Raw genomic sequence first — 175,223 nt, 5'->3', positions numbered from 1 at the left:
AGTTGGCATCGTCGGCAGCGTCAGATGGGGAGAAGAGACAGACCCCGGCCGGGGTGGGCGCGCCGTCGCCGTTTCCGGGCAGGTCGTGCGCGGGGCCGGTGTCGGGGGCGCGGCGTAGCGTCGGCCGTATGACACAGCGGTCGTGGTCGGTCCTGGGCGTCCCGTCGAGCGCGGCGGCCCACGGGCCCGGTCTCGAGAAGGCACCGTCGGCGCTGCGGGCGGCCGGTCTCCTGGACGCGCTGCGGGGGCGCGGGCTCGCGGTCGTCGACCAGGGCGACGTCGAGACGGCCCGCTGGCGCGCGCACCACGAGCCCGGGCGCCTGAACGACGTCGAGCGCGTCGCCGGGGGCGTCGGTCGCGTCCGCGAGGCGGTGGGGCGCGAGCTCCGAGCGGGTCGTGTGCCGCTCGTGCTCGGCGGCGAGTGCACCGTGACGCTCGGTGTCGTCGCCGCGGCGGTGGACCTGCATGACGAGGTCGGGCTCGTCTACGTCGACGGCGGTCAGGACCTCTTCACGGTCGCGTCGCACCCCGAGGAGCCGATCGCCGACGCGACGGGCGTCGCGCACCTCCTCGACCTCCCGGGCGCGAGCCCGGAGCTGGCCGCCGTCGGGGCGCGGCGGCCGCTCCTGGACGCGCGGCGGCTCGCGTTCCTCGGCTTCTCCGACGACGAGGAGGACGAGGGCGGCCGCGTCGTCGCCACCCGGCTCACCGCCGCCGAGGTGTCCGCGGGCCCGGAGGCGGCGGCACGTCGCGCCGTGGACGGGGTGGGTGCCGGGCCGTTCGTCCTCCACGTGGACGTCGACGTCCTCGACTTCTTCGCGCTGCCCGCCGCGGACGTGCCCGTCTTCGGACGCGGGCTCGTGCCCGCCGAGCTGGAGCGCGTCGTGCGGGAGGTCGTCTCGGACCGGGATCTCGTCGCGGTCACCCTGGTGGAGTTCAACCCGGACCACGGCGGGCCGACGACGGCCCGCGCGCTCGTCGACCTGGTCACCGGAGCGCTCACGCCGGGCTGAGGCGCGCGCTGCGCACCCCCACGACCGGGCGGGTCGTCAGAGCGGGGCGTCGAGCGTGCGCGTCCGGTCCCACGGCTCGGTCCAGCCGAGCCGGTCGAACAGCGCGTCGAGGATCCCCCCCGTGAAGCCCCAGACGAGGTGCTCGCGCCCGTCGGCCTCCACGAGGAAGCCGGGGCTCTTGTGCACCCGGCGGTCGCGGCGGACCGTCACGGTGCGGCGTCGGCCGGGGTCGAGGAGGTCGGCCACGGGGACCCGGAACACGTGGGCCGACTCGGCGGCGTCGACGGCGCGGACGGGGGTGGGCCGGGCCCACCACCCGAGCACGGGCGTGACGACGTGGTTGCTCACCGGCACGGGCAGCCGGCCGAGCGTGCCGAGCACCTCGACGCCGCCCGGGTCGAGGCCCGTCTCCTCCTCGGCCTCGCGCAGCGCGCCGCCGACGGGGCCGTCGTCGTCGGGCTCGAGCCGGCCGCCCGGGAACGCGACCTGGCCGGGGTGGTGGCCGAGCGTCGTCGCGCGCGCGAGGAGGAGCACGTCGAGGTCGGCCGGGACGGCCGCGGCCGGGTGCTCGGCGGGCACGCCGTCGAGGACGCCGAAGAGCAGCAGCACGGCGGCGTCGCGCGCGTCCGGGCGCAGCGTGCCGACGGCGTGGCGCCACGGCTCGGGCCACGCGCCGCCTTCGCGCGCGAGCGTCGCGAGCTGCGCGCGCGCAGCCCCGGGCTGCGCCGTCACCAGCTCACCGGGAGCGGGCGGCCCTCCTCGTAGCCCGCGGCGGACTGCACGCCCACGACGGCGCGGTCCGCGAGCTCGGCGAGGCTCGACGCCCCGGCGTAGGTCGCGGAGCTGCGCAGCCCGGACGTGATCTGGTCGAGCAGGTCCTCGACGCCCGGCCGCTGGGGGTCGAGGAACATGCGGCTCGAGCTGATGCCCTCCTCGTACAGCGCCTTGCGCGCGCGGTCGAACGGCGAGCCGCCCGCGGTGCGCGCGGCGACGGCGCGCGCCGACGCCATGCCGAAGCTCTCCTTGTAGAGGCGGCCCGTGCCGTCGTCGTGCAGGTCGCCCGGGGACTCGTAGGTGCCCGCGAACCACGAGCCGATCATCACCTGCGAGGCGCCCGCGGCGAGCGCGAGGGCGACGTCGCGCGGGTGGCGCACGCCGCCGTCGGCCCAGACGTGCTTGCCGAGCTCGCGCGCCGCGGCGGCGCACTCCAGCACCGCGGAGAACTGCGGGCGGCCGACGGCCGTCATCATGCGCGTGGTGCACATGGCGCCCGGCCCCACGCCGACCTTGACGATGTCCGCGCCGGCCGCGACGAGGTCGCGCACGCCGTCGGCCGTGACGACGTTGCCCGCCACCACCGGGACGTCCGGCCCGACCGAGCGCACGGCGTCGAGCGCCTGGAGCATCTTCGCCTGGTGCCCGTGCGCCGTGTCCACGACGAGCACGTCCACGCCCGCCGCGAGGAGCTCCTTCGCCTTCGCCGCGACGTCGCCGTTGATCCCGACGGCGGCGCCGACCCGCAGGCGGCCGACGTCGTCGAGCGCGGGCGCGTAGACCGACGAGCGCAGCGCGCCCTTGCGCGTGAGGACGCCGACGAGCGCGCCGTCGCGCGTGACGGGCGCGACCTTGAGGCGCGCGGTGTGGAGCTGCTCGTAGGCCGTCTCGAGCCCGGCACGACCGCCGTCGAGCACGGAGGCGTCGAGGACGAGCGGGTGGTCGGTCATCACCTGGTGGACCTGGGTGAAGCGGTCGACGTCGGCGCAGTCGGCCTCGGTGACCACGCCCACCGGGCGCCCGCCGTCCACGACGACCGCAGCGCCGTGCGCGCGCTTGCCGATGAGCGTGAGGGCGGTGTGGACGGTGTCGTGCGGGCCGACGACGACGGGCGTCTCGATGACGGGGTCCTTGGACTTCACGTCCGCGACGACGTCCGCCACGACGTCGGTCGGCACGTCCTGCGGGATGATCGCGATGCCGCCGCGCCGCGACACGGTCTCCGCCATGCGGCGCCCCGCGACGGCCGTCATGTTGGCGACGACGACGGGGATCGTCGTGCCCGTCCCGTCGGCGGAGGAGAGGTCGACGTCGAAGCGCGACGCGACCTCGGAGCGCGACGGGACGAGGAAGACGTCGCCGTAGGTGAGGTCGGTCGCGGGGGACTGTCCGGGCAGGAAGCGCATGCCTCCCATCCTACGAGGTCGCACCCCGCCGTTGTCCGCAGTACGGAAGGAAAGTTCCACGAGGTCCACGTCCGTGCGTCCGCGGCGCGAGTGTGCGTCAATGACGTGAAGGTCCCGTCGCCCGGCGCACCGCGGCGCAGGTCATCGGCCCGGACGGCCTAGAGTTGTCGGGCTGGTCGCACGGGAACGGAACGGAGCATCTGCATGAGCCTGCTTGGCACGATCACCTCGCCCGAGGACGTGCAACGGCTGACCCCGGCGCAGGCGCGCGAGCTCGCCGCGGAGATCCGGGCGTTCCTCGTCGACTCCGTCTCCCGCACGGGCGGCCACCTCGGCCCGAACCTCGGGGTCGTGGAGCTGACGATCGCGATGCACCGCGTGTTCTCGTCGCCCACGGACACCTTCGTGTTCGACACGGGCCACCAGTCCTACGTGCACAAGCTCCTCACGGGGCGCCAGGACTTCTCGGCGCTGCGCAAGCAGGGCGGGCTGTCCGGGTACCCGTCGCGCGCCGAGTCCGAGCACGACGTCGTCGAGAACTCGCACGCGTCCACCGCGCTCTCGTGGGGCGACGGCATCGCGAAGGCGAACGTCGTCCGAGGTCTCACCGACCGGCACGTCGTCGCGGTCATCGGCGACGGCGCGCTCACCGGCGGCATGGCCTGGGAGGCGCTCAACAACATCGCGGAGAGCCAGGACCGACGGCTCGTGGTCGTCGTCAACGACAACGGGCGGTCGTACTCGCCCACGATCGGCGGCCTCGCGCACCACCTGTCGACGCTGCGCACGACGCACGGCTACGAGAGCTTCCTGCAGTGGGGCAAGCGCACGCTCCACCGGTCCGGGGCGCCCGGCCGGTTCGCGTACGAGTGGCTGCACGGCCTGAAGAAGGGCCTCAAGGACGTCGTCGCCCCCCAGGGCATGTTCGAGGACCTCGGCATCAAGTACGTCGGGCCCGTCGACGGCCACGACGTCGAGGCCATGGAGCACGCGCTGCGGCGTGCGAAGGCGTACGGCGCGCCCGTGATCGTGCACGCGCTCACCGAGAAGGGCCGCGGCTACACGCCCGCCGAGCAGGACGTCGCCGACCGCTTCCACGCCGTGGGCAAGATCCACCCGGAGACCGGGCTCCCGGTCGCACCCTCGCGCTTCGGCTGGACGAGCGTCTTCGCCGACGAGATCGTCCAGATCGGGCGGCGACGCCCCGACGTCGTCGCGATCACCGCGGCGATGCTCGAGCCGGTCGGTCTCAAGCCGTTCTCGCAGGCGTTCCCCGAGCGCACGTTCGACGTCGGGATCGCGGAGCAGCACGCCGCGACGTCGGCGGCCGGGATGGCGTTCGCCGGGCTGCACCCCGTGGTCGCGGTGTACGCGACGTTCCTCAACCGCGCGTTCGACCAGGTGCTCATGGACGTCGCGCTGCACAAGGCCGGCGTCACGTTCGTGCTCGATCGCGCGGGCATCACGGGCGACGACGGCGCGAGCCACAACGGCATGTGGGACATGGCGATGCTGCGCATCGTGCCGGGCCTGCGCCTGGCCGCGCCGCGCGACGAGGAGACGCTGCGGAGCGCGCTGCGCGAGGCCGTGGACGTCGACGACGCCCCGACCGTCGTGCGCTACCCGAAGGGCACGCTCTCGGACGCGCTGCCCGCCGTCGAGTCCGTCGACGGCGTGGACCTGCTCGCGGTGCCCGCGGGCGCGGGCGACGAGGCCGCCCCCGCCGCGGCGGCGCCGGGTGGTCCGCGCCGCGTCCTGCTCGTCGGCCTGGGCTCGATGGCCCGCGTCGCGCTCGACGCCGGGGAGTCGCTCACCGCGCACGGCGTCGACGTCACGGTGGCGTCGCCCACGTGGGTGCTCCCGCTGCCGAGCGCGCTCGTCAAGCTCGCCGGGGAGCACGACCTCGTCGTGACGGTGGAGGACGGCGTCGTGGACGGCGGCGTCGGTGCGCTGCTGGCCCAGCGGGCGCTGGAGTCGGGCGTGCGCACGCCCGTGCACCCGATCGGCCTCCCGGCGCAGTTCCTCGACCACGCCACGCGCGACCAGGTCGTGTCGGCGTACCGCCTCACCGGGGCGGACGTCGCGCGCGACGTGCTGGACGCGCTCGCGGCGCTCGCGCGCGGCTGACGAACCCTGCCGCGCACCCGGCCCCCGGGCGCGCGGCCCCGGACATGCGGACGGCCCGCGGCGCAGGTGCGCCGCGGGCCGTCGCGTCGGTCAGGAGTGGGTGACCTCGACCGCGTGCTCGACGACGGCGCGCAGGTCGCCGCCGGACGCCGCGTGCCACGCGCGCTGCCGGGCGGCGCCGTTGCCCCCGGACCACAGGCGGCCGAGCAGCTCGGTCACCGCGTCCAGGTCGCCGGCGTCGACGAGCGCGTCGCGCACGTGCGCGACGAGCTGGCCGACGACGTCGTGCGCGGGGGCCGGGCGCCACGTGAGGGGCGAGACGAGGTCCTCCTCGAGGCCCGAGCGGCCGGCGCGCCAGGAGGCGGTGCGCAGGATCTCGGGCCGCAGCTCGGGCGCGGGCGCGCCGTCGGCGGACTCGCGGGCCGCCGTCTCGACGAGGCCGCGGGCGAGCGCCGCGAGCAGCGTCGCGGTGTCCGGGTCGAGGCACACGTCCGCGACGCGGATCTCGACCGTGGGGTACCGCGACGACAGGCGGGCGTCGAAGTAGACCATGTTCTCGTCGAGGATCGTGCCGGTCGCCACGAGGCCGTCGACCGCCGCGCGGTACGCCTCGGGCGAGCCGAACGCGCGCGTCGGGCCCGAGGTGGGCCAGCGCGACCAGACCTGCGACCGGAAGCTCGCGTACCCGCTGTCCTGGCCCTGCCAGAAGGGCGAGTTCGTGCTCAGCGCGAGGAGCGTCGCGAGCCACGGCCCGATTCGGTCGAGCACCGCGACGCCCTCGGTGTCGTCCGCGACGGCGACGTGCACGTGGCAGCCGCTCGTCAGCTGCTCCCGCGCGGTGAGGCCGAACGCGGCGCGCGCCTCGAGGTAGCGCAGGCGCGACACGGTCGTGCCCTCGAACGGCAGGGGAGACGTCGAGAGCGCGGCGACCCGGGCCCCGACGCGGTCCGCGGCCTCCTGGGCACGGCGCCGGCCGTCGCGGATCTCGGTCGCGAGCTCGTCGATCTCGCGGCGCGGGTGCGTCGCCGTCTCGAGCTGTTCCTCCATGAACTCCGACTCCAGCGAGCCGGTGCCCCCGCCCTTGTCGTCGCTGCCGGAGGCCTCGAGGGCCTCGGCCGCGCGGGCGACGGGCTGCCCGTCGTCGCCGACGAGCAGGAACTCTTCCTCGACCCCTACGGTGCGTTTCACCCGGGCAGTCTCACACGGATGCGCGCGGCACGTCCGGCGAGCGTGTGACGGGCGCCCGTGTCGTGCGTCACGACGCCGGTGCACGGTCCCCGGCGAGCGGGTCGGAGGGCTTGTGAAGGTCATCACAAGACGTGTCCGGTGGTGGTGTGGGAGGGCCCAGGATCCGCAGGATCCCGCGGTTCCCGCGGGGTCGCGCCCGCCTCGGGACCTAGGTCCCCGGGCGGTCCCGAACGCCTCCGCCGCGGGCCGCGGGAACCTAGCCTGGAGGTGGCGAAGGAGCCCGTCGGAACCTCGGCCGAGGACCCCACCCGGGTCCTCGCGAGGCCGGCGGGTCCGGCCGGCGCGCGGACCCGCGCGTCAGGCACGAGGGAGGTCCAGATGACCAGCGTTTCCGAGGCACCCGGCACGACGAGCGGCGGCCGCGCGGCGGAGGCGGGCACCGTCGACCCGCAGCACGACACCGCGCACGTCCCCGCGTGGGAGGGCTTCACCGACGGCCCGTGGCGCGACACGGTCGACGTGCGCGACTTCATCCAGCGCAACTACCGCCCGTACACGGGCGACGCGTCGTTCCTCGCCGGCCCCACGGAGCGCACGACGGGCATCTGGAGCACGCTGTCCGCCATGTTCCCGGAGGAGCGGGAGATGGGGATCTACGACGTGGACACCCACACGCCCGCCGGGATCACGGCGCACGCGCCGGGCTACATCGACAAGGCGCACGAGGTGATCGTGGGTCTCCAGACCGACGCCCCGCTCAAGCGCGCGATCATGCCGAACGGCGGCTGGCGCATGGTCGAGGGCGCGCTGGAGACCTACGGCTACGAGGTCGACGAGACCCTGCGCAAGGTCTTCACCGAGTACCGCAAGACGCACAACCAGGGCGTGTTCGACGTCTACCCGCCGAACGTGCGCGCGGCCCGCAGCTCGCACATCATCACGGGCCTGCCCGACGCCTACGGCCGCGGCCGGATCATCGGCGACTACCGCCGCGTCGCGCTCTACGGCGTCGACGCCCTGATCGCCGCGAAGAAGCTCGACAAGCTCGGGCTCGACACGCAGCCCTTCAGCGAGAAGGTCGTGCGCGAGCGCGAGGAGCACGCGGAGCAGATCCGCGCGCTGGGCGAGCTCAAGGAGATGGCGGCCTCGTACGGCTACGACATCTCCGGGCCCGCGACGTCGGCCCGCGAGGCCGTGCAGTGGCTCTACTTCGCCTACCTCGCCGCGGTGAAGGAGCAGAACGGCGCCGCGATGTCGCTCGGGCGCACGTCGACGTTCCTCGACGTGTTCATCGACCGCGACCTCGAGGCCGGCCGCATCACGGAGTCCGAGGCGCAGGAGATCATCGACGACTTCGTCATCAAGCTGCGCATCGTGCGGTTCCTGCGCACGCCCGAGTACGACGCCCTGTTCTCCGGCGACCCGACCTGGGTCACCGAGACGATCGGCGGCATGGGCGAGGACGGGCGCCCGCTCGTCACGAAGAACTCGTTCCGGTTCCTCCAGACGCTCTACAACCTCGGCCCGGCCCCCGAGCCGAACATGACGGTCTTCTGGAGCCCGGAGCTGCCGCAGGGCTTCAAGGACTACTGCGCCCAGGTCTCGATCGACACCTCGGCCGTGCAGTACGAGTCGGACGAGCTCATCCGCCAGCACTGGGGCGACGACGCGGCGATCGCGTGCTGCGTGTCCCCGATGCGGGTCGGCAAGCAGATGCAGTTCTTCGGTGCGCGCGTGAACCTCGCCAAGACGCTGCTCTACGCGATCAACGGCGGGCGCGACGAGATCTCGGGCAAGCAGGTCTCGCCCGTGGCGGCGCCCGTCGAGGGCGACGTGCTCGACTTCGACGACGTCATGGCGAAGTTCGACGCGACGATGGACTGGCTGGCCGAGACGTACGTCGAGGCGCTCAACTGCATCCACTGGTCGCACGACAAGTACGCGTACGAGCGCATCGAGATGGCGCTGCACGACAAGGACGTGCTGCGGACCATGGCGTGCGGCATCGCGGGCCTGTCCGTCGCGGCGGACTCGCTGTCGGCGATCAAGCACGCGAAGGTCTCCGTCGTCCGCGACGAGCGCGGCCTCGTCGTCGACTACGTGACCGAGGGCGAGTACCCCACGTTCGGCAACGACGACGACCGGGCCGACGCGATCGCCGTCGACCTCGTCGAGCGGTTCATGGCGAAGGTGCGCACGCACCCGACGTACCGTGACGCGGTGCCCACGCAGTCGGTCCTGACGATCACGTCGAACGTCGTGTACGGCAAGGCGACGGGCAACACGCCCGACGGCCGTCGCGCCGGCGAGCCCTTCGCCCCGGGCGCCAACCCGATGAACGGGCGCGACACGCACGGCATGCTCGCCTCGGCGCTGTCGGTGGCCAAGCTGCCGTACGACGAGGCGCAGGACGGCATCTCGCTGACCAACACGGTCGTGCCGAGCGGGCTCGGGCGCACCAAGGAGGAGCAGGTCACCAACCTCGCCGGCCTCCTGGACGCCTACATCGGGTCCGAGGGATACCACATGAACGTCAACGTGCTGAACCGCGAGACGCTCCTGGACGCCATGGACCACCCGGAGAACTACCCGCAGCTGACGATCCGCGTGTCCGGGTACGCGGTGAACTTCGTCCGCCTCACGCGCGAGCAGCAGCTGGACGTGCTCTCGCGCACCTTCCACGGCGCGCTCTGACGAGCCCTGACGAGCCCTGAGGAGCCAGCCATGACCGTCACCCTTCCCGGCCCCGCCGTCCGCCCGCAGCGCGGGTGCGGCGTCCCCGGGAGCACCCTGCCCGACGACGCCACGCGCCTCGACGTCCCGGGCGCCCCGACCTCCGCGGCCGAGCCCGCGGCGTCGGGCACGCCCGTGGGCCACGCGCGCCGGGCGGGCGCGGGCCTGGACGGGTTGACGGTCGCGGACGTGGACCGGGCCGACAAGCTCGCGGCGATGCGCGCGGGCGAGCTCGGCTCGGTCCACTCCTGGGAGCTCGTCACCGCCGTGGACGGGCCGGGGACCCGGCTCACGGTCTTCCTCAACGGGTGCCCGCTGCGGTGCCTGTACTGCCACAACCCCGACACGTTCGCCATGAAGGACGGCAGGCCCGTCACGGCGGACGAGCTGCTCGGGCGCGTCCGGCGCTACCTGCCCGTGTTCCGGGCGACGCACGGAGGGCTCACGCTCTCCGGCGGCGAGGTGCTCATGCAGCCCGCGTTCGCGGCGCGCGTCCTGCGCGGCGCGAAGGCGATGGGCGTGCACACCGCGCTCGACACGTCGGGCTTCCTCGGCGCGAACGCGACCGACGCGATGCTCGACGACACGGACCTCGTGCTGCTCGACGTGAAGTCCGGCGACCCGGACACCTACAGGAAGGTCACCAGCCGCGACCTCGAGCCGACCCTGCGGTTCGGGCGGCGGATCGCCGAGCGCGGGCTCACCGGCCACGCGCCCGAGGTGTGGGTGCGCTTCGTCCTCGTCCCGGGCCTCACCGACGACCCGGACAACGTCGAGAAGGTCGCCGACTACGCCGCCTCGCTCAACGCGGTCCGCCCCGGCACGGTGACGCGCGTCGAGGTGCTGCCCTTCCACCAGATGGGCCGCGACAAGTGGGACGCGCTCGGGCGCACCTACGAGCTCGACGACACGCCCGCGCCGTCGGCCGAGCTCACCGAGCGCGTGCGCGACCAGTTCCGCGCCCACGGCCTGACGACGTACTGACCCGACCTGCCGACGAGCGCCCGCTCGCCGAGAGGGGAGAAGCGGCGCCGGGAGCACCTCGCTCCGGGGCCGCTTCTCCCGTCTCGGCGGGCCTGCGGTCCTGAGGCGGGGCAGGGTCGTAGGGTTCGCGGGTGCCTGCAGCGACCGTCGACACCCACGACCCCCGTTGGACCGACACCGGGAGACGGTGGACCGAGCGCGTCGCCGACGCGCTCGCCGACCTCGCGAGCCGGGACGGGACGGCCCCGGTCGTCGAGCACATCGGGTCGACGGCCGTGCCCGGGCTGGCCGCGAAGCCGATCATCGACCTCCAGGTGCGCGTCGCGACGCTGCCCTCCGAGGCGGCGCTGGAGGCGGCGCTCGGGCCGCTCGGGTTCTCGATCGAGCGCGGGGCGCGTCCCGACTCGCCCGGCGTGTACCGGGACATCCCGCGCCCGGGCGCCGACCCCGCGCCCGAGCTCTACGCCAAGCGCCTGCTCACCCGCCCCGGCGACGAGGGCGAGCCGCCCGTGATCCTGCACGTCCGACGCCTCGACTCGCCGTTCGCGGCGTACGTCGTCGCGTTCCGCGACTGGCTGCGCGCCGTCCCCGCCGAGGCCGCGGCGTACGAGGCGACGAAGCGCAGCCTCGCCGCGCGCCACGCGGACGCCGACGACTACGACGACTACACGCGCGACAAGACGGCGTTCCTCGACGCGGCGCAGTCCCGGATGGAGCGCTGGCTCGCCGAGCGCGCGAACGCTCCTGCCTGATCCCTGCACGGCGCCGCCCGCGCACTGATACCGTGGTGGTACCAGACGAGAGGAGCTCACGTGGCTATGACCCTGCGGCTCGACGACGACGCGCAGGCGGCGCTGGAGCGTATCGCCCGCCGCGAGGGCGTCTCCGCGAACACCGCCGTCGCGCGCGCCGTCGTGGAGTACGACGCGAAGCGGCGCGAGATGCGTGACCGGCTGCTCGCCGACATCGTGGCGGAGGACCAGGAGCTGCTCGACCGGCTCGCGCAGTAGCCGTGGTCGTGTACCTCGACGAGGACGACCTCGTCGCCGCCGCCACCGCGTTCCTCGGGCACCCGCCTGCCGTCCGCGACTACGGGCTCCTGTCGTCCGCACTGGCGCGTCCGGCCGCGTCGATGTACGGCGTCGAGGCCTACCCCGCCCTCGACGAGAAGGCAGCCGCCCTGCTTCTCTCCGTCACGAAGAACCACGCGCTGATCGACGGGAACAAGCGACTGGGCTGGGTCGCGGTGAGACTCTTCTACGCGCTCAACGGAGAACGGCTCGTCATGCCGCAGGACACCGCGTACGCGCTCGTCGTCGGTGTCGCAGCCGGCCAGATCGACGACGTCGAGACCGTGGCGCGGAAGCTCGCGGAGCACGTCGTGCGCCGCGAGTCGTGATCGCCGCGAGCGGCGCGCTGCCCGACGTCGCCACCGCGCGGGCGGTCGTCGCGGACGCGGACGCCCTCGCCGCGCAGCTCGCGGCGCTCTCCGCCGCGCCGGCGACGGCCCGCGAGCAGGTGCGCGCCGCGTTCGGCGACAGCCGCGAGGAGAAGGTCCTGGCGCGACTCGACACCGTCGACGTCGCGTCGCTGCGCGACGTCACGCGCGAGCGGCTGCGGCTCGGGGCGCTCGCGGACGCAGGCGTGCGGACGGTCGGCGAGGTCGCGCGGCTCGGGCGCGACGGGCTGGAGAGGCTCCCCGAGATCGGCCCGCAGACGGCGACGCACCTGCTCGCCGCCGCCGAGCAGGTGGCACGCGCCGTGCGCGAGAGCCTGCGCTTCCGGATCGACCTCACGCCGACGGACCCGGTCGCGACCGCGCTCGTCCAGGCGCTGCACACGCTCGACCAGGCCGCCACCGCCGTCGCGCGGTACGGCGACCAGGTGCGGGCCGCGCTCGCCGAGCACGAGCGCGTGCGCGCCGACGCGCTGGTCGCCGCGAGCGGGCCGCGCCGCCTCCTCGCGTGGGGCGAGCGGCGGCGTCGGGCGTTCGCGGCCGTCGCGACGCTCGCGGGCCTCGCCGAGCGGGCGCGGGCGACGGGGCTCACCGAGGAGGCGCGGCGCGTCGTCGGGCTGCTGACCCAGCCCGCGCGCCCGTACGACGTCTGGGAGGACTTCCGCCGCCGGTCCGCGGCGTACTACGCGCTGCTCGACGGCGTCGCCCCCACGGGCCGCGACGTCGCCGCCGCGGCCGGGCACCTGCCCGCCGAGCTCGTGGACCGCGTGCAGACGCAGGCGCTCGACGAGTCGCTGCTGACGGTCTCGCTGCGCGGGTACCAGGCGTTCGGGGCCCGCTTCGCGCTCGCTCAGCGGCGCGTCGTCCTGGGCGACGAGATGGGCCTGGGCAAGACGGTGCAGGCCGTCGCCGTCGTCGCGCACCTGGTCGCCCGCGGCGCGACCCACGCGCTCGTCGTGTGCCCGGCGAGCGTGCTGGAGAACTGGGTGCGCGAGCTGCGCGCGCACGCGGACCTCCCGGTGCACGCCGTCCACGGCGAGGACCGGGAGGAGGCGGCCGCGGCGTGGCGCGCGGCGGGGGGTGTCGCCGTCGTGACCTTCGCGGGCCTGCGGCGCGCGGGGACCGAGGCGTTCGCGGCGGCGGCGCCGGCCGTGCTCGTCGTGGACGAGGCGCACTACGTGAAGAACCCGCTCGCGAAGCGGTCGGTGGCCGTCGCGACCCTCGCCCAGGCGACCGAGCACGTGCTCCTGCTCACCGGCACGCCCATGGAGAACCGGGTCGAGGAGTTCCGCACCCTCCTGGGCTACCTCCAGCCCGAGCTCGCGGCACGCCTCGACGCCGCGCACGGCGCCGCCGGTCCCGACGCGTTCCGGCACGCCGTCGCGCCCGCCTACCTGCGACGCAACGCCGAGGACGTGCTCGAGGAGCTGCCCGAGCTCGTGCAGGTCGACGAGTGGGAGCGGCTCGGTGCGGTCGACGGCGCCGCGTACCGCGAGGCGGTCGCAGCGGGGTCGTTCATGGCGATGCGGCGGGCGGCGTTCGCCGTCGAGCACCCCGAGGACTCGGCGAAGCTGCGCCGGCTCGGGGAGATCGCGCGCGAGGCGGCCGAGAACGGGCGCAAGGTCGTGGTGTTCTCGTACTTCCGGGACGTCGTGGGCGCGGTCGCTCGCGCGCTCGGCGACCTCGCGCTCCCGCCCCTCACCGGCTCCGTGCCCGCCCGCACGCGTCAGACGATCGTCGACGACTTCACCGCGGCCGAGGAGCCCCGCGTGCTCGTCAGCCAGATCGACGTCGGGGGAGTGGGTCTCAACCTCCAGGCGGCGTCCGTGGTGATCCTGTGCGAGCCCCAGACCAAGCCGACGACCGAGGCGCAGGCCGTCGCGCGCGCCCACCGCATGGGGCAGGTCGAGACCGTCCAGGTGCACCGCCTGCTCACGGTCGACAGCGTCGACGAGCACCTCGTGCGCCTGCTCGGCACCAAGGCCCGGCTGTTCGACGCGTACGCGCGCCGCAGCGCGCTCGCCGAGGAGGTCGCGGGCGCGGTCGACGTGTCCGAGGCCTCGCTCGCGCGCGCGGTGGTCGACGCCGAGCGCGCCCGGCTGTTCGTCGACCCGGCCGTGACGTCGGTCGAGGACGCCCCCGTCGAGGAGGCGCCCGCCGACGTCGTCCTGCCCGGCGCGGCGGGCGACGGCGCGCTCGATGACGCGCCCCACGACGCGACCGAGGACGCGCCCGTCGAGCACTGACGCGGCGCGGTCCCGCGCCGTCGTCGCGCTCGGCGCCGGGACCCGGCATAGCGTGGCGTCATGACCCGGACGGACACCCTGCCCCCGCTCACCCCGCTCACCCCGCTGCGAGAGGACTGGACCACGGCGCTCGCCGTCGTGGCCCACCCCGACGACATGGAGTTCGGCGCCGCCGCGGCGGTCGCGCGGTGGACGGGTCAGGGCAAGCGGGTCGTGTACTGCATGGTCACGAGCGGCGAGGCCGGCATCGACGGCATGGACCCGGACGAGGCGCGCCGCGTGCGCGAGGCGGAGGAGATCGAGTCCGCCAGGATCGTGGGCGTCGACGAGGTGGAGTTCCTCGGGCTGCCCGACGGCGTGCTCGAGTACGGGCTGCCGCTGCGACGCGCGATCGCGGGCGCGGTCCGGCGCCACCGGCCCGACGTCGTGATCACCGGGAACTACCGCGAGACGTTCCCGGGCGGGATGCTCAACCAGGCGGACCACGTCGCGACGGGGCGGGCCGTCGTCGACGCCGTGCGCGACGCGGGGAACCGGTGGGTCTTCCGCGAGCAGGTCGAGTCGGACGGGATCGAGCCGTGGGGCGGGGTGCGTCAGGTCTGGGTCGCGGCCTCGCCCGACGCCGCGCACGGCGTGGACGTCAGCTCCACGTTCGAAGCGGGGGTGGCGTCCCTGCGCGCGCACGCCGCGTACCTCGACGGCCTCGGCTGGGAGGACTTCGACCCCGCGACGTTCCTCGGGTCGATGAGCGCCCCGACGGGCGAGCGCATGGGCGTCGCGCACGCCGTCGCGTTCGAGGTGCTGCGGATGGGCGCCGAGGACTGACTCAGGCGGGGTCGGGCTGGTCCTCGACCTCGACGACCTTCAGCTCGGGCGTGAACCCGAACAGTGCGCCGTCGTGCGAGCCGACCCACCACTTCCCGCACATCACGGTCGCGGACTGCTCGGTGCCCTCTTCCCACCAGGACGCCTCGAGCGTCGCCGCGGTGCGGTAGTCGATCGCGTCGAGCTCGCCGTGCTCGGGACGCGGCTCCAGGGGGTGGTCGGCCGAGACGGGGGTGCAGCTCGCGGGGAGAGCGCCGGGGTCGGCCGTCATCGTGAGGATGCGCTCGTCGCCCGTCGTGCGGACCACCTCGCGCACGTCGGTGGCGGAGTCGGGGACCCAGTCCGGGAGCACGGCATCGGCCTTGCCGGCCTTCCCGGTCGCGAACTCGTAGGTCGTGGTGTGGCCGGCGCGGTTCTCGGCGACGGCCTCGCCGATGCTGCCGCACGCGGACAGCAGGAGCGCGGCACCGGCGGCGACCGTGAGGGCGCCGAGCATGCGGCGCTCGGCCGTGCCGCGGGGCGTGGTGGTCAGGGGAAGATCGGCGGCGGGCTGGTTGGCGGTGCGGTTCGTCATGACCACGACGCTACGGAGCCTGAGCGGCCGACGGATCGGGCCGCGAGCGGAACCTCCGCGAGGCCGCCGTACGACCACGGACGGGCGGCCAGGGATGAGCATCCGTCCCGGGTAGGTCACGAAGGATGACCACGCCGACCGCCGAGCATGCGGCTGTCGCCCGTCCTGCACCCAGGACGGGCGACCACCGCATGCTCGGCGGGAGAGGGGTGGTCAGGCGCGCGATGCTGCCGGGACGTTTGCTGCGCCGTCGGGCAGGAACCGGCGGCCCAGGACCTTCTCGCTGTAGCCCGTGCGGTCGAGGTACGGCGTGATGCCGCCCAGGTGGAAGCCCCACCCCGCGCCCAGGATCATGCACAGGTCGATCTGCGACGGGCTCGCGACCACGCCCTCGTCGAGCATGAGCCCGATCTCCTGCGTGAGCGCCGTGAGCACGGAGTCGAGGACGCCGGCCTCGTCCAGCGCCCCGTCGCCGCCCGCCTCGCCCGTGCCGAAGACCCGCTGGATCGCCGGGTCGACGGGCTTGGGCAGGCCCTTCGGCGCGTCGAGGACGACGGGGATCTGCTCGTCGACGATGCGCTGGAGGCCGGGGGACGCGGGGAACCGGTCGCCCAGGTCCTCGCGCAGCGACGTGAGGACGTGCAGGCCGACGGCCGGTCCGACGAGGTCGAACAGCGCGAACGGCGGCATCGGCAGGCCGAGCGGTGCGACCGCGCGGTCCGCGACCTCGACCGACGTGCCGTTCTCGACCGCCTCGACGATCTTGCCCATGAGCAGGATGAGCAGGCGGTTGACGACGAACCCGGGCCGGTCGGCGACCAGCACGGCCGTCTTGCGGAGCTTCTTCGTCATGGCGAACGCCGTGGCGAGCGCCGCGTCGTCGGTCTTGGCCGCCTGGATGATCTCGACGAGCGGCATCTGGGCGACCGGGTTGAAGAAGTGCATCCCGACGACCCGCTCGGGGTGCTGCAGGTCGGCCGCCATCTCGGTGATCGAGAGCGCGGACGTGTTGGTCAGCAGCACGGCCTCGGGCGAGAGCACGCTCTCGAGCTCGGCGAAGACCTTCTTCTTGAGCCCGAGGATCTCCGTGACCGCCTCGATGACGACGTCGCAGCCCGCGAAGTCGCCGAGCTCGGTCGTGCCGTGCACGGAGCCGACGATGCGCGCGCCGGTGTCCGCGGACATCCGGCCCGAGCGCACGAGCTTCTCCACGGTCGAGCGGACGTAGCCGAGGCCCTTGTCGACACGCTCCTGGTCGAGGTCGCGCATGACGACCGGCACCTGGAGGCGCTGGGCGAACAGCAGCGCGATCTGCGCGGCCATGAGCCCGGCGCCGACGATCCCCACGCGGGTGACCGGGCGCGCGAGCTTCGCGTCGGGCGCGCCCTGGGGCCGCTTGCCCTTGGAGACGAGCTGGAACGCGTAGACGCTCGCGCGCATCTCGTCGCTCATGATGAGGTCCGCGAGGGCCTCGTCCTCGGCGGCGAACGCCTCCTCGCGCGACGCGGTGCGCGCGGCCGCGACGAGGTCGAGCGCGCGGTACGGCGCGGGGCGCGAGCCCGCGACCACGGCGTCGAGGCGCTGACGCGTCCCGGCGACGACGGCGTCCCACACGGGCTGCGGGTCGAGCTCGCGCCGCTCGACGACGATCTCGCCGCGCAGCACGGCCTCGGCCCAGCGCAGCGAGGACTCGAGGAAGTCGGGCGCCTCGAAGAGCGCGTCGACGAGCCCGATCTCGTACGCCTCCTTCGCCTTGAACGGCTTGTTCGCGGCGGGGCGGGCGAGGATGACGTCCATCGCCCTCTCGACGCCGAGCAGGCGCGGCACGAGGTAGGCGCCGCCCCAGCCGGGGACCAGGCCCAGGCCGACCTCGGGCAGCGCGAGCGCGCCGGCGTCGGACGCGACGGTGCGGTACGTGCAGTTGAGCGCGACCTCGAGGCCGCCGCCCAGCGCGACGCCGTTGACGAACGCGAACGTCGGCACGCCCATGTCCTGGAGCAGCGTGTACGCGGCGTGCCCGGCGCGCCCGAGGGCGAGCGCGTCGTCGCGCACCTGGACGGCCGCGGCCTGCGTGAGGTCCGCGCCCGCGGCGAGGAAGTACGGCTTGCCCGTGATCGCGACGGCGACGATCTCGCCGTCCGCGGCCCGGCGTCGCAGCGTCTCGAGGGTCGTGTGCAGCTCGGCGAGGCCCTCGGGGCCGAGCGTCGTCGGCTTGGTGTGGTCGAGCCCGTTGTCGAGCGTGACGAGGGCGAGCGTGCCCGTCCCGCCGGGGAGCGCGACGTCGCGCACGAGCGAGTGCGTGACGCGCTCCCCGCGCGCGGCGTCCTTCGTCGCGTCCGCGGAGGTGGTGGTGGTGTCGGTCGGTGCGCTCATCGTCAGTTCTCCGCGGTCTCGAAGGTGTGGCCGGAGTAGTCGGCGTGGTGCGGGTTCTCCCAGATCACGGTGCCGCCCATGCCGAGGCCGACGCACATGGTCGTCAGGCCGTAGCGCACCTCGGGGTGCTGCTCGAACTGGCGCGCGAGCTGCGTCATGAGGCGCACGCCCGACGACGCGAGCGGGTGGCCCATGGCGATGGCGCCGCCGTACTGGTTGACGCGCTCGTCGTCGTCCGCGATGCCGAAGTGGTCGAGGAACGCGAGCACCTGGACCGCGAACGCCTCGTTGATCTCGAACAGGCCGATGTCGTCGATCGTCAGGCCCGCGGACGCGAGCGCGCGCTCGGTCGCGGGGACCGGCCCGATGCCCATGACCTCGGGGTCGACGCCCGCGTACGCGTACGCGACGAGGCGCATGCGCGCCGGGAGCCCGAGCTCGTCGGCGACGTCGCCCGCGGCGAGCAGGCACGCCGTCGCGCCGTCGGTGAGCGGCGAGGCGTTGCCCGCGGTGACCTTCCCGCCGGGGCGGAACGGGGTCTTGAGGTCGCGGATCGAGTCGACCGTGGTGCCGGGGCGGGGCAGCTCGTCGGCCGTGGCCAGGCCCCACCCGAGCTCGGTCGACCGGGTCGCGACCGGCACGAGGTCGGGGGAGATGTCGCCGTTCGCGAGGGCCTTGGCGTACTTGGCCTGGCTCGCGACGGCGTACGCGTCGGCACGCTCCTTGGTGAGGTGCGGGTACCGGTCGTGCAGGTTCTCGGCCGTCGCGCCCATGACGAGCGCGGAGGAGTCGACGAGGCGCTCGGCGACGAACCGCGGGTTCGGGTCCGACCCCTCGCCCATGGGGTGGTGCCCCATGTGCTCGACACCGCCCGCGACGACGACGTCCTGCGCGCCCACGGCGACGTTCGCCGCGGTGGTCGTGACCGCGGTCATCGCGCCCGCGCACATGCGGTCGATCGCGAAGCCGGGCACCGACTTCGGCAGCCCGGCCAGCACCGCGACGCTGCGGCCGAGGGTGAGGCCCTGGTCGCCGGTCTGCGTGGTCGCGGCGAGCGCGAGCTCGTCGATCCGCTCGACGGGCAGCTCGGGGCGGCGGCGCAGGAGCTCGCGGACCGTCTTCACGGCGAGGTCGTCGGCGCGGGTCTCCGCGTAGATCCCGTCGGGGCGTGCCTTGCCGAACGGGCTGCGGACGCCCTCGACGAAGACGACGTCGCGCACGGGGCGTCTGCGTGAGCGCTGGGTAGCCGCCTGGGTGGGCGCCGAGGTGGGAGAGGGGGCCTCGTTGGCCACGGTCATGGCATCTCCATCCGATGCAGATGGTCGGGACGGCGGTGTCCGGAGCGGCACCGCTCGGGGGTCGTACGTGCGATACACGCTACCGCGGGTATCGGGAAAGTACGAGACCGATGCTACGACATGAAGAGACCCGGTATCGCATCGCGCGATACCGGGTCTCTCCGGCGTTCGGGGTGGTCTCGAGGCCGCGTCAGCGGCTCCCGCGGAGCTTGCGCACGACCTTCTTCGCGGTCGGCAGGCCCTTGTTCCACGCGGAGTACCACATCGAGAACGGCACGTCGACGCTGTGCACGAGCTCGTCGTCGTGCTGGGCGAAGCTGCGCTTGAACTCGCTGATCCCGTCGTTGAGCAGCCCGTTCATGTCGTACCGGACCAGCCCGGCCTGCTGCGCGAGCGTGATCGCGTGCCACTTCACCGGCGCGTTGGCGCGCAGCCTGCGACCCGCGTCGTTGATCCCGCCGTACAGCTCGAACGACGTCGTCGCCGACGACACGCACCACACGAACGACACCGGCGCGCCCTCGGAGAACGCGGCGACGAGCACCGAGTGCTCGCCGAGCTCGCGGTGGATCGCGAGGTAGTACTCGTCGTCGTGCAGCGCGAAGCCCGCACGCTCGGCGGTCTCGTGGTAGACGGCGAGCACCTGGCGCACCTCGGTCTCGTCCGTCACGCGACGCACCTCGAGCCCGGTGCGCGCCGCCTTGCGGATGTCGTACCGCGTCGACTTGCCCATGGCCTTCGTCAGCTCGTCCTCGGACTTCGTGAGGTCGAGGATCAGGGTCACCGGGTAGAGGATCGGGTTCGCCGCGGGGCGGGCGTCGGGCAGCGCGAGGTGCGTCCCGACGGGCCAGTCGGGCTCGATCGTCACGCCCACGCCGCCCACCGTCGTCTTGCACCAGGCGACGACGGCGCGGGTCACGGCGTCGCGCGTCGCGTCGTCGCCCACGCCCGGGCCGGCGCCCCAGCCGTCTCCCGCCGGCGCGATGACGGGCCCGCGCGGCACGTGGCACAGCGCCTTGAACTGCGCCGGGAGCGAGCGCACGAGCACCTGCGCCAGGCCGCGGACGCGGCCGTCGCCGTCCACCGCCTCCACGCGGTGCGGGGTCCAGGCGCCCGTGGCCTTGACCTCGCCCCAGCCCCAGAGCTGCAGGGGGTGGCCGCCGAGCTCGTTCACCCGGGCGTCCCAGGAGGCTCGGTCGGTGACTGTCCGGATCGTCAGGTTCGCGTCGTGCACGCGGACGACCCTACCCTCCCGCTACCGCTCACCGGCGCGCTCGAACGCGTCCGCGAGGGGCTCCGCGACGAGCCCCACCTGCCACTCGCGCGCCCCGCGGCCGCGCAGGAACGCGGCGATCCCGTCCGCGTCGGCCGGCTCCGGCGGAGTCCAGCACAGGCGCCGCAGGGCGTCGGGCTGGAGCACGTTCTCGACCGGCACGGCGTACCGCTCGGCGAGCTCCTGCACGACGGCGCGCGCCGCCTCGAGCCGTGCCGCGGCACCCGGGTCGCGGTCCGCCCACGCGCGCGGGGGTGGCGGGGCGTCGGTGCGCGGTCCGCGCGTGGTCGGCAGGGCGCTCGCGGGCAGGGCGAGCGCGGCGTCGACCGCGCGCTGCCAGTACGCCGCACGGCGGCGCGTGCCCTTGCCCGCGAACGGCGGGAGCTCGACGAGCTGGCCCGCCGTGCGCGGCAGCGCCTCGGCCGCGGCGACGATCGCGCGGTCGGGCAGGACGCGCCCGGGGGCGATGTCCCGCGCCCGGGCGGTCGCGTCGCGGGCCTCCCACAGGCTCCGGACGACGGCGAGCCGGCGCGGGTCGCGCAGCGTGTGCGTGCCCGACGTCCGGCGCCACGGCTCGGGCCGCGGGGCGGGCGGCCCCGCGGTGCGGACGGCCTCGAACTCCTGCGCCGCCCACTCCGACTTGCCCGCCTCGTCGAGCCGCTCGCCGAGCGCCCGGCGCAGCGGGACGAGCACCTCGACGTCGAGCGCCGCGTACCGCAGCCAGTCCTCGGGCAGCGGCCGGGTCGACCAGTCCACCGCCGAGTGCTCCTTGGCGAGGCCGAGCCCGAGCACCTCGGCGACCACGGCGGCGAGGCCCACGCGCTCCATCCCCAGCAGGCGGGCCGCGAGCTCGGTGTCGAACACGCTGGCCGGGACGATCCCGTGCTCCGCGAGCCCGGGCAGGTCCTGCGACGCCGCGTGCAGGACCCACTCGGCGTCGCCGACCGCCTCGCGCAGCGGCGACAGGTCGGGCACGCCGACGGGGTCGACGAGCGCGGTGCCTGCGCCCTCGCGGCGCACCTGGACGAGGTAGGTGCGCTGGCCGTACCGGTAGCCGGAGGCGCGCTCGGCGTCGGCGGCCACGGGGCCGCTCGCGGCGGCGAAGGCCTCGACGACGCGCGCGAACGCGGCGGGCGTGTCGACGACGGGGCCCAGCCCGTCGGACGGCTCCGTCAGCGGGGTGACGACGGTCGGTGCGCGCTCCGCCCCGGGTGCGGGGTCGAGCGGAGGGGGAGCGGGTGCTGCGGTCGAGCTCATGAGCCCACGGTATTGCGTCGCGCAGGGGGTCGAGCACCGAGGGGGGTCACACCCTCGGGCAGCGGCGGCAGACCGGCGGCCGTGCACAGGAGCTGCGACCACGCCGCGAGGTGGTCGCCGAGGTCCGCGGCGCCGGCGCCCTCCGCGGGCACCGGGGTCCACGACGCGCGCATCTCGAGCTCCACGTCGTTGTGCTTGCCGGCGAGCGCGCCGAAGCTCTGCGACAGCACGCGCGTCACCGTGCCGCCCTCCGCGCGGACGGCCGCACCGGCGTCGTGGAGCGCGTCCTCGAGCCACGTCCACGCGACCTCGGCGAGCATGTCCTCCGCCGCCATCTCCGGCTCCAGCGTCGCGCGCACGAGCGTCACGACGCGGAACCGTCCCTCCCACGCCTCCTGGCCCGCCGGGTCGTAGAGGACGATGAAGCGCCCCGACGCGAGGTCGGGGTCGTCGGAACGGTCGGCCTCGACCTCGCCCGTGAGCGCGACCGACCACGGCGCGATCCGGCGCGGGGCGGGGACTTCGCGCAGCGTCACCTCGGGTCGCAGCCGTCGCGCGCCGAGGGCGTCGAGGACGGCACGGAACTCCGGGGGAGCGTCGGTCCCGTGAGGGGTGGTCACCCCGGCACAGTACGAGCGGGAGGGGCGGGACGGACGCACGCCGCGCGGGTGTCATCGAATCGTGACCCCGACTTCGTCACGATCCCTGCGGGTGACCGGATCGTGGCACCCCCGGGGCGCGACGGCGCCCGAGGACTAGGCTGGCAGCGTATCCATCCCCGGTGCACCCGGCCGCGCGCCCGCGCCCGGCCCGGTTCCGCGCCCTCCCGCGCGCAGCCGTCGTGCGCCGGGACCGACCCCCGAGGAGCAGGGAAGCAGATGTCAGCACGCGCACAGATCGGTGTGACCGGACTCGCCGTCATGGGTCGCAACCTGGCCCGCAACTTCGCCCGGCACGGCTACACGGTCGCGGTGCACAACCGCTCGTACGCCAAGACCGAGTCCCTGATCGCCGAGGCGGGCACCGAGGGCGACTTCGTCCCGTCGGAGTCGATGGCGGACTTCGTGGCCTCGCTCGAGCGCCCGCGCAAGGTCGTCATCATGGTCAAGGCCGGCGCGGCCACCGACGCCGTCATCGACGAGCTCGTGCCGCTGCTCGAGGAGGGCGACATCGTCGTCGACGCCGGCAACGCGCACTTCCCCGACACGATCCGCCGCGAGAAGGCGCTCGCGGCGCTGGGCCTGCACTTCGTGGGCACCGGCGTCTCGGGCGGCGAGGAGGGCGCGCTCAACGGCCCGTCGATCATGCCGGGCGGCACGCGCGAGTCGTACCAGAGCCTCGGCCCCATCCTCGAGGACATCTCGGCGAAGGTCGACGGCGTGCCGTGCTGCACCTACGTCGGGCCCGACGGCGCCGGCCACTTCGTCAAGATGGTGCACAACGGCATCGAGTACGCCGACATGCAGCTCATCGCCGAGGCGTACGACCTGCTCAAGCAGGGGCTCGGCGCGTCCGCGCAGGAGATCGGCGAGATCTTCGCGCAGTGGAACACGGGCGACCTCGAGTCGTTCCTCATCGAGATCACCGCGGACGTGCTCCAGCACGTCGACGCGGAGACCGGCAAGGCGTTCGTCGACGTCGTGCTCGACCAGGCGGAGCAGAAGGGCACCGGTCGCTGGACGGTGCAGAACGGCCTCGACCTCGGCGTGCCGATCACCGGCATCGCCGAGGCGACGTTCGCCCGCGCGCTGTCCGGCTCGGTCCCGCAGCGCGAGGCGGGTCGCGCCGCGCTGCCCGCCGACGCCGCGGCGTGGGACGTGCAGGACCGCGACGCGTTCGTCGAGGACGTGCGTCTCGCGCTCTACGCGTCGAAGGTCGTCGCCTACTCGCAGGGCTTCGACCAGATCGCGGCCGCGTCGGCCGAGTACGGCTGGGACATCGACCGCGGCGCGATGGCCCGTATCTGGCGCGGCGGCTGCATCATCCGCGCGCGCTTCCTCAACCGCATCACCGAGGCGTACGAGCGCGACGCGCAGCTCCCGCTGCTCCTCGCCGACGAGTACTTCACGGGCGCGGTCGGCAACGGTCTCGCGGCGTGGCGTCGGGTGGTGGCCCAGGCCGCCCTGAACGGCGTGCCGACGCCCGCGTTCTCGTCGTCGCTCGCCTACTACGACGGCGTGCGGGCCGAGCGCCTGCCCGCCGCGCTGATCCAGGCGCAGCGCGACTTCTTCGGCGCGCACACCTACCGCCGCGTCGACAAGCCGGGTGTCTTCCACACCGAGTGGTCGGGCGACCGCACCGAGTCCGACGCCTGACGTCCCTCCCGACGTCCCGACGGCGGTCGTCGCGCTCCGGCGCGGCGGCCGCCGTCGCGCGTCCCGGCCCGCGCGTCCCTGCGAGTCCGCCGACGTGGCAGGCTAGGCCGCGCGGGCCGCTGCGTCGGCCCCACCCCTGACGCCGGACGACACGGAGAACGATGAGCCGCCACCCGCAGGACGCGACCGCGACGAGGATGCTCGCCGACCGGACGGGCACCGACCCGGCCGACTGGTTCCTCGTCTTCAAGGCCCGCTACGGGATGGAGGTCGTGTTCCGCGCGCTCGCCGAGGCCCGGGGGCCGGGTGACGTGGTCACCCAGGTGTTCACGTGCTCGACGGCGGTCGACCCGGTGCTCGTCGCCGGGCTGCGGCCCGTCTACGCCGAGGTGTCCCCGGCGACGGTCGCGATCGACCCCGAGCGGCTCGCCCTCGGCCCGGCCACGCGGGCGGTGGTGCTGCAGAACACGTTCGGCATCGTCGACGAGCCGGCCGCGCGTCGCCTGCGCGACGCCGCACGCTCGGTCGGTGCGCTGCTCGTCGAGGACAGCGCGCACTGCGTGGGGCGCCTCGCGCGGGACGCCGACGGCACGCCCGTCGCGGACGTCTCGTTCCACTCGTTCGGCGTCGAGAAGCTGCTGCCCACGCGCTTCGGCGGGGCGGTGTGGGTGAGCCCCGCGCTCGACCCGGCGCTGCGCGCGGCGACGGTGGCGGCGCTCGACGCGCTCCCCGTCGTCGGGCCGCGGCTCGACCTCGCGGCGCGCAGCTTCCGCACGCAGGTGCGCGTGCTCAACCGTCTCCCGGGCGCGGCGGCGGGCAAGGTGCGTGGTGCGCTGACGGCCGTCGGCGCCTACGAGCCGGCGATCGCCCCCGTGGAGAACCGGGGCGGGCTCGCGCACCCGCCGCAGCGCCCGTCCGCGTGGGTCGTGGACCGCATGGTCGACGCGCTGCGCTCCAGCGGCGACACCGAGGCACGGCGCGCCGACACGGTCGCGGAGTACGTGCGCGGGCTCTCCGACGTCGTCGAGGTGCCGGCCGGGATCGGGGAGCGTGCGCCGCTCGTGCGGTTCCCGTTCTTCGCGCCCGACGCCGCGACCGCTGATCGCCTGGTCGCCGAGCTCACGGCCGCCGGGTTCTACGTCGGGAAGTGGTACCGGCCGGCGCTGTTCCCGGGCCCGGACGACCCGGCGGTGTACGGGTACACGCCGGGCGACCCCGCGCTCGCGACGACGGAGGACCTCGTCGCGCGCGTCGTGAACCTCCCGACCACGGTCGGCGTCGCGACGGCGCGCCGCGTCGTCGAGGCCGTCCGGTCCGCCCTGGGCGCCTGAGCCCCACGACCAGGCGGTCCACGTCGGCCGACCAGGTGGTCCCGGCGCGTCCGCGACACCGGACGAGCCGGGACCACCTGGTCGACGCCGGACGTCCCGGGGTCAGGCCGACGGGCGCGAGCGCGCGAACTTCACGTAGTCGAGCGTGTGGCGCAGGTCCACGCGCCACACGTCGAGGCGGCGGCGCAGGCTGCGGTCGGGTGCGTACCGCAGGGTGTGCCACACGCCGTGCTTGCGGGCCTTCTTCACGCGGTGGCGCAGCGACACCGGCACGAGCGCCCGGACGACGGGGTAGGGCACGTTGACCCACAGGCTCGCGGCCGACGTGACCTGCTCGGGCAGCTCGCGCCCGTACACGAGGTCCTCGACGTAGCAGCGCGCGAGGTTGCCGCCCGCGGCCATCGTGTAGAAGCTCGCCGCGCCCTGGCGCAGGTTGACCTCGAGGATCTTGCTCGTGCCGGTGCGGCGGTCGTACATGACGTCGAGGTTGGCGGCGCCGACGTAGCCGAGGCTGTCGAGCAGGTGCCGGATCGACTCCGTGAGCCGGTCGTCCTTCATCGTCACGACGGCGTTGTAGTTCCCGACGAGCTTCGGGTCGTACTCGCCGAGCACGATCTGGGCCGCCGACAGGAACCGCAGCCGGCCGTGGCGGTCGGAGTACGTGTTGACCACGCGCATGACCGACTCGTCGCCCGCGAGGTACTCCTGGACGATGAGGTCGTCCGTGTACCCCGCGGCGTAGATGCGGCGGCCGACGTCGCGCAGCTCCGCCGCGTCCTGGACGAGGTACACCTTCTTCTTGCCCTCGAACCGCAGGCGCGGGTAGGTGTCGGTGTCGGCCGGCTTGAGGATGAGCGGGTACGGGAAGGGGAGGTCCTCCCCGAAGCCGGGAGCGTCGACGTCGGCCGCCGTGGCGATCACCGTCTCCGGGTGCGGCACGCCGAGCTCCGCGCACGTGCGCGCGAAGTCCGTCTTGTTCATGAGGCGCGCGGCCAGCTCCTCGCCGACGAGCGGGATGACGTAGAGGTCCTCGAGCTCGGCCCGGTGGGCGATCACGACGTTCGTGTAGAACTCGATGTTCGCGACGAGCAGGCGCTTGCGGCCCGGGAACTCCTCCGCGAGCTCGCGCAGGACCGCGACGATGCGCTCGGGGTCGTCGAAGTCCCGGTAGGTGCGCACGTCGACGATGCGGGAGTCCGCCGTCTCGCGCAGGGGGAAGCGGCCCAGGGCCAGCGTGCGGACGCCGTACGCCTCGTGCAACGACCTCGCGATGTTGTAGGTGTTGAGGTTGGTCCCCAGGACGATGGGGAGGAACTCGGCGTTGCCGTACGTCATCGCGGAGGGTCGTCCGTTTCTCTTCGGGTCGGCGGGCGTCCGCCATCCTACGGTCCGCGCGGCCCGCGCCCCGGGACGCGGGAGCCGTAGGATCCACGGGTGACGTCGCGACCGGACCAGGACCACGCCCAGCCCCTCGTCGGAGTGCTCGGGGGTGTCGGGCCGCTCGCCACGGCCTACTTCCTCCAGCTCCTCGTCGCGCTCACGGAGGCCGAGCGCGACCAGGACCACGTCGACGCCGTCGTGCTCAACCACGCGACGATCCCCGACCGCACGGACTTCATCCTCGGGCGGTCCGACGCCGACCCGGGCCCGGTGCTCGCGCGGGACGCGGAGCGGCTCGAGCGCTTCGGCGCGGACTTCCTCGTCATGCCGTGCAACACCGCGCACTACTTCACGCAGCAGGTGCTCGACGCGATCAGCGTCCCGTTCGTGTCCATCATCGACACCACGGTCGACGCGGCACGGGCGCGGGTCGACGACCTGCGCGCGGTGGGCCTGCTCGCCACGGCGGGGACCGCGGCGTCGGGCGTGTACCAGGACGCGTTCGCGCGCCACGGCGTCGAGGCGCTCGTGCCCGACGACGCCGACCAGTCGCTCGTGTCGCAGATCATCTACGAGCAGGTGAAGGCGGGGCGGCCCGTCGACATCGAGACGTTCCGGGCCGTCGCGGGCCGGCTCGTCGAGCGCGGGGCCCAGGTGATCGTGCTGGGCTGCACGGAGCTGTCCGTGGTCGCCGTCGACCACGACCTGCTCGCCGACCCGCTCTACCTCGACTCGACCGACCAGCTCGCCCGCGCGACGATCCGCCGCGCCGGGCACCGCGTCCGCGGGGCGTGACCCCGCGGGTCCGACGACCGCCGGGCCGGCCGGCGCGGTCGTCGGCCCGACGAGCGGCGGGTCAGCCCAGCTCGCTCGTGCCCGAGTAGAGGTGCAGCACGGGGACGTGCAGCTCCTCGCGCGCCCGCGAGGCCCAGTCGGTGTGGAACGTGTCCTCGACCGCGTGCGGGTAGGTCACGACGACGATCTCGCGCGCCCCGCCGGACGCGACGGCCGTGCGCAGCGCCGGCAGCGGGTCGTCGTCGACGACGACGCCGTCGGCCTCGCGGCCCGCCGCGCGGAGCTCGGCCACGCTGCGCTCGAGCTGCTCGCTCGCCTCCGCCTTGGCCGTCGTGGGCGAGGGCTCGCGGCCCAGGACCTCGTCCCACGCCTCCTTGAGCTCGCCCACACTGAGGTGGTCGATGATCCCCGAGATGACGTTGCGCTCGGTGTCCGCCGGGACCAGCACCCGGTAGGCGAGCTGCTCGTCCTCGTGCAGCGACAGGATGTGCTGCACGTCGGCCGGGTTGAGCGTGTCTTCGGTCAGGACGAGGATCGTGTCGGTCACGCGGGTCAGCCTAGCGGGAGGAGCCAGCGCGCGGCGGTCGTACCGGCGGGCGACCCGGGCCGGTCCTCGGGGGCGTGCAGCAGGTGCGCGAGGCGAGCTCCGCGGGGGAGCGCCGTCGTCGCCCCCGGTCTCGCGGCACCGGCGACGATCCGCGCCGGGCCGGGCCCCACGAGGGTCGGGGTGGTCGTGACGCACAGCTCGTCGACGAGGTCCGCGGCGAGGAGGTCCGCCAGCAGCGACGGGCCACCCTCGGCGAGGACGCGCGTCAGGCCGCGCCCGGCGAGCGCGGCGAGTCCCGCGGCGAGGTCGAGCGCGTCGCCCGGCTCGTGCGTGTCGTCGGCCGCGTCCTGCCCGACGACGAGCACCCGGTCCGCGGGCACGTCGCCCCGGGCGGTGGCCGCCCCGGCGGGGCCGGTCAGCACGAACGGCGGCCGGTCCGTCCCGGCGAGCGTCGGGGGCACGCGGCCGCTCCGGCTGACGACGGCGAGCTCGAGCGGGGCGTCGTGCAGGTGCCGCAGCCCGCGGGGCCGGTCGAGCGGCGTGTACCCCTCCGCGCGCGCGGTGCCCGCCCCGACGAGCACCACGTCCGCCAGCGCCCGCAAGACCCGGAACACGCGCCAGTCCGCGTCGTCGTTGATCGACCCCGACCGCTCGTCGGGACCCCACGCCGCGCCGTCGACGCTCGCGACCATGTTCGCCCGGACGACGCTCGCCCCGCGGACCGGGGTCCCGTAGGCGTAGAGCGCGGCGAGCCGGTCCTCGCGCGGGTCGGGCGGGAGGTGCTCCGCGGCGGGCAGGAGCACGTCGAGCGCGGGGAGGTCGGCGCGCCCGGCGACGGGCGCACCCGGCCCCTCGGGCGGGGTGGTGGTCGAGGTCACAGCGGCCAGGCTAGCCGCAGGCGTAGGCTGGATCCTCGTGACTGCGCCCGCCTCCGGTGGTTCCTCGGCCCCGGCAGCCCTCCCCGGCACCGCCCGCGCGTCGGCCTCCTCGCCGACCCCCGGCCGGCCCGGGCCCGTCCGTGCCCTCGCCGACGTCCGGCCCTCCGTGCCCCCGGCCCGGCTCCTCGCCGACCTCGTGCCCCCGCGGCACTTCGCCGACGCGCGCTTCTCGACCTACCGCGCCAACCCCGCCTACCCCAGCCAGGCGCGCACCGTCGCGCGGCTCGAGGAGGTCGCGGCCGCCGTCGTGAAGCCCGCGCGCAAGGGCCTGTTCGGCGCCCGGAAGCAGACCGCGCCCGCGGTGTACATGGACGGCGGGTTCGGCGTCGGCAAGACCCACCTGCTCACGTCCCTCGCGCACGCGGTGGGCCTCGACGTCAGCGCGTACGGCACGTTCGTCGAGTACACGAACCTCGTCGGCGCGCTCGGCTTCCGGGCGACCGTGGACGCGCTCGCCACGAAGAAGCTCGTGTGCATCGACGAGTTCGAGCTCGACGACCCGGGCGACACCGTCCTCATGTCCCGGCTCCTGCGCGAGCTCGCGGACCGCGGCGTCGCGCTGGCCGCGACGTCGAACACGCTCCCCGAGGCGCTCGGCGAGGGCCGCTTCGCCGCCGAGGACTTCCTGCGCGAGATCCAGGCGCTCGCGGCCCGGTTCGAGGTGCTGCGCGTCGACGGCGAGGACTACCGGCACCGCGCGGTCGTCACGGACTCCGCGCCCCTGCCCGAGGCCGACGTGCGGACGGCCGTCACGGGCCGGCCCGGCGCGACCCTCGACGCGTTCGACGACCTGCTCGCGCACCTGTCGCAGGTCCACCCCAGCCGGTACCGGGCGCTGCTCGACGGCGTCGAGGTCGTCGCGCTCACGGGCGTGCACCCCGTCACCGAGCAGTCCGCGGCGCTGCGCCTCGTCGTGCTCGTCGACCGCCTCTACGACCGCGACGTGCCCGTGCTCCTCGCCGGGACCGGCGCGTACACGGGGGAGCGGAGCCTGTTCACCGAGGAGATGCTGCGCGGCGGGTACCGCAAGAAGTACTACCGCGCGCTGTCGCGGCTCGGCGCGCTCGCGGAGGACGGCCGCACGGTCGCGCGCGGCGCGGCCTGAGCGTCACGTCGCCGCGAGGCGCGCCTTCTCGACCGCGACGTCGAAGTCGGCCGGGGGCCACCCGAGGTCGAGGCCGCGCAGCGCGTCGAGCAGGAGCTCGCTCACCGCGAGGCGCGCGAACCACTTCCGGTCGGCCGGGACCACGTGCCACGGCGCGACGTCGGTGCTCGTCCGGTCGAGGACGGCCTGGTACGCCTCCTGGTAGGCGGGCCACTTCTGGCGCGAGTCGACGTCGTTCGGGTTGTACTTCCAGAACTTGTCCGGGCGCTCGAGCCGTTCCATGAGCCGCGCGCGCTGCTCCTCGTAGGAGACGAGCAGCGCGACCTTGACGATCGTCGTGCCCGCCGCGGCGACCTCGGCCTCGAAGCGGTTGATCTCGTCGTAGCGCGCCTCCCAGACCTCGGGCGGCACGAGCGCGTCGACGCGCGCGACGAGCACGTCCTCGTAGTGCGACCGGTCGAAGACGCCGATGTACCCGGGCTCGGGCAGGGCGCGACGGATCCGCCACAGGTAGTCGTGCCGCCGCTCCTCGGACGTCGGCACCCCGAACGAGCGGTGCGCGACACCCTGCGGGTCGACGAGCCCGACGACGTGCCGCACGATCCCGCCCTTGCCCGCCGTGTCCATGCCCTGCAGCACGAGGAGCACCGACCGCGACCCGCCCGATCGGCCCTCGGCGAACAGGCGCTCCTGCAGCTCGGACAGCTCGTCCGCGTGCCGCGCCACGAGGGCCTTCCCGGCGTCCTTGTCGCCGGTGAACCCCGGCGTCGACGCGCGGTCGAACGTCGCGAGGTCGAAGCCCTCCGGCACCCGGAGCGCCTGCGCCGGCGGCACCTCCCAGGCGCTCTCGGCGCCCCGGTCGCGCGCGGCCTTCGTCTTCTTCGTCGTCGCCATGGGCGCGAGCGTAGTCACACCCGCGACAGCACGGCGACCGAACGCGCGGGCAGGTCGACGTGGTGCCGGCCCGCCCGCGTCGCCGGGTCCCAGGCGGCGAGCACGCGCGGCGTGCCGCCGAGGGCGAGCCGCAGCCGCCGCGGGGAGTCCCCGAGGTTCACCGCGACCGCGACGGTGCGTCGGTCCACGACGAACGCGGGCCCGCCGTGCGGGGCGGCGCCCGTCGTCGGCTCCTCGCCCGACGCGTCGTCGTCCGCGCCGCCCGGCCCGTGGACGCGGACGAGCGAGAGGTCGCCCGAGCGCACGTCGGGCCGTGACCGCAGGGCCACGAGGTCCCGGTACCAGGCGAGCAGCCGGGCGTGCTCGCCCCGCTCCCGCTCGGACCAGTCGAGCACGCTCGCGTCCCGCGTCGAGCGCGCCTGCGGGTCGGGCACGGGGTCGCCGCCGCCCCACCCGTGGTCGGCGAACTCGGCCGCGCGGCCCGCGCGGACCGCCTCCGCGAGCTCCGGCTCGGCGTGGTCCGTGAAGAACTGCCACGGGGTCGACGCGCCCCACTCCTCGCCCATGAACAGCAACGGCGTGAACGGCGACACGAGCACGAGCGCCGCGGCCGTCGCGAGGCCGCCGCCGTCGAGCGTGGCCGACGTCCGGTCGCCCTGCGCGCGGTTGCCCACCTGGTCGTGGTTCTGCGAGCTCACGACGAACGCGTGGCCGTCCGTCCCGGCCGGTACCGGCTGACCCCAGTCGCGTCCCCGGAACGTCGAGTACGTGCCGTCGTGCACAAACACGCCCGTGAGCGCCTTGCGCAGCACCGCGACCGACCCGAAGTCGACGTAGTAGCCCTGCCGCTCCCCGGTCAGCAGCGCGTGCACGGCGTGGTGGACGTCGTCCGCCCACTGGGCGCGCATCCCGCGCCCGCCCTGCTCCACGCCCGTCACGGTCGCCGGGTCGTTCTCGTCCGACTCGGCGACGAGCGTCAGCGGCCGCCCGCGCTCCTGCTCCACGCGCTCCACCCGCCGCGCGAGCTCCGCGAGGAGGTGCGTGGGGGAGTCGTCGACGAGCGCGTGCACCGCGTCGAGCCGCAGCGCGTCCACGTGGAACTCGACGAACCACCGCTCGGCGTTGTCGATCACCCACTCGCGCACCTCCCGGCTGCCGGGGCGGTCCAGGTTCACGGCCGAGCCCCACGGGGTCGTGTGCGCGTCCGTGAAGTACGGGCCGAACTCCGGCAGGTAGTTCCCCGACGGGCCGAGGTGGTTGTAGACGACGTCGAGCACCACCGCGAGCCCCCGGGCGTGCGCGGCGTCCACGAACCGCTGCAGCGCGCGCGGGCCGCCGTACGGCTCGTGCACGGCGTACAGGTGCACGCCGTCGTAGCCCCAGCCGCGCTCGCCGCCGAAGGCCGCGACCGGCAGGAGCTCGACCGCGCCGACGCCCAGCTCGACCAGGTGGTCGAGCCGGTCGACCGCCGCGTCGAGCGTGCCCTGCGGCGTGAACGTCCCGACGTGGAGCTCGTAGAGCACCTCGCCGCGCACGTCGCGGCCGGGCCACGCGGCGTCCGTCCACGCGAACGCCGGGTCGAACGTGCGGCTCGGGCCGTGCACGCCGTACGGCTGCCACGGGCTGCGCGGGTCCGGACGGCCCGGACCCCCGTCGACCGAGTACCCGTAGTCCGTGCCCCACGGCAGCTCGTGATCGTAGCCCCACCAGCCCGGCACGTGCGCCCCCACGAGGCGCAGCGGGAGGCGCTCGGCGCCGTCGAACGTGCCCGCGCCCTGTTCCGGCAGGAGCAGCTCGACGCTGCGCGCCGTCGGCGCCCACACGATCGGCCGGGGCCCCGGCACGGCGAGCAGAGGCGTGGCCTGCGGTGCGGGGACGCGCGGGGGCGGGACGGGGGTGCCTGCCGTCATGGCGCGCCGCCCTCGCCCGTCGCGGCGGCGCTCGCGGCCGTGCTCGCGGAGGAGCCCGGCGCGACGAGGAGCGCGACCGGCAGGTCGGCGAGCAGGTCCGCGACCCGGACGGTCCCGGCCGGGTGCTCGCGCCCGGTGAGCACGTCGACCCACGTGCCCGTGCCCGCGGGGAGCGCGACGACGTGGTCGCGCCACCCGCCGAGGCGGTCGACCGTCCCGGCGAGCCGGGTCGCCACCGTGACGACGTGCGCGACGGCCGCCTCGTCCGTGCGCTCGCCACCGGACGCGTGGTCGGGCGCGGGCCCGCCGGCGGAGGTACCGGCCGGCGCGGTGCGCGCGAACGCGAGCGCGCACGGCGTCGACGACGCGACGGGCGCGTACCCGGCTCCGTCGCCGACGAACGTGGCGGCGAGGGCGCGGCGCACGCGCAGGGCGCGCGCCGTGACGAGCAGCTTCTCGTCCGCGAGCGTCCGTGCGGGCGCCCCGCCGTCGAGCCGCGCGAGGCGCTCGGTGAGGTCGTCCACGTCCACGGGGCGGCGGTTGTCCGGGTCCACGAGCGTGGGCGCGTACGACTCGGCGCCCTGGTAGACGTCCGCGACGCCCGGGGCCGTGAGCCGCACGAGCGTGAGCCCGAGGCTCGCGGCGCGCAGCTCCTCGTGGTGCTCGCGCGCCCACCGGGCGAACGCCCCGGTGACGACCGGGTCGGCGAGCGCGCGCCGCGCGAGCTCGGCGACGGCCTCCTCGTACGCCTCGTCGGGGCTCGTCCACGACGTCGCGACCTTCGCCTCGCGCAGCGCCTTGCGCAGGTAGTCGACGAGCCGGTCGGGCGCGATCGCGGCGTCCGACGTGCCGGCGGGCGCGTCGTCCGGCGTCGGCGCGTCGGGGAGCCAGGTCCCGGCCACGGTCTGCCACAGCAGGTTCTCGGCGAGACCGTCGACGAGGACACCGCGGTAGGGGGCGGTCGCCGCGCGCACCTCCTCGACGAGGCGCGACCACACGCCCGCGTCCTCGGACAGCACGCCGAGGGCGGCACGCGTGTCCTCGCCGCGCTTGGTGTCGTGCGTCGACCCCGCCGTGAGGGCGTGCGGGGTGAGCGCGGCGAACCGCTGCGCGAACGCGTGCCAGTCGTGCACGCCGAGGCTGAACCGGTCCGGCTCGCCCCCGACCTCGCACAGGCTCACGAGCTCCGTCCAGCGGTAGAACGCCGTGTCCTCGACGCCCTTCGCCGTCACGGCGCCGCACACCTGCTGGAAGCGCACGACGAGCTCGTCGCGGCGCGCCTCGCGCCGCCGTCCCGCGCTCCCGACCTCGCGGCCGAGCACGAGGTCCACGACGACGGCGAGCGTCTCCGCGCGCTGCGGGTCGAGCCGTGCGCGGGCGCGCTCGGCCGCCTCCTCGACGGCCCGGACCGCCTCGTGCCGCGGCGGGGTGCCCGGCACCACGTACGCCCGGTACCGGTCGAACGCGACGAGCAGCTCGCGCAGGCACTGGTGCAGGCCGCGCCACGTGTGGTCGCGCAGGCGCGGGTCGTCGTGGCAGACGGCGGCCGCCAGGTCCGTGAGCCGGTGCACCTCCGCGTAGAGGGGCCCGGCGACGACCTCGCGCTTCGCCTCCTCGACGAGCGCACCGAGACCGCCGGGAGCCGCGCCCGTGAGGCGCGTCATCACCGCGTCGAGGCCCGACCGGCCGCCCGGGTCGACGAAGAGCTGCTGCAACCGCCACGCGACGTCGTAGCCGGTCGTCCCGACGGTCGCCCAGTCGGGCGGCACCTGCTCCTCGCCCGCGAGGATCTTCTCGACCACGACCCACGCGCCGTCGGTGCGGTCCGCGAGGCGCTGAAGGTACTGCGCCGGGTCGGCGAGGCCGTCGGGGTGGTCGATGCGCAGGCCGTCGACGACCCCGGACGTGACGAGGTCGAGCACGAGCGCGTGCGTCGCGTCGAACACCTCCTCGTCCTCGACCCGGACCGCGACGAGCGACCCGACGTCGAAGAAGCGGCGGTAGTTGAGCTCCTCGTCGCCCACGCGCCAGTAGGCCAGGCGGTAGTGCTGGCGCTCGACGAGCTCCGCGAGCGGGAGGTCCTCGGTCCCGGCGCGGACGGGGAACACGTGGTCGTAGTAGCGCAGGACGCGCCGGGGGCCGGGCCGGCCCGGAACCTCGACCTCGTCCAGCACGATCTCGCCCGCCGCGAGCACGTCGCCGAGGCGCGCGCCGAGGACGGGCATGAGGACCGCGCCCTCGCCCGCGGACCAGTCGACGTCGAACCACCGGGCGTACGGCGAGGCGGAGCCGTCCTCGAGCACGGACCACAGCGCGTGGTTGTGCCACGCGGGCGTGGGGACCGCCATGTGGTTCGGGACGACGTCGAGCACCATCCCCAGGCCCGCGCCGCGGGCCGCCGCCGCGAGCCGTCCGAGGCCCTCGCGCCCGCCGAGCTCGGCGCTGATCCGCGCGTGGTCGACGACGTCGTACCCGTGGGTCGACCCGGGCGCCGCCTGGAGCACGGGCGAGAGGTAGAGGTGCGTCACGCCGAGCGTCGCGAGGTACGGCACCTGGCGCGCGGCGTCGTCGAACGTGAGGTCGGGACCGAGCTGGAGCCGGTACGTCGAGACCGGCACGCGCGGCGGCGCACCGGGCGTGCCGGCGGGGGAGACGGCCGTCATCGCAGCGGCGGGCGGGTCAGGACGATGACGCTGCGGCCCGTCACGGACACGGTCTCCCCGGGCTGCAGCACCTCGCCGACGTCGACCGTGCCGTCGGTGTCCAGCACGACGTCCCAGCTCTCCCCGTACGCCGCCGGCGGCACCGTGAAGTCCAGCGCGTCGGAGTGCGCGTTGAGCAGCAGCAGGAACGAGTCGTCGACGATGGGCTCGCCCCGGCGGTCCTGCTCGGGGATCGCGTCGCCGTTGAGGAACACCATGACGGTGCGGGCGTAGGCGTGGTCCCAGTCCTGCTGGTCCATGCGCGAGCCGGTGATGTCGAGCCACTCGATGTCCGGCAGGTCGTCGGGACCCTCAGGGGTGCCCGGCTCCGCGCCGTCCTGCCGGCCCACGAAGAACCGCCGACGGTGCAGCACCGGGTGGTCGCGGCGCAGCCAGACGACGCGGCGCGCGAAGTCGAGGAGCGCGGCCCGCTCGTCGTCGAGGCCCTTCTCGCCGCCCCAGTCCATCCAGGTGATCTCGTTGTCCTGGCAGTAGCCGTTGTTGTTGCCGCGCTGCGTGCGGGCGATCTCGTCGCCGTGCGCGAGCATGGGCACGCCCTGCGAGAGCAGCAGCGTGGCGAAGAAGTTCCGCCGCTGGCGGGCGCGCAGCGCCCGCACGTCGGGGTCGTCCGTCGGGCCCTCGACCCCGCAGTTCCAGGACCGGTTGTGGCTCTCGCCGTCGTTGTTGTCCTCGCCGTTCGCCTCGTTGTGCTTCTCGTTGTACGACACGAGGTCGTTGAGCGTGAAGCCGTCGTGCGCGGTGACGAAGTTGATCGACGCGATGGGCTTGCGCCCGCCGTGCTCGTAGAGGTCGGACGAGCCCGTGAGCCGGCTCGCGAACTCGGGCAGCGTCGAGGGCTCGCCGCGCCAGAAGTCGCGCACCGTGTCGCGGTAGCGCCCGTTCCACTCCGTCCACAGGGGCGGGAAGCCGCCCACCTGGTAGCCGCCGTCGCCGAGGTCCCACGGCTCGGCGATGAGCTTGACCTGGGAGATGACCGGGTCCTGCTGCACGATGTCGAAGAACGCCGAGAGGCGGTCGACCTCGTGGAACTGGCGCGCGAGCGTGGCCGCGAGGTCGAAGCGGAAGCCGTCGACGTGCATCTCGGTGACCCAGTAGCGCAGCGAGTCCATGATGAGCTGGAGCACGTGCGGCGAGCGCATGAGCAGCGAGTTGCCCGTGCCGGTCGTGTCGAAGTAGTGCGCCTCGTCGCCGTCCACGAGCCGGTAGTAGGCCTTGTTGTCGATGCCGCGGAAGCTCAGCGTCGGGCCGAGGTGGTTGCCCTCGGCGGTGTGGTTGTAGACCACGTCGAGGATGACCTCGATGCCCGCCTCGTGCAGGGCCTTGACCATGGTCTTGAACTCCATGACCTGCTGCCCGCGCGTCCCGTAGGCCGCGTACCCGTTGTGGGGCGCGAAGAACCCGATGGTGTTGTAGCCCCAGTAGTTCGACAGCCCCTTCTCGACGAGCGTGGGGTCGTTGACGAACTGGTGCACGGGCATGAGCTCGACCGCGGTGACGCCGAGCGTCACGAGGTGCTCGATGACGGCCGGGTGCGCCATGCCCGCGTAGGTGCCGCGCAGCTCGTCGGGGACGTCCGGGTGGAGCATCGTCATGCCCTTGACGTGCGCCTCGTAGACGACGCTGTCGTGGTAGTCCCGGTTCGGCGGGCGGTCGTGGCCCCAGTCGAAGAACGGGTTGATGACGACGGACATCATCGTGTGCCCGGCCGAGTCGTCGTCGTTGAGCGGGGGAGCGGGCGGGGGCGCGTCGTCCTCCTCGCCCTCGGCGGGCTCGTCGGCCTGCGCGACGTCGTCCGCGTCGGCGAAGCGGTACGAGAACAGCGACTCGTCACCGTCGATCTGCCCCTCGATCGCCTTCGCGTACGGGTCGAGCAGGAGCTTCGCCGGGTTGCAGCGGTGGCCGTTCGCGGGGTCGTAGGGGCCGTGCACGCGGTAGCCGTACCGCGTACCGGGGCCCTTGCCGGGGAGGTAGACGTGCCAGACGTGCGCGTCGATCTCCTCGACGTCGACGCGGGTCTCGTTGCCGTCGTCGTCGAAGAGGCAGAGCTCGACGCGCTCCGCGATCTCGGAGAACAGCGCGAAGTTGGTCCCCGTGCCGTCGTACGTGGCACCGAGGGGGTAGGGGTGGCCTGGCCAGGTCTGCATGCCCCTGAGGATGTCACGGGGTCCTGTTCGCTGTCGTCGCAGGAGACCCCTCGGTGACGCGATCGATCTCGACCGGGTTCTGCGGTCGCCCTCACCACCAGTAATAGTGTGCCAAGCGGCGATCGTGTCGGTGGTCGCCGCGGGCGGACGACGCGCCGACCAGCCCGGAGGCGGACGGCCGTGCATCGTACGACCGGACCTGGTAGACCCGTGCCATGAGCACCCACGCACACCACCGCGACGACCTCAACCAGTCCGACATCGCGTCCGCCCGGCTGTCCCCGCGCCGCGAGGACGAGGGGGAGGCCTCGGGCGACGTGCTCACCGGCGGAGACGCGACGAAGGCGCCGCAGTCGCTCTCGGAGAACGAGCGTCGGCCCATCGACGGCGCGTCCTCGGGTACGTCTTGGGACGACCCCGACGAGCTCTAGCTCGTCGTCACGACGGCGGGCGCGTCAGTCGACGCGCGGCAGGCGGTCGGCGTCGACCGCGATGAGCCGCGGCATCCCCGCGGGGGCGACGGCGCTGAGGGCGAGGTAGCGCGCCTCGGCCCGGTGCAGGCGGATGTGCTCGTCGACGGTCCAGTCGGGACCGTTGGTGAGCGGCATGCCGCACGAGCAGTCGATGGTCACGCGCCCGGCCGCGTCCTCGCGGACCTGCCCGATCGTCACGTGCGCCGACCGCGCGTCCGCCTTGGCCCGGCGCATGCTCGCGCTCACGGGCTCGGGCCGGGGGGCCTGGGGCGGGGGCGAGGAGGGTGCGTCGTTCACGGGTTCCGAGCCTAGACGCCGCCGGGTCCTCGCCGCACCCGCCGTGGCGGGGCGCCTCAGTGCGTGTGCGCGATCCCCAGCGCGTGCGCCCGCTCGTGCTCGCGCTCGGCGGCCTCGCGCGCGGCGATGCGCGCCCGGACCTCCTCGCGGCGCAGAGGTGGGACCGTCGTCGGCGGGTTGCGGCGCTCGGGCAGCTCGCCGAGCAGGCGCGCGACGATCGCGGTCACCTCGTCGACCGCGCGCTCGAACGGCTCCGCGGTCGCGGCGCTCGTGCGCTGGATGCCCGTGACCTTCCGGACGAACTGGCGCGCGGCCGCCTCGATCTCCTCGTCAGTCGCGGGCGGCTCGAGGCCGCGCAGGGTCGTGATGTTCCGGCACATGCCTCGACGCTACGTGCGTGTGAGGAGCGCCACAAGGGCGACCGGGGTCAGGCGAGACGGGCGGTCACCGCGAGGTCCTCGCCCACCTCGACCCGCACGTCCGCCACGCGCACCCCCGGCGGCAGGTCGGCCGCGAGGTCGACGTGCCGCCCTTCCACCTTCGCCAGCTCGCCGCGCGCCACCACGAGCAGCGCCGCGACGACGGGGTTGCGGCTCGACAGCTCGAGGTCGCGGACGGTGAGCACCATGCGCGCGTCGACCTCGGCGGTCCCGGTCGCGCGCACGCTCGCCGAGAGCAGCCCCTTGCGCACGCGGGCGAACGCCTGGAGCGACACCGTGCGCGGCCCCGTCGCGACGAGGTCGACGTCGAGCGAGGCCAGCGTGAGGCCGATGTTCTGCAGCTCGGTGGCGACGATCTTCCGGGCGGTCGCGAGGACCGCCTCGCGCGGGGCCGAGACGCGGACGTGGCCGCTGAGGGGTGCGGCGTCGTCGGGCTCCACGCCCTCGACGGCGAGCGAGCCGTCCGCGCCCTCGACCCAGCGGAAGCGCAGCCCGTCGACCTCGGCCGTGACGTCCACCGGGACGTCGTCCACGAGGAGCGGGTGCGCGTCGACCCGGAGCCGGCGCACCACCGCGTCCTCGCGCGAGCGGACGTGCTCGACGTCGACCGTCGGGGAGGAGCTGCCCCCGGCCGAGGACGCCCGGCGGTCCGCCCCGACGCGGACCCGGACGCCCGTGACGTCGACGTCGAGGCGGGCGACGTCCGGGCCGTCGAGCTCGGCGTCGAGCCGGACGGCCGCCGCGCCCTCGACCTCGGGGCCCAGCGTGCCGAGGACGGCAGGCCGCAGGCGCGCGAGCAGCTCGGTGGCGGTCGTGGGACGCGGCGCCGCGCCGAGCGGCAGGACGTCGTGGGCGGGGCGCTGGTCGGGCATGCGCCGAGAGTAGACGACGAAGGCCGCCCCGGCGCCGGGACGGCCTTCTCATGGTGGGCGATACTGGGATCGAACCAGTGACCTCTTCCGTGTCAGGGAAGCGCGCTACCGCTGCGCCAATCGCCCGGGTGCTGCATACGAGGTGGAGATGGGATTCGAACCCACGTATACGGCTTTGCAGGCCGCTGCCTCGCCTCTCGGCCACTCCACCTTGAGACGCGTCCTCTCATGCTCCCGGGGGAGCGGGCCAGAGAGTGGGCCTCCGAGCGGATGACGGGACTCGAACCCGCGACCCTCACCTTGGCAAGGTGATGCTCTACCAACTGAGCCACATCCGCGCGGCCGATCCGTCGAGGGCTCTCACGAGCCCCGTGGTGATCGGCGCGAAGCACATACTAGCCGACTTCCGCCCGGACCTGTGCATCCGGTCCAGGTGATGGTCGGCGCGAGAGAGGCCGCTCCGGACGGTGCCGGGGCGGCCTCTCTCGTCGTGCTCGTGGGCGATACTGGGATCGAACCAGTGACCTCTTCCGTGTCAGGGAAGCGCGCTACCGCTGCGCCAATCGCCCCAGAGGGGTGGTGCTGTTGCGAGGTGGAGATGGGATTCGAACCCACGTATACGGCTTTGCAGGCCGCTGCCTCGCCTCTCGGCCACTCCACCGCGACCTGCCCTCCGCCACCACGAGGGCGGCAGGAGAGTGGGCCTCCGAGCGGATGACGGGACTCGAACCCGCGACCCTCACCTTGGCAAGGTGATGCTCTACCAACTGAGCCACATCCGCGCGGCCGGACCCTGGAGCTTCGGGGAGCGTTTCCCCCGGCCCTCCGGCGTTCCGGCGCGTCCCAGACATTAGTCCACGTTCGCGTCCGGCGTCCAACCGGCCCCACCGAGCCTCCGGCCGGTGCTCGGCGGTCGGGGTCCAGGCCGACGGTGCGCCCTGGGTAGCGTGGTCCCGTGCCAGGACCTGGGAGAACGCCCGCGCCAGGGCTCGCTCGCTTCGCCGGGCGTGCCGCGACCGGCGTGCTGGAGTCGGTCGACCTCCGGCGACAGCCGGAGCGGCTGGCCGCCGACGGGCCGTGGTTCGTGGTCGCCGACTTCGACGACCCCGGCCGGGGTGGCCGGGCGCGCGCGTGGCGGTTCGCCGAGCGGCTCGACCCGTCGGACCTCGACGCCGCCACGCCCGCGGGAGCAGAGGTCGACCCGTGGCACGGGCCCGACCCTTCCGCGTGGCGCAGCTCGCTGGACCGGGTCGGCTACGAGGCCGCCGTCGCGCGCGTGCGCGACGAGGTCCGGGAGGGCGAGGTCTACCAGGCGAACGTCTGTCGCGTGCTGGCCGCCCCGCTCGTCGGGCCGGACGGCGGCGAGCCCGACGCCCTGGCCCTGGCGCGTCGTCTCGCCCGGGGCAACCCCGCTCCGTACGGGGGCGTCCTGCACGTGCCGGCGGCGTCCGGCGTCGACCCGGTGTGGGTCGTCAGCGCGTCGCCCGAGCTGTACCTCCGGGTCGCGGGGGGCACGGTGACGTCCGGGCCCATCAAGGGCACCGCCCCGACGCCCGCAGGGCTCACCGCCAAGGACCGGGCCGAGAACGTGATGATCACCGACCTCGTGCGCAACGACCTCCAGCGCGTGTGCGACCCGGGGACCGTCGAGGTCACCGACCTGCTCGCGGTCGAGCAGCACCCCGGCCTCGTCCACCTCGTGAGCACCGTGACGGGACGCCTGCGCGCCGGTCTCGCGGGGTCCGCCGCGCTGTGGCCCGCGCTGCTCGAGGCCACCTTCCCCCCGGCGTCCGTGTCCGGGGCGCCCAAGTCGTCCGCGCTGCGGATCATCGACGCGCTGGAACCCGTGCCGCGCGGGCCCTACTGCGGCGCGATCGGCTGGGTCGACGGCGACGAGGCCGTGCTCGCCGTCGGGATCCGGACGTTCTGGTGGACCGACGACGTCCTGCGCTTCGGCACCGGCGCGGGAATCACCTGGGGGAGCGACCCCGCGCGCGAGTGGGAGGAGACGGAGCTCAAGGCCCGCCGCCTCGTCGGCCTCGCCTCGGGCACACTGGACCCATGAGCACCCCCGCCGCCACGACACCGACGTCCGCGAGCCCCACCGAGAACCTCGTGATCTGGGCCGACGGGCGCCTCGTGGCACCCGGCGAGGTCGCGCTGAGCGCGGTCGACCACGGCGTGACGGTCGGCGACGGCGTGTTCGAGACGTGCGCCGTGTTCGACGGCCGCGCCTTCGCGCTCACGCGCCACCTGCGTCGGCTCGCGCGGTCCGCCGCCGGGCTCGGCCTGGACGCGCCGGACGAGCGACGCGTGCTCGACGGCGTCGAGGCCGTGCTCGCCGAGGCGGACGCGCGCACGCGCGACGGTGCGGGGCCCGTGGGCCGGCTGCGCATCACGGTGACGGCCGGCGTCGGCCCGCTCGGGTCGGGGCGCACCCCCGGCGAGCAGACCGTCGTCGTCGCGGTCGGCCCCGCGGTCATCCGACCCGCCGGTCGCGCGGTGCGGTCGCCCTGGACCCGGAACGAGCGCTCCGCCGTCGCGGGGCTCAAGACGACGTCGTACGCGGAGAACGTCGTGGCGCTCGCCGACGCCGTGGGTAAGGGCGGCGACGAGGCGCTCCTCGCGAACACGGCCGGCGACCTGTGCGAGGGCACGGGGGCGAACGTCTTCGTCGAGCGCGGGGGCGAGCTCGTCACCCCGCCGCTGTCCTCCGGTTGCCTCGCGGGCATCACGCGCGAGCTGCTGCTCGAGTGGGCGGCCGAGGACGGTCTGCCCGTGCGCGAGGCGCGCCCCGGCGAGCTCCCGTTCGCCGTGCTCGACGAGGTGACCGCGGGGGAGTCGGCGCTGCTGCTCACCGGCTCCGTGCGCAACGTCCAGCCGGTGACCTGGCTCGACGGCGCGGACGTGCCCGCGGGGGAGCTCTCCGTAGCGGCGCGGGACCTGTTCGAGCGGCGTCGTCGCGAGCGCCTCGACCCGTGACGGCGGCCAGTTTTTCGATCCGGTCCGTTTCAGGCTAGTATCGACCACGCACTCGGGCGATTGGCGCAGTGGTAGCGCGCTTCGTTCACACCGAAGAGGTCACTGGTTCGAACCCAGTATCGCCCACCGAGCAGAGGCCGTCCCCGCACCCGCGGAGGCGGCCTCTTGCGTGTCCCGGGCTGGTGGTTCCACCGGGGCCCGGCTCGGACCTGTCGCCGTCCGCCCCCGCGCCGGCGCGCCGCACGCCGCCGGACGTCTACGGCCCGGACGGGTCCGTCGTGCCACCCAGGTGCTGCGCGCCCCGAGGGACGGTGGCCGCCCGCCGTCCGCGCCCGATGCGCGCCGTCTTGGCCCAGGAGTCCCGGCCGAGCGCGATGCGGAAGAGCGCGCGCCACGTGGCGACGTAGGTGACGAGGTTGAGGACGTAGGCGCCCTGGTGGGTCCAGTACGAGCGCAGGAGCCCGTAGTTGCCGGACCGTCGGGAGTAGACCCACGCGCCCCAGAGGAAGGGGACGAACGCGAGGGTGTAGGCCGCGATCACCGCGCCGACGGCGGCGAGCGGGCCGTGCTCCACGCCGACCTCGACGACGGCGTAGCCGGCGAGGACGAGGAGCGCAGGGGCGAGCACGGACCACGGCAGCGCGAGCAGCCACGGTTGCCACAGGTACAGCAGGAGCTCGAGCGCGGTGCTCTGCCGGACCTTGCGCGACCGGAACACCTCGCCGCTGCGGCCGGTGCACAGCATGTGGCCCTGCGCCCAGCGGGTGCGCTGCCGCACCAGCGCGCGGACGGTCTCGGGGCCCTCCTGCTCGACGTGAGCGAGCGACGTCATCCGCATGTCCCACCCGCGCACGGTGAGGGAGATCATGAGGTCGAGGTCCTCGGTGAGCGAGTCGGACCAGGCCGACCCGTCGACGGAGTCGAGCGCGGCGAGGCGGGCGAACTGGCCGTTCCCGCCGAGGCTCACGGACCGGGACTGGTTACGACCCATCTGCGCGACGGCCGACGTCCCCCAGAAGCCGATGTCCTGGACCCGCGTGAGGAAGTGCTGGCGGTTGCGGATCCGGACCTGGAGCTGGACGCCGCCGACGGCGTCGTCGTCGAACAGGCGCCCGACCAGGTCGGTGGTGCCGGGGGAGAGCTGACCGTCCGCGTCCATCACCCCGACGACCACCTGGTGCGGGTCGAGCCCCCGGCGCGCGACCTCGCTCCGCACGACGTCCAGGGCGGCGTTGAGCGCCGTGCCCTTGCCGACTCGGGCGTCGGGGAGCCGACGGCGCAGCACGACGACGCGGTCCGACTCGCGCGCGACCGTGCCGGCGATCTCGGCGGTGCGGTCGGTGGACGCGTCGTCGATCACCACGACGACCGAGCTGTCGTCCTGGGCCAGCAGCGCCCGCGTGGTGGCCTCGACCACGAGCTCCTCGTCGCGGCACGGGACGAGGACGAACAGGTCGTGCCGCCGTCGGTCCGGGTCCTCGTGGGTCGCGCGGACGTGCGCGCGCTCGCGTCGGGTGAGGGCGGCGCCGGCGATCTGGACCCAGAGGAAGTACACGAGCCCGTAGCCCACGATCAGCAGGACGAGCCCTTCCGCCAGGTCGAGCCCCACGGTGCCGAGCAGCTCGATCATCGGACACCCCGCGGCCGGGGGCGGACCAGCAGCGCTCGGGCGAGCAGCAGCACGGCGACCAGGGCGAGGAACACGGCGCACCCGGCCACGACGAGGAGGATCCCGTCCCTGGCGACCCGGAGCGCGATCGTGCGTGCGCGCTCGTCGAGCAGGGTGAGCGTGAGCAGCACCGCCTGCACCGCGAGCGCGAGCCCCCCGAGGACCTGCGCGAGTGCCGCCTTCCGCTCGCTCCGTTCCGTTCGCGCCATGGGAAGAACGGTAGTGAACTGTGGGGCACATCACACCCCAGGAGTCCTTGCATGACGGAGCGCAGGTTTGCGGTGATGGTCGTGGTCGGCACGCGTCCGGAAGCGATCAAGATGATGCCGGTGATCCGCGAGCTGCACCGCAGCGCGCACTTCGAGCCGTACGTCGTCTCGACCGGCCAGCACTCCCGCATGGTGTCGGAGGTGCTCGGCGCGGCAGGCCTGCGGCCGGACGTCGACCTCGGGGCGGGCGGGCCCGGCGTCGACCTCAACCAGCTGGTCGCCCGGGTCCTCGTCGGGATCCCCGAGGCGCTGCGCGAGCGCTTCGGGGAGCCGGACTCGGTCCTGGACGGCGGTGCCGACACGCGCTACCCCGTCGCGGCGCTCGTCCACGGTGACACGTCGAGCGCAGCGGCAGGAGCGCTGGCAGCGTTCCACCTGCGCATGCCGGTGAGCCACGTCGAGGCGGGGCTGCGCACGGGCTCGACCCTGTCTCCGTTCCCCGAGGAGCTCAACCGTCAGCTCGTCACGCGGATCGCCGCCTTCCACCTCGCACCGACCACCACCAACGCGGAGAACCTCATCCACGAGCGGGTGCGCCAGGAGCAGATCTTCGTCACGGGCAACACCGGGATCGACGCGTTCCTGTGGGCCGCGGGCCAGCAGGTTCCGTACGGCGTGCCGGCGCTGGGGTGGCTCGAGACGGACGAGGCCACGCCGGTCGTCGTCGTGACCGCCCACCGGCGCGAGAACTGGGGAACGGGTCTGCGGCGCATCGGCGACGCGGTCGCCACCCTGGCGGACCTCCACCCGCTGGCGCGGTTCGTCGTGCCGCTGCACCCGAACCCGCTGGTCGTCGGGACGCTCCGGGCCGCGCTCGAGCCGAGCCCGAACGTGATCCTCACCAGCCCGCTGCCGTACCTGCCGTTCGCGCGTCTGCTCCGGCGTGCCGCCGTCGTCCTCACCGACTCGGGAGGCATCCAGGAGGAGGCTCCGGCCGTGGGCACCCCCGTGCTCGTGACGCGGGAGACCACCGAACGTCAGGAAGGGGTGCACGCAGGCACCCTGCGTCTCGTCGGCACGGACGAGACGAGGATCGTCGACGCGGTCACCCGGTTGCTCACGCATCCCGAGAGCCACCGCGCGATGTCCGAGGCGCGCAACCCCTACGGCGACGGGCGCGCGGCCGAGCGCATCGTCGCGGCGCTCGAGCACATCGCCTTCCGCGGGCCCCGGCCCCAGCGCTTCGGCAGCGGCTACGCCCGCTCGGTCGTGCTCGCGGCGGCAGGTTTCACGGGGCCGATCCTCGACCCGTTGGCGCCTCTCGACGAGCGAGGGGCGACCGCCTCGGGCCCCCGGACTGACGCGCGGCCGGAACGGACGTGTCGCGCGCAGCTCCGGCGCCGGTACGTCGAGCGGGTGAAAATCTGCGGCCGTGGGCGCCGGCGAGCATCCCTGTCCAGGGGGTTCGTACGTGACGAAACGGGGCGAAGCGCACCCACGGACGGCCCCCGCCCCGACGAACGGGCGGCCCGCGACAGATCCTGGACGGACGTCCAGTCTGCGCGGCGCTCCGGCGCCGTGCACAGTGCTCGCAAGACCGGAGAAAGCGCTCGGTGCCCCGCAGGGCGCACCCGCCGCAGCGTTGGTGCGACGGTCCCGGTGGTCGTCCTCGCGGTCCTCGAGAGGCCGTGCGGACGCACGCTCCTCCTCCGTGCGCAGGGGGCACGGAGGGGCCGCCGGTCGCCGTCGACGCCGCCCGGGGCGTCGTCGCTCCGGGGCCGCGACGGCGAGCGGTCGCCGTCCCGGGTCGTCCGTGCCGGTCGCCCCGGGCCGTTGAGTTTTCAACTGTCAGGCACGTTGCGCCCCTCGACGTCTGTCTGTAGGTTGAGCGCGCCGGCCGGGGCCCGGCGCGGGGCCAAGCGCGCAGGGGGAGCTTGGCGTCGGGCCACGGCGGCGGGGGTCAGACGCCCGCGAGGACGCGGGTCGTCCCCTCCCTGCTCGTCCGGTCGCGCAGCGCGCGGCCCAACCGGCGCAGCGCGTCGTCGTCCGCGAGCAGGTCGGACCAGTCGTCCGGGTCGACGCTCGGGGCGTCGCCCCGGGCCCGCCGCGTCGCCGCGACCTGGAGCTGATAGGCGAGGATCACCTCGCGCGGGCTGCCGGGGACCGCGACGCGCACGTGGTCCACGTCGTCCCGACGCGAGTGCAGGGAGAGCGCGGCGAGGCCGTCGAAGATCTCGATGGTGCGGTGGTACTCGTCCACCGCCGCGCTCGATCCGGGCAGGCCGCCGTCTCCCACGGTCGCCACCACGAACGCGTGCAGGTGCTCGAGGTCCCGTCGGCGCTCGCGGGCGTACGCCGCGGACGACGCGAGCTGGCCCACGATGCCGACCGTCAGCAGCACGCTCGCCGCGAGCACGAGGTACCGGGTGCGCACGCCGAGGACGAGGTACGGCTCGGCGCTGCCGGGCTCGTGCAGCAGCAGCGCCACGAAGCTGACGACGGCCCACACGACGGCGACGAGCGCGCCCGCCGCCGCGACGTCCATGCCCCACCGCAGCCGCACGGGGCGGCGCGTGCGGGTGCGGACGCACGACACGGCGAACGTCGCGGTCGCCGCCACGAACGTGCCGTAGTACAGCGCGCTGTAGACCCACATGAGCGGTCGGTCGGAGGTCTGGGCGTCGAGGTCGAGGGTCGTCCACGGCCCGCTCGCGACCGCGAGCGCGACCATCGCCCCGCCGACGAGCCCGGCCGCGAGCGCCACGGACCGCGTCCGTGGCGCGTGCCCGGTCGTCGTGCTGTACGCCCACACGCCGACGAAGAGGCACCCCGCGACGAGAGCGACGTGCTTGGCGACCTCGTGCGTGCCGCCGGGGGCGTGCGCCTTGAGGAGCTCGGCGACGGCAGGGACCCGGAGCGCGGACGCCACGGCGACGAAGGCGAGGCCGAGAGGGAGCGTCGTGTCGGCACCGGTGCGGGCGCGCAGCGCCGTCCACGTCGCGGCGGTGGCGAAGAGCGCCGTGGCGAGGAGGTCGAGCACGGGGCTCATCGGTAGAGCTCGAGGGACGTGAGGCGTGCGGCCGAGCTCCCGTGCGACGCGATGGAGATCATCAGCTCGCTCGCGAGCCGCTCGACGCGCTGCTCGGCGGGGTCGTCGTGCTCGTCGCGGCACCCGGCGGCGGACGGGGCCGGGCCGGGGCGGGTCGAGTCGAGGACGTGCACGAGCTCGTGCGCGACGACGTGGTCGCGGTGGGGGCCGGGGAGCGTCTGGCGGGCGTCGACGAGGACGAGGTCGCGCTCGGGGAACGCGAGCCAGAGGCCGGTGACGCCGGGGCCGAGGTCGCCCTCGACGAGTTCGAGAGGCTTGCCGCGGGTCGCGGCGACGAGCCTGCACGCCTCGTCGATGCTGCGGGCGCGATCGAGCCCCGCGGCGCGCAGGAGGTCATCCACGGTCGGCCTCCGGGGCAGGAGGGTGCCCGTGCGGGGTGCCGCGGGGTGCCACGGGAGGGAGGTGCTCGAGGCTCCGGACGCGGTCGACGATCTCGATGATGGCGCGGACGTTCTCGGGCGACAGCCCTTGGGCGCGCAGCGCGAACTGCTCCACGCCCTCGTCGGCGAGCGCGGCGCGCAGCCGGTCGTCCGGGCTCTCCTCGGGGTCGACGAGGCTCCCCGTGCTCACCCCGAAGAACGCGGCGATGCCCTCGACGACGCGCAGGCTCGGCGACGAGCGGTGCCCCCCGCGCAGGGCGCTGAGGTACGCCTCGTTGATGGAGTAGCCGCGCTCCGTCATCCAGTGGGCGGCCTCCCGGTTGGTCACGGGACGCCCGCCGCGGCCGCGCGCGAAGAGCTCGTTGAGCCGGTGCCGGAAGACGCGCGCGGTGCGCTCCCCGGGTGCCACGTCGTCGTCCATGGGCCGATTCTGGCAGGCCCGGACCGCGCGTGCGCCGGTCCGGGCCGCGGGTCACGCGGGTCGTGGCCCCTGCCCGTGCCCCGTCGCGCGGCATGGTGCGGCCGGGTAGCGTTTCGTGCGGGCGCGGGACGTCCGCCGCCCGGCGCGGGACGCGCGCACCACGACCCCCGAGGGAGCCGGTATGAGCGAGCAGACACCGAAGGACCGGGGCGGACTCGGCGACCTCCTCGGCAAGGCCAAGGAGTTCATGACCGACGAGCGCATCGACAAGGCCAAGGAGTTCATGACCGACGAACGCATCGACGAGGTCGCGGGGAAGATCAAGTCGGTGGCCCCGGACTCCGTCGACCAGCACGTCGACACCCTGGCCGAGAAGGCGAAGAAGGCCAACGACTGACCTGCGGGTCGGTACGATCGAGGGGCGCCGTCCACGACGGCGCCCTTCGTGCTGTCGGGGACGCCCCGGCGCCGGAGGACCTGACCGGGCGCCGTGCGCGCCTCCCGCCACAGAACGGAGCACGGACGTGTCTGACGTCGTCTCGTCACCACTCACCATCACCCTCGACGCGGAGGAGACCACGGTGACGACGGGCACGACGGGCACGGACCTGTTCGCGTCGCGTCGCGACGTCGTCGTCATCCGCGTCAACGGGGAGCTCAAGGACCTCGACACGCCGGTCGCGGACGGCGACGTGGTCGAGGGCGTGACGATCGACTCGCCCGACGGCCTCGCCGTGCTGCGGCACTCGGCCGCGCACGTGCTCGCGCAGGCCGTCCAGCAGGTCAACCCGGACGCGAAGCTGGGCATCGGCCCGCCGATCACGGACGGGTTCTACTACGACTTCGACGTCGAGACGCCGTTCACCCCCGAGGACCTCAAGGCGCTCGACAAGGCGATGTCGCGCATCATCCGGGAGGGCCAGACCTTCCGCCGCCGCGTGGTCACCGAGGACGAGGCGCGCGCCGAGCTCGCGCACGAGCCGTACAAGCTCGAGCTCATCGGGCTCAAGGGCTCCGGCACCGCGGACGACACCGAGGGCGCGAACGTCGAGGTCGGTGGCGGCGAGCTGACGATCTACGACAACGTGCGCGGCGCCGGGCGCGAGAGCGAGACGGTGGTCTGGAAGGACCTGTGCCGCGGCCCGCACCTGCCGAGCACGCGCCTGATCGGCAACGGCTACCAGCTCATGCGCTCGGCCGCGGCCTACTGGCGCGGCAGCGAGAAGAACCCGCAGCTCCAGCGCATCTACGGCACGGCGTGGCCGACGAAGGACGAGCTCAAGGCGTACCTCGAGCGGCTCGCGGAGGCGGAGCGGCGCGACCACCGCCGGCTCGGCAACGAGCTCGACCTGTTCTCCTTCCCGGAGGAGATCGGCTCGGGCCTGCCGGTGTTCCACCCCAACGGCGCGACGATCCGCATGGAGATGGAGGAGTACTCGCGCAAGCGGCACGTGGAGGCCGGCTACTCGTTCGTCAGCACGCCGCACATCACCAAGGCGAACCTGTTCCAGACGTCGCGCCACCTCGACTGGTACGCCGACGGCATGTACCCGCCGATGCACCTGGACGAGGAGCTCGACGACGACGGCAACGTCAAGCGCGCGGGCCAGGACTACTACCTCAAGCCGATGAACTGCCCGATGCACAACCTCGTGTACCGCTCGCGCGGGCGGTCGTACCGCGAGCTGCCCCTGCGGCTGTTCGAGTTCGGCACGGTGTACCGCTACGAGAAGTCGGGCGTCGTGCACGGGCTCACGCGAGCCCGCGGCTTCACCCAGGACGACGCGCACATCTACACCACGCGCGAGCAGATGCGCGGCGAGCTGAGCTCGCTGCTCTCGTTCGTGCTGGACCTCCTGCGCGACTACGGGCTGGACGACTTCTACCTCGAGCTGTCGACGCGCGACCCCGAGAAGTCGGTGGGCGACGACGCGACGTGGGAGGAGGCGACCGAGGTCCTGCGTCAGGTCGCGACGGAGTCGGGCCTCGAGCTCGTCGCCGACCCGGGCGGTGCGGCGTTCTACGGACCGAAGATCTCGGTCCAGGCCAAGGACGCGATCGGCCGCACGTGGCAGCTCTCGACGATCCAGCTCGACTTCTTCGAGCCGGAGCTGTTCGAGCTCGAGTACACGGCGTCCGACGGCACCCGCCAGCGCCCCGTGATGATCCACCGTGCGCTGTTCGGCTCGATCGAGCGGTTCTTCGGGATCCTCGTCGAGCACTACGCGGGCGCTTTCCCCGCGTGGCTCGCGCCCGTCCAGGTCGTCGCGGTCCCCGTCGCGGAGCCGTTCAACGACTACGTGGCCGACGTCGTCGCGCAGCTCAAGGCGCAGGGGATCCGCGCGGAGGTCGACTACTCCGACGACCGGTTCGGCAAGAAGATCCGCAACGCGAGCACGCGCAAGGTGCCCTTCGTCCTCATCGCGGGCGGCGAGGACGCCGAGGCGGGCGCCGTGTCGTTCCGCTACCGGGACGGCCGCCAGGACAACGGCGTGCCCGTGGCCGAGGCCGTCGAGCGGATCGTCTCCGCCGTGCGCGACCGCGTCCAGGTCTGACGGCGCGTGAGCGACGAGCGCACGGGGGCACCCGACCCCGCGACCGGTGCGACGGTCGAGACGCCGGACGAGCACCCGCGGTTCGACGACGGCCTCGACCGGCTCTGGACGCCGCACCGCATGGTGTACATCGGCGGGCAGGACAAGCCCGCGGACGACTCGCGCGGCCAGTGCCCGTTCTGCCGCGTGCCGGACCGGACGGACGAGGACGGGCTGGTCGTCGCGCGCGGCCAGGCCGCGTACGTCGTGCTCAACCTCTACCCGTACAACCCGGGCCACCTCATGGTCGTGCCGTACCGGCACGTCTCCGACTACACGGACCTCACGGAGGCCGAGACGGTCGAGGTCGCGCACCTCACGCAGACGGCCATGCGCGTCGTGCGCGCGGTGTCCGCGCCCGACGGCTTCAACCTCGGGATGAACCAGGGCGCGGTCGCGGGCGCGGGCATCGCCGCGCACCTGCACCAGCACGTCGTGCCGCGCTGGGCGGGGGACGCCAACTTCCTGCCGATCGTCGCGCAGACGAAGGCCGTCCCCGAGCTGCTCGCCGACACGCGGGCGCGGCTCGCGGACGCGTGGCCCGCCCCCGGCGAGGGGGACGAGGCCTGATGTTCGGTCGCCTGCGCGCGCTCACCACGCGCCTGTTCACGCCGCTCGCCGCGTTCCTCCTGCGCGTCGGGGTGAGCCCGGACGCGGTGACGGTCACGGGGACGCTCGGCGTCGTCGTCGGCGCCCTGTGGCTCTTCCCGACCGGGCACCTGTTCGCCGGGGTCATGGTCGTCATGGTCTGCGCCTTCGCCGACGTGCTCGACGGCGTCATGGCGCGCCGCGCCGGCCGGTCAGGACCGTGGGGCGCGTTCCTCGACTCGACCCTCGACCGGCTCGCCGACGCCGCCGTGTTCGTCGGGCTCACGCTGTGGTTCGTCCGCGCCGACGACCCGCGCCTCACGCCCGACCTCGCCGCGTGGGGGACCGGCGTCGCGCTCGCGTGCCTCGCGCTCGGCGCCGTGGTGCCGTACGCGCGGGCCCGGGCCGAGAGCGTCGGCATGACCGCGCAGGTCGGGATCGCCGAGCGCGCCGACCGCCTCGTCGCGGCCCTCGTCGCCGCCGGGCTCGTCGGCCTGGGCCTGCCGCCCGTCGTGCTCGTCGTCGTGCTCGGCCTGCTCGCGCTCGCGAGCGCCGTGACGGTCGTGCAGCGCGTCGCGACGGTACGCCGCCAGGCGCTCGCCCTCGCCACGAGCGCCCCCCGCACCGACGACACGGAGGACGGTCGCTGATGGCCCTCGACGCCGGCAAGGCGTTCACCTTCGCCTGGCGCAACGCGCGCAAGGTGCCCGACCCGCTGCTGCGCGGGCTGTTCGACGTGATCGCCGACGTGACGTGGCTGCTGCACGGCGGGGGAGTGCGCCAGCTCGAGCGCAACCTCGCGCGCGTCCGGCCCGGGCTCTCGCCGCGCGCCCTGCGCCGGCTGTCGCGCGCGGGCATGCGGTCGTACATGCGCTACTACCGGGAGGCCTTCACGCTCCCCGCCTGGACGCCGGAGCAGGTCGAGGCGCGCGTGCGGCTCGTCGGCTACGAGCACCTGGCCGTGCACCTCGACGGCGACCGGAGCCCGGTGCTCGCGCTGTCCCACCAGGGCAACTGGGACCTCGCGGGCGCGTACGCGACCCCGCACATCGCGCCCGTGCTCACGGTCGCGGAGCGGCTGAAGCCCGACGAGCTGTTCGAGGAGTTCCTCGCGTTCCGCACCGGGCTCGGGCTCGAGATCCTCGCGCTCGGCGACGGCGACGTCTTCCGCGACCTGGTGCGCGGCGCGAGCCGGCCGGGGAAGATCATCCCGCTGCTCGCCGACCGCGACCTCACCCACCGCGGCGTCGAGGTCGACCTCTTCGGTCACCGCGCGCGCGTCGCCGCCGGTCCCGCGGCGCTCGCCGTGAGCACGGGCGCGCCGCTCGTCCCCGCCGGCATCTTCTACGAGCGGCTGCACGGGGACCGCCGTCGTGCCGCGGGCTCGCCCTGGGGCCTGGTCATCCGGTTCTTCCCGCGGGTCGAGATCGCGACGGACGTCCCGCGCGCGCAGCGCGTGGCCGCGGCGACGCAGTCCTGGGTGGACACCCTGAGCGTCGCGATCCGCGAGCACCCGCAGGACTGGCACATGCTCCAGAAGGTGTTCGTCGACGACCTCGACCCCGAGCGCTACGCGCGCACGCGGGCCGCGGCGGGCGAGCCGGCCCCGGACACGGAGCGTGCCGCATGAGCCTGCGCGTGGGCATCGTCTGCCCGTACTCGTTCGACGCCCCCGGCGGCGTGCAGTTCCACGTGCGCGACCTCGCCGAGGCGCTCATGGCGCGGGGCCACGAGGTCTCCGTGCTCGCCCCGGCCGACGACGACACGCCCGTCCCGGACTACCTCACCTCCGCCGGCGGCGCGGTCCCCGTGCGCTACAACGGCTCCGTCGCGCGGCTCACGTTCGGGCCGCGCACCGCGGGCCGCGTGCGCCGGTGGCTCGACGCCGGGCGGTTCGACGTGCTGCACCTGCACGAGCCCGTGACGCCCTCGCTGAGCATGCTCGCGCTCTGGATCGCGCAGGGCCCGATCGTCGCGACGTTCCACACGTCGCTCGTGCGCTCGCGCGCGCTGCAGGTCGCCTACCCGCTCGTGCGGCAGAGCCTGGAGAAGATCGACGCGCGGATCGCCGTCTCGGAGGACGCGCGGCGCACGCTCGTGGACCACCTGGGCGGCGACGCCGTCGTCATCCCCAACGGCGTGTACGTCGACACGTTCGCCGACGCCGCGCCGAGCCCGGCGTGGCAGGGCACGCCCGAGGCGCCGACGATCGCGTTCCTCGGACGCCTGGACGAGCCGCGCAAGGGCCTGCCCGTCCTGACGGCCGCGATCCCGCGGATCCTCGAGCAGCTCCCCGGCGCGCGGTTCCTCGTCGCCGGCCGGGGCGACGACGGCCGGGACGCCGCGATCGAGGCGCTCGGTGCGCACGCGTCGTCCGTGGAGTTCCTCGGTGGCGTGAGCGACGAGGAGAAGGCGAGCCTGCTCGCCTCGGTCGATCTGTACATCGCCCCGCAGACCGGGGGCGAGAGCTTCGGGATCGTCCTCGTGGAGGCGATGAGCGCCGGGGCGTGCGTCGTCGCGAGCGACCTCGGCGCGTTCCGCCGCGTGCTCGACGACGGCGCCGCGGGCGTGCTGTTCCCCGTCGGCGACCCCGAGGCGCTGGCCCGCGCGGTGGTCGACGTGCTGGCCGACCCCGACGCCCGCGCCGAGCACCGGGCGCGCGCGGCCGAGTTCGTCCGCCGGTTCGACTGGTCCGCGGTGACCGACCAGGTCTCCGCGGTGTACGACATGGTGCTCGCGGCGTCCGAGGCGGTCATCCCCGTGCACGAGGACCCGCGCTCGCGCCGGGGCGGGCGCCTGCTCGGCCGCGTCCGCGAGGAGGAGGTGGGTCACCCGTGACCTGGTCCGAGACCGCCGTCCTCGTCCTCGTGGTCGCGGCTCTCGCCGCCTGGCTGCTGTGGGTCGCCGCGTCGCGGCTCGACCGGCTCCACCGCAAGGTCATGGCGTCGCGGCTCGCGCTGGACGCCCAGCTGGTGCGCCGCGCGTCGGCCGCCGTGGACCTCGCCGCGTCCGGCGAGCTCGACCCGGCCAGCTCCGTCCTGGTCGCCGAGGCGGCGCACGCCGTCCTCGACGACGACGCGGACGCCCGCCGGCTCGGCGAGCAGGTGCCCGGCCTCGTGCCGCCCGACGGCCCCCGGCCCCGGCGCCTCCTGGGCGGCATGGCGGAGTCGCGCGCCCTCGCGGAGAGCGACCTCACCGCGACCCTGCGCTCCGCGCTGGAGGACGCCGACGACCTCGCCGAGGTGCGGTCGGTCCCGGCGGGCGACGAGCTGCTCGCCTCGCTGTCCGCCGCGTGGTACCGCGCCCAGCTCGCGCGCCGCTTCCACAACGAGGCCGTCGCCCAGGCGCTGCGCGTGCGCAGCAAGTGGTGGGTGCGTCTGTTCCACCTGGCGGGCCACGCGCCGATGCCCGTCACGGTCGAGCTCGACGACGCCGCGCCGGACGTCCTCGTGCGTCCCGTCGCCTCCGCGGCCACGCCCGACTGAGGGTCCGTCTCGCGGGCGGTACCGGGTCCGGCGGCCCCCTCCCGGCCGGTCCGGGCGCCGGGGCCGTGGACGCCCCGGCGATAGGATGGGGAGCGCGTGGGAGCATGTGCCGTCGAGCCTGTTCGACGGCGTCCGCGCGCGAGCGCGTGACGTTCCCCTGACCTGAAGGTGTGAGGTACCGGTGACCAACGTGGCCGACCAGAACGACCCTGCCGAGAGCGCCCCGGGCGCCGCGACCACGGAGGGTGCCGGCGCGGTCGGCACCGCGAAGGTCAAGCGGGGGATGGCGGAGATGCTCAAGGGCGGCGTCATCATGGACGTCGTCACGCCCGAGCAGGCGAAGATCGCCGAGGACGCCGGGGCGGTCGCGGTCATGGCCCTCGAGCGCGTGCCCGCCGACATCCGTGCCCAGGGCGGCGTCTCGCGCATGTCCGACCCGGACATGATCGACGGGATCATCGAGGCCGTCTCCATCCCCGTGATGGCCAAGGCGCGCATCGGCCACTTCGTCGAGGCGCAGGTGCTCCAGTCGCTCGGCGTGGACTTCGTCGACGAGTCCGAGGTCCTCACGCCCGCGGACTACGCCAACCACATCGACAAGTGGCAGTTCACCGTCCCGTTCGTGTGCGGGGCGACCAACCTCGGCGAGGCGCTGCGCCGCATCACCGAGGGCGCCGCGATGATCCGCTCCAAGGGCGAGGCCGGCACGGGCGACGTCTCCAACGCGACCACGCACATGCGCACCATCCGCGGGGAGATCCGCCGCCTCACGTCGCTCCCCGAGGACGAGCTGTTCGTCGCCGCGAAGGAGCTCCAGGCGCCGTACGAGCTCGTCAAGGAGATCGCCGCGACCGGCAAGCTCCCGGTCGTCATGTTCACCGCCGGCGGGATCGCGACCCCGGCCGACGCCGCGATGATGATGCAGCTCGGCGCCGAGGGCGTGTTCGTGGGCTCGGGCATCTTCAAGTCCGGCAACCCCGCCCAGCGCGCGGCCGCCATCGTCAAGGCCACGACGTTCTACGACGACCCCGACGTGATCGCCAAGGTCTCGCGCGGGCTCGGCGAGGCGATGGTCGGCATCAACGTCGACGACATCCCCGTCCCGCACCGCCTGGCCGAGCGCGGCTGGTGACGGACCCCCGCGCGTCGCAGCCGTCCGTCGTCGTGCCGACGACGGACGGCTGATCCGTCGTGGCCGAGGCCGCCGGAGCGCCGTCGTCCCTGGGACCCGACTGGGTGCTCGGGGACGACGGCCTGTACTTCCGCCGCGGCGCGCGCGTGCTGCTGCTCGACGACGCCGACCGCATCCTCCTGGCGCGCGGGCACGACGTCGACCAGCCCGAGCGCTCGTGGTGGTTCACCATCGGCGGGGGAGTCGACCCGGGCGAGAGCGACGTCGACGCCGCGCTGCGCGAGGTCCACGAGGAGACGGGCCTGCGCCTCGACCCGGGCGCGCTCGTCGGCCCGGTGTACACGCGCAGCGCGATCTTCGACTTCTACCGGCAGCACTGCCGCCAGGACGAGGTGCTGTTCCTCGCGCGCGTCGCCGGGGCGGACGGTGACGGCGGGCTGAGCCGCGACGGGTGGACGGACGTCGAGCTCGACGTCGTCGACGAGATGCGCTGGTGGGCGCTCGACGACCTGCGCGGCGTCCGGATCGAGGTCTTCCCCGAGGGCCTGCCCGACCTCGTCGCGCCGCTGCTGCGCGGGTGGGACGGCGTGACGCGGCACCTCGGCACGGCGCGCGCGGACTGACCGGCGCTACGTCCGGCGGGCGACCACCCGCCACACGATCCCGCCCACCAGCAGGCCCGCGCCCAGCAGCCCGCCGCCGATCGCGACGAACCACAGCACGATCGTGCCGCCGAGCGTCGCGAAGAACGTGCCGAACCGCCAGCCCTCGGTGACGACGAAGGTCGTGCCCGCGGGCGCCGCGCCCTGCGCGACGGACACCGTGCACGTCCCGGACACGGGCGGCGTGACCTCGGCCACCGTCGTCGCCTGGGAGGAGCCCAGGCCGGAGCTTCCGGACACCGACGGGGCGCTCACCGTGAGGTCGCCGTCGGCGCAGGTCACGGTCACGTCCTCGACGTCGAGGAGCGCGCTGTCCGAGGACCCCGCGCGGCCCACCGCCCAGACGCTGTACGGCTGGCCGCCCGTCGCCGCGAGCTCCGCCTCGCCCGGCACGTCGCCCGACGCGAGCGCGGCCGATCCCGGCCGGCCCGCGCCGTCGATCACGCCGGTCGGCAGCGCCCGGACGAACGTCGTCACGCCGAGGACCCCCGCCACGAGCGCGAGCACGAGCAGGACGGCGCCGACGACGATCATCGTCGTCGCGCCGCGCGTGCTGCGCGGGGGCCGGGGCGCGGTCCCGGGGTACGGCGTCCGACCGGGCGCGGGGTAGGGCTGACCGGGGGCGGGCGGGTACGTCACGACGGCGAGGCTAGCAACCGTGGGCGCGGCCGGAGGCCCACCGCGCGGACCGGCGGAGAGGACCGCCGACGTATCATTCCCCTTCGTGACGATCACGATCGGTGTCCTGGCCCTCCAGGGCGACGTGCGCGAGCACCGCGCGGCGCTCGAGGCCGCGGGCGCCCGCACGGTGGGCGTCCGGCGCCCCGAGGAGCTCGCCGCGGTCGACGGGCTCGTCCTCCCGGGCGGCGAGTCGACGACCATCGACAAGCTCCTCCGGATCTTCGAGCTCGACGAGCCGCTGCGCGCGCGCATCGCCGAGGGCCTGCCCGTCTACGGCTCGTGCGCCGGCATGATCCTGCTCGCCGATCGCATCCTCGGCGGGACGGCCGACCAGCGCACCATCGGCGGTCTCGACGTGACGGTCCGGCGCAACGCGTTCGGTCGCCAGGTCGACTCGTTCGAGACCGACCTCGCGTTCCCGGGTCTCGCGCCGTCGGACGACGGGCGCGACGGCGCACCGAGACCGGGCCGGGACGTGGACGCGGTGCACGCCGTGTTCATCCGTGCGCCCTGGGTCGAGGAGGCCGGGCCCGGGGTCGAGGTGCTCGCGCGGATCCCCGAGCACGGCGCACCCGGCATCCCCGCGGCCGCCGCCGGTAGGATCGTCGCAGTCCAGCAGGGATCGCTGCTCGCCACCTCGTTCCACCCGGAGATCTCCGGGGACGCGCGCGTGCACGAGCTGTTCGTCAGAATCGCGAAGGGGTAGGAACGCATGTCAGGGCACTCCAAGTGGGCCACGACCAAGCACAAGAAGGCGGCCATCGACGCCAAGCGCGGCAAGCTCTTCGCGAAGCTCATCAAGAACATCGAGGTCGCGGCGCGCACGGGCGGCGGTGACCCCGCGGGCAACCCGACGCTGTTCGACGCCATCCAGAAGGCGAAGAAGTCGTCGGTCCCCAACGACAACATCGACCGCGCCGTCAAGCGCGGGTCGGGCACGGGCGCCGACGCCGTCGACTACCAGACGATCATGTACGAGGGCTACGGTCCGAACGGCATCGCCGTCCTGGTCGAGTGCCTCACCGACAACAAGAACCGCGCGGCCTCCGAGGTCCGCCTCGCGTTCAGCCGCAACGGCGGCAACCTCGCCGACCCGGGCTCCGTGTCCTACCTCTTCTCGCGCAAGGGCCTCGTCGTCGTGCCGAAGGCGGACGGCGTGACCGAGGACGACGTCATGCTCGCCGCGCTCGAGGCGGGGGCCGAGGAGGTCACCGACTCCGGCGAGGTCATCGAGGTGCTGTCCGAGGCGAGCGACCTCGTCGCCGTGCGCAGCGCCATCCAGGAGGCGGGGATCGAGTACGACTCCGCCGACTCGATCTGGCACCCGTCCATGGAGGTCGAGGTCGACGCCGAGGGCGCGCGCAAGATCCTGCGCCTCATCGACGCGCTCGAGGACAGCGACGACGTGCAGAACGTCTACGCCAACTTCGACGCGTCGGACGAGGTCATGGCGGAGCTCGAGAACGACGACTGATCCCGTCGGTTCGGTCGCCGAGACCGACGGCGTGGTCCCCCTGGGTGGCGGGGCGGGTGAGGTGCGCGCGGTCTACCATCCGCGGCGCTCGTGCCTCGCGCCGCTCCCGCCAGGCCCGCCACGACCGCGCGCACCTCACCCGCCCCGCCGGTATCGGCTCGCCATGGTCTGCGGCCCGCGAGGCGGACGGCTTCCGTGGTCGGGTCGTGGGAGGGTACTGGCGTGCGCGTTCTCGGAGTGGATCCTGGGCTGACCCGGTGCGGTGTCGGGGTGGTGGACTCCGCGCGGGGGCGGCGGGCCGAGCTCGTCGCCGTCGGGGTGATCCGGACGGACCCGGAGCTGAGCGTGGACCTGCGGCTGCTGCGGGTCGCGGAGCGGCTCGACGCATGGCTCGACGAGCACGTGCCCGACGTCGTCGCGGTCGAGCGCGTGTTCGCGCAGCACAACGTCGGGACGGTCATGGGCACCGCGCAGGCCGCGGGGATCGCGATGGTCGGGGCGGCGAAGCGGGGCGTCCCCGTCGCGCTGCACACGCCGTCGGAGGTCAAGGCCGCGGTCACGGGGAGCGGACGCGCCGGCAAGGAGCAGGTCCAGCGCATGGTCGCGAGCATCCTCGGCCTGGCGGAGCCGCCGAAGCCCGCGGACGCGGCGGACGCGCTCGCGCTCGCGATCTGCCACCTGTGGCGCCCGGCGGGCGCCCTGCAGGGTGGCGAGCGGCACGAGCTGACGCCGGCGCAGCGCGCCTGGGCGGCCGCGGAGCACGCGGCGAAGGGACGCCGCGCGCCGCGCTAGAGGCGGCCGTGGCGGTGGTCGCGCCGGTGGTCCGTGTCGGTCGGTCGGCGGGTGGGCGGCCCTTGCTAGAGTGACCGCGGTCGTACGGGTGTTCGACGCGCCCCTCGGCGCGCGGCCCGACGGCGGTCCTCGGGCCGGCGGACCATCGGACCAGGTCGGCGGTGCCGGCCGGGAGAGGAGCCTGCGTGATCGCGTCCCTGAGCGGTGTCGTGGCGAGCGTCCAGCTCGACCGCGCCGTGCTCGAGGTCGGAGGAGTGGGGTACCTCGTCCACGCCACGCCCGCCACGCTCGCCGCCCTGCGCGTCGGGGAGACGGCGCGCCTCGCGACGAGCCTCGTCGTGCGCGAGGACTCGTTCACCCTCTACGGCTTCGCCGACGACGACGAGCGTGCCGTCTTCGAGACCGTCCAGACCGTGAGCGGCGTCGGTCCGCGCCTCGCGCTCGCGATGCTCGCCGTGCACACCCCAGACGGCCTGCGCCGTGCGGTCGCGGGTGCCGACATCGCCGCGCTCGTGCGCGTCCCCGGCATCGGCAACAAGGGTGCGCAGCGCATCGCGCTCGAGCTCGGCGACAAGCTCGGCCCGCCCACGGGCTCCGACGCCCCCGAGGCGGGGTCGACCGCCTCGGCGGCGGCGCGTCCGGACGACCGCCGCGACCAGGTGGTCGAGGCGCTCGTCGGGCTCGGCTGGAACCTCAAGGCCGCGGACGACGCGGTGTCCACCGTGCTCGCCGAGGCGGGCGTCGACGTCGTCGAGGCGCCCGACGTGGCGGGTGCGCTGCGCGCCGCGCTGCGGGTTCTCGGCGGGCCGAGGAGCTGACGATGGCGACCTTCGACCAGGTGGGTCTCGACGACCTCGGCGGGGACGGCACGTTCTCGTCGGAGCGCATCGTCGCGGCGGGCGCGGACGACCTCGAGCGCGCGGCCGAGGCCGCGCTGCGCCCGCGCCGGCTGGAGGAGTTCGTCGGCCAGGCCGTCGTGCGCGACCAGCTGTCGCTCGTGCTCCAGGCGGCGCTCGTGCGGGGGAGCGCGCCCGACCACGTGCTCCTGTCGGGCCCGCCCGGGCTCGGCAAGACGACGCTCGCCATGATCATCGCCGCGGAGCTCGGCACGTCGCTGCGGGTGACGTCCGGGCCCGCGATCCAGCACGCCGGCGACCTCGCGGCGGTGCTGTCCTCGCTCGAGGAGGGCGAGGTCCTGTTCATCGACGAGATCCACCGGCTCGCGCGACCGGCCGAGGAGCTCCTCTACATGGCGATGGAGGACTTCCGCGTCGACGTCGTCGTGGGCAAGGGGGCCGGGGCGAGCGCCATCCCGCTCTCGCTGCCGCCGTTCACGGCGGTCGGTGCGACGACGCGCGCAGGGCTCCTGCCCGCGCCGCTGCGCGACCGGTTCGGCTTCACCGGGCACCTGGACTTCTACTCGGGCGACGAGCTCGAGCGCGTGCTGACGCGCTCGGCCGGCCTGCTCGGCGTCGCGCTCGACCCGGAGGCCGCCCGTGAGATCGCGGGCCGCTCGCGCGGCACGCCCCGCATCGCGAACCGCCTGCTGCGGCGCGTGCGCGACTGGGCGCAGGTGCGGGGCGACGGGACGATGGACCTCGCGGCCGCGCGCGCGGCGCTCGAGGTCTACGAGGTGGACCCGATCGGCCTGGACCGGCTCGACCGGGCGGTGCTCACCGCGCTGTGCACGCGCTTCAACGGCGGTCCCGTGGGCCTGACGACGCTCGCGGTGACGGTGGGCGAGGAGGCGGAGACCGTCGAGACGGTCGCCGAGCCGTACCTCGTGCGCGAGGGCCTGATCGGGCGGACGCCGCGAGGCCGCGTCGCGACCCCGGCCGCCTGGGCGCACCTCGGGCTCACCCCGCCGCGCGAGGGCGGCACGCTCTTCGACGCCTGAGGCGACGCCGGAGGTCACGGGGCCGCCGGAGCGCTCCGTGACGGCGGTCACAGGCTCTCCGCGGGTGGTCCTAGAATGGTCGGGACCCGAGCGGGCGGAACTCCGCGGCGAGACGGCTCGTTGGTGAACCGTGCGCGCACGCCTAGACTGCGCGCAGATCCCGCACAGAACAGGACACGAGACTCCGTCATGGATATCAGCTTCATCCTCATCCTCGCCCTCGCGGCGGGTGCGATGTTCCTCATGACCAGCCGCACCCGCAAGCAGCAGCGCGAGGCCCAGAACTTCCGGGCGACCCTCGCCCCCGGGCAGGAGGTGATGACGGGCTCGGGCATGTTCGGCACGGTCGTCGACGTCGACGACGAGGCCGACGTCATCACCATCGAGTCGACGCCGGGCAACCAGTCCCGGTGGCTGCGCGCCGCGATCGCCAAGCTCGTCGAGCCCCCGGTCGAGGAGACCGAGGAGACGACGGCGGACGACGCGTCCGAGGACGCGGCCGAGTACGGCACCGCCGGCGCCGACGCGGGGACCACCACGAAGGGCGACGTCGACGACCTCGTCGTGCCCGACGACCTCTCCGGTCTGACCGACGACCGGTCGGAGAAGGACCGCGGACGCCGGGACGACGGCACCGACATCAAGTGACCCTATGCCGGTCGCTGCCGCGACCGGCCTGACGCGGTGGGCCGCGAGGCCCACCGCACACGCACGAGAAGAGACGGACAGTTGGCCACCAGCAGCACACGAGCGAGGCCCGTACGGACCCTCGTCACCCTGGGAATCCTCATCGTCGTCCTCTTCGGGTCCCTCTTCGCGGGCACGAAGCTCGACCCGAAGACCGAGGACAACCCGGGCGGGGCGAGCCTCACCCCGGGCCTCGCGCTCGATCTCGAGGGTGGCACGCAGATCATCCTGCGGCCCGTCACCACCGACGGCTCGCAGCCGACGGCCGAGGACATCAACCAGGCGATCAACGTCATCCGCCAGCGCATCGACGCGCAGGGTGTCTCCGAGGCGGAGATCACGAGCCAGGGTCGTAACAACATCGTCGTCGGGATCCCGGGGCAGCCGTCCCAGGAGACGATCGACCTCGTCAGCACCTCGGCCCAGATGCGCTTCCGCCCGGTGCTGTCCGTCGGCATGCCGACGGCGACGCCCGCCGACGAGTCCACCGACCCGGCCGCGGGCGAGGACGCCACGGCCGAGGACGCCCCGGACGCGACGGAGTCCGCGGACGCGGCCACCGACGGCGCGACGGACCCCGCGGCCGAGGACGGCACGGACCCCGCGGCCGAGGACGGCACGGACCCCGCGGCCGACGCAGCGACGGACGCCCCGGCAGACGGCGCCACGACAGACCCGGCGCCGGAGACGACCCGCCCGGAGAACCCGAGCGACCTCGCGCAGATCACGCCAGAGCTGCAGGCGCAGTTCGACGCGCTCGACTGCACGCTCCCCGAGAACCTCGTGGGCGGCGACAGCGGCCCGACCGACAGCGCGTTCGTCTCGTGCGCCGACGACGGCACGGCCAAGTACATCCTGGGCCCGGTCGAGATCGAGGGCACCGACATCTCGAACGCGAGCTCCGGCCTGCGCGTCGGGCAGAACGGCGTCGTCACCAACGAGTGGGTCGTCAACATCGAGTTCGACTCCGAGGGCACCAAGGCCTTCCGTGACGTCACGACGCGTCTCACGTCGCTCCCGTCGCCGCAGAACCAGTTCGCGATGGTCCTCGACGGCCTCGTCATCTCCGCGCCCGTGTCGCAGACGCCGATCCCGGACGGCAAGGCCGAGATCTCGGGCAGCTTCACGCGCGACAGCGCGGCGACCCTCGCGAACCAGCTCAACTTCGGCTCGCTGCCCCTGACGTTCGAGGTGCAGAGCCAGGAGCAGATCTCGGCGACGCTCGGCTCCGAGCAGCTCGAGAAGGGTCTGCTCGCGGGCGCGATCGGCCTGCTGCTGGTCGTCATCTACTCGCTCTTCCAGTACCGCGTGCTCGGCCTGGTCACCGTCGCGTCGCTCGGCATCGCGGCCGTCGTGACGTTCGGCGTGATCTCGGTGCTCTCGTGGACGATCGGGTACCGCCTGTCGCTCGCCGGCGTCGCGGGGCTCATCGTCGCGATCGGTATCACCGCGGACTCGTTCATCGTGTACTTCGAACGCATCCGCGACGAGCTGCGCGACGGCCGGACGCTGAACTCCGCGGTGGAGAAGGGCTGGCAGCGCGCCCGCCGCACGATCCTCGCCTCGGACGCGGTGAACTTCGTCGCCGCGGTGGTGCTGTACTACCTGGCCGTCGGCGGCGTGCGCGGCTTCGCGTTCACGCTGGGCCTGACCACCCTGGTCGACCTCATCGTGGTGTTCCTGTTCACCCACCCGCTCATGCAGCTCCTCGCCCGGACCAAGTTCTTCGCGAACGGCCACCCGGCCTCGGGGCTCGACCCGCGGCGCCTCGGTGTGCGCGGTCCGCGGTACGCAGGTCGCGGTCGTGTCGTCGGCGCGACGTCGACGGCCCCCGCGGCCGGCGACGCCGTCGTCGAGGACGCGCCCGTGCAGGACGCCCCGACGCCCGAGCGCGCGGCGCCCGTGCGGGAGACGGTCGGCGCCGGCGTGGGCCGGTCCGACGGTCCGCGCATGACCATCGCGGAGCGCCGCGCGGCCGAGCGGCGAGCCGCCGCCTCCGCGGACGGCGACGACGGGTCCCCGGCCGCTGACGCGGCAGGCGACGAGAACGAGGAGAAGCACTGATGGCCAGCGGTTTCGCCCAGTGGGGCAACGACCTGTACACCGGTCGCCGGTCCTACGCCATCGTCGCCAAGCGACGTGCCTACTTCGTGGTGGCGCTCGTCCTGGTCGTCCTGTCCCTCGGCATCATCGGGGTCCGGGTCGCCGGTGACGGGCTCAACCTCGGCATCGAGTTCCGCGGCGGGTCGGAGTTCACCGTCTCCGGCGTCTCCGACACCTCGCAGCAGCCCGCGCTCGACGCCGTCGCGGCGGTCGCCCCCGAGGAGGTGCCGCGCGTCACCTCGGTGGGCTCCAGCACCGTGCGGGTGCAGACGGCGGAGCTCAGCAACGCGCAGGTCGAGCAGGTCGCCGTCGAGCTCGCGAGCGCGTACGACGTGTCCGAGGGGGAGGTGACGAGCTCGTACATCGGCCCGACCTGGGGCAAGGACGTCTCCCAGAAGGCGATCGTCGGCCTCGTCGTCTTCCTGCTCCTCGTGAGCCTGGTCATGACGATCTACTTCCGGAACTGGCGCATGGCGCTCGCCGCGGTCATCGCCCTGTTCCACGACCTGATCGTCACCGTGGGCATCTACGCGGCGATCGGCTGGGAGATCACGCCTGCGACGGTGATCGGGCTCCTGACGATCCTCGCGTACTCGATCTACGACACGGTCGTGGTCTTCGACAAGGTGCGCGAGAACACCGCGGGCGTGCTCGACCAGACCCGCAGCACGTACGCCGAGCGGGCGAACCTCGCGATCAACCAGACGCTCGTGCGCTCGATCAACACGTCCGTCGTCGCGTTGCTCCCCGTCGCGGGCATCCTCTTCATCGGGGCGTTCCTCCTCGGCGCGGGCACGCTGCGCGACATCGCGCTCGCGCTGTTCGTCGGCATGGCCGTCGGCGCGTACTCGTCGGTGTATCTCGCGACGCCGCTCGAGGTCGCGCTGCGCGAGCGCGAGAAGCCCATCCAGGCGCACACGGCCAAGGTCCTCGCGCTGCGCGCGGAGCGGGCCGAGGTCGCGGGCGACGAGGAGGACGCCGCGCTCGCGGCGGCCGGCGTCGGGGCGGGGCACCGCCAGCTCCAGCCGGGCGCGCACCAGGGCAACAAGGCGCAGCCGCGCCGCCGTCGTCCCCGATGACGGCACCCGGTCACGTGCCGGCCGGCGAGGCGGGCGGCCTGCGCGCCGTCCACCTCGCCGGCCTCGGCCCGGAGCGCGCCTCGCGCGTGCTCGAGCTCGTCCGCGCCGTCCCGGACTACCCGGGGCCGGGGATCGTCTTCCGGGACATCACCGGCCTGCTGGCCGACGGCGACGCCTTCGGCCACGTGGTCGAGGCGCTCGGCGACGTGGCGCGCGCCGCGGGCGGGGTCGACCTCGTCGCGGGCATGGAGGCGCGCGGCTTCCTCATCGGGGCGCCGCTCGCGACGCACCTCGGCGTGGGGTTCGTGCCGCTGCGCAAGGCGGGCAAGCTCCCGCCGCCGACGGACACCGTCACCTACGACCTCGAGTACGGCACCGCGACGATCGAGCTCCGGTCGGGAACACTGCCCCCGGGTGCGCGTGTTCTCGTGGTGGACGACGTGCTCGCGACCGGGGGCACGGCGGCCGCGGGCGCCGAGCTCGTCGAGCGCGGGGGAGGCGCCGTGGTGGGCCTGGCGTTCCTCCTCGAGCTCGAGGGTCTGGGAGGCCGCGAGCGGCTCGCGGGCCGCGAGGTGGCCACGCTGGTCCACGTCGAGTCGTAGGATTGCCACTCCGGTCGTCTCGGCTGGTCGCCGGTATCGTGCCGGTGGCCGCCGCCCTGCGGAAGGAGGCGCGCATGAGCGAGAACACCCGGACGTCGCGCGCTCCTGAGCGCGCGGGCGCCCCGACCTCCGGCACCGGTGGCTCGGGCGGGCGCGGCGTCCGCTCCCGCCTCGTGCGCTTCGGCGCGCGCCCCAACGCGGGCAGCCCGGCGCTCGAGCCGGTGCTCCAGGCGGTCCGCACCAACCACCCCCGCACGGACCTCAGCGTCATCGAGCGCGCCTACGAGACCGCCGAGCGCGCCCACCGCGGCCAGCTGCGCAAGAGCGGCGACCCGTACATCACGCACCCCGTCGCGGTCGCGACGATCCTCGCCGAGCTCGGGTTCGACGGGTCGACGCTCGCCGCCGCGCTGCTGCACGACACGGTCGAGGACACCGACTACTCGCTCGCGCAGCTCACCGAGGAGTACGGCGAGGAGATCGCCATGCTCGTCGACGGCGTGACCAAGCTCGACAAGGTGACGTACGGCGACGCGGCGCAGGCCGAGACGGTGCGCAAGATGGTCGTCGCCATGGCGCGCGACATCCGCGTGCTCGTCATCAAGCTCGCCGACCGCCTGCACAACGCCCGCACCTGGAAGTACGTGTCGTCGTCGTCGGCGGGGCGCAAGGCGCGCGAGACCCTCGAGATCTACGCGCCGCTCGCCCACCGCCTCGGCATGAACACGATCAAGTGGGAGCTCGAGGACCTGTCCTTCCAGGCCCTGTACCCCAAGGTGTACGACGAGATCGTCCACCTCGTCGCCGAGCGCGCGCCCGCGCGCGAGGAGTACCTGGCCGTCGTGCGCGAGCAGGTCACGGCCGACCTGCGGAGCGCGAAGATCAAGGCGACCGTCACCGGCCGTCCGAAGCACTACTACTCGATCTACCAGAAGATGATCGTGCGCGGCCACGACTTCGCGGAGATCTACGACCTCGTCGGCGCGCGCGTCCTGGTGGACAGCGTCCGGGACTGCTACGCGGCGCTCGGCGCGCTGCACGCGCGGTGGAACCCCGTGCCGGGGCGGTTCAAGGACTACATCGCGATGCCGAAGTTCAACATGTACCAGTCGCTGCACACGACGGTCATCGGGCCGGGCGGCAAGCCGGTCGAGATCCAGATCCGCACGCACGAGATGCACCGGCGCGCGGAGTACGGCGTCGCGGCGCACTGGAAGTACAAGGAGACCGCGAAGTCGGGCGGCAAGACGGCCAAGGACGACGCCGCGGCCAACGACATGCGGTGGCTGCGCCAGCTCGTGGACTGGCAGCGCGAGACGGCCGACCCGGCCGAGTTCCTCGACTCCCTGCGCTTCGAGATCGGCGGCGCGGAGGTCTACGTCTTCACCCCCAAGGGCGACGTCATGGCGCTGCCGGCGGGCTCGACGCCGGTCGACTTCGCCTACGCGGTGCACACCGAGGTCGGGCACCGGACCATGGGTGCGCGGGTCAACGGCCGGCTCGTCCCGCTCGACTCGACGCTCGAGAACGGCGACTCGGTCGACGTCCTCACCTCGAAGTCCGAGAACGCGGGGCCCAGCCGCGACTGGCTCGCGTTCGTCAAGAGCCCGCGGGCACGCAACAAGATCCGGCAGTGGTTCTCCAAGGAGCGTCGCGAGGAGGCCGTCGAGCACGGCAAGGACGCGATCGCCAAGGCGATGCGCAAGCAGAACCTGCCGATCCAGCGCCTGCTGTCGCACGAGTCGCTCGTCGCGCTCGCCAACGAGCTCCGCTTCGCGGACGTCACCGCGCTGTATGCGGCGATCGGCGAGGGCCAGGTGTCGGCGGCGAACGTCGTCTCCAAGCTCGTCCAGGCGATGGGCGGCGAGGAGGGCACGGTCGAGGACGTCGCCGAGACCGCCCGTCCCGGGCACACCGCGCGCCGCGTGCGCACGGGGGACCCGGGCGTCATGGTCAAGGGCGTCGACGACATCTGGGTCAAGCTCGCGAAGTGCTGCACCCCGGTCCCGGGCGACGAGATCATCGGGTTCGTCACGCGCGGGCAGGGCGTGAGCGTGCACCGCGCGGACTGCGCGAACGTCGTCGGGCTGCGCAACCAGCCCGAGCGGATCGTCGACGTCTCGTGGACCACGGGCAGCAACGCGATGTTCCTCGTGCAGATCCAGGTCGAGGCGCTCGACCGTGCGCGCCTGCTCTCCGACGTGACGCGCGTCCTGTCGGACAACCACGTGAACATCCTCTCGGCGACCGTCTCGACCTCGAACGACCGCGTGGCGATGTCGCGCTTCGTCTTCGAGATGGCGGAGCCCGCGCACCTCGCGCAGGTCCTCAGCGCCGTCCGCAAGGTCGACGGCGTGTTCGACGTCTACCGCATCACGGGGACGAAGGCCGCCGAGACGGCGCAGCTCCCCGCCTGAGCCCGCGGGCGGCACGCCGACCGAGCCACCACGCCGCGCAGGGCGGCAGACCCGGTGGCAGCATCGGCACATGGACCTGCCCGTCATGCCTCCCGTGCTGCCCATGCTCGCGAAGTCCGTGCCCGCCGTGCCCGAGCCCGACGCCGTCGACGGCGGGTACGTGTACGAGCCGAAGTGGGACGGCTTCCGCGCGATCGTGTACCGCGACGGCGACGAGGTGCGGCTCGACAGCAGGAACGCGCGGCCCATGGACCGCTACTTCCCCGAGGTCGTCGAGGCGGTGCGGGCGGCGCTGCCGCCCCGGTGCGTGGTCGACGGCGAGATCGTCGTCGCGCGCGACGGGCGTCTCGAGTTCGAGGTGCTCCAGCAGCGCATCCACCCAGCCGCGTCGCGCGTGCGGCTGCTCGCGGAGCAGACCCCCGCGGCGCTCGTCGTGTTCGACGTGCTCGCGCTGGGCGACGAGGACCTCACACGCGCACCGCTCGCACGTCGCCAGGAGGTGCTCGACTCCCTGGGCCTCGACGGCCCGGCCGTGCACGCCACGCCCCGCACGCGCGACGTCGCGGTGGCACGGGAGTGGTTCGACACGTTCGAGGGGGCTGGGCTGGACGGCGTCGTCGCCAAGCCGCTCGACGGCACGTACCAGCCGAACAAGCGCGCGATGCTCAAGATCAAGCACGGCCGCGAGGCGGACGTCGTGCTCGCGGGGTACCGCCTGCACAAGACGTCGACCCCCGCGAAGCCGCTGCTCGGCTCGCTCCTGCTCGGCCTGTACGACGACGCGGGTCAGCTCCAGTTCGTCGGCGTCGCCGCGTCGTTCCCGACGGCGCGCCGTGCCGCGCTGGTCGCCGAGCTCGCGCCGCTCGTCGTCGAGCCGGGCACGCCCGACGCGGACGCGCACCCCTGGTCCGGGTGGGAGAACCCCGCGGGGGAGCGGATGCCGGGTGCGGTGTCGCGCTGGAGCTCGGGCAAGGACCTGTCGTTCACGCCGCTGCGTCCGGAGCGCGTGCTCGAGGTCGCCTACGACCACATGGAGGGCTCCCGGTTCCGGCACACCGCGCAGTTCCGGCGCTGGCGCGAGGACCGCGACCCGGGGTCGTGCACCTACGAGCAGCTCGAGGAGCCGGTGCGCTACGACCTCACGGGCATCCTGCCCGGGGCGCCCGGCGTGGCCTGACGCCGCGCTGGTCGCCGAGCCCGCGCGCCGCGTCAGTCCCGCGCGCGGTCCCGGTCCTTGCTCGGCTGGACGCGCTTGGGCTCGCCGGGCATCTTCGGGTACTCGGGCGGGTAGGGGAGGTCCCCGAGCCCGTGCTCGGCCTCGTCGCGCCGGGACAGCTCCAGGGCGGGCTCGAGCGACGCGCCCGGGTCCTCCCGGTCGGCGCGCAGGGGCGCGAAGAGGTCGCCCACCTCGGCGAAGCGTGCGGGCATCGACAGCACGTCGAAGTCGTCCGGGTGGACGTCGCCGAGCTCCTCCCAGCGCAGGGGAGCGGACACCGTCGCGCGCTGGTTGGAGCGGATCGAGTAGGCGGACGCGATCGTGCGGTCGCGCGCCATCTGGTTGTAGTCGACGAAGATCTTGGCGCCGCGCTCCTCCTTCCACCACTTGGTGGTGACCTGGTCCGGCAGACGGCGTTCGAGCTCACGACCGATCGCGATCGTCGCGCGGCGCGCGGCCACGAAGTCCCACTCGGGCGCGACCGGGACGAACACGTGGATCCCGCGGCCGCCCGACGTCTTGGGGTAGCCGGGGAGGCCGAGCTCGTCGAGGACCTCGCGCAGGTGCGGCGCGACACGCACGGCGTCGTCGAAGTCGGTGCCCGGCTGGGGGTCGAGGTCGATGCGGAGCTGGTCCACCGCCTCGACGTCGCCGCCGCGCACGGGCCACGGGTGGAACGTGAGCGTGCCGAGGTTGGCCGCCCAGGCGACGACGGCGAGCTCCGTGGGGCACACCTCGTCGGCCGTGCGTCCGCTCGGGAACGCGATGCGCGCGGTCTGCACCCACTCCGGCGCGCCCTTCGGGATGCGCTTCTGGTAGAACGCGTCGCCGGTGTTGTCCGTGCGCGTGCTCATGCGCGCGCCCTCGAACACGCCCTTGGGCCAGCGCTCGAGCGTCGTCGGGCGGTCGACCAGAGCACCGAGGATGCCGTCGCCCACGTCGAGGAAGTACTGCACGACGTCCAGCTTCGTGAGCCCGCGCGCGGGGAAGACGACGCGGTCCGGGCTCGTGACGCGCACGGTCCGTCCTCGGACGTCGAGCTCCACGGGGGGTGTCGTGGCTGCGGCCATGCCGACCAACCTAGACCGGGTCGTCGGTCCCGGCGAGCAGGAGCGCGAGCGTGCGTCGTGCCTGCGCCCGGCCGGGCCACCGGTGGCGCAGCTCGAGCGACCGCGCCGCCGTGCGGGCGTCGAGCCCGCAGACAGCCTCCAGCCGACGCAGGGTGCTCAGCGCCTGCTCCGGCTCGCAGCGCGAGGCCACGTCGAGCGCGGTCCGCAGCACCGACGTCACGAGCACGCCCGCGACGAGGTTCGTCTCGTCGCGCAGCACGTGCGCCTGCCGCGCGGCCCGGCCCTGGTGCGGCGGCGGCCGGTGCCGACCAGGTGGGTGGACGACGTCGAGCACGCGGGGCGGCGCGGAGCCGCACAGCACCCACGCGGCCGCCGCGCCCGCGAGCACCGTGCCGCGCGGGACGAGGTCGCGGACGGCGAGCGCGCGCAGCGTGGGGGTGACGGGCACGCTCGCCGGGGCGGCGACGTCGCCCCACAGCCGACGCAGGGCGCCGCTCCGGACGAGCTCCTGGAAGGCGGCCGACCCGCCGACGTCCTCCGGCGCGACGAGCAGGCCCACCTCCGGCTCCTCGACCCGGAGCAGGCGCGCGAGCGCGGCCGCGGGGCCGAGTCCCGTGGGGCGAGCGGGTACGGCGTGGTCGGGCACGGTCGGGGCTGCGGGCACGCCCCTACCGTGCCGCACGGCGGCGGGGACGCGGAAGGGCCGGCACCCGTCTGTGGACGAGCGCCGGCCCTCCGGTCGTGCGGGACGTGCGTCAGCCGCGCGAGTCCTCGGCGGCGCGGACGACCTGCTCGAGCCAGGAGCGCCGCGCGGCGAGCGCCGTCTCGGCCTCCTTGACGGCGCGCGCGTCCCCGCGGCTCTGCGCGGCGGCGAGGTCCGCCTCGAGCCCGTCGATCGCGGCCTCGAGCTGCGCGGCCGCACCCTCGGCGCGGGCGCGCGTCTCGGGGTTGCTCCGGGTCCACTGCGCCTGCTCGGCGTCGCGGACCGCGTTCTCGACGGCGCGCAGGCGGCCCTCGACACGCTGCAGGTCACCACGCGGCACGCGTCCGGCCTCCTCCCAGCGCTCCTGGAGGTCACGCAGCGCCGCCTTGGCCGCGGCGAGGTCCTTGACGGGCAAGAGCGCCTCCGCCTCGGTGAGCAGCGCCTCCTTCACCTCGAGGTTCGCCGCGTACTCGGCGTCCGTCGCGGAGTTCACCGCGTCGCGCGCCTGGAAGAACGTGTCCTGCGCGGCCCGGAAGCGGGCCCACAGGGCGTCGTCGTCCTTGCGGCTCGCCCGGCCCGCGGCCTTCCAGCGCGCCATGAGGTCGCGGTACGCGCCCGCCGTCGGGCCCCAGTCGGTGCTCGACGACAGCGCCTCGGCCTCCGCGACCAGCTTCTCCTTGGCGGCCTTGGCGGAGGCGTTGCGCTGCTCGAGCTCGGCGAAGTAGTGCCGACGCTCGCGGTCGAACGCGGTGCGCGCGTGGCTGAACCGCTTCCACAGCGCCTCCTCGCTCGCGCGGTCGATGCGCGGGCCCGAGCGCTGGGCCTCCTTCCAGCGCTCCAGCAGCCCCCGCAGCTCCTCGCCCGCGGGCCGCCACTGCATGCGGCTCGGGTCGGTCGCGGCGATCTTCTCCGCGGCCTCGATGATCTCCGTCCGGGCCTCGAGGGCCGCGGCCTTGGCCGCGGCGCGCTCCGCCTCGAGCTGCGCGCGGCGCTCGGCCGCGGCGCCGCGCAGCGACTCGACCTGCGCGCGGAGCCCGTCGAGGTCGCCGACCGCGGAGGGCTCGGCGGTCTCCTCGGTGAGCCGGGCGATCGTCTGGTCGATCTCCTTGACGGACAGGTCCGTGCTCGTCAGCCGTGCCTCGAACAGCGCGACCTTCGCCTGGAGGTCGAGGTAGCGACGCACGTACAGCGTGAGCGCCTCGTCGGCGGCGACGCCGGGGAACTGACCGACGGAGCGCTCGCCGGCGCTCTCGCGGACGTACACCGTGCCGTCGTCGTCGACGCGACCGAACGCGGCCGCGGCCTTGGCGGCGGCGGAGTCGTCGGCGAGCGCCGGGACGGCGGGCACCTCCGGCACGACGGCCGCTGCCGCCGGAGCGCCCGCGGTGGGGGCGGCCGGCTTGCGCGGCGGGTGCGGGAGGGCCGACGGCTTGGGCCGCGGGCCGGGACGCGGGGCCGCAGGCCGCGGCGCCGCGTCCGTGGTCGCCTCCGCGGGTGCGGTCGCCTCGGCAGGCGTCGCCTCCGTCGTGGCCTCGGCAGCGAGCGCGTCGTCGCCCGAGTCGGCGGCCGGAGCGTCCGCCACGGGGTCGGCGGGGGCCTCGGTCTGCTCGGGCTCAGCGGCGGGCGCGGCGTCGACGGCAGGAGAGTCGGCCTGCTCGGCCTCGGCCGCGGGCGCGTCCTCCGTCTCGGCGGCGGGTGCGTCGTCCGTCTCGGCGGCCGGGGCGGGCTCCGCCTCGTCGGGAGCGGGACCCTGGTCGGTGGCCTCGGTGGCCTCGGTGGCCTCGGTGGCCTCGGTCGTCGGCTCCACGTCTGTCGCGTCGACCCGTCCGGTCTCGCTCGCCTCCGCGGGCTCCGGTGCCGGTGCGCTCGCCTGGTTCTGGGCGGGATCGCTCACTGGGTCTCAACTCCTTCGATGGTGACCGGGGTGGCGGGGGACCCGTCGCCGGATCCGTCCTGCGTCCCCGCGTCAGCGACTGCCTGGACGACGTCCAGGCCGGACGTGATGGTGCCGAACACCGTGTAACCAGCCGCCGCGTCGGACGGGATGGTCGAGTCCTCGTAGACGAGGAAGAACTGGGAGCCCATCGAGCCGGCGTCCCCGCCCTGGCGGGCCATGGCGACGGTCCCGGCCGGGTAGACGTCGTCGGTCGGGGCGTTCTCGACGGGGCCGAACTTGTAGCCCGGGTCGCCCGTGCCGGTGCCCGTCGGGTCGCCGCACTGGAGCACGTAGATGCCCGAGGTCGTCAGGCGGTGGCACGACGTGCCGTCGAAGTACCCGGACTCGGCGAGGGACACGAAGCTCGCGACCGCCTGCGGGGCCGCCGCGCCGTCGAGCGTGAGCGTGAGGTCGCCCGCGCTCGTGGTGAGCGTCGTGGTCCAGTCGCGGCCCTCGGCGGCGGACGCGGGGGGCAGGGTGTGCTCGCCGGAGGGCGCCCCGCCCGTGTCGCCGCCCGGGTCGGTGCCGGGCTCCTGGGTGGCGGCGAGCGCCCACCAGACGGCGACGCCGATCACGACGAGCGCGACGACGACACCCACGATCGACCACGTGCGCTGGCGCTTCGCGCGGAGCTGGGCCACGTGACGGTCCCACTTCTCCTCACGACGACGCGCCTGCTCGCGCTCGCGACTCTTCGTCGACACCCCAGCTCCTTCGTCCGGCGCCGCGACGGCGCGCACGGTCGACCCCGGTGCGGCCGTGGTCGGTACGGGACAGTCTAGGCACCGAGAACCCTGGTGGCGGGTGGATTTGCCGCACGCAGGTCACGGTCCGGTATCGACGCCGGTGCCCGAAACCCGCGCCGCGCCCGCCCCGACCAGCCTCGGCACCCCCGCCGAGGGCTACCCTCGCCCTCGTGGACCGACCTCGTGGCACGACGCCGACGCCCTCTGCCGACGACCGGCCGGACGCCCCCGGGCCGGCCGTGCACGTGGTCGTGGCCCCCGTCTTCGGCACGAACTGCACGGTGGTGAGCGCCCCGCGCGGCGACTGCGTCGTGGTCGACGCAGGGGCGGGGGTCGCGGACGCCGTCGTCGCGCACGTCCGCGCGGCGGGCCTCGTGCCGCGCGCGGTGCTCGCGACGCACGGCCACGTGGACCACACGTGGGACGCCGCGGCGCTCGCGGACCGCTTCGGGGTGCCCGTCGTGCTGCACGCGGCGGACGCGTACCGGCTCGCGGACCCGTTCGGGAGCCTGGAGCACGGGAAGCACGACGGGCCCGACGCGACCCGTGCGGGCGCCGTCGTGTCCGGCCCGCTCGGCGCGGCGCTCGCGGCGGCCGGCGCCGGGCCGCAGGACTACCGCGAGCCGGGACGCGTCGAGACGTTCGACGTGCCCGCGGGCGGCGAGCAGGTGCTGCGCTGGGGCGGTCTCGCGCTGCGCGCGGTCGGCGCGCCCGGGCACACCGAGGGCTCCACGCTCTACCTGGTCGGTGAGCCGGCAGCGGGCCTCGTGCTCAGCGGCGACGTCCTCTTCGCGGGCTCCGTCGGCCGGACCGACCTGCCGGGCGGGGACGGCGCGACGATGGCCCGCACCCTGCGCGACGTCGTCGCGCACCTGGACCCGGCCTGGGACGTGCTCCCGGGGCACGGGGCGGCGACGACGGTCGCGCGCGAGCTGGCGACGAACCCCTTCCTCGCCCGCTGAGCGCGGGTCCGTGGTCCGGACGATGCGGTCGCCGGTCCCGGCGTCTGGGAAGATCTGACCCATGGCCAGGCCCACACCTCTCTCCGGTTTCCCCGAATGGCTCCCCGACGGTCGGATCGTCGAGCAGCACGTCCTCGACACCCTGCGCCGGGTGTTCGAGCTGCACGGGTTCGCCGGGATCGAGACGCGCGCGGTCGAGCCGCTCGACCAGCTCCTGCGCAAGGGGGAGACGTCGAAGGAGGTCTACGTCCTGCGCAGGCTCCAGGAGGAGCCGCAGGACGACGCCGTGGGCGGGTCGGCCGGGAAGGGTGCGGCCGGCGACAAGCAGCTCGGCCTGCACTTCGACCTCACCGTCCCGTTCGCGCGCTACGTGCTCGAGAACGCCGGGCACCTGGCGTTCCCCTTCAAGCGCTACCAGATCCAGAAGGTGTGGCGCGGCGAGCGCCCCCAGGACGGGCGGTTCCGCGAGTTCACCCAGGCCGACGTCGACGTCGTCGGCGCGGGCGAGCTGCCCTACCACTACGAGGTCGAGCTGCCGCTCGTCATGGCCGAGGCCCTGGGCGCGCTGCGCGACATCGGCGTGCCCGAGGTCCGCGTCCTCGTGAACAACCGCCGGGTCGCCGAGGGGTTCTACCGCGGGCTCGGCATCGACGCGGTGGACGACGTCCTGCGCCAGATCGACAAGCTCGACAAGGTCGGCCCCGAGAAGGTCGCTGCGCTGCTCGTGTCCGAGGCGGGCACGACCCCCGAGCAGGCGCAGGCGTGCCTCGCGCTCGCGGGCATCAGCGGGAGCGACTCCGGCGTGGTCGACCGCGTGCGGGCGCTCGCGGCCGAGCACGGCGTGGAGAGCGAGCTGCTGGAGACCGGGCTCGGCGAGCTCGGCGCGCTGATCGAGGCCGCGAGCGTGCGCGCCCCGGGCGTCGTCGTCGCCGACCTCAAGATCGCACGCGGCCTCGACTACTACACCGGGTCCGTCTACGAGACGGTGCTCGTGGGCCACGAGCAGCTCGGCTCGATCTGCTCGGGCGGGCGCTACGACACGCTCGCGTCCGACGGCGCGAACACCTACCCCGGCGTCGGCCTGTCGATCGGCGTGTCCCGGCTCGTGTCGCGCCTGCTCTCCGCGGGCCTGGTGCGCGCGACGCGGTCCGTGCCGAGCGCCGTCGTCGTGGCCGTCACGAGCGAGGAGACGCGCGACGCCTCCGACGCCGTCGCGCACGCGCTGCGCGCCCGCGGGGTGCCGGTCGAGGTGGCGCCCGCGGCCGCGAAGTTCGGCAAGCAGATCCGCTACGCCGACCGGCGCGGCATCCCGTTCGTCTGGTTCCCCGGGCGCGTCGAGGACGACGGCACGCGCTCGCCCGACCAGGTCAAGGACATCCGCTCGGGGGAGCAGGTCGACGCCGACGCCGCGACGTGGGAGCCGCCCGCCGAGGACCTTTTCCCGCGCGTCGTGCCCGCGGGGGACTGACCCGCCGCACCGGGGAGGGAGGGCGACGTGACGCGACCGGTCGAGCTCGCCCTGCCGTTCCACGGGACGTGGCTCGTGCGCAACAGCCCCGCGCGGCGCGTGCCGAGCCACGGCACCGACCTGTTCGCGACCACGTACGCGATCGACTTCGTCGCCGTCCGGGGCCGACGCACCGCCGTCGTGCGCGACTGGCGCACCGCGCTGGGCACCGAGCCGCCCGAACGGTTCGTCGCGTTCGGGCAGCCCGTGCTCGCCCCCGCGGCGGGCACCGTCGTCGCGGTGCACGACGGCGAGCCCGACCACGAGGCCCGTCGCTCACCCACCGCGCTGCTCGGCTACGCGCTCACGCAGGCGGCGCGAGCGCGCGGCGGTGCCGCGGCGCTCGCGGGCAACCACGTGGTGCTGGCCCTCGACCTGCCGGGCACGTTCGTCGTCCTCGCCCACCTGCGCGCCGGGTCGGTGGCCGTCGAGCCCGGCCGACGCGTCGTGGTCGGTGACGAGCTGGGCCGGTGCGGGAGCTCGGGGAACTCGACGCAGCCGCACGTCCACGTGCAGGCCATGGATGCGGCGGACGCGCTCGCCGCCCGCGGGCTGCCGCTGGTCTTCCGGGGGTTCCGCGAGCGCGTCCGCGACGGCTCGGCGCGCGTCGTGGACCGGGGCGTCCCCGCGGAGGGTGCGGTCGTCGAGCCCGCCTGACCCGTGTCCCACCGGGGATCACGCCGTGAGCGCGCCCAGCCCGGTGACCCACCCCCCGAGGACCCCGGCGACGACCACCGCCGCCGCGACCGCCAGCACGCCCACCGCGGCGACGACGTCGGGCACGCCGAGCGGCACGGGCCGCGACGTGGTCCGCGGACCGGACCCCAGGCCCCGTGACTCGAGCGCGACGGTCAGGCGCTCGGACCGGCGCACGGCACCGACGAGGAGGGCGAACGCCGCGGAGCCGAGCGCGCGGGGGGACCGGGGGAGCGCGCCGCGTCGTCGGCGCGGGTCGCGCACGGCCTGGGCGCAGCGGATCGTGTGCCAGGCGTCGGGGAGCTCGACGAGCAGCCGGTGGGCCGCGAGCACCGCGTAGGTCCACGTCAGGGGCAGCCGCCCGTGCTGGTGCAGGCTCGTCATGAGCCGCACCGGGTCGGTCGTCGTCGCGACCGTGAGCGACAGGGCGCCGACGAGCAGCGTGCGCACGGCGAGCCCGGCGCCGATCGTCAGGCCGTCGGAGCCGACGGTGACCGGGCCGAGGCCGACCGGGTCGCCGCCGGGCCGGGTGGCGACGTTGACGACCAGCAGGCTCGTCGCGAAGACGAGGAAGGGCACGTGGGCCAGGGCGAGCGTGCGGACGGGGACGCGTCCCACGACCAGCAGCGCCCCGACCGTGAGCAGCCACCCGATCGCGGGGGTGTACGGGTCGGTGACGAGGAGCGCGCAGGTCGACACGACGAGGACGGTCGCGAGCTTGACCGTCGGGTTCCAGCGCCCGAGGGGCGTGCTGCGCGGCGCGGTCACGGGGCGGCCTCCGTGCGGGTGAGGGCCGCGGCGTGCGCGTGGGCGGTCGAGCCACCCGGCCCCGCACCGGGCGGGTCTACGCCGACGGGTGCGCCGTCGTCGGCGGTGTCGCGAACGACCGTGGCGGCCGCGTCGACCGCGGTGTCGACCGCGGTGTCGACCGCCGTGTCGACCGCCGTGTCGACCGCCGTGTCGAGCGCGCGGACGAGCGCGCCCGGGTCGACGCCCTGGCGGCGTCCCGTGCGGGCCCACCACGCGAGCAGGGGCGGGCGGCGCAGGCGCGCGCTCCGGCACAGCGCGTCGTCGGCCAGCACGGTGGCGGCCGGGCCGAGCGCCACGAGCCGGCCGCCGACGACCACCGCGACGCGGTCGGCGAGCGCCGCGACGAGCGCGAGGTCGTGCGTGACGACGACGACCGCGCCGCCCGCGTCGGCCCGCTGCCGCAGCGCGCGGGCGACGGCGCCCGCCTGGGCGCGGTCGAGCCCCGACGTGGGCTCGTCGGCGAGGAGGACGGGGGGGTCGAGCACCGTCGCCGTCGCGAGCGACAGGCGCCGTTGCTCGCCGCCGGAGAGCCGGTACGGGTTGGCGTCGGCGAGGTGCGTCAGGGCGAAGGCGTCGAGGGTGCGCGCGACGCGCCCGTCGACGTCGTCGAGCCGCGCGAGGCGGGCCGACCAGGCGACCTCGTCGCGCACCGTCCGCGCGAGGAGCTGGTGCTCCGGGTCCTGGAACACCATCGCGACGGGCGCGTCCGCCGTCGTCGTCACGTCGCCCGTGGTCCGTTCGAGTCCCGCGAGCCCGCGCAGGAGGGTGGACTTGCCGCCGCCGTTCGGCCCCACCACCGCGAGCACCTCGCCCGCGCGGACGTCGAGGTCGACGTCGTGCACCACGGCTGTCTCGTCCCGCCCGCGCCGTCGGCGGCCTGCCGTGGCGCGGTGCACCGCGAGACGACGGGCACGGAGGGCGACCGGGCCGGGCGCCGTCGGACCGGTGTCCGAGGCGCGCGGGTCTGCGGTGCGCGCGAGGTCGACGAGCCAGGCGTCGGTCGCGGGCCCACCGAGCGGGCCGGGGGCTCTGGCGTGCTCGAGCCGGACGTCGAGCGGCAGCCAGCACCCGAGCGCGGCGAGCGTGGCGGCGTGCGCGCGCAGGACGGCGGTCGTGGGGCCGTGCGCGACGGCGCGGCCCGTGCGGTCGAGCACGAGGGTCGCGTCCGGGAGCGTCCCGACGTCGTCGAGGCGGTGCTCGACGAGCACGACCGACCGGCCGGGGGCGTCGTGCGGGTCCGGTCCGGGCGCCCGCACGAGCCCGCCCACGAGCGTCCCCACCTCGTGCGCCGCGGCCGGGTCGAGGAACGCCGTCGGCTCGTCGAGGACCACGAGCTCGGGATCGGCGACGAGCGCCGCCGCGAGGGCGACGCGCTGCGCCTCGCCGCCGGACAGCGCGTGGGTCGGTCGGTCGTGCAGGTGGCCCGCACCGGCAGCGGCGAGAGCGGTGGCGGCGCGGGCGTCCATGGTGCGCGGGTCCGCCGCGCGGTTCTCGAGCGCGAACCGCAGCTCCTCGTCGACGCGGGCGAGGCAGAGCTGGTCGCCCGGCCGCTGCTGGACGAGGCCGACGCGCGCGGCGAGCCCCGCGGGGGTCGTGGCGCGCGGGTCGACGCCCGTCACGCGCAGGTCGCCCGTGACGGTGCCCGGGAGCGTGTGGGGCACGACGCCGACGAGCGCGCGCAGCAGCGTGGACTTCCCGCAGCCCGAGGGGCCGAGCACGAGCAGCCCGGTGCCGGCGGGCACGGTCAGGGTGAGGTCGTCGAGCACGCACGCCGCGTCGTGGCCCACGGTGACGGTCAGGCCGACGGCGGAGACGGCGTCCGGCGCGACGCTCGGCACGGTGCCCGGCACGGTGTCGGGCATGACGTCCGTCGCGGCGTCCCGCACCTCAGCCACGGCGGTCCGTGCCGATCGCGAAGGCGTCGAGCGCGCCGGTGCGGGCGAGGGCGTCGCCGAGGAGGCGCGCCGCGATCCCGCACAGCACGACGCACGAGACGACCTGCACGCCGAGCCGGAGCATCGCGTAGTCCTGCCCGAGCCAGCCGAACCGGACCGCGTTGAACGCGTAGGTGACGAGCGCCGCGCTGACGCCCGACGCCACGAACACCCACCAGCCGTAGCGGCGGTACCGGGTCAGCGCGAAGGGGATCTCCGCGCCCACCCCCTGGACGAGCCCCACGAGGACGAGAAGCGGGCCCGCGGGCGACGCGAGGAAGACCACCTCGACGAGCGCCGCGAGCGTCTCGGTGAGGATGCCGACGCCCGGCTTGCGCACGATGTACGTCGCGAGCGGGCCGACGACGATCCACGCGCCCGCGAGCACGTTCGCGGCAAGGTCCGCGAGGGGCCCCATGGCGAGCTGGAGCGGGGCCCAGAGCTGCACGAACGCCCAGTAGACGAACCCGAACACGACGCCCAGGACGGCGACGAGGACCGTCTCGTGGAGCGTGAGGCCGCGGCGCCGGGCGCGGGCGGGGGGAGCGGTGACGGCGCGGTCTCCGGGACCGGGCGCCGGGGGCACGCCGTCGGCCGGCGGGCCGGGCGTGCCGGTGGGCGGGGTCGCCCGGGGCGGGGTGGTGCGGGGCTCGGTCATGCGGTTCCCTCCGTCGGGCCCCCGGGACGAAGGGTGCACGACGGCGCGCCACCGCCGCTCCTGCGCGGACGGCACGCGCGGGGCGCGGGCACGAGCGCGCAGGGGACGGTGACGTCGGCCCTGCTCCCTTCGCTGGTACGAACCAGATCAGGTTCCACGGGTCTGCAGGGGGGACGGGTGTCCGACCTGCACTCTCAGCGCTCGTGCGCTCCCCGGGGGCGTTCGGCCCGACCCTAGGGCCTGGACGTCCGCCGGACAATCCCGGCGTCTCACCCACCGGGACGTCCGGCCACCGTGAGAAGGTGACGGCGACGAGGCGCCCGCGCGGACCGGGGACGGGCTCCGACGACGAGGAACGAGGCAGCGCGCATGACCCGAGACAACGACCCCGCCGCCGTCGCGGAGCTGGACCGCCTCGACGAGGCCGTGCGGGGCGCGCCCGCGGGCGATACGTCGGTGCAGATCGCGCTGTGGCGGCAGGCAGCGCGCCTCGGCACGTGGTTCTTCATCGCCCGGGGGCCCGAGGACCAGCCGCGTCCGTACGCCGTCGCCGCGGACCAGGGGCCCATGATCTGCCTCTACAGCAGCGCCCCGCGCGCGGACGAGGCGGCCCGGGCGCTCGGTCTGGCGGCCGACGGGACCGGCTCCGTGCCGCTGCTGGGCGTGCCCGTGCCGGCGGCGATCGACTACGTCGCGTCGTTCGCCGCGGCCGGGGTCGTCGGCGTCGCGCTCGACCACCCCCGGATCGGCCACCACATCCCCCTCGGGAACCTGGCGCTGCTCAAGGCGTGGTCCGCCGGCGGATGACCCGTCCTTGACAGCAGGTTCGAACGTTTGTTCGAATGGCGCGATGCGGTGGGACGGACAGGCGCTCGGCGCGGACGACGGCGCGCTCCCCGGTTTGGAGCGCATGGGCCTCGTCCGCAGCGTGCGCACGCCCGAGTTCGCGGGGATCACGTTCCACGAGGTCACGGCCAAGAGCGCGCTGTCGAAGGTCCCGGCGATGTCGCGCATGCCCTTCCGCTGGACGGTCAACCCGTACCGCGGGTGCAGCCACGCGTGCTCCTACTGCCTCGCGCCGAGCACGCCCGTGCTCCTGGCCGACGGCACGCAGCGGCCGATCGGCGAGCTGCGCGTCGGCGACGAGATCGTCGGCACCGCCCCCCACGGCGCGTACCGGCGCTACGTGCGCACCCGCGTCCTCGACCGCTGGACCACCCGCAAGCGCGCCTACCGGGTGACCCTCGCCGACGGCACGCGCCTCGTCGCGAGCGGCGACCACCGGTTCCTCACCGAGCGCGGCTGGCGCCACGTCGTCGGCGGCGCCGGGCACCGGGCCCGCCTGGCGCTCGGCGACGTGCTCGTCGGGCCGGGCGCCGCGGCGCTCGCGGACGCGCGGCCCGTCCTCGACGGCCAGGACGTCACCGGCGGCGAGGCGCTGCGCGTCGACTCCCTCGAGGCCCTCGACGGGCCGGGGGAGGTGACGGAGCTGGTCGACATCACGACCGGCACGCGCGACTTCGTCGCCGCGGGGGTCGTGAGCCACAACTGCTTCGCCCGCCCCACGCACGAGTACCTCGACCTCGACGCGGGCGAGGACTTCGACCGGGAGGTGGTGGTCAAGGTCAACGTCGACGACGTGCTGCGCGCCGAGCTCGCCCGACCGTCCTGGGCGCGCGAGGCCGTCGCGCTGGGCACCAACACCGACCCGTACCAGCGCGCCGAGGGACGCTACCGTCTCATGCCCGGCATCATCGACGCCCTCGCCGGGTCGGGCACGCCGCTGTCCGTGCTGACCAAGGGCACGCTCCTGCGCCGCGACCTGCCCCTGCTCGTCGACGCCGCCTCGCGCGTCGAGGTCGGGATCGGCGTGTCCCTCGCGCTCCTGGACCCCGAGCTCCAGGCGAGCGTCGAACCCGGCACGCCGTCGCCGCGCGCACGGCTCGACCTCGTCCGCACGGTCCGGGAGGCCGGCCTGCCGTGCGGCGTCATGGTCGCCCCCGTGCTGCCGTGGCTCACCGACTCGACCCGCGCGCTCACCGAGCTGCTCGACGCCGTCAAGGACGCGGGCGCCACGGGCGTCACGGTGCTGCCCCTGCACCTCAAGCCGGGCACGCGCGAGTGGTACATGGGCTGGCTCGCGCGCGAGCACCCGCGGCTGGTCCCCGGGTACGAGCGCGTGTACGCGCGCGGCACGTACGCCTCGACGGCGTACCGGTCCTGGCTCTGGGACCGCGTGCGGCCGATGCTCGAGGCACGGGGGTTCGCCGTCTCGGGTCACCGGGGGCCCGCGGGTGTCGAGGGCCGGTTCCGCCGCGGCGAGCCCGGCGACCGGCACCGCCGGCCAGGACCGCCGACGGACGGCGCCTACCCGGCCGGCAGCCTCGCCGTCGACCCGACGCCGCCGGACGCGCGCGACGGTCACGGCGGGGCGCTCGCGGGCATGCCGGTGGACGGCGGCGGGCTCGACGTCGTCGGCGGGGGAGTCGAGCAGGTCCTGTTCTGACCGGTCTCAGGCGTCGGCGAGGCGCGCCGGGAAGCCGCCCGTCGCGATCGGGCCCCAGCGCGTGACCGTCAGCCGCACGAGCGACTTGCCCTGGCCGACCATCGCCGCGCGGTACTCGTCCCAGTCCGGGTGCTCGCCGCTGACGGCGCGGTAGTAGTCGACGAGCGGCTCGACCGAAGCGGGCAGGTCGATCACCTCCGCCTCGCCGTCGACCTGCACCCACGGGTCGGAGAACCGCTCGCCCAGCGACAGGAGCGACGCGCGCGGGTCGCGACGCACGTTGACCGCCTTGGCGCGCTCGGGGTACGTCGACACGACGACCCGACCCGCGTCGTCGACCCCGTACATGACCGGGCTGAGCTGGGGACGGCCGTCAGCGCGGGTGGTGACGAGGACGCCGTCGTGCCGGGAGCGCAGGAACTCCTCGAGCTCGTCGCGCTCGACGCGCCGGTTCGTCGCGATGGTGCGTGCCACGGGTCACCCTCCTTCGTGCGGGCGGCGGGCCGGACGGCCCTGCCGCGGCCGGTCGGCCCGTGCGCGCCCGCGGGCGCGGCGCCGGACCCGGCGGTGCCGCCACGGTATCCGGTCGCCCCCGCTGGTCGAGAGCGGACCGTCGACCGCCTCCGGTCGGAGGTATCCGGTCGAGCCGCCCGCCCGCCCGCACTAGACTTCAGCGGACGCGTCCCCGCACCGGGATCGCGACCCCCACCGCCCACCTGGAAGGAACCCTCCGTGCTGCGCACCCGAACGGCCGGCTCACTGCGGGCCGAGCACACCGGTCAGACCGTCACCCTCACGGGCTGGGTCGACCGTCGGCGCGATCACGGCGGCGTCGCCTTCATCGACCTGCGTGACGCGTCCGGCATCGCCCAGGTCGTCATCCGCGACGAGGCCGTCGCGCACCCGCTGCGCAACGAGTTCGTGCTCCAGGTCACGGGCGAGGTCTCGCGCCGCCCCGACGGGAACGAGAACCCGTCCCTGCCGACCGGCGAGATCGAGGTCGTCGCGACCGACGTCGTCGTGCTCAACACGTCCGAGGCCCTGCCGTTCCAGGTGTCGACGGCGCTCGCGGACACGGAGACGATCGGCGAGGAGGCGCGCCTCAAGCACCGCTACCTCGACCTGCGCCGGCCCGCCCCGGCGCACGCCCTGCGCCTGCGCGCCAAGGCGAACCAGGCCGCTCGCCGCGTGCTCGACGCCGAGGAGTTCGTCGAGATCGAGACGCCCACGCTGACCCGCTCGACGCCCGAGGGCGCGCGCGACTTCCTCGTGCCCGCGCGCCTCGCGCCCGGCTCCTGGTACGCGCTCCCGCAGTCGCCGCAGCTGTTCAAGCAGCTCCTCATGGTCGCGGGCATGGAGCGCTACTACCAGATCGCGCGCTGCTACCGCGACGAGGACTTCCGCGCGGACCGCCAGCCCGAGTTCACGCAGCTCGACGTCGAGATGAGCTTCGTCGAGCAGGACGACGTCATCGCGCTCGCCGAGAAGATCCTCGTCGCGCTGTGGGAGCTCGTCGGGTACACGATCCCGACGCCGATCCCGCGCATGACCTTCCACGACGCCATGCGCCTGTACGGGTCGGACAAGCCCGACCTGCGGTTCGGCAACCCCCTCGTCGAGCTCACGGACTACTTCCGGGACACGCCGTTCCGCGTGTTCCAGGCCGAGTACGTCGGTGCCGTCGTCATGGCGGGCGGGGCGTCGCAGCCGCGCCGGCAGTTCGACGCCTGGCAGGAGTGGGCCAAGCAGCGCGGCGCCCGCGGCCTCGCGTACGTGACGTTCGGCGAGGACGGCACGCTGGGCGGGCCCGTCGCGAAGAACCTGTCCGACGCCGAGCGCGAGGGTCTGCGCGACGCGACCGGCGCGCAGCCGGGCGACGCCGTGTTCTTCGCCGCGGGCAAGACGTCCGACTCGCGCGCCCTGCTCGGTGCCGCGCGCCAGGAGATCGCGAAGCGCACGGGGCAGATCGACGAGGACGCGTGGGCGTTCGTCTGGATCGTCGACGCGCCGCTGTTCAAGCCCACCGGCGAGGACGACGACGTCGACCTCGGCCACTCGGCCTGGACCGCCGTGCACCACGCGTTCACGTCGCCCACGCCCGACTGGGTCGACACGTTCGAGCAGAACCCGGGCGAGGCGCTCGCCTACGCCTACGACATCGTGTGCAACGGCAACGAGATCGGCGGCGGGTCCATCCGTATCCACCGTCGCGACGTGCAGGAGCGCGTCTTCGACGTCATGGGCATCGGGCCCGAGGAGGCGCAGGAGAAGTTCGGCTTCCTCCTCGACGCGTTCAAGTTCGGCGCGCCCCCGCACGGCGGGATCGCGTTCGGCTGGGACCGCATCGTCGCGCTGCTGACGAAGTCGGACTCCATCCGCGACGTCATCGCGTTCCCCAAGTCGGGCGGCGGGTACGACCCGCTCACGCAGGCACCCGCCCCGATCACGCCCGAGCAGCGCAAGGAGGCCGGCGTCGACGCGAAGCCCGCCGCTCCTGCGCCCGACGGCGGCCAGGACGGCGACGGGACCGGGCGCACGGACGCGTAGCCGCAGCCCGCACGACGTCGAGGGCGCGCCACCCCCGCCGGGTGGCGCGCCCTCTGCGCGTCCGGACGACGCCGACCCGAGACTCCGTCACGGCGAGTCACGACACCCGCGCGGGGCGAGGCCGAAGCCCGCGTCCCTTCCTGGCGTCCCACCCGGATCTTGAGCAGATCCTGAGGTTTCGCTGCGCCGACTCGGCGGGTGCCTCGCGCCGGGGCGCGCAGGATCGTGCTCGTTGAACCCCACGACGAACGAGGCACTCATGACCGCCCTGCTCACCGACCGCGACCCGGTTGACGTCGACGAGCCCGCGCCCTTCGGCACGGAGCTCGACCGCTACCAGTTCACGCCCGACGAGGTCGTGGTCCAGGCCCCCGTCCGCCGCGCGACGATCGGCGCGATCGTCCCCGCCTACAACGAGGGATCGACGATCAAGTCCGTGCTCAAGGGCATCCTGCGCCAGACCCGCCTGCCGGACGTCGTGCACGTCGTGGTCAACAACACGAGCGACCGCACCTTCGCCAAGGCGTCCAAGCTCGCCGGGGAGCACACGAGGCGCCGCCGCGGCGTCGAGCAGACGACACGCGTGTACGTCCACGACCTCGGCACCCTGGCCGACAAGAAGGTCGGTGCCCTCAACTACGGCTACCGGCTCGTGCACGGTGCGGACTACCTCCTCGGCGTGGACGGCGACACCGTGCTGGCCAAGGACGCCGTCGAGCGCCTCGAGGCCGAGATGTCCTCCGACCCGCGCATCGGCGGCATCTCCGCCATCTACACCGTCGACAACGTCACGCCGCGCGGACCGCTCAGCCGGTTCCTGCTCACCGGCCAGCGCGCCCAGTTCGCCGCGTTCAACATGCAGAACCTCCTGCGCGGCCGGAACATGGCCGTCCTCGGCGGGCAAGCCTCGCTCTTCCGCATGTCGGCGCTCGAGGCGGTCATGCTCGCGCACCACCAGCGCGACCCGTGGGTCTCCGACTCCGAGGTCGAGGACTCCCTCCTCAGCCTCCAGATCAAGTCGCTCGGCTACTCGACGAAGATCTCGGCGACCGCGCGCGCGACCGTCGGCGGCATGACGACGCTGCGCGCGCTCGACGGCCAGCAGGTCAAGTGGAACTACGGCGCGATCGACCTCATGTGGCCCGGGCAGCGCGGCGACACCCGCGGCCAGCCGTTCCACCCCAACCTGCGCCTGCGCTGGATGGAGAACGCGAGCATGCTCGTCAACGCCGCCACGCGCATCCTGTTCGGCCTGCTCGTCGCCGGCGCGCTGAGCCTTCACGCGTTCCGCTTCTCGCCCGTCTGGCTCGTGCCGCCCGCCGTCGCGGTCGCGCTCAACCTCCGGACCGCGCTCTCCATCCGCGGACGCACCTGGCGCGACGTGCTCTTCGCCGCGACCCTCGTCCCGGCCGAGGCCTACATGTGGATCCGCATCGGGCACTTCGTGCGCGCCTGGTCCAAGTTCCTCTCCCGCTCGCGCACCGACAACTGGGCGGCGCAGGCCAAGGCCGAGCGCGGCAGCGGCTGGGCCTACCTCAGCCCGCTGCTCGTCACCCTGGTCGCCCTCGCGGCCGTCGTGTGGGCCTGGACGACGCTGACCCCCGGGGTCCAGTCCGCCGTCCTCTCCGTCGGGTGGCCGGTCCTCGGCGTGGTGACGATCCTCCAGACCTTCTTCATGCTGCGCCGCCTCGTGCGCCGCCACCACGGCCTCCGCGCGTGAGGGAGGACCTGCGCCAGGCGTGGACGGCGCTCGCGGACGACCTGGACGGCGACGTGCAGGCCGTCCGGCGGTTCTTCGTCGCGTACCGGGATCTCGTCGTCCCGCGGGTCGACGCAGCGGCGGTCGCGCTCGCCCGGGGCGACGACGAGGAGGCGCGCAGCGCGCTGCTCACGGTGCGCTCGACGTCGCTCATGGTCGGGGCCGCGGAGGTCGGGGACGCCGCCTCGGCGGTGCTCGAGCGGCACCGCTCCCGGCCCGACGCCCGGACGACGTCGGACGAGGCGCGCGCGCTCACCACGCTGCGGGCGGCCGCCCGTCGTGCCTGCGACGACGTGTCGCTGCTGCTCGGCGAGCCGCCGCCCGCCGTCGGTCAGCCCGCGGGGTCGAACCGGTAGCCGACGCCGCGCACGGTGCGGATCCACCGGGGCGACGTCGGGCCGTCGCCGAGCTTGCGGCGGAGGTTCGCGATGTGCACCTCCACGCTGCGCCGGTCCGCGTCCGTGACGTACGTGCCGGCGTCGTACTCCTCGCCCCACAGGACGCGGACGAGCTCGTTGCGGCTGACGACGCGACCCGACGCCTCGACGAGCGCGCCCAGCAGGTCGTACTCGCTGCGCGTCAGGTGGACGGCCGAGCCGTCGACCGTGGCCGTGCGGCGGGGGACGTCCAGCAGGAGCCCGTCCGAGCCCACGAGGGTCGGCTCGTGGTCCGCCGGGGCGGGTCGTGCGGCGTCGGCGCCGTCGGACGGCAGGCCGCGTCGCGGTCGGCGCAGGAGCGCCTCGATCCGCGCACGCAGCTCGCGCGGGCGGAACGGCTTCGTCTGGTAGTCGTCGGCACCGGCGTCCAGGCCCATCAGGGTGTCGATCTCGTCGGTGCGCGCGGTGAGCATCACGATGTAGGTGTCGGAGACCTGGCGGATGCGCCGGCACACCTCGAACCCGTCGATGTCGGGCAGGCTCACGTCGAGGGTCGTCACGACCGGGTCGGTCCGCCGGACGAGCTCCACGCCCTCGACGCCGGTCGCGGCCGCCTCGGTGACGAAGCCGGCCTGACCGAGCACCGTCCGCAGGAGATCACGGATCTCCGCGTCGTCCTCGACGATCACCGCGGTGCGCGTGTTGTCCGCCATCCGTCTCCCCCCGTGCGACTGAGTGCTGCCGCCTACCGTAGCCGCCCGCGGGAGTGCCCGCGCACGAACCGTCCCTGCCGGTGGGGGCGTCTCAGTGGGTGATCGCGAGCCGGCGGTGCACCCGGCGCAGCGGTCCGGGCGCCCACCAGTTGTACCGCCCGAGCAGCGTCATCGTCGCGGGGACCAGCAGGAGGCGCACGATCGTCGCGTCGACGAGGACGGCGACGGCGAGCGCGAACCCGACCTCCTTGATGACGAGCAGGTCACCGAAGACGAAGCCGGCGAACACGACGACGATGATCGCGGCCGCCGACGTGATGATCCGCCCGGAGCGCTGCAGCCCCAGCCGGACCGCCTCGTCGTTGGACAGACCGGTGTCGTAGAGCTCCTTGATGCGTGCGAGCAGGAACACCTCGTAGTCCATCGCGAGGCCGAACGCGAAGGCGACGACGAGCGCGACGACGTACGTCTCGATCCCGCCCACCGAGGAGAAGTTCAGCAGCCCTTCCAGGTGGCCGTCCTGGAACACCCACACGAGCACCCCGAGGGACGCCGCGAGCGACAACGCGTTCGTCAGCAGCGCCTTCACCGGCACCACGACCGAGCCGGTCATGAGGAACAGGAGCACGAGCGTCGCGCCGACGACGATCCCCACGGCCCACCACACGCGCTCGCCGAGCGCCTCGAGGAAGTCGACCTGCCCCGCCGCCTGCCCCGTGACCCAGACGTCGAAACCCGGGTCGGTCGCCCGGACCTCCCGCACGACGTACACGGCCTCCGGGCCGCCGGCGTCGTCCGTGTCGACGTGCACGCCCACGGCGGCGTACGACCCGAGGGGTGCCGCCGGGTCGACGCTCGCGACGCCGTCGAGCGTCGCGACGTCGTCGGCCCAGGCCTGGGCGTCCTCGACGCTCGCGTCCACGACCGCGACGACCTGGGCACCCGCGCTCGACGGGTACTGCGCGGCGAGCTCGTCGACGAACTCACGCTGCGGCGACCCCTGGGGGAGCAGCTCGATCCCCGAGTTCCGCAGCTGCAGCCCGAGCACGGGCAGAGCGAGGACCACGAGCAGCGCTGCCGTGGTGAGCAGCACCCACAGCGGGTGCCGCTGGACGCGCCCCGCGAGGCGCGAGAACGCGCCCTCGTCCGACTGCACGTCCGCGGTCCGGGCGAGCACGCGGCGCAGCCCCGGGACCCGGCCGAGCAGCCCCGGGCGGGCGAGGCGGCGCCCCGAGTACGCGAGCAGCGCGGGGACGAGGGTGAGCGCCGTCGCGACGGCCACGAGCACGACCCCGAGCCCGGCCGCGCCGACCGCGCGCAGGATGTCCGGGCGGAACACCATGAGGCCCGCGATGGAGATCGCGACCGTGAGCGCCGAGAACGCGACCGTGCGGCCCGCGGTCTCCATGGTGCGCACGAGCGCCTCGTGCACCACCCCGTCTCCGCGCCGCCGACGCAGGGACGGGTCGTCGCCCGCCTCGATCAGGCGGTGCAGCTCCTCCCGGAACCGCGACACCACGAGCAGCCCGTAGTCGATCGACAGGCCCAGGCCGAGCAGGGTGACGACGTTGACGATGGAGGCGTCGACGTCGAGCACGTACGTGAGGCCCAGCAGCACCCCGAGGCCAGCACCGATCGACGCGACGGCCCCGGCCATCGGCATCGCCGCGGCGAGGAACCCGCCGAAGACGAGCACCATGATGAGCAGCGCGACCGGCAGGGCGACGGCCTCTCCCGTCGTGAGGTCCTCCTCGACCTGGCTCGTGATCGCCTCGACGATGAGCCCGTTCGACCCCACCAGGCCCGTCGCGTCGCCCGCCGCCTCCGGAGCGGCGTCCGCGAGCACCCCGGGGACGGCCTCGAGCTGCTCCACGACGCGGTCCGCGACCGCGTCGGTGCGCTCGGCGTCGAGGTCGGTGCGCAGCGTCACGACCGAGAGGAAGCCGCGCCCGTCCTGCGCGACGAGCGACTGCGCCGCGGGGTCCTCCACGCCGCCGGGGATCACGTACGGGTCGATGACCGTGTCGACACCCTCGATGGCGACGAGGTCGGCGTCGACCCCCGTCATGGCCTCCACGACCTGCGGGTCCGCCGGGTCGACGCCGGACACCAGGAGCGTGATCTCCGTGCCGCCCTCGTCGTTCTCCGCGAGGACCTGCGACGCCCGCTCGCTGTCCGAGCCCGGGATCGTCGGCGCGCCCGTCGTCACGCGGTCGAACACGCTCTCCCCGTGGACCCCGAACAGCGCCAGCGCGAAGCCGAGCGCCGTGAGGAGGACCCACACGACGACGGTGAGACGCGGGTGGCGGGCGACACGACGACCGAGGCTCGAGAACACGAGCGCCAGCATCCCACCCGCTCCCGCCGCGTGTCAGATCTCCCGCGCCCCGGGGACGGACGTTCACCCGACCTCCCCGGCCCGGCACCTCCGCGTGGGCGGCGGTGCGTAGGCTCGAGCCCATGTCCACCGGTGATCTCTTCGGCGGCGACCTCTTCGGCGCCGCCACCTCCGGCGCGCAGGGCACGCCGCGACCCGGACCGGGGGCCCCGCTCGCCGTGCGCATGCGCCCCGCCACCCTCGACGAGGTCGCGGGCCAGTCCCACCTCCTCGTGCCCGGCTCGCCCCTGCGGCGGCTCATCAGGTCCGGTGCCGAGAGCGACGCGTCCGGCGGCCGCGCGGCGCCCGGCTCCGTCATCCTCTGGGGCCCGCCCGGCACCGGGAAGACGACGCTCGCCTACCTCATCGCGACCGCCTCCGGCCGCCGCTTCGTCGAGCTCTCGGCCGTCACCGCGGGCGTCAAGGACGTCCGCACGGTCGTCGAGGACGCGCGCCGCCGACTCGCCACCGGCGGCGAGGAGACCGTCCTGTTCATCGACGAGGTGCACCGCTTCTCCAAGTCGCAGCAGGACGCGCTCCTGCCCAGCGTCGAGAACCGCTGGGTCACGCTCGTCGCCGCCACCACGGAGAACCCCAGCTTCTCCGTCAACTCCCCGCTGCTGTCGCGCTCCCTCCTGCTCACCCTCCAGCCGCTCGGCGACGACGACGTCCGCGCGCTCGTGCGCCGCGCGGTCGCCGACGAGCGCGGCCTCGGCGGCCTCGTCGCGCTCACCGACGAGGCAGAGGACCACCTCGTGCGCCTCGCCGGCGGCGACGCACGCAAGGCGCTCACCGTGCTCGAGGCCGCCGCCGGCGCCGTGCTGTCCGACGCCCCCGTACCCGTGCCAGCAGCGGCCGCCTCGGCCGACGACGACGCCGAGCCCCCCGAGGGCGCAGGGCGCGGCACGCCCGACGCCGGCCCACCGCCCGTGCCCGTCGATCTCGACGCCGTCGAGCGCGCCGTCGACGTCGCCGCGGTGCGGTACGACCGCGACGGCGACCAGCACTACGACGTCGTGTCCGCCTTCATCAAGTCGATGCGCGGCTCCGACGTCGACGCCTCGCTGCACTACCTCGCCCGCATGATCGCGGCGGGGGAGGACCCGCGCTTCATCGCCCGCCGCATCGTCATCGCCGCCGCGGAGGACGTCGGCATGGCCGACCCCTCGGCGCTGCAGACCGCGGTCGCCGCCGCCCAGGCGGTCCAGCTCATCGGCATGCCCGAGGGCCGGATCGTCCTCGCCGAGGCGGTCGTGCACCTGGCGACCGCGCCCAAGTCGAACGCGGCCTACCTCGGGATCGACGCGGCGCTCGCGGACGTGCGCGCCGGGAAGGCGGGGTCGGTCCCGCCCCACCTGCGCGACGCGCACTACCCGGGCGCCAAGCAGCTCGGTCACGGTGCGGGCTACCGGTACGCGCACGACGCGCCGCACGGCGTCGCCGCGCAGCAGTACCTGCCGGACTCCCTCGTCGGGTCGCGGTACTACACCCCGACCGACCGGGGCTACGAGCGCCAGGTCGGCGAGAGGCTGGGCCGCGTCCGCGACATCCTCGGTCGCGAAGCCGGGTGACCTGCTACCGTGACCGCAGCGCCAAATCGGTGCTAAACGGACACTCCGGAGGTACATCGCATGCGTCAGGTCCAGCGTCGCACCCTGAGCGCCCTCGTCACTCTCGCCCTCACGCTCGGCGGAATGGCCGTTGCGACGGCAGTCGCGGCTCCAGCCTCGGCAGCCACCCCGTTCTGCAACAATCACTACCTGCCCGCCGGCAACCTCGGCGTGCCCGGCTTCGTCAGCGGTGGCACGACGACCTACAAGTGCACCCTCTCCCAGGGCCGCACAGGGCAACCCGTCACGCTGCTGCAGCGGAGCCTGAAGGACTGCTATGGCCAGAACATCGCGGTCGACGGCAGCTTCGGACCCGCAACCCGGTCGGCGCTGATTGCGGCGCAGAGGACGGCTGGGGTCGCCGCTGACGGCCTCTACGGCCCCGCGACCGCCAAGGCCATCTACCACTCGGGCTACGCGAACGGCAGCGGCAGGCAGTTCTGCGGGAAGTTCTGATCAAACCTGGTCGGTGGGGCACAGCTGCTAGTGCTCCACCGACCGGACCTCTCGTAGGCAAGGTCACCCCACTTCGCGGTGTAGGCAGGTGATCGGCTCTGCAAGTTCTCGGTGTAACGCGAGTTGTCGATGTTCAGCGCCGGCCGGCGCACAGCCAGCCGCCGAAGGTGACCTCGAAGGCGTTGAGTGCCTCCTTCCAGCGGTAGGTCCAGCGGGCACTGCCCTTGCTGGCCGGGTCCAGGGCCATCACCGCAAGGTGGACGAACTCGGCCCACCCGTCGGACCAGAGCTTGACGATCGCGGAGTGCATGGACCCTCGCGCCTCGGTGATCTCCCAGAAGCGCTCCTCCGCGCCCGTGGCCGTAGGGTGTTGCAGATCGGGTACACCGGGCGCGCTTGTCCCAGTCTTGCTGGGCGGCGTACCGGAACGACGGTCGCGTCAGGTGCACCACGTACGTCCGCACCACGGTCTAGGGGCAGTCGTTGGACACGGACGCGGGCAGGCGCTTGAGCCCGTCGCGCACCAACATGAGCACGTCCGCCACGCCGCGGTCCTTGATCTCGGTCAGCACCTGCTGCCAGTACTTCGCGCCCTCGCCGCCGTCCCGGCCCACAGCCCGAGGATGTCCCGGTTGCCCTCGACCGTGACGGCCATGGCGATGTAGCTCGACCTGTTCGCGACCTAGGTGTCGTTGCGGGCGTTGCCGTCCACCCAGCCGCCGTGCTCCTGTGGCTCGTAACCCAGGTGGTCGTTGAGCTCGCGCCCCCAGCGCACACTTCACCACCAGCTTCGTCAGCCGGCCCAGCAGCGCGGCCTCGCTGTTCAGCACAGGCCCCTGCTCGCGGGCGTCGCCGACCAGCGCGGCGGCCAGCCCCCGATCCACCACCGCACCACGCTCCTCGACCGCCACCGTCCCCGGCTCCACGACCCCCACCTCACAGACCTGCACTTCAGTCATCTGGCGCAGAGCTCCCTGATCCGGAGTTGCACCGGGAGCCGTACAGTCCCCGATCGGGAATTGTCAGGTGGTCGGGTCTGCGCCGTGGTGCACGCGCATTTCGCGCGCATCGCTGCCGAGGCCCTCGGGTGCGGTAGACTGCTCAGGTTGCCTGCACGGCGACCACCTGGGACCTCGGCCCCGACCCCTCGCCCTTCCTCGCGGAGGAGGGAGCGGTCCATCGGCTGGTCCCGCACCCGGACCCGGTTATCGGGACCAGGTGTGACGTCAGAACCCGAACGACAGGAATGAGACACCGCTGTGACGTCTGTCAAGCGCTCGCGCCGCCAGGTCCGCCTGAGCCGCGCCCTGGGCATCGCCCTCACCCCGAAGGCCGTCAAGCACTTCGAGAAGCGCCCGTACCCCCCGGGTGAGCACGGCCGCGCCCGCCGCCGCACCGAGTCGGACTACGCGGTGCGTCTCCGCGAGAAGCAGCGTCTGCGAGCCCAGTACATGCTCCGCGAGAAGCAGCTCGCGCGTGCGTACGAGGACGCCCGCAAGGACAAGGGCCTGACCGGTGAGGCGCTCGTCGAGAACCTCGAGACGCGTCTCGACGCGCTCGTGCTGCGCGCCGGCTTCGCCCGCACCATCCTGCAGGCGCGTCAGGCGGTCACGCACCGCCACATCCTCGTCGACGGCAAGATCGTGGACCGTCCGTCGTTCCGCGTGAAGCCCGGCCAGACCCTCCAGGTCAAGCCGAAGAGCCAGGCGACGACGCCGTTCCAGGTCGCGGCCGCGGGCGCGCACCGCGACGTGCTGCCGGCCGTCCCGGGCTACCTGGACGTCCAGCTCGAGAAGCTCAGCGCGGTGCTCACGCGTCGCCCGAAGCGCGCCGAGGTCCCCGTGCAGTGCGAGGTCCAGCTCGTCGTCGAGTACTACGCGCGCTGATCTCTGCCCCGGACGCCTCGCTCACCGCTTCGTCGGCGAGCGGGGCGTTCGTGCGTCCGGGCCGGTGCGCCGGCCCGCCCCGCGCGGGTGCGGTCGCGCCGTGCCCGACGACGGTCCCCGCCCTGGTGCGGGTAGTGTTTCGCGGAGCCGTGGGTGCGTCCGCGAGGAGCCCTGCGGCGACGACCGTCCCGCGCGTACGGCGCACGGGTGCCGCGCACGCGGCACCGTGACTGGCACTGGAGGAAGAATGTCCCTGGGAGATGTGGCCGGCCTCATCGCAGCCGTCGCGTTCGTGCTGCTCGTCGGCCTGCTCGCGGTGCCGCTCCTCAAGCTCGGCCGCGTGCTCGACGAGGCGCGCGCGAGCATCAAGGAGGTCACCGACCACTCGGTGCCGATCCTCGACGAGGCCGCGACGACCGTCGCCACGACGAACAGCCAGCTCGTCAAGGTCGACACCATCACCACGTCGGCCGCCCAGGTGAGCGAGAACGTCTCCGCGCTCACGGGCCTGTACGCCGCGACGTTCGGCGCGCCGCTGGTCAAGGTCGCCGCGTTCACCTACGGCGTGCGCCAGGCCGCCGCACGCTCGTTCGGCGGCCGTCGGGCGTCGGGCCGGTCGTCGGCCTCGTCCACGGGCCGCGCCGAGGGGTCGCGCTGATGCGCCGGGTCTTCTGGATCGGTGTCGGCGTCGCGATCACGGTCGTGGTCGTCGTGCGCGGCAAGAAGGTCCTGGCGCGCTACGCGCCGGCGTCGCTCGTGGACCAGGCGACCGAGCAGGTGAACGGCCTCGGCGAGAAGGTCGTCGAGATCGCCCGCGACTTCCGCACCGAGTTCGCGCTCGCGCGCGACGCGCGCGAGCAGGAGCTCATGGCGGCGCTGCTCGCCGAGGGCCAGGAGGACCCGGACGCCGTCCGCGCACGTCGCGCGGCCGGACGCCACGCGCGCCCCGCCGCCGCCGACCGGGACGCCTTCGACGACACGGACGACGTCGAGGACCTGCTCGGTTACTCCTTCTAGGACGCCGAGCCCGCGGCGCCCACCGCACCACCCCGCACGACCACCGACCTCTTTCCGAAGGACATCATGCGCACCGCCGAGATCCGCAAGCGCTGGCTCGACTACTTCGCCGACCGCGACCACACCGTCGTGCCGTCGGCGTCGCTCGTCTCCCCGGACCCGTCCACGCTGTTCACCATCGCGGGCATGGTCCCGTTCATCCCGTACATGACGGGGGAGCAGACCCCGCCGTGGGACCGTGCGACGAGCGTCCAGAAGTGCGTGCGCACCCTCGACATCGACGAGGTCGGCAAGACGACGCGCCACGGCACGTTCTTCCAGATGAACGGCAACTTCTCGTTCGGGGACTACTTCAAGGAAGGCGCGATCACCTACGCCTGGGACCTCGTCACGGGCGCGCGCGAGGAGGAGAAGTACGGGTTCGACCCCGAGAGCGTGTGGGTCACCGTCTACCACGACGACGACGAGGCGCGGCAGCTCTGGAAGCGCATCGCCGGCCTGCCGGACGAGCGCATCCAGGCGCGCGGCAAGAAGGACAACTACTGGTCCACGGGCCAGCCCGGCCCCGCGGGCCCGTGCTCGGAGATCTACATCGACCGCGGTCCCGAGTTCGGCCAGGAGGGTGGCCCCGTCGTCGACGAGGACCGCTACCTGGAGATCTGGAACCTCGTCTTCATGCAGTACGCGATCGACGACGTGAAGTCGAAGGAGGAGTTCCGGATCGTCTCGGAGCTCGCGCGCAAGAACATCGACACGGGCATGGGCCTGGAGCGCGTCGCCTACCTCCTCCAGGGCAAGGACAACCTCTACGAGATCGACGAGGTGTTCCCCGTCATCACCGCGGCCGAGGCGCTCTCCGGCAAGCGCTACGGCGCGAACCACGAGGACGACGTCCGCATGCGCGTCGTGGCCGACCACGTCCGCTCGGCCCTGATGATCATGAGCGACGGCGTGCGCCCGTCCAACGAGGGACGCGGCTACGTGCTGCGCCGTCTGCTCCGCCGCTCGGTGCGCGCGATGCGCCTGCTCGGCGTCGAGGACCGCGCCATGCCCGCGCTGCTCCCGGTGAGCCGCGACGCGATGGCGCCGTCGTACCCGGAGGTCGCGACCGACTTCGCGCGCATCTCCGACGTCGCCTACACCGAGGAGGACGCGTTCCGGCGCACGCTCACGGCCGGCACGACGATCCTCGACACCGCCGTGTCGCGGGCCAAGGCCGCGGCCGGCTCGGGCAGGACGCCGCTGCTCGGGGGCGACCAGGCGTTCGCGCTGCACGACACCTACGGCTTCCCGATCGACCTCACGCTCGAGATGGCGGCCGAGCAGGGCGTCCAGGTCGACGAGAAGGCGTTCCGCGCGCTCATGACCGAGCAGCGTCAGCGGGCGCGCGCCGACGCGCTCGCGAAGCGCTCGGGCGGCGTCGACACGGCGGCGTACGAGTCGCTCGCGTCCGAGCTCGCGGCTCCCGTGGAGTTCCTCGGGTACACCGAGTCGTCCGCGGCGGTGCGCGTCGCCGGTCTGCTGGTCGACGGCGTCCCCGCCCCGGCCGCGACGGCCCCGGCGGACGTCGAGATCGTGCTCGACCGCACCCCGTTCTACGCGGAGGCCGGCGGCCAGCTCGCCGACCACGGCACGATCGTGCTCGACGGCGGCGCGACCATCGAGGTCGACGACGTGCAGCGCCCGATCAAGGGCCTGTCGGTGCACCGCGGCCGCCTGGTCGAGGGCACCGCGGCGCTCGGCGACCCGGGCACCGCGACGATCGACCGCGACCGTCGCAAGGCGATCAGCCGCGCCCACTCGGCGACGCACATGATCCACAAGGCGCTCCAGGAGTCGCTCGGCAAGGACGCGACGCAGGCCGGGTCGGAGAACGCGCCCAGCCGCATCCGCTTCGACTTCCGCCGCTCGTCCGCCGTGCCCTCGGGCGCGCTCTCGGAGATCGAGGAGCGGGTCAACACCCAGCTCCAGGAGAACCTCGAGGTCACGGACCAGCTCATGCCGATCACCGAGGCGCGCGCCCTGGGGGCGATGGCGCTGTTCGGCGAGAAGTACGGCGACACCGTGCGCGTCGTCTCCATCGGCGGCGACTGGTCGCGCGAGCTCTGCGCCGGCACGCACGTGCAGCGCACGGGCCAGCTCGGCCTCGTCACGCTGCTCGGCGAGTCGTCGATCGGCTCGGGCGTGCGGCGCGTCGACGCGCTCGTCGGGGACGGCGCGTACGGGTTCCAGGCGAAGGAGCACGCGCTCGTGGGTCAGCTCACGGGTCTGCTCAACGTGCGGACCGAGGAGCTGCCCGACCGCGTGAGCACGCTCGTGTCGCGCCTGCGCGACGCCGAGAAGGAGCTCGCCCAGCTCCGGCAGGCCCAGCTCCTCGCGGCGGCCGGCACGCTCGCCGCCGGGGCGGAGCTCGTGGGCGGCACGCGCGTCGTCGTGCACGACGCCGGCGAGGTCGCGTCCGCGGACGACCTGCGCGCGCTAGCGCTCGACGTGCGCGGCCGTCTCGGCGAGGCGGAGCCCGCGGTCGTCGCCGTCGGCGGCGTCGCGAAGGGTCGCCCGCAGGTCGTCGTCGTGACGAACGCCTCCGCTCGTGCGGCCGGGCTGCGCGCCGGCGTGCTCGCCAAGGCTGCCGCCCAGACGCTCGGTGGCGGTGGCGGCGGCAAGGACGACATGGCCCAGGGCGGCGGCACGGACGTGTCCGCGCTGCCCGCCGCCCTCCGGGGCGTGCGCGACGGCGCCGCGGCCGGCGCGTGACCGGCCTGCCCGTGCAGCCCGCCGACGACGGGCGCGCCCCCCTCCCGCGGGGGGCGCGCCTCGGCGTCGACGTGGGCAGCGTCCGCGTCGGCCTGGCCGCGAGCGACCCCGACGGTCTCGTCGCGACTCCCGTCGAGACCCTCGCACGCGACACGCGCGCCGGCGCGGCGGTGCCCGCCGACGTCGCCCGCATCGCGGCCGAGGTCGAGGAGCGCAACGCCCAGGTCGTGTACGTGGGCCTGCCGCGGCACCTCTCCGGCGGGGAGGGCGCCGCCGCCCAGGGCGCCCGGGCGTACGCTGGTGCGGTGGCTCGCGTCGTCGCACCGGTGCCGGTGCACCTCGTCGACGAGCGGATGACGACCGTCAGCGCCCACCAGGCGCTGCACGCGTCGGGACGCGCCGGTCGCAAGCACCGGAGCGTCGTCGACCAGGCCGCCGCCGTTATCATTCTGCAATCCGCTCTCGAGGCCGAGCGGGGCGCGGGGGTGCGCGCCGGAGAACCTGTAGACCCGACAGGAGACCACCGACCGTGACCGACCTGTTCGAACGGCCCGCAGTCCAGGGCGAGCAACAGCCCGCGCGCTCCTCGCGCGCCGAGCAGCGCGCGCGCCGGGCCGCGAAGAAGCGACGCCAGCGCCGGCGCCGCCGGGCCCTCGTGGTCCTGCTCGTCTCCCTCCTCGTGGTGGGCGGAGCGGGCTACCTCCTGCTCAACAACGCGTCCGACCTCTTCGGGTTCGCGAACCCGCTCGAGGCGAAGGACTTCGAGGGCCCGGGGACCGAGCCCGTCGACGTCGTGATCGAGCCCGGGTCTACGGGCCGCGACATGGGGGCCGTGCTCACCGAGGCGGGCGTCGTCGCGAGCTCCGCGGCGTTCGCGAACGCGTTCGAGGAGAACCCGAACGCCGGCAGGATCCAGCCGGGCACGCACACGCTGCTCCTCGGTATGTCCGCGAAGGACGCTGTCGCGCGCCTCGTGGCGAACGACTCGCGCGTCGAGACGAAGATCACGATCCCCGAGGGCTACACCGTCAAGCAGATCCTCGAGCGGTCGTCCTCCGTCACGGGAATCTCCGTCGCGGAGTTCGAGGCGGCCATGGCCGACACCGCCGCCACGGGGCTGCCCGCCGAGGCGAACGGCAACTACGAGGGCTGGCTCTACCCGACGACGTACGTCCTCGAGCCGGGCGACGTGAGCCCGCAGTCAGTGATCCAGCAGATGGTCTCGCAGACCGTGATGAAGCTGGATGAGCTGGGGGTAGCCCCTGAGGATCGGGAGACCGTCCTGAACAAGGCCTCTCTGATCGAACGGGAGGCGAAGTACGCCCCCGACCGACCGAAGATGGCCCGCGCAATCGAGAACCGCCTGGCCATCAACATGGCGCTCGAGATCGACGCGGCCGTCGCCTACGGCCTGGACAAGCCGGGTACCGAGCTCACGCGCGAGGACACCCGGAACCCCGACAACCCGTTCAACACCTACGCCCACAAGGGTCTGCCCCCGACTCCGATCGCGAGCCCAGGCGCCGACTCGCTGGCGGCCGTGGTGAGTCCGGAACCAGGCGACTGGATCTTCTGGACCGCAGTCAACCTGGAGACTGGCGAGACCAAGTTCGCGGTGACGTGGGAGGAGCACCAGAAGAACGTGGCCGAGCTGCGTCGGTGGCAGGCGGAGAACGGCGGGTGAGCACCAAGCGCTCGCCGCGACGCGCGGCCGTCCTCGGCCACCCCGTCGCGCACTCGCTGTCGCCGGTGCTGCACCGTGCCGCGTACGACGCGCTCGGGCTGGACGGGTGGTCGTACGAGGCGATCGACACCACCGAGGAGCAGCTCCCGGCCTTCGTCAACGGCCTCGACGCCTCGTGGGCGGGCCTGAGCCTGACCATGCCGCTCAAGCACGCGGTGATCCCGCTGCTGGACCACGTCGACCCGCTCGCCAACGTTGTCGGGGCGGTCAACACGCTCGTGGTTCAGCCCACGGGTGGGACGCGACCGACGTTCGTCGGGACGAACACCGACGTGCACGGCCTCGTCGCGGCGCTGCGCGAAGGGCTGGAGGAGCGGGAGGTCCGTTCCGCCGTCGTGCTGGGCGCCGGCGCGACCGCCGCCTCGACGCTCGCCGCGCTGGCGCAGCTGGGCTGCACCGCACCGACCGTCCTCGTGCGCTCGCTCGGGCGCACGGGGACCCTGCAGCGCGCCGCGCACCGCATGGGCGTCGAGCCGCGGTTCGAGTTGCTGGACCCGGCGTCACCCGCGCTCGTCGACCGCCTCACCCGCACGGACGCGGTGGTGGCTACCCTGCCGTCGCGTGCCGCCGACCCGGTGGCGGACGCGCTGTCCCGGGCGGGGGCGACGCCCGGCGGGGTGCTGCTCGACGTCGTCTACGACCCCCGGCCCACCGCGCTGTCCGTCGCCTGGACCGCGGGCGGCGGCACCGTCGTCGGCGGCGAGCGGATGCTCCTGCACCAGGCGGCCGAGCAGGTGCGGCTCATGACGGGCAGGGCCGCGCCGCTGGCGACGATGGACCGCGCCCTCGGCTCCGCGCTCGGCGTCCCCGCCTGACGTCCCCTCAATGCCCGCATAGTTGCGTGGCGATGGGCCCTGGTCTATGTTCGCCCGCGACACTGTTGTCTGTTTAGGGGGAATTATGAGAATCGTGCGACGACTGCTCGCTCTGACGATGACTGCCGGACTGCTCGTGAGTGGCGGCGTCCTCACCGCTACGTCTGCCTCTGCCGCTTACCCGACATGCAACACGATCGGCATTCGCAACGGCATCGCAACCCCCTACGCCTCAGCCGCAGGGACCTACACGTGCAACCTGCGGTATCTCAACACTGGTGCCGGGGTGCGCGCGCTTCAGGACTCGCTGAACGAGTGCCACGGCTTCAATCTTGTCGTCGATGGCTCTTACGGTCCGGCTACGCGGGCTGCGGTTCTGAAGTTCCAGAAAGACCGCGGTCTGACCGCCGATGCCGTCTACGGGCCTCAGACGCGCAACGCGATCAAGTGGGTGTTCTGGAGCAACGGGACGCCCCGGCCGTCCTGCCACTCGTACTGACCAGCAACGCCGGCGCGGCGTGGCCCGAGTCTGCTCGAGTCACGCCGCGTTGATCCGTGGTGTCGAGGAAGTCGTGCCCATCTCGATGTAGCGGTGCGGACTACTCCCTTGGTGACGGTAAGCCTCCCTACTTCCTCGCCTTGATCGTTCCACCCAGCTTCGTGCTGTTTGATCGCGACGGCATCGGCACGAGCTGATCGACGTCTTGGTTACCTCTCGCGGCGCACGCTGGCCCTCCGTCGGCCGGTGCGGCACGCTCGCTCGCACCACTTCACGGGACGCGCAATCCGACCGGCGCCGTGCCGGGGACGTGCGGGCAAGCAGCGCCGATGCGCCCGCATCCAGGGCCTGTACGACCCGACCTTCTACCAAGCGATCCACGTCACGTCGGTGCACGCCAACACCGCGCCGAGCACCATGAACGGGCCGAAGGCCACCGCGGTGTCACGGCGCGCGCGCCGCAAGACCACCAGGCCGAGCGCCCACGCCCCGCCGAGCAGGAACGGCAGGAGGAGCCCGGCGACGAGCTCGGCCCACCCGAGCCACGCGAGCGGGGTGCCGAGCGTGCCCGCGAGCTTCACGTCGCCGAACCCCAGCCCGGGCGGGTGCGCGAGCCGCAGCGCGGCGTAGGTACAGAAGCCCACGGCGCCGCCGGCGAGCGCGCGGACGAGCGGCTGCCCGTCGCCCGCCGCGAGCGACGCGACCGCGAGCAGCACGACGACCGCGCCCCCCGTCGGCAGCACGATCACGTCCGGCAGGCGGTGCGTGCGCGCGTCGATCACGGCGAGCAGCGCGCCTGCCGCGGCGACGACCGCGACGGCGGGCGTCGCCCACGACGGGCCCGACCACCACACCGCGGCCAGCACCGCGAGCAGCGCGAGCACTCCACCCGCCCGGCCCGCGACCCGGAGCTCCCGGGCGAGGTCGGCGCGACGTCGTCGTCCCCACGACTTCGGCGCGCCCGCGGTCACGACGGCCGCCCGTGCCTCGTCCGGCTCGTCGTCACCCGACCCGCGGCGCGATGTCGCGGCGTGCCTCGTCCCGTCCCCCTGCTGGACCATGCGCGGCACCGTAGCGCGCCCACGGTGGCGTGCGACGTCGTCGTCCACAGGCCGCCGCGTCGGCGGGCGCGGCGCTGCGCGCCGCGCCGCAGGGGACCACGTGACCGAAGCCGCAGGGGAACGCTCGACCGTCGTCGCACGCCGTCGGTCCGCACTGCGGGCGGCCGCCGGGACGAGGGCGCCGACGTGGGAGGATGGCGATCATGCTGCGTTGGTTGACATCGGGTGAGTCGCACGGCGAGGCGCTGGTCGGGATCCTCGACGGGCTGCCCGCGGGCGTCGAGCTCACGACGGACGACGTGCGCGCCGCGCTCGCGCGTCGCCGCCTCGGGTACGGCCGCGGGTCCCGCCAGAAGTTCGAGCAGGACGAGCTGCGCGTCCTCGGCGGCCTGCGCCACGGCGTGACGCAGGGTGGTCCGCTCGCCATCGAGATCGCGAACTCCGAGTGGCCCAAGTGGGTCGACGTCATGTCGTCCGACCCGGTGCCGCCCGAAGCGCTGCTCGTCGACGCCGGGACGGGTGACGTCCGGGAGATCGCGCGCAACCGCCCGCTCACCCGGCCGCGCCCCGGGCATGCCGACCTCGTCGGCATGCGCAAGTACGGTTTCGAGGACGCACGCCCGGTGCTCGAGCGCGCCTCGGCGCGCGAGACCGCGACGCGCGTCGCGCTCGGCACGGCCGCGGCGAAGTTCCTCGAGCAGGCGCTCGGCGTCCGGCTCGTGTCGCACGTCGTCGCGATCGGGCCGGTCGAGGTCCCCGAGGACGCGCCGGCGCCCGGCCCCGACGACGTCGCCGCGCTCGACGCCGACCCGGTGCGCTGCTTCGACCCGGACGCCGCGGCGGCCATGGTCGCGGAGATCGACGAGTGCCAGAAGGCGGGAGACACGCTCGGCGGCGTCGTCGAGGTGCTCGCGTACGGGGTCCCCTCGGGCCTGGGCACATACGCGCAGAGCGACCGGCGCCTCGACGCGCGCCTCGCCGCCGTCCTCATGGGCATCCAGGCGATCAAGGGCGTCGAGGTCGGCGACGGCTTCCGCACCGCGCGCCGCCGCGGGTCCGCCGCGCACGACGAGATCGAGCGCGGCGCCGACGGTCGCATCCACCGGCGCAGCAACCGCGCCGGCGGGGTCGAGGGCGGCATGTCGAACGGCGAGGTGGTGCGCGTGCGCGCCGCCATGAAGCCGATCTCGACGGTGCCGCGCGCGCTCGCGACGGTCGACGTCGTCACCGGCGACGTCGCCAAGGCCCAGCACCAGCGCTCCGACGTGTGCGCGGTCCCGCCCGCGGCGGTCGTCGCCGAGGCCATGGTCGCGCTCGTCCTCGCCGAGCAGGCGCTCGAGAAGTTCGGCGGCGACTCCGTCGCGGAGGTCCGCCGGAACGCCGAGGCGTACCTCGCCGCGATCCCCGAGCTGCAGCGCTGATGACGCCCGTCGCCCCGGGGACCCGCCCGGTCGTCGTGCTCGTCGGCCCGCCCGGCAGCGGGAAGTCGACCGTCGCGCGCCACCTGGCCGAGCTGCTCGGCCTCGCGCAGCGCGACACGGACGTCGACGTCGAGACCACGGCCGGGAAGCCGGTCGCGGACATCTTCGTCGACCACGGCGAGCCGCACTTCCGCGAGCTCGAGCGCGAGGCCGTGACGACCGCGCTCGCGACGCACGACGGCGTCCTCGCCCTGGGCGGCGGCGCGGTGCTCGACGAGCACACGCAGACCGCGCTCGCCGCGTACGTCGTCGCGGGCGGGACGGTGGTGTTCCTCGACGTGAGCCTCGCGCACGCCGCACCGCGCGTCGGTCTCAACCAGGCGCGTCCGCTTCTGCTCGGGAACCCGAGGGCGCGCTGGGCCGCGCTCATGGAGGCGCGGCGCCCCGTCTACGAGCGGGTGTCGACGCTGCACGTCGTGACCGACGCGCGCACGCCCGCCCAGGTCGCGCGCGAGATCCGCGAGCACCTCGTCGACGGCGCGCCCGGTACCCCCGGGCGCACGACGCCCGCACCCGCGCCGGCCGACCCCGCCGGCACCCCGGTCGAACAGGAGAACGCGTGAACGACACGACCCCCGACGCCACCACCCCCGCCCCGGACACGACCGCGGCCGCGCCGACGCGCGTGCGGGTCGCGGGCGAGCAGCCGTACGACGTCGTCGTGGGGCGCCACCTGCTCGGCGAGCTGCCCGCCATGCTCGGCGAGCGGGTGCGCCGGGTGCTCGTCGTGCACCCCGCGGCCCTCGCCGCGACGGCCGAGGTGGTCCACGAGGACCTCAAGGCGTCGGGCTACGAGGCGTACGTCGCGGAGGTCCCGGACGCGGAGGAGTCCAAGACCGCGCAGGTCGCGGCGTTCCTGTGGGGCGTGCTCGGGCAGCTGGACTTCACGCGCACGGACGCGGTCGTCACGGTCGGCGGCGGTGCGACGACGGACCTCGGCGGCTTCGTCGCCGCGACGTGGCTGCGCGGCATCCGCGTGGTGCACGTGCCGACGACGCTCCTCGCGATGGTCGACGCCGCGGTCGGGGGCAAGACCGGCATCAACACGGCCGAGGGCAAGAACCTCGTCGGTGCGTTCCACCCGCCCGCAGGCGTGCTGTGCGACCTCGCGGCCCTCGAGTCGCTCGGCCGCTGGGACTTCGTCGCGGGTCTCGCCGAGGTCGTCAAGACGGGGTTCATCGCGGACGAGCGCATCCTCGAGCTCGTCGAGGAGCACGCCGACGCGCTCGCCGCGTGGGGCACCCGGCCGACGACGGACGAGACCTGGGCCGTCGTCGCCGAGCTCGTCGAGCGCTCGGTCGCGGTCAAGGCGCGCGTCGTGGGGGAGGACCTCAAGGAGGCCGGTCTGCGCGAGATCCTCAACTACGGGCACACGCTGGGCCACGCCGTCGAGCTCACCGAGCGCTACCAGTGGCGTCACGGCGCGGCCGTCTCCGTCGGCATGGTGTTCGCCGCCGAGCTCTCGCGCCTCGCCGGGAAGCTGGACGACGCCGTCGTCGAGCGGCACCGGGCGATCCTCGGCTCGCTGGGGCTGCCCCTCACCTACCGGGGCGACCGCTGGGAGCAGCTCATGTCGGCCATGCGCCGTGACAAGAAGTCGCGCGGCGACCTCCTGCGGTTCGTCGTGCTCGACGACGTCGCCCGCCCGACCCGCCTCGAGGGCCCGGACCCGACGCTGCTCGCCGCGGCCTACGCGGAGATCGCGGCGGACGCCCCGGTGGGCCGGGGGCCGATCGCCCTCTGAGGGTTCCTCGGCGCGGTCAGGTCCACAGCCCTCGGGTGCGGAGCACGTCGCGCAGCACGTCGGAGCGGTCGGTGACGATCCCGTCGACCCCGAGGTCGAGCAACCGGTGCATGGTCGGCGCGTCGTTGACCGTCCAGGCGTGCACCGCGACGCCGGCCCGGTGCGCGGCCCGCACGAACGCGGAGTCCACGACGCGCACCCAGCCCTCGCGCACCGGTACCTGGAGGCAGTCGACGGAGCGCGCGGCCCGGCGGGCGAGCGCGTCGACGCGGGCGCGCCCCGCGAGCAGCATGCCCACCACCGCGCCCCGCGCGCCGGACACGGTCACAGGCCGCGAGAGCCGCGCGACGGTCGCCTCGCGCCGCGCCGCGGCGAACGACGCGACGCACACGCGGTCGTGCGCGCGCGTGCGCTCGATCGCGCGCGCGACCGGCTCGGCAGCCGCCGCCGACTTGACGTCGACGTTGACCCGCAGGTCCGGCCACGTCCCGAGGACGTCCTCCAGCGACGGCACCGGCTCTCGTCCCCCGATCCGGGCGGCGCGCACCGTGCGCCACGGGAGGTCGGCGACCAGGCCGCGCGCGTCCGTCGTCCGGTCCAGCGAGGCGTCGTGGAGCGCCACGGCGACGCCGTCCGACGTCGCGTGGGCGTCCGTCTCGACGTACCGGAGCCCCAGCTCGCGGGCCGCCGCGAACGCGGCCATCGAGTTCTCGAGACCTTCGCGCGAGAAGCCGCGGTGCGCGAGCGCCGCGAAGGGCACGTCCAGGTAGCGCGTCGCGCTCATGCGGCCGCCCCTGAGCGGGCGTCGGACGGCGCGGGGCCGGGTGCGCAGGGCAGCGGCAGGAGCAGGACCGGGGGCAGAGGGCGGGCAGCGCTGAGGGTCACCCCGCCAGCGTGCCCGAGGCCGTGGTCCGTCGCTCGTCGGGAGCGAGCACGGACGTCTCGTCGTGGCCGGCCCCGGCACGGCTAGGCTCGGGCGCCATGGAACGCGTGCTCGTCCTCAACGGACCCAACCTCGGTCGGCTCGGCGTGCGGGAGCCGGAGATCTACGGCTCGGCCTCGATGGCCGACCTCCGTGCGTCGGCCTCGACGTGGGGGAGCGCGCTCGACCTCGCCGTCGACGTGCGGCAGACCGACGACGAGTCCGAGCTCGTCGGCTGGCTGCACGAGGCCGTCGACGCCCGGGCCCACGTCGTGCTGAACCCGGCCGCGTTCACGCACTACTCGTACGCGGTGCGCGACGCCGCCGCGCAGGTCACGACGTCCGGCCTGCTGCTGGTCGAGGTCCACCTGAGCAACCCGGCGGCGCGCGAGGCGTTCCGCAGCCACTCCGTGGTGGGCGCGGTGGCGACGGGCACGGTCGCGGGCTTCGGCTTCGACTCCTACCGGCTCGCGCTCGAGGCGGTCGCCGCGCGCCTGCGTGGATCGGCCCAGGCTTGATCGTGCTCGATCAAGCCCCAGGGCTTGATGGGCCGGGAACAAGGGTCTAGCCTTGAGGGCATGTACGTCCTGACCGTCGACCAGCGGGGGAGCACCGGTCGTCCCGACCGCGTCCCCGAGGTGCTCGCGCGCCTCGAGGAGGTGCTGGCGGACCGCGCCGGCGTCGTGGTCCCGTTCGACCGGACCGTCGGCGACGAGGTCCAGGGGGTCCTCGACGACCCGGAGGTCGTCGTCGAGGTCGTGCTCGACCTCCTGCGCGACGGCGGCTGGAGCGTCGGGCTCGGCGTCGGGCCCGTCGACGAGCCGCTGCCCGCGGTGTCGCGCGAGGCGTCGGGCACGGCGTTCGTCCTGGCCCGCGAGGCGGTCGAGCAGGCGAAGTCGCGCGCGGCCACCGCGCCCGTCGCCGTCCGCGGGGAGCCCGCGTCGCGCGCCGGGGAGGTCGAGGCGCTCCTGCGCCTCCTCGCGGCGGTCGTGGACCGGCGCACCGCGCCCGGGTGGGAGGCCGTCGACGCGCTGGCGCGTGTGGGCGGCACCCAGAAGGATGTGGCTCGCGCGCTCGGTGTGTCCGAGCAGGCGGTCAGCCAGCGGCTGCGCTCCGCGCTGTGGCCCGAGGAGGCGGCGGTGCGGCCCGTGGTCGCGAGGCTGCTGGGCGAGCTCCACGAGGGGCCGTCGGTGGATCGGCAGGAGGAGAAGGCGTGACGGACCCGGTGACGGTCGTGCTCGTGGTGCTCGTCTGGGTGGTCGCGCTCGCCGCGAGCGTCCTCGGCGGCGGCCCCGTGACCCAATGGGTGCTGCGTGCGGCGGCGCGCGCGGGCGGCTCCGCCGCCCCGGGGCGTGCCGGACGGCCTCGACGCGGGGCCCCTGCGGACCCGGCGGCCGTGCCCGTGCCCCCGCCGCCCCCTCCGACGACGGGGCCGATCGGGACGGAGGCGGTCAAGGCTCTGCGCGGCGGGACGTGGATCGGGATCCTCGAACGGTTCGCGATCACGGGCTGCCTCCTCGCAGGCGAGCCCGGCGGCATCGCCTTCGTCGTCGCGATCAAGGGCCTGGGCCGCTATCCCGAGCTGCGCGAGCACCCCGTCGCGTCGGAGCGCTTCGTCATCGGGACGCTCGCCTCGATGTGCTGGGCCGCGACCCTGGGCGTCGTGGCGAACGCGGTCCTCGCCGCGCTCCGGTAAGATCGTCAAGGCCCATTTCCGCATCCCGCCCTCGCGTGGCCCCCTCGTGCCGTCCCGGCACCCGGTGGCGCGTCGACGGGACCGCTGACCCTCCGACAGGAAGACGAACGTGGCGACCACCAACGACATCAAGAACGGCACCGTGCTGCGACTCGACGGCCAGCTGTGGACCGTGATCGAGTTCCAGCACGTCAAGCCCGGCAAGGGTGGCGCGTTCGTCCGCACCAAGATCAAGAACGTCATGACGGGCAAGACGATCGACAAGACGTTCAACGCCGGGCTCAAGATCGAGACCGCCAACGTCGACCGCCGTGACTTCCAGTACCTGTACCAGGACGGCGCGGACTACGTGTTCATGGACACCTCGACGTACGACCAGGTCACGGTCGGCGCCGAGATCGTGGGCGACGCCAAGGACTACATGCTCGAGAACCAGAACGTGCTCATCGCGTCGAACGACGGCCAGCCGCTCTACATCGAGCTGCCGGCCTCGGTCGTCCTCGAGATCACGTACACCGAGCCGGGCCTGCAGGGCGACCGCTCGACGGGCGGCACCAAGCCCGCGACGCTCGAGACGGGCGCGCAGATCCAGGTCCCGCTCTTCCTCGAGCAGGGCACCAAGGTGAAGGTCGACACGCGTGACGGGTCGTACCTCGGCCGCGTGAACGACTGACCGCCGGCACCGACGGACAGACGACGGACTGACATGGCCGCACGCACCAAGGCGCGCAAGCGCGCGCTCGACGTCCTCTTCGAGGCGGAGCAGCGTCACGTGGACCCGACGACCCTCCTCGCGGAGCGCGTCGCCGACCCCGGGACGGCGCAGACCGCGCTGCCGCAGTACGCGGTCGACATCGTCGAGGGGGTGCTCGCCCACCGCGAGCGCATCGACGAGCTGCTCGAGACCTACTCCCACGGGTGGACGCTCGAGCGCATGCCCGCGGTCGACCGGGCCCTGCTGCGCATCGGCGGCTGGGAGATCCTCTTCAACGACGACGTCCCGGACGTCGTCGCGATCGACGAGGCCGTCGACCTCGCGCGCTCCCTGTCGACCGACGACTCGCCGTCGTTCGTCAACGGGCTGCTCGCGCGCATCGTCGAGATGAAGCCGACGATCACGGCCTGACCGCGGCGCCCGGCCCCGGCCGGGACGACGCCTCGCGCGGCGTCGGTCACGGGTGTGACCGACGCCGCGTCCCACCGGGCGGGACGCGCACCCGGCCGCCGGGCCACGGCGGTAGGGTGGGTGACCGTCAGACATCCTTTAAGGCCCGTCCCGTGAGGCGGGGAAGGAGGTCGCCGGACATGAGCTCTGGCGCTGCTGTGCCCACACCATCCGTACCCCGGCCGGGGTCCGACCCCGAGACGGGGCCGACCGCCGGGACCGTCGTCCTCACGGCGGCGGACATCTCCCGCGCGCTGACGCGCATCGCCCACGAGATCGTGGAGCGCAACAAGGGAGCCCACGACCTCGTCCTCCTCGGCATCCCGACGCGCGGCGTCCCGCTCGCGGCCCGGCTCGCCGAGCGCCTCGCCGCGATCGAGGGAGACGGCGCGCCCGACCCGCACGCGATCGTCGGCGAGCTCGACGTGACGATGTACCGCGACGACCTGCACCGCCACCCGACGCGCACGATCGGCGCGACACGCCTGCCCGCGTCGGGGATCGACGGCAAGGTCGTGGTCCTCGTCGACGACGTCCTGTACTCCGGCCGCACGATCCGGGCCGCGCTCGACGCGATCAGCGACCTCGGCCGCCCTCGCGCGGTGCAGCTCGCGGCGCTCGTCGACCGCGGCCACCGGGAGCTGCCGATCCGCCCCGACTTCGTGGGCAAGAACCTGCCGACGTCGACGTCCGAGCGCGTGAGCGTGCGCCTCGCCGAGATCGACGGCGCCTCCGCGGCGGGCGACCCGTCCGCCGACGCGGTCGTCATCCGGCCCGCGGCCCCGCGGTCGGCCGCCACCGACGGCGGGGAGGCCCGCGCATGAGGCACCTGCTCTCGACCCAGGACCTCGGACGCGCCGACGCCGTCCGCATCCTCGACACGGCCGCCCAGATGGCCGCGACGCAGTCGCGCGAGATCAAGAAGCTCCCGACGCTGCGCGGGCGCACGGTCGTCAACCTCTTCTACGAGGACTCGACGCGCACGCGCATCTCCTTCGAGACCGCGGCGAAGCGGCTCTCCGCGGACGTCATCAACTTCTCGGCCAAGGGGTCGAGCGTGTCCAAGGGCGAGTCGCTCAAGGACACGGCGCTGACGCTCCAGGCGATGGGCGCGGACGCGGTCGTCGTGCGGCACCAGGCGTCGGGCGCCCCGCACCTGCTCGCGCACGCGGGCTGGCTCGACGCGGCCGTGGTCAACGCGGGCGACGGCATGCACCAGCACCCGACGCAGGCGCTCCTCGACGCGTACACGCTGCGCCGCCACCTCACCGGGACGGGCCTGACCTCCCCGGGGGCGAGCGGCCCCGACGACGCCGCCGCACGCGGTGCCGGCCTCGACGGACGCCACGTCGCGATCGTCGGCGACGTGCTGCACTCGCGGGTCGCGCGCTCGAACGTCCACCTGCTGCACACGCTCGGGGCCCGCGTGACGCTCGTCGCGCCGCCCACGCTCCTGCCGGTCGGCGTCCGGACGTGGCCGTGCGAGGTCTCCTACGACCTGGACGCGGCCCTCGCGGGCGACACGGCGCACGGCGGCCCCGACGCCGTGATGATGCTGCGCGTGCAGCGCGAGCGCATGAGCGGCGCCGGCGCCGGGGGCGGGGCCTTCTTCCCGAACCCGCTCGAGTACAGCCGCAAGTACGGGCTCGACGCCCGGCGCCTCGGACTCCTCGCCGAGCACGCCGTCGTCCTGCACCCCGGTCCCATGAACCGCGGCCTCGAGATCTCCGCGCAGGCGGCGGACTCGCCGCGCGCGGTGATCGTGGAGCAGGTCGCGAACGGCGTCGCCGTGCGCATGGCCGTGCTCTACCTCCTCCTCGCGGGCAGCGACGAGGCCGACGACACGGCGTCGGCCGCGCACCTGCCCTCCGCCCAGCCCGTCCCCGCCGTCGAAAGGGTCTCCGCCTCGTGAGCAGCGCCGCAACCACCACGTACGTCCTGCGCGGCGCGCGCCCGCTCGGCGGCGACCCCGTCGACCTCGTCCTCGCGGACGGTGTGGTCGCCGAGCTCGCTCCGGTCGGTGCAGCGCGCGCCGCGGACGACGACGGCACGGTCGTCGTCGACGCGACGGGCCTCGTCGCCCTGCCCGGGCTGGTCGACCTGCACACCCACCTGCGCGAGCCGGGGCGCGAGGACGCCGAGACGATCGCGTCCGGCACCCGCGCCGCGGCGGCGGGCGGCTTCACGGCCGTGCACGCGATGGCCAACACGACCCCGGTCGCGGACACGGCGGGCGTCGTCGAGCAGGTGTGGCGCCTCGGGCGCGACGCGGGCTGGGTCGACGTGCACCCGGTGGGCGCCGTCTCCGTCGGGCTCGCGGGCGAGCAGCTCGCCGAGCTCGGCGCGATGGCCGACTCCGCGGCCCGCGTGCGGGTGTTCTCGGACGACGGGAAGTGCGTCGACGACCCGATCCTCATGCGCCGCGCCCTCGAGTACGTCAAGGCGTTCGACGGCGTCGTCGCCCAGCACGCGCAGGAGCCGCGCCTCACCGAGGGCGCCCAGATGAACGAGGGCGTCGTGTCGGCCGAGCTCGGCCTCGCGGGCTGGCCCGCGGTCGCCGAGGAGGCGATCATCGCGCGCGACGTGCTCCTCGCGGAGCACGTGGGCTCGCGCCTGCACGTGTGCCACCTGTCGACCGCCGGCTCGGTCGAGATCGTCCGCTGGGCCAAGGGCCGCGGGATCGACGTCACGGCCGAGGTCACGCCGCACCACCTCGTCCTCACCGACGACCTGGCGCGCGGCTACGACCCGACCTTCAAGGTCAACCCGCCGCTGCGCACGGCCGCGGACGTCGAGGCGGTGCGCGAGGGTCTCGCGGACGGCACGATCGACATCGTCGCGACCGACCACGCCCCGCACGCGCGCGAGGACAAGGACTGCGAGTGGGCGGCGGCCGCGTTCGGCATGACCGGCCTGGAGACGGCGCTGAGCGTCGTGCAGCAGACCATGGTCGACACGGGCCGCATGACGTGGGCCGACGTCGCGCGCGTGCTGTCGAGCGCGCCCGCGCGCATCGGCCGCATCGACACGGGGGAGCGCGCCCAGGGCCGTCCGCTCGAGGTCGGCGAGCCCGCGAACGTCACGCTCGTCGACCCGGCCGCGCGGCGCGTGGTCGACGGCGCCGGGCAGGCCACCGCGAGCACCAACACGCCCTTCCAGGGCCGCGAGCTGCCCGGTGCGGTCGTCGCGACGTTCCTGCGCGGCCGGGCCACCGTGCTCGACGGCGCGCCCGTCGAAGCGGTCACCGCCGGTCGGGGGGTGGGAGCGTGAACCTGCCGCAGCCCGTCGCGGCCGGGATCTGGATCGTGCTCGGCGTCGTCCTGCTGACGCTCGTGCTCGTCGGCCGGCGCCGGCTCGTGCGCCGCTCCGCGGGCTTCGTGCCGACGCCGCCCGCGGTGCCGGCGGAGCCCGCGCGCGGCGGCGTCGTGCTCGGCCCGCTCGACGCGCTGTACGTGTCGAGCACGCTCGCGGGCGACTGGCTCGCGCGCGTCGGCGCCCACGGGCTCGGCGACCGGGCGCAGGCCCAGGTCACCGTGCACGACGCCGGCCTGCACGTCGCGCGCCGCGGCGCCGCCGACGTGTGGGTGCCCGCGGCGGCCGTCGAGGACGTGGCCCTCACCCCGGGCATGGCGGGGAAGTTCGTCGGGAAGGAGGCCATCGTCGTGGTGACGTGGTCCGTCCCGGCAGAGCCGGTCCCGGCCGACGCGCCCGAGGCGCCGGCGCACCCCGAGGTCCGGCTGGACACCGGGCTGATGCCGCGCCACGACCACGACGTCCCGCGTCTCCTGGAGGCCGTGCGCGACCTCGCCGGCCGACCCCGGAGCCCGGGCGCCGACGGTACCCGCGAACGACGAACCGGGGCGCCGAGCAGCGCCACCGACGCACCCACCGACCAGGACGGCCCGGCGCCGACGCGCGAGAGCGCGGCACCCGGCACCGACGAGAACGACGAGGATGCACCTTGACCGCCTCAGCGAACGCAGTGAGCTCACCGACCGCAGTCACCTCGGTGACCGGCGCACCCGCCCCCGACCGGGCCCTGATCGTCCTCGAGGACGGCACGGTGCAGGCCGGTCGCGCGTACGGCGCGCGCGGCACGACCGTCGGCGAGATCGTCTTCAACACCGGCATGACCGGCTACCAGGAGACCCTCACCGACCCCTCCTACCACCGGCAGATCGTCGTCATGACGGCCCCCCACATCGGGAACACGGGCGTCAACGACGAGGACCCGGAGTCCGGCAAGATCTGGGTCGCCGGGTACGTCGTGCGCGACGCGGCCCGCCGCGCGTCGAGCTGGCGCGCGCAGCGCACCCTCGACGAGGAGCTCGCGGCCCAGGGCGTCGTCGGCATCAGCGACGTCGACACGCGCGCCCTCACGCGCCACCTGCGCGAGCTCGGCGTGATGCGCGCGGGCATCTTCTCCGGTGACGCGCTCGTGCGCGACGGCTACCCGCGCACCGTGGAGGACCTCGTCGCCGAGGTGAAGGCGGCGCCCGCGATGGCCGGCGCCGACCTCGCCCGCGAGGTGAGCACGGAGACGGCGTACGTCGTCGAGCCCTTCGAGGGCACGACGCCGGACGGCGAGCCCGTCGCGACCGTCGTCGCCGTGGACCTCGGCATCAAGTCGATGACGCCCCAGCGCCTCGCGCAGCGCGGCGTGCGCGTGCACGTGGTGCCCGCCGCGTCGACGGTCGCGGACATCGAGGCGTACGCGCCCGACGGCGTGTTCTTCTCCAACGGCCCGGGCGACCCGAGCGCCGCGACGCACGAGGTCGAGCTGCTGCGCGGCGTCCTGGACCGCGGCACGCCGTTCTTCGGCATCTGCTTCGGCAACCAGATCCTCGGGCGTGCGCTCGGCTACGGCACCTACAAGCTCGCGTACGGCCACCGCGGCATCAACCAGCCCGTCATGGACCGCCGCACCGGCAAGGTCGAGGTCACGGCGCACAACCACGGGTTCGCGGTCAACGCGCCGCTCGACGGCGAGTCCGTCGCCCCGCACGACGGCGGCCGCTACGGGCGCGTCGTCGTGTCCCACGTCGGGCTCAACGACCAGGTGGTCGAGGGGCTCGAGTGCCTCGACCTGCCCGCCTTCTCCGTCCAGTACCACCCCGAGGCCGCGGCCGGCCCCCACGACGCCGCGTACCTCTTCGACCGCTTCGTCGAGCTCATGACGTCGCGTCGCGCCGCGGGCGCGGCGGGCGCAGGCTCCGACGCCGTCGAGCAGACCACCAAGGAGAGCTGACCGTGCCTCGCAGAACCGACATCTCCAGCGTCCTGGTCATCGGGTCCGGCCCGATCGTCATCGGCCAGGCGTGCGAGTTCGACTACTCCGGCACCCAGGCGTGCCGCGTGCTCAAGGAGGAGGGCCTGCGGGTCGTCCTCGTGAACTCGAACCCCGCCACGATCATGACCGACCCCGAGTTCGCCGACGCGACCTACGTCGAGCCGATCACGACCGAGGTCCTCACGTCGATCATCGCCAAGGAGCGCCCGGACGCGCTGCTGCCGACGCTCGGCGGTCAGACGGCCCTCAACGCGGCGATCGCGCTCGACGAGGCCGGCGTCCTCGCCGAGTACGGCGTCGAGCTCATCGGCGCGAACATCGCGGCGATCCAGAAGGGCGAGGACCGCCAGCAGTTCAAGGACGTCGTCGAGGTCTGCGGCGGCGAGTCCGCCCGCTCGGTCATCGTGCACACGGTCGACGAGGCGATCGCGGCCGCGGGCGACCTCGGCTACCCGATGGTCGTGCGCCCGTCGTTCACGATGGGCGGCCTCGGCTCGGGCTTCGCGTACGACGAGGACGAGCTGCGCCGCATCGTCGGGCAGGGCCTGCACTACTCCCCGGTGACGGAGGTGCTCCTCGAGGAGTCGATCCTCGGCTGGAAGGAGTACGAGCTCGAGCTCATGCGCGACAAGAACGACAACGTCGTGGTCGTGTGCTCGATCGAGAACGTCGACCCCGTCGGCGTGCACACGGGCGACTCGATCACGGTCGCGCCCGCGCTCACGCTCACGGACCGCGAGTACCAGAAGCTGCGCGACATCGGGATCGCCGTCATCCGCGAGGTCGGCGTCGACACGGGCGGCTGCAACATCCAGTTCGCCGTCGACCCGGACACGGGCCGCGTCATCGTCATCGAGATGAACCCGCGCGTCTCGCGGTCGTCCGCGCTCGCGTCCAAGGCGACCGGGTTCCCCATCGCGAAGATCGCGGCGAAGCTCGCCGTCGGCTACACGCTCGACGAGATCCCCAACGACATCACGCAGGTCACGCCGGCCTCGTTCGAGCCGACGCTCGACTACGTCGTCGTCAAGGTGCCGCGGTTCGCGTTCGAGAAGTTCCCGGCCGCCGACCCGACGCTCACGACGACCATGAAGTCGGTCGGCGAGGCGATGGCGCTCGGGCGCAACTTCACCGAGGCGCTCGGCAAGGCGCTGCGCTCGATCGACAAGGGCGGCTCGGTCTTCCACTGGGACGGCGAGCCCGTGTCCGGCGCGGAGCTCGACGAGCTGCTCGTGCGCATCGCGCGCCCCACCGAGAACCGGATCATCGGCGTCCAGCAGGCGCTGCGCGCCGGGGCGAGCGTGGAGCAGGTGTTCGAGGCCACGAAGATCGACCCGTGGTACCTCGACCAGATCCAGCTGGTCAACGAGGTCGCGGCGGCCGTCGCCGGCGCGCCCGCGCTCACCGAGGACGTGCTGCGCGAGGCGAAGAAGCACGGGCTGTCCGACGCGCAGGTCGCGCGCCTGCGGGGCATGGGCCCGGCGGGCGAGGCGACCGTGCGCGAGGTCCGCTACGCGCTCGGCGTCCGGCCCGTCTACAAGACGGTCGACACGTGCGCGGCCGAGTTCGCCGCGCGCACGCCGTACCACTACTCGTCGTACGACCTGGAGACCGAGGTCGCGCCGCGCGAGCGCGAGGCCGTGATCATCCTCGGCTCGGGCCCGAACCGCATCGGCCAGGGCATCGAGTTCGACTACTCGTGCGTGCACGCGGCCCTCACGCTGCGCGAGCGCTACGAGACGGTCATGGTCAACTGCAACCCGGAGACGGTCTCGACCGACTACGACACGTCCGACCGCCTCTACTTCGAGCCGCTGACGTTCGAGGACGTGCTCGAGGTCTACCAGGCGGAGCTCGCCGCGGGGCCGGTGAAGGGCATCATCGTCCAGCTCGGTGGCCAGACGCCGCTCGCGCTCGCGCAGCGCCTCGCGGACGCGGGCCTGCCGATCCTCGGCACGAGCCCCGAGGCGATCGACGCCGCGGAGGACCGCGGCGAGTTCGGCCGCGTGCTCGTCGAGGCGGGCCTGCCCGCCCCGGCGTTCGGCACGGCGCGCTCGCTCGACGAGGCGAAGGACGTCGCGGCCGGCATCGGCTACCCGGTGCTCGTGCGCCCGTCCTACGTGCTCGGCGGGCGCGGCATGGAGATCGTGTACTCGGCCGAGCAGCTCACGGGCTACGTCGAGCGCGCGCTCGTGGCGGCCGCGGCGGAGGACCGCACGGCCGGGACGCTGCCCGCGCCGCTGCTCATCGACCGGTTCCTCGACGACGCCATGGAGATCGACGTCGACGCGCTCTACGACGGCACCGAGCTCTTCCTCGGCGGCGTGATGGAGCACATCGAGGAGGCCGGCATCCACTCGGGCGACTCGGCGTGCGTCCTGCCGCCCGTGTCGCTCTCGGAGCAGGAGATCGAGCGCATCCGCCGCTCGACCGAGGCCATCGCGAAGGGCGTCGGCGTGCGCGGCCTGCTCAACGTGCAGTACGCGCTCGTCTCCGACGTGCTGTACGTCCTGGAGGCCAACCCCCGCGCGTCGCGCACGGTGCCGTTCGTCTCCAAGGCGACGGGCACGTCGCTCGCGAAGGCCGCGGCGCGCGTCATGGCGGGCGAGTCGATCGCCGAGCTCCGCGCCGCGGGCGTGCTGCCCGCAGAGGGCGACGGCGGCACGCTCCCGCTCGACGCGCCGATCGCGGTCAAGGAGGCGGTCCTGCCGTTCAAGCGCTTCCGCACCGCGGACGGCGTGGTCGTGGACACGGTGCTCGGGCCGGAGATGCGCTCGACGGGCGAGGTCATGGGCTTCGACCGCGACTTCCCGCACGCGTTCGCCAAGTCGCAGGCCGCCGCGTTCGGCGGGCTGCCGACGTCGGGCCGCGTGTTCGTCTCCGTCGCCGACCGCGACAAGCGCTCGATCGTCTTCCCGGTCAAGCGGCTCGCGGAGCTCGGCTTCGAGATCCTCGCGACGGACGGCACGTCGAGCGTGCTGCGCCGCAACGGCATCGCGTCGCGCGTGGTGCGCAAGTTCTCCGCGGGCCGCGGGGCGGACGGCGAGCCGACGATCGTCGACCTCATCACGGCCGGCGAGGTGGACATGGTCATCAACACGCCGTCCGGCCAGGGCGCGCGCGCCGACGGCTACGAGATCCGCGCGGCCACGACGGCGGCCGACAAGCCGATCGCGACGACGGTCGACCAGCTCGCCGCCGCGGTGCAGGGCATCGAGGCGGTCCTCGCGGGGCCGTTCGCGGTCGCGAGCCTCCAGGAGCACATGGCGGGCGAGGACCTGACCGCAGGCGTCGAGCTGCCCGCTCCCGCCGCGGAGCGGGTGGGCGCGTGAGCGCGGGCTTCGGCGCGCGCCTCGCGGCGGCGACGGCGGACCACGGGCCGTTGTGCGTGGGCATCGACCCGCACCCGAGCCTGCTCGCGGACTGGGGCCTGCCCGACGACGCCTCCGGGCTGCGCGAGTTCGGCCTGCGGGTCGTCGAGGCGGTCGGGGGCCGCGTGGCCGCGGTCAAGCCGCAGTCGGCGTTCTTCGAGCGCCACGGGTCGCGCGGCGTCGCAGCGCTCGAGGAGGTCCTCGCGGCGGCCCGTGCGGCGGGGACGCTGACGATCGTGGACGCCAAGCGCGGCGACATCGGCTCGACCATGGCCGCCTACGCGGACGCGTACCTGCGCGACGGGTCGCCGCTCGCGGCGGACGCGCTGACCGTGTCCCCGTACCTGGGGTTCGGGTCGCTGCAGCCGGCGGTGGACGCGGCGCTGGAGACGGGGCGCGGCCTGTTCGTGCTGTGCCTGACGTCCAACCCCGAGGGCGCCGAGGTGCAGCACGCGCGCCGGGGCGCCGGGGCGGGCGTGGAGTCCGTCGCGGCGCACGTCGCGCGCGAGGCGGCCCACGTGAACGCCCCGGTCGTCGCCGCGGGCGACGCCCTCGGGCCGGTCGGGCTCGTGGTGGGCGCGACGATCGCGGACGCCGCGGCGCGCACGGGCACGGACCTCGCGGCCGTGCGCGGACCGCTCCTCGCTCCCGGTGTGGGCGCGCAGGGCGCGGGCGCGGCGGAGCTCGCCGCCGTGTTCGGCGACGCGCGGCGCCAGGTGCTCGCGTCGTCGTCGCGCGGCGTGCTGCGCGCCGGGCCGGACGTTGACGCGCTGCGCGCGGCGGCCCGGACGGCCACGGACGAGGCGGCGCAGGCGCTGCGCGGCTGAGCCCCGCTCCACCCGCGACCGGGTCGGCCCCCTCGTGGGGGGCCGGCCCGGTCGTCGTCGTGCCGGGTGCGGTCCCGTGCCAGACTGCGCCCATGACCTCCCGCGACGAGACGACGGTTCCTGCCACGCCCGCTGCCGGAGCACCTCCGGAGCTGCCGCCGCCGGGCGCCGTGCCGGGCGCGCTGGACGTGCCGGGCACCTGGAACGCGCGGGACGTGGGCGGTCGGGCGGCGCCGGCCGGTTCCGACGAGCCGCTGCGGACCGGGGTGCTGCTGCGCACGGCGAGCCTGTCCCGGCTCACCCCCGCGGGCCAGGCGGCTCTCGTCGACCTGGGCGTGCGGACGGTCGTGGACCTGCGCGGCGGGGACGAGCTCGCGCGCGACGGCGCGGACGCCGTCCCGGGCGGCGTGCGCGTGCTGCGCCGCGGCATGGACCCGACGCCGGGCCTGGTCGACGGGGGAGCGGGCTCGGGTGCGTCGGCGGACCCGGCGGCGCTCGTCGCGGGTCTGCTCGCGGCCGACGACCCGGCCGCGGTCGCGCGGCGCCTCATGCACGGCGTGTACGCGACGTTCGTCACGGACCCGGGCATCCGGGCGACGGTCGGCCGCGTCCTGGCGGACGTCGCCGCGGCGGACGGCGCGAGCGTCGTGCACTGCTCGGCGGGCAAGGACCGCACGGGCTGGGTCGTCGCGCTCGTGCAGTACGTCGCGGGCGTCCCGGAGCAGGAGCGCCTGACCGAGTACCTCGCGAGCGCGGCGGCGGCCGAGGGGCTCGCCGCGCTCGTGCCGCCGCTGCCGGGGCTGTCGCCCGAGGCGCTCGCGCCGGTCCTCACCGTCGAGCCCGCGTACCTGGAGGGTGCGTGGGAGCTCGCGGTGCGCGAGCACGGGAGCATCGACGACTACCTCGTGGCGTGCGGCGTGACGACGGCGGTGCGCGACGCGCTCGTCGCGCGCCTCGTGGCGTCCTGAGCCGAGCCCTTCCCCCGTCCCGAGCCCGCTGACGTGGCCTCTGCCGGGTCCGTCCGCAGCACGGCCGCGGACGACGCGCCACGCCCAGTCGTTGCCCGATCGCCCGAGGCTCGCTACTTTCGAGGGGTCGGCTCCGTGCGTCGGCGCAGGTCGCCCGGGTGATCCACCCGGTCGGGGCTCCACCTGCGGGCACGCCGGGACGACTGAGTGGGCCCATCCGCCTGACGACGAGTAGGTGACTTGCGTGGCACTTCCACCCCTGACCCCAGAACAGCGCGCGGCGGCGCTCGAGAAGGCCGCGGAGGCACGACGCGTGCGCGCCGAGGTGAAGAACCGGCTCAAGTACTCCCAGGGCTCCCTGAAGGAGGTCATCGAGCGGGGCCAGACGGACGACATGATCGGCAAGCTCAAGGTCGTCTCGTTGCTGGAGTCCCTGCCCGGCGTGGGTAAGGTGAAGGCTCGGGCGATCATGGAGGAGATCGGGATCGCCGAGACACGTCGTGTCCGCGGCCTCGGTCCCCACCAGTCCGCGGCCCTCATCGAGAGGTTTGGCTGACATTTCCGCGCACCCGTCCGAGCCGACGCCGTCCGTCCCCGCCGGGGAGACCACGGAGCCGGCGTCGCCGCACGTCGTCCCCGGCCCCGCCCGCCTGACCGTCCTGGCCGGCCCGACCGCCGTCGGGAAGGGCACGGTGTCGGCCGACATCCGGACCCGCTACCCGGAGGTGTGGCTGTCCGTGTCGGCGACGACGCGCGACCCGCGGCCGGGCGAGGTGGACGGCGTGCACTACCTGTTCGTCGGCCCGGACGAGTTCGCGCGCATGGTCGCGGACCGTGAGCTGCTGGAGTGGGCCGTCGTGCACGGGCGCAACAGCTACGGCACGCCCCGGCGCGCGGTCGAGGAGAAGCTCGCCGCGGGCGTGCCGGCGCTCCTGGAGATCGATCTCCAGGGTGCGCGCCAGGTCCGCGCGTCGATGCCCGAGGCCCGGTTCGTGTTCCTGGCGCCGCCGAGCTGGGACGAGCTCGTGCGTCGGCTCGTCGGCCGCGGCACGGAGGACGCGGAGGAGCGGGAGCGTCGGCTGACGACGGCCCGGGTCGAGCTCGCGGCGGAGTCGGAGTTCGACCACGTCATCGTCAACGACGAGGTGCACCGCGCGACCGACGAGCTGGTGCGCGTCATGGGGCTCGAGCCCCGTCCCGTCCCGGCGGAGGGCTCGTCCCCGGCGTCGTCCCCCGTGCCGTCCGGGCACGGCGAGGGGCGCAGCGAGTAGACTGTCCTGCGGTGCCCGTGCGCGGGCGTTCCCCCGTGGGCCCGAGGCCCGGTCGGCGGCCCGTCCTGCGACGTGGTGCCGCGGCCGCCCGGTCCCGGACGGGGACGCCGTGCGCGCCGCCGCCATCGACCAGCTGCAGCGCCCGCTGCAGACCCTTGAACCCACGGAGCGAACTGTGTCCGGAACCGTCGCCGCCCCCGAGGGCATCACCGACCCGCCCATCGACGACCTGCTCGAGCACGTCGACTCGAAGTACGCGCTGGTCATCTACTCGGCCAAGCGCGCGCGCCAGATCAACGCGTACTACTCGCAGCTCAGCGAGGGCCTGCTGGAGAACGTCGGGCCGCTGCTCGAGACGCGCAACCAGGAGAAGCCGCTCTCGATCGCGATGCGCGAGATCAACGCGGGCCTGCTGACGATCGAGGCCGAGCCCGACGAGGCCCCCGAGGCCTGAGCCCGCGCGCCGCGCACCTCCACCGGAGGGCGCGGCGTTCGTGCGTCCGCGCCCGGGTGCGCGGGTGCGTGACCCGCCGCCGCACGCGGCGGGCCTGAGCCGGACCTCCAGGAGGAGCGACATGCGGATCGTGCTCGGTGTGAGCGGCGGGGTGGCGGCGTACAAGGCCGCGCTGCTGCTGCGGCTGCTGCGGGAGCAGGGCCATCGGGTGCGGGTGGTGCCGACGGCGTCGGCCCTGCGCTTCGTGGGCGCGCCCACGTGGGAGGCGCTGTCGGGCGAGCCGGCCACGGACCAGGTGTTCGAGGACGTCGAGCACGTGCCGCACGTCGCCCTGGGCCAGGGCGCCGACCTGGTCGTCGTGGCGCCCGCCACGGCGGACCTGCTCGCGCGCGCGGCCGCCGGTCGCGCGGACGACCTGCTCACCTCGACGCTGCTCACGGCGCGCTGCCCGGTGGTGATGGCGCCCGCGATGCACACGGAGATGTGGGAGCACCCGGCGACGGTCGCGAACGTGGCGACGCTGCGAGCGCGCGGCGTGCACGTGATCGAGCCGGCGTCCGGGCGGCTCACGGGTGCGGACACGGGGCCGGGGCGTCTGCCCGAGCCGGACGAGATCGCGCGCGCCGCGCTCGCCGTCGTGGCGGGCGTGTCCCGCGTCGACACCGCCGGCGCGGGTGCCGGGGCGGACCGCGGGCCGGTGCAGGACCTCGCGGGACGGCGCGTCGTGGTGTCGGCGGGCGGGACGCGCGAGCCGATCGACCCCGTGCGGTTCATCGGCAACCGGTCGAGCGGGCGTCAGGGCGTCGAGCTGGCGCGCGCCGCGGCGGCGCGGGGCGCGCACGTCACGCTCGTGGCGGCGAACCTGTCCCCGGACGTGGCCACGCTCGTGCGCGCTCCCGGGGGCGTGCCCGACGCCGTGGTGGAGGTCGAGACGACGGCGCAGCTGCGCGACGCCGTGCGGTCGGCCGCGGCGACGGCGGACGTCGTCGTCATGGCGGCCGCGGTGGCGGACTTCCGCCCGGCCCACGCGCCGGACGCGAAGATCAAGAAGGTCCCGGGCCAGGGTCCCGAGCCGATCGTGCTCGTGGAGAACCCGGACGTGCTCGCCGAGCTCGCCCGCGACCGCCTGCGTCCGGGCCAGGTGGTGGTCGGCTTCGCGGCGGAGACCGGTGACGCGCACGCGTCGGTGCTCGACCACGGCCGGGCGAAGGCGCGGCGCAAGGGCGCGGACCTCCTCGTGGTCAACGCCGTGGGCGAGGGCCGGGGGTTCGCGGTCGACGCGAACGACGTGACCGTGGTCGACGGCGCGGGGGACGTCGTCGCGACGGCGAGCGGGTCGAAGGGCGAGGTCGCGGACGCGGTGTGGGACGTCGTCGTGCCGCGCGTGGCGTCGCCGACGCGGGACGAGCGGGCCGGGACGGCCGAGTGACCCGCATCTCGTCTCGCCTGGCGGATATCGCCGCCCACCTTTCGGGACAGTAGGCTGTGCGACATGGCTGAGCTGCGTCTGTTCACGTCCGAGTCCGTCACCGAGGGCCACCCGGACAAGGTCTGCGACCAGATCTCCGACGCGATCCTCGACGCGCTCCTGACGCAGGACCCGACGTCGCGGGTCGCCGTGGAGACGATGGTCACCACGGGCCTGGTGCACGTGGCGGGCGAGGTGACGACGGACGCGTACGTCGAGATCCCGCAGATCGTGCGCGACGTCGTGCGCCGGATCGGGTACACGTCGTCGGTGATCGGCTTCGACGCGGACTCGTGCGGCATCTCGGTGTCGATCGGCCAGCAGTCGCCCGACATCGCGCAGGGGGTCGACAAGAGCCTCGAGGAGCGCGACGACCAGGGCGACCACGACCCCCTCGACGCGCAGGGCGCCGGTGACCAGGGCCTGATGTTCGGGTACGCCAGCGACGACACGCCGAGCCTCATGCCCCTGCCGGTGTGGCTCGCCCACCGCCTGGCGGAGCGTCTGGCGGCAGTGCGCCGCGACGGCACCGTGCCGGGCCTGCGCCCGGACGGCAAGACGCAGGTCACCGTGGGGTACGACGGCGACCGCGCCGTCACCCTCGACACGGTGGTGCTCTCGACGCAGCACGACCCGGACGTGCGGCAGGACGAGCTGCACCGGCAGGTCGCGGCACAGGTCGTGGCCCCCGTGCTGGACGCCGCGGGTCTCGACCTCGACGTGCGCGCGACGCGCCTGTTCGTCAACCCCACGGGCACGTTCGTCGTGGGCGGGCCGCAGGGTGATGCGGGCCTGACGGGCCGCAAGATCATCGTCGACACGTACGGCGGCATGGCCCGCCACGGTGGGGGCGCGTTCTCGGGGAAGGACCCGTCGAAGGTGGACCGCTCGGCCGCGTACGCGACGCGCTGGGTCGCGAAGAACGTCGTCGCGGCGGGGCTGGCGCGGCGGTGCGAGGTGCAGGTCGCGTACGCGATCGGCAAGGCGCACCCCGTCGGCCTGTACGTGGAGACGTTCGGCACGGAGAAGGTCCCGGTCGAGCGCATCACGGCCGCGATCCGCGAGGTGTTCGACCTGCGCCCGGCCGCGATCATCCGCGACCTGGACCTGCTGCGCCCCATCTACGCCCCGACCGCCGCGTACGGGCACTTCGGGCGCGAGCTCGAGCAGTTCACGTGGGAGCGCACGGACCGCGTCGCGGACCTGCAGTCCCAGGTGTGAGGAGCGTCGTCGCGGCGTCGACGGGTGCGCCGGTCGTGACGGCGGCGCGTGGTTCGATGGCGTCGTGAGCGAGCCGGAGGACACGTCGCGGGCGGTGCAGGACACCCTGCTGACCGTCCCCGCCGCGCCGCGTCGGGGCCCGGCGCCGCCGGCGTCCCACGAGATCGCGGCGCACCTGCCCGTGGCGCGGCTCGCGCTCGACCTCGCGCCCCCGCACCTGGACCGCGCGTTCGACTACCTCGTCCCCGCCACGATGTCCGACGACGCGCGCCCGGGGGTGCGGGTCAAGGTGCGGTTCGCGGGCCGGGACGTCGACGGCTACGTCCTGGAGCGCGTCGACCGCTCGGACCACGACGGGCGCCTGCTGCCGCTGCGCCGGGTCGTGTCGGCCGAGCCCGTGCTTGCACCCGCCGTCGCGCGGCTCGCGCGCGCGGTCGCGGACCACTACGCAGGCACGCTCTCCGACGTGCTGCGCCTCGCCGTGCCGCCGCGGCACGCGCGGGCCGAGCAGTCCTTCGCGGCACGGACGACCCCCGGTACGGTGCCCGCGCCGGGAACGGCCTCGGGCGGGGACGCCCCGGTCACCACGAGCGAGGACGCCGTCGCCGCCGAGGAGGCTCCCGCGGGCCCTGCCGCCGGCGAGCCCGGTCCCGCGCCTGCCGAGCCCGTTCCCGGGTCGGCGCCCCCTGCGGCGCGCGCGGCCCACCAGGAGTCCGTGTGGGCCCCGTACCGGGCCGGCGCCGCGTTCCTCGCGCACGTCGCGGGCGGCGGGGCACCCCGGGCCGTGTGGACCGCCCTCCCCGGGCTCGCGCCCCCGGCGCCCGAGGTGGCGGCCGAGGGCCGGCGGGGCGCGGTCCGGTCCCGCAAGGAGCCCGACGCGCTGCCTGTGACGCACTGGGCGGCCGCGGTCGCCGAGGCGGTGCGCGCGGCCCGGTCGGGTGGGCGGGGCGCGCTCGTCGTCGTGCCGGACGCGCGCGACGTCGACCAGGTGTGCGCCGCGCTCGCGGCCGCCGGGCTGCCCGCGTGGGACGCGGCGACCGGGGGCGAGGTGGTGCGGCTGACGGCCGACGAGGGGCCCGCGCCGCGCTACCGCGCGTTCCTCGCCGTCCTGCACGGCGACGCGCGCGTCGTCGTGGGGACCCGTGCGGCGGCGTTCGCGCCCGTGGTCGACCTCGGGCTGGTGGTGTGCTGGAACGACGGCGAGGACACGCTCGCCGAGCCGCGCGCCCCGTACCCGCACGCACGCGAGGTGCTCGCGCTGCGCAGCGACCAGGAGGGCGCGGCATTCCTGCTCGGGTCGCACGGGCGCACGGTGGCGGCGCACGCGCTCGTCGTGCGGGGGTGGGCGCACGAGCTCGCGGCTCCACGCGACGTCGTGCGGGCCCGGGCCCCGCGCGTGCGGGCGCTGACCTCGGTCGAGCTGGCGGCGGAGGGACCGGGCGCGGCGGCGCGCATCCCGACGGCCGCGTGGCGCACGGCGCGCGCGGCGCTCGAGCAGGGGCCGGTGCTGGTCCAGGTGCCGCGGTCGGGGTACGTGCCCGTGGTGGCGTGCGCCCGATGCCGCACGCCCGCGCGCTGCACGGTGTGCCACGGCCCGCTCGCGCTGTCCGGCCCGCAGGCGACGCCGCAGTGCGCGTGGTGCGGGGCGCTCGCGGGCGGATGGTCGTGCGCGGAGTGCCACTGGACGGGGCTGCGGTCGGTGCGCGTGGGGTCGCAGCGCACGGCGGAGGAGCTGGGGCGCGCGTTCGCGGGGGTCCCGGTGCAGGTGTCGGGTGCCGCGGCGGCGGGCGGGGTGCTGGGGGCGGTGTCCGCGCGTCCCGCGCTCGTGGTGGCGACGCCGGGCGCCGAGCCGGTCGCGGAGGGCGGGTACGCGGCGGCGCTGCTGCTGGACGCGGCGGTGAGCACGTCGCACGTCGGGCTCGACGTGGCGCAGGACGCGCTCGCGCGCTGGCTCGCCGCGGCGGCGCTCGTGCGGCCCGCGACGGCGGGCGGGCAGGTGCTGCTCGTGGGCGACGCCGCGCCCGCGCCGACGAACGCGCTCGTGCGCTGGGACCCGGCGCTCCTCGCCGACCGTGAGCTGGACGAGCGGGTCGAGCTGTCGCTGCCGCCGGCGGTCCGGGTGGCGGCGGTGACGGGGGATCGTCCCGCCGTGGCGGCGGTGCTGGGCCGGGTGGGGCTCGCGGGGCCGGAGACGGTGCTGGGTCCGGTCGAGGTGCCGGCGTCGCCTCGCGGGCGGGGTGCCGACGGGGCGGACGGCGCGGCGCCCGGGCTGGTCGACGCCCCGCCCGTGCGGGCGGTGGTGCGGGTCCCGGTGCGCGACGGCCGGCTGCTGGCGCGCGAGCTCGGCGCGTCCGTCGCGGTCCGGTCCGCGCGGCGCGAGCCGGGTAGCGTGCGGGTGGAGCTCGACCCGAAGGAGATCCTGTGACGCACCGCCCCGTGCCCGCCGCCCCGACCACCGCCCGGGACGCTGACGCGACCACCGACCGGGAGGCGGCTCCCGCCGCCTGCGAGATCGACGCCGTGCTGTACGACTTCGGCAACGTCCTGGTGGGCTGGGACCCCTACGGCGCGTACGACGGTGTCGACCGCCGCGACGTGGACGCGTTCTTCGCCGACGTGGACTTCCGGGTGCTCAACCACGAGCGGGACGCGGGCGCGTCGTGGCAGGACGCGCGCGACCGCGTGGCGGCGACCCACCCGCACCACGTCGCGCTCCTCGACCGGTACGTCGAGCGGTTCCCCGCGACGCTCACCGGCCCGGTCGAGGGCTCCGAGGAGCTCGTGCGCGAGCTGCGCGACCTGGGCCTGCGGCTGTACGGCCTGACGAACTGGTCCGCGGAGCTCTTCGGGCACGCCGCGCCGGCCGCGCCCGCCACGACCCTCATGGAGGACGTGCTGGTCTCGGGGCGCGAGGGCCTGGCCAAGCCCGACCTGGCGATCTTCGCGCTCGCGGTCGAGCGGTTCGGCCTCGACCCGGCCCGGACGCTGTTCGCCGACGACAGCCCGGCCAACGTCGACGCCGCCGAGCGTCTCGGGCTGCGCACCCACCTGTTCGTGAGCACCGCGGGGCTGCGCGCTGCGCTGCGCGACCTCGGCGTGCCGGTCGGCCCCGAGGGCGCAGGGTCGTGATGGGCGCAGGGTCGTGACGGGCGCCGCGGTGCCGCGCGCGCTCACGGTCCCGGAGCGCGACGTGCTCGTCTGGATGCTCCGCCACGGGTGCCGCGACGAGGCCGTCGCGCCCGACCGGGACGCGGCCGACCGACGGCGGTGGCTCGCCCAGGTCGACGCCGTGCGGGTGCACGGCACGTGCGCGTGCGGGTCCTGCCCGACGATCGACCTCGGCGACGACGCCGATCCCGTCCCCGCGCAGGGCCCGCGCGTCGTGCTGGAGGCGGGCACGGACCGCTTCCTCCTGCTGCTGTTCGTCGACGACGACCGGCTGAGCTGCCTCGAGCTCGCTCCGGTGGACGACGAGGCGTTCCCCGCGTTCCCGCCGGTCGCCACGCTGGCGACCTGACCGGCGCGCCCCGTTCCGGGCGCCCGTGCGTGCTCGGCGCCCGACCCGCGCACCGTGCCGCTCCCGGGCCGGCCGCCCCGCCCGGCCACCTAGAATCGGGCCCATGCGCCTGCTGTTCGCGGGGACCCCGGATACCGCGGTCCCGTCCCTCGACGCCCTCCTCGACTCCCGCCACGAGGTGGTCGCCGTGCTCACGCGCGCCGACGCGCCGTCGGGCCGCGGACGGCGCCTGACCCCCAGCCCCGTCCGCGTGCGTGCCGAGGAGGCGGGGATCCCCGTCCTCACGGACCGGCCCCGCGGCGAGGAGTTCCTCGCGCGCCTCGCCGCGCTCGACGTCGACGCGGCGCCCGTCGTCGCGTACGGGGAGATCCTGCGCCCGGACGTGCTCGCCGTGCCCCGGCACGGGTGGGTCAACCTGCACTTCTCCGTCCTGCCCGCCTGGCGCGGTGCGGCGCCCGTGCAGCGCGCGATCATCGCGGGCGACGAGGTGACCGGGGCGACGACCTTCCTCATCGAGGAAGGGTTGGACTCCGGCCCCACGCTCGGCACCACGACCGAGACCATCCGCCCCCGCGACACCGCGGGCGACCTCCTGGGCCGCCTCGCCGTCTCCGGCGCGGGCCTCCTCGTCGCCACCCTCGACGCCCTCGAGGACGGCACCCTGCGCCCGCAGCCCCAGCCCGCCGACGGCGTCTCCCACGCCGCCAAGCTGACGACCGCCGACGCCGAGGTCCGCTGGGACCACCCGGCGCTCGCGGTCGACCGCCTGGTGCGCGGCTGCACCCCGGCCCCCGGCGCGTGGACGACCCTCCCGGGCGCCGACGGCACGCCCGCGCGCCTGGGGCTCGGCCCGGTCACCCCGCGCCCCGACGTCGTCGACCTCGCTCCCGGGCAGGTGCGTGCGGGCAAGAAGGAGGTGCTCGTCGGGACCGCGAGCCACGCCGTCCAGCTCGGGGAGGTGGCGCCGGTGGGCAAGAAGCACATGCCCGCCGCCGACTGGGCGCGCGGCGCCCGGCTCGACGACGCCACGGTCCTCGGTGCGGAGACCGCCCGATGAGCGCCGAGCGCCGCGACCGGCCCGCGGGCGGATCGAACGCACGTTCGAACGGACGTGGGCGTCCGGGGCGCCGGGACGACGGGGCGTCGAACACGCGTTCGAACGGCGTCGACCCACGAGGCGGCGAGCGCTCGAACGCGCGTTCGAAGGCGGCCCCGGAGGCAGGGACAGGTGCCGCGTCGGGCGGCGGGGACGACGCCCGCCGTGACGCCCGCGGCCGCCAGCGCGGCGCCGCCCGCTCCCGCGGGGAGGCCCACCGCAGCTCCGCAGCACCCTCCCAGCGCCGCAAGGGCACCGACCCCGCACGGGCCGTCGCGTACGACGTCCTGCGCCAGGTCGACGGCTCCGACGCCTACGCCAACCTCGTCCTGCCGCCCCTGCTGCGCGAGCGCGGCATCCGCGGACGCGACGCCGGCTTCGCGACCGAGCTCGCCTACGGCACCCTGCGCCTGCGCGGCCGCTACGACGCGATCCTCGCGCACTGCCTCGACCGCCCCCTCGACCGCCTCGACCCACCCGTGCTCGACGTCCTGCGCCTCGGCACGCACCAGCTCCTCGCCATGCGCGTCCCGCAGCACGCCGCCGTCTCCGAGACCGTCGGCCTCGCCCGCGAACGCACCGGCGCCGGCAGCGCCCAGCTCGTCAACGCCGTCCTGCGCCGCGTCGCCCGCACCCCTCTCGACGACTGGCTCACCACCCTCGCCGACGACGCCCCCGACCCCCTCGCGGCGCTCGCGGCCACCCAGAGCCACCCCGTGTGGATCGCCCGCGCCCTGCGCGACGCCCTCGCCGGCAACGGGCGCCCCGTGGACGAGCTCGACGCCCTCCTCGCCGCCGACAACGACGCCCCCCGCGTCACGCTCGTCGCCCGCCCCGGCCTCGCCGACCCTCACGAGCTCTCCGACGGCGACGACCGCGTCACCCCCGCCCGCTGGGCACCCACCGCGCTGACCCTCGACGGCGGCGACCCCGCCGCGTTCGGCGCCGTGCGCGACGGCCGCGCCGGCGTCCAGGACGAGGGCAGCCAGCTCGTCGCGCTCGCGCTCGCCGCCGCACCGCTCACCGGGACGCACCCCGGCTCCGCCGGCGACGACGCGCGCTGGCTCGACCTGTGCGCCGGCCCCGGGGGCAAGGCCGCGCTCCTCGCGGCGCTCGCGGCCGAGCGTGGGGCGCGCCTCGTCGCCAACGAGGTCCAGCCGCACCGGGCGCGCCTCGTGGAGAAGGCGCTCGCCGCCGTCCCCGCCGACGCCGTGGAGGCCGTGCGCACGGGCGACGGGCGCGCCGTCGGGCAGGACGAGCCGGGCGCGTACGACCGCGTTCTCCTCGACGCCCCCTGCACGGGCCTCGGTGCCCTGCGGCGCCGGCCCGAGTCCCGGTGGCGCCGCACCCCGGCGGACCTCGCGACCCTCACCGGGCTCCAGCGCGAGCTCCTCGACTCCGCGCTCGACGCCGTCCGGCCCGGGGGAGTGGTCGGGTACGTCACGTGCTCGCCCCACCTCGCCGAGACCCAGGTCGTCGTCGCCGACGTGCTGCGCCGCCGCGACGACGTCGAGGTCCTCGACGCCCCCGCCGTCGTGCGCGACGTCGTGCGCCCCGAGGTGCGCGACACCGTCGAGCTCGGGGACCGTCAGGACGTCCAGCTCTGGCCGCACGTCCACGGCACCGACGCCATGCACCTGACGCTGCTCCGCCGCACGGCATGAGCGCCGCGCCACCGGTCGAGGTGTCGGCATATCTCGACAACGCCGGGGTGTCGGAGTAACCTGACATCACTGCGTGTCAGGGAATCCTGACGCGGGCAGCACGTCAGCGCACCCGACGGCAGGAGAGCGAGCATGGCCGACACCTGGACCACCCCCCGCAGCCCCCGCGACCTCGGCGCCTACCTCAGCCGCGTCCGCCGCGCCCGCGGGCTCACTCAGGCCCAGGTCGCCGACGAGCTCGGCATCACCCGCCAGTACCTCTCCGAGCTCGAGAACGGCGTCGAGAACCTCTGGGTCCAACGACTCTTCGAGCTCCTCGACACCCTCGACGTCGACCTGCGACTCCAGGAACGCCGATGACCACCGTCACCGCCTGGCTCTACGGCACCCCCGTCGCGACCCTCGCACCCACCAGCACCCGCACCACCGACGGCACCCCCCGCGTCACCCTCACCTGGACCACCGAGGCCCTCGACCGCTGGGGGCACGACGCCCGGGTCCTGTCCCACCTCCTGCCCATCACCCCGCCCGACGAAGCCCCGCCCCACCCCGCCCGCGTCGCCGCCTGGCTCGACGGACTCCTCCCCGAGGGCCGCACCCGCGACGCCATGGCCATCGACGCCGGCATCGACCCCGACGACGCCCTCGCCTTCCTCGTCCACTACGGCCACGACACCGCAGGCGCCGTCCTCCTCGCCCCCGACGGCCACGCCCACCCCGCACCCGGCACCCCCGAACACCTCGACGACGCCGCCGTCGCACGACTCCTGCACGCCGCCGTCGCACGCAGCGGGGGAGAAGGCCGCAGCGAGCACCTCACCAGCTCCCTGCCCGGCATGGAGCCCAAGATCACCCTCCTCCACGACGAGCACGGCTGGGCCCGACCTCACGGCTCCGCACCCACCACCCACATCCTCAAGGTCGCCCGCCCCGCCGACTCGCCCACCGCCGACCTCGTCAACACCGAAGCTGCCGCTCTCGACCTCGCCCGCCGTATCGGCCTCACCACCGTCGACGCCCACGTCACCGAGTTCGACGGCGAACGCGCCATCGTCGTCACCCGCTACGACCGCGTCCCCGACCCCGACGAACCCACCGGCACCGCACGCCTCCACCAGGAGGACGCCGCCCAGGCCCTCGGCATCAACACCCGCGACCCCGAACGCAAGTTCCAGCACGGCCGCCGCTTCCCCTCCCTCGCCGCCATCGCCCGCACCCTGCGCGACGACGGCACCCGCCCCGACCCCCTCCTCGCCCTCACCACCCTCAACCTCGCCCTCGGCAACACCGACGCCCACGCCAAGAACATCTCCGTCCTGCGCCACGCCGACGGCACCGTCCGCCTCGCCCCCGCCTACGACATCGCCATGCACCTCCACCACGACCACGCCTCCCGCGTCTTCGCCATGGACGTCGCCGGCGAACGCGACATGGACCGCCTCACCGCCGACCACCTCGTCACCGAGGGCACCACCTGGGGGCTTCCCCGCCGGCGCGCCCAGCGCGCCGTCGCCCAGACCCTCGACGGACTCCTCGCGGCGCTCGCGGACATCGACCGCGACGCCCACCCCGGCGTGAGCCGGCACGCCTGGCGCACGGTCGAGCGGCGCACCGCCGACCTCCGCCGCGGCCTGGTCGTCTGAGCGCGGCCTCCTCTCGCGCCGAGCAGGTGGTCGTGGCGGGTCCGCGCGGCTCCACCTACCAGGACCGCCTGCTCGACCCACCAGGACCGCCTGGTCGGCCGCTGCGCGACGACGGGCACCCGGGCCGATCGTGGCCGCGGCGTCGACGCGATCAGAGGGTGCGCTGGAGCAGGATCGTGTCGACCCAGCGGCCGTGCTTGAACCCGACGGCGGTGAGGCGGCCGGCCTCGACGAAGCCGAAGCGGCGGTGCAGCGGGAGCGACCCGGCGGCCTCGGGGACGTCGGCGACGACTGAGACGACCTGGCGGACCCCCGCGGCGGCCAGCGCCTCCAGGAGCGCGGCGAGCAGCGCCGTGCCGACGCCGCGTCCGGCGTGCGCCGGGTCGAGGTAGATCGTGTTCTCGGCGGTGTGCCGGTAGGCGGGCTTGGGGCGCCAGGCGGACGCGTACGCGTAGCCCGCGACGACGCCGCGCGGGGAGCCCGGTTCGGCCGGACCCTCCACCTCGGCGACGAGGAACGGCAGGCCGCGCGCGGTGACGTCGTCGAGCTTGCGGTGCCACGCCGGGACGTCCCAGACCTCCTCCTCGAACGTCACGCACGTGTCGCGCACGAACGGGGCGGCGATCTCCGCGACCCGCGGCAGGTCGTGCACCGTCGCCGGGCGGACCGTCACGCCGGGCGCGGGCATGGGTCGGTCGGGCGCGACGGGGATCGCGGCGGGGATCGGACCGGGGGCGGGGGAGGAGAGGTCGCTCACGCGACGAGGGTACGAGCGCCGGGCGCCGGCACGCGCCCCTAGGCTGGGGCCCATGGCAGCCCTCATCGCACCGAGCATCCTGTCCGCCGACTTCGCGAACCTCGAGCGTGACCTCGACGCGATCGCCACGGCGGACTACGCGCACGTCGACGTCATGGACAACCACTTCGTGCCGAACCTGACGCTCGGGCTGCCGGTGTTCGAGCGTCTGGCGCAGGTGTCGCCCGTCCCCATCGACGCGCACCTCATGATCGAGGACCCGGACCGCTGGGCGCCGTCGTACGCGGAGGCGGGCGCGGCGTCGGTCACGTTCCACGCCGAGGCCGCTGCTGCCCCTGTGCGGCTCGCTCGTGAGCTCCGGCGCCTGGGAGCCCGCGCGGGGGTCGCGCTGCGCCCTGCGACGCCCGTGGAGCCCTTCCTGGACCTGCTGACCGAGGTGGACATGATCCTCGTCATGACGGTCGAGCCGGGCTTCGGCGGGCAGTCCTTCATCGAGGGGACGCTGCCGAAGATCCGGCGGGCGCGCGAGGCCGTGAGCGCGTCGGGCCTCGACGTGTGGATCCAGGTCGACGGGGGAGTGTCGCGCTCGACGATCGAGCGGGCCGCGGACGCGGGGGCGAACGTCTTCGTCGCCGGGTCGGCGGTGTACGGGGCGGAGAACGTGCCGGCGGAGATCCAGGCGCTGCGCGAGCTGGCGGAGGCGTCGGCGCACGCCCACTGATCCGGGAGCGGGGAAGGGGCTCTCCGCGGGGAGAGCCCCTTCTCTGTCTCCGATAAAATAGTGTGCCAAGCGCACATTCCTCCACCCACCGGCCGCGTGCAGGTCACCAACCAGCACGGAAAACCGGGCGCCGACGCGGGGAGGCCGCAGCTCGGAGGAGGTCACCTGTCGCGACGGCCGTCCTCGCCTCGGGCGGCAGGCGTCTCGACGGGTCACCGACCTCCCCGTCGCGGGGGATACCGGAGTACCATCGGCGGTTGCAGAACGCAGTACGCACGAACGTGCTCCGGGGTCGGTGCAATTCCGAGCCGGCGGTGACAGTCCGCGACCCGCGCCCACGCGCGGTTGACCTGGTGGAACTCCAGGACCGACGGTGAAAGTCCGGATGGGAGGAAGCACGTGCGGCGCGGCCACGCCTCGGCGCGTGGTGCTCCGGCGACCCGTCGGTGCACCCGTCGCGAGGTGGCGGCCTCGCCGTGGTGAGCGACGCCGTCGGGCCCTCGTGGCTCGACCCGCCGCCCGCCCTCACCCCGGAGCGCCCGTGCCCGGGAGGAGGACGATGGGCGAGCACCCCCGCACCCTGACGACCGACGCCGCGATGGCGCGCGCGCTCGCTCTGGCGGCCAGAGGACCGGCGCACGGGCCGAACCCCCGCGTCGGGTGCGTCCTGCTGGGCCCTCCGGCCGGCGCACCCGTGCCCGACGGCGCGACCCCCGGCTCGCTCGACCCGCGCCCGAGGCCCGTGCTCGCCGAGGGGTGGCACCGGGGCGCGGGGACGCCGCACGCGGAGGCAGCGGCACTCGCCGACGCGCGGGCGCGCGGCGTCGACGTCACCGGCGCGACGGCCGTCGTCACCCTCGAGCCGTGCGGCCACACCGGTCGTACCGGCCCGTGCGCCGACGCGCTCGTCGCGGCGGGCGTGGCGGAGGTCGTGCTCGCCGTCGACGACCCGAACCCCGTCGCCGCGGGCGGCGCGCACCGGCTGCGTGCCGCAGGGGTGCGCGTCGTGCGCGGCCTGCGCGCCGCGGAGGGCGAGGAGCTCCTGCGCGTGTGGCTCACGGCCGTCCGGCGCGGCACGCCGTACGTGACGCTCAAGACGGCCACGACGCTCGACGGCCACGTCGCCGCCGAGGACGGGACGAGCCGGTGGATCACCGGGCCTGCGGCGCGCGAGCACGCCCACCGCGTGCGCGCGGAGGTTGACGCGATCGTCGTCGGCACGGGCACGCTCCTGGCCGACGACCCGGCGCTCACCGCGCGGGTCCGCGCCCACGACTCCTCGCACGCCGCAGCGCGGAACCCCGCGAGCGCCGTGCGCCTGGCGGAGCACCAGCCGTTGCGGGTGGTGGTGGGACTGCGGGGGATCCCGCCGACGGCGCGGGTCCGCGGGGAGGGCGGCGAGCTGGTGCACGTGCTGACGCGGGACGTCGGTGAGGTGCTGGAGAGGCTCGCGGAGCGGGAGGTGCGGCACGTGCTGGTGGAGGGCGGTCCGACGCTGGCGACGGCGTTCCTGGCCGTGGGTGCGGTGGACGAGATGCACGCGTACGTGGCGCCGGTGCTGCTGGGGAGCGGTCGACGGGCGGTGGACGGGCTGGGCGTGGCGACGATCGCCGACGCGCACCGGTTCCGCACGGTGGAGGTGAGGCGTGTCGGGGACGACGCGCTGGTGGTGTCCAGGAAGAGCACGGAAGGACGGGTGGGTTGATGTTCACGGGGATCGTGGAGGAGATCGGGAGGGTCCGGGACATCGGGTTCCCGGGCGGCGCGGGGCAGGACGCGGTGCTCACGGTCGAGGGGCCGCTCGTGGTGTCGGACGCGGGGCTCGGTGACTCGATCGCGGTGAACGGGGTGTGCCTGACGGTCACGAGCCTCGGGGGGGACGGGTCGTTCACGGCGGACGTCATGCCGGAGTCGTTGCGGCGCACGGCGCTGGGTGACCTCGTCGCGGGGTCGCCGGTGAACCTGGAGCGGGCCGTCCGGGCGGACGCGCGGCTGGGCGGTCACGTGGTGCAGGGGCACGTGGACGGTGTGGGCGTGCTCGTGAGCCGCGCGCCGGGGGAGCGCTGGGACGACCTGGTGTTCTCCGCCCCTGCGGGTCTGACCCGGTACGTGGCGGAGAAGGGTTCGATCGCGGTGAGCGGGGTGTCGTTGACGGTGACGCACGCGGACGACGAGACGTTCGGCGTCTCGCTCATCCCGACGACTCTGGAGGCGACGGTCCTCGGGGGGCTGGTCCCGGGGGACCGCGTGAACCTGGAGGTCGACGTGCTGGCGAAGTACGTCGAGCGGCTGCTCGTGTCGGGCGTGGTCCCCGGGAGCGCGTCGTGACGGGCGCGGGGTCCGCGAGCGCCGCGGTGCCGGAGGGCGTGCGGCTGGGGTCGGTGGAGGAGGCGCTGGCGGCGATCCGGGCGGGGCGTCCGGTGCTGGTGGCGGACTCGCCGGACCGGGAGAACGAGGCGGACGTGGTGTTCGCGGCGCAGGGGGTGTCGGCGGAGTGGGTGGCGTGGACGATCCGGCACTCGTCGGGGTATCTGTGCGCGCCGATGCCGGCGGTGCGGGCGGACGCGTTGGAGCTGCCGTTGATGGTGCCGCACAGCCAGGATCCGCGGCGGACGGCGTACACGGTGACGGTGGACGCGGCGACGGGGGTGTCGACGGGGATCTCGGCGGAGGACCGGGCGCGGACGTTGCGGGTGCTGGCAGACCCGGCGTCGGGTCCCGTGGACCTGATCCGGCCGGGTCACGTGCTGCCGTTGCGGGCGGTGGCGGGGGGTGTGCTGCACCGTGCGGGGCACACGGAGGCGGCGGTGGACCTGGTGCGCCTGGCGGGGATGGGGGAGGTCGGGGGGATCGCGGAGCTGGTGCGCGACGACGGGTCGATGATGCGTCTGGGGGACGCGGCGGCGTTGGCGGAGCGGGACGGGCTGGTGCTCATCACGATCGCGGACCTGGTGGCGTGGCGGCGGGTGCACGACCCGGCGCCTGCGGTGGCCGCGGAGGTGCCGGATCGGGAGGCGTTGGTGCGGCGGGTGCACCGCACCGCCTCGGCGGAGCTCCCGACGGCGCACGGCCGGTTCCGGGTGGTGGGGTATCGGGACCTGCGCACGGGGGCGGAGCACGTGGCGCTGGTTCCCGCTGTGGGTCCGGCTCGCGCGTCGGACCGTGGTGACGCGGGCGCGCAGGCCGCGAGCGCCGTCGGGCCGGAGGGGGTGCCGGTGGTGCGGGTGCACTCGGAGTGCTTGACGGGGGACGCGTTCAGGTCGTTGCGGTGCGACTGCGGGCCGCAGCTGGAGGCGGCGTTGGGGCGGGTCGCGGCGGAGGGCGGCGCGGTGGTGTACCTGCGGGGGCACGAGGGGCGCGGCATCGGGTTGCTGGCGAAGATCGGGGCGTACGAGCTGCAGGACGCGGGTCTGGACACGGTGCAGGCGAACGTGGAGCTGGGGTGGCCGGTGGACCGGCGGGAGTACGGGGCGGCGGCGGCGATCCTGGCGGACCTGGGGTTGTCGCGGGTGCGGTTGCTGACGAACAACCCGGCGAAGGTGACGGGTCTGGTGGCGTCGGGCATCGACGTCGTGGGGACTGAGCGGATCGAGGTGGGTCACGGGGAGCACAACCGGGCGTACCTGGTGACGAAGAAGGTGGCGATGGGTCATCTGCTGGACACGGTGGCGGTCCCGGACGGGCCTGCCGTGGGAGGGCCGGACGACGGGTCCGGTGCCGAGGAGACGAAGGAGGACGAGGGATGAGCGGGGCGGGTGCGCCGAGGGTGAGCGTGGACGGGTCGGGGCTGCGGGTGACGGTGGTCGCGGCGAGCTGGCACACGGAGGTGATGGACGGGTTGCTGGCGGGGGCGCGCCGGGCGTTGGCGGCGGCGAACGTGTCGCACGTGAGCGTGGTGCGGGTGCCGGGGTCGTTCGAGCTGCCGGTGGCGGCGGCGCGTGCGGTGGAGCACGGCGCGGACGCGGTGGTGGCGCTGGGGGTGGTGATCCGTGGGGGCACGCCGCACTTCGAGTACGTGTGCCAGGCGGCGACGTCGGGTCTGACGGACGTGAGCGTGCGCACGGGCGTGCCGGTGGGGTTCGGTGTGCTGACGTGCGACGACGAGCAGCAGGCGCTGGACCGGGCGGGTCTGGAGGGGTCGCGCGAGGACAAGGGTGCGGAGGCGGCGCAGGCGGCGGTCGCGACGGTCGTGGCGTTGCGCGACCTGTGACCTGTGACGCGAACGGTCGGGGTGTGCCCGCTGGGCGGACACGCCCCGGCCGGGTCCGGGTGGCGGATACCCTGGAGCGCGTGAAGACGTTCGAGTCCCTGTTCGCGGAGCTGTCCGAGAAGGCCACGACGCGACCTGCCGGTTCCGGCACGGTCGCGGAGCTGGACGCCGGCGTGCACGCGATCGGGAAGAAGGTGGTCGAGGAGGCCGCCGAGGTGTGGATGGCCGCCGAGTACGAGGGCGACGTGAAGACGGCGGAGGAGATCTCCCAGCTCCTCTACCACCTGCAGGTCCTCATGCTGGCGAAGGGTCTGAGCCTGCAGGACGTGTACGAGCATCTGTGAGCGGCCGCGCCGGTGAGCGTCCCCGCTCCCGGCCGCGAGCGCCGCTCGCCCCTCGCTCGTCCCTGCTGGTCCCCTCTTCCTGCCCGATCCCCTGAACGAAGGTCCTGTCATGCTGCGTATCGCTGTCCCCAACAAGGGGTCCCTGTCCGAGCCCGCCGTCGAGATGCTGCGCGAGGCGGGGTACCGCCAGCGTCGTGACCCGCGCGAGCTGGTGCTGGCGGACCCGGACAACGACGCCGAGTTCTTCTTCCTGCGCCCTCGCGACATCGCGGTGTACGTGGGGTCGGGCACGGTCGACGTCGGGGTGACGGGGCGGGACCTGCTGCTGGACTCGGGCGCGGACGCGGTGGAGCACATGCAGCTCGGGTTCGGGGGGTCGACGTTCCGGTATGCGGCTCCGGCGGGGACGATCACGTCGTTGGAGCAGGTGCAGGGGCTGCGGGTCGCGACGTCGTACGAGGTCCTCGTGGAGGGGCACCTGCGGGCGCACGGGGTGGACGCGACGGTCGTGCACCTGGACGGTGCGGTCGAGTCGGCGGTACAGCTCGGGGTGGCGGACGTCGTCGCGGACGTGGTGTCGACGGGCACGACGCTGCGGGGCGCGGGCCTGGAGGTGTTCGGCGACCCGATCCTGGTGTCGGAGGCGGTGCTGATCCGGCCGCGCAAGGTGGCGGAGGCGGACGTCCCGGCGGGGGTGGAGGTGCTGTCCCGTCGCCTGCAGGGTGTGCTGACGGCGCACGAGTACGTCCTCATGGACTACGACGTGCCGGTGTCGCTCGTGGACCGTGCGGTCGCGATCACGCCGGGCCTGGAGTCGCCCACGGTGTCCCCGCTGCACGACCGGGACTGGGCGGCGGTGCGCGCGATGGTGCGCCGCGACCGCACGAACCAGGTCATGGACGCCCTGTACGACGTCGGGGCGCGCGCGATCCTCGTGACCCGGATCCACGCCTCGCGCCTCTGAGCCCTGGCCCACGGTGGGCCGCCGGAGGGTGTGAGACGGTGGCGGCATGAGCACCGACCCGTTCCCCGACCCCGGCCTGCCGGGCGACCGCGACGACGACCCGTACCGCACGTTCCGGCCGAGGTTCGGCCTGGTGTCGGCGTGGGCGACGGGCGTGGTCGTCGTCGGCGGGTGCGTCGTCGTGGGGCTGTCCGCGACGGGGCCGCTCGGCACGTCGTGGGTGAACCGGCTGTCGATCGCGGCGTTCGCGCTGTTCGCGGCGTGGCTGCTGTGGCGCCTGGGCGGCGTGCACGCGGTCCCGACGCGCGAGGGCCTGCGGGTGCGCAACGTCATCTACACACGCCGCCTCGCGTGGCCGCAGATCGTGTCGGTGCGGTTCGGCTCGGGCGACGCGTGGGTGCGCCTCGACCTCGCGGACGGGTCCACCCTCGCCGTCATGGGCATCCAACGGGCCGACGGCGCCCGCGGCGAGGCGGAGTCACGTCGCCTCGCCGCCCTGGTGCAGGCGCACGGCGAAGCCCGCGAGTAAGGACCGCCGCAGGCGCGCGGCTCCCGTGCCCGCGCCACTGGCACCCCGCACCGACGACGACGGCCCCCGGATCGTGGAGATCCGGGGGCCGTCGTCGTCGTGCGCCGGCGGGGCTACCGCCGGCAGGTGCGGGTCAGAACGCGGCGCGGTGGCGCGGCTTGCGCTCGCCCCGGTCGTCGGCACGGTCGAACCGGTCACGACGCTCGTCACGACGACCCGACGGCCCGTGCCCGGCACGCGGGCCCCGGGACGCGGGCGCGCCCTCGTCGAGACGGATGCGCAGCGCCTTGCCCGCGACCCGCGCCCGCGAGATGCGGTCCATCGTGTCCGCGTCGAGCGGTGCGGTGATGTCCACCAGCGAGAACGACGGGAAGATGTCGATCTTGCCGACGTCCGACCCGGCCAGGCCCGCCTCGTTCGTCAGCGCGCCCACGATCCCGCCCGGCATCACGCCGTCCTTGTGGCCCACCGACAGGCGGTAGCGCGTCCCGACGGCGTCGCGGCGGATGCCGCGCGTCCCGTCGCCCTCGCGCCGGCCCGACGCACGGTCGCCGCGCGACGGGCGCTCGCCCGTGCGCTCCGTGCGACGCGCCTTCGACTGCTCGCGCGCCGCGGCACGCTCCGCCTCGAACCGCTCCTGCTCCTCGCGAGCACGGGGGCCGTCGTCACCGACCGCGAGCGCCGCCATGGCCGCGGCGAGGTCGACGGGGTCGACGTCGTGCTCGGCGAGGAAGGTGCGCACCATGTCGGCGTACATCGACAGGCGGCCCGCCTCCTGGCGGGCGGGGACCTGCCCGAGCAGGGCCCGCACCTTGTGCGCGGACACGTCCGCGGGGGAGGGGATCTCGATCTCCTGCAGCGGGGTGCGGGTCGTGCGCTCGATCGCGCGCAGGCGCCCGCGCTCGTGCGGGGTGACGAAGCTCAGGGCCTCGCCGGTGCGGCCCGCGCGCCCGGTGCGGCCGATGCGGTGCACGTACGCCTCGGGCTCGCCCGGCAGGTCGAAGTTCACGACGAGGCCGATGCGGTCGACGTCGAGGCCGCGCGCGGCGACGTCGGTCGCGACGAGGACGTCGAGCGCACCGGAGCGCAGGCGCTCCACGATCCGCTCGCGCTCCTTCTGCGCGACGTCGCCGGAGATGGTCGCGGCGGAGATGCCGCGCTCGACGAGCGCGGACCCGACCTCCTCCGCGGCGCCGCGCGTGCGGGTGAACACGATCGCGGCCTCGGCGTCGGACGTGGCCAGGACGCGCACGAGGGAGCCGGTCTTGTGGCGGAACGGCACGACGGCGTACGTCTGGCGCACGCTCGTCACCGTGGAGGACTGGCGCGCGACGGCGATCTCGACCGGGTCGGTGAGGTGCTCGTTCGCGACGCGGCGGATCGGGGCGGGCATCGTCGCGGAGAACAGCGCGACCTGACGCTCGCGCGGCGCGCGGGAGAAGATCGTGTCGACGTCCTCGGCGAAGCCCATGCGCAGCATCTCGTCGGCCTCGTCGAGCACGAGGAACCGCACGTCGTCGAGGACGAGGGTGCCGCGCTCGATGTGGTCGATGACGCGCCCGGGCGTGCCGACGACGACCTGCGCCCCGGCCGCGAGCGCCCGCTGCTGCGGCTGGTAGGGCGAGCCGCCGTACACGGCGACGACGTCGACCTTCGGCAGGTGGGCCGCGAACGACTCGACGGCGTCGGCGACCTGCATCGCGAGCTCGCGCGTCGGGGTGAGGACGACGGCCTGCACGCGCCGCAGCGTGGGGTCGATCGCGGCGAGCAGCGGGAGGCCGAACGCGGCGGTCTTGCCGGTGCCGGTCTGCGCGACGCCGGTGATGTCGCGGCCCGCGAGGAGCGCGGGGATGGCCTCGGCCTGGATCGCGGACGGGGTGACGAACCCGAGGTCGGCGACGGCGCGCTCGAGGGGCGCGGGCAGGCCGAGGTCGGAGAACACGGGGCCGGCGGGAGCGGTCTGCTCCGCGACGGCGGGGGAGGTGTCGGTGGAGTGGTCGAGGGCGTGCGCGGGCACGACGACGTCAGCAGTCATGAAAGGGTGAGGACCGTTCGTCTCGGGGTGTGGAGTGGCGTGCGGTCACCGGGTCGGTTCTCGCAGGTCGCACTCCCGAACACACCAGGCCGGCCACCGCCACGATCGGGGAGATCAGGGGGGATCGGCCACTCTCACGGACACACGCGGGACGAGCGACGAACTCCAGAGGTGCACCCATCGTACCGGAGCGCGCGGGCAGGCCGCGGGGCCGAGGCCGGTGACGTCCCTCACCCGCACCCGCACCGCCGACGCACCACCGACCCCGGGCACCGGGCGAAGCGGGTGATTTCGGGCCTCGCGGGTCGCCGCGCCGCGAAATGAGGGCCCAGGTCACCGGGCACGGTACGTAGGATGGTCGCGCGCGGCAGGTCGCCGCGACGGCGCGACGTGAGCACGGGGCGGTGGGTGTGACGGCAGGGCAGCAGGTCAGCTCGCGCGTCCTGACCGTCCCGAACGTCATCAGCCTCCTGCGGCTGCTCCTCGTGCCCGTGTTCGCGGTGCTCATCGTGCGCGGCGACGACGTGTGGGCCCTGGTCGTGCTCGCGGTGTCCGGCGCGTCGGACTGGCTCGACGGCGTGCTGGCGCGCCGCCTGGACCAGGTGAGCCGCCTCGGGCAGATGCTCGACCCCGCCGCCGACCGCCTCTTCATCCTCGTCACCCTCCTCGGGCTCGCGTGGCGCGACGTCGTGCCCGTGTGGCTCGTCGTCGCGATCGTCGCGCGCGACCTGCTGCTCGGGGGCCTCCTGCCGTTGCTCGCCCGCCACGGCTACGGGCCGCTGCCCGTGAGCTTCGCGGGCAAGGCGGGCACCTTCGCGCTGCTGTACGCGTTCCCGCTGCTGCTGCTCGCGGAGATGCCCGGCTGGCTCGGCGACGTCGCCGCCGTCACCGGGTGGGCGTTCACCTGGTGGGGCGTGGGCCTGTACTGGCTCGCGGGCGCGCAGTACGTGCTGCAGACCCGCGCGCTCGTCCTGCGCGACCGCGCCGCCCGCACCGACCGGCCCGGGCCCGCGACGAAGGAGACGCCGTGACCGACACGCGACCGGACCAGCACGCCCCCGCGCGCCGCGCGCCCGTCGACGCGTCCATGACCCTCCTCAACGAGGTCATGCACCGCCCGCTCGACCCCGGGTACGCCGCCGCGGACGCGCGCCGCGCCGCCGGGCAGACCCCGCACCGCGGACGCACCGGCACCGTCGCGCTCGTCGCCCTCGCCGTCGTCCTCGGCGTCGTCACGACCGCCGCCGCCGTGCAGCTGCGCGCCCCGCAGCCCGGCGTCATCGCCGCGCGCGAGACCCTCGAGCAGGAGATCCTCGAACGCCAGGCCACCGCCGAGGGACTCTCCGAGCGCGGCGCGGAGCTGTCCGGCGAGATCGAGCAGCTGCAGGGCGCGGCTCTGAGCGGCGCGAGCGCCGACGTGCTCGACAACCTCCAGCAGGAGGGCGCGCTGACCGGGACGCAGGCCGTCGAGGGCCAGGGCGTCGTCGTCACCCTCGACGACACCAGCGGGGGCCTGTCCTCCGGGGCCACGGACGCGAGCACGCTCGTGCACGACTCCGACCTGCAGCGCGTCGTCAACGCCCTGTGGGCCGGCGGCGCCGAGGCCGTCGCGATCAACGACCAGCGCCTGACCGGCCTGTCCGCGATCCGCAGCGCGGGCGACGCCGTGCTCGTCGACCTGCAGCCCCTCGTCGGCCCGTACCGCGTCGAGGCGATCGGCGACCCCGACGCGATGCGCACCTCGCTCCTGCGGTCCGGGACGTCCGACTTCCTCCAGCTCCTCGGCAGCCAGTACGGCATCCGTTCCGGCGTCACGACGCAGAGCCGCCTCGACCTGCCCGGCCGGTCCGCGCCCACGCTGTTCTTCGCGCACGCGCCCGAGACGACCGTAGACTCCGACGCACCCGCCGAGGAGACCGGGCCCGCGCCGGGCACGACCGACGGGTCCGGGACCCCACCCGCACCGCACGAGACAGGGCAGGAGATCGTCGAATGATCGCAGTCGTCGGACTGGTGGTGGGCATCGTCGCAGGCCTCGTCCTGCAACCCACCGTGCCCGTGTCGCTGCAGCCCTACCTGCCGATCGCCGTCGTCGCCGCCCTCGACGCCCTCTTCGGCGGCCTGCGCGCCCGCCTCGACGGACTGTTCGACGACAAGGTCTTCCTCGTGTCGTTCCTGTCGAACGTCGTCGTCGCCGCCCTCATCGTGTTCCTCGGCGACCAGCTCGGCGTCGGCAGCCAGCTCTCGACCGCCGTCGTCGTCGTCCTCGGCATCCGCATCTTCTCCAACGCCGCCGCGATCCGGCGCCACATCTTCAAGGCGTGAGCATGAGCCGCGACCCCCGCGACCAGGCTCCGGACGACCGGCCCGAGCACCCCACCGCGCCCGCAGACGACGACGCCGTCGGCTCTCCCGCCGTCCCGGGCACCGAGCCCGCGACCGACGACGACGCGCACGACACGGAGAACGTCCCGCCCCGCACCGACGCCCCCGACGAGGACGCCGCAACCCCCGCCGAGGCCGACCCGGGCACGGGTGCGCCGTCGGGCACGGTCCACGACGAACCGGTCGACCCCGCCGCGGTCCCCGGCCACACCACGACGCCGAGCGACGCACCGGCCGCCGGCGACGAGACCATGGTCGCCACCGACCACCCCGAGGACGACGGCACCACCACGGGCGGCACGATCCCGACCGGTGCCGCGCCGACCGGCACCCCCGACACGGCCGCGCCGAGCAACCCGGACACCACAGTGCCGAGCGACATCACCGTCCCGGGCGACACCGCAGCACCGGGCGACGCCGCAGCGCCGGGGGAGCGACCCGCACCCGACGGCCGCACCGACCAGCCCGACGACCCGCCCACCGCCGCCACCACGCCGGACCCTCCGACGCCGGGCGCGACGACGGACGGGACGACCACCCCGGCAGCGGCCGCGGCGCCCGAGCAGGACCCCGAGACCTCGCCCACCGCCGAGCCGGACCCGGTCACCGGGGCGACGGCCGCCGTCGGACGCCACGGCACCCCCACCCAGCCCGAGCCGCGCGGGCTGCGCGGCCTCGGCCGGGCGATGCGACCGCGCGCGTCGCGCTCCCAGGTGATGGTCGCCGTCCTGTGCGCGCTGCTCGGCTTCGCGCTCGTCGTCCAGGTGAGCCAGACGCAGGAGGACCAGCTGTCCTCCCTGCGCCAGAGCGACCTCGTGCGCCTGCTCGACGACGTCACCCAGCGCTCCGGCGAGCTCGAGGACCAGGTGTCCTCGCTCGAGGCCACGCGCGACGAGCTGCAGTCCGGCTCCGGACGCGAGCGCGCCGCGCTCGAGCTCGCCGAGCAGCAGGCCGAGACGCTCGGCATCCTCTCCGGCCGGCTCCCCGCCGAAGGCCCCGGCGTCGCCATCGAGGTCGTCGAGGGCGCCGAGCCGCTCAAGGCGTTCGGCCTGTTCAACGTGCTGGAAGAGCTGCGGAACGCCGGCGCCGAGGCCATGGAGGTCAACGGCGTCCGCCTCGTCGCGAGCAGCTACTTCGAGGACACCTCCGACGGCGTCGTCGTCGACGGGCAGGTGATCTCGTCCCCGTACCGGTGGACCGCGATCGGCGACCCCTCGACGCTCGAGACCGCGCTCGAGATCCCCGGCGGCGCGATGGCGTCGCTGCGCGCCGACGGTGCGCGCACCACCGTCACCCAGCAGGACCGGGCCGAGGTCACCGCGACGGTCGAGCCCCGCGCACCCCGGTTCGCGACCCCCGTCCCCGCCGACGAGTGAACCGGCTTCCCGCAGGCCCGCGGGCCGGGGTAGGTTGGGACGACCGAGGGTCGCACGCACAGCGTGACCTGCGGGTGTAGTAGTTTTCGAGCACCAGTTTCCCGCACCACGGGGGCTCGTCCCCCGGTGCGGTTTCCGAGCTCGAGCACGACGTGCGTGAGCCCCGAGGAGGCGTGATGAGTGTCCCAGGCGGTCCTGAGGTACCGAACCGGGCGGGCAGCGACACGACGGTCAGCTTCGGCCGGATCGAGGCCCCGATCGAGGAGGGCGTGCAGCCCGGCGGCCTGAGCCCCGAGGAGCACGCCGCCGTCGCCGCCCTGCCCCGCCACTCGGCCCTGCTCATCATGCAGCGCGGCCCCGGCCAGGGCTCGCGCTTCCTCCTCGACGCCGAGCGCACCGTCGCGGGGCGCTCCGAGCACGCCGACATCTTCCTCGACGACGTCACGGTGTCCCGCAAGCACGCCGAGTTCGTGCGCGAGGGAGAGCACTTCGTGGTGCGCGACGTCGGGTCCCTCAACGGCACCTACGTGAACCGCAGCCGGATCGACGCGGTCGTCCTCGGCACGGGCGACGAGGTCCAGATCGGCAAGTACCGGCTCACGTTCCACGCCAGCCCGCACGCGGGGGCGTCGGCGGGCGGCGCGGCCTCACCGTCGTGAACGTGTCCACGGGCGCCGCGCACGCCACGGCCCCGGAGCCCGCGGACGGGCCCGAGCCGTGGCCGCAGGGGATCTCGCGCCGCGCGACCATGCGCATCTCCGACGTGCTGCGCGCACTGCGGGCCGAGTTCCCCCACGTCAGCCACTCCAAGCTGCGCTTCCTCGAGGAGCAGGGGCTCATCGAACCGGTGCGCACCGCGTCGGGCTACCGCCAGTACAGCCCCGCCGACGTCGAGCGGCTGCGCTTCGTGCTCGTCGAGCAGCGTGACCGCTACCTGCCGCTGAAGGTCATCAAGGACCGCCTCGCCGCGCTCGACGCCGGGACCGACGTCGAGGCGCTCGCCCCCCGTCTCGCGACCACCGACGGCGAGCCTGGTTCGGCCGCCGTCCGCCAGCGCTACACCGTGGACGCGCTCGTCTCGGCCGCCGGCGTCGAGCGCGAGCTCGTCGAGGGCCTCATCGAGGCCGGCGTGCTGCGCCAGGCACCGGGCGGGCAGCTCGACGCGCGCTCGCTCGACGTCGTCGTGCTCGCCGCCGGGCTCGCGGACTACGGGATCGAGCCGCGCCACCTGCGCTCCCTGCGCACCGCCGCGGACCGCCACGTCAGCCTCGTCCAGCAGGTCGTCTCGCCGTGGCGCGGCCAGCAGAGCCCGTCCGCGCGCGCCCACGCCGGCACCGTCGCCTCCGAGGTCGGCGAGCTGTGCGCGCAGCTGCACACCGTGTTCGTGCGCCAGGGCGTCGACGACCTCACCCGCTGAGGCCGCACCCGCTGAGGCCCTCGCCCTCCCGTCGGCACCCGCGCCCACCCCCTGCCGGATGCCGGGCGGAGTCGTACCGTGGAGGAGTGAGCGACGACGTCCCGATGGTCCCGGTGGAGGTGCTGGGGGTCCGACAGCAGCAGCGCGACCAGGAGATCGTGGTGCTGCTGCTCGACGACGCGTCCGAGCTCGTGGTGCCGATCGTCATCGGCCCCCGCGAGGCGAGCGCGATCGCCATGGCGCAGGCAGGGCTGCCCACGCCACGGCCCATGACGCACGACCTCCTGCGGGACCTGCTCGACGCCGTGGACGTCCGCCTGGAACGGGCGGAGATCGTCGCGCTCGACGGCGGCATCTTCTTCGCCGAGCTCGTCCTCAGCAACGGCGTGCGGCTCGACTCGCGCGCGTCGGACGCGATCGCCGTCGCGGTGCGCACCGGGAGCCCGGTGCTGTGCTCGGCGGAGGTCGTGGCGACGGCAGGCGTCGAGGTCGTCGACGTCGCGCAGCAGGAGGAGGTCGAGAAGTTCCGCGACTTCCTCGACCACGTCCAGCCCGAGGACTTCTCGGTGGACGAGTAGGAACGGTCCCGGAGCGAGCGGCCCGACCCTCGGGCCGCGGTCGAGGCATCGGGGACACACAGGACAACACGGACCTTCGACCTCTGGTCGAGGGTTCAGCGGTCGGCGCGACGACGTCGCGGGCGCGACACGCCCGCACGCCCGGGGCGTCGGTCGTTGACGGCCCCCGACGGCGCCCATAGTTTGGTCGTGACATCACCCCAGGAGGCGACAGTGAACAGCAGCGGTGAGGCGAGCGTCGGTGTCGGCGCGGCAGTTCCGCAGGGCGCGCAGGGCCTCCTCTTCGGTGAGGACATCACCGAGCAGGACACCACCACCGGCTACCGCGGCCCGACGGCGTGCCGTGCGGCAGGCATCACGTACCGCCAGCTCGACTACTGGGCCCGCACGGGCCTGGTCGAGCCCACCGTCCGCCCGGCGTCCGGGTCCGGTTCCCACCGCCTGTACAGCTTCCGCGACATCCTCGTGCTCAAGGTCGTCAAGCGCCTGCTCGACACCGGGGTGTCGCTCCAGCAGATCCGCACCGCCGTCGAGCACCTGCGCGAGCGCGGCGTGGACGACCTCGCGCAGATCACGCTCATGAGCGACGGCGCGAGCGTCTACGAGTGCACCTCGCCCGACGAGGTCGTCGACCTCGTCCAGGGCGGCCAGGGCGTGTTCGGGATCGCCGTCGGTCGCGTGTGGCGCGAGGTCGAGGGCACGCTCGCCGAGCTGCCGACCGAGTCCCTCGACGACGAGGACGGCACCGCGACGAGCCCGCAGGACGAGCTCGCCCAGCGCCGTCGGGCCCGCACCGCGGGCTGACCCTCCCGCCCGGCCGGGCCGAACGAGGGACCGGCCGCGAGCGCCGACGCACCCCTGCGAGGCGTGTGGACCACGTCACAGCGGGTGCGGTGACCCGTCCGGCGGCGCCGTGGGAGGATCGGCCGGTACGCGCGGTGCGTGACGCCCTCCCCGGCGCCGTGACGCCGCACGGTCGACGGATGGAGTGCCGGTGTTCTCGAAGGTCCTGGTCGCCAACCGCGCGGAGATCGCCGTCAGGGCGTTCCGCGCCGCCTACGAGCTGGGGTCCCGCACCGTCGCGGTGTTCCCGCAGGAGGACCGCAACTCCGAGCACCGGCTCAAGGCTGACGAGGCGTACCTCATCGGGGAGCCCGGTCACCCGGTGCGTGCGTACCTGGACATCGAGGAGATCGTGCGGGTCGCCCGCGAGGCGGGCGCGGACGCCGTCTACCCGGGGTACGGGTTCCTCTCGGAGAACCCCGACCTGGCGCGGGCGTGCGCGGACGCGGGGCTGACGTTCGTCGGGCCGCCGGCGGAGGTGCTCGAGCTCGCGGGCAACAAGGTGCGGGCGCTCAAGGCGGCGCGCGAGGCGGGGCTGCCGGTGCTCGCGTCGAGCGAGCCGTCGGCGGACGTCGACGAGCTCGTCGCGGCCGCGGACGAGATCGGGTTCCCGGTGTTCGTCAAGGCGGTCGCGGGCGGTGGTGGTCGCGGGATGCGGCGCGTGGACGTGCGCGAGGACCTGCCCGAGGCGCTGGCCGCGGCGATGCGCGAGGCGGACGGCGCGTTCGGCGACCCGACGGTGTTCCTGGAGCAGGCGGTGCTGCGGCCGCGGCACATCGAGGTGCAGATCCTCGCGGACGGCGCGGGGAACGTCGTGCACCTGTACGAGCGGGACTGCTCGTTGCAGCGTCGTCATCAGAAGGTCATCGAGATCGCGCCGGCGCCGAACCTCGACCCGGCGGTCCGCGACGCGCTGTGCGCGGACGCGGTGCGGTTCGCGCGGCACATCGGGTACCAGAACGCGGGCACGGTCGAGTTCCTCCTCGACACGGTCGGGGAGCGTGCGGGGCAGCACGTGTTCATCGAGATGAACCCGCGCATCCAGGTGGAGCACACGGTGACCGAGGAGGTCACCGACGTCGACCTCGTGTCCGCGCAGATGCGGATCGCGGCGGGCGAGACGCTGGCGGACCTGGGCATCCGGCAGGAGGACGTGCGCGTCAACGGCGCCGCGCTGCAGACCCGGATCACGACCGAGGACCCGGCGAACGGGTTCCGCCCGGACACGGGCCGGATCATCGCCTACCGGTCCCCGGGCGGGGCGGGTGTCCGGCTGGACGGGGCGACGGCGACGGCGGGGTCCGTCGTGTCGGGCCACTTCGACTCGATGCTGGTGAAGCTCACGTGCCGCGGCCGGGACTTCCCGACGGCGGTGCGGCGCGCGCGTCGTGCGCTGGCGGAGTTCCGCATCCGCGGCATCCGCACGAACATCCCGTTCCTGCAGGCGGTCCTCGCGGACCCGGAGTTCGTCGCGGGCAACGTCGCGACGTCGTTCATCGACGAGCGGCCCGAGCTGCTCGCGGCGCGCGAGAGCGCGGACCGGGGCACCCGCCTGCTCGCGTACGTGGGGGACACCACCGTGAACCGGCCGCACGGGGAGCCGCGGGCCACGAGCGACCCCGCGGCGAAGCTGCCGCCGTTCGACCTGACGGTCGCGCCCCCGCCCGGGTCGCGCCAGCAGCTCCTCGAGTTCGGCCCGGAGGGGTTCGCGCGGGCGCTGCGCGGAGAGCAGCGGCTGCGCGTCACCGACACGACGTTCCGCGACGCGCACCAGTCGCTGCTCGCGACGCGCGTGCGCACGCACGACCTGGCGGCCGTCGCGCCGTACGTGGCGCGGGCGACGCCGCAGCTGTGGTCGGTCGAGGCGTGGGGCGGGGCGACGTACGACGTCGCGCTGCGATTCCTCGGGGAGGACCCGTGGGAGCGGCTCGCGACCCTGCGTGCCGCGATGCCGAACCTCGCGATCCAGATGCTCCTGCGCGGTCGTAACACGGTCGGGTACACGCCGTACCCGACGCGCGTCACGGAGGCGTTCGTCGAGGAGGCCGCGGCGACCGGCATCGACGTGTTCCGGATCTTCGACGCGCTCAACGACGTCGACCAGATGCGTCCCGCGATCGAGGCCGTGCGCGCGACCGGCACGACGGTCGCGGAGGTCGCGCTGTGCTACACGGGCAACCTGCTCGACCCGGCCGAGGACCTGTACACGCTCGACTACTACCTGCGCCTCGCGGACCGCATCGTCGACGCCGGCGCGCACGTGCTCGCGATCAAGGACATGGCCGGGCTGCTGCGCCCCGCCGCCGCGAGCCGCCTCGTGACCGCCCTGCGCGAGCGGTTCGACCTGCCCGTCCACCTGCACACCCACGACACGTCCGGCGGGCAGATGGCCACGCTGCTCGCCGCCGCCGCGGCGGGCGTCGACGCGGTCGACGCCGCGAGCGCCGCGATGGCCGGGACGACGAGCCAGCCGCCGTTGTCGGCGCTGGTCGCCGCGCTGGAGCACACCGAGCGCGACACCGGGCTGTCGCTGGCGGCGGTCGCGGACCTCGAGCCGTACTGGGAGGCGGTGCGCCGCGTGTACGCGCCGTTCGAGTCGGGTCTGCCCGGGCCGACGGGTCGCGTGTACGAGCACGAGATCCCGGGTGGGCAGCTGTCGAACCTGCGCCAGCAGGCGATCGCGCTGGGCCTGGGGGACCGGTTCGAGCAGATCGAGGCGATGTACGCGGCCGCGGACCGGATCCTCGGGCGGCTGGTGAAGGTGACGCCGTCGTCGAAGGTCGTGGGCGACCTCGCGCTGCACCTCGTGGCGGCGGGCGCGGACCCGGCGGAGTTCGCGGCGGACCCGCAGTCGTTCGACATCCCGGACTCCGTGGTCGGGTTCCTGGGCGGTGAGCTGGGCGACCCGCCCGGGGGCTGGCCGGAGCCGTTCCGGTCGCGCGCGCTCGCCGGTCGTGCGGCGCGCGCCGGGGTCACGCCGCTCTCGGCCGAGGACGAGGCGGAGCTCGCGCAGGAGGGGGAGGTGCGCCGTCGTCGGCTCAACCACCTGCTCTTCGCGGGGCCGACGAAGGAGTTCGAGCAGGTGCGGCAGGCGTACGGGGACGTGTCGGTCCTCGACACCCCCACGTACCTGTACGGGCTGGAGCCGGGTCAGGAGGTGGCGGTCGCGCTGGGGAAGGGTGTGCGGCTGCTCGTGGGCCTCGAGGCGATCGGCACGCCCGACGAGCGCGGGATGCGCACCGTGATGTTCACCCTCAACGGCCAGCTGCGCCCGATCCAGGTGCGCGACCGTGCGGTGGACGTCGACGCGCGCACCGCCGAGAAGGCGGACCCGACCCAGCCGGGCCAGGTCGCGGCGCCGTTCGCGGGTGCGGTCACGCCGGTCGTCGTCGTGGGCGACGTCGTCCAGGCGGGGCAGACGGTCGCGACCGTCGAGGCCATGAAGATGGAGGCCGCGATCACGACCCCCGTCGCGGGCACCGTCCAGCGGGTCGCGATCGGCGCGGTGCAGCAGCTGGAGGGCGGCGACCTCGTCCTCGTGGTGGGCTGAGGGGCCGACCCCCGCACGAGCGGGCGGGCAAGGACGACTCGAGGAGGATCCATGCAGGTCACGTTCCACGGTCACGCGTGCGTCACGGTGCGCCACGGCGGTCAGGTCGTCGCGATCGACCCGGGCACGTTCAGCGACGCCGCGGCCGCGCTGGCGGACGCCGGCACGGTGCTCCTCACCCACCAGCACCCCGACCACGTCGACACCGGCGCCCTGGGCGGCGCCCTCGCGGCCCGGCCGGAGCTCACGGTGTGGGCGCCCGAGGAGGTGGCCGCCGCGGTGCGTCCGTCGCTGCCCGACGGCGCGGCGTCGCGCGTGCACGTCGTCGCACCGGGTGACGGCCTGGACCTGGGCGGTCTGGAGGTCGTGGTCGGCGGCGGGCGGCACGCGGTGATCCACCCGGACGTCCCGCGGATCGCGAACGTGACGTACCTCGTGCGCGGGGACGGCGCGACGCTCCTGCACCCGGGTGACTCGTTCGACGCCCCGGACCCGGGCGTGCTGGGCGGACGGCGGCTCGACGTGCTGCTGGCGCCGGTCTCGGCGCCGTGGCTCAAGCTCGCCGAGACGATCGACTTCGTGCACGCGCTCGACCCCCGGGTCGTGGTCCCCGTCCACGACGCGCTGCTGTCGGACGTCGGGCACGGCCTGGTGAACCGGCTCCTGGGCGAGCAGCGCACCGGGGGCACGTACGAGTACCGGCCGCTCGCGACGGGGGAGTCGATCGACGTCGCCGCGGGCGCCCTGGACGGCGCGGCCGACGCGGTCGCGCGCGAGCTGCGCGACGAGCACCCGGAGTTCGGCGAGGTCGCGCTGCTCGAGGCCGACGAGACCGTGCCACCGCGCCCGGAGGAGGAGGCGGCCGACGTGCTGCGCTCCGACCCGGCCCGCTGAGCCGCGGACCCCGCCCACCGTCGTCGTCGCCCGAAGGACGGCGACAACGGTGGCGCGGCTACAGCAGCGGGCGCAGGGGAGTGAGGACGACCTCGCTGAGCTTCGCCGCCACCGAGCGCGAGTCCCACTCGTCGAGCGTCAGCTCGCGCGAGTTCGACAGGTCGACCTCGAACACCTTCTCCATCTGCTCGGCCACCCCCGGGTCCGTGATCTCGAGGTTCACCTCGTAGTTCCCCGTGAGCGACAGCCGGTCGATGTTCGCCGTGCCGATCGTGGTCCACGCGCCGTCGATGGTCGCGGTCTTCGCGTGCACCATGGCGTTGCGGTACAGGTGGATGCGGACCCCGCCCTTGAGCAGCGCCGTGTACAGGCCGCGCGACAGCCAGTCCGCGAGCACGTGGTTCGAGCGCTCGGGCACGAGGACACGCACGTCGACGCCGCGTGCCGCGGCCGCGAGCAGCGCGGCCAGGATCTCCCGGTCCGGGATGAAGTACGCCTGCGTGATGTAGACGTGCGAGCTCGCGCGGTCGATCGCGTCGAGGTAGATCCCGCGGATCGGGAACACGAGGTGCGCCGGCGCGTTGCGGGCCGCGCGCAGCCGCGGCTCCCAGTGCACCGACCCCGGGTCGGCGAGCAGCGGCTGGTCCGACGAGCGGTTCGCGTTCCAGAAGTCGACGAACGCGTTGCGCAGCTCCCACGCGCTCGGCCCCACGAGGCGGACGTGCGTGTCGCGCCACTGCGTCGCGTACAGGGCACCGATGTTGTAGCCGCCGACGAACGCGATCTCGTCGTCGACGACGAGGATCTTGCGGTGGTCGCGGCCGGACTTGCGCACGTTGAGCATGAGCACGCCCGGGCGGAACACCGGGTACCGGATGACGTGGATCGGCTCGGGCAGGTCGAAGAACGCCTGCGGGACGACGAGGTTCGCGAAGCCGTCGTACACGACGAACACCTCGACGCCGCGCTCGCTCGCCTCGACGAGCGCCTGCTTGAACTCCTCGCCGAGCGCGTCCGCCTTCCAGATGTACGTCTCGAGCAGGATGCGGCGCCGCGCGCCGCGGATCGCGCCGAGCATCTCCCGGTACACGTCCTCGCCGTACGTGAAGACGGTCGTCGTGGTGCCCGCGACCTCGACGTCGGCGGGGGCCGAGCGCGGGAACGACGCCTCGGTGGTGTTGCGGCGCTTGCGGATCGCGTCCGCGGTGACGAGCACGCCCGCGACCGTCACGGGTGCCGCGACGGCCACCACGAGCGCACGGGAGAGCAGACGGCGGGCGGTGCGCAGGGCGGAGTCGGCGGACAGGTGCACGCACTCACCGTAGCGGGCGGCACCCCGGGCGCGACCGGAAGACGGGCGCGCCGCGGGTGAGATCCCGCACGGGCCCGTGCCCGGCCCGTCCCCCGACCGTTCCCGGTGCGTCCTGAGCGCGTCCTCAGTGCGAGCGCAGCGCGCGCACCAGCTCCGCCTTGCGCATGGACGACCGGCCCTCGATGCCGATCTCCGCGGCGCGCTTGCGCAGCTTCTCGACGGTCCAGTCCTCGTAGTCGCCGGCCTTGCCGCCCTTGCGTCCGACGCTCGACCGCGAGGAGCCCGCCGCGGCGTTCGCGATGCGGGCCGCCTTCTCCTTCGAGTCGCCCTCGTCCCGCAGCTTCTCGTACAGGTCGGGGTCCTTGACGCTCGGACCCGGGTCACGCTTCGGCACGACGGCCTCCTTCACCTCGGTCCGGCGGCCCGGACGGCAGCGCCGGTCTTCCGACAGGCTCTCGCCCTCGTCACCTTCTCGCACGCGGACGAGTCCTCGCGCGAGACCTCCTCGCACGCGGCCGCCGCTCCAGCACGACGACGCGCGACGACCCCGCGTCCACGTGCCCCACGTACCCCGCCAGGGCGGTGAAACCGGACGGGTCGCCGTCACCGACGACGTCCCAGCGCACGTCCCCGTCGTCGAGGGAGACGGCGACCGTCCGCGAGCGCCGCGACGAGCCGTCGGGGACGACCAGCGCGAGCGTGGCGCCGTCGGTGAACGCCGCCGCGACCCCACGGGTGAGATCCGCCCGGAGGCCCGCGGTGCCCGCGCCGCCGTCCGCCGTCGCGGTGGCGCTCCCGGGTCCCGTGGCGATGCCCGGCACGGGACGGCGACCGGCGGGAGCGTGGCGCGGCCACGACCACACGTGCTCGCCCGAGCGCGCGTCCAGGCCGACGACGCGCTCGCCGGTGACGACGACCGCGCGGTCCGCGGTGATCGCGACGACCTGGGCGACGGGCTGCGCGAGGCGCCACCGCTCGCGCAGCGTGTCGTCCGAGTCGCCTGCGGGCGCGAAGGCGCGCACGCCGTCCGCGGTGGTGACCAGCCAGGGGGCCAGGTCGTCCTCGGGACCGACGAGCGGCCGCAGGACCCGCCCGGCGACGGTGGCGCGCACGGTCGCGTCCGGCGCGAGGAGCTCGGTGGTCGCCTCGCGCCCGGGCGGCAGGACACGGGTGCGCAGGAACGTCCCGTCGGGCAGCGGGACGACGTCGGTCGTGACGGCCGGTCCGCGCGCGTCGAGGCGGGTGCCGTCGAGGGTCAGGACGGCGCTGACGCGACACCCCCGCACCACGAGCAGGCCGCCCTCGACGGCCGCGACGGCCTGCCCCGCGACCTGGGGCCGGCACATCGGGGTCCGTTCCGCGTCGTCGGGCGGGACGTCGAGCCGCCAGCGCACGCGTGCGGTGCGGGCGTCCTGGAGCGCGAGGTGCACGACCCCTCCGGTGCGGGCCCACCGCAGCACCGCCCCGCCGGGCGCGGGGACCGCCCGGCCGAGCGTGTCGCCCAGCGGCACCGGGCCGGTGAGCGGTCCGCCCGGGCCGACGACGTGCGCGACCGGGGCGAGCGCCGGCCCCGTGACGCACACGAGCACGTCGGCCACCGGTCCCGCCGACTCGTCGGCGGCCGGTCCGCACGTGGCGGTCGCGTCGAGAGCGAGCCAGCGCCGGGCGCCCGAGGCGGCGTCGCGCCCCTCCACCCCGGCGGCGGCGACCGTGACGACCACGTCGTCGACGACGGCGACGCGCGGGCTGGCGGCGTCGGCGGACCAGGCGGGGACCGGGGGCACGGCGAGGGAACGGACCGCGCCGGGGTGGGCGAGGCGGGCCCGCTCCGCCGTCGACGAGCGCCACGAGCCGACGGCGCCGAGCGCGACGGCGAGCACGAGCAGCGGCGCCACGACGCGCACGAGGAGGGTGCGTCGTCGGGCAGGGGCGGCGCGCCCGGGTGCCCCCTCCGCGGGTGTGCCGCGCCCGCCCGGCGCGGGCTCGTCGTCGGGGACGAGCTCCACCCGGTGGAGCGGGGCCATGCCTGCGACGCTACGCCCCGCTCGGCCCGGTGTCAGCGTCCCCGACGCCACCGCCCGCGTGCTGGGCCGGTCAGACCTCGCTGGGCTCGAGCGCCGCGGAGAGCGGGTGGGCCCGGATCGCGGCCGCCAGCTCGCCCTCGATGCGGTCGAGGTAGACGCCGGTGGTCGCGATGGACGCGTGCCCGAGGAGCTCGGCGACGACCTTGACGTCCCAGCCCTCCGCGGCGAGCAGCGTCGCGGTCGTGTGGCGCAGCGCGTGCGGCGTCGCCTCGCGTCGGTACTGCGCGGGCATGCGCTCGACGCAGCGCCGCAGCAGCCCGCGCACGGCCTGGGCGTCGATCCGGCGGCCCCGCCACGACAGCAGGAGGGCGCGCTGCGCGTCCGGGTCGTCGGGCCGGCGGGCCAGGAGCGTCGGACGCAGCCGCGCGAGGTACTCCTCCAGCGCGTCCGCGAGCGGGGGAGAGAGCGTGACGGTGCGGACGTGGCCGCCCTTGCCCTGGATGCGCCACCGCGTCTGGTCCGGTTCGCGGGAGAAGTCGTCGAGGTTCGCGCGCTCGAGCTCGGACACGCGCGGGCCGAGGACGAGGAGGAGCGCGACGACGAGGCGGTCGCGCAGCTGGAGGTCCTGGTCGCGGCGCGAGACGGCGGGTTCCCCGGGTGCGCGGGCGGCGGACACCTCGAGCAGCGACGCCGCCGAGCCCGCGGACAGCGCGGTGCGGGCGACGCGCAGCCCGTCGCGCAGACGGGCCGGGGGAGCGGCCCACTGCATCGGGTCCGCCTGCACCCAGCCCTCGCGCGCGGCGTGCGCGAAGAAGCGCGTCACCGACTGGCGGAACCGGTTCACCGTCGCTGCCGAGCGGCCCGCGCTCCCCGGCTTGCGCGACGCGTCGGCGTACCGGCCGTCGGGCGTGGTCTGGTAGCGCAGCAGGACGTCGTCGACGTCCTCGCCCGTGACGTCGTCCAGCACGCGCACGGGTCCCGCGAGGCGCGCGAACTCCGTGACGTCCCGCTCGTAGCTGCGGCGCGTCGTGGGGGACAGGATGCCGCGCAGGGTCTGCGCGGCGACGGACGCGAGGTAGCGGTCGGCTGCCTCGGCGACGGTGATCCGCTCGAGGCGGGGCGGGGCGACCATGGTGCGGGCCTCCTGGGTGACGGGTCGCCGTCAGCCTAGGCCGCGCCACCCACAGCGCTGATCGGGTGCGGCGCGCTGACCTGCACCGACGCGCCAGGCGTCACGTTCCCGCCCCGCGGTCACCGGCCCAGGTGCGCGACGTCCCCGACGGCGACGACGGCACGGTTGTGGAAGTGGCCGTCCTCGCGCAGCGTCGTGATGCTGCCCGACGGCACCGGGAAGGCGACGTGCCCCGCGGCCTCCACGGGCATCCCGATCCAGGCGGCGACGACGAACGTGGCCGCGAAACCGTGCGTCACGACGACCTGGTGGTCCACGTCCCGGCGCAGGAGGTCCGTCGTCGCCGCGTACACCCGCAGCGCGACGTCGAGGCGCGTCTCGGCACCCGCGACACCGACGTCGTGCCGCAGGCGGTCGCCCGTGGCGGGCGGCGGGACGAACCGCGCGTCGAGCCACGCCTGGGGCTGTCCGCCCGCCTCGCCGTAGGACGCCTCGCGCAGCCGCGGGTCGAGGCGCGCCGCCCCGCCGAGCGCGGCGGCGATCGCGGTCGCGGTGCGGCGCGTGCGGAGGAGGTCGGACGCGACGACGTCCGTGCGCGCACCGGCCGGGACGCGTGCGCGCAGCGCAGCCGCGACGAGCTCCGCGTCCCGCAACCCGGCGGGGGTGAGGTCGGAGTCGTGCTGGCCCCCGACGAGCCCGTCGACGTGGTGCGTCGCCTCCGGGTGGGTCACGACGTGCACGGTCCGCACGCGCGCGCCCACGAGGTCGGGCAGCGGGGGAGGGAGGAGTGGTCGGGGAGTGTCGGGCACCGGGACAGGGTGGCACACGCGCCAGGAGTGCGGCGGCGAGGGGAGCGTCGCGGTGGTCGGCGTGCATCGTGACGCAGGGGGAGCAACGCCTGAGGCGGGGGATCGATGACTCCGGCATACCTGGCGGCGGGAGGGTGACCCGAGAAGCGGCGGACGACCTGATGCGCGGTCACCGCGGGAACCCGCGCGTCACCATGGTGTTGACCTAAACACAATGGTTTGGGCGCTATGTCCGATTCTACGCATCATAGCCGATGGTGCGGTCGCGAACCACCCGTCGGCCGCGCGGAGCTCCTGGGGGCTGCGGCAGGCTCTCGAGCGCCGATCCGTCGGGATCCTCGTCGGTGTCGCCGGCCGACCGGGTCCGCACGGGGGACACCGTGCGCCAGGTCCACACGCCGGCGGCCGCGAGGCCACCCACGGCGCCGACCAGGAGGAACACCAGGACGGTCAGCACGAGCACCGGCAGCCAGGCGAGCGTCGCGCACGTCGTCAGGACTCGTCCGGACCGACGGGCGTCAGGTCCGGCGGCTGCGAACACCGACATGGTGGCGACGGAATCCGAGGACGCCGGTGCGGCCGTCGTGTCGATGCCGGTCCGCGACGCATTCCGCAGGGATCGCACGATGCTCCCAGTCGGTCGGCGGTCGTCTCCGCGGGCGGCGGGGGCGAGAAGCTGCGGTGCGTAGGTCGTCGTGCTCATGACGAAGGGGAGCCCACCGGGGCGCCTCGTGATGCGCTGAAGGGCGCTTCGTTACGACGTAATGACATAATGTACATTATCGGCGGTAGAGTGATGAGTGTTGTCATGGGTCGACAGGCTCCTGCCAGCACGGGTCCGAGCCTGTCCGACGGCCCCCTCTGACATCATCGCCGCATGGAGCTCTTGTGCCGCCGGTGCCGTCGAAGCGTGCGCGTGGGCGCGGCCGAGTACGAGACCTTCGAGCGGATGCACTACGTCTGCTTCCACTACGAGTTCGAGCACCAGGACTTCGACGTCGACGAGAGCTGTGGACTGGCTGGCTGCCCCTCTGAGGCCAACGGCTCCGGCAAGCAGGCGGTGATCGCGACGGCGCGTGCCCTGGCTACCGCCGCAGCTGCCGACGAGCCTTGGAGCAACCGTTCCCTCCACGAGTACCTCGAAGCGCTCGCGCGCTGGCTCGAGAACTCAGACGCGTACTACAGCAACGATGCCGACCGCAGGACCACACCCCCCAACGGGTGGACGGTCGTCAACAATGCCCTGCGCGCGGCTGCGACGCACGAATGAAGACCCGTTGCCTCGCGCGCGCCAGGACATCCGCGTGGTCTTTCGCGTCACCAGGCGGTTCCAGGACCTCACGAACGATCTTCCCTGGTCTTGGCGTGCTGCTGACCTAGACGAGCAGGTCGCCGAGCGCTGTTCCACGGACGCAACAGGCACGTGAGGTGCGACGGTACCAACTACTCCCCCGGCGCCCTCGTCGAGCAGAGGTGCGGCCGAGAGCCCCGAGCACCGCGACCTTCGACGGCACCCTGCGGGTCCTCGGGTGTGTACTGGCCCTATGGGATCCGCCGGCCTGGAACCGTCCACCCGCTGCGCGATCGACGCGGTCACCGCGCTGCGTCTCGTGCACGACGACGTGCACCTCGGCACGCGCCGCCCGCTCGTCGGCCCGTCCGTCCTGCGCAGCCACGCGCTCTCGATGCTGTACCAGGACGTGCGTCGCGGCGTCCTCGACGAGAAGACGGCGCGCGAGCGTCTCGAGGGTGTCGCCTCCCTGCGGATCCGCCTGCTCGGCGACCGCGTCTCGCGCGCGACGGCGTTCCGCATCGCGCGCGAGCTCGGTGCGGACGACACGGCGGCCGCCGAGTACGTCGCGGTCGCGACGCTCCAGGCGGACGTCCTCGTGGCCGGAGACGAGCAGGTCGCCGCCGCGGCGGACGGTCGGATCCCGCTCGTCGCGTACGAGGACCTCCTGCGCTGAGCCACCACGCTCGTCCGCGCTGGTGACACCACGGTCGACACGGTCCGAGCCGGGCCCGGGGTCAGTCGTCGAACACGTGCCAGCAGATCGGGCTGCGACGCCGCTGGTCGTCGAGCACGAGCTCGCGCAGCCCGGCCGGGATGCGATCGCGCTGCCGATCCCGTTCCGCGAGCCGCGCAGCCTCGGCGTCCTCCCCCCGTGCTGCGGCGTCCGCGGCGGCCGCGCGGATCGCGTACGCCGCCGCGCCCAGCCCGTGAGCGGCGACGTGCGCCACGGCGACGGCCTGACCGGCCGCGAGCGCCGCGTACTTGACGGGTGCGGCCTGGTCGCGGCCGGCGGCGTTGGCGACGAAGGCGGTGATGTGGGCGGTCTTCATGGGGACGTCTCCGCGGATCCAGGCGCGGGCGATGTCGAGGGCGTCGCGGGGTCGGGTGTCGTCGGGTCGTGCGTGTTCGAAGAGGGGCAGGACGTGCTCGGCGCAGTCGACGGCCCATCGGGCGATCTGGTGGTGGTCCTCGTCGGTGAGGGTGCCTCCGCGGCGGATCGTGACGAGGCGGGGGTCGCGGTCGGTGGGCAGGATCGGCATGGTGCGATGCTCCCCCGGTCCGGTGTCGGCGCACCAGCCCTGGGGGCGCGTGGGCCAGGCCGTGGGGCCGGTGGCCGGGTGCGCTCTGGTGGGGTGCGGGTCGGGCGGCGTACGGTGCGGACGTCGTCCCCGTTCGTCGTCCGTCCGCGAGGTGCTGGCGCCTCTCCCCCGGGCCGGGACCCTCGTGCCGTGTCGTCGGCGCGATGGGTCCGCTCCCCCGGGTCCGGCGGGTCGTGGCGGGCGGGCCGTTCCCGAGGAGGCGCTCATGGTCCGGTTCACCCGTTCTGATGATCTGCGGGGTGCGAGGTTCGAGGGTGTGGACCTGCGGGGTGCGCGGTTCGTGGAGCCGGACCTGTCGGGGGTCGTGGTGCGGGGTGCGCAGGTGGAGGGTCTGGACGTGGATGCGCCGTGGTTGTCGGACGGCGATGCTCCGGTGCTGGTGAACGGGGTGGACGTGCGGGGGTTCGTGGAGGCGGAGCTGGACCGGCGGTTCCCGGGCCGGGAGCTGCGGCGGGCAGCGGACCCGGTGGGTCTGCGGGCGGCGTGGGCGGCGCTGGAGTCCACGTGGGCGGCGACGCTGGAGCGGGCGGCCGCGCTGCCCGCGAGCGCCGTGGACGTGTCGGTGGACGGTGAGTGGTCGTTCGCGCAGACGCTGCGGCACCTGGTGCTGGCGACGGACGCGTGGTTGGGGCGTGCGGTGCTGAGGGTGGAGCAGCCGTTCCATCCTCTGGGGCAGCCGGGTCCGCAGGCGGCGGAGGACGGGTTGGACCTGTCGGTATTCGCGTCGGGGACGCCGTCGTTCGGCGAGGTGCTGGAGGCGCGGGCGGGTCGGGTGGCGATGGTGCGGGACTTCCTGGCGGTGGTGACGCCGGAGGTCCTGGGGGTGGTGCGTCGCAACCCGTGGTCGCCGGAGTATCCGGAGACGACGTTGTCGTGCGTGCACGTGATCCTCGAGGAGGAGTGGGAGCACCACCGGTTCGCGGTGCGGGACCTGGCTGTGATCGAGGCGTCGCTGGCGGGGTGAGCGCGCGTGGCCTTGCTGTGGTGCGTGGGGTCAGGTGGTGCGTGACACCTGGGCGGCGAGGTTGGGGGTGAGCCGGGTGAGGTCGGGGTCGGTGGGGAGCCCGTCGGGGACGAGGGTGGCGGTGACGAGGGTCTGGGCGTCGCCGTACTCCAGGCGGAGGTGGCCGTCGTCGAGGTCGGTGACGAGGCCGCAGGTGGAGGCTCCGGCGTCGTCGTCCGGGGTGTCGCCTTCGACGACGGTGACGAGGCAGACGACTTCCTGCCCGTCGCGGGTGCCCGACCCGGCGTAGAAGGCGGCCCCGTCGAGCTCGCCGAGGCGTCGCGCGGAGGTGGGGTCCATCTCGTCGGGCGTCATCGTGCCGACGAGGGCGTCGTCGGGGGTGGGTGCGTCGGCGAGGCGGGTGACGAGGTCCTGGGGTGTGACGGGTCCGGAGCAGGCGGTGAGGGCGACGAGCGCGGCGCCGACGAGGACGGCGGGTCGGGTCCGGCGGCGGGACAGGTCCATCGAGGATGGATATCACGTCGCGCGGTCCGGTCGGGGTGGGCGCCGGTACACGGACACGTGGGAGGGCGACTCTGCGGTGAACGGCTCCCCCGCCCATCCGGCGTGGCGGGTCTCGAGCTCGAGGCCGGCGAGGCGGGCCATGAGGTCGAGCTCGGGGGGCCAGACGTACCGGTGGGGTGTGCGGCCCACCGTGGCGTGGCCGTCGTCGTCGAACCGGACGTGGTGGGACACGACGCGCTGGTGCAGGACGTCGTAGGTGTCGACGCCGAGGTGGTCGGGCTCGGCGAGCCAGACGGTCGCGGTGCGCCCCGGTGGCAGGGCGCGCAGCTCGGGGACCCAGAGCTCGACGACGAACCGACCTCCTGGGGCGAGATGGCGTGCGGCGTTGCGGAAGCACTCGACCTGGGCGTCCTGGGTGAGCAGGTTGGAGATCGTGTTGTCCACGAGGTAGACGAGCGTGTGCTCCCCCGGCACCCTGGCGGTGGCCATGTCGCCGACGACGACGGGGAGGGTCGTCTCGTCGGCCTTCTCGCGCAGCCGGGCGACCATGTGCCGGGAGATCTCGATGCCGGTCACGGGCACGCCGCGCGCGGCGAGCGGGATCGCGACGCGCCCCGTGCCGATCGCGAGCTCGACCGCGCTCCCCCGGCCTGCGAGCGCCGCGAGCCGCTCCACGGCAGGGTCGAGGGCGTAGGGGGCGAACATGCCCTCGCCGGGGGTGTCGTACCGCGCGGCGGCGGCGGCGTCCCAGAGGCGTTCCTGGTCGGTTCCGGCGAGGTCGGTGCGAGGGTCCGTCATCGTGCGACGGTGTCAGGCGCTGTGCCCGGCGGTCCAGCGATTTCGTGTCGCGGGGCCCTCGGTGTCCTCGGTGTCTCCGCTCGGGCGACACCGGACGCTACGGTGGCGGCATGGATCGTGCGGCGTTCGTCGGCTTCGTCCGTTCTCAGGGGTGGGGGGTCGTGGCGTCCCTCGGCCAGGACGGCGGCCCGCAGGCGGCGTTCCTCGCCGTGGCGGCGACGGACGCGGGCGAGCTGGTGTTCGACGCGCGGGCGTCGTCGCGCAAGGTGGCGAACGTGGCCCGGGACCCGCGCGTCGCCGTGACGGTCGGGGGGACGGACGGGACGACCGTGCAGTGCGAGGGCACGGCGGACGTCCCGTCCGGTGCGGACCGGCGGCGCTGCGCCGCGGCGTACGTGGCGGCGTTCCCGCAGTTCGCGGGGTCGTTGCTGGACGACGGCATCGTGCTGCTGCGGTTCACGCCGGTGTGGGTGCGGTACGGGGACTTCCGTGAGGGCCGGTCGGTGATGACGGTCGTCGATGTGACCGGGTGGGGCTCGACGGGGAGCTGACGGCGGCCCGTCCTCCGGTCGTGGCGTCAGCCGAGCAGGGCCTGCTTGGCGCGTGCGTACTCGGTGTCGGTGAGGTCTCCGGCGCGGTGGAGGGCGGCGAGGCGTTCGAGCCGGGTGACGAGGTCCGCTCCCCTGCCGGTGGGTGCCGGGTCGGTCGTGGCGCGCCCGACGACGCGCCACAGGGCGCGGGTGAACACGCCGGGGCGGCGGTCGGTCCCGGCGCGGTCGGGGCGCAGGTGCGGGAGCCGGGTGGAGGGCACGGTCCGGTCGTCGAGCTCGATGGTGCCGGGGCGGGTGGCGGCGAGGGAGCGGGCGAAGCGTGCGAACCGGGCGGAGGAGCCCTCGAGCAGGACAGCGCGCGTGGCCCGGGCGGTGGGGTGCTGGTCGTCGCGCCAGGTGACGGCGACGGTGGGGCCGTCGCCGGTGACGGTGACGACGGGCCTTCCGGCGGGTTGCAGGACGGTGTCGTCGCCGCGTACGAGCCGCAGGCGGGTGCCGTCCCACACGAGGCGGCCGCCGGCGACGTGGAACATCGCGGGGTACCGGGGTGCGGTGGTGAAGCGGGCGGCGTCGGGTGCGGGCTGCGGTGCCCGGACGATGCCGACGGGTCGGCGCCGGGGCGGTGCCGTGACGTCGTGGTCGGGGCGGGGCGCGTGGTCGGCGAGGGCCTCGACGACGGGGACGGCGAGGGTCTGCGGGGCGGCGGGCGCCGCGCCCTGCTCCGGGTCGCCGGGTCGTGCGGCCCGGTCCTCGGTGGTGCTGCGGCTCATGGTGCTCCCCCGTCGTCGTCGGTCCCCCGATCCTGCCGCGACGGTCCTGCCGGGGGCAAGGCGGGTCGCGGTGCGGGCGGGGTGCCGGTGCAGGTCGGGCAGGGGTGCGCGCCCCGGCCGGGAGCACCGGTGGCCGGGGCGCGCGGTCAGGGGGTCACAGGCCGCCGAGCAGGGCCGTGAAGTCGGGCGTCCCGGCGAACGGGTCGGCGGGGCCGGTGTTCTTGCGCAGCGCGACCTTCTCCGCGAGCTCGCGTCCCGCACGCGCGATGCGGGCGGGCAGCCCGCCGCCGGAGTCGCCCTCGGCGGCCGCCCAGTCGTCGGTCGCGGCGAACACGGACGTCGTGGCGACGTCGGCCCGCAGGTAGGTGAACAGGGGGCGCAGCGAGTACTCGAGCGCGAGCGAGTGGCGGGCGGTGCCGCCGGTCGCGCCGAGCAGGACGGGCGTGCCGGTGAGCGAGTCCTTGTCGAGGACGTCGACGAACGACTTGAGCAGCCCGGAGTACGTGGTGGTGAACAGCGGGGTGGTCACGACGATCCCGTCGGCGGCGGTGAGGCGCTCGAGGACGCCAGCGAGGTCGCCGGTCGGGAAGCCGGTGAGCATGGCGTCGACGACGGCGTGCGCGTGGTCGCGCAGCTCGACGGTCTCGATCTCGGCGCTCACGCCGAGGCCCTGCAGCTCGCGCACCGTGGCCTCGCCGAGCCGGTCGGCGAGCAGGCGCGTGGAGGACGGCTTGGACAGCCCGGCGGACACCACGACGAGGCGGCGGTCCGGGGCGGGGGTGCTGGCGGTCATGCGGTGCTCCTGAGGTGCTGACGTGCGGTGCGGGGTGCGGCCCGTCGTGGGGCCGGGTGCTGCCGTGCCCGACGGCGGCCGGTCGCGGGTGCGGGGCACTCCTCGACCGTACGCCGTCGGGCGGGTGGTCACGGCGCGGGTGTCGCCGGTGTCACAGGCCGAACGCGGCACCGGCGGTGGCGGTGCGGGTGTCGTCCTCGGCGGTGCGCCCGGTCCAGAGGTCCTCGGTGCCGCCGACGTGCGCGGCGCCCTCGGTCCCGGCGGCGCGGGCGGCCGCGACGCGCTCGGCGTGGCTCGGCGGGTTCGACGGCACGTGCGCGGGGCGGACGGCCTCCATCTCCTTGCGCAGCACGGGCACGACCTCGCCGGCGAGGAGGTCGATCTGCTCGAGCACGGTCTTGAGCGGCAGGCCGGCGTGGTCGACGAGGAACAGCTGGCGCTGGTAGTCGCCCACGTGGTCGCGCATCGCGGCGTACCGGTCGATGACCTGCTGCGGCGAGCCGACGGTGAGCGGCGTCTCGCGCGTGAAGTCCTCCATGGAGGGCCCGTGCCCGTAGACGGGCGCGTTGTCGAAGTAGGGGCGGAACTCGTCCCACGCCTTCTGGGAGTCCTTGCGCATGAACACCTGGCCGCCGAGCCCGACGATCGCGGTGTCCGCGGGGCCGTGGCCGTGGTGCTCCCAGCGCTGGCGGTAGAACTGCACCATCTGCTTGGTGTGGCTCATGGGCCAGAAGATGTTGTTGTGGAAGAACCCGTCGCCGTAGTAGGCGGCCTGCTCGGCGATCTCGGGGCTGCGGATCGACCCGTGCCACACGAACGGCGGGACGCCGTCCAGCGGCCGCGGCGTCGAGGTGAAGCCCTGCAGCGGGGTGCGGAACTTGCCCTCCCAGTCCACGACGTCCTCGGTCCACAGCCGGCGCAGCAGCGCGTAGTTCTCGATCGCGAGCGGGATGCCCTGCCGGATGTCCTGCCCGAACCACGGGTACACCGGGCCGGTGTTGCCGCGGCCCATCATGAGGTCCATGCGGCCGTCCGAGATGACCTGGAGCATCGCGTACTCCTCCGCGAGGCGCACCGGGTCGTTCGTCGTGATGAGCGTCGTCGAGGTCGACAGGACGATGTTCTTCGTCACGCCCGTCAGGTAGCCGAGCATGGTCGTGGGCGAGGACGGGACGAACGGCGGGTTGTGGTGCTCCCCCGTGGCGAAGACGTCCAGCCCCGCCTCGTCCGCGTGCTTCGCGATCGTCAGCATGGACCGCACGCGCTCGGTGTCGTCGGGGGTCCGGCCCGTCGTGGGATCCGTCGTGACGTCGCCGACGGTGAAGATGCCGAACTGCATGGTGTGCTCCCGGAAGTCCTAGGTCGATGCGTTTGCATGTACATGCCGCTCAACCGGGCTCCCCCCGGGTTTGTTCCCGCCCCCCGGGGAGCCAGGTGTGAGCGTGCACACGTCTGGGGCGGTCGGACGGCCGCGGAGTTGCGCGGGGCATCGAAACCCGGGAGCCTGGGACCGCGCGCCGAGGCGGGCCGGCACGACGCAGCGCAGGGGGCCACCAGGCCGTGGGCCCCGCGACGTTCACCGGACCTTCACGGCGCACCGGAACACCGACCGCACGTGAGGCGTTGCCTCTCGTAGACCGGGCCGCTGCCCGCACCCCCACCGGGCGCGCCCACCCACCCCCGAAGACCCCTCAGGAGGACACCATGGCCGACCGTTCGCTGCGCGGGATGAGCATCGGTGCGAAGAGCATGGAGTCGGACGAGGGCGTCGACTTCGCCCCCCGCTTCCAGGCGCACTACGACTGCCCCAACGGGCACACCATCATCCTGCCGTTCTCGACCGACGCCGAGGTCCCCCCGGTGTGGGAGTGCCGCTGCGGTGCCGAGGCGCTGCTGCGCGACGCGGAGCGCCCCGAGCCCAAGGCCGGCAAGCCCGCCCGCACCCACTGGGACATGCTGCTCGAGCGCCGCACCATCTCCGAGCTCGAGGAGCTCCTCGACGAGCGCCTCGGCCTGCTGCGCGCGGGCAAGCTGCGCCGCAGCGCCTGACGCCTCGCAGCACCCGCACGAAAGGCCCGGACCCCCGAGAGGGAGTCCGGGCCTCTGTGCGTGACGGCCGGGGTCCGCACCCTCGCGCCGGCGCGGCACGTCTCCGACTCGCCCGGCACGTCGCGGGGTCGCGCGGGCCGCGCCGGGACGACGCCTCAGCGCGTGCGCCGACCCGCGACCGACCGCGCCAGGCTCGCGAGCTGGGCCGCGCGCCGTCGGGCACCCCACACCGTCACCTTCCACAACGCCTCGGTGACGATCGCGCGGCTCATCTTCGACCGCCCCGCCGTGCGCTCGACGAACGTGATCGGCACCTCCGTCGCCAGGCCCCCCGCCCGCACGACCCGCCACGCCATGTCGACCTGGAAGCAGTACCCGTGCGACTCCACGCTCGCGAGGTCGACCGCGCGCAGCGCCGACGCGCGGTAGGCGCGGTAGCCCGCCGTCGCGTCGCCCAGGTGCAGCCCCAGCGCGAGGCGCACGTACGCGTTGCCCGCGCGCGAGAGCACCTCGCGGTGGCGCGGCCAGTTCTCCACGCGCCCGCCCGGGACCCAGCGCGACCCGATGACGAGGTCCGCGCCGTCGGGCGCGCCGTCCGCCGAGGCGGGGCCGAGGGCGGCGAGCAGGGACGGCAGCTGCTCCGGCTGGTGGGAGCCGTCGGCGTCCATCTCCACGAGCACGTCGTACCCGGCGTCCAGGCCCCACCCGAACCCCGCGACGTACGCGGCGCCCAGACCTTCCTTCCCGGCCCGGTGCAGCACGTGCACGCCCGGGTCGGCGGCGGCCGCCGCGTCGGCGAGGTCACCCGTCCCGTCCGGGCTCGCGTCGTCCACGACGAGCACGTCCGCGTCCGGGACCGCGGCGCGCAGGCGCGCCAGCGTGCCCGGCAGGGTCAGCGCCTCGTCGTACGTGGGCACGACGACGAGCACGCGCCCGACCGCGGCGCCGCCCTCCCCCGCGGCCCCGCTCACGACGCCTCGTCCCCGGCCGGGACCGGGGCGGTCCGGCTGCGGCGCTCGCGGACGGCGGTGACGACGCCGGCGGTGAGGAGGCCGAGGGCGAGGAGCTCGACCACGCGACCCGGCCAGTCCCCCGCCCGCACGGCGGGGGTGAGGCTGGTGCGCAGCGGCAGGTCGGCGACCATCTGGTCGGCGGTGAACAGGCCGGTGCTCTGCAGGAGCGCGCCGTCGGGGGCGATGACGCCGCTCACGCCGACGGTCGAGACCTGCACGGTCGCGCGGCCCGTCGACACGGCGCGCAGCCGCGACATCGCGAGCTGCTGCGTCGACTCGGCGGTGTACCCGAACGAGGCGTTGTTGGTCGGCACGACGAGCAGCTCGGCGCCCGCGTCGACGGCGTCGTTCACCAGGCGGTCGTAGGCGACCTCGAAGCAGATGACGACACCGAGCGGCACCGTGCGGCCCAGCCGGGGCGCGTCGAGGTCGACGACGCCGGTCTCGGTGCCCGCGATCATGTCGATGCTCACGCGGTCCACCTGGTCGGAGAACACGCGCAGCAGGGAGCGCAGCGGGATGTACTCGCCGAACGGTGCCGGGTGCTGCTTGGCGTAGCGGTCGACGACGCCGGTGCCCGGCTCCCACAGGAGCGACACGTTGTACCGGCCGCCGGTCTCGGGGTACTCCTGCGCGCCGACGAGGATCGGCGCGCCGACCTCCTGCGCGACGTCGTCGATGGCGCGCGCGACCTCGGGCGTGGTCTGCGGGTCGAGGTCGGATCCGTTCTCGGGCCACAGCACGACGTCGAGGTCGCCCGGCCCGACGTCGTCGAGGAGCGCGAGGGTGCCCTGCAGGTGGTTGTTCAGCACCTCGGCCCGGTTCGCGAACGACCCGAGGCCGGGCTCGCCCACGTTGCCCTGCACGGCGCCGACGGCGAGCGTGCCCGCCTCGGCGCGCGTGTCGAGCGGCACGAGCAGCGGTGCGGCGACGAGCGCGGCGGCGACGGCCACGGGGACGACGGCGCCGGTCACGACGTCACGGCGGCGTACCACGGCGAGCACCGCGACCGCGAGCAGCGCCCCGACGAGCGCGACGAGCAGCGACACGAGGACCTCTCCCCCGAGCCACGCCGCGCGGCCCAGCGGGGAGTCCGCCTGGGAGAACGCGAGCCGCCCCCACGGGAACCCGCCGAACGGGACCTCGGTGCGGGCCTGCTCGACCCCGACGAACAGCACCGCGAACGCGACGGCCTGCCGCCCGGGACGCCCCGTCAGCCACGACCAGCGGCGTGCCCAGACCCACGCGGCACCGAGCAGCCCGACGAAGCACGCCTCCATGACGGACAGCGCGAGCCACGGCACGGTCTCCGTCGCGTAGTTCGCCCACCACAGGTGCGGCAGGAAGAACGCCAGGCCCCACACCAGGCCGACGAGGAAGCCCCAGCGCGCGCCGTCGCGGCGCAGCGCCCAGAACAGGGTGGCCACACCGACGAACGCGAGCGCCCACCACCCCCGGTCGGGGAACGCGGCGTCGGTGAGCAGGCCGCCCGCGAGCGCGAGCAGGAGCGTGAGGGGCCGCGACGGTACGGCGGGCGACGGGGCGGCAGGCGACGCGCCTGCGGGCACCTCGCGCTCGGGCGGGCCGTCGGGCTGCGCACCAGGCCTCGGTCCCGGCTGCCGGTCGCGGGGCGTGCCGGTCTCGGGCGCACGGGCGGCCGTGCCTGCGGGGCGGGATCGCCCGGCGGGAGCGGCCGGGGGCTCGGGGGCGTGCACGGGTGCACCCTACGCCACGGACCTGCACGAAGACCTGGCGGGGCCGCGCCCGTCCGCCGAGAGCCGGCGGGAGAGTGTGTGCGGGCTCGCGCGCCCTTCGGCCCGTACGACGCCGCCACCGGCGGAGCACGTTTTCTACTGAGCGCGCGAGCCCGGCCAGGTACCCGGCGCGGCACGCCGAGGGGTCGTCGTCGGTGGCTGATCCCCCTGCGGCCGCGGGGGCCGGAACACCCTGTCGAAACTACTCCGGCTCACCGCCCTGTCAAGCGGGAGCGATCAGACGAACGTGTCGAACAGGGGCACTCCGGCCCGCACGGTCTGCAGGCACCGCGGTCGCGGCACGTCCGGGCCGAGCTCGGGCAGCAGCGGCTGCCCCGCGCGCGCGTCCGTGCTCCACGACGACGTCGTGCGGCCCAGCGCACCCTGCACGACGAGGTGCTCCCCGCGCCACACCGCGAGGTGCGCGGGCGCCCCGACGCGCAGCTGCCCGGCGCCGGTGTGGTCGAGCCCGGCGATGCGCCACCCGCCGCGCGTGTGCGCACGGAACGCGGCCCGGGCCGAGATCTGCTGGTCCGGGTCGACGTGCGACATCGCGGCGAGCACGCCCGCCCACGGGTCGATCCGCGTCACCGGTGCGTCCGACCCGAACGCGAGCGGCACGCCCGCGCCCGCGAGGTCCGCGAACGGGCTCAGGCCCTGCGCCCGCATCGCCCCCACCCGCGCGGCGTACATGCCGTCCGGGCCGCCCCAGGCGGCGTCGAACGCGGGCTGGATGCTCAGGCTCACCCCGTACAGCAGGAGCGTGGCGAGCGCGGTCGCGTCGACGAACAGCGCGTGCTCGACCCGGTGCCGCGCCGCGCGCACCGCGCTCTGCCCGTGCGCCTCGGCCGCGAGGCCGAGCCCGAGCACGAGCTCGTCCATCGCGCGGTCCCCGATGACGTGGAACCCGCCCTGCGTCCCGGCCGCCGCGACCGCGGACAGGTGGTCCGCGATCTGCTCCGCCGTGAGGTACAGGTTTCCGCGGTCACCGCGGTCCGGGCCGTCCTGGTACGGCAGCCGCATCGCGGCGGTGCGCGACCCGATCGACCCGTCGACGTTGAGGTCGCCCGCGATGCCCGCGAGGCCGGGCACGTCCGCGAGGAGCGCGCGGGCGTCGTCGGCCGTGGCGCACAGCTCGCCGCGGTACCCCACGACGTGCGGCATACCCGACGCCGCGTCCCCCGTGAGGGCGAGGATCTCCCGCAGCCCGGCGCGCGTGTCGATGTGCGGGGCGCTCATCTCGTGGACCGACACCACGCCCTGCTCGGCCGCGGCCCGCAGCGCCGTGCGGTACAGGTCCGTGCGCCGCGCCGGGGACACCGCCCGCGCGACGTCGCGTGCGACGTGGTGCGCCTCCCCCGCGACCCAGCCCGACTCGTCCCACCCGGGCCGCGTCTCGAGCGCGCAGCGGCGCGCGAGCGTCGTGGACACCACCGCGGAGTGCACGTCGACCCGCGCCGCGTACACCGCGCGGCCGCCCGCCGCGGCGTCGAGCTCGTCGCGCGTCGGGGGGCGCCCCTCGGGCCAGGACCGCTCGTCCCACCCGAACGCGAGCACGACGTCGTCCTCGTGCGCCGTGGCCGCAGCCTTCGCGACGGCGTCCAGCGCGGCCGCGAGCGTCGTCACGCCGGCGCTCGCGGACAGGTCGACGCCGGCCAGGGCGAGCCCGACCTCGAACAGGTGGACGTGGGCGTCGACGAACCCGGGGGCGACGAGCGCGCCGTCGAGGTCGATGACGCGGTCGGCGCGGGCGGCGAGCCCGTCGGCCGTGTCGTCGGCGCCGATCCAGGCGATGACGCCGTCGTCGACGAGGAGCGCTTCCGCGAACGGGTCGGCCGGGGAGTGGATCACGCCGCCGCGGTACAGGGTTGAGGCCACAGTCCTTCACGATACCGCCACAACCCGCCGTGCTTCACCGCCCGGCGGCGGCGTCGGCGCAGGTCCGGGCGCGTGTCGTGCACGTCACGCCGCGCGGGCGCCGCCGTGTCACGCCCCGTGTACCGGGTCGAGCCGCCGGGACGGCGCGCTCAGACGCTGGAGTAGGCGACGACGCCGCGGCGCAGGCGGTCGATCGCCTGGCGTGCGGTGCGGCGGACCTCGGGGGTGGGGGCGGCGCCCGCGACCTGGTCGAGGACGTCGATGACCTGCTTGCACCAGCGCACGAAGTCGCCCGCCGCGATCTCGGAGCCGCGCAGCACGGCGTCGAGGCTGCGGCCGACGGCCCACCGGTGCACGGCGGTGACGAGGCCTTCGTCGAGCGGCCCGGTCGCGTCGATGTCGTGCTCGTCCTCGAGGTCGTCGACCTCGGACCACACGCGCGTGGTGGCCTCGAGCGCGCGCGCCAGCCTGCCGTGGGGGCCGCCGGGGACGTCGGGCTCGCCGTGGTCCTCGCGGCGACCGGCGTACACGCACGTGGACACGACGGCGGCCAGGGCGGGGGCGTCGAGGTCCTCCCACACGCCGCGGCGCAGGCACTCGGCCAGGAGCAGGTCGTTCTCGGCGTAGAGGCGGCGCAGCCACTGCCCGTCGGGCGTGACCTGCAGGCCGGTGCGCGCGGCCTCGCGGGCGGCGCGCCCGGTGGGTGGGTCTGCGGGGGTCTCCTCCTCGTCCAGGGCGTCCTTGAGGGGCGCGGCCGGGTCCTGCGCGGGCTCGGCGGGCGCGAGGTAGCCGAGCGTGACGAGGACGTCGCAGATGCGGTCGAAGACGCGCGCGATGGACCCGGTGCGGCCCTCGACGCGCCGCACGAGCTGGTCGTGCTCCTTCTTCAGCCGCGCCCACCGCTCGGCCCAGCGGGCGTGGTCCTCGCGGTCGGGGCAGTCGTGGCACGGGTGGGCGCGCAGCTGGGCGCGCAGGCGCACGAGCTGGGCGTCGTCGGTCGCGCCGGACCGGGCGCGGGTGGTGCGGCCGGGGCGCGTGCCCGGCTCGTCGAGCGCGCCGAGCGCGTTGCGCAGCGTGGAGGCGAGGTCGCGCCGCTGCGCGGGCACGCGCGCGTTAAACGTCTTGGGGATGCGCACGCGCGCGACGGTGCGGATCCCGCCGGGTGCGTCGGCGACGGTGAGCTTCTTCACCTGACGGTCCTGCGTGAGGACGGTGGGGCGCGGCCCGTCGAACCCGGCGCCCTCCCCCGGGTCGAGCACGACGACGTAGCCCGCGCGCCGCCCGGACGGCACCTCGACGACGTCCCCGGGCCGCAGGCGCTCGAACGCGGCGACGACCTCGGCGCGGCGCGACCGGCTCGCGGCGCGCGACAGGTCGCCCTCGCGCGCGGTGATGCGCCGCCGCAGAGCCGCGTACTCGGCGAAGTCGCCGCGGTCGCACGTCATGGCCTGCGCGTACCCGTCGAGGGCCTCGGCGTGCGCCTGCGCCTGCTTGGCCAGGCCGACGACGCCGCGGTCGGCCTGGAACTGCGCGAACGACGTCTCCAGGACCTCGCGCGCCCGGTCGCGCCCGACCTGCGCGACGAGGTTGACCGCCATGTTGTACGTGGGCCGGAAGCTCGAGCGCAGCGGGTACAGGCGCTTGGACGCCAGGCCCGCGAGGTGCACCGGGTCCAGGCCCGCGTGGTCGACGACGACGGCGTGCCCCTCGACGTCGATGCCGCGCCGCCCGGCACGCCCGGTGAGCTGGGTGTACTCCCCCGGGGTGACGTCGACGTGCGCGGTGCCGTCCCACTTGACGAGCTTCTCCAGCGCGACGGACCGGGCGGGCATGTTGATGCCGAGCGCGAGCGTCTCGGTGGCGAACACGACCTTGATGAGCCCGCGGCTGAACAGCTCCTCGACCGTCTCCTTGAACACGGGCAGCAGGCCCGCGTGGTGGGCCGCGATGCCGCGCGCGAGGGACTCCGTCCACGTCCAGTACCCCAGGACCTCCAGGTCCTCGGTGGGGATGGTCGCGGTGCGCTCCTCCGCGACGCGCCGGATCTCGGCCTCCTCCGCGGGCGACGTCAGGCGCAGCCCCGCGGTGAGGCACTGCTGCACGGCGCCCTCGCACCCGGCGCGGGAGAAGATGAAGTAGATCGCGGGCAGCAGCCCGTCCGCGTCGAGCGCGTCCACGACGGCGAACCGGGCCGGGGTGCGCCGCCCGACGACGGACCGGTCCGGCCCCGGGCGACGCCCCCCGCGACCGCGGTACCCGCGGTCGCCGGACCCCCGCCGCCCACCCGGCCCGGGGCCGCCCGTGCGGGGCGCGGTACGGAACGCGGCGACCAGGTCGGGGTTGATGGGCGGGTTCACGCCCGGGTCGGTCGGGTCCACGGTCCCGGCGTACAGGTCGAGCAGGTCCGCGCCGGGCGCGCGCCCGCCGCCCGCGTGCGCGACCCCGGCCGCGGGGTTCGCCGACGCGACGAGGACGTGCTGCCACAGCGGCACGGGCCGGCGCTCGCTGACGACGACGGTCGTGTCGCCGCGCACCATCTCCAGCCAGTCGCCGAACTCCTCCGCGTTGGACACGGTCGCGGACAGGGACACGAGCTGCACGTCGTCGGGCAGGTGGATGATCACCTCTTCCCACACCGGCCCGCGGAACCGGTCGGCGAGGTAGTGCACCTCGTCCATGACGACGTACGCGAGCCCGTCCAGGGTGCGCGACCCCGCGTACAGCATGTTGCGCAGCACCTCGGTCGTCATGACGACGACGGGCGCCTCCCCGTTGATCGTCGTGTCCCCGGTGAGCAGGCCCACGGCGTCGGCGCCGTGGCGGCGCACGAGGTCGGCGTACTTCT

General features: G+C 74.7%; 162 protein-coding genes, 7 tRNA genes, 1 pseudogene and 2 riboswitches (1 of these 172 only partly in view). Of the genes and pseudogenes, 107 read left to right on the top strand and 63 right to left on the bottom strand.

Annotated elements, in window-relative coordinates:
- The first annotated feature begins 128 nt into the window (after positions 1–128).
- Positions 129–1,013: an arginase family protein gene (locus tag AC3WT4_RS05355; protein WP_492314913.1), complete on the top strand. Its 885-nt coding sequence runs from the start codon at positions 129–131 to the stop codon at positions 1,011–1,013.
- Positions 1,014–1,049: 36 nt separating this feature from the next.
- Here AC3WT4_RS05355 and AC3WT4_RS05350 read toward each other — a convergent pair whose 3' ends face one another.
- Together AC3WT4_RS05350 and AC3WT4_RS05345 are read right to left on the bottom strand one after the other, a co-directional pair.
- Positions 1,050–1,745 (bottom strand): NUDIX hydrolase, encoded by a 696-nt coding sequence (locus AC3WT4_RS05350; RefSeq protein WP_492314912.1) that lies wholly within the window; start codon positions 1,743–1,745, stop codon positions 1,050–1,052.
- The gene (locus tag AC3WT4_RS05345; RefSeq protein WP_492314911.1) at positions 1,742–3,193 is read right to left on the bottom strand and encodes a GuaB1 family IMP dehydrogenase-related protein; all 1,452 of its coding nucleotides are present in this window, start codon (positions 3,191–3,193) and stop codon (positions 1,742–1,744) included. The genes AC3WT4_RS05350 and AC3WT4_RS05345 overlap by 4 nt, the downstream gene beginning before the upstream one ends.
- Before the next feature lie 204 nt (positions 3,194–3,397).
- On the opposite strand from AC3WT4_RS05345, the gene dxs reads away from it, so the two are divergent.
- Positions 3,398–5,320, top strand: coding sequence for a 1-deoxy-D-xylulose-5-phosphate synthase (gene dxs, locus AC3WT4_RS05340; protein ID WP_492314910.1), 1,923 nt, complete (start codon positions 3,398–3,400; stop codon positions 5,318–5,320).
- 90 nt (positions 5,321–5,410) lie between these two features.
- On the opposite strand, the gene AC3WT4_RS05335 is transcribed toward dxs, so the two are convergent.
- Positions 5,411–6,508: a carboxylate-amine ligase gene (locus AC3WT4_RS05335; RefSeq protein WP_074806086.1), complete on the bottom strand. Its 1,098-nt coding sequence runs from the start codon at positions 6,506–6,508 to the stop codon at positions 5,411–5,413.
- A gap of 378 nt (positions 6,509–6,886) precedes the next feature.
- Between AC3WT4_RS05335 and pflB the strand changes: the two genes are divergently transcribed.
- The 7 genes from pflB to AC3WT4_RS05300 all read left to right on the top strand — a co-directional run bounded on the left by pflB (position 6,887) and on the right by AC3WT4_RS05300 (position 14,752).
- A complete protein-coding gene (pflB, locus tag AC3WT4_RS05330; protein WP_074806089.1) occupies positions 6,887–9,202 on the top strand; it encodes a formate C-acetyltransferase in 2,316 nt (771 codons plus the stop codon).
- Between the two features lie 30 nt (positions 9,203–9,232).
- A complete protein-coding gene (pflA, locus tag AC3WT4_RS05325) occupies positions 9,233–10,225 on the top strand; it encodes a pyruvate formate-lyase-activating protein (RefSeq protein ID WP_492314909.1) in 993 nt (330 codons plus the stop codon).
- 131 nt (positions 10,226–10,356) lie between these two features.
- Complete coding sequence (locus tag AC3WT4_RS05320) at positions 10,357–10,977, top strand: GrpB family protein (protein WP_074806094.1); 621 nt, start codon at positions 10,357–10,359, stop codon at positions 10,975–10,977.
- A 60-nt stretch (positions 10,978–11,037) separates the two neighbouring features.
- Complete coding sequence (locus AC3WT4_RS05315) at positions 11,038–11,235, top strand: CopG family transcriptional regulator (protein WP_108047630.1); 198 nt, start codon at positions 11,038–11,040, stop codon at positions 11,233–11,235.
- Positions 11,236–11,237: 2 nt separating this feature from the next.
- Positions 11,238–11,624 (top strand): type II toxin-antitoxin system death-on-curing family toxin, encoded by a 387-nt coding sequence (locus AC3WT4_RS05310; protein WP_074806098.1) that lies wholly within the window; start codon positions 11,238–11,240, stop codon positions 11,622–11,624.
- Positions 11,621–13,927 (top strand): DEAD/DEAH box helicase, encoded by a 2,307-nt coding sequence (locus AC3WT4_RS05305; RefSeq protein WP_492314908.1) that lies wholly within the window; start codon positions 11,621–11,623, stop codon positions 13,925–13,927. Before AC3WT4_RS05310 ends, AC3WT4_RS05305 begins: the two co-directional genes overlap by 4 nt.
- A 60-nt stretch (positions 13,928–13,987) precedes the next feature.
- A complete protein-coding gene (locus AC3WT4_RS05300; protein ID WP_492314907.1) occupies positions 13,988–14,752 on the top strand; it encodes a PIG-L deacetylase family protein in 765 nt (254 codons plus the stop codon).
- 1 nt (position 14,753) lies between these two features.
- On the opposite strand, the gene AC3WT4_RS05295 is transcribed toward AC3WT4_RS05300, so the two are convergent.
- The 6 genes from AC3WT4_RS05295 to AC3WT4_RS05270 all read right to left on the bottom strand — a co-directional run bounded on the left by AC3WT4_RS05295 (position 14,754) and on the right by AC3WT4_RS05270 (position 22,147).
- Positions 14,754–15,326, bottom strand: a complete 573-nt coding sequence (locus tag AC3WT4_RS05295; RefSeq protein WP_492314906.1) for a hypothetical protein — start codon at positions 15,324–15,326, stop codon at positions 14,754–14,756.
- A 213-nt stretch (positions 15,327–15,539) separates the two neighbouring features.
- Positions 15,540–17,699, bottom strand: a complete 2,160-nt coding sequence (locus AC3WT4_RS05290; RefSeq protein WP_492314905.1) for a 3-hydroxyacyl-CoA dehydrogenase NAD-binding domain-containing protein — start codon at positions 17,697–17,699, stop codon at positions 15,540–15,542.
- 2 nt (positions 17,700–17,701) lie between these two features.
- Positions 17,702–18,997: a thiolase family protein gene (locus AC3WT4_RS05285; protein ID WP_051028501.1), complete on the bottom strand. Its 1,296-nt coding sequence runs from the start codon at positions 18,995–18,997 to the stop codon at positions 17,702–17,704.
- 190 nt (positions 18,998–19,187) lie between these two features.
- Positions 19,188–20,231, bottom strand: coding sequence for a lipid II:glycine glycyltransferase FemX (locus tag AC3WT4_RS05280; protein WP_492314904.1), 1,044 nt, complete (start codon positions 20,229–20,231; stop codon positions 19,188–19,190).
- A 21-nt stretch (positions 20,232–20,252) separates the two neighbouring features.
- Complete coding sequence (locus AC3WT4_RS05275) at positions 20,253–21,527, bottom strand: HRDC domain-containing protein (RefSeq protein ID WP_492314903.1); 1,275 nt, start codon at positions 21,525–21,527, stop codon at positions 20,253–20,255.
- Positions 21,524–22,147, bottom strand: coding sequence for a DUF3000 domain-containing protein (locus AC3WT4_RS05270; RefSeq protein ID WP_074806118.1), 624 nt, complete (start codon positions 22,145–22,147; stop codon positions 21,524–21,526). The genes AC3WT4_RS05275 and AC3WT4_RS05270 overlap by 4 nt, the downstream gene beginning before the upstream one ends.
- A gap of 258 nt (positions 22,148–22,405) precedes the next feature.
- Here AC3WT4_RS05270 and gnd point away from each other — a divergent pair, with 258 nt between their 5' ends.
- On the top strand, positions 22,406–23,842 hold the full coding sequence (gnd, locus tag AC3WT4_RS05265) for an NADP-dependent phosphogluconate dehydrogenase (protein WP_061268192.1): 1,437 nt from the start codon (positions 22,406–22,408) through the stop codon (positions 23,840–23,842).
- Positions 23,843–24,003: 161 nt separating this feature from the next.
- Positions 24,004–25,173: a DegT/DnrJ/EryC1/StrS family aminotransferase gene (locus AC3WT4_RS05260; protein ID WP_492314902.1), complete on the top strand. Its 1,170-nt coding sequence runs from the start codon at positions 24,004–24,006 to the stop codon at positions 25,171–25,173.
- Between the two features lie 102 nt (positions 25,174–25,275).
- Here AC3WT4_RS05260 and AC3WT4_RS05255 read toward each other — a convergent pair whose 3' ends face one another.
- Positions 25,276–26,508 carry a carboxylate--amine ligase gene (locus AC3WT4_RS05255; protein ID WP_492314901.1) on the bottom strand — a complete coding sequence of 411 codons (1,233 nt, stop codon included), beginning with the start codon at positions 26,506–26,508 and terminating at the stop codon, positions 25,276–25,278.
- A 99-nt stretch (positions 26,509–26,607) separates the two neighbouring features.
- Here AC3WT4_RS05255 and cuyB point away from each other — a divergent pair, with 99 nt between their 5' ends.
- The gene (gene cuyB, locus AC3WT4_RS05250; RefSeq protein ID WP_492314900.1) at positions 26,608–27,348 is read left to right on the top strand and encodes a cysteate racemase; all 741 of its coding nucleotides are present in this window, start codon (positions 26,608–26,610) and stop codon (positions 27,346–27,348) included.
- A 61-nt stretch (positions 27,349–27,409) separates the two neighbouring features.
- Here the strand turns inward: cuyB and AC3WT4_RS05245 are convergent, their stop codons facing one another.
- Together AC3WT4_RS05245 and AC3WT4_RS05240 are read right to left on the bottom strand one after the other, a co-directional pair.
- Positions 27,410–27,895 (bottom strand): hypothetical protein, encoded by a 486-nt coding sequence (locus AC3WT4_RS05245; protein WP_061268189.1) that lies wholly within the window; start codon positions 27,893–27,895, stop codon positions 27,410–27,412.
- 5 nt (positions 27,896–27,900) lie between these two features.
- Positions 27,901–28,773 (bottom strand): dihydrofolate reductase family protein, encoded by an 873-nt coding sequence (locus AC3WT4_RS05240; RefSeq protein ID WP_492314899.1) that lies wholly within the window; start codon positions 28,771–28,773, stop codon positions 27,901–27,903.
- A 37-nt stretch (positions 28,774–28,810) separates the two neighbouring features.
- Between AC3WT4_RS05240 and zapE the strand changes: the two genes are divergently transcribed.
- Entirely contained in the window at positions 28,811–29,938 is a 1,128-nt protein-coding gene (zapE, locus tag AC3WT4_RS05235; protein WP_074806129.1) for a cell division protein ZapE, read from the top strand.
- A gap of 3 nt (positions 29,939–29,941) precedes the next feature.
- Here zapE and AC3WT4_RS05230 read toward each other — a convergent pair whose 3' ends face one another.
- Genes AC3WT4_RS05230 through glgX form a run of 4 tightly spaced genes read right to left on the bottom strand, consistent with a single transcriptional unit; the run spans position 29,942 to position 37,609 of the window.
- A complete protein-coding gene (locus AC3WT4_RS05230) occupies positions 29,942–30,832 on the bottom strand; it encodes a polyphosphate kinase 2 family protein (protein ID WP_074806132.1) in 891 nt (296 codons plus the stop codon).
- A gap of 14 nt (positions 30,833–30,846) precedes the next feature.
- Positions 30,847–32,742, bottom strand: a complete 1,896-nt coding sequence (gene treZ, locus AC3WT4_RS05225; protein ID WP_492314898.1) for a malto-oligosyltrehalose trehalohydrolase — start codon at positions 32,740–32,742, stop codon at positions 30,847–30,849.
- Positions 32,739–35,405 carry a malto-oligosyltrehalose synthase gene (gene treY, locus AC3WT4_RS05220; protein WP_492314897.1) on the bottom strand — a complete coding sequence of 889 codons (2,667 nt, stop codon included), beginning with the start codon at positions 35,403–35,405 and terminating at the stop codon, positions 32,739–32,741. Before treY ends, treZ begins: the two co-directional genes overlap by 4 nt.
- Positions 35,402–37,609, bottom strand: a complete 2,208-nt coding sequence (gene glgX / locus AC3WT4_RS05215; protein ID WP_492314896.1) for a glycogen debranching protein GlgX — start codon at positions 37,607–37,609, stop codon at positions 35,402–35,404. The genes treY and glgX overlap by 4 nt, the downstream gene beginning before the upstream one ends.
- 215 nt (positions 37,610–37,824) lie before the next feature.
- Between glgX and AC3WT4_RS05210 the strand changes: the two genes are divergently transcribed.
- The gene (locus AC3WT4_RS05210) at positions 37,825–38,040 is read left to right on the top strand and encodes a hypothetical protein (protein ID WP_074806138.1); all 216 of its coding nucleotides are present in this window, start codon (positions 37,825–37,827) and stop codon (positions 38,038–38,040) included.
- Positions 38,041–38,064: 24 nt separating this feature from the next.
- Here AC3WT4_RS05210 and AC3WT4_RS05205 read toward each other — a convergent pair whose 3' ends face one another.
- The 9 genes from AC3WT4_RS05205 to AC3WT4_RS05165 form a co-directional block, all read right to left on the bottom strand.
- On the bottom strand, positions 38,065–38,379 hold the full coding sequence (locus AC3WT4_RS05205) for a hypothetical protein (RefSeq protein ID WP_400109507.1): 315 nt from the start codon (positions 38,377–38,379) through the stop codon (positions 38,065–38,067).
- Positions 38,380–38,435: 56 nt separating this feature from the next.
- Positions 38,436–38,759 carry a DUF2277 domain-containing protein gene (locus tag AC3WT4_RS05200; RefSeq protein ID WP_074806141.1) on the bottom strand — a complete coding sequence of 108 codons (324 nt, stop codon included), beginning with the start codon at positions 38,757–38,759 and terminating at the stop codon, positions 38,436–38,438.
- Between the two features lie 47 nt (positions 38,760–38,806).
- The gene (locus AC3WT4_RS05195) at positions 38,807–39,691 is read right to left on the bottom strand and encodes a hypothetical protein (protein ID WP_492314895.1); all 885 of its coding nucleotides are present in this window, start codon (positions 39,689–39,691) and stop codon (positions 38,807–38,809) included.
- A gap of 51 nt (positions 39,692–39,742) precedes the next feature.
- Positions 39,743–39,817: transfer RNA gene (locus AC3WT4_RS05190), tRNA-Val, on the bottom strand.
- A gap of 14 nt (positions 39,818–39,831) precedes the next feature.
- Positions 39,832–39,902, bottom strand: a tRNA-Cys gene (locus AC3WT4_RS05185).
- 54 nt (positions 39,903–39,956) lie between these two features.
- A tRNA-Gly gene (locus AC3WT4_RS05180) sits at positions 39,957–40,029 on the bottom strand.
- A gap of 159 nt (positions 40,030–40,188) precedes the next feature.
- Positions 40,189–40,260 (bottom strand) — tRNA-Val (locus AC3WT4_RS05175).
- 21 nt (positions 40,261–40,281) lie between these two features.
- Positions 40,282–40,352, bottom strand: a tRNA-Cys gene (locus AC3WT4_RS05170).
- Between the two features lie 48 nt (positions 40,353–40,400).
- Positions 40,401–40,473: transfer RNA gene (locus AC3WT4_RS05165), tRNA-Gly, on the bottom strand.
- 173 nt (positions 40,474–40,646) lie between these two features.
- Between AC3WT4_RS05165 and AC3WT4_RS05160 the strand changes: the two genes are divergently transcribed.
- From AC3WT4_RS05160 to AC3WT4_RS05150, 3 genes are all read left to right on the top strand, one after another.
- A complete protein-coding gene (locus tag AC3WT4_RS05160) occupies positions 40,647–41,756 on the top strand; it encodes a chorismate-binding protein (RefSeq protein WP_492314894.1) in 1,110 nt (369 codons plus the stop codon).
- Positions 41,753–42,673, top strand: a complete 921-nt coding sequence (locus AC3WT4_RS05155) for an aminotransferase class IV (protein ID WP_492314893.1) — start codon at positions 41,753–41,755, stop codon at positions 42,671–42,673. Before AC3WT4_RS05160 ends, AC3WT4_RS05155 begins: the two co-directional genes overlap by 4 nt.
- A 54-nt stretch (positions 42,674–42,727) precedes the next feature.
- A tRNA-Val gene (locus tag AC3WT4_RS05150) sits at positions 42,728–42,799 on the top strand.
- Positions 42,800–42,929: 130 nt separating this feature from the next.
- Here AC3WT4_RS05150 and AC3WT4_RS05145 read toward each other — a convergent pair.
- Both AC3WT4_RS05145 and AC3WT4_RS05140 read right to left on the bottom strand, forming a co-directional pair.
- Positions 42,930–44,303, bottom strand: coding sequence for a glycosyltransferase family 2 protein (locus AC3WT4_RS05145; RefSeq protein WP_492314892.1), 1,374 nt, complete (start codon positions 44,301–44,303; stop codon positions 42,930–42,932).
- Positions 44,300–44,551 (bottom strand): hypothetical protein, encoded by a 252-nt coding sequence (locus tag AC3WT4_RS05140; protein WP_492314891.1) that lies wholly within the window; start codon positions 44,549–44,551, stop codon positions 44,300–44,302. The genes AC3WT4_RS05145 and AC3WT4_RS05140 overlap by 4 nt, the downstream gene beginning before the upstream one ends.
- Positions 44,552–44,602: 51 nt before the next feature.
- On the opposite strand from AC3WT4_RS05140, the pseudogene wecB reads away from it, so the two are divergent.
- Positions 44,603–45,700, top strand: a pseudogene (wecB, locus tag AC3WT4_RS05135) (non-hydrolyzing UDP-N-acetylglucosamine 2-epimerase); the annotation flags it as partial.
- Positions 45,701–46,511: 811 nt separating this feature from the next.
- On the opposite strand, the gene AC3WT4_RS05130 reads toward wecB, so the two are convergent.
- Genes AC3WT4_RS05130 through AC3WT4_RS05120 form a run of 3 tightly spaced genes read right to left on the bottom strand, consistent with a single transcriptional unit; the run spans position 46,512 to position 48,461 of the window.
- The gene (locus tag AC3WT4_RS05130) at positions 46,512–47,600 is read right to left on the bottom strand and encodes a hypothetical protein (RefSeq protein WP_492314890.1); all 1,089 of its coding nucleotides are present in this window, start codon (positions 47,598–47,600) and stop codon (positions 46,512–46,514) included.
- The gene (locus tag AC3WT4_RS05125) at positions 47,597–48,001 is read right to left on the bottom strand and encodes a hypothetical protein (protein WP_492314889.1); all 405 of its coding nucleotides are present in this window, start codon (positions 47,999–48,001) and stop codon (positions 47,597–47,599) included. The genes AC3WT4_RS05130 and AC3WT4_RS05125 overlap by 4 nt, the downstream gene beginning before the upstream one ends.
- Complete coding sequence (locus AC3WT4_RS05120; protein ID WP_492314888.1) at positions 47,994–48,461, bottom strand: hypothetical protein; 468 nt, start codon at positions 48,459–48,461, stop codon at positions 47,994–47,996. Before AC3WT4_RS05120 ends, AC3WT4_RS05125 begins: the two co-directional genes overlap by 8 nt.
- 181 nt (positions 48,462–48,642) lie before the next feature.
- Between AC3WT4_RS05120 and AC3WT4_RS05115 the strand changes: the two genes are divergently transcribed.
- The 9 genes from AC3WT4_RS05115 to AC3WT4_RS05075 all read left to right on the top strand — a co-directional run bounded on the left by AC3WT4_RS05115 (position 48,643) and on the right by AC3WT4_RS05075 (position 56,883).
- Entirely contained in the window at positions 48,643–48,858 is a 216-nt protein-coding gene (locus tag AC3WT4_RS05115) for a hypothetical protein (protein WP_074806171.1), read from the top strand.
- A 127-nt stretch (positions 48,859–48,985) separates the two neighbouring features.
- Positions 48,986–51,016: a threonine--tRNA ligase gene (gene thrS / locus AC3WT4_RS05110; RefSeq protein WP_083385032.1), complete on the top strand. Its 2,031-nt coding sequence runs from the start codon at positions 48,986–48,988 to the stop codon at positions 51,014–51,016.
- Between the two features lie 6 nt (positions 51,017–51,022).
- A complete protein-coding gene (locus AC3WT4_RS05105; protein WP_492314887.1) occupies positions 51,023–51,625 on the top strand; it encodes an HIT family protein in 603 nt (200 codons plus the stop codon).
- Positions 51,625–52,293, top strand: coding sequence for a phosphatidylinositol phosphate synthase (gene pgsA / locus AC3WT4_RS05100; RefSeq protein WP_114553008.1), 669 nt, complete (start codon positions 51,625–51,627; stop codon positions 52,291–52,293). Before AC3WT4_RS05105 ends, pgsA begins: the two co-directional genes overlap by 1 nt.
- Positions 52,293–53,273: a phosphatidylinositol mannoside acyltransferase gene (locus AC3WT4_RS05095; RefSeq protein ID WP_400109489.1), complete on the top strand. Its 981-nt coding sequence runs from the start codon at positions 52,293–52,295 to the stop codon at positions 53,271–53,273. The genes pgsA and AC3WT4_RS05095 overlap by 1 nt, the downstream gene beginning before the upstream one ends.
- A gap of 2 nt (positions 53,274–53,275) precedes the next feature.
- A complete protein-coding gene (locus AC3WT4_RS05090) occupies positions 53,276–54,481 on the top strand; it encodes a glycosyltransferase family 4 protein (protein WP_257417343.1) in 1,206 nt (401 codons plus the stop codon).
- Positions 54,478–55,128, top strand: a complete 651-nt coding sequence (locus AC3WT4_RS05085) for a hypothetical protein (protein WP_074806187.1) — start codon at positions 54,478–54,480, stop codon at positions 55,126–55,128. Before AC3WT4_RS05090 ends, AC3WT4_RS05085 begins: the two co-directional genes overlap by 4 nt.
- A 190-nt stretch (positions 55,129–55,318) precedes the next feature.
- Positions 55,319–56,260 carry a pyridoxal 5'-phosphate synthase lyase subunit PdxS gene (gene pdxS, locus AC3WT4_RS05080; protein WP_492314922.1) on the top strand — a complete coding sequence of 314 codons (942 nt, stop codon included), beginning with the start codon at positions 55,319–55,321 and terminating at the stop codon, positions 56,258–56,260.
- 59 nt (positions 56,261–56,319) lie between these two features.
- A complete protein-coding gene (locus AC3WT4_RS05075; protein ID WP_074806190.1) occupies positions 56,320–56,883 on the top strand; it encodes an NUDIX hydrolase in 564 nt (187 codons plus the stop codon).
- 6 nt (positions 56,884–56,889) lie between these two features.
- Here the strand turns inward: AC3WT4_RS05075 and AC3WT4_RS05070 are convergent, their stop codons facing one another.
- Complete coding sequence (locus tag AC3WT4_RS05070) at positions 56,890–57,561, bottom strand: hypothetical protein (protein ID WP_492314886.1); 672 nt, start codon at positions 57,559–57,561, stop codon at positions 56,890–56,892.
- An 85-nt stretch (positions 57,562–57,646) separates the two neighbouring features.
- Here AC3WT4_RS05070 and pdxT point away from each other — a divergent pair, with 85 nt between their 5' ends.
- From pdxT to AC3WT4_RS05015, 11 genes are all read left to right on the top strand, one after another.
- Positions 57,647–58,309, top strand: coding sequence for a pyridoxal 5'-phosphate synthase glutaminase subunit PdxT (gene pdxT / locus AC3WT4_RS05065; protein WP_074806195.1), 663 nt, complete (start codon positions 57,647–57,649; stop codon positions 58,307–58,309).
- A 6-nt stretch (positions 58,310–58,315) separates the two neighbouring features.
- Positions 58,316–59,077: a YebC/PmpR family DNA-binding transcriptional regulator gene (locus tag AC3WT4_RS05060; protein ID WP_053370897.1), complete on the top strand. Its 762-nt coding sequence runs from the start codon at positions 58,316–58,318 to the stop codon at positions 59,075–59,077.
- Between the two features lie 222 nt (positions 59,078–59,299).
- Positions 59,300–59,869: a crossover junction endodeoxyribonuclease RuvC gene (ruvC, locus tag AC3WT4_RS05055; protein ID WP_074806198.1), complete on the top strand. Its 570-nt coding sequence runs from the start codon at positions 59,300–59,302 to the stop codon at positions 59,867–59,869.
- 185 nt (positions 59,870–60,054) lie between these two features.
- On the top strand, positions 60,055–60,687 hold the full coding sequence (gene ruvA, locus AC3WT4_RS05050) for a Holliday junction branch migration protein RuvA (protein ID WP_400109485.1): 633 nt from the start codon (positions 60,055–60,057) through the stop codon (positions 60,685–60,687).
- 2 nt (positions 60,688–60,689) lie between these two features.
- The gene (ruvB, locus tag AC3WT4_RS05045; RefSeq protein ID WP_492314885.1) at positions 60,690–61,766 is read left to right on the top strand and encodes a Holliday junction branch migration DNA helicase RuvB; all 1,077 of its coding nucleotides are present in this window, start codon (positions 60,690–60,692) and stop codon (positions 61,764–61,766) included.
- A gap of 189 nt (positions 61,767–61,955) precedes the next feature.
- Positions 61,956–62,414, top strand: a complete 459-nt coding sequence (gene yajC, locus AC3WT4_RS05040) for a preprotein translocase subunit YajC (RefSeq protein ID WP_021483634.1) — start codon at positions 61,956–61,958, stop codon at positions 62,412–62,414.
- 81 nt (positions 62,415–62,495) lie between these two features.
- Positions 62,496–64,517: a protein translocase subunit SecD gene (secD, locus tag AC3WT4_RS05035; RefSeq protein WP_492314884.1), complete on the top strand. Its 2,022-nt coding sequence runs from the start codon at positions 62,496–62,498 to the stop codon at positions 64,515–64,517.
- On the top strand, positions 64,517–65,635 hold the full coding sequence (gene secF, locus AC3WT4_RS05030; protein ID WP_074806214.1) for a protein translocase subunit SecF: 1,119 nt from the start codon (positions 64,517–64,519) through the stop codon (positions 65,633–65,635). The genes secD and secF overlap by 1 nt, the downstream gene beginning before the upstream one ends.
- On the top strand, positions 65,632–66,237 hold the full coding sequence (locus tag AC3WT4_RS05025; RefSeq protein ID WP_083385033.1) for an adenine phosphoribosyltransferase: 606 nt from the start codon (positions 65,632–65,634) through the stop codon (positions 66,235–66,237). Before secF ends, AC3WT4_RS05025 begins: the two co-directional genes overlap by 4 nt.
- A 74-nt stretch (positions 66,238–66,311) precedes the next feature.
- Positions 66,312–68,654, top strand: coding sequence for a RelA/SpoT family protein (locus AC3WT4_RS05020; protein WP_074807188.1), 2,343 nt, complete (start codon positions 66,312–66,314; stop codon positions 68,652–68,654).
- Between the two features lie 70 nt (positions 68,655–68,724).
- Positions 68,725–69,831: an ATP-dependent DNA ligase gene (locus AC3WT4_RS05015; protein WP_074806217.1), complete on the top strand. Its 1,107-nt coding sequence runs from the start codon at positions 68,725–68,727 to the stop codon at positions 69,829–69,831.
- 32 nt (positions 69,832–69,863) lie between these two features.
- Here the strand turns inward: AC3WT4_RS05015 and ligD are convergent, their stop codons facing one another.
- From ligD to AC3WT4_RS04995, 4 genes are all read right to left on the bottom strand, one after another.
- Positions 69,864–70,940 carry a non-homologous end-joining DNA ligase gene (ligD, locus tag AC3WT4_RS05010; protein ID WP_074807191.1) on the bottom strand — a complete coding sequence of 359 codons (1,077 nt, stop codon included), beginning with the start codon at positions 70,938–70,940 and terminating at the stop codon, positions 69,864–69,866.
- 10 nt (positions 70,941–70,950) lie between these two features.
- Entirely contained in the window at positions 70,951–71,604 is a 654-nt protein-coding gene (locus AC3WT4_RS05005; RefSeq protein ID WP_492314883.1) for a hypothetical protein, read from the bottom strand.
- Positions 71,605–71,695: 91 nt separating this feature from the next.
- A complete protein-coding gene (locus tag AC3WT4_RS05000; protein WP_492314882.1) occupies positions 71,696–73,537 on the bottom strand; it encodes a DUF349 domain-containing protein in 1,842 nt (613 codons plus the stop codon).
- Entirely contained in the window at positions 73,534–74,283 is a 750-nt protein-coding gene (locus tag AC3WT4_RS04995) for a peptidylprolyl isomerase (protein WP_492314881.1), read from the bottom strand. Before AC3WT4_RS04995 ends, AC3WT4_RS05000 begins: the two co-directional genes overlap by 4 nt.
- Before the next feature lie 212 nt (positions 74,284–74,495).
- Here AC3WT4_RS04995 and AC3WT4_RS04990 point away from each other — a divergent pair, with 212 nt between their 5' ends.
- The 3 genes from AC3WT4_RS04990 (at position 74,496) to AC3WT4_RS04980 (ending at position 77,451) form a co-directional block, all read left to right on the top strand.
- The gene (locus AC3WT4_RS04990) at positions 74,496–75,287 is read left to right on the top strand and encodes an MBL fold metallo-hydrolase (protein WP_492314880.1); all 792 of its coding nucleotides are present in this window, start codon (positions 74,496–74,498) and stop codon (positions 75,285–75,287) included.
- Between the two features lie 61 nt (positions 75,288–75,348).
- Positions 75,349–76,755 (top strand): histidine--tRNA ligase, encoded by a 1,407-nt coding sequence (gene hisS / locus AC3WT4_RS04985; protein ID WP_492314879.1) that lies wholly within the window; start codon positions 75,349–75,351, stop codon positions 76,753–76,755.
- 27 nt (positions 76,756–76,782) lie between these two features.
- Positions 76,783–77,451 carry a M23 family metallopeptidase gene (locus tag AC3WT4_RS04980; RefSeq protein WP_492314878.1) on the top strand — a complete coding sequence of 223 codons (669 nt, stop codon included), beginning with the start codon at positions 76,783–76,785 and terminating at the stop codon, positions 77,449–77,451.
- Between the two features lie 18 nt (positions 77,452–77,469).
- Here AC3WT4_RS04980 and AC3WT4_RS04975 read toward each other — a convergent pair whose 3' ends face one another.
- Genes AC3WT4_RS04975 through AC3WT4_RS04965 form a run of 3 tightly spaced genes read right to left on the bottom strand, consistent with a single transcriptional unit; the run spans position 77,470 to position 80,892 of the window.
- On the bottom strand, positions 77,470–78,258 hold the full coding sequence (locus tag AC3WT4_RS04975; RefSeq protein ID WP_257416775.1) for an energy-coupling factor transporter transmembrane component T family protein: 789 nt from the start codon (positions 78,256–78,258) through the stop codon (positions 77,470–77,472).
- Positions 78,255–80,195, bottom strand: coding sequence for an ABC transporter ATP-binding protein (locus AC3WT4_RS04970; RefSeq protein WP_492314877.1), 1,941 nt, complete (start codon positions 80,193–80,195; stop codon positions 78,255–78,257). Before AC3WT4_RS04970 ends, AC3WT4_RS04975 begins: the two co-directional genes overlap by 4 nt.
- Complete coding sequence (locus AC3WT4_RS04965) at positions 80,188–80,892, bottom strand: ECF transporter S component (protein ID WP_108046705.1); 705 nt, start codon at positions 80,890–80,892, stop codon at positions 80,188–80,190. Before AC3WT4_RS04965 ends, AC3WT4_RS04970 begins: the two co-directional genes overlap by 8 nt.
- Before the next feature lie 105 nt (positions 80,893–80,997).
- Positions 80,998–81,117: riboswitch (TPP riboswitch) on the bottom strand.
- A 144-nt stretch (positions 81,118–81,261) separates the two neighbouring features.
- On the opposite strand from AC3WT4_RS04965, the gene AC3WT4_RS04960 reads away from it, so the two are divergent.
- Positions 81,262–81,699, top strand: coding sequence for a hypothetical protein (locus tag AC3WT4_RS04960; RefSeq protein ID WP_108046703.1), 438 nt, complete (start codon positions 81,262–81,264; stop codon positions 81,697–81,699).
- Between the two features lie 43 nt (positions 81,700–81,742).
- The gene (locus AC3WT4_RS04955; protein WP_492314876.1) at positions 81,743–83,398 is read left to right on the top strand and encodes an Rv2578c family radical SAM protein; all 1,656 of its coding nucleotides are present in this window, start codon (positions 81,743–81,745) and stop codon (positions 83,396–83,398) included.
- 6 nt (positions 83,399–83,404) lie between these two features.
- On the opposite strand, the gene AC3WT4_RS04950 is transcribed toward AC3WT4_RS04955, so the two are convergent.
- Complete coding sequence (locus AC3WT4_RS04950; protein WP_492314875.1) at positions 83,405–83,872, bottom strand: PPOX class F420-dependent oxidoreductase; 468 nt, start codon at positions 83,870–83,872, stop codon at positions 83,405–83,407.
- A 258-nt stretch (positions 83,873–84,130) separates the two neighbouring features.
- Here AC3WT4_RS04950 and aspS point away from each other — a divergent pair, with 258 nt between their 5' ends.
- The 3 genes from aspS to AC3WT4_RS04935 all read left to right on the top strand — a co-directional run bounded on the left by aspS (position 84,131) and on the right by AC3WT4_RS04935 (position 88,060).
- Positions 84,131–85,945: an aspartate--tRNA ligase gene (gene aspS, locus AC3WT4_RS04945; RefSeq protein WP_492314874.1), complete on the top strand. Its 1,815-nt coding sequence runs from the start codon at positions 84,131–84,133 to the stop codon at positions 85,943–85,945.
- Positions 85,946–86,204: 259 nt separating this feature from the next.
- Positions 86,205–87,665 (top strand): glycosyltransferase family 2 protein, encoded by a 1,461-nt coding sequence (locus AC3WT4_RS04940; protein ID WP_074806255.1) that lies wholly within the window; start codon positions 86,205–86,207, stop codon positions 87,663–87,665.
- Positions 87,662–88,060 carry a hypothetical protein gene (locus tag AC3WT4_RS04935; RefSeq protein WP_074806258.1) on the top strand — a complete coding sequence of 133 codons (399 nt, stop codon included), beginning with the start codon at positions 87,662–87,664 and terminating at the stop codon, positions 88,058–88,060. Before AC3WT4_RS04940 ends, AC3WT4_RS04935 begins: the two co-directional genes overlap by 4 nt.
- On the opposite strand, the gene AC3WT4_RS04930 is transcribed toward AC3WT4_RS04935, so the two are convergent.
- Both AC3WT4_RS04930 and AC3WT4_RS04925 read right to left on the bottom strand, forming a co-directional pair.
- Positions 88,036–88,794 (bottom strand): response regulator transcription factor, encoded by a 759-nt coding sequence (locus tag AC3WT4_RS04930; protein ID WP_074806261.1) that lies wholly within the window; start codon positions 88,792–88,794, stop codon positions 88,036–88,038. The genes AC3WT4_RS04935 and AC3WT4_RS04930 overlap by 25 nt on opposite strands.
- Before the next feature lie 91 nt (positions 88,795–88,885).
- Positions 88,886–91,132, bottom strand: coding sequence for an MMPL family transporter (locus tag AC3WT4_RS04925; RefSeq protein WP_492314873.1), 2,247 nt, complete (start codon positions 91,130–91,132; stop codon positions 88,886–88,888).
- 122 nt (positions 91,133–91,254) lie between these two features.
- Here AC3WT4_RS04925 and AC3WT4_RS04920 point away from each other — a divergent pair, with 122 nt between their 5' ends.
- Positions 91,255–92,742 carry a replication-associated recombination protein A gene (locus AC3WT4_RS04920; protein ID WP_492314872.1) on the top strand — a complete coding sequence of 496 codons (1,488 nt, stop codon included), beginning with the start codon at positions 91,255–91,257 and terminating at the stop codon, positions 92,740–92,742.
- 60 nt (positions 92,743–92,802) lie between these two features.
- A complete protein-coding gene (locus tag AC3WT4_RS04915) occupies positions 92,803–93,237 on the top strand; it encodes a peptidoglycan-binding domain-containing protein (protein ID WP_363466282.1) in 435 nt (144 codons plus the stop codon).
- Positions 93,238–93,370: 133 nt separating this feature from the next.
- On the opposite strand, the gene AC3WT4_RS04910 is transcribed toward AC3WT4_RS04915, so the two are convergent.
- Together AC3WT4_RS04910 and AC3WT4_RS04905 are read right to left on the bottom strand one after the other, a co-directional pair.
- On the bottom strand, positions 93,371–93,547 hold the full coding sequence (locus tag AC3WT4_RS04910) for a hypothetical protein (RefSeq protein WP_492314871.1): 177 nt from the start codon (positions 93,545–93,547) through the stop codon (positions 93,371–93,373).
- A gap of 160 nt (positions 93,548–93,707) precedes the next feature.
- The gene (locus AC3WT4_RS04905; RefSeq protein ID WP_492314870.1) at positions 93,708–93,851 is read right to left on the bottom strand and encodes a transposase; all 144 of its coding nucleotides are present in this window, start codon (positions 93,849–93,851) and stop codon (positions 93,708–93,710) included.
- 645 nt (positions 93,852–94,496) lie between these two features.
- On the opposite strand from AC3WT4_RS04905, the gene rpsD reads away from it, so the two are divergent.
- From rpsD to AC3WT4_RS04865, 8 genes are all read left to right on the top strand, one after another.
- Entirely contained in the window at positions 94,497–95,123 is a 627-nt protein-coding gene (gene rpsD / locus AC3WT4_RS04900) for a 30S ribosomal protein S4 (protein ID WP_074806274.1), read from the top strand.
- A gap of 247 nt (positions 95,124–95,370) precedes the next feature.
- Positions 95,371–95,781, top strand: a complete 411-nt coding sequence (locus AC3WT4_RS04895; RefSeq protein WP_074806276.1) for a DUF948 domain-containing protein — start codon at positions 95,371–95,373, stop codon at positions 95,779–95,781.
- On the top strand, positions 95,781–96,140 hold the full coding sequence (locus AC3WT4_RS04890; RefSeq protein ID WP_076404900.1) for a hypothetical protein: 360 nt from the start codon (positions 95,781–95,783) through the stop codon (positions 96,138–96,140). Before AC3WT4_RS04895 ends, AC3WT4_RS04890 begins: the two co-directional genes overlap by 1 nt.
- A 66-nt stretch (positions 96,141–96,206) precedes the next feature.
- The gene (gene alaS, locus AC3WT4_RS04885) at positions 96,207–98,894 is read left to right on the top strand and encodes an alanine--tRNA ligase (protein ID WP_492314869.1); all 2,688 of its coding nucleotides are present in this window, start codon (positions 96,207–96,209) and stop codon (positions 98,892–98,894) included.
- On the top strand, positions 98,891–99,427 hold the full coding sequence (ruvX, locus tag AC3WT4_RS04880) for a Holliday junction resolvase RuvX (RefSeq protein ID WP_255437130.1): 537 nt from the start codon (positions 98,891–98,893) through the stop codon (positions 99,425–99,427). The genes alaS and ruvX overlap by 4 nt, the downstream gene beginning before the upstream one ends.
- Positions 99,424–100,578 carry an endolytic transglycosylase MltG gene (gene mltG / locus AC3WT4_RS04875; protein ID WP_074806283.1) on the top strand — a complete coding sequence of 385 codons (1,155 nt, stop codon included), beginning with the start codon at positions 99,424–99,426 and terminating at the stop codon, positions 100,576–100,578. The genes ruvX and mltG overlap by 4 nt, the downstream gene beginning before the upstream one ends.
- Positions 100,575–101,453, top strand: coding sequence for a shikimate dehydrogenase (locus tag AC3WT4_RS04870; protein WP_492314868.1), 879 nt, complete (start codon positions 100,575–100,577; stop codon positions 101,451–101,453). Before mltG ends, AC3WT4_RS04870 begins: the two co-directional genes overlap by 4 nt.
- 94 nt (positions 101,454–101,547) lie before the next feature.
- Entirely contained in the window at positions 101,548–101,952 is a 405-nt protein-coding gene (locus tag AC3WT4_RS04865; protein ID WP_492314867.1) for a peptidoglycan-binding domain-containing protein, read from the top strand.
- 365 nt (positions 101,953–102,317) lie between these two features.
- Here the strand turns inward: AC3WT4_RS04865 and AC3WT4_RS04860 are convergent, their stop codons facing one another.
- Positions 102,318–103,013, bottom strand: coding sequence for a prepilin peptidase (locus AC3WT4_RS04860; RefSeq protein ID WP_492314866.1), 696 nt, complete (start codon positions 103,011–103,013; stop codon positions 102,318–102,320).
- 203 nt (positions 103,014–103,216) lie between these two features.
- On the opposite strand from AC3WT4_RS04860, the gene aroC reads away from it, so the two are divergent.
- The 3 genes from aroC to aroB all read left to right on the top strand — a co-directional run bounded on the left by aroC (position 103,217) and on the right by aroB (position 106,238).
- Positions 103,217–104,434 carry a chorismate synthase gene (gene aroC, locus AC3WT4_RS04855; RefSeq protein ID WP_074807201.1) on the top strand — a complete coding sequence of 406 codons (1,218 nt, stop codon included), beginning with the start codon at positions 103,217–103,219 and terminating at the stop codon, positions 104,432–104,434.
- Positions 104,434–105,057, top strand: a complete 624-nt coding sequence (locus AC3WT4_RS04850) for a shikimate kinase (protein WP_492314865.1) — start codon at positions 104,434–104,436, stop codon at positions 105,055–105,057. The genes aroC and AC3WT4_RS04850 overlap by 1 nt, the downstream gene beginning before the upstream one ends.
- Positions 105,058–105,119: 62 nt before the next feature.
- A complete protein-coding gene (gene aroB, locus AC3WT4_RS04845; RefSeq protein ID WP_108046779.1) occupies positions 105,120–106,238 on the top strand; it encodes a 3-dehydroquinate synthase in 1,119 nt (372 codons plus the stop codon).
- A 16-nt stretch (positions 106,239–106,254) separates the two neighbouring features.
- On the opposite strand, the gene AC3WT4_RS04840 is transcribed toward aroB, so the two are convergent.
- Positions 106,255–107,022, bottom strand: coding sequence for a glycerophosphodiester phosphodiesterase family protein (locus AC3WT4_RS04840; protein ID WP_492314864.1), 768 nt, complete (start codon positions 107,020–107,022; stop codon positions 106,255–106,257).
- Positions 107,023–107,219: 197 nt separating this feature from the next.
- On the opposite strand from AC3WT4_RS04840, the gene AC3WT4_RS04835 reads away from it, so the two are divergent.
- From AC3WT4_RS04835 to AC3WT4_RS04715, 25 genes are all read left to right on the top strand, one after another.
- Complete coding sequence (locus AC3WT4_RS04835; RefSeq protein ID WP_492314863.1) at positions 107,220–107,678, top strand: type II 3-dehydroquinate dehydratase; 459 nt, start codon at positions 107,220–107,222, stop codon at positions 107,676–107,678.
- Positions 107,679–107,738: 60 nt separating this feature from the next.
- On the top strand, positions 107,739–108,377 hold the full coding sequence (locus tag AC3WT4_RS04830; RefSeq protein ID WP_492314862.1) for a hypothetical protein: 639 nt from the start codon (positions 107,739–107,741) through the stop codon (positions 108,375–108,377).
- Positions 108,374–108,856 (top strand): hypothetical protein, encoded by a 483-nt coding sequence (locus AC3WT4_RS04825; RefSeq protein WP_257416757.1) that lies wholly within the window; start codon positions 108,374–108,376, stop codon positions 108,854–108,856. The genes AC3WT4_RS04830 and AC3WT4_RS04825 overlap by 4 nt, the downstream gene beginning before the upstream one ends.
- Before the next feature lie 109 nt (positions 108,857–108,965).
- The gene (gene efp, locus AC3WT4_RS04820) at positions 108,966–109,529 is read left to right on the top strand and encodes an elongation factor P (RefSeq protein ID WP_074806303.1); all 564 of its coding nucleotides are present in this window, start codon (positions 108,966–108,968) and stop codon (positions 109,527–109,529) included.
- A 33-nt stretch (positions 109,530–109,562) separates the two neighbouring features.
- Positions 109,563–109,982 carry a transcription antitermination factor NusB gene (gene nusB / locus AC3WT4_RS04815; RefSeq protein WP_021482611.1) on the top strand — a complete coding sequence of 140 codons (420 nt, stop codon included), beginning with the start codon at positions 109,563–109,565 and terminating at the stop codon, positions 109,980–109,982.
- Between the two features lie 179 nt (positions 109,983–110,161).
- Entirely contained in the window at positions 110,162–110,845 is a 684-nt protein-coding gene (pyrR, locus tag AC3WT4_RS04810) for a bifunctional pyr operon transcriptional regulator/uracil phosphoribosyltransferase PyrR (RefSeq protein WP_492314861.1), read from the top strand.
- Positions 110,842–111,933, top strand: a complete 1,092-nt coding sequence (locus AC3WT4_RS04805; protein ID WP_492314860.1) for an aspartate carbamoyltransferase catalytic subunit — start codon at positions 110,842–110,844, stop codon at positions 111,931–111,933. The genes pyrR and AC3WT4_RS04805 overlap by 4 nt, the downstream gene beginning before the upstream one ends.
- Positions 111,930–113,291: a dihydroorotase gene (locus tag AC3WT4_RS04800; RefSeq protein ID WP_108046678.1), complete on the top strand. Its 1,362-nt coding sequence runs from the start codon at positions 111,930–111,932 to the stop codon at positions 113,289–113,291. Before AC3WT4_RS04805 ends, AC3WT4_RS04800 begins: the two co-directional genes overlap by 4 nt.
- Entirely contained in the window at positions 113,288–113,986 is a 699-nt protein-coding gene (locus tag AC3WT4_RS04795; RefSeq protein ID WP_492314859.1) for a PH-like domain-containing protein, read from the top strand. Before AC3WT4_RS04800 ends, AC3WT4_RS04795 begins: the two co-directional genes overlap by 4 nt.
- A 44-nt stretch (positions 113,987–114,030) precedes the next feature.
- Complete coding sequence (gene carA, locus AC3WT4_RS04790; RefSeq protein ID WP_492314858.1) at positions 114,031–115,269, top strand: glutamine-hydrolyzing carbamoyl-phosphate synthase small subunit; 1,239 nt, start codon at positions 114,031–114,033, stop codon at positions 115,267–115,269.
- Positions 115,270–115,271: 2 nt separating this feature from the next.
- A complete protein-coding gene (carB, locus tag AC3WT4_RS04785) occupies positions 115,272–118,643 on the top strand; it encodes a carbamoyl-phosphate synthase large subunit (RefSeq protein WP_108046666.1) in 3,372 nt (1,123 codons plus the stop codon).
- Complete coding sequence (gene pyrF / locus AC3WT4_RS04780; protein ID WP_492314857.1) at positions 118,640–119,509, top strand: orotidine-5'-phosphate decarboxylase; 870 nt, start codon at positions 118,640–118,642, stop codon at positions 119,507–119,509. Before carB ends, pyrF begins: the two co-directional genes overlap by 4 nt.
- 92 nt (positions 119,510–119,601) lie before the next feature.
- Positions 119,602–120,477, top strand: coding sequence for a tyrosine-protein phosphatase (locus AC3WT4_RS04775; RefSeq protein WP_492314856.1), 876 nt, complete (start codon positions 119,602–119,604; stop codon positions 120,475–120,477).
- A 244-nt stretch (positions 120,478–120,721) separates the two neighbouring features.
- The gene (gene mihF, locus AC3WT4_RS04770) at positions 120,722–121,033 is read left to right on the top strand and encodes an integration host factor, actinobacterial type (RefSeq protein ID WP_021482878.1); all 312 of its coding nucleotides are present in this window, start codon (positions 120,722–120,724) and stop codon (positions 121,031–121,033) included.
- Positions 121,034–121,136: 103 nt separating this feature from the next.
- Entirely contained in the window at positions 121,137–121,748 is a 612-nt protein-coding gene (gmk, locus tag AC3WT4_RS04765; protein ID WP_492314921.1) for a guanylate kinase, read from the top strand.
- A 175-nt stretch (positions 121,749–121,923) separates the two neighbouring features.
- Positions 121,924–122,202 (top strand): DNA-directed RNA polymerase subunit omega, encoded by a 279-nt coding sequence (rpoZ, locus tag AC3WT4_RS04760; RefSeq protein WP_031316460.1) that lies wholly within the window; start codon positions 121,924–121,926, stop codon positions 122,200–122,202.
- Between the two features lie 121 nt (positions 122,203–122,323).
- The gene (gene coaBC / locus AC3WT4_RS04755) at positions 122,324–123,631 is read left to right on the top strand and encodes a bifunctional phosphopantothenoylcysteine decarboxylase/phosphopantothenate--cysteine ligase CoaBC (protein ID WP_492314855.1); all 1,308 of its coding nucleotides are present in this window, start codon (positions 122,324–122,326) and stop codon (positions 123,629–123,631) included.
- Between the two features lie 63 nt (positions 123,632–123,694).
- Complete coding sequence (gene metK / locus AC3WT4_RS04750) at positions 123,695–124,891, top strand: methionine adenosyltransferase (protein WP_108051750.1); 1,197 nt, start codon at positions 123,695–123,697, stop codon at positions 124,889–124,891.
- Positions 124,892–124,955: 64 nt separating this feature from the next.
- Positions 124,956–127,316, top strand: a complete 2,361-nt coding sequence (locus tag AC3WT4_RS04745; RefSeq protein ID WP_492314854.1) for a primosomal protein N' family DNA-binding protein — start codon at positions 124,956–124,958, stop codon at positions 127,314–127,316.
- Positions 127,313–128,020, top strand: a complete 708-nt coding sequence (locus tag AC3WT4_RS04740) for an HAD family hydrolase (protein ID WP_492314853.1) — start codon at positions 127,313–127,315, stop codon at positions 128,018–128,020. The genes AC3WT4_RS04745 and AC3WT4_RS04740 overlap by 4 nt, the downstream gene beginning before the upstream one ends.
- A 13-nt stretch (positions 128,021–128,033) precedes the next feature.
- The gene (locus AC3WT4_RS04735; protein ID WP_492314852.1) at positions 128,034–128,408 is read left to right on the top strand and encodes a hypothetical protein; all 375 of its coding nucleotides are present in this window, start codon (positions 128,034–128,036) and stop codon (positions 128,406–128,408) included.
- A 103-nt stretch (positions 128,409–128,511) separates the two neighbouring features.
- Positions 128,512–129,465 carry a methionyl-tRNA formyltransferase gene (fmt, locus tag AC3WT4_RS04730; RefSeq protein WP_492314851.1) on the top strand — a complete coding sequence of 318 codons (954 nt, stop codon included), beginning with the start codon at positions 128,512–128,514 and terminating at the stop codon, positions 129,463–129,465.
- Positions 129,462–131,168: an RsmB/NOP family class I SAM-dependent RNA methyltransferase gene (locus tag AC3WT4_RS04725; RefSeq protein WP_492314850.1), complete on the top strand. Its 1,707-nt coding sequence runs from the start codon at positions 129,462–129,464 to the stop codon at positions 131,166–131,168. The genes fmt and AC3WT4_RS04725 overlap by 4 nt, the downstream gene beginning before the upstream one ends.
- Positions 131,169–131,300: 132 nt before the next feature.
- A complete protein-coding gene (locus AC3WT4_RS04720) occupies positions 131,301–131,528 on the top strand; it encodes a helix-turn-helix domain-containing protein (protein ID WP_074806350.1) in 228 nt (75 codons plus the stop codon).
- A complete protein-coding gene (locus AC3WT4_RS04715) occupies positions 131,525–132,811 on the top strand; it encodes a type II toxin-antitoxin system HipA family toxin (protein WP_492314849.1) in 1,287 nt (428 codons plus the stop codon). Before AC3WT4_RS04720 ends, AC3WT4_RS04715 begins: the two co-directional genes overlap by 4 nt.
- Positions 132,812–132,962: 151 nt before the next feature.
- Here AC3WT4_RS04715 and AC3WT4_RS04710 read toward each other — a convergent pair whose 3' ends face one another.
- On the bottom strand, positions 132,963–133,568 hold the full coding sequence (locus tag AC3WT4_RS04710; RefSeq protein WP_492314848.1) for a GNAT family N-acetyltransferase: 606 nt from the start codon (positions 133,566–133,568) through the stop codon (positions 132,963–132,965).
- A gap of 52 nt (positions 133,569–133,620) precedes the next feature.
- Between AC3WT4_RS04710 and rpe the strand changes: the two genes are divergently transcribed.
- From rpe to AC3WT4_RS04670, 8 genes are all read left to right on the top strand, one after another.
- Positions 133,621–134,289, top strand: a complete 669-nt coding sequence (gene rpe / locus AC3WT4_RS04705) for a ribulose-phosphate 3-epimerase (protein WP_492314847.1) — start codon at positions 133,621–133,623, stop codon at positions 134,287–134,289.
- Positions 134,290–134,566: 277 nt separating this feature from the next.
- Positions 134,567–134,692: riboswitch (FMN riboswitch) on the top strand.
- Positions 134,693–134,848: 156 nt separating this feature from the next.
- Positions 134,849–135,994, top strand: a complete 1,146-nt coding sequence (gene ribD / locus AC3WT4_RS04700) for a bifunctional diaminohydroxyphosphoribosylaminopyrimidine deaminase/5-amino-6-(5-phosphoribosylamino)uracil reductase RibD (RefSeq protein WP_492314846.1) — start codon at positions 134,849–134,851, stop codon at positions 135,992–135,994.
- The gene (locus tag AC3WT4_RS04695) at positions 135,994–136,617 is read left to right on the top strand and encodes a riboflavin synthase (protein ID WP_492314845.1); all 624 of its coding nucleotides are present in this window, start codon (positions 135,994–135,996) and stop codon (positions 136,615–136,617) included. Before ribD ends, AC3WT4_RS04695 begins: the two co-directional genes overlap by 1 nt.
- The gene (ribB, locus tag AC3WT4_RS04690) at positions 136,614–138,035 is read left to right on the top strand and encodes a 3,4-dihydroxy-2-butanone-4-phosphate synthase (protein ID WP_492314844.1); all 1,422 of its coding nucleotides are present in this window, start codon (positions 136,614–136,616) and stop codon (positions 138,033–138,035) included. The genes AC3WT4_RS04695 and ribB overlap by 4 nt, the downstream gene beginning before the upstream one ends.
- Positions 138,032–138,499, top strand: a complete 468-nt coding sequence (gene ribH, locus AC3WT4_RS04685) for a 6,7-dimethyl-8-ribityllumazine synthase (protein ID WP_492314843.1) — start codon at positions 138,032–138,034, stop codon at positions 138,497–138,499. The genes ribB and ribH overlap by 4 nt, the downstream gene beginning before the upstream one ends.
- Positions 138,500–138,579: 80 nt before the next feature.
- Positions 138,580–138,843, top strand: coding sequence for a phosphoribosyl-ATP diphosphatase (locus AC3WT4_RS04680; RefSeq protein ID WP_024839663.1), 264 nt, complete (start codon positions 138,580–138,582; stop codon positions 138,841–138,843).
- A 109-nt stretch (positions 138,844–138,952) separates the two neighbouring features.
- Entirely contained in the window at positions 138,953–139,807 is an 855-nt protein-coding gene (hisG, locus tag AC3WT4_RS04675) for an ATP phosphoribosyltransferase (protein WP_009865157.1), read from the top strand.
- Positions 139,808–139,853: 46 nt separating this feature from the next.
- Positions 139,854–140,336 (top strand): PH domain-containing protein, encoded by a 483-nt coding sequence (locus tag AC3WT4_RS04670; protein WP_108049695.1) that lies wholly within the window; start codon positions 139,854–139,856, stop codon positions 140,334–140,336.
- A 133-nt stretch (positions 140,337–140,469) separates the two neighbouring features.
- Here the strand turns inward: AC3WT4_RS04670 and AC3WT4_RS04665 are convergent, their stop codons facing one another.
- Positions 140,470–142,371, bottom strand: a complete 1,902-nt coding sequence (locus AC3WT4_RS04665) for a DEAD/DEAH box helicase (protein WP_492314842.1) — start codon at positions 142,369–142,371, stop codon at positions 140,470–140,472.
- A gap of 410 nt (positions 142,372–142,781) precedes the next feature.
- Here AC3WT4_RS04665 and clsA point away from each other — a divergent pair, with 410 nt between their 5' ends.
- From clsA to AC3WT4_RS04615, 10 genes are all read left to right on the top strand, one after another.
- Positions 142,782–143,402, top strand: a complete 621-nt coding sequence (gene clsA, locus AC3WT4_RS04660) for a cardiolipin synthase ClsA (RefSeq protein ID WP_492314920.1) — start codon at positions 142,782–142,784, stop codon at positions 143,400–143,402.
- The gene (locus AC3WT4_RS04655; RefSeq protein WP_492314841.1) at positions 143,399–144,367 is read left to right on the top strand and encodes a DUF881 domain-containing protein; all 969 of its coding nucleotides are present in this window, start codon (positions 143,399–143,401) and stop codon (positions 144,365–144,367) included. The genes clsA and AC3WT4_RS04655 overlap by 4 nt, the downstream gene beginning before the upstream one ends.
- Positions 144,364–144,696 (top strand): small basic family protein, encoded by a 333-nt coding sequence (locus AC3WT4_RS04650; protein WP_021483549.1) that lies wholly within the window; start codon positions 144,364–144,366, stop codon positions 144,694–144,696. The genes AC3WT4_RS04655 and AC3WT4_RS04650 overlap by 4 nt, the downstream gene beginning before the upstream one ends.
- A 2-nt stretch (positions 144,697–144,698) precedes the next feature.
- On the top strand, positions 144,699–146,132 hold the full coding sequence (locus AC3WT4_RS04645; RefSeq protein WP_492314840.1) for a DUF881 domain-containing protein: 1,434 nt from the start codon (positions 144,699–144,701) through the stop codon (positions 146,130–146,132).
- A gap of 176 nt (positions 146,133–146,308) precedes the next feature.
- On the top strand, positions 146,309–146,791 hold the full coding sequence (locus AC3WT4_RS04640) for an FHA domain-containing protein (protein WP_074806382.1): 483 nt from the start codon (positions 146,309–146,311) through the stop codon (positions 146,789–146,791).
- Positions 146,792–146,793: 2 nt separating this feature from the next.
- Positions 146,794–147,549 carry a transcriptional regulator FtsR gene (gene ftsR / locus AC3WT4_RS04635; RefSeq protein ID WP_074806385.1) on the top strand — a complete coding sequence of 252 codons (756 nt, stop codon included), beginning with the start codon at positions 146,794–146,796 and terminating at the stop codon, positions 147,547–147,549.
- Between the two features lie 104 nt (positions 147,550–147,653).
- Positions 147,654–148,127 (top strand): bifunctional nuclease family protein, encoded by a 474-nt coding sequence (locus tag AC3WT4_RS04630; RefSeq protein WP_074807220.1) that lies wholly within the window; start codon positions 147,654–147,656, stop codon positions 148,125–148,127.
- Positions 148,128–148,340: 213 nt separating this feature from the next.
- Entirely contained in the window at positions 148,341–148,931 is a 591-nt protein-coding gene (locus AC3WT4_RS04625) for a MerR family transcriptional regulator (protein WP_074806388.1), read from the top strand.
- 190 nt (positions 148,932–149,121) lie between these two features.
- Complete coding sequence (locus AC3WT4_RS04620) at positions 149,122–152,520, top strand: pyruvate carboxylase (protein ID WP_492314839.1); 3,399 nt, start codon at positions 149,122–149,124, stop codon at positions 152,518–152,520.
- Between the two features lie 51 nt (positions 152,521–152,571).
- On the top strand, positions 152,572–153,414 hold the full coding sequence (locus AC3WT4_RS04615; protein WP_108049687.1) for an MBL fold metallo-hydrolase: 843 nt from the start codon (positions 152,572–152,574) through the stop codon (positions 153,412–153,414).
- A gap of 58 nt (positions 153,415–153,472) precedes the next feature.
- Here the strand turns inward: AC3WT4_RS04615 and AC3WT4_RS04610 are convergent, their stop codons facing one another.
- The 6 genes from AC3WT4_RS04610 to AC3WT4_RS04585 all read right to left on the bottom strand — a co-directional run bounded on the left by AC3WT4_RS04610 (position 153,473) and on the right by AC3WT4_RS04585 (position 159,394).
- Positions 153,473–154,720 carry a phospholipase D-like domain-containing protein gene (locus AC3WT4_RS04610; RefSeq protein ID WP_400109582.1) on the bottom strand — a complete coding sequence of 416 codons (1,248 nt, stop codon included), beginning with the start codon at positions 154,718–154,720 and terminating at the stop codon, positions 153,473–153,475.
- 130 nt (positions 154,721–154,850) lie between these two features.
- Positions 154,851–155,120 carry a DUF7218 family protein gene (locus tag AC3WT4_RS04605; protein WP_034656177.1) on the bottom strand — a complete coding sequence of 90 codons (270 nt, stop codon included), beginning with the start codon at positions 155,118–155,120 and terminating at the stop codon, positions 154,851–154,853.
- Positions 155,121–155,190: 70 nt separating this feature from the next.
- Positions 155,191–156,750 (bottom strand): hypothetical protein, encoded by a 1,560-nt coding sequence (locus AC3WT4_RS04600; protein WP_492314838.1) that lies wholly within the window; start codon positions 156,748–156,750, stop codon positions 155,191–155,193.
- A gap of 70 nt (positions 156,751–156,820) precedes the next feature.
- Positions 156,821–157,882 (bottom strand): tyrosine-type recombinase/integrase, encoded by a 1,062-nt coding sequence (locus AC3WT4_RS04595; protein ID WP_108049682.1) that lies wholly within the window; start codon positions 157,880–157,882, stop codon positions 156,821–156,823.
- A 119-nt stretch (positions 157,883–158,001) separates the two neighbouring features.
- Complete coding sequence (locus tag AC3WT4_RS04590) at positions 158,002–158,691, bottom strand: histidine phosphatase family protein (RefSeq protein WP_286186050.1); 690 nt, start codon at positions 158,689–158,691, stop codon at positions 158,002–158,004.
- 238 nt (positions 158,692–158,929) lie between these two features.
- Positions 158,930–159,394 carry a hypothetical protein gene (locus tag AC3WT4_RS04585; protein WP_108049680.1) on the bottom strand — a complete coding sequence of 155 codons (465 nt, stop codon included), beginning with the start codon at positions 159,392–159,394 and terminating at the stop codon, positions 158,930–158,932.
- 174 nt (positions 159,395–159,568) lie between these two features.
- Between AC3WT4_RS04585 and AC3WT4_RS04580 the strand changes: the two genes are divergently transcribed.
- Positions 159,569–159,961 carry a DUF7660 family protein gene (locus AC3WT4_RS04580; protein WP_146177716.1) on the top strand — a complete coding sequence of 131 codons (393 nt, stop codon included), beginning with the start codon at positions 159,569–159,571 and terminating at the stop codon, positions 159,959–159,961.
- Between the two features lie 274 nt (positions 159,962–160,235).
- A complete protein-coding gene (locus AC3WT4_RS04575) occupies positions 160,236–160,658 on the top strand; it encodes a hypothetical protein (RefSeq protein ID WP_108049676.1) in 423 nt (140 codons plus the stop codon).
- Between the two features lie 61 nt (positions 160,659–160,719).
- Here the strand turns inward: AC3WT4_RS04575 and AC3WT4_RS04570 are convergent, their stop codons facing one another.
- A complete protein-coding gene (locus tag AC3WT4_RS04570) occupies positions 160,720–161,244 on the bottom strand; it encodes a putative immunity protein (protein WP_492314837.1) in 525 nt (174 codons plus the stop codon).
- Between the two features lie 265 nt (positions 161,245–161,509).
- Between AC3WT4_RS04570 and AC3WT4_RS04565 the strand changes: the two genes are divergently transcribed.
- On the top strand, positions 161,510–162,268 hold the full coding sequence (locus AC3WT4_RS04565; RefSeq protein ID WP_492314836.1) for a DinB family protein: 759 nt from the start codon (positions 161,510–161,512) through the stop codon (positions 162,266–162,268).
- A 30-nt stretch (positions 162,269–162,298) separates the two neighbouring features.
- On the opposite strand, the gene AC3WT4_RS04560 is transcribed toward AC3WT4_RS04565, so the two are convergent.
- Positions 162,299–162,772: a hypothetical protein gene (locus AC3WT4_RS04560; RefSeq protein WP_492314835.1), complete on the bottom strand. Its 474-nt coding sequence runs from the start codon at positions 162,770–162,772 to the stop codon at positions 162,299–162,301.
- A gap of 12 nt (positions 162,773–162,784) precedes the next feature.
- Complete coding sequence (locus AC3WT4_RS04555) at positions 162,785–163,570, bottom strand: class I SAM-dependent DNA methyltransferase (RefSeq protein WP_492314834.1); 786 nt, start codon at positions 163,568–163,570, stop codon at positions 162,785–162,787.
- Positions 163,571–163,680: 110 nt separating this feature from the next.
- On the opposite strand from AC3WT4_RS04555, the gene AC3WT4_RS04550 reads away from it, so the two are divergent.
- Entirely contained in the window at positions 163,681–164,121 is a 441-nt protein-coding gene (locus AC3WT4_RS04550) for a pyridoxamine 5'-phosphate oxidase family protein (protein ID WP_492314833.1), read from the top strand.
- A gap of 26 nt (positions 164,122–164,147) precedes the next feature.
- Here the strand turns inward: AC3WT4_RS04550 and AC3WT4_RS04545 are convergent, their stop codons facing one another.
- The 3 genes from AC3WT4_RS04545 to AC3WT4_RS04535 all read right to left on the bottom strand — a co-directional run bounded on the left by AC3WT4_RS04545 (position 164,148) and on the right by AC3WT4_RS04535 (position 167,023).
- Positions 164,148–164,891 (bottom strand): hypothetical protein, encoded by a 744-nt coding sequence (locus tag AC3WT4_RS04545; protein WP_492314832.1) that lies wholly within the window; start codon positions 164,889–164,891, stop codon positions 164,148–164,150.
- A 154-nt stretch (positions 164,892–165,045) separates the two neighbouring features.
- The gene (locus tag AC3WT4_RS04540) at positions 165,046–165,684 is read right to left on the bottom strand and encodes an FMN reductase (protein WP_043651674.1); all 639 of its coding nucleotides are present in this window, start codon (positions 165,682–165,684) and stop codon (positions 165,046–165,048) included.
- A gap of 151 nt (positions 165,685–165,835) precedes the next feature.
- Positions 165,836–167,023, bottom strand: a complete 1,188-nt coding sequence (locus tag AC3WT4_RS04535; protein ID WP_108049662.1) for an LLM class flavin-dependent oxidoreductase — start codon at positions 167,021–167,023, stop codon at positions 165,836–165,838.
- A 365-nt stretch (positions 167,024–167,388) separates the two neighbouring features.
- Between AC3WT4_RS04535 and AC3WT4_RS04530 the strand changes: the two genes are divergently transcribed.
- Entirely contained in the window at positions 167,389–167,733 is a 345-nt protein-coding gene (locus tag AC3WT4_RS04530; protein WP_021483180.1) for an RNA polymerase-binding protein RbpA, read from the top strand.
- 155 nt (positions 167,734–167,888) lie between these two features.
- On the opposite strand, the gene AC3WT4_RS04525 is transcribed toward AC3WT4_RS04530, so the two are convergent.
- The 4 genes from AC3WT4_RS04525 to AC3WT4_RS04510 all read right to left on the bottom strand — a co-directional run.
- Positions 167,889–168,704 carry a polyprenol monophosphomannose synthase gene (locus AC3WT4_RS04525; protein ID WP_108049660.1) on the bottom strand — a complete coding sequence of 272 codons (816 nt, stop codon included), beginning with the start codon at positions 168,702–168,704 and terminating at the stop codon, positions 167,889–167,891.
- Positions 168,701–170,314, bottom strand: coding sequence for an apolipoprotein N-acyltransferase (lnt, locus tag AC3WT4_RS04520; RefSeq protein WP_108049658.1), 1,614 nt, complete (start codon positions 170,312–170,314; stop codon positions 168,701–168,703). Before lnt ends, AC3WT4_RS04525 begins: the two co-directional genes overlap by 4 nt.
- A gap of 423 nt (positions 170,315–170,737) precedes the next feature.
- Positions 170,738–172,378, bottom strand: coding sequence for an amidohydrolase (locus AC3WT4_RS04515; RefSeq protein ID WP_108049656.1), 1,641 nt, complete (start codon positions 172,376–172,378; stop codon positions 170,738–170,740).
- Between the two features lie 149 nt (positions 172,379–172,527).
- Positions 172,528–175,223: the 3' portion of a DEAD/DEAH box helicase gene (locus tag AC3WT4_RS04510; RefSeq protein WP_492314831.1), read on the bottom strand. It continues 277 nt past the right edge of the window; the window shows 2,696 of its 2,973 coding nt (coding positions 278–2,973); its start codon lies off the right edge, out of view; it ends in the stop codon at positions 172,528–172,530.

Source organism: Cellulosimicrobium sp. EB106-03-01-XG111, from assembly GCF_058792115.1.
The sequence above is the reverse complement of the archived record's forward strand: the minus strand, read 5'-3'. Positions and strand labels throughout refer to the sequence as shown.

Coding starts and splice junctions, on each gene's coding strand:
- pflA (WP_492314909.1), top strand. CDS start 9,233: ATGACCGTCACCCTTCCCGGCCCCGCCGTCCGCCCGCAGCGCGGGTGC.
- AC3WT4_RS04555 (WP_492314834.1), bottom strand. CDS start 163,570: ATGACGGACCCTCGCACCGACCTCGCCGGAACCGACCAGGAACGCCTC.
- AC3WT4_RS04535 (WP_108049662.1), bottom strand. CDS start 167,023: ATGCAGTTCGGCATCTTCACCGTCGGCGACGTCACGACGGATCCCACG.
- AC3WT4_RS05300 (WP_492314907.1), top strand. CDS start 13,988: ATGACCCGGACGGACACCCTGCCCCCGCTCACCCCGCTCACCCCGCTG.
- AC3WT4_RS04715 (WP_492314849.1), top strand. CDS start 131,525: ATGACCACCGTCACCGCCTGGCTCTACGGCACCCCCGTCGCGACCCTC.
- AC3WT4_RS04930 (WP_074806261.1), bottom strand. CDS start 88,794: ATGGCGGACAACACGCGCACCGCGGTGATCGTCGAGGACGACGCGGAG.
- AC3WT4_RS04805 (WP_492314860.1), top strand. CDS start 110,842: ATGAGGCACCTGCTCTCGACCCAGGACCTCGGACGCGCCGACGCCGTC.
- AC3WT4_RS04915 (WP_363466282.1), top strand. CDS start 92,803: ATGCGTCAGGTCCAGCGTCGCACCCTGAGCGCCCTCGTCACTCTCGCC.
- ligD (WP_074807191.1), bottom strand. CDS start 70,940: ATGGCCGCAGCCACGACACCCCCCGTGGAGCTCGACGTCCGAGGACGG.
- AC3WT4_RS04775 (WP_492314856.1), top strand. CDS start 119,602: ATGACCTCCCGCGACGAGACGACGGTTCCTGCCACGCCCGCTGCCGGA.
- AC3WT4_RS04550 (WP_492314833.1), top strand. CDS start 163,681: ATGGATCGTGCGGCGTTCGTCGGCTTCGTCCGTTCTCAGGGGTGGGGG.
- AC3WT4_RS05230 (WP_074806132.1), bottom strand. CDS start 30,832: ATGGCGACGACGAAGAAGACGAAGGCCGCGCGCGACCGGGGCGCCGAG.
- AC3WT4_RS05210 (WP_074806138.1), top strand. CDS start 37,825: ATGAGCACCCACGCACACCACCGCGACGACCTCAACCAGTCCGACATC.
- AC3WT4_RS04650 (WP_021483549.1), top strand. CDS start 144,364: ATGATCGCAGTCGTCGGACTGGTGGTGGGCATCGTCGCAGGCCTCGTC.
- AC3WT4_RS05195 (WP_492314895.1), bottom strand. CDS start 39,691: ATGCCCGACCAGCGCCCCGCCCACGACGTCCTGCCGCTCGGCGCGGCG.
- AC3WT4_RS04850 (WP_492314865.1), top strand. CDS start 104,434: ATGACGCCCGTCGCCCCGGGGACCCGCCCGGTCGTCGTGCTCGTCGGC.
- AC3WT4_RS05015 (WP_074806217.1), top strand. CDS start 68,725: ATGGACCTGCCCGTCATGCCTCCCGTGCTGCCCATGCTCGCGAAGTCC.
- AC3WT4_RS04940 (WP_074806255.1), top strand. CDS start 86,205: ATGACCGCCCTGCTCACCGACCGCGACCCGGTTGACGTCGACGAGCCC.
- ribH (WP_492314843.1), top strand. CDS start 138,032: ATGAGCGGGGCGGGTGCGCCGAGGGTGAGCGTGGACGGGTCGGGGCTG.
- AC3WT4_RS04585 (WP_108049680.1), bottom strand. CDS start 159,394: ATGAGCACGACGACCTACGCACCGCAGCTTCTCGCCCCCGCCGCCCGC.
- AC3WT4_RS05060 (WP_053370897.1), top strand. CDS start 58,316: ATGTCAGGGCACTCCAAGTGGGCCACGACCAAGCACAAGAAGGCGGCC.
- AC3WT4_RS05155 (WP_492314893.1), top strand. CDS start 41,753: ATGAGCACCCCCGCCGCCACGACACCGACGTCCGCGAGCCCCACCGAG.
- AC3WT4_RS04560 (WP_492314835.1), bottom strand. CDS start 162,772: ATGGACCTGTCCCGCCGCCGGACCCGACCCGCCGTCCTCGTCGGCGCC.
- AC3WT4_RS05020 (WP_074807188.1), top strand. CDS start 66,312: ATGAGCGAGAACACCCGGACGTCGCGCGCTCCTGAGCGCGCGGGCGCC.
- coaBC (WP_492314855.1), top strand. CDS start 122,324: ATGCGGATCGTGCTCGGTGTGAGCGGCGGGGTGGCGGCGTACAAGGCC.
- AC3WT4_RS04695 (WP_492314845.1), top strand. CDS start 135,994: ATGTTCACGGGGATCGTGGAGGAGATCGGGAGGGTCCGGGACATCGGG.
- AC3WT4_RS04720 (WP_074806350.1), top strand. CDS start 131,301: ATGGCCGACACCTGGACCACCCCCCGCAGCCCCCGCGACCTCGGCGCC.
- AC3WT4_RS05285 (WP_051028501.1), bottom strand. CDS start 18,997: ATGACCGTGGCCAACGAGGCCCCCTCTCCCACCTCGGCGCCCACCCAG.
- AC3WT4_RS04910 (WP_492314871.1), bottom strand. CDS start 93,547: ATGCACTCCGCGATCGTCAAGCTCTGGTCCGACGGGTGGGCCGAGTTC.
- AC3WT4_RS04895 (WP_074806276.1), top strand. CDS start 95,371: ATGTCCCTGGGAGATGTGGCCGGCCTCATCGCAGCCGTCGCGTTCGTG.
- AC3WT4_RS04670 (WP_108049695.1), top strand. CDS start 139,854: ATGAGCACCGACCCGTTCCCCGACCCCGGCCTGCCGGGCGACCGCGAC.
- AC3WT4_RS04890 (WP_076404900.1), top strand. CDS start 95,781: ATGCGCCGGGTCTTCTGGATCGGTGTCGGCGTCGCGATCACGGTCGTG.
- AC3WT4_RS05120 (WP_492314888.1), bottom strand. CDS start 48,461: ATGGACGACGACGTGGCACCCGGGGAGCGCACCGCGCGCGTCTTCCGG.
- AC3WT4_RS05255 (WP_492314901.1), bottom strand. CDS start 26,508: ATGACGTACGGCAACGCCGAGTTCCTCCCCATCGTCCTGGGGACCAAC.
- metK (WP_108051750.1), top strand. CDS start 123,695: ATGGCTGAGCTGCGTCTGTTCACGTCCGAGTCCGTCACCGAGGGCCAC.
- secF (WP_074806214.1), top strand. CDS start 64,517: ATGGCCAGCGGTTTCGCCCAGTGGGGCAACGACCTGTACACCGGTCGC.
- pyrR (WP_492314861.1), top strand. CDS start 110,162: ATGAGCTCTGGCGCTGCTGTGCCCACACCATCCGTACCCCGGCCGGGG.
- AC3WT4_RS05200 (WP_074806141.1), bottom strand. CDS start 38,759: ATGTGCCGGAACATCACGACCCTGCGCGGCCTCGAGCCGCCCGCGACT.
- AC3WT4_RS04955 (WP_492314876.1), top strand. CDS start 81,743: ATGCGGTGGGACGGACAGGCGCTCGGCGCGGACGACGGCGCGCTCCCC.
- AC3WT4_RS05145 (WP_492314892.1), bottom strand. CDS start 44,303: ATGATCGAGCTGCTCGGCACCGTGGGGCTCGACCTGGCGGAAGGGCTC.
- AC3WT4_RS05025 (WP_083385033.1), top strand. CDS start 65,632: ATGACGGCACCCGGTCACGTGCCGGCCGGCGAGGCGGGCGGCCTGCGC.
- rpe (WP_492314847.1), top strand. CDS start 133,621: ATGGCAGCCCTCATCGCACCGAGCATCCTGTCCGCCGACTTCGCGAAC.
- pflB (WP_074806089.1), top strand. CDS start 6,887: ATGACCAGCGTTTCCGAGGCACCCGGCACGACGAGCGGCGGCCGCGCG.
- treY (WP_492314897.1), bottom strand. CDS start 35,405: ATGACGGCCGTCTCCCCCGCCGGCACGCCCGGTGCGCCGCCGCGCGTG.
- ruvB (WP_492314885.1), top strand. CDS start 60,690: ATGGCGACCTTCGACCAGGTGGGTCTCGACGACCTCGGCGGGGACGGC.
- AC3WT4_RS04830 (WP_492314862.1), top strand. CDS start 107,739: ATGTACGTCCTGACCGTCGACCAGCGGGGGAGCACCGGTCGTCCCGAC.
- AC3WT4_RS05115 (WP_074806171.1), top strand. CDS start 48,643: ATGAGCGAGCAGACACCGAAGGACCGGGGCGGACTCGGCGACCTCCTC.
- AC3WT4_RS04860 (WP_492314866.1), bottom strand. CDS start 103,013: ATGGTCCAGCAGGGGGACGGGACGAGGCACGCCGCGACATCGCGCCGC.
- AC3WT4_RS05290 (WP_492314905.1), bottom strand. CDS start 17,699: ATGAGCGCACCGACCGACACCACCACCACCTCCGCGGACGCGACGAAG.
- treZ (WP_492314898.1), bottom strand. CDS start 32,742: ATGACGGCAGGCACCCCCGTCCCGCCCCCGCGCGTCCCCGCACCGCAG.
- AC3WT4_RS04575 (WP_108049676.1), top strand. CDS start 160,236: ATGGGATCCGCCGGCCTGGAACCGTCCACCCGCTGCGCGATCGACGCG.
- AC3WT4_RS04965 (WP_108046705.1), bottom strand. CDS start 80,892: ATGACCGAGCCCCGCACCACCCCGCCCCGGGCGACCCCGCCCACCGGC.
- hisG (WP_009865157.1), top strand. CDS start 138,953: ATGCTGCGTATCGCTGTCCCCAACAAGGGGTCCCTGTCCGAGCCCGCC.
- AC3WT4_RS04600 (WP_492314838.1), bottom strand. CDS start 156,750: ATGGCCCCGCTCCACCGGGTGGAGCTCGTCCCCGACGACGAGCCCGCG.
- AC3WT4_RS05295 (WP_492314906.1), bottom strand. CDS start 15,326: ATGACGAACCGCACCGCCAACCAGCCCGCCGCCGATCTTCCCCTGACC.
- AC3WT4_RS04580 (WP_146177716.1), top strand. CDS start 159,569: ATGGAGCTCTTGTGCCGCCGGTGCCGTCGAAGCGTGCGCGTGGGCGCG.
- AC3WT4_RS04540 (WP_043651674.1), bottom strand. CDS start 165,684: ATGACCGCCAGCACCCCCGCCCCGGACCGCCGCCTCGTCGTGGTGTCC.
- AC3WT4_RS05095 (WP_400109489.1), top strand. CDS start 52,293: ATGGCCCTCGACGCCGGCAAGGCGTTCACCTTCGCCTGGCGCAACGCG.
- fmt (WP_492314851.1), top strand. CDS start 128,512: ATGCGCCTGCTGTTCGCGGGGACCCCGGATACCGCGGTCCCGTCCCTC.
- AC3WT4_RS04645 (WP_492314840.1), top strand. CDS start 144,699: ATGAGCCGCGACCCCCGCGACCAGGCTCCGGACGACCGGCCCGAGCAC.
- alaS (WP_492314869.1), top strand. CDS start 96,207: ATGCGCACCGCCGAGATCCGCAAGCGCTGGCTCGACTACTTCGCCGAC.
- AC3WT4_RS04630 (WP_074807220.1), top strand. CDS start 147,654: ATGGTCCCGGTGGAGGTGCTGGGGGTCCGACAGCAGCAGCGCGACCAG.
- glgX (WP_492314896.1), bottom strand. CDS start 37,609: ATGCAGACCTGGCCAGGCCACCCCTACCCCCTCGGTGCCACGTACGAC.
- AC3WT4_RS05140 (WP_492314891.1), bottom strand. CDS start 44,551: ATGGCGCGAACGGAACGGAGCGAGCGGAAGGCGGCACTCGCGCAGGTC.
- AC3WT4_RS04565 (WP_492314836.1), top strand. CDS start 161,510: ATGGTCCGGTTCACCCGTTCTGATGATCTGCGGGGTGCGAGGTTCGAG.
- AC3WT4_RS04595 (WP_108049682.1), bottom strand. CDS start 157,882: ATGGTCGCCCCGCCCCGCCTCGAGCGGATCACCGTCGCCGAGGCAGCC.
- AC3WT4_RS04545 (WP_492314832.1), bottom strand. CDS start 164,891: ATGAGCCGCAGCACCACCGAGGACCGGGCCGCACGACCCGGCGACCCG.
- pgsA (WP_114553008.1), top strand. CDS start 51,625: ATGTTCGGTCGCCTGCGCGCGCTCACCACGCGCCTGTTCACGCCGCTC.
- aroC (WP_074807201.1), top strand. CDS start 103,217: ATGCTGCGTTGGTTGACATCGGGTGAGTCGCACGGCGAGGCGCTGGTC.
- AC3WT4_RS05260 (WP_492314902.1), top strand. CDS start 24,004: ATGAGCCGCCACCCGCAGGACGCGACCGCGACGAGGATGCTCGCCGAC.
- AC3WT4_RS04840 (WP_492314864.1), bottom strand. CDS start 107,022: ATGAGCGCGACGCGCTACCTGGACGTGCCCTTCGCGGCGCTCGCGCAC.
- AC3WT4_RS04530 (WP_021483180.1), top strand. CDS start 167,389: ATGGCCGACCGTTCGCTGCGCGGGATGAGCATCGGTGCGAAGAGCATG.
- hisS (WP_492314879.1), top strand. CDS start 75,349: ATGGCCAGGCCCACACCTCTCTCCGGTTTCCCCGAATGGCTCCCCGAC.
- yajC (WP_021483634.1), top strand. CDS start 61,956: ATGGATATCAGCTTCATCCTCATCCTCGCCCTCGCGGCGGGTGCGATG.
- AC3WT4_RS05345 (WP_492314911.1), bottom strand. CDS start 3,193: ATGCGCTTCCTGCCCGGACAGTCCCCCGCGACCGACCTCACCTACGGC.
- AC3WT4_RS04725 (WP_492314850.1), top strand. CDS start 129,462: ATGAGCGCCGAGCGCCGCGACCGGCCCGCGGGCGGATCGAACGCACGT.
- AC3WT4_RS04615 (WP_108049687.1), top strand. CDS start 152,572: ATGCAGGTCACGTTCCACGGTCACGCGTGCGTCACGGTGCGCCACGGC.
- AC3WT4_RS05130 (WP_492314890.1), bottom strand. CDS start 47,600: ATGAGCCCCGTGCTCGACCTCCTCGCCACGGCGCTCTTCGCCACCGCC.
- AC3WT4_RS05275 (WP_492314903.1), bottom strand. CDS start 21,527: ATGAGCTCGACCGCAGCACCCGCTCCCCCTCCGCTCGACCCCGCACCC.
- AC3WT4_RS04640 (WP_074806382.1), top strand. CDS start 146,309: ATGAGTGTCCCAGGCGGTCCTGAGGTACCGAACCGGGCGGGCAGCGAC.
- AC3WT4_RS04960 (WP_108046703.1), top strand. CDS start 81,262: ATGACCCGAGACAACGACCCCGCCGCCGTCGCGGAGCTGGACCGCCTC.
- gnd (WP_061268192.1), top strand. CDS start 22,406: ATGTCAGCACGCGCACAGATCGGTGTGACCGGACTCGCCGTCATGGGT.
- AC3WT4_RS04920 (WP_492314872.1), top strand. CDS start 91,255: ATGTCCACCGGTGATCTCTTCGGCGGCGACCTCTTCGGCGCCGCCACC.
- AC3WT4_RS04835 (WP_492314863.1), top strand. CDS start 107,220: ATGGAACGCGTGCTCGTCCTCAACGGACCCAACCTCGGTCGGCTCGGC.
- AC3WT4_RS04570 (WP_492314837.1), bottom strand. CDS start 161,244: ATGCCGATCCTGCCCACCGACCGCGACCCCCGCCTCGTCACGATCCGC.
- AC3WT4_RS05355 (WP_492314913.1), top strand. CDS start 129: ATGACACAGCGGTCGTGGTCGGTCCTGGGCGTCCCGTCGAGCGCGGCG.
- AC3WT4_RS04665 (WP_492314842.1), bottom strand. CDS start 142,371: ATGACTGCTGACGTCGTCGTGCCCGCGCACGCCCTCGACCACTCCACC.
- nusB (WP_021482611.1), top strand. CDS start 109,563: ATGGCCGCACGCACCAAGGCGCGCAAGCGCGCGCTCGACGTCCTCTTC.
- ribD (WP_492314846.1), top strand. CDS start 134,849: ATGGGCGAGCACCCCCGCACCCTGACGACCGACGCCGCGATGGCGCGC.
- dxs (WP_492314910.1), top strand. CDS start 3,398: ATGAGCCTGCTTGGCACGATCACCTCGCCCGAGGACGTGCAACGGCTG.